The organism is Shewanella vaxholmensis, assembly GCF_031932135.1.
GTDB lineage: Bacteria > Pseudomonadota > Gammaproteobacteria > Enterobacterales > Shewanellaceae > Shewanella > Shewanella hafniensis.
The window spans coordinates 1-180,319 of record NZ_JAUOEV010000007.1; the positions used below are offsets into that span (position 1 = coordinate 1).

Annotated in this window: 138 protein-coding genes, 9 tRNA genes and 2 pseudogenes; 86 read left to right on the forward strand and 63 right to left on the reverse strand. The window is 46.0% G+C overall.

Annotation, left to right across the window (positions count from 1 at the left end; all coding sequences use genetic code 11):
- Positions 1 to 56 precede the first annotated feature (56 nt).
- Positions 57 to 133: transfer RNA gene (locus Q4Q46_RS08085), tRNA-Met, on the reverse strand.
- A 257-nt stretch (positions 134 to 390) separates the two neighbouring features.
- Here Q4Q46_RS08085 and rlmKL point away from each other — a divergent pair.
- The 5 genes from rlmKL (at position 391) to rmf (ending at position 6,922) form a co-directional block, all read left to right on the forward strand.
- Complete coding sequence (gene rlmKL / locus Q4Q46_RS08090) at positions 391 to 2,520, forward strand: bifunctional 23S rRNA (guanine(2069)-N(7))-methyltransferase RlmK/23S rRNA (guanine(2445)-N(2))-methyltransferase RlmL (RefSeq protein WP_311905672.1); 2,130 nt, start codon at positions 391 to 393, stop codon at positions 2,518 to 2,520.
- Complete coding sequence (locus tag Q4Q46_RS08095; RefSeq protein WP_106650811.1) at positions 2,513 to 2,767, forward strand: glutaredoxin family protein; 255 nt, start codon at positions 2,513 to 2,515, stop codon at positions 2,765 to 2,767. Before rlmKL ends, Q4Q46_RS08095 begins: the two co-directional genes overlap by 8 nt.
- A gap of 1 nt (position 2,768) precedes the next feature.
- Entirely contained in the window at positions 2,769 to 4,694 is a 1,926-nt protein-coding gene (locus Q4Q46_RS08100; RefSeq protein WP_220590501.1) for an ABC transporter ATP-binding protein, read from the forward strand.
- Positions 4,695 to 4,722: 28 nt separating this feature from the next.
- A complete protein-coding gene (locus tag Q4Q46_RS08105) occupies positions 4,723 to 6,558 on the forward strand; it encodes a DUF3466 family protein (protein ID WP_311905673.1) in 1,836 nt (611 codons plus the stop codon).
- Positions 6,559 to 6,745: 187 nt separating this feature from the next.
- Positions 6,746 to 6,922: a ribosome modulation factor gene (gene rmf, locus Q4Q46_RS08110; RefSeq protein ID WP_006082074.1), complete on the forward strand. Its 177-nt coding sequence runs from the start codon at positions 6,746 to 6,748 to the stop codon at positions 6,920 to 6,922.
- Positions 6,923 to 7,045: 123 nt separating this feature from the next.
- Here the strand turns inward: rmf and fabA are convergent, their stop codons facing one another.
- Positions 7,046 to 7,561: a bifunctional 3-hydroxydecanoyl-ACP dehydratase/trans-2-decenoyl-ACP isomerase gene (gene fabA / locus Q4Q46_RS08115; protein WP_220590499.1), complete on the reverse strand. Its 516-nt coding sequence runs from the start codon at positions 7,559 to 7,561 to the stop codon at positions 7,046 to 7,048.
- A 74-nt stretch (positions 7,562 to 7,635) separates the two neighbouring features.
- Entirely contained in the window at positions 7,636 to 9,369 is a 1,734-nt protein-coding gene (locus Q4Q46_RS08120; protein ID WP_311905674.1) for an AAA family ATPase, read from the reverse strand.
- Positions 9,370 to 9,590: 221 nt separating this feature from the next.
- Between Q4Q46_RS08120 and Q4Q46_RS08125 the strand changes: the two genes are divergently transcribed.
- From Q4Q46_RS08125 to Q4Q46_RS08180, 12 genes are all read left to right on the forward strand, one after another.
- Positions 9,591 to 9,681: transfer RNA gene (locus Q4Q46_RS08125), tRNA-Ser, on the forward strand.
- A 460-nt stretch (positions 9,682 to 10,141) separates the two neighbouring features.
- Positions 10,142 to 12,139: a methyl-accepting chemotaxis protein gene (locus Q4Q46_RS08130; RefSeq protein ID WP_311905675.1), complete on the forward strand. Its 1,998-nt coding sequence runs from the start codon at positions 10,142 to 10,144 to the stop codon at positions 12,137 to 12,139.
- A gap of 190 nt (positions 12,140 to 12,329) precedes the next feature.
- Positions 12,330 to 12,420, forward strand: a tRNA-Ser gene (locus Q4Q46_RS08135).
- A gap of 299 nt (positions 12,421 to 12,719) precedes the next feature.
- A tRNA-Ser gene (locus Q4Q46_RS08140) sits at positions 12,720 to 12,810 on the forward strand.
- 388 nt (positions 12,811 to 13,198) lie between these two features.
- Entirely contained in the window at positions 13,199 to 13,843 is a 645-nt protein-coding gene (gene uvrY / locus Q4Q46_RS08145) for a UvrY/SirA/GacA family response regulator transcription factor (protein WP_006082070.1), read from the forward strand.
- A 103-nt stretch (positions 13,844 to 13,946) separates the two neighbouring features.
- Positions 13,947 to 15,776: an excinuclease ABC subunit UvrC gene (gene uvrC / locus Q4Q46_RS08150; RefSeq protein WP_311905744.1), complete on the forward strand. Its 1,830-nt coding sequence runs from the start codon at positions 13,947 to 13,949 to the stop codon at positions 15,774 to 15,776.
- Between the two features lie 47 nt (positions 15,777 to 15,823).
- A complete protein-coding gene (gene pgsA / locus Q4Q46_RS08155) occupies positions 15,824 to 16,372 on the forward strand; it encodes a CDP-diacylglycerol--glycerol-3-phosphate 3-phosphatidyltransferase (RefSeq protein WP_006082068.1) in 549 nt (182 codons plus the stop codon).
- Between the two features lie 220 nt (positions 16,373 to 16,592).
- A tRNA-Gly gene (locus Q4Q46_RS08160) sits at positions 16,593 to 16,668 on the forward strand.
- A 44-nt stretch (positions 16,669 to 16,712) separates the two neighbouring features.
- Positions 16,713 to 16,786 (forward strand) — tRNA-Cys (locus tag Q4Q46_RS08165).
- A gap of 49 nt (positions 16,787 to 16,835) precedes the next feature.
- Positions 16,836 to 16,922 (forward strand) — tRNA-Leu (locus Q4Q46_RS08170).
- A gap of 140 nt (positions 16,923 to 17,062) precedes the next feature.
- Positions 17,063 to 17,149, forward strand: a tRNA-Leu gene (locus Q4Q46_RS08175).
- A gap of 548 nt (positions 17,150 to 17,697) precedes the next feature.
- Positions 17,698 to 17,841 carry a hypothetical protein gene (locus Q4Q46_RS08180; RefSeq protein WP_311905676.1) on the forward strand — a complete coding sequence of 48 codons (144 nt, stop codon included), beginning with the start codon at positions 17,698 to 17,700 and terminating at the stop codon, positions 17,839 to 17,841.
- A gap of 203 nt (positions 17,842 to 18,044) precedes the next feature.
- Here the strand turns inward: Q4Q46_RS08180 and Q4Q46_RS08185 are convergent, their stop codons facing one another.
- Positions 18,045 to 19,628 carry a glucan biosynthesis protein G gene (locus tag Q4Q46_RS08185; RefSeq protein ID WP_311905677.1) on the reverse strand — a complete coding sequence of 528 codons (1,584 nt, stop codon included), beginning with the start codon at positions 19,626 to 19,628 and terminating at the stop codon, positions 18,045 to 18,047.
- A gap of 425 nt (positions 19,629 to 20,053) precedes the next feature.
- Positions 20,054 to 20,773 carry a dipeptidase PepE gene (pepE, locus tag Q4Q46_RS08190; RefSeq protein ID WP_311905678.1) on the reverse strand — a complete coding sequence of 240 codons (720 nt, stop codon included), beginning with the start codon at positions 20,771 to 20,773 and terminating at the stop codon, positions 20,054 to 20,056.
- A 286-nt stretch (positions 20,774 to 21,059) separates the two neighbouring features.
- Here pepE and htpX point away from each other — a divergent pair, with 286 nt between their 5' ends.
- On the forward strand, positions 21,060 to 21,923 hold the full coding sequence (gene htpX, locus Q4Q46_RS08195; RefSeq protein WP_006082065.1) for a protease HtpX: 864 nt from the start codon (positions 21,060 to 21,062) through the stop codon (positions 21,921 to 21,923).
- Positions 21,924 to 22,018: 95 nt separating this feature from the next.
- Here the strand turns inward: htpX and Q4Q46_RS08200 are convergent, their stop codons facing one another.
- Positions 22,019 to 22,954, reverse strand: coding sequence for a LysR family transcriptional regulator ArgP (locus tag Q4Q46_RS08200; RefSeq protein ID WP_311905679.1), 936 nt, complete (start codon positions 22,952 to 22,954; stop codon positions 22,019 to 22,021).
- Positions 22,955 to 23,079: 125 nt separating this feature from the next.
- On the opposite strand from Q4Q46_RS08200, the gene Q4Q46_RS08205 reads away from it, so the two are divergent.
- Positions 23,080 to 23,697 (forward strand): LysE/ArgO family amino acid transporter, encoded by a 618-nt coding sequence (locus Q4Q46_RS08205; RefSeq protein WP_311900179.1) that lies wholly within the window; start codon positions 23,080 to 23,082, stop codon positions 23,695 to 23,697.
- 276 nt (positions 23,698 to 23,973) lie between these two features.
- Here Q4Q46_RS08205 and bcp read toward each other — a convergent pair whose 3' ends face one another.
- Both bcp and Q4Q46_RS08215 read right to left on the reverse strand, forming a co-directional pair.
- A complete protein-coding gene (bcp, locus tag Q4Q46_RS08210) occupies positions 23,974 to 24,441 on the reverse strand; it encodes a thioredoxin-dependent thiol peroxidase (RefSeq protein WP_311905680.1) in 468 nt (155 codons plus the stop codon).
- 3 nt (positions 24,442 to 24,444) lie between these two features.
- Positions 24,445 to 24,996: a glycine cleavage system transcriptional repressor gene (locus Q4Q46_RS08215; RefSeq protein WP_012089477.1), complete on the reverse strand. Its 552-nt coding sequence runs from the start codon at positions 24,994 to 24,996 to the stop codon at positions 24,445 to 24,447.
- Positions 24,997 to 25,168: 172 nt separating this feature from the next.
- Between Q4Q46_RS08215 and dapA the strand changes: the two genes are divergently transcribed.
- From dapA to nadE, 10 genes are all read left to right on the forward strand, one after another.
- Positions 25,169 to 26,053, forward strand: coding sequence for a 4-hydroxy-tetrahydrodipicolinate synthase (gene dapA / locus Q4Q46_RS08220; protein ID WP_311905681.1), 885 nt, complete (start codon positions 25,169 to 25,171; stop codon positions 26,051 to 26,053).
- A gap of 3 nt (positions 26,054 to 26,056) precedes the next feature.
- Positions 26,057 to 27,154: an NlpB/DapX family lipoprotein gene (gene bamC / locus Q4Q46_RS08225; RefSeq protein WP_311905682.1), complete on the forward strand. Its 1,098-nt coding sequence runs from the start codon at positions 26,057 to 26,059 to the stop codon at positions 27,152 to 27,154.
- Positions 27,155 to 27,540: 386 nt separating this feature from the next.
- Positions 27,541 to 28,623, forward strand: a complete 1,083-nt coding sequence (locus Q4Q46_RS08230; RefSeq protein WP_300482665.1) for an efflux RND transporter periplasmic adaptor subunit — start codon at positions 27,541 to 27,543, stop codon at positions 28,621 to 28,623.
- Positions 28,620 to 31,715, forward strand: coding sequence for an efflux RND transporter permease subunit (locus tag Q4Q46_RS08235; RefSeq protein ID WP_300482668.1), 3,096 nt, complete (start codon positions 28,620 to 28,622; stop codon positions 31,713 to 31,715). Before Q4Q46_RS08230 ends, Q4Q46_RS08235 begins: the two co-directional genes overlap by 4 nt.
- A 181-nt stretch (positions 31,716 to 31,896) precedes the next feature.
- Positions 31,897 to 33,810: a molecular chaperone HtpG gene (gene htpG, locus Q4Q46_RS08240; protein ID WP_311905683.1), complete on the forward strand. Its 1,914-nt coding sequence runs from the start codon at positions 31,897 to 31,899 to the stop codon at positions 33,808 to 33,810.
- 307 nt (positions 33,811 to 34,117) lie between these two features.
- A complete protein-coding gene (locus Q4Q46_RS08245) occupies positions 34,118 to 34,981 on the forward strand; it encodes a co-chaperone YbbN (RefSeq protein WP_012587439.1) in 864 nt (287 codons plus the stop codon).
- 140 nt (positions 34,982 to 35,121) lie between these two features.
- Positions 35,122 to 35,766 carry an adenylate kinase gene (gene adk / locus Q4Q46_RS08250; RefSeq protein ID WP_311905684.1) on the forward strand — a complete coding sequence of 215 codons (645 nt, stop codon included), beginning with the start codon at positions 35,122 to 35,124 and terminating at the stop codon, positions 35,764 to 35,766.
- A gap of 111 nt (positions 35,767 to 35,877) precedes the next feature.
- Complete coding sequence (hemH, locus tag Q4Q46_RS08255; RefSeq protein ID WP_311905685.1) at positions 35,878 to 36,897, forward strand: ferrochelatase; 1,020 nt, start codon at positions 35,878 to 35,880, stop codon at positions 36,895 to 36,897.
- Positions 36,898 to 37,308: 411 nt separating this feature from the next.
- Complete coding sequence (locus Q4Q46_RS08260; protein WP_006086215.1) at positions 37,309 to 38,613, forward strand: inosine/guanosine kinase; 1,305 nt, start codon at positions 37,309 to 37,311, stop codon at positions 38,611 to 38,613.
- Between the two features lie 201 nt (positions 38,614 to 38,814).
- The gene (gene nadE, locus Q4Q46_RS08265) at positions 38,815 to 39,645 is read left to right on the forward strand and encodes an NAD(+) synthase (protein ID WP_006086216.1); all 831 of its coding nucleotides are present in this window, start codon (positions 38,815 to 38,817) and stop codon (positions 39,643 to 39,645) included.
- A 260-nt stretch (positions 39,646 to 39,905) separates the two neighbouring features.
- Here nadE and Q4Q46_RS08270 read toward each other — a convergent pair whose 3' ends face one another.
- Positions 39,906 to 40,388, reverse strand: coding sequence for a DUF6942 family protein (locus tag Q4Q46_RS08270; protein WP_311905686.1), 483 nt, complete (start codon positions 40,386 to 40,388; stop codon positions 39,906 to 39,908).
- A gap of 185 nt (positions 40,389 to 40,573) precedes the next feature.
- Between Q4Q46_RS08270 and Q4Q46_RS08275 the strand changes: the two genes are divergently transcribed.
- Positions 40,574 to 42,052, forward strand: a complete 1,479-nt coding sequence (locus tag Q4Q46_RS08275; RefSeq protein WP_311890697.1) for an alpha/beta hydrolase — start codon at positions 40,574 to 40,576, stop codon at positions 42,050 to 42,052.
- A 98-nt stretch (positions 42,053 to 42,150) separates the two neighbouring features.
- Here Q4Q46_RS08275 and Q4Q46_RS08280 read toward each other — a convergent pair whose 3' ends face one another.
- Complete coding sequence (locus tag Q4Q46_RS08280) at positions 42,151 to 44,331, reverse strand: diguanylate cyclase (RefSeq protein WP_311890698.1); 2,181 nt, start codon at positions 44,329 to 44,331, stop codon at positions 42,151 to 42,153.
- Between the two features lie 496 nt (positions 44,332 to 44,827).
- Between Q4Q46_RS08280 and Q4Q46_RS08285 the strand changes: the two genes are divergently transcribed.
- Positions 44,828 to 44,904 (forward strand) — tRNA-Pro (locus tag Q4Q46_RS08285).
- 342 nt (positions 44,905 to 45,246) lie between these two features.
- Here the strand turns inward: Q4Q46_RS08285 and Q4Q46_RS08290 are convergent.
- The 3 genes from Q4Q46_RS08290 to Q4Q46_RS08300 form a co-directional block, all read right to left on the reverse strand.
- Positions 45,247 to 46,473: a DUF819 family protein gene (locus Q4Q46_RS08290; protein WP_311905687.1), complete on the reverse strand. Its 1,227-nt coding sequence runs from the start codon at positions 46,471 to 46,473 to the stop codon at positions 45,247 to 45,249.
- Positions 46,474 to 46,511: 38 nt separating this feature from the next.
- A complete protein-coding gene (locus Q4Q46_RS08295) occupies positions 46,512 to 47,369 on the reverse strand; it encodes a LysR family transcriptional regulator (protein ID WP_311905688.1) in 858 nt (285 codons plus the stop codon).
- A gap of 147 nt (positions 47,370 to 47,516) precedes the next feature.
- On the reverse strand, positions 47,517 to 48,545 hold the full coding sequence (locus Q4Q46_RS08300; RefSeq protein WP_311905689.1) for a porin: 1,029 nt from the start codon (positions 48,543 to 48,545) through the stop codon (positions 47,517 to 47,519).
- Between the two features lie 226 nt (positions 48,546 to 48,771).
- Here Q4Q46_RS08300 and Q4Q46_RS08305 point away from each other — a divergent pair, with 226 nt between their 5' ends.
- The gene (locus Q4Q46_RS08305) at positions 48,772 to 50,541 is read left to right on the forward strand and encodes a flavocytochrome c (protein ID WP_311905690.1); all 1,770 of its coding nucleotides are present in this window, start codon (positions 48,772 to 48,774) and stop codon (positions 50,539 to 50,541) included.
- 466 nt (positions 50,542 to 51,007) lie between these two features.
- On the opposite strand, the pseudogene Q4Q46_RS08310 reads toward Q4Q46_RS08305, so the two are convergent.
- Positions 51,008 to 54,202: pseudogene (locus tag Q4Q46_RS08310) on the reverse strand (multidrug efflux RND transporter permease subunit).
- Positions 54,144 to 55,301 (reverse strand): efflux RND transporter periplasmic adaptor subunit, encoded by a 1,158-nt coding sequence (locus Q4Q46_RS08315; RefSeq protein WP_311905691.1) that lies wholly within the window; start codon positions 55,299 to 55,301, stop codon positions 54,144 to 54,146. Before Q4Q46_RS08315 ends, Q4Q46_RS08310 begins: the two are co-directional and overlap by 59 nt.
- A 165-nt stretch (positions 55,302 to 55,466) precedes the next feature.
- On the opposite strand from Q4Q46_RS08315, the gene Q4Q46_RS08320 reads away from it, so the two are divergent.
- Both Q4Q46_RS08320 and Q4Q46_RS08325 read left to right on the forward strand, forming a co-directional pair.
- Positions 55,467 to 56,195 (forward strand): response regulator, encoded by a 729-nt coding sequence (locus tag Q4Q46_RS08320; protein WP_311905692.1) that lies wholly within the window; start codon positions 55,467 to 55,469, stop codon positions 56,193 to 56,195.
- Entirely contained in the window at positions 56,192 to 57,262 is a 1,071-nt protein-coding gene (locus Q4Q46_RS08325) for an ATP-binding protein (RefSeq protein ID WP_311905693.1), read from the forward strand. Before Q4Q46_RS08320 ends, Q4Q46_RS08325 begins: the two co-directional genes overlap by 4 nt.
- Positions 57,263 to 58,874: 1,612 nt before the next feature.
- Here Q4Q46_RS08325 and Q4Q46_RS08330 read toward each other — a convergent pair.
- From Q4Q46_RS08330 to Q4Q46_RS08350, 5 genes are all read right to left on the reverse strand, one after another.
- Positions 58,875 to 59,618, reverse strand: coding sequence for a cupin domain-containing protein (locus tag Q4Q46_RS08330; protein ID WP_261273109.1), 744 nt, complete (start codon positions 59,616 to 59,618; stop codon positions 58,875 to 58,877).
- Between the two features lie 174 nt (positions 59,619 to 59,792).
- The gene (locus tag Q4Q46_RS08335; protein WP_311905694.1) at positions 59,793 to 60,908 is read right to left on the reverse strand and encodes a DcaP family trimeric outer membrane transporter; all 1,116 of its coding nucleotides are present in this window, start codon (positions 60,906 to 60,908) and stop codon (positions 59,793 to 59,795) included.
- Between the two features lie 127 nt (positions 60,909 to 61,035).
- Complete coding sequence (locus Q4Q46_RS08340; protein ID WP_311905695.1) at positions 61,036 to 62,172, reverse strand: hypothetical protein; 1,137 nt, start codon at positions 62,170 to 62,172, stop codon at positions 61,036 to 61,038.
- A 40-nt stretch (positions 62,173 to 62,212) separates the two neighbouring features.
- On the reverse strand, positions 62,213 to 62,581 hold the full coding sequence (locus Q4Q46_RS08345; protein WP_012089430.1) for a cytochrome c3 family protein: 369 nt from the start codon (positions 62,579 to 62,581) through the stop codon (positions 62,213 to 62,215).
- 5 nt (positions 62,582 to 62,586) lie between these two features.
- Entirely contained in the window at positions 62,587 to 64,107 is a 1,521-nt protein-coding gene (locus tag Q4Q46_RS08350) for a flavocytochrome c (RefSeq protein WP_219251615.1), read from the reverse strand.
- 346 nt (positions 64,108 to 64,453) lie between these two features.
- Between Q4Q46_RS08350 and Q4Q46_RS08355 the strand changes: the two genes are divergently transcribed.
- Both Q4Q46_RS08355 and trmY read left to right on the forward strand, forming a co-directional pair.
- The gene (locus Q4Q46_RS08355; RefSeq protein WP_311905696.1) at positions 64,454 to 65,212 is read left to right on the forward strand and encodes a TetR/AcrR family transcriptional regulator; all 759 of its coding nucleotides are present in this window, start codon (positions 64,454 to 64,456) and stop codon (positions 65,210 to 65,212) included.
- 773 nt (positions 65,213 to 65,985) lie between these two features.
- Positions 65,986 to 66,582 carry a tRNA (pseudouridine(54)-N(1))-methyltransferase TrmY gene (trmY, locus tag Q4Q46_RS08360; RefSeq protein WP_006086220.1) on the forward strand — a complete coding sequence of 199 codons (597 nt, stop codon included), beginning with the start codon at positions 65,986 to 65,988 and terminating at the stop codon, positions 66,580 to 66,582.
- Between the two features lie 230 nt (positions 66,583 to 66,812).
- Here the strand turns inward: trmY and Q4Q46_RS08365 are convergent, their stop codons facing one another.
- A complete protein-coding gene (locus Q4Q46_RS08365) occupies positions 66,813 to 67,679 on the reverse strand; it encodes a LysR family transcriptional regulator (protein ID WP_311905697.1) in 867 nt (288 codons plus the stop codon).
- Positions 67,680 to 67,797: 118 nt separating this feature from the next.
- Here Q4Q46_RS08365 and Q4Q46_RS08370 point away from each other — a divergent pair, with 118 nt between their 5' ends.
- Positions 67,798 to 68,904, forward strand: a complete 1,107-nt coding sequence (locus tag Q4Q46_RS08370; RefSeq protein WP_311905698.1) for an NADH:flavin oxidoreductase/NADH oxidase — start codon at positions 67,798 to 67,800, stop codon at positions 68,902 to 68,904.
- Between the two features lie 304 nt (positions 68,905 to 69,208).
- Here Q4Q46_RS08370 and Q4Q46_RS08375 read toward each other — a convergent pair whose 3' ends face one another.
- Both Q4Q46_RS08375 and Q4Q46_RS08380 read right to left on the reverse strand, forming a co-directional pair.
- The gene (locus tag Q4Q46_RS08375; protein WP_311905699.1) at positions 69,209 to 70,996 is read right to left on the reverse strand and encodes a DUF3413 domain-containing protein; all 1,788 of its coding nucleotides are present in this window, start codon (positions 70,994 to 70,996) and stop codon (positions 69,209 to 69,211) included.
- Positions 70,997 to 71,062: 66 nt separating this feature from the next.
- Positions 71,063 to 71,281, reverse strand: a complete 219-nt coding sequence (locus tag Q4Q46_RS08380; RefSeq protein WP_011847036.1) for a YejL family protein — start codon at positions 71,279 to 71,281, stop codon at positions 71,063 to 71,065.
- A 77-nt stretch (positions 71,282 to 71,358) separates the two neighbouring features.
- On the opposite strand from Q4Q46_RS08380, the gene yejK reads away from it, so the two are divergent.
- Positions 71,359 to 72,387 carry a nucleoid-associated protein YejK gene (gene yejK, locus Q4Q46_RS08385; protein ID WP_006081997.1) on the forward strand — a complete coding sequence of 343 codons (1,029 nt, stop codon included), beginning with the start codon at positions 71,359 to 71,361 and terminating at the stop codon, positions 72,385 to 72,387.
- Positions 72,388 to 72,509: 122 nt separating this feature from the next.
- Here yejK and Q4Q46_RS08390 read toward each other — a convergent pair whose 3' ends face one another.
- Complete coding sequence (locus Q4Q46_RS08390) at positions 72,510 to 73,544, reverse strand: cytochrome-c peroxidase (protein WP_012587451.1); 1,035 nt, start codon at positions 73,542 to 73,544, stop codon at positions 72,510 to 72,512.
- Positions 73,545 to 74,172: 628 nt separating this feature from the next.
- On the opposite strand from Q4Q46_RS08390, the gene Q4Q46_RS08395 reads away from it, so the two are divergent.
- Together Q4Q46_RS08395 and Q4Q46_RS08400 are read left to right on the forward strand one after the other, a co-directional pair.
- Entirely contained in the window at positions 74,173 to 75,045 is an 873-nt protein-coding gene (locus Q4Q46_RS08395) for a 6-carboxytetrahydropterin synthase (protein ID WP_006081995.1), read from the forward strand.
- 393 nt (positions 75,046 to 75,438) lie between these two features.
- Positions 75,439 to 76,302 (forward strand): M23 family metallopeptidase, encoded by an 864-nt coding sequence (locus Q4Q46_RS08400; protein ID WP_311905700.1) that lies wholly within the window; start codon positions 75,439 to 75,441, stop codon positions 76,300 to 76,302.
- A gap of 188 nt (positions 76,303 to 76,490) precedes the next feature.
- Here Q4Q46_RS08400 and Q4Q46_RS08405 read toward each other — a convergent pair whose 3' ends face one another.
- The 3 genes from Q4Q46_RS08405 to Q4Q46_RS08415 form a co-directional block, all read right to left on the reverse strand.
- The gene (locus Q4Q46_RS08405; protein WP_006081993.1) at positions 76,491 to 76,751 is read right to left on the reverse strand and encodes a DUF5062 family protein; all 261 of its coding nucleotides are present in this window, start codon (positions 76,749 to 76,751) and stop codon (positions 76,491 to 76,493) included.
- A 365-nt stretch (positions 76,752 to 77,116) separates the two neighbouring features.
- Positions 77,117 to 77,782, reverse strand: a complete 666-nt coding sequence (locus tag Q4Q46_RS08410) for a VOC family protein (protein WP_311905701.1) — start codon at positions 77,780 to 77,782, stop codon at positions 77,117 to 77,119.
- A gap of 176 nt (positions 77,783 to 77,958) precedes the next feature.
- Positions 77,959 to 78,471, reverse strand: coding sequence for a L,D-transpeptidase family protein (locus Q4Q46_RS08415; protein ID WP_311905702.1), 513 nt, complete (start codon positions 78,469 to 78,471; stop codon positions 77,959 to 77,961).
- A gap of 452 nt (positions 78,472 to 78,923) precedes the next feature.
- On the opposite strand from Q4Q46_RS08415, the gene Q4Q46_RS08420 reads away from it, so the two are divergent.
- Complete coding sequence (locus Q4Q46_RS08420; RefSeq protein WP_311905703.1) at positions 78,924 to 79,778, forward strand: ion transporter; 855 nt, start codon at positions 78,924 to 78,926, stop codon at positions 79,776 to 79,778.
- A gap of 47 nt (positions 79,779 to 79,825) precedes the next feature.
- On the forward strand, positions 79,826 to 81,373 hold the full coding sequence (locus Q4Q46_RS08425) for an MATE family efflux transporter (RefSeq protein WP_311905704.1): 1,548 nt from the start codon (positions 79,826 to 79,828) through the stop codon (positions 81,371 to 81,373).
- Positions 81,374 to 81,605: 232 nt separating this feature from the next.
- Here the strand turns inward: Q4Q46_RS08425 and Q4Q46_RS08430 are convergent, their stop codons facing one another.
- On the reverse strand, positions 81,606 to 81,803 hold the full coding sequence (locus Q4Q46_RS08430) for a DUF2986 domain-containing protein (protein WP_311905705.1): 198 nt from the start codon (positions 81,801 to 81,803) through the stop codon (positions 81,606 to 81,608).
- Positions 81,804 to 82,153: 350 nt separating this feature from the next.
- Between Q4Q46_RS08430 and yqfB the strand changes: the two genes are divergently transcribed.
- Positions 82,154 to 82,471: a N(4)-acetylcytidine aminohydrolase gene (gene yqfB / locus Q4Q46_RS08435; protein ID WP_006081987.1), complete on the forward strand. Its 318-nt coding sequence runs from the start codon at positions 82,154 to 82,156 to the stop codon at positions 82,469 to 82,471.
- A 142-nt stretch (positions 82,472 to 82,613) separates the two neighbouring features.
- Here yqfB and Q4Q46_RS08440 read toward each other — a convergent pair whose 3' ends face one another.
- The 4 genes from Q4Q46_RS08440 to Q4Q46_RS08455 all read right to left on the reverse strand — a co-directional run bounded on the left by Q4Q46_RS08440 (position 82,614) and on the right by Q4Q46_RS08455 (position 91,572).
- Positions 82,614 to 85,661 carry an efflux RND transporter permease subunit gene (locus Q4Q46_RS08440; protein WP_311905706.1) on the reverse strand — a complete coding sequence of 1,016 codons (3,048 nt, stop codon included), beginning with the start codon at positions 85,659 to 85,661 and terminating at the stop codon, positions 82,614 to 82,616.
- Positions 85,658 to 88,909 carry an efflux RND transporter permease subunit gene (locus tag Q4Q46_RS08445; protein ID WP_311905707.1) on the reverse strand — a complete coding sequence of 1,084 codons (3,252 nt, stop codon included), beginning with the start codon at positions 88,907 to 88,909 and terminating at the stop codon, positions 85,658 to 85,660. The genes Q4Q46_RS08440 and Q4Q46_RS08445 overlap by 4 nt, the downstream gene beginning before the upstream one ends.
- A 12-nt stretch (positions 88,910 to 88,921) precedes the next feature.
- Positions 88,922 to 89,986, reverse strand: coding sequence for an efflux RND transporter periplasmic adaptor subunit (locus Q4Q46_RS08450; protein WP_311905708.1), 1,065 nt, complete (start codon positions 89,984 to 89,986; stop codon positions 88,922 to 88,924).
- A 299-nt stretch (positions 89,987 to 90,285) separates the two neighbouring features.
- Positions 90,286 to 91,572, reverse strand: coding sequence for a citrate synthase (locus Q4Q46_RS08455; protein WP_006081983.1), 1,287 nt, complete (start codon positions 91,570 to 91,572; stop codon positions 90,286 to 90,288).
- A 415-nt stretch (positions 91,573 to 91,987) separates the two neighbouring features.
- On the opposite strand from Q4Q46_RS08455, the gene sdhC reads away from it, so the two are divergent.
- The 10 genes from sdhC (at position 91,988) to Q4Q46_RS08505 (ending at position 103,005) form a co-directional block, all read left to right on the forward strand.
- On the forward strand, positions 91,988 to 92,383 hold the full coding sequence (sdhC, locus tag Q4Q46_RS08460) for a succinate dehydrogenase cytochrome b556 subunit (RefSeq protein ID WP_006081982.1): 396 nt from the start codon (positions 91,988 to 91,990) through the stop codon (positions 92,381 to 92,383).
- Positions 92,377 to 92,724 carry a succinate dehydrogenase, hydrophobic membrane anchor protein gene (gene sdhD / locus Q4Q46_RS08465; protein ID WP_006081981.1) on the forward strand — a complete coding sequence of 116 codons (348 nt, stop codon included), beginning with the start codon at positions 92,377 to 92,379 and terminating at the stop codon, positions 92,722 to 92,724. Before sdhC ends, sdhD begins: the two co-directional genes overlap by 7 nt.
- Positions 92,725 to 94,491 carry a succinate dehydrogenase flavoprotein subunit gene (sdhA, locus tag Q4Q46_RS08470; RefSeq protein WP_106650760.1) on the forward strand — a complete coding sequence of 589 codons (1,767 nt, stop codon included), beginning with the start codon at positions 92,725 to 92,727 and terminating at the stop codon, positions 94,489 to 94,491.
- 11 nt (positions 94,492 to 94,502) lie between these two features.
- Positions 94,503 to 95,210 carry a succinate dehydrogenase iron-sulfur subunit gene (locus Q4Q46_RS08475; protein ID WP_106650759.1) on the forward strand — a complete coding sequence of 236 codons (708 nt, stop codon included), beginning with the start codon at positions 94,503 to 94,505 and terminating at the stop codon, positions 95,208 to 95,210.
- Between the two features lie 214 nt (positions 95,211 to 95,424).
- Positions 95,425 to 98,256, forward strand: coding sequence for a 2-oxoglutarate dehydrogenase E1 component (gene sucA, locus Q4Q46_RS08480; protein ID WP_311905709.1), 2,832 nt, complete (start codon positions 95,425 to 95,427; stop codon positions 98,254 to 98,256).
- 31 nt (positions 98,257 to 98,287) lie between these two features.
- Positions 98,288 to 99,478, forward strand: coding sequence for a 2-oxoglutarate dehydrogenase complex dihydrolipoyllysine-residue succinyltransferase (gene odhB / locus Q4Q46_RS08485; RefSeq protein WP_220590442.1), 1,191 nt, complete (start codon positions 98,288 to 98,290; stop codon positions 99,476 to 99,478).
- Between the two features lie 105 nt (positions 99,479 to 99,583).
- Positions 99,584 to 100,750: an ADP-forming succinate--CoA ligase subunit beta gene (sucC, locus tag Q4Q46_RS08490; protein WP_006081976.1), complete on the forward strand. Its 1,167-nt coding sequence runs from the start codon at positions 99,584 to 99,586 to the stop codon at positions 100,748 to 100,750.
- Complete coding sequence (gene sucD, locus Q4Q46_RS08495; protein WP_107947892.1) at positions 100,750 to 101,622, forward strand: succinate--CoA ligase subunit alpha; 873 nt, start codon at positions 100,750 to 100,752, stop codon at positions 101,620 to 101,622. The genes sucC and sucD overlap by 1 nt, the downstream gene beginning before the upstream one ends.
- Positions 101,623 to 102,002: 380 nt before the next feature.
- On the forward strand, positions 102,003 to 102,410 hold the full coding sequence (gene rnk / locus Q4Q46_RS08500) for a nucleoside diphosphate kinase regulator (RefSeq protein WP_220590440.1): 408 nt from the start codon (positions 102,003 to 102,005) through the stop codon (positions 102,408 to 102,410).
- Between the two features lie 97 nt (positions 102,411 to 102,507).
- Positions 102,508 to 103,005, forward strand: a complete 498-nt coding sequence (locus tag Q4Q46_RS08505) for a GNAT family N-acetyltransferase (RefSeq protein WP_283628666.1) — start codon at positions 102,508 to 102,510, stop codon at positions 103,003 to 103,005.
- Between the two features lie 82 nt (positions 103,006 to 103,087).
- On the opposite strand, the gene fur is transcribed toward Q4Q46_RS08505, so the two are convergent.
- The gene (gene fur / locus Q4Q46_RS08510; protein WP_106650752.1) at positions 103,088 to 103,519 is read right to left on the reverse strand and encodes a ferric iron uptake transcriptional regulator; all 432 of its coding nucleotides are present in this window, start codon (positions 103,517 to 103,519) and stop codon (positions 103,088 to 103,090) included.
- 257 nt (positions 103,520 to 103,776) lie between these two features.
- Here fur and cobB point away from each other — a divergent pair, with 257 nt between their 5' ends.
- From cobB to corA, 4 genes are all read left to right on the forward strand, one after another.
- Positions 103,777 to 104,508, forward strand: a complete 732-nt coding sequence (gene cobB, locus Q4Q46_RS08515) for a Sir2 family NAD+-dependent deacetylase (protein ID WP_311905710.1) — start codon at positions 103,777 to 103,779, stop codon at positions 104,506 to 104,508.
- A complete protein-coding gene (locus tag Q4Q46_RS08520) occupies positions 104,505 to 104,954 on the forward strand; it encodes an ATP-binding protein (protein ID WP_311905711.1) in 450 nt (149 codons plus the stop codon). Before cobB ends, Q4Q46_RS08520 begins: the two co-directional genes overlap by 4 nt.
- Before the next feature lie 320 nt (positions 104,955 to 105,274).
- On the forward strand, positions 105,275 to 105,646 hold the full coding sequence (locus Q4Q46_RS08525) for a hypothetical protein (RefSeq protein ID WP_311905712.1): 372 nt from the start codon (positions 105,275 to 105,277) through the stop codon (positions 105,644 to 105,646).
- A gap of 127 nt (positions 105,647 to 105,773) precedes the next feature.
- Positions 105,774 to 106,721 carry a magnesium/cobalt transporter CorA gene (corA, locus tag Q4Q46_RS08530; protein WP_006081968.1) on the forward strand — a complete coding sequence of 316 codons (948 nt, stop codon included), beginning with the start codon at positions 105,774 to 105,776 and terminating at the stop codon, positions 106,719 to 106,721.
- Positions 106,722 to 106,917: 196 nt separating this feature from the next.
- Here corA and Q4Q46_RS08535 read toward each other — a convergent pair whose 3' ends face one another.
- Positions 106,918 to 108,180, reverse strand: a complete 1,263-nt coding sequence (locus Q4Q46_RS08535; protein WP_311905713.1) for an HD-GYP domain-containing protein — start codon at positions 108,178 to 108,180, stop codon at positions 106,918 to 106,920.
- Positions 108,181 to 108,298: 118 nt separating this feature from the next.
- On the opposite strand from Q4Q46_RS08535, the gene Q4Q46_RS08540 reads away from it, so the two are divergent.
- Complete coding sequence (locus tag Q4Q46_RS08540) at positions 108,299 to 108,994, forward strand: 2OG-Fe(II) oxygenase (protein ID WP_311905714.1); 696 nt, start codon at positions 108,299 to 108,301, stop codon at positions 108,992 to 108,994.
- 101 nt (positions 108,995 to 109,095) lie between these two features.
- Here the strand turns inward: Q4Q46_RS08540 and Q4Q46_RS08545 are convergent, their stop codons facing one another.
- The 4 genes from Q4Q46_RS08545 to Q4Q46_RS08560 all read right to left on the reverse strand — a co-directional run bounded on the left by Q4Q46_RS08545 (position 109,096) and on the right by Q4Q46_RS08560 (position 113,187).
- Positions 109,096 to 110,445: an ATP-binding protein gene (locus Q4Q46_RS08545; RefSeq protein ID WP_311905715.1), complete on the reverse strand. Its 1,350-nt coding sequence runs from the start codon at positions 110,443 to 110,445 to the stop codon at positions 109,096 to 109,098.
- Positions 110,436 to 111,110 carry a response regulator gene (locus Q4Q46_RS08550; RefSeq protein ID WP_106650745.1) on the reverse strand — a complete coding sequence of 225 codons (675 nt, stop codon included), beginning with the start codon at positions 111,108 to 111,110 and terminating at the stop codon, positions 110,436 to 110,438. The genes Q4Q46_RS08545 and Q4Q46_RS08550 overlap by 10 nt, the downstream gene beginning before the upstream one ends.
- A 184-nt stretch (positions 111,111 to 111,294) precedes the next feature.
- Positions 111,295 to 111,654 carry a hypothetical protein gene (locus Q4Q46_RS08555; protein WP_259510518.1) on the reverse strand — a complete coding sequence of 120 codons (360 nt, stop codon included), beginning with the start codon at positions 111,652 to 111,654 and terminating at the stop codon, positions 111,295 to 111,297.
- A gap of 210 nt (positions 111,655 to 111,864) precedes the next feature.
- Positions 111,865 to 113,187: a dicarboxylate/amino acid:cation symporter gene (locus Q4Q46_RS08560; protein WP_259510517.1), complete on the reverse strand. Its 1,323-nt coding sequence runs from the start codon at positions 113,185 to 113,187 to the stop codon at positions 111,865 to 111,867.
- A gap of 222 nt (positions 113,188 to 113,409) precedes the next feature.
- On the opposite strand from Q4Q46_RS08560, the gene Q4Q46_RS08565 reads away from it, so the two are divergent.
- Positions 113,410 to 115,866: a hypothetical protein gene (locus tag Q4Q46_RS08565; protein ID WP_311905716.1), complete on the forward strand. Its 2,457-nt coding sequence runs from the start codon at positions 113,410 to 113,412 to the stop codon at positions 115,864 to 115,866.
- A 126-nt stretch (positions 115,867 to 115,992) separates the two neighbouring features.
- On the opposite strand, the gene astB is transcribed toward Q4Q46_RS08565, so the two are convergent.
- Complete coding sequence (astB, locus tag Q4Q46_RS08570; protein ID WP_261273135.1) at positions 115,993 to 117,327, reverse strand: N-succinylarginine dihydrolase; 1,335 nt, start codon at positions 117,325 to 117,327, stop codon at positions 115,993 to 115,995.
- Between the two features lie 330 nt (positions 117,328 to 117,657).
- Here astB and topA point away from each other — a divergent pair, with 330 nt between their 5' ends.
- Positions 117,658 to 120,300, forward strand: coding sequence for a type I DNA topoisomerase (gene topA / locus Q4Q46_RS08575; protein WP_311905717.1), 2,643 nt, complete (start codon positions 117,658 to 117,660; stop codon positions 120,298 to 120,300).
- Between the two features lie 226 nt (positions 120,301 to 120,526).
- Here topA and zomB read toward each other — a convergent pair whose 3' ends face one another.
- On the reverse strand, positions 120,527 to 121,306 hold the full coding sequence (gene zomB, locus Q4Q46_RS08580; RefSeq protein WP_261272789.1) for a flagellar motor control protein ZomB: 780 nt from the start codon (positions 121,304 to 121,306) through the stop codon (positions 120,527 to 120,529).
- 228 nt (positions 121,307 to 121,534) lie between these two features.
- Here zomB and cysB point away from each other — a divergent pair, with 228 nt between their 5' ends.
- The gene (gene cysB, locus Q4Q46_RS08585) at positions 121,535 to 122,518 is read left to right on the forward strand and encodes an HTH-type transcriptional regulator CysB (RefSeq protein WP_106650738.1); all 984 of its coding nucleotides are present in this window, start codon (positions 121,535 to 121,537) and stop codon (positions 122,516 to 122,518) included.
- A gap of 64 nt (positions 122,519 to 122,582) precedes the next feature.
- Here cysB and Q4Q46_RS08590 read toward each other — a convergent pair whose 3' ends face one another.
- From Q4Q46_RS08590 to ppsR, 4 genes are all read right to left on the reverse strand, one after another.
- Positions 122,583 to 123,245, reverse strand: coding sequence for a response regulator transcription factor (locus tag Q4Q46_RS08590; protein ID WP_311905718.1), 663 nt, complete (start codon positions 123,243 to 123,245; stop codon positions 122,583 to 122,585).
- A gap of 218 nt (positions 123,246 to 123,463) precedes the next feature.
- Positions 123,464 to 123,928: an acyl-CoA thioesterase gene (locus Q4Q46_RS08595; RefSeq protein WP_311905719.1), complete on the reverse strand. Its 465-nt coding sequence runs from the start codon at positions 123,926 to 123,928 to the stop codon at positions 123,464 to 123,466.
- Between the two features lie 201 nt (positions 123,929 to 124,129).
- Positions 124,130 to 125,194 (reverse strand): 3-deoxy-7-phosphoheptulonate synthase, encoded by a 1,065-nt coding sequence (locus Q4Q46_RS08600; RefSeq protein ID WP_311905720.1) that lies wholly within the window; start codon positions 125,192 to 125,194, stop codon positions 124,130 to 124,132.
- Positions 125,195 to 125,376: 182 nt separating this feature from the next.
- Complete coding sequence (gene ppsR, locus Q4Q46_RS08605; RefSeq protein WP_106650736.1) at positions 125,377 to 126,189, reverse strand: posphoenolpyruvate synthetase regulatory kinase/phosphorylase PpsR; 813 nt, start codon at positions 126,187 to 126,189, stop codon at positions 125,377 to 125,379.
- 124 nt (positions 126,190 to 126,313) lie between these two features.
- Between ppsR and ppsA the strand changes: the two genes are divergently transcribed.
- The 4 genes from ppsA (at position 126,314) to Q4Q46_RS08625 (ending at position 132,976) form a co-directional block, all read left to right on the forward strand.
- Positions 126,314 to 128,683 (forward strand): phosphoenolpyruvate synthase, encoded by a 2,370-nt coding sequence (ppsA, locus tag Q4Q46_RS08610; protein ID WP_311905721.1) that lies wholly within the window; start codon positions 126,314 to 126,316, stop codon positions 128,681 to 128,683.
- Between the two features lie 98 nt (positions 128,684 to 128,781).
- Complete coding sequence (ydiJ, locus tag Q4Q46_RS08615) at positions 128,782 to 131,823, forward strand: D-2-hydroxyglutarate dehydrogenase YdiJ (RefSeq protein ID WP_311905722.1); 3,042 nt, start codon at positions 128,782 to 128,784, stop codon at positions 131,821 to 131,823.
- A 117-nt stretch (positions 131,824 to 131,940) separates the two neighbouring features.
- Complete coding sequence (locus Q4Q46_RS08620; protein ID WP_311905723.1) at positions 131,941 to 132,414, forward strand: DUF1285 domain-containing protein; 474 nt, start codon at positions 131,941 to 131,943, stop codon at positions 132,412 to 132,414.
- A 145-nt stretch (positions 132,415 to 132,559) separates the two neighbouring features.
- Positions 132,560 to 132,976 carry a MarR family winged helix-turn-helix transcriptional regulator gene (locus Q4Q46_RS08625; protein WP_006081948.1) on the forward strand — a complete coding sequence of 139 codons (417 nt, stop codon included), beginning with the start codon at positions 132,560 to 132,562 and terminating at the stop codon, positions 132,974 to 132,976.
- A gap of 138 nt (positions 132,977 to 133,114) precedes the next feature.
- On the opposite strand, the gene Q4Q46_RS08630 is transcribed toward Q4Q46_RS08625, so the two are convergent.
- Both Q4Q46_RS08630 and Q4Q46_RS08635 read right to left on the reverse strand, forming a co-directional pair.
- Complete coding sequence (locus Q4Q46_RS08630; RefSeq protein ID WP_006081947.1) at positions 133,115 to 133,459, reverse strand: hypothetical protein; 345 nt, start codon at positions 133,457 to 133,459, stop codon at positions 133,115 to 133,117.
- Positions 133,460 to 133,651: 192 nt separating this feature from the next.
- Complete coding sequence (locus Q4Q46_RS08635) at positions 133,652 to 134,686, reverse strand: Glu/Leu/Phe/Val dehydrogenase dimerization domain-containing protein (RefSeq protein WP_259585936.1); 1,035 nt, start codon at positions 134,684 to 134,686, stop codon at positions 133,652 to 133,654.
- A gap of 280 nt (positions 134,687 to 134,966) precedes the next feature.
- Between Q4Q46_RS08635 and Q4Q46_RS08640 the strand changes: the two genes are divergently transcribed.
- Positions 134,967 to 135,416 (forward strand): DUF4826 family protein, encoded by a 450-nt coding sequence (locus Q4Q46_RS08640; RefSeq protein ID WP_006081945.1) that lies wholly within the window; start codon positions 134,967 to 134,969, stop codon positions 135,414 to 135,416.
- Positions 135,417 to 135,594: 178 nt separating this feature from the next.
- Here Q4Q46_RS08640 and Q4Q46_RS08645 read toward each other — a convergent pair whose 3' ends face one another.
- The 6 genes from Q4Q46_RS08645 to rluE all read right to left on the reverse strand — a co-directional run bounded on the left by Q4Q46_RS08645 (position 135,595) and on the right by rluE (position 141,638).
- A complete protein-coding gene (locus Q4Q46_RS08645; protein WP_311905724.1) occupies positions 135,595 to 136,734 on the reverse strand; it encodes a ribosomal protein uL16 3-hydroxylase in 1,140 nt (379 codons plus the stop codon).
- 134 nt (positions 136,735 to 136,868) lie between these two features.
- Positions 136,869 to 138,239 carry an adenylosuccinate lyase gene (gene purB / locus Q4Q46_RS08650; RefSeq protein ID WP_226058442.1) on the reverse strand — a complete coding sequence of 457 codons (1,371 nt, stop codon included), beginning with the start codon at positions 138,237 to 138,239 and terminating at the stop codon, positions 136,869 to 136,871.
- 29 nt (positions 138,240 to 138,268) lie between these two features.
- Positions 138,269 to 138,886, reverse strand: a complete 618-nt coding sequence (hflD, locus tag Q4Q46_RS08655) for a high frequency lysogenization protein HflD (RefSeq protein WP_226058443.1) — start codon at positions 138,884 to 138,886, stop codon at positions 138,269 to 138,271.
- A 3-nt stretch (positions 138,887 to 138,889) separates the two neighbouring features.
- Positions 138,890 to 140,008 (reverse strand): tRNA 2-thiouridine(34) synthase MnmA, encoded by a 1,119-nt coding sequence (gene mnmA / locus Q4Q46_RS08660; protein ID WP_311905725.1) that lies wholly within the window; start codon positions 140,006 to 140,008, stop codon positions 138,890 to 138,892.
- Between the two features lie 282 nt (positions 140,009 to 140,290).
- Positions 140,291 to 140,785 (reverse strand): NUDIX hydrolase, encoded by a 495-nt coding sequence (locus Q4Q46_RS08665; RefSeq protein WP_311905726.1) that lies wholly within the window; start codon positions 140,783 to 140,785, stop codon positions 140,291 to 140,293.
- A gap of 67 nt (positions 140,786 to 140,852) precedes the next feature.
- A complete protein-coding gene (gene rluE, locus Q4Q46_RS08670; protein WP_311905727.1) occupies positions 140,853 to 141,638 on the reverse strand; it encodes a 23S rRNA pseudouridine(2457) synthase RluE in 786 nt (261 codons plus the stop codon).
- Positions 141,639 to 141,981: 343 nt separating this feature from the next.
- On the opposite strand from rluE, the gene Q4Q46_RS08675 reads away from it, so the two are divergent.
- The gene (locus Q4Q46_RS08675; RefSeq protein ID WP_311905728.1) at positions 141,982 to 144,207 is read left to right on the forward strand and encodes an NADP-dependent isocitrate dehydrogenase; all 2,226 of its coding nucleotides are present in this window, start codon (positions 141,982 to 141,984) and stop codon (positions 144,205 to 144,207) included.
- Between the two features lie 322 nt (positions 144,208 to 144,529).
- Here Q4Q46_RS08675 and cspD read toward each other — a convergent pair whose 3' ends face one another.
- Positions 144,530 to 144,736, reverse strand: coding sequence for a cold shock domain-containing protein CspD (gene cspD / locus Q4Q46_RS08680; protein WP_006081937.1), 207 nt, complete (start codon positions 144,734 to 144,736; stop codon positions 144,530 to 144,532).
- Between the two features lie 194 nt (positions 144,737 to 144,930).
- Here cspD and clpS point away from each other — a divergent pair, with 194 nt between their 5' ends.
- Both clpS and clpA read left to right on the forward strand, forming a co-directional pair.
- On the forward strand, positions 144,931 to 145,239 hold the full coding sequence (gene clpS / locus Q4Q46_RS08685; RefSeq protein ID WP_006081936.1) for an ATP-dependent Clp protease adapter ClpS: 309 nt from the start codon (positions 144,931 to 144,933) through the stop codon (positions 145,237 to 145,239).
- Between the two features lie 43 nt (positions 145,240 to 145,282).
- A complete protein-coding gene (gene clpA / locus Q4Q46_RS08690) occupies positions 145,283 to 147,550 on the forward strand; it encodes an ATP-dependent Clp protease ATP-binding subunit ClpA (protein ID WP_012587477.1) in 2,268 nt (755 codons plus the stop codon).
- Positions 147,551 to 147,667: 117 nt separating this feature from the next.
- Here the strand turns inward: clpA and infA are convergent, their stop codons facing one another.
- The 3 genes from infA to aat all read right to left on the reverse strand — a co-directional run bounded on the left by infA (position 147,668) and on the right by aat (position 149,379).
- A complete protein-coding gene (infA, locus tag Q4Q46_RS08695) occupies positions 147,668 to 147,886 on the reverse strand; it encodes a translation initiation factor IF-1 (RefSeq protein WP_006081934.1) in 219 nt (72 codons plus the stop codon).
- A gap of 82 nt (positions 147,887 to 147,968) precedes the next feature.
- A complete protein-coding gene (locus Q4Q46_RS08700) occupies positions 147,969 to 148,679 on the reverse strand; it encodes an arginyltransferase (protein ID WP_006081933.1) in 711 nt (236 codons plus the stop codon).
- Positions 148,666 to 149,379: a leucyl/phenylalanyl-tRNA--protein transferase gene (gene aat, locus Q4Q46_RS08705; protein WP_311905729.1), complete on the reverse strand. Its 714-nt coding sequence runs from the start codon at positions 149,377 to 149,379 to the stop codon at positions 148,666 to 148,668. The genes Q4Q46_RS08700 and aat overlap by 14 nt, the downstream gene beginning before the upstream one ends.
- Before the next feature lie 54 nt (positions 149,380 to 149,433).
- On the opposite strand from aat, the gene Q4Q46_RS08710 reads away from it, so the two are divergent.
- Both Q4Q46_RS08710 and Q4Q46_RS08715 read left to right on the forward strand, forming a co-directional pair.
- Positions 149,434 to 149,904 (forward strand): outer membrane lipoprotein, encoded by a 471-nt coding sequence (locus Q4Q46_RS08710; RefSeq protein ID WP_006081931.1) that lies wholly within the window; start codon positions 149,434 to 149,436, stop codon positions 149,902 to 149,904.
- A 70-nt stretch (positions 149,905 to 149,974) separates the two neighbouring features.
- A complete protein-coding gene (locus Q4Q46_RS08715; protein WP_311905730.1) occupies positions 149,975 to 150,727 on the forward strand; it encodes a Nif3-like dinuclear metal center hexameric protein in 753 nt (250 codons plus the stop codon).
- A gap of 83 nt (positions 150,728 to 150,810) precedes the next feature.
- Here Q4Q46_RS08715 and Q4Q46_RS08720 read toward each other — a convergent pair.
- The 3 genes and pseudogenes from Q4Q46_RS08720 to Q4Q46_RS08730 form a co-directional block, all read right to left on the reverse strand.
- Positions 150,811 to 151,076: pseudogene (locus tag Q4Q46_RS08720) on the reverse strand (IS4 family transposase); the annotation flags it as partial.
- Between the two features lie 65 nt (positions 151,077 to 151,141).
- A complete protein-coding gene (gene tamB / locus Q4Q46_RS08725) occupies positions 151,142 to 155,167 on the reverse strand; it encodes an autotransporter assembly complex protein TamB (protein WP_311905731.1) in 4,026 nt (1,341 codons plus the stop codon).
- A complete protein-coding gene (locus tag Q4Q46_RS08730; RefSeq protein WP_311905745.1) occupies positions 155,164 to 157,017 on the reverse strand; it encodes an autotransporter assembly complex protein TamA in 1,854 nt (617 codons plus the stop codon). Before Q4Q46_RS08730 ends, tamB begins: the two co-directional genes overlap by 4 nt.
- Positions 157,018 to 157,137: 120 nt before the next feature.
- On the opposite strand from Q4Q46_RS08730, the gene Q4Q46_RS08735 reads away from it, so the two are divergent.
- The 10 genes from Q4Q46_RS08735 to Q4Q46_RS08780 all read left to right on the forward strand — a co-directional run bounded on the left by Q4Q46_RS08735 (position 157,138) and on the right by Q4Q46_RS08780 (position 169,724).
- On the forward strand, positions 157,138 to 158,169 hold the full coding sequence (locus Q4Q46_RS08735; protein ID WP_311905732.1) for an isoaspartyl peptidase/L-asparaginase family protein: 1,032 nt from the start codon (positions 157,138 to 157,140) through the stop codon (positions 158,167 to 158,169).
- 367 nt (positions 158,170 to 158,536) lie between these two features.
- Positions 158,537 to 159,826 (forward strand): DUF2254 domain-containing protein, encoded by a 1,290-nt coding sequence (locus Q4Q46_RS08740; protein ID WP_311905733.1) that lies wholly within the window; start codon positions 158,537 to 158,539, stop codon positions 159,824 to 159,826.
- Positions 159,827 to 159,999: 173 nt separating this feature from the next.
- Positions 160,000 to 160,416 carry a CBS domain-containing protein gene (locus tag Q4Q46_RS08745; protein ID WP_311905734.1) on the forward strand — a complete coding sequence of 139 codons (417 nt, stop codon included), beginning with the start codon at positions 160,000 to 160,002 and terminating at the stop codon, positions 160,414 to 160,416.
- A 122-nt stretch (positions 160,417 to 160,538) separates the two neighbouring features.
- Positions 160,539 to 164,414 carry an ATP-dependent RNA helicase HrpA gene (gene hrpA / locus Q4Q46_RS08750; protein ID WP_371824912.1) on the forward strand — a complete coding sequence of 1,292 codons (3,876 nt, stop codon included), beginning with the start codon at positions 160,539 to 160,541 and terminating at the stop codon, positions 164,412 to 164,414.
- Between the two features lie 531 nt (positions 164,415 to 164,945).
- Positions 164,946 to 165,104: a nitrate reductase gene (locus Q4Q46_RS08755; RefSeq protein WP_006081405.1), complete on the forward strand. Its 159-nt coding sequence runs from the start codon at positions 164,946 to 164,948 to the stop codon at positions 165,102 to 165,104.
- Positions 165,105 to 165,146: 42 nt separating this feature from the next.
- A complete protein-coding gene (locus Q4Q46_RS08760; protein WP_006086429.1) occupies positions 165,147 to 165,404 on the forward strand; it encodes a chaperone NapD in 258 nt (85 codons plus the stop codon).
- 2 nt (positions 165,405 to 165,406) lie between these two features.
- Positions 165,407 to 167,896 (forward strand): nitrate reductase catalytic subunit NapA, encoded by a 2,490-nt coding sequence (napA, locus tag Q4Q46_RS08765; RefSeq protein ID WP_311905736.1) that lies wholly within the window; start codon positions 165,407 to 165,409, stop codon positions 167,894 to 167,896.
- A gap of 10 nt (positions 167,897 to 167,906) precedes the next feature.
- Entirely contained in the window at positions 167,907 to 168,392 is a 486-nt protein-coding gene (locus tag Q4Q46_RS08770; RefSeq protein WP_300480823.1) for a nitrate reductase cytochrome c-type subunit, read from the forward strand.
- Positions 168,393 to 168,400: 8 nt separating this feature from the next.
- On the forward strand, positions 168,401 to 168,988 hold the full coding sequence (locus tag Q4Q46_RS08775; RefSeq protein ID WP_063882789.1) for a cytochrome c3 family protein: 588 nt from the start codon (positions 168,401 to 168,403) through the stop codon (positions 168,986 to 168,988).
- A 370-nt stretch (positions 168,989 to 169,358) separates the two neighbouring features.
- The gene (locus Q4Q46_RS08780; RefSeq protein WP_311905746.1) at positions 169,359 to 169,724 is read left to right on the forward strand and encodes a DUF1801 domain-containing protein; all 366 of its coding nucleotides are present in this window, start codon (positions 169,359 to 169,361) and stop codon (positions 169,722 to 169,724) included.
- 195 nt (positions 169,725 to 169,919) lie between these two features.
- Here the strand turns inward: Q4Q46_RS08780 and asnS are convergent, their stop codons facing one another.
- Positions 169,920 to 171,320 (reverse strand): asparagine--tRNA ligase, encoded by a 1,401-nt coding sequence (gene asnS, locus Q4Q46_RS08785; RefSeq protein WP_006086433.1) that lies wholly within the window; start codon positions 171,318 to 171,320, stop codon positions 169,920 to 169,922.
- Between the two features lie 150 nt (positions 171,321 to 171,470).
- Here asnS and Q4Q46_RS08790 point away from each other — a divergent pair, with 150 nt between their 5' ends.
- Positions 171,471 to 171,806 carry a hypothetical protein gene (locus Q4Q46_RS08790; RefSeq protein ID WP_106650359.1) on the forward strand — a complete coding sequence of 112 codons (336 nt, stop codon included), beginning with the start codon at positions 171,471 to 171,473 and terminating at the stop codon, positions 171,804 to 171,806.
- Positions 171,807 to 171,870: 64 nt separating this feature from the next.
- Here the strand turns inward: Q4Q46_RS08790 and Q4Q46_RS08795 are convergent, their stop codons facing one another.
- Both Q4Q46_RS08795 and pabB read right to left on the reverse strand, forming a co-directional pair.
- On the reverse strand, positions 171,871 to 172,458 hold the full coding sequence (locus Q4Q46_RS08795; RefSeq protein WP_311905737.1) for a CoA pyrophosphatase: 588 nt from the start codon (positions 172,456 to 172,458) through the stop codon (positions 171,871 to 171,873).
- Between the two features lie 31 nt (positions 172,459 to 172,489).
- Positions 172,490 to 173,902: an aminodeoxychorismate synthase component I gene (gene pabB, locus Q4Q46_RS08800; RefSeq protein WP_311905738.1), complete on the reverse strand. Its 1,413-nt coding sequence runs from the start codon at positions 173,900 to 173,902 to the stop codon at positions 172,490 to 172,492.
- Between the two features lie 120 nt (positions 173,903 to 174,022).
- On the opposite strand from pabB, the gene Q4Q46_RS08805 reads away from it, so the two are divergent.
- From Q4Q46_RS08805 to Q4Q46_RS08820, 4 genes are all read left to right on the forward strand, one after another.
- Positions 174,023 to 175,567 carry a fumarate hydratase gene (locus Q4Q46_RS08805; protein ID WP_311905739.1) on the forward strand — a complete coding sequence of 515 codons (1,545 nt, stop codon included), beginning with the start codon at positions 174,023 to 174,025 and terminating at the stop codon, positions 175,565 to 175,567.
- 322 nt (positions 175,568 to 175,889) lie between these two features.
- On the forward strand, positions 175,890 to 177,941 hold the full coding sequence (locus tag Q4Q46_RS08810; protein ID WP_311905740.1) for a S9 family peptidase: 2,052 nt from the start codon (positions 175,890 to 175,892) through the stop codon (positions 177,939 to 177,941).
- A 242-nt stretch (positions 177,942 to 178,183) separates the two neighbouring features.
- On the forward strand, positions 178,184 to 178,642 hold the full coding sequence (locus tag Q4Q46_RS08815; protein WP_311905741.1) for a GNAT family N-acetyltransferase: 459 nt from the start codon (positions 178,184 to 178,186) through the stop codon (positions 178,640 to 178,642).
- 162 nt (positions 178,643 to 178,804) lie between these two features.
- Positions 178,805 to 179,740, forward strand: a complete 936-nt coding sequence (locus Q4Q46_RS08820; RefSeq protein WP_311905742.1) for a M14 family metallopeptidase — start codon at positions 178,805 to 178,807, stop codon at positions 179,738 to 179,740.
- A gap of 84 nt (positions 179,741 to 179,824) precedes the next feature.
- On the opposite strand, the gene Q4Q46_RS08825 is transcribed toward Q4Q46_RS08820, so the two are convergent.
- The coding region (locus tag Q4Q46_RS08825; protein ID WP_311905743.1) for an IS5-like element ISSod6 family transposase at positions 179,825 to 180,319 on the reverse strand (495 nt) is incomplete at its 5' end.

The following is a 180,319-nucleotide window of genomic DNA, read 5'->3' on the forward strand; positions in this document are numbered from 1 at the left end:
CTGCTCCATCCCGCGTCCGATATCTATCTGTTTTGCTTTACTATTGTGCTTTAAATTGGTTGCGGGAGCAGGATTTGAACCTACGACCTTCGGGTTATGAGCCCGACGAGCTACCATGCTGCTCCATCCCGCGTCCGTCTTCAAAGCGGGGCAGACTATAACGGCAGCGCCTTGGCATTGCAAGGACGAAGATCGAAAAAGGTGGTGAACGCTTAAATATAAAGCGGAGTGGGGGGCTTTCATACGATTTACGTATAAGTTGGGGATTTTTCGTCGATTATCTTAGGTCAAGACTGTGACTAAATGGGACTTGGGCTAATAACTGTTTATCTTTTATGTATCCGAGCAGGTATAATGTCGCTTTGATTTTGACTGCGTACTGATTATCCCATGCTTAATTTTTTTGCCGCCGCCCCTAAGGGCTTTGAATATAGCTTAGCCCAAGAGCTGACAGAATTTGGTGCGACTGAAGTAAAAGAGAGTGTTGCTGGTGTATATTTCACGGCCTCCTTAGCTTTAGCGTATCGTATTACTTTATGGACACGCTTAGCCAGCCGCATTGTGTTGGTTATCTATAAAGGCAGCTGCGAGTCGGCAGAGCAACTCTACAATGCCGCTTATTGTGTCGATTGGCCGGCACACTTTTCCAATAAGAGCACTTTTAGTATCGATTTTCATGGTACGGGTGGTTTTATCAATAATACCCAGTTTGGCGCCTTGAAGATTAAGGATGCGATTGTCGATCGTTTCCGTGACGATGATATTGAGCGTCCGAATGTGTCTCGTGTTGATGCTGATTTTAAAGTTGATGCACATTTCCGTAATGGCGTGATCACGATAGCAATGAACTTCTCGGGTCCGTCGTTGCATCAACGTGGCTATCGTTCGACCACAGGTGAAGCGCCATTGAAGGAAAACTTAGCCGCCAACATGCTTGTACGCAGTGGCTGGCAAGCGGCGCCTTCGACTTTGCTCGATCCTTTCTGTGGTAGCGGTACTGTATTAATTGAAGCGGCTTTAATGGCGGCCGATATTGCCCCAGGTCTGCAACGTAGCCGTTTTGGTTTTGAACATTGGCGTCGCCATGATAAAGCCGTGTGGCAAGAAATCGTTGAAGAAGCGAAAGCGCGTGCATCATTAGGCGTGAAACGTTGCGAGATTAAATTCTACGGTTCAGATATCGATTCGCGTTTAGTCGCGTTAGCCAAACGTAACGCCGAAAATGCCGGTGTACTGGAGTTAATCGAATTTAAAGTTGCGGATGCTTTAACGATAACGCCGCCTGCGGAAAGCGGCTATTTGATCACTAACCCACCTTATGGTGAGCGTTTAGGCAATGTGTCTGAGTTATTGCAGCTTTACTATCAGCTGGGCGACAAGTTTAAGAAAGAGTTTGGCGGCTGGAAAGTGGCCATGCTGTGTAGTGATATCGAACTGGTGTCATCGCTAAAGCTTAAAGCCGATAAACAAATGAAGATGTTTAACGGCGCGCTTGAATGTGCTTTTAACATCTATACCTTACATGCCAACAGTACTCGCCGTGATACGCCAGTGCTACCAGATGGCGTCGACATTGCTGATATTGCCCCCGCTTTTGCTAACCGCATTAAGAAGAATGCCAAGTTATTAGAGAAATGGGCGAAGAAAGAAGGCATCGACAGCTATCGTATTTACGATGCCGACATTCCTGAATATAACGTCGCAGTTGATAAGTATTTAGATTACGTGATTATTCAAGAGTATATGGCGCCAGCGACTATACCTGAAGCCGTGACTAAACGTCGTTTAAGCGATGTGTTATTAGCACTGCCATCGGCCATTGGCATCAATCCGAACAAGATGATCATGAAAACCCGTGAGCGTCAAAAGGGCACGAGTCAATATCAAAAGCTGGATGAGCGTAAGTTAGAGCTTATTACCACCGAATATGGCGCTAAGTTCAAGTTGAACTTAACCGGTTATTTGGATACTGGTTTGTTCCTCGATCACAGATTGACACGTCGTTTAGTCGGTCAAAAGTCTAAAGGTCGCCGCGTACTAAACTTGTTCTCTTACACAGGTTCTGCTTCTGTGCACGCAGCGCTAGGTGGTGCTAAGTCGGTAACGACAGTTGATATGTCTAATACTTATATCGCTTGGGCGAAGGACAACTTTGCCCTCAATGGACTGCAAGGTAAGCAGTATGAGTTTGTTCAATCTGACTGCATGCAGTGGATCCGTGATTGTAATGAACAGTACGATTTAATCTTTATTGATCCGCCAACCTTCTCAAATTCTAAGCGCATGGAAGATTCGTTTGATGTGCAACGGGATCATGTGAACTTACTGTCATCCTTAGTGAAACTGCTCAGTCCAACGGGCGAGCTCGTGTTCTCTAACAATAAACGTAAGTTTAAGATGGACATAGAGACGCTGACAAAGATGAACATTAATGTGAAGAACATTGATGATGTGACTTTACCTATGGACTACAAACGCAATCCACATATCCATAATACCTGGCTTATCACCCATGCCTGAGTTGACTCAAGCAGAATTAGATAACAGGCCTTATCTGCTATATCACACCGATGGCTGCCATCTGTGTGAACTGGCCGCGGCGTTATTGGACGCGGCTGATATTGGTTATCGGGCCATAGATATATGTGACGATGAATACCTCGCGCAGCGTTACGGCGTATCGATCCCTGTGCTTAAAGCTTGGGATGATAGAGAGTTACATTGGCCATTTAACGCAACGCAATTACAAGAGTTTACAGGAGCTTAGTTTGAGTCTGGTTCGTATCAATAGTGGCTCTTTAGCCTATGGTTACACTCCGTTGTTACAAAAAGCGGATTTTACTATTCAACGCGGCGAGCGCGTGTGTATTGTTGGCCGTAACGGAGCTGGCAAGTCGAGTTTATTAAAAATCTTATCCGGCGATGTGTTGTTGGACGAAGGTGAGTTCAACATCGCTGGTAATGTGACCGTGAGTCGTCTACAGCAAGATCCACCTAAAGCTGAGCAAGGTACGGTATACGCGTATATTGCGGCAGGGTTAAAGGAAGTGGGTGAGGCGCTTGAGCGTTATCATCAACTGTCCCACGATGTTGCCCATGCCTCCCCTGAGCAAATGGATCGTATGCTGAATGAGATGCAAGGTCTGCAAGAAACCTTAGATCACTATAATGGTTGGCAGCTCGATTCGCGCATTCAACAAAACTGCGAATTATTAGGACTCGATCCTGATAAATCCTTGAGCGAGTTATCCGGTGGTTGGCAGCGTAAAGTGGCGTTAGCCAGAGCACTGGTCAGCGAGCCTGATCTCTTGTTACTCGATGAACCAACCAACCATTTAGATATAGACACCATTGAGTGGCTTGAAAAGTTCTTACTCGATTATCAAGGCGCTATCGTCTTTATCAGTCACGATAGGGGCTTTATTGCCCGTATGGCGACGCGGATTGTCGATTTAGACCGTGGTGTTGTGACCTCATGGCCGGGCAACTATCAAATGTATCTTGATGGTAAGCAAGAATGGCTGCGGGTTGAAGCTGAGAAAAATGCCTTGTTTGACAAGCGTCTCGCCGATGAAGAAGTGTGGATCCGTCAAGGCGTTAAAGCTAGACGAACCCGTAATGAAGGCCGAGTGCGTGCGCTAAAGGCCCTACGTGAAGAGCGCAGTGAGCGGTTAAACCGTCAAGGCAATGCTAAGATGGCGGTATCGGATACCGAACGCTCTGGTAAGTTAGTGTTTGATGTAACCGATCTTAACTTCAATCTGCCCGATAAAAATTTGGTTAAAAACTTTAATACGACGGTTATCCGCGGCGATCGTATTGCGCTGATCGGTCCGAATGGTTGTGGAAAATCAACCTTGATCAAGCTGTTAATCGAAAAGTTGCAACCGCAATCGGGCGAAATTAAAGTCGGTACTAAGCTTGAAATCGCTTATTTCGACCAATATCGTGAAGCCTTAGATCCTGAGCAAACGGTTGAAGATAACGTTGGCGAAGGTAAAAAAACCATCACGATTAATGGCCAAGACCGCCATATATTAAGTTATTTGCAGGACTTCTTGTTCTCACCTATGCGTGCCAGAACCCCTGTGAAAGCGCTGTCGGGTGGTGAAAAAAACCGTCTGTTGTTGGCTAAGCTATTAATTCGTCCAGCGAACTTAATCATACTCGACGAACCGACCAACGATCTTGATATTGAGACCCTAGAATTGCTAGAGTCGCTACTCACTGAATATCAAGGCACACTTTTGTTAGTGAGCCATGATAGGGCATTTATCGATAATACCGTCACCAGTAGTTGGTGGTATGCGGGTAATGGCCATTGGAGCGAGTATGTGGGTGGTTATCAAGATGCTGTGAATCAGGGGGCAAAGTTTTATTCTGAGGAACCTAGCTCGCAAAAGGCGGTCGAAGCTCCTGCGGTTGCAACGAAAGCGGTTGAAGTTAAGGCTGCAGAACCTGCGAAATCGGTAAAAAAACTGTCTTATAAGTTACAGCGTGAGTTAGAGTCGTTACCCACTGTGATGGAGCAATTAGAGGCTGAAATTCTCGCATTGCAGACAAGCATTGGACATGCAGACTTTTATAGTCAGGCGCAGGATAAAGTTAATCTGGTATTGAGCCAGTTGGCGGATAAAGAAAAGCAATTGGAAGTTTGCTTCGAGCGTTGGGAAGAGCTTGAGTCACTGAAGTAAACCAATAATAAAAATGGGAATAGAATTAATGAAGTCAAAGTTGGATAAAGCCCTTTCCTTGGTTGCCCTAGGTGTCCTTGGTGTATTAAACAGTGCCCATGCTGCACCTGTCTATGAAATCGTTAACCTTGATGATTATGATCTGCCGCTCTCTGACAGCTTCCAAGGTGCCCGTAATGGTTATGCCTTAGGCGTTAATGCTAACGACGAGTTGGTCGGTATCATCAAAGGTAAGAAAAAACTTAGTACATCTGATGTGGAAGGCGGAGTTATTGATGTCGAAGATGGTATAGCCAAAGAGGAAACTATTACCTATTCAATTACTTCGGCGATTATTGCCAATAACTTTGCTTTTATCGCAGCACAAAATGGTGCTTATGGCGCATGGAAGCCAACTTTTGACAGTATCAATGGTACTACACCACCGAGTGATACTTCGATTGTCAACTCAGTCGATACTTTTTACTACGGTATCAATGATGCGGGCGTTAAAGTAGGTAGTATGACTGCGCCTGAAAAGAAAACAGAGAATACAGCCACTGCAGATGTAGCCGATGATTATTGGTATTACCGCGACTACGAGTTTCGCGGTGTTGCGAAATCCGGCAATATTGAAATTCCACTGGAACCGCCTTTTACGAAATATGTAAAAGATGATAAAACGGTTGAGTTAGGCGGATGGTCTGCGGCAACAGCCATTAATAACAATAATTTAGTAGCGGGTTATGCCAGTATTGATATCAGTAAATATGGTAGTGATCGTGTCAATTATTGTTTAGGAACGGATAATACCTTGCCGTTGGATATTTGTGTGCAACGTGAGCAATATCCGAACTCTACGGGGACACGTAATATTCAATATCAGACTCGTGGCTATGTATGGCAAATCGAGAATGATGTAGCCACAGGCACTGAGTTGCCTCTAGGTTTAACGCCTAAAGCTGATAATACCTTGACCTTTACTGCTCAAGCGCTCGGTTTGAATGATAACGGTGTCGTTGTTGGTCGTTCACACGTTTATCGTAATAATGATACAGATAAGCTGCGTCAAGATGCAGCCTATTGGTCTAAGGACACCGAAGGGAACTATCAATACCATTGGATCCCTATGGGAGATTCAATTTCAAGTTCTATCGCCTATGATATTAATGACAGTGGGATTCTTGTTGGTAGTTACCGTAGTTATATCCAAGGCTATTTACGTGATAAGTTTTTCGTATTTGATACCAATACGCCGGAAGTTGCCTATGTGACTCCGAATGATTTTGGCTCAACGGCAACGGATCTTTCAAGTAAGCCAAAAGATATTAACAATAAAGGCCAAGTTGTTGGTTATATTGAAACGACTTACGACAAAGAAAAGCCCCGTCCTAAGGCAGGTTTCTTGTATGAGAAATCAACAGGTGAATTCAGCAATCTTAACAACCTGTTAACTTGCGAGTCTAAGGGTTATGAAAAGGGCGCGGATGGTAATTGGAGCCGTCATAAGGTTGAATTTACTGATGGCACAGGTAAGTTGTTGACTTATAACAGTGATATTCTCGTTGTTGAAGCGACCAGCATTAATGAAGATGGCACCATAGTGGGTACTGCCTTTATTCGTAAACCTTCGTTTCAGTTAGATTCTAAGGGTAATATTATTGTTGGTGAAAATGGAATGCCGTTATTTGAACTCAGTGGTAATGGTAATCCAGTTACAGCCTATGTTCCGCGTATGGTCGTGTTAAAACTGGCCTCTAGCGGTGAAGCTTGTACTGTAGTTGATGACAACACTGATAATAGTAATTATGAACGTCAAGGTGCAGCAACCCTAGCTTGGTTATTTGTCTTGCCATTAGTGTGGTTCCGTCGTCGAATTCGTTAAGTTTTAAGCTTCAATTCAGACTTAAAAAATCGAGGCGAAATGCCTCGATTTTTTTTAATCATGATCTCAATAGTTTAATAAATAGTCGATAAAATGGACGATTTTTTGATTGATCTTGGCGTCAAAAAGCACTATTCCTATGTGTGAAGCTTTTGCTTCTATTTTATGTAGAACAGAGGACGCTTGCATGAAAAGACAAAAACGAGATCGTTTAGACAGAGCTTTTTCAAAAGGATTCCAAGCTGGGGTTGGTGGACGCTCTAAGGAGCTCTGTCCATATGCAAATCTTGATTCGCGATCGCAGTGGTTAGGTGGTTGGCGTGAAGGTGTGGATGGCCGAGTTAATGGGCTATTTAATAAATAATTGAGTTTTACCTCACTAATTAAATAGCCCAGAATAAGTAAAGTAATGCAGCATATTGCCCTCAGATGAGGGCATTTTTATATCTGCAGTACTTATATCTTCAGTGTTTTGGAGTAAGGCGGATTAGAATGTAGAGGTATCGCTAAAGACACCGACTTTAAGATCGATTGCACTGTAGATCTGACGGCCATCCACTTCAAGAATTGCATCGGCAATGCCCATTACCAGTTTACGGTGAATAGTACGCTTGATATTGAGCTTGTAAGTGACTTTCTTCGCGCCAGGTAATACTTGGCCAGTAAACTTCACTTCACCGACACCTAGTGCACGCCCTTTACCTTCAGCGCCTTCCCAGCCTAAATAGAAGCCAACGAGCTGCCACATGGCATCTAGGCCTAAACAGCCTGGCATCACAGGATCGGTAATGAAGTGGCAGTCGAAAAACCATAAGTCTGGATTAATATCGAGTTCAGCGACAATTTCACCTTTGCCAAACTCGCCGCCATTATCATTGATAGTGACGATTCTATCTATCATCAGCATGTTATCGACAGGTAGACGAGGTGAGTTTGGACCAAATAATTTCCCATGGCCACAGGCGATGAGTTCTTCTTTATTGAAACTGTTTGCTTTATTCATTGTTTTACTACTCCAGCAATAAGAGCCGCCAAGATTAGCGAACACGTGTAAGCTAAACAACTCCGATCAGCTAATTAGCGGCGAAAAAATCCCAATTTTGCGAGCAATCTTGTGATTAGACCGATTTCCTCCTCTCCATTTCCTGCGAGCTTATCTAATCGTTCCTGTACGAGGCCGTATAATGAATCATGAGGGAAATCATTATCTTCATCGGCAACACCCGCGGGCATTTGCATTAATAGCTCTACAGCCTGATCCATATGCTCAATGGCATAGATATGAAACAGTCCTTTGCCTACAGCTGTAATCACTTTGGGATTAAGATTTAGCTGTAGCACGTTCGACTTGGGCATAATAACGCCTTGTTCTCCGGTAAGTCCGCGGCGCTCACACAGATTAAAAAAGCCTTCAATCTTCTCGTTGATACCGCCAATCGCTTGCACATTACCAAATTGATCCAATGCGCCGGTAATCGCCAGTGATTGAATAATGGGCTGCTCGGCAATCGCCGACATCAAACAACAGTACTCTGCGAGTGATGCACTATCGCCATCAATTTCTTGATAGGATTGCTCGAAAACGATATTGGCGTTCAGATGTAAAGGTGCGTCTCGTCCAAAGATACGGTATAAACAGGCTGAAAGGATCATCATGCCTTTGGCATGTATATTCCCGCCAAGTTCAGATTTTCTTTCAATATCGGCTACTTCACCATCACCGTAGTGAACCGATGCCGTGATCCGCGCAGGTTCACCATAGCTATAATCGATAGCATCAATCACAGTTAAGCCATTGATTTGGCCAACCATAGCACCCGAAGTTGGCAGATTTATGAAATTGTCATCGAAGCTTTGGCCTGAATATTCTTCCGAACTGTTATGCCGATAGTTGGCTTGGGTTAACGCGTGCTCAATACTGCTTGCATTGATACTTGGTTTACCACGGTAGGCTTTTGCTTGCACCATGAGTTGGGCAAACTCGAGCATAGACAAACTGAGACGACGTTGATGTTCGGTTAACCGTGCACTATAACGAAAGAGTGGCGCTAAGCTGGATTGTTCAAGCGTGACATCCACGCTTTGGGCAACCGCTTGCAGCCATGTGACGTATTGTGACTCTTTATAACGCACCAAGTCGATTTCGCTGGCGAGTTCAGCTAGTAGTGTAAAGTGACGTTGAAATTGCCAATCCTCTGTTCTGACTTGGCTATAAATCATCCCAGCACCAACGAGGACAATCTTACAGTTCAGTGGAATAGGACTTAGGCTGCTGCTAATTTGATATTCTTTATGGGTAAGGATTTGCATCACTAATTCCCATAAACCTTCACGTTTCCACAGTGACTCGGCGCAAATAAATACATAATGGCATTGGGCAAGGGCGCCAGCTTTATACTGACTCGTTGTCCCAGTTTGCACCATACGGCCAACTAAATCAGCGCGGCGAATATTACCACTAAGGTAGCAATAGTGAGTGGTTTTCTCTGCAATACTTCCTTGATTTTCCAGTGGCTTATCGGACTGCCACTGAAATGTTACCGCCTTATCAATCGGACGTGTCGCCACTAAATACGCAGGGGATAGAGGTGCTAGGCTATCGATACAAGCTTTGATGATTAACTGGCGGTCAATACTCGGGAAATCGGCTAAATATAAGTGTTGATCGACAATAGCTTGGTGGAGTTTAAACGCATCCACAGTGCGCTCTTGCCCTAAGAGTAATGCGCTTAGATTAGCATCCGTTTCAGAAAGGGTTGGCAGGCTAAATTCAGGTGCGAGTGAAGACGTGGGTATCAAGAGTGAATTCATATAAGCATTTACCGTGAAAAGTTACAGTGATTTTACCATACCAAGACGACAAGTCTCTCACTGTATAGGTGTTTTTACGTCTGTTTGCCCGATTATTCGTTAAAACGGGTGATGTATTTGCCGTAAAAAACACCTGAGTGGATATAAGTTGAGCATTTGATTCAAGAATTAAAAATTGAGGTTTACAAGCTAGCGGTATGCTTATATTATTTTCGGCGTTCGGAGGGGTGGCAGAGTGGTTTAATGCACCGGTCTTGAAAACCGGCGTGGGTTTATAGCCCACCCAGGGTTCAAATCCCTGCTCCTCCGCCATATTTTACGAGAAAGGCCATCAGTAATGATGGCCTTTTTTGTTTGCATGATTTGAACCAAGGTTCCTCATTCTAAGCGCAGCTCCTGCGCCATATTCAGGAGATAGGCTATCAGCAATGGTGGCCTTTTTTTGTTTGTGTGATTTGAACCAAGGTTCCTCATTCTAAGCGCAGCTCCTGCGCCATATTCAGGAGCTAGGCTATCAGCAATGGTGGCCTTTTTTGTTTGTGCAATTTGAATCCCATGTTTTCATTCAAAGCTGCGTTACTGTGGCTGATTAGCGGCATTTTAGTCCGCTCTTTCTATTTATGGTTTACACTCAAATCCGTGGCCAACTTAATGGTTTTTATGGCCTTTAAAATTTGCACTAGGATGGTGCGACGTATGATTCTCGACAATCTTGGATCATACGGCCGAGCAATTCTCCCATCTGGGTGACTTATTTTAAGTAGAGAAAGCTATGTGGTTACCAACACGTATTTCGCAGCGTCTCACTATGGGCAGCATAGTACTGCTTTTACTGACCGGACTCGCCGTTTTTGGTGTGATGTCACTGAGGGGGCAACCTAGAGTAGTGGCGGCGAGTCAGGAGTTAATTGAGCAAACCGGTAGCAGTATCGTGAGGCAACTCGCACTTAAGCTTGCCAGCATTGAGGGTATTACTTTAAGCCTTGCACGCCTTGCAGAAGTGCTACCCCACGAGCAAGCTCTTTATCTTAATTCCTTACCTAATCTAATTGATAACAATGGCGATCTCACTATTGCAGGCGGTGGGATCTGGCCAGAGCCAGATAAATTTGTCGCTGGCAGCACCCGTCACAGTTTTTTCTGGGCCCGTGGTAGCGATAATTTACTGGCTTATTCCGATGACTATAATGCGCAATCTGGCCCTGGCTATCACAATGATCCTTGGTATACAGGGGCACGCACGAGTTCAGTATCCCAGTGCCTATGGTCTGAAGCCTATCAGGATACCGTGACGAAAGTGGCGATGGTGACATGCAGTGTGCCATATCGTCTGACGGGGACATTTGCTGGGGTCGCAACAATAGATTTAAAACTTGATGATTTAGCAAAATTTCTAACAGAACATGGCAATGTAACTGACGGCTATGCTTTTGCTTTAGATCAAGCGGGTAATATCTTGCATTTTTCTGAAGCGAATAAGTCCGACATTATGCTGCGCTTTACCGATCTCGTCGGGCAGTTACCTTGGCTTGCCCCCGTTGAAGCTGCGCTTAAACAAACCTCAATTAATAACGTAATTTCCGTGAGTTTAGATAAGGATGGAAGACTCAATCAGGCGAGCGAGGTAAGCCTTTTTGTGATGCCTGATACCGGATGGGTGATTGGTCTTGTGACGCCAAAGACCCGAGTCACAGGGCTTGCCCGTGAGCTGACCTTTGATATTTTGTTGTTTTTATTACCCTTGCTCGCCATTTTACTTTATTTGGCGTGGTTGTCGGGTAAAAAACTGTTGGCGCAGCTTGAGGAAACCACAGATCAAATTGCTTCCCTTGGGAGCGGTAATTTGGGCGCCAATGTCGAGCTGCAAATTCAGCGGGATGATGAAATTGGTGCTTTGCGTCGAGCTGTAAATACCTATGCGGGTACACTGAGGGCAATGCTAGATTTGATCACCCAAGAGGCGAAGAAAGTTCAGTTTGAGGCAACGCAATTAAGTGGTCTGAGCCATAGGTTAGCCCAACGTGCAGAACAGCAGCGGCTTGAGAGTGCGCAACTCGCCGCGGCGATAACACAAATGTCGTCAAGCGCGATGGAAGTGGCGAATAACACTAACGATTGTGCTGCAACGGCGCAATCCTCTTTAATTGTGGTGCGGGAAGGGCAAACCCGAGTGGCATCCAGCAATGCTTCGATTGAGGCATTAGCGGGGGAGATCGCCAATGCGACCAAGGTGATATCCCAGTTGGCTCAAGATAGCCAGAAAGTGGGCGCCGTATTGGATGTGATCAAGGCGATTTCAGAGCAAACTAATCTGTTAGCGTTAAATGCGGCAATAGAAGCGGCAAGGGCGGGGGAACAGGGTCGCGGCTTTGCGGTTGTTGCCGATGAAGTGCGAACTCTTGCTGGTCGTACTCAAGATTCTGCCAATGAAATCAGTACCATGATTAATGCTTTACAATCAGCATCTCGGCTTGCGGTACAAGCGATGCAAACGGGCGAGTCCCGCACTGTCCACGCAGTTGCTGAGGCTGAGGGAGCGGCCAGTTCTCTATCGAGTACTGTACAAAGTTTCGATGATATTTCGCAGCGAGCCCAGCAAATTGCTTTAGCTGCTCAGCAACAAAGCCAAGTGACTCAGGAGATCAATGAGCTGGCGGTGAGGATTAATAGCATTAGTGAAGATAACTCACTTGATGCGACCGCACTCGATGCGTTAAGTCTTGAAATGCAGAAACTATCCGACCGTTTAATCAATATTAATCGAGCTTAAGCCTAATATCCTGATAAAAAGTTATGTAGTGGATCGCCTTGTTAGTGGTGCTTTAACTGACCGGAAATTCAAAGCATAAGTCGAATTACGCGATTTTTTAAGCAAATTGGATGTAGATTGACCATGTGGATTGCTATTTTAAATTAAGAGTTTACAGCGGAGTAGGAGATAGCTATTATCTCGCTCGTTCGGAGGGGTGGCAGAGTGGTTTAATGCACCGGTCTTGAAAACCGGCGTGGGTTTATAGCCCACCCAGGGTTCAAATCCCTGCTCCTCCGCCATATTTTACGAGAAAGGCCATCAGTAACGATGGCCTTTTTTGTTTGTGCAATTTGAACCAAGGTTCCTCATTCTAAGTTCAGCTCCTCCGCTATATTCACGAAACAGGCCATCAGTAATGATGGCCTTTTTTGTTCGTGCAATTTGAACCAAGGTTTCTCACTCTCAGCCACAAGTTTTCTGTTTTTACTTTGAAACACGTTTTTTAATCAAAAATTGAATTTGAAATAACCAATTAACACGATTAAGTATAAATTTAAGTTTACAGTGGCAGTAGAGATCGCTATTATCTCGCTCGTTCGGAGGGGTGGCAGAGTGGTTTAATGCACCGGTCTTGAAAACCGGCGTGGGTTTATAGCCCACCCAGGGTTCAAATCCCTGCTCCTCCGCCATATTTAGTTAAAATGCCGCTAAGCAATTAGCGGCATTTTGCATTCATATCGTTTGAACCCTTGGGTTGCTGATTTGAAGCGCAGCTCCTACGCTATATTCACGAAACAGGCCATCAGTAATGATGGCCTTTTTTGTTTGTGCTGTACTACCGATCCAACAAGCATTTAGGCTGATAGCGCTTTGTGTATTGCTTCGTTTTTAAACGCTTTTTATTGGTATGCTATTCTGGAATCCTTTCTTTAAATATCATCTAGTTAACAATGTTGAATTTATGCTTTGCTAAATGGGGTTGTTGGGCTAAATTAGCCTTATGAACTCGTTATCCGTCTGCTGTGTTGCTTTGTTTAACGCGCGGATCGAGCTGTAAATTGTAAAAGGTGGGTTAAGTTGATTTCGATATATTTGGTTGACGATCATGAGCTTGTGAGAACTGGGATCCGCCGCATCTTGGAAGATGAACGTGGGATCAAAGTGGTGGGCGAAGCCCCTGATGGTGAGACTGCGGTGCAGTGGGCTCGCCAAAACGAAGCCGATGTGATCTTAATGGACATGAATATGCCTGGGATGGGCGGACTGGAAGCCACTCGAAAAATTCTGCGTTATCAACCCCATGCTAAAATTATTGTGTTGACTGTGCACACGGAAGATCCATTCCCGAGCAAGGTCATGCAGGCTGGCGCTTCGGGTTATTTGACGAAAGGGGCGACGCCGCCGGAAGTATTGCAGGCAATACGTCAGGTGTCTCGCGGCCAGCGTTATTTATCTCCTGAAATTGCCCAACAGATGGCGCTGAGTCAGTTTAATCCCGCCGATGAAAACCCGTTTAAGTCTTTGTCTGAACGTGAGTTACAGATCATGTTGATGATCACCAACGGCGAGAAGGTAAACGATATTTCTGAGCAGTTGAACTTAAGCCCTAAAACCGTTAACAGCTACCGTTACCGCCTATTTGCCAAACTGGGGATCAGTGGTGATGTCGAGCTAACGCGGTTAGCTATTCGCTATAAGATGTTGGATGCTGGCCATTTTTAATGGAAAGTGGATTGCGTTGGTCGATGACTTTAATCTAGCGAGTTCTTGGGTTATATGTTCCTATGTTGTCTGTGTTAAGTCTGCAAAACTGTGGGTGTAAATGATGTCGAATGAATTTAACGCCCAAAGTTTTTTACGTACGGTTTCATCCTCCGCTGGGGTTTATCGCATGTATGACGTTAAGAATGACGTCATTTATGTGGGTAAAGCCAAAGATCTCAAAAAACGGCTTACCTCGTATTTTCGTAAAAACCTCGCTAATGTTAAGACCCAAGCCTTAGTCTCGCATATTCACCATATTGATGTGACGCTGACCCACAGCGAAACCGATGCTCTGTTGCTTGAGAATGATTACATCAAGCAATACATGCCCAAATACAATGTGTTATTGCGTGATGACAAATCTTATCCTTATATACTGCTAAGCCAGCACGAACACCCAAGACTTGCCTATCATCGTGGTCCGCAGCGGGAAAAAGGCCACTATTTTGGCCCTTATCCTAACGGCGGCGCCGTGCGTGAAAGCCTGCATTTAATGCAGAAGCTGTTTCCAATTCGTCAATGTGACGACCTTTACTACAAGTCTCGCTCACGGCCCTGTTTGCAATATCAACTTTCCCGTTGTAGCGCGCCCTGTGTGGGTAAAGTCAGCAACGCCGATTACGACGAGCAAGTGAAACTCGCCAGCCTGTTTTTAAAGGGCAAAGATCAGCAAGTGATCAGCGCCTTGGTTGACAAAATGGAGCTTGCGGCCGAGCGACAAGCCTATGAGCAAGCTGCACGATTTCGCGATCAGATCATGGCGCTGCGTAAAGTCGCCGAACAACAGGAAGTATCGAATAATAAAGGCGATATGGATGTCATCGGTGTGCATTATTCGTCGGGCATCGCTTGTTTCCATTTGCTGTTTATCCGCGAGGGTAAAATCTTTGGTAGTCGCAGCTATTATCCTTCCGTGCCCGCCCAAACCGATATGGACGAAGTGCTGCGCTCTTTCATCCTGCAGTTTTATTTAAATGCGGATATTCAACGCACCATCCCAAAGGAAGTGGTGATTAGCCACAACTTTGAAGAATTACATGAACTCGAAGCGGCAATTTCAGAGGCGTTAGATAAAAAGTTTTCGATTAAGACCAATGTACGCGCCGACAGGGCAAGTTTCTTACGGTTAGCCGTGACCAATGCGACCAATGCCGTGGTTACGCGCTTGTCCCATAAAAATACGGTCGAGCAGCGTTTTGTATTACTCGAAGAAATCCTTGAATTGAGTACGCCTATTCAACGGATGGAATGTTTCGATATCAGTCATACCATGGGGGAGAGCACGGTTGCCTCCTGTGTGGTGTTCAATCGGGAAGGGCCGCATAAAGGTGAATATCGTCGCTATAATATCGAGGGGATTACACCGGGCGATGATTACGCGGCAATGAAGCAAGCGGTGAGCCGACGCTTCGATAAGATTGAGGCGGGCGGTAAAATCCCTGACATTCTGTTTATCGATGGTGGACTCGGGCAGCTGCGTATCGCCCAGAAGATAGTGGATGAAAAGTTTGTCCATTTAGATAAAGCGCCGCAGCTCATTGGGGTGGCGAAAGGTGAGGGCCGTAAACCTGGACTCGAAACCTTGATCTTAGGAGATACCGAAACCAGCTTTTCCCTCGAAGGTGATTCGCCTGCGTTGCACCTTATTCAACATATTCGTGATGAATCCCATCGATTTGCAATCACTGGCCACCGTAATCGTCGCCAGAAAACCCGCAATACTTCAACACTGGAATCGATTCCTGGAATTGGTCCTAAACGTCGTAAAGCTTTGTTGCAGCATTTAGGTGGCTTGCAAGAAGTGAAAGGAGCAAGTGTGGCGGAATTAGTCAAAGTACCAGGGATCAGCATAGAAATGGCACAAACCATTCATGATGCATTGCGAGGGTGATAAAATTAAGGCAAGATTGGCGCTGCTTTTGACTAACTGGTTTGATCATGCCGTTTAACTTACCTATAGCATTAACTCTTTTCAGGCTTTTTTTACTGCCCATTTTCGTGGTGCTGTTTTATTTACCCTATGACTGGACCCCTTTTGTTGCCGCCTTTACCTTTTGGCTCGCGGCGTTAACGGATGCATTAGATGGTTATGCTGCCCGTAAATTGAAGCAATTAACCCGTTTTGGCGCTTTCCTCGATCCAGTCGCTGACAAGTTGATGGTGATAACAGCCTTAGTGCTGTTAGTCGATCAATACGCCAATATCTGGTTGACTATGCCTGCACTATTTATGATTGGCCGCGAGATTGTCATTTCAGCGTTGAGAGAATGGATGGCTGAGATAGGTAAACGTGGCACTGTCGCCGTGTCTTGGATTGGTAAATATAAGACTGCCGCGCAAATGGTGGCGATTATTGGCCTGATTTGGCAGTACAATCCTTTAATGACCAATGCCGCGTTTGTGCTGTTATATATCGCTGCAGTATTAACTTTTTGGTCAATGATGAGTTACATTTTAGCCGCTTGGAAAGATCTGACTGCTGAATAGTGCAATAAAAAATCAAAGAGATTATTTAGTGTGCAAGCAGTAAGTTATCGATAAAACAGCGGTTGACACTGGGTAGTAAATCGGTAGAATGCCACCCCGTAGACAAGAGACGATGTGAAAACAAAATCTTAACGCTACTGAATATTGAAATGTGATATTCGCTCAGTTGATAAGGTTAAATACGATACCTTGTTGATTTGAGTCAATAGCAAAACACAATGCGACATTAGCTCAGTTGGTAGAGCGATACCTTGCCAAGGTATAGGTCATCGGTTCGAACCCGATATGTCGCTCCAATATTCTTGAAGTCTGATTCTGGTTAATCCGAGTTAGCAACTATGGCGCGATGGCAGAATGGCTATGCTGCGGATTGCAAATCCGTCGATCTCGGTTCGACTCCGGGTCGCGCCTCCATAGATTAATGTATTAATGACACGATTCCCGTTGTTAATATTCAGAGTTTGCCCGAGTGGTGGAATCGGTAGACACAAGGGATTTAAAATCCCTCGCTGGTAACAGCGTGCCAGTTCAAGTCTGGCCTCGGGTACCATTATTTTTGATGATAATGGTAAAAATAAAGTCCTAAGCATTAATAGGGGTTTATTAAAGATTTAGTTGTTGTATTAAGTGTTAGTTATATAGCGTTAATAATATTTTTGACATGATTCCCGTCATTAATATTCAGAGTTTGCCCGAGTGGTGGAATCGGTAGACACAAGGGATTTAAAATCCCTCGCTGGTAACAGCGTGCCAGTTCAAGTCTGGCCTCGGGTACCATTATTCTGTATGAATAGCATAAAGCCTCAACGAAAGTTGGGGCTTTTTTGCATCTGGATTTCCACATTTAGTCAGTGTTGTCCGCGAGAGATTTAAGGCCAAACTTGACTAACACGCTTGGCGTGCCGCTGCAGATAAAAGCTTAAGTCTGGCCTCGGGTACCATTATTCTGTTTGAATAGCATAAAGCCTCAACGAAAGTTGGGGCTTTTTTGCATCTGGATTTCCACATTCAGTCAGTATTGTCCGCGAGAGATTTAAGGCCAAACTTGACTGACACGCTTGGCGTGCCGCTGCCGATAAAAGCTTAAGTCTGGCCTCGGGTACCATTATTCTGTATGAATAGCATAAAGCCTCAACGAAAGTTGAGGCTTTTTTGCATCTGGATTTCCACATTTAGTCAGTGTTGTTCGCGAGAGGTTTAAGGCCAAGCTTGACTGACACGCTGGGTGCGCCGTTTCCGATATAAGAGATTATCTCAATGTGTTGAACTAATCTCGCTTGCCTTAGTTAGCAGGACTCCTTGCTGCGGGTTAGTCATGGGGCGGAGTGCTGAAAACCATTGCATCACGTAACGGCGGTACGTTTGAAGCCGATAGCATCATTTTGAAGCAAGCCAGTAGCTATGTTGATTTAACTCTTCTTGTGCCGAGAACTCAGAGCAAAAGCTGTGATATTATTTCGGCGAAATAACAGGTCGTGAGTTTTTTGCTTTGGTTTAACTTATTTATGCTTAGATAAATCTAGGAATGAAAAACTTATCAATAAAATCTCTCGATAAACGCTAGGTATAAAAAAGCGCCAGTAAATACTGACGCTTTAATTAACTCTAGCTTTTTATTAACGCAATAGGCTTAGTTGATGTTCGTTCGGTAATGGTTCTAATAAACAAAAACCTATTGCCAATCGTCGCTATTCCAGCGGTATAACCAAGTCGCTGCGAGGGGTTTATCGTCTTTCTTAAGCTGTAATCTCAGTTCCGCTACATTGGTGCTTTCTGGTTCGAAGCTGACAAATACCCGTGCGCCATTGATGTCAGGGTGAGCAACAATCCGAGTAGACAGGATTTTGCCTTTGCTGATACTGGCGTCGATACTAATTTTATCAATATCTTGTGGCTTGATATTACTAAAGTCGACGAGTAACTCTTTACCCTTGCTGAGCACTTGTCCCTTCGAACTGCGGACCACCCGCGCTTTTGACGCGATCGAAGGGCTGTCGTTTGACGCCGTCATACGATAGGAATATTTATAGGGTTGATCTTTTTTCAGGCCGCCTTGCGGCTCCCAATAGGCAACTATGTTGTCGTTGGTTTCTGCACTCGATGGGATTTCAATCAACACCAGCTGACCCTTGCCCCAATCATTGAGTGGCTCAATCCACGCTGAAGGGCGAAGTTGGTAGTTTGCACTCAGATCTTGATAGTCTTCGAACTTACGGTGGCGCTGGATCAGACCAAAACCTTTAATATCTTCATCGGCAAAGGCGCTGACTTGCAGTTTGTTGGGGTTATTTAGGGGGCGCCATAGACGCTCGCCATTACCGCGATCGATTTGCAGACCGTCGGAGTTGTGTACTTCTGGGCGGTAATCGGGTTTATCCGAGTTATCTAATCCACCAAATAGGAACATAGAGGTCAGTGGTGCAAGGCCAACATGTTGAATATCTTTGCGTGGGAACAGGGTTACATCCACTTCGACACGTGATGGTGCGCCAGGGTAAATACCAAAACGATAGGCCCCCGTGACACTTTGGCTGTCTAGCAGGGCATGCACCACAATCGCCGTTTGGTATTTGGATGGTCGTTCAACCCAAAAGCGCTTAAACAATGGATATTCTTCGCCTTTAGGTTGGGCGACATCTATTGCTAAACCGCGATTAGACAGGCCATAGGTTTGCCCTTTAGACAGAACGCGAAAATAGCTCGCGCCTTGGAACATGATGAATTCATCTTTTACTTCATCGTCATTGATGGGGTAATGCAAACGCACGCCAGCATATTGACCTAATTGGGTGATGAGTTTTTCAATGGCGTCACTGGGCACATCGAACGAGGCCTCAGTGAGCTCTATCGGTATCGCTTTGCTGTTTTCGACCACGTCGATATCGACAAGGTTTTTATAGAGAAAACCCGGAGCAAAAAGCTGTACCGAAAATTTAGTGGGTGTACCGCCCCAAATCGCGGCATTTTCTTGATAATTGATTTTGCCATAGGTGGCAAAATCAAGATCGATCAGCTCTTTAGGCGCTTTCTTGGCTTCTTTAAATGGCTTTTGCGACAGTTGTTGCGCGAGTTCGACTACAGTATCGTGGGTAAAATTTTTAGATTTTTTTTCTGGGACAGGCGCAGGTGCTGCGCTTGTCTCTGCGGCATTGACGTTATTGATGCCGACGACGTAGACGATGGCGGTCAAGATGAAAAAAGGTAGTTTTTTGAGTAATGCCGGATAACCGGTAGGGTAATTCATCATATGATTCATTCGCAAAATGGAAACTCCTTACTAAAATGACGCTGATCCATAGGCAGATATGCAATATGTTTCAGTCTAGCTAAAGATGTTTGAACTATTTAATCCCTAATTATTAATAATTTGTCTGCGACAAAGCCCTAAGTTGTTGGATTCGAATAGCTGTGGCGAGCAGTAATTTTACCTGCGAAGTTTGATATTTGTAACATAAATTATGACGGATGCTATTTAGCCGTTGTATGCCACATTACTCTGTTGATACCTCAATCAAATGAATGTGCCCTCTATTAAACTCTTGGTTGCTTAGTGAATTCAGTAATGAAGGTTAATTTGATAACAACCGATATAGTTCAAACGATGACTTAAAGAAAACAATATTAGTGGCTGAGGCTCACATTATTTTGTGAGCCTCAAAAAAGTGACTCTGAACATGCCTTTCAGAGCGATGGCTTGAGTAAGTTTGAGAGATCGCTGCCCACAGGGATAGGTATTTCTTGCTGTTCTCCGCAGAACAAATACGCAGGTTGGTTACCTAAGAGTGAGAGTTTGTCTCCCTGACGCCACAGGGCTGAGCCTTCAACTATGCCGACCACAGGGGTTAATGGGTCGACTTTAGTGAATTCTAATAACCGCTGTGCACGGGTTTCACCGTTGTGGCCCGGTGCTTGGTAATTGGAATAATGCGGATTGAGCTGGAACGGCACTAAGTTTAATGCCTTGAACGACGGCGGCTCAATGATGGGCATATCATTCGTGGTGCGAATGCTCAGTCCCGATACGTTAGAACCCGCACTCCAGCCGATATAAGGTTTACCAAGGGCGACTTGCTCACCAATCAGCGTAACCAGATCATAGCGATATAGTTGGTGCAACAAATGAAAAGTGTTACCGCCGCCGATTAAAATCCCGTCGGCATCTTTTATCGCTTGTTGAGGATCGGGATGCTGATGAATGCCACTGATATCGAGTTCAAGCTCACTTAATCCTGTCACTACAGACGCTAAATAAGTGTCATAACTCATGCTGACGCCAGCATAGGGGATAAAAATCCATTTTTGCGCGTTGGTGGTAAGCGGTTTAATAAAAGGGATCGCGTGGGCAAGATAAGGTGTATCACCGACACGAGAGCTGCTCAGTAGTAGGGCATTGATTGTCATTTTGTATCCTGAAATCTCGGAGTGTGCAGGCATGTTAACAAAGATTAATCCCGATAAACATAGAGAAATAAAGCAGAATTGCGCTGTAGCGCCGATAGCCGCTAGATTTAAGTTTCGATTAATATAGTGACCCTAGACTCTCGAACCATGAAAGACAGTGCCTTTATACGAGAAAGATAACCTAATTTAAAAACTCTTTTCTTTTACCACTTGAATTTCGATGATTTGGACATATTATGTCTTTGAACAAAGTTAAATGGCACATTCTTGCCCTAAAGGAGCTGAAATGAAGCGTATATTTTTATTGATTGCGACTAACCTAGCTGTGTTGCTAGTAGCCTCAATTGTAATGTCTATTCTAGGCGTGAACACGTCTACTATGGGTGGACTGCTGGTGTTCGCTGCCATTTTTGGATTCGGTGGGGCCTTTATCAGCTTAGCCATTTCAAAATGGATGGCGAAAAAGACCATGGGTTGTGAAGTGATCACCACCCCACGTGACAGTACCGAACGTTGGTTAGTGGAGACGGTTGCCCGTCAAGCTAAACAAGCGGGAATTAAAATGCCAGAAGTGGCGATTTATCAATCACCCGACATGAACGCGTTCGCTACAGGCCCAAGCAAAGACAATTCATTAGTGGCTGTGAGTACGGGTCTGTTATATGGCATGAGCCAAGATGAAATCGAAGGCGTATTGGCCCACGAAGTGAGCCACGTTGCTAACGGTGACATGGTGACCTTGACACTGATCCAAGGTGTGGTGAACACCTTCGTGATCTTCGCGGCCCGTGTGGTTGCTGGCATTATTAACAACTTTGTGTCGAGCAATGATGAAGAAGGCGAAGGTTTAGGCATGTTTGCTTACATGGCCGTGGTTTTCGTGCTGGATATGCTATTCGGTATCTTGGCTTCAATCATCGTCGCTTACTTCTCACGTATTCGTGAGTACAAAGCCGATGAAGGCGCGGCCCGTTTAGCGGGTAAAGGCAAGATGATTGCTGCGCTTGAGCGTTTACGCCAAGGTCCAGAAAGCACGGCAATGCCTGCACAAATGTCTGCCTTTGGTATTAACGGCAAACGTTCAATGGCGGAAATGATGATGAGTCATCCTCCATTAGAAAAACGTATTGCAGCGTTAAGAGCAAGCTAATAAAGAGTGAGTTAGGTTTAAGTTTTAAGACTCACTTGAGATTAGATCTATGACTCTCAATATCGGGCTCAAACTTTGGTTTGAGCCCGATTTTTTTATGCCTGCAGCAAATTGTGTTGCGCGGTTGCCGCAAGGGCGCGATAGACCAGTGTCGTTTGCTTCGCCTTAATATTCCAATGCTGCCAAAAGAGTGGCACGCGCATGCGCCGCTCTGGCGTGAGCTCAATCAGTATCCCTTGATCGATTAATGGCTTAGCTTGCAGATGACCGACGAGTCCATAACCTAAGCTTAAGTTAATCGCTTCTAAAAAACTTTCTGAAGAGGGAATAGTATGCTGCCACCATTGCCCTGGCGTCATATTGAAATATTGGGCGAGAAACTTCTCGTGCAGCTTATCTTTGGTGGAGAACACCACTGCTGGCGCCTTCGCTAACTGGGCTTGGCTAATGCAGTTAAACTGCTGAGTGTTGCTAAGTGACTGAGTGTCGCTCGGCTCACCAAAATAGCGCGCGGCAAATTCGGGCGTAGCCACACACAAATATTCCATGGTGCCTAAAAACTCACTGCTGCAACCCGCCATCGGCACTTCGGTTGTGGTGACACAGCCGACTGCTTCACCATTTTTCAATAGATGATGGGTGTAAGACTCATCATCGACAATTAATTCCAATAACCAAGCGTGGCGACTGAACATGCCAGCCAGCGCGGGTAAAAACCACGTGGCTAAGCTATCGGCATTCACAGCAATACGCACTGTGGTCGGATGGTTGGGATCGTCGGCGTCCATCTCGGCTCTTAATTCACTCTCAAGTAATTGCACCTGCGAATAGTGGCGCAGTAGGCGTTTGCCTGTGGGTGTCGCGACCACAGGATTGGAGCGAATAAGTAATGACTGACCGACTTTTTCCTCAAGCTGCCGAATGCGTTGCGACACCGCCGACTGGGTGATGTGCAGCACTTTAGCGGCGCGGTCGAAACCGCCTTCCGAGACGACAACGGCGAGGGCTTTGAGATTGGCGTATTCCAGCATAATCATCCTTAATCGATGTGCATTTGATGGTTATTAATTTTACTTATGATACATAAAAAACATTAGTTATATTAATTTTGTTGTTTTGACTATGCTAGCGCCTTCTTCGAACATGAGAGGTGGTTATGCAAGCGGCATTTATACAAGGTATGGGAATTGGTGGCAGTTTGATTATTGCTGTGGGCGCGCAAAATGCCTTTGTGCTTAAGCAAGGTATCAAGCGCTCGTACCCGTTACCGATTGCCTTGCTCTGCTCTATCATTGATGCGCTGATGATCACTGCGGGTGTGGCGGGGCTAGGGCACATCATTGAATCTTTCCCGACCATTAAGCATGTGGCGAGTTTCGGTGGCGCCGCGTTTCTACTCTGGTATGGCGCGAATGCGCTCAAGGCATCGTTTGTGGCCAAGGGCATTGAGATGGAGCAGGCTGATAATGCCGATACCTTCAAAAAGGCCGTGTTGACCACGCTTGGGATCAGTCTGCTTAATCCGCATTTGTACCTCGACACTGTGGTACTACTCGGTAGTATTAGCACTCAATTTGATGATTTACATCGACCTTGGTTTGGCGCAGGCGCGGTGTTGGCATCGTTTATTTGGTTTTTTGGCTTAAGTTTTGGTGCGCGTTTGCTGGCGCCCATTTTTACTCGCCCAGCGGCATGGCGTTATCTTGACCGTTTTATTTGGTTAACTATGTGGAGTATTGCCGCCGCGATTATTTGGCCCTATGTGGCAGGATAAACCGACGTTGTGATGCCATAGAATGCGGGCTAGCTGAATGCTTTTGCGGTTTTTTTGCTCGGTTAGATCGTATCTTGTGATATGAAAGTGAAAATTTTTCATGAAAAAGGTCCTGATTTCAGAACCTTTTTCATGAAAAAGGTCCTGATTTCAGAACCTTTTCGTTATCGATTGCCGATTATTTATTCAGTCTTTTGACATCAACCCACGACATTTACACTTTTGTGCCGATTAAATCAGCAGCTTGAAGCCTTGTATTCGTCGCCATATCTGTCATTAACCTGCGATTTGCGCGAGCACGACTTCATGGTGATCTTTGGTTTTAAACTTATCGAATACGTGGGCGATAGTGCCGTCGGTATTGATAAGGAAGCTTAATCTGTGGATGCCATCATAGGTTTTTCCCATGAATTTCTTTTCACCCCAGACCCCAAACGCGTCGGCGACACTGTGGTCTTCATCGCTCAGTAAAGTGAAGTTGAGTGCTTGTTTCTCAGCAAATTTGGCCAGTTTAGCCACAGGATCTGGGCTAATGCCAAATACTGTCACATTATGGCTATCGAGCGCGGCTTTGCTGTCACGTAGACCGCAGGCTTGCACTGTACAACCCGGCGTCGCTGCTTTAGGGTAAAAGTACACTAAAACAGGACCTTGCTTGAGGCTGTCCGCCAGTGAAACTGAGTTGCCATGTTGATCTTGTAGGGTAAATTGAGGCGCTTTTGCCCCAGCCGTTATGGTGTTCATCTATTATCCTCTGTCCTCTAAAATGGCTGTGCCTTCCATACGACGAATAGTGCAATCTAAGGTCATATCTTGGGCGAGTTGATAGATACTCTGTTCGAGCTTTTCTAGTTCAACTTTTTCAGGAATATTAATGGTCAGCGACACGTTTTGGGTTTGTTCACTGTCAGGCAATTCTTCTGAGAAAGAGCGCACCGCAGCCAGATCTAATGACCTGTCGGCAAGGAACTGGGTAATGCGTTTAATCGTGCCACGCTGGTCTTTACCTGTGAAGCGAACTTCAAGGCGAGAAAGGTAATTTTGTGGTGTGTGTTTAGAGGTGCGTTTCATCACCGTCAGCAGTTCTAACTCAACGCTGAGACTGGGGAGCATGCTTTCAATTTTCGTTATTGATGCCCACGAGCCTGACAACATCATGATAAGGGTAAATTCGTTACCAAATAATGCCATACGGCTGTCGACGATATCGCAGTCACAGTCACTGGCAAGACGAGCTAGTTTACTTACGAGTCCAGGACGGTCGAGACCCATCGCTGTTACGACCAGGAAATTGGTCATGAATTTTCCTCACTTTTTCGATATCATAGAGCGAAAACTCAGGGTTGAAGCTGAGTTTTTGTGCGGGATGTAATGCTACCATAACTAATTCAATTTGAGAGCCCCGTTAATGCTTGTCATTAGTGGTTGGCATCAGTACCATAGCGAATCCTGAAATCTTGGGGAAAGTCAGATGATAAACGGAAGCATCGTAGCCTTAATCACGCCAATGAACAGTGATGGCTCAGTAGATTTTGCAAGTCTTGAAAGGTTAGTCGAATTCCATATTGACCAAGGCACAGATGCCATTGTGGCCGTTGGTACTACTGGCGAGTCAGCGACTCTGCCTATGTCTGAGCATGTAACGGTCGTTTCACAAACCGTTAAATTTGCTGCGGGCCGCGTTCCTGTCATTGGTGGCAATGGTGCCAATGCCACATCTGAAGCCGTTGAGCTCACCAAGTCCTTATCTAAGGTGGGTGTTGCCGCTATGCTTGGCGTAACGCCATATTATAATAAGCCAACTCCTAAGGGATTGATTGCACATTATAAAGCCGTGGCTGCCAGCACTGATATTCCACAAATTCTTTATAATGTCCCTGGCCGTACTGCCGTTGATATGTTGCCAGAAACCGTTGCCGAGTTAGTCATTGTGAGCAACATTATTGGCGTGAAAGAAGCGACCGGTGATTTATCCCGTGTAAAACGTCTGCGCGAACTGTGCGGCGACGATTTCCTCTTGTATAGCGGCGATGATGCCACTGCCAGAGAGTTCTTACTCTTAGGCGGCAATGGTGTAATTTCAGTGGCGAACAACATAGTGCCACAAGCCTTTAAAGCTATGTGTGATGCGGCGCTTGCCGGCAATGCTGAGCTTGCGCTGAGCATAGACACACCGCTGCGCGGTTTATACAGCACACTCTTTTGTGAAGCCAATCCTATCCCAGTTAAATGGGCTGCCCATCGTATGGGTTTGATTGAATGTGGCCATATTCGTTTACCTTTGACTGAACTTTCTGAGCAATGTCATGGTCTGTTGATAGAAGCAATGACTCGTGCCCAGATAGAGGTTAAATAATTAATGTTAAAGAAAGTCACCCCACTGATCTTAGTTGCTGCCGTTGCAGCCTGTAGTTCGCCACTCGATCGCCGTCAAGCGAATGGTACTGAAGACTATGTTCAGGCTGAGCAAGCGCCTTTGCTTAAAATCCCTGCTGGATTAAAAACACCGCCCTACAATAAAGAATTTGATGTGCCAGCATTGGGCCCTAAAGCCAATGCTACTGTCTACGGTAAAAATTTGGATATCCGTCCGCCACTGCAAGTACTGCCTATGGCTGAAGGTACTCACGTGGAAGAGGGCAGCGACAACATTAAAATCGTGGTCGAATCTATCGACAATACAGTGGACTTGAAACAAGAGATCTTTAGCAACTTAGATGGTTTCTTGGCCCAAAAAGGTATCGCTGTTCGTAGCCGTGATTTTGATAAAGGCAACATAGAAACCGATTGGATCGAAAGTCGCGAAGTGATCGAATCAAACATGTGGGGTTCAGATAAAGTTTATCTGTTGCGCCAACGCTACCGTTTTGATGTGGAAACACGTCCACATGGTCGCACTGCCAATATCGTTATTCACTTAGTTGAACACGAAGAGTTTTACGACGATAAAGCACAAAACGTGTTATTAAGTGGCGAAGATAAACAAAGATACACGATTGATATGCTGAACAGTGCGATTGCGTACATCAGCGTTAAGCGCGACCATGCGATCCAAGCGAATCGTTTGAAGCAAACCTTAGGTATCAATGTTGATTTAGTCACGCCAGAAGAAGGCAAAGCCTACTGGTCTGCTAAAGCCCCTTACAAACAAGTGTGGGATCGTCTGCGTATCGTGCTGCCAGAAATGGGCTTCGAAATTGCCGATATGGATAGCGCGAAAGGATTGTACTTTATCAAGTTTGACGATAACTCAGGTTTCTGGAGTTCATTGTGGGGCGAAGATAAGTTAGCGCTAAAAGAAGGCAGCTACCGTTTACTGCTTGAAGATGGCGATACGCCTGAAGAGACTAAGATCTTCCTCCGCGATGCTGAAGATCAGCCATTGAGCGATGAAGTCGTTACCAATGTGTATCAGTCACTGTCAAACCTGATGAAAGAAGAACGCAAACTGCGTTAATTTCAACGGTTGATGAGAGAAGGGCGAATTATCGCCCTTTTTTATTGGCTGCGATTTATGGATCGGGGTTTAGCTCTGAGATGGATCAGGTTTTGATGGTTATCTAAGCAAACGGTGTTTTAGGATTTAATTGTCTCTATATCAATATTTATCGAGTGGTTTTAGTGTTAAGTTCTGTTTAATCTGTTATCTATGGTAAGAATCACTAATTAATCTTGTTATCGTACTGCATTCTGGTTGTTGTGCCACTGATATCGCCAAAGACACTTAATTACAGCTATTTTGCGCTATCAGCGTAATTTGTAAGAAAAAGTAAAACGTATTGATGCGATGATGTGAGTGAGTAAACTAGCCGTCATTAATGCGAGTCATCCCTTGGAAGCCCGATGAAAAAAATTATTCTAATAATCGCCCTATTGGCTGCGGCATGGTTTGGATATCAAGCCATGCAACCGCAAGAGATTGCCAAAGCGCAAGTTAATCTTATGCCCAACGTGGTGATTGCCACCGCCGCGATGGCACCTATTCGCGATGAAGTGGAAGCCATCGGCACCAACAAAGCCGCGGAATCAGTGACTATAACCCCTAAAGTCACCGACATAGTGACAGCGATTAAGTTTGATGATGGTGACATAGTTAAGAAGGGGGACTTGTTAGTCCAACTGCAAAATGCGGAACAGATTGCTAAGGTAAAAGCCGCGCAAGTTAAAGTCAGTGATAATCAACGTGAATTCAACCGTATCAGTTCGTTAGTCACGAGCCGCACTGTGGCAGAGTTAGAACGCGACAGATTACAAACCCTTATCGATACCACCCGCGCAGAGCTTGAACAGGCGCAAGCATCACTCAATGATCGCAGTATTCTTGCGCCTTTTAATGGCCGTTTAGGTTTACGTCAAATCAGTGTCGGCAGTTTAGTGTCGCCCGGCACTGAAATTACCACGCTCGATGATATCTCTAAGATTAAACTCGATTTTTCAGTACCTGAGCGTTTTATTCAAGATTTAGCGCCGGGCAAGAAAGTTGAAGCCAAAGCCGTGGCCTTCCCTGATTTTACCTTCAAAGGCGTAGTGACTTCGATTGATAGCCGCGTAAACCCAACGACGCGCACGGTGATCGTCCGCGCCGAAATTCCCAATCCTGAGCTGCGCTTATTACCGGGGATGTTGATGAAGGTCAAACTCATTAAACGTAGCCGCGAAGCCTTGATGTTGCCTGAATCTGCCATTATCCCGATCCAGAATGATCACTTTGTTTACAGTGTTAATGCCGACAATGTGATTGAGCGTAAACAAGTCACTATCGGGATTCGTACCCGTGGTTGGGTTGAGATCTTAGACGGTTTAGTCTTGGGCGAAAACGTGGTGATCCGTGGCTTATTGAAAGTCCATCCTGGGGATAAAGTGCAAACTGAGTTCGCGGAAAAGTTTAGTTATCTTGCGGATACGAGCGCGGAGCCAAGTGTATGATCCTCACTGATCTCTCGGTAAAACGTCCCGTATTTGCCTCAGTGATCAGCTTGCTGCTGGTCGCCTTCGGGCTTGTCTCCTTTGATAAATTACCCCTGCGTGAATACCCAAACATCGATCCGCCCGTGGTGTCTATCGACACTAACTACCGCGGCGCCAGTGCCGCCGTGGTAGAAAGCCGCATTACCCAATTGATTGAGGACAGGATCAGCGGCGTCGAAGGCATTCGGCACGTGAGTTCATCGAGCAGTGATGGCCGTTCATCCGTCACCTTAGAGTTTGATATTAGCCGCAATATTGAAGATGCGGCTAACGATGTACGCGACCGTATTTCTGGCTTACTCGACAATTTACCCGAGGAGGCCGATCCCCCAGAAGTGCAAAAAGCTAATGGCGGCGATGAAGTGATCATGTGGCTCAATTTGGTGTCGGATCAAATGACGACCCTCGAATTGACCGATTACACCAACCGCTATTTAGCTGATCGCTTTTCTGTGGTCGATGGTGTGGCGCGGATGCGTATCGGTGGCGGTAAAGTGTATGCGATGCGGATATGGCTAGACAGACAAGCCTTGGCATCGCGCAGTTTAACAGTTGCCGATGTGGAGTCAGCGCTTAGAGCCGAGAACGTCGAGTTACCCGCAGGTTCGATTGAATCCAAGGAGCGGCATTTTACGGTGAGGCTCGAGCGGGGTTATCGCACCGCCGAAGATTTCGCAAATCTAGTGATCACCCAAGGGGAAGACGGTTACTTAGTTAAACTGGGGGATGTCGCGCGGGTGGAAATCGGCTCTGAAGAAGAGCGGATTATGTTCCGTGGCAACAAAGAGGCGATGATAGGTTTAGGCGTGTCTAAGCAGTCAACCGCCAATACCTTGGAAGTGGCGCGTGCGGTGAATGCGCTGGTCGACAAAATCAATCCAACTTTGCCAGCGGGTATGTCCATTAAGCGCAGCTACGATAGCTCAGTGTTTATCGAAGCCTCGATTAAAGAAGTGTACCAAACCCTGTTCACTGCGATGGTCCTAGTGATTATCGTGATTTATCTGTTCCTTGGCAGTGTGCGCGCCATGTTGATCCCCGCGATCACTGTGCCTGTGTCCTTGCTTGGCACCTTTATTGTGCTGTATGCGCTTGGTTATACCATCAACCTTTTGACCTTGTTGGCGATGATCCTCGCCATCGGCATGGTGGTGGACGATGCGATTGTGATGCTGGAAAACATTCACCGCCGTATTGAAGAAGGAGATTCGCCCTTAAAAGCGGCCTTCCTCGGTGCACGTGAAGTGGCCTTTGCGGTCATCGCGACCACCTTAGTCTTGGTCGCCGTGTTTATGCCAATCACTTTCCTTGAAGGCGACTTAGGTAAACTATTCAAAGAGTTTGCTGTGACCATGAGTGCAGCGGTGCTGTTCTCTAGCCTAGTCGCTTTGACGCTCACACCTATGATGTGTTCTAAGTTGCTCAAGCCTAGCTCGCAGGATTCTTGGTTGGTGCGTAAGGTTGACGGCATCATGACCAAAGTGTCAAACCGTTATCAATTATCGTTAAAGTCTGCCATGGCCCACCCGTTATTGATGTCGATTTTGGTGTTGATAGCCTTGGGCTCAAGTGCCTATTTAGCTCAAAAAGTGCCGCAGGAATTTGCACCGCAGGAAGACCGAGGCTCGTTATTCTTGATGGTCAACGGACCGCAAGGCGCGAGTTACGAATACATAGAATCCTACATGAATGAAGTGGAAAACCGCTTGATGCCGCTGGTTGACACGGGTGATATTAAACGTCTGCTCATTCGTGCCCCCCGTGGTTTTGGCCGCGCTGCGGATTTCTCTAATGGTATGGCCATCGTCGTGCTGGAAGATTGGGGCAAACGTCGCCCCGTTAAAGAAGTGATTGCAGACATTAACAAACGGCTTGCCGATCTTGCTGGGGTGCAAGCGTTTCCTGTGATGCGCCAAGCTTTTGGCCGTGGCGTCGGTAAACCCGTGCAGTTTGTGATTGGCGGCCCAAGCTACGAAGAGCTGGCCCGCTGGCGCGATATTATGATGCAAAAGGCGGCACAGAATCCTAAATTACTCGGTTTAGATCACGACTATAAAGAGACTAAGCCGCAGCTTCGCGTCGTCATCGACAGAGACAGAGCGGCGAGCCTTGGGGTATCGATTTCAAATATTGGTCGTACGTTGGAATCCATGTTGGGCTCACGCTTAGTCACGACCTTTATGCGTGACGGTGAAGAATACGATGTGATCATTGAAGGCGAGCGCGGTAATCAAAATACCGCAGCGGATCTGCAAAACATCTATGTACGTTCCGAGCGCACTCAAGAACTTATCCCGCTGTCGAACTTAGTGACGGTGGAAGAGTTTGCCGACGCCAGTTCGCTTAACCGTTACAACCGTATGCGCGCTATCACCATAGAAGCCAGTTTAGAAGATGGTTATAGCCTAGGTGAAGCCCTTGATTATATGAATCAATTGGCGCGTGCTTATTTGCCAGCAGAGGCGGTAATTAGCTATAAGGGCCAATCCCTCGATTATCAAGAGTCGGGTAGCTCTATGTACTTCGTGTTCTTGCTCGCGCTGGGGATTGTATTCCTCGTGCTGGCGGCGCAGTTCGAGAGTTACATTCACCCTATGGTCATCATGCTGACTGTGCCGCTGGCGACCGTGGGCGCCTTAATTGGTTTGTGGCTCACGGGGCAGAGTCTTAATATTTACAGTCAGATAGGCATTATTATGCTGGTCGGGTTGGCGGCCAAAAACGGCATCTTGATTGTCGAGTTTGCGAACCAATTGCGGGATAAAGGCGTTGATTTTGATAAGGCGATTATCCAAGCCTCGGCGCAGCGTCTACGACCTATTCTCATGACAGGCATCACCACCGCCGCTGGCGCTGTACCTTTGGTCATGGCCGCAGGCGCGGGCGCTGAAACCCGTTTTGTGATTGGTGTGGTTGTGTTGTCGGGGATTTTACTGGCAACCCTATTCACTATCTTCGTGATCCCCGCCGCTTATGGACTCTTTGCCCGTAACAGTGGATCGCCCGAAGCCATAGCCCAACAGTTAGAAAAAGAACTAGCCCAAGACTAACGCCTACATCGGCTGATGTTCAAAGCACACATATAAGGCGCTTGGTATTCATCAAGCGCCTTATTTTTAGCCATTCGAACCTCGTTTTAGCCCTTGCCCTTGAAAAGCAAATTTGGAGCCCCATTTAGTAAACACTAAGCGTTACTTTTACCAAATTGCGTAACAAATAAAGGAAAATTTCATGTCACAACAAGAAACTCATGGTTTTCAAACAGAAGTCAAACAGCTGTTGCATTTGATGATCCATTCTTTGTATTCCAACAAAGAAATTTTCTTGCGTGAACTGGTCTCCAACGCTGCGGATGCAGCGGACAAGCTGCGTTATCTGGCGTTGACCAATGACGCTCTGTACGAAGGCGACGGTGAACTGCGAGTCCGTATCAGTGCTGATAAAGAAAAAGGCACTGTGACCATCGAAGACAACGGCGTGGGTATGACCCGTGACGGCGTAATTGAGCATTTAGGCACAATCGCTAAGTCGGGCACCGCTGATTTCTTTAAAAATCTATCGGGCGAATCCTCAAAGGATTCACAGTTAATCGGCCAGTTCGGTGTCGGTTTCTATTCAGCCTTTATCGTGGCCAAGAAAGTCACGGTTCGCACTCGCGCTGCCGGTCATAAGGCCGATGAAGCTGTATTGTGGGAATCAGAAGGCGAGGGTAACTTCACCGTTGATACCATCACTAAGGCGAGCCGTGGTACTGAAATCACCCTGCACCTGCGTGATGAAGAAAAAGAATTTGCCGATGATTGGCGCCTGCGTTCAATCATTACTAAATACTCAGATCACATCTCTGTACCGGTCGAAATGTGGCAAGAGGGTACGCCAGAGCGTGATGGTCCAGATGGCGAAAAAATTCCTGCGACCGAAGGTCAATGGAAAGTAATGAACAAAGCGACGGCTTTGTGGATGCGCAGCAAAGCTGACATCAGTGACGAAGAGTATCAAGAATTTTACAAACACATTTCCCACGATTATACCGACGCGCTACTGTGGAGCCATAATCGGGTAGAAGGTAAGCAAGAATACACTAACCTATTGTATATTCCTGCAAAAGCACCTTGGGATATGTGGAACCGCGACCGTAAGCACGGCCTGAAACTGTTTGTGCAACGTGTGTTCATCATGGATGACGCTGAGCAATTTATGCCATCTTATCTGCGCTTCGTGCAGGGCTTAATTGACTCAAACGATTTGCCGCTGAACGTATCCCGCGAAATTCTGCAGGATAACCATGTGACCAAAGCGATGCGAACAGGTATCACCAAACGTGTGCTTGGCATGCTGGAAAAACTGGCGAAAGACGATGCGGAAAAATATCAACAGTTCTGGGCTGAATTTGGTCAAGTGCTGAAAGAAGGGCCAGCGGAAGATTTCGCCAACCGCGAACGTATCGCAGGCTTATTACGTTTTGCCTCGACCCATACGGGCAGTGCTGCGCCGACTGTGTCACTCGAGGACTACATCAGCCGCATGAAAGAAGGCCAAACTAAGATTTATTACATCGTTGCCGACAGCCATGAAGCCGCCGCTAACAGCCCACATTTAGAGTTGTTACGTAAGAAAGGCATCGAAGTCTTACTGATGTCAGAGCGTATCGACGAGTGGCTAATCAACCACTTAACTGAGTACAAAGAGAAACAACTGCACTCAGTGACCCGCGGTGATTTAGAACTTGGCGAGCTGGAAGATGCCTCTGAAAAAGAAGCGCAAGAAAAGCTTGAGCAAGAATCGGTAGCTTTAGTTGAACGCATTAAAGCGGCATTAGGCTCGACTGTTGCGGATGTGAAAGTCACGTCACGCTTAACCGACACCCCAGCCTGTGTCGTGGCGGGTGAAGGCGAAATGTCGACTCAGATGATCAAGCTGATGCAAGCTGCCGGTCAACCAGTGCCAGAAGTGAAGCCGACATTTGAGATCAACCCAGCGCACCCATTAGTGTCGCGCTTAAATGATCTTCAAGATGAAGCCGCCTTTGCGGATTGGTCGAATCTGCTGCTGCAACAGGCACAATTGTCTGAAAAAGGTAGCCTTGCGGATCCATCGGCCTTTATCAAGCTGATGAACCAAATGTTACTGGCTAACATGAAGTAAATGATGATCGGGGCCCTTCTTTGAACGGCCCCGATATTGTTTCTAGTGCAGGAAGAGTGGTTTAAGCCTAGAGCAGAGCACTCCACTTCCGTGTTGCATCAATTCAAAAGGTGGTCGACATTCTGACATTGATGCGCCTTGAATTGAAGCACCCTAGGCGCTCTGAAACTCGACTCTTCAGGTTGCTTGGGTATACAAGCTGTTAAGACAACGATTTTAAAATAGCGCGTTGAAACTGAGTGCTAACACTCAGTTTTAAAAGCATAAGGCCTCCTATGTTTGAGGCCTTAAACGTTAAGGGAATACTATGGACAATATCCTCAGCCTGACTAAAGACAATATTCAGCAAGTGGTTGATGCCTCGATGCAACAGATCGTGGTATTAGCATTTTGGGCACAGCCGCAGGAACAAAGTGTGGCTATGCTGCACACCTTAGAGCAAATTGCCGCGCAAAATGCGGGTCGATTCGTGCTCGCTAAAGTTGACTGTGAAGCAGAATTAGAAATTGCCAATTACTTTCGCATTCAAAGTCTACCGACCACGTTAGTATTGGATAAAGGCCAGCCTGTCGATGGTTTTGCTGGCCTGCAAGATGCGGCGCAAGTCACAGCCATGCTGGACAAACATTTACCGCCTATGTGGCAGTTACAGTTAGCACAGGCCAAAGCATTACTCGCCCTGAGCCAAGTAAGCGCAGAGGATCTTGCCACTGCTGCCGTGTTGCTTAAAGACGCGCATGCAGGCTCAAATCAAGCGGGTGAGGTGAGTTTAGTGCTTGCCGATGTGTATCTGATGCAGGGCGAATTAGTGTTAGCGCAAGCCATGCTTGAGAAAGTCGGGCTTGCCGACCAAGACGGTTACTACCAGAGTTTAAAAGCTAAGCTCGCACTTGCCTTGGATGCAGCGGATACCCCTGAAATTCGCGATTTACAGCAAAAGTTTGAGCAAAATCCAACAGATTTAGTGTTATTACTCGAGCTGAGTAAGGCATTGCATGCCGCCCACCGCGATGATGAAGCATTAGATCTGTTATTCGGTGTGCTCAGTAAAGATTTAGGTGCTGAAAATGGCACAGTAAAACAAGTGTTTATGGAAGTATTAACGGCACTTGGCCAAGGTAATCCCATAGCCAATCAATACCGCCGTAAGCTCTATACCTTGCTCTATTAATGATAAAAATGCCTAAGGAACGGCAGTTTATTTGCGGTTTCTGAGGCTAAAGTCGAAGCTAAAACCCTTCTCAATGGCGGCCAGATGTGCGAAGATCGCCGCCCTAAGAAGAATATCAATGCGAAAAGAGGACTCTTGAGATGCGCATTATCCTATTGGGCGCCCCAGGTGCCGGTAAAGGTACCCAGGCCCAGTTCATTATGGAACAGTATGGTATCCCACAAATTTCCACTGGTGATATGTTACGTGCCGCGGTAAAAGCCGGTACTCCACTGGGTTTGGAAGCGAAGAAAGTGATGGATGCTGGTCAACTGGTTTCTGATGATCTGATCATCGGTCTGGTTAAAGAGCGTATCGCACAGGAAGACTGTGTTAAAGGTTTCTTGTTAGACGGTTTCCCACGTACTATTCCACAAGCGGATGCGATGGCGGCAAACGGTATTAGCATTGATCACGTGATTGAAATCGATGTGCCAGACGAAGAAATCGTTAAGCGCATGAGCGGTCGCCGTGTTCACCCAGGTTCTGGCCGTGTTTACCATGTGGTTTTCAATCCACCTAAAGTGGAAGGTAAAGACGACGTAACGGGCGAAGATTTAGCTATTCGTCCAGATGACGAAGAAAGCACAGTGCGTAAACGTCTTGCGATTTACCACGAGCAAACTAAGCCTCTGGTTGAATACTACGGTAAAGTGGCTGCAGCTGGTCAAACTCAATACAACAAGTTTGACGGTTCTCAATCGGTTGCGGCAGTGAGTGAGCAGCTTGCCAGCGTGTTGAAATAACCGAAAAAGCATAATTTACGAGAACGAGTTCTCATATTAGAAAAAAGCCTGCCGATGCAGGCTTTTTTTATGGGTATCGCAATGTTAGCCTCCAAGTGAACTTCATTAACCATGAGCCTAACGTTGAATCCTTCCCCTGCTTTTGGTGTGTTATTGGTTAACCTCGGCACGCCTGATGAACCTAGCCCTAAGGCCGTAAAACGATTTTTAAGGCAGTTTTTAAGTGATCCGCGTGTCGTTGATTTATCGCCGTGGATTTGGCAACCGCTGCTGAACGGCATTATCCTCAACACCCGTCCGGCGAAAGTCGCCAAACTCTACCAAAGCGTGTGGACGCCGGAAGGCTCGCCCTTGATGGTGATAAGTGCACGCCAAGCACAAAAGCTGGCGGTGGACTTAAGTGCCACGTTTAACCAGACCATTCCTGTTGAACTGGGTATGAGTTACGGCAATCCCTCCATCGATGCGGGATTTGAGCGCCTGAAAGACCAAGGGGCAGAGCGCATTGTTGTGCTGCCTTTGTATCCCCAATATTCCTGCTCGACGGTGGCAAGTGTATTCGATGCCGTTGCCCGTTATCTTAAAACCGTGCGTGACATGCCGCAGGTTCGCTTTAATAAAGACTATTTTGATCATGATGCTTATATAGCGGCGCTGGCGCATTCAGTGACACGTCACTGGAAAACCCATGGGCAGGCCGATAAGTTACTCTTGTCATTTCATGGTATTCCTCTGCGTTATGTGAAAGAGGGCGATCCATACCGCGAGCAGTGTTTTGTCACGGCTAAACTGTTGGCACAAAAACTTGAGCTGAGCGAGTCGCAATGGCAAGTGTGCTTCCAATCGCGCTTTGGTCGCGAAGAATGGTTAACGCCCTACGCCGATAAACTATTGGCCGAGTTACCTGCACAAGGGATCAAAAGTGTCGATGTGATTTGCCCAGCTTTTGCGACCGATTGCCTCGAAACCTTAGAAGAAATCTCCATCGGCGCTAAGGAAACCTTTTTAGATGCAGGTGGCAGCGACTATCGGTTTATCCCTTGTTTGAACGACGATGAGTTACACATTGAATTATTACGGCAATTAATCCAAGAACAAGCGGTATCTTGGGCCCATACCCAAGCTACCTGAAGATACGAGTTTCAGAGCGCCCAGGGTGCTTCAATTCAAGGCGCATTAATGACAGAATGTCGGCCACCTTTTGAATTAATGCAACACGGAAGTGGAGTGCCCTGGGCGCTCCGTCCCGGCGGGTTTTAACGCACTTTATGCTGCGTTGGTTATTTTTAACTTAGCCCGCTAGGCCTGCAAATAACCGCCTTGCCTAAAGTGCGTTAAATTCCCGCTGAATCCTGCATCTTCAGGTTGTTTGGGTATTGGAGCACTGGCTTCGAACTGATTTTGTGATAGAATCTGCGCCCTTCCGGCTAAGGGGTGGTTTTTTTGTCTCGCTAGCCTAGACTCAATATTTTTAGGATGCTGCTTGGCTTGACCGCCTCGGCAGACGCCAATTAGCATGGATGCCAGGAAAAGAGAGCCACTATGAAGTTTCCCGGTCAGCGTAAATCAAAACATTATTTTCCGGTTAAAACCCGAGATCCGCTGCTTGAACAGCTGACTCAACAGCCTCAGCCGTTTGCGACCTATATCAGCGGTATTGATCAAACTTTAGTGGATATCGAAGCGAAAGTGGAGGACGAATTGCTGAGCCGTTATGGCTTACCAAAAGGCAACTCGACCCTGATCAATGATGAACAGGCCCACAGACTCTACACTGAGTTAAAAATTCATGGCTTGATTAGCGATGAATTTGCTGGTGGCACGATTGGCAACACAGTGCACAATTATTCTATTCTGGCCGATGACCGTTCAGTGTTATTCGGGGTGATGAGTCAGAATATCGAAGTGGGCAGTTACGCTTATCGCTATTTATGTAATACCTCTTCTAAAGTCGACCTTAACTTTCTACAGCCTGTAGATGGCCCTATCGGTCGCTGTTTTACCTTGATTTCTGAGTGTGGCGAGCGGACATTTGCGATTAGCAAAGGCTCGATGGATAAACTCACGCCTGAATATATTGATAAAGATGTAATACAGGGCAGCTCTGCCTTAGTGCTGACCGCATATTTAATGCGCGCCAGCGATGGCGACCGTATTACCGATGCGGCCATGTGCGCCATCGAATACGCAAAAGCCGCCGAGGTGCCGGTAGTATTGACCTTAGGCACGCGTTTTTTGATTGAAGAAGATCCGCAATGGTGGCAAAACTTCATCAAAGAACATGTCACCATTTTGGCGATGAATGAAGATGAAGGTGAAGCCTTAACCGGTTCACGGGATCCTCTGCTCGCCAGTGAAAAAGCCTTGGAATGGTGTGACATGGTATTAACTACAGCGGGGCCTATCGGGCTTTATACTGCGGGTTATACTGAAGATTCTGAAAAGCGTGAAACCGTTCATACCTTGTTGCCGGGCGCGATCCCAGAATTTAACCGTTATGAGTTCTCCCGTCCAAAGCTTAAGAATGACTGTGAAACACCGATTAAAGTGTTTGCCCACATTTCACCTTATATGGGCGGTCCAGAGAAAATCGGTAACACCAATGGCGCTGGCGATGGCGCATTATCGGCGTTATTACACGATCTGGCGGCCAATACTTTCCATAAGACTAACGTGCCGGGTTCGAGTAAACATAAGCGCGATGGCCTGTGTTATTCCTCGTTTTCTCAAGTATGTAAGTACGCTAACCGCGTCGCCTATGAAGTATTAGCCCAGCATAGTCCGCGTTTATCCCGTGGTTTACCTGAGCGCGAAGACAGCTTAGAAGAATCCTACTGGGAAAGATAAGCCAGTACCTGTATTGGTATTAAGCTGACTGATTTACGCTAGGGCAATAACGGCAAACCGTTGTTGCCCTTATTTTTATGGCGTTTATCAACAATCAATCGGCCAAGCGCTAATTTTAACTACAGGCAGTTGCGAATAAATGTTAACGTTAGTCGGGTTCAGATAGTCCAAATACAGCGATTATTTAAGGTGGAATTTTCGGTGAAAGCGCAAATCTTAAGAGAAATGAAGGTACTCACGGCCATAGAGCCAGAGTTCGAAGTGCAACGTCGGGTCGCGTTTATTAAAACCAAACTAAAAGAAGCGCGCAGCAAGGCATTGGTATTAGGGATCAGCGGTGGGGTGGATTCTTCTACCGCTGGGCGTTTGTGTCAGTTGGCGGTGGACAGTTTAAACCACGAAAATAGCCAAGGCGGTTACCAGTTTATCGCCGTGCGTTTACCCTATCAGATCCAAAAAGATGAACATGAGGCGCAATTAGCCTGTCAGTTTATTCAACCTTCTAAATTGGTCACAGTGAATGTGCATCAAGGGGTTGATGGTGTGCACAGCGCTACCGTTGCTGCGTTAGCCGAAGCCGGATTGCCTTTACCCGATGTGGCGAAAGTGGATTTTGTGAAGGGTAACGTTAAAGCTCGTATGCGCATGATTGCGCAATACGAACTCGCCGGGCTCGTGGGCGGGCTTGTGGTGGGGACAGATCACAGCGCCGAAAATATCACAGGTTTTTATACCAAGTGGGGCGATGGTGCCTGCGATTTAGCGCCGTTATTTGGTCTTAATAAGCGCCAAGTTCGTCAACTTGCCGCTTATCTTGGTGCGCCAGAGTCTTTAGTGCATAAAGCGCCGACCGCGGATCTAGAAGATAATAAACCGTTACTCGAAGATGAAGTCGCACTGGGGCTAACCTATGCCCAAATCGATGATTTCCTTGAGGGTAAAGATGTCGGCAAGGCGGTTGAGGACAAGTTGATTGGTATTTATAAGGCGACGCAGCATAAGCGTCAGCCTATCCCAACGATCTACGACTAACGCTAAATCGTACACGAATAAGCACTCGCTTGAACTCAGTTCACGAGTGCTTTTTTATGTCTTTTTACCTAGTTGCTGAGCTAGTGGCAGCCTTTACAGCTGTTGGCGTCGCTGTAACGAGGAGACTGGCTGCGATTATTCATTAAAGCTGGCTATCCTGCAGGGGCATCTCACTGGGGGATGTTGCAGAGGAATGTTGCTGAGACCTGTGACAGTGGCATCTGGTCGCAACATTTAGCCACGGCATCTTGTTGTAGGGATTATGGCACGACTAAGTGTTGCCGTGTCAGAGCGATCAGCTGGTTTGGGTATTGGCGATAATCCAAATAGGGCGTGAGTAAACAATGCTGCCCCTGCGAAGATGGAAGCGTCATCGCGGTTATGGATTTGTTTTGGGCGGTTAAATGCTGCGCATGGATATCGCTTGCAGACATGGTGAGTCCTAAACACTTTGCAGCCACTTGCCCCGCGATGAGATGGATCTTCGTGTTTGCCATCAACTCAGTGCCGCTTATGCAGATCAGTTCATTTTGCTTGAGTAACACTTGGTCACGATAGCTGCGCCAATCCTCTCCGACCGCGCTGATTTTTGCCATAATAGTGAAGATCTTACGCCAATGATTGCCATTTAACGCTATCAGAGTCGCGACAGCGTCTGGTTGAGTGTAATGCCAGTTGTCAGGTATCAGCGGCGCAGTAGGAAGATAGTAGGCGAAGCTAGCGTAGGGATTACCGATAATCATCGAGAGCGTATAAGTTTCGTTGGAATAAGGCGCTTTCGATCCTAACCCAATTAGGGCTTATGCAGTTAATAAAATAGCGCGGTTTATGGCTGTGGATGTTATTACGGTAAAAAATTTGAAGGATGTTTTTTTCTAACCGTATAATTGGCTTGCTCATTTTATCTTATTGTTATGTAGGAACAGCCATGAAGGCCATCATCATAGGTTCGACAAAACACCTATTCTTAGCCGCATTGTATGCGAGCATTGGCATAGCGCTGGCGTTACTCGCGACCGGGATTTACTTTCTCAATGCGCGCCCTGAATTGTCGTTATGGCATACGGTCGAGCTAGATAATGAGTTCCATTACAATACTAAACTCGCTAGTTTTAATGAGTACTTAGCGCTAGAAGAGCGCTTATTCGCCGAAGTTGAGCGCAAAGTCGTCCAAAAAATTCCTGCCAATGAATTCTCTCCCGTGAACCGCTATGTCAAAAATAGCTTATCCGATCCTGCCCATTGGCCCCAAAATTGGAATCGCAGTTATGAATGGCCCGTAGCCGATGCCGAGTTTGGGATATTGCTGCTCCACGGCATGTCAGACTCGCCCTATGCCTTATCCAATGTGGCAGCGCATTTTAAAGGTAAAGCCCATGTTCTGGGTTTAAGATTGCCAGGGCATGGCACCATTCCGAGTGGCTTAACTGAGGTTTATTGGCAAGATCTTGTCGCCGCGGTGAACTTAGCCACAGCGCATATGCGGCAATCTCTGAAGTGTAAACCGCTATTTGTTGTAGGCTTTTCGACCGGTGCCGCCGTAGCGCTTAACCATGAATTAGAACGTATCAGTCAAGATAAGAACCCAGATTATGCTGGGATGATTTTTATCTCTCCCGCCATAGGGTTAGCGCCATTAGCGGCGGCCGCGCGCTGGCAGAGTTGGATAGGCCGGTTGCTGGAACTGGATAAACTGCAGTGGAACAGCATTCAAGTGGAGTACGATCCCTTTAAATACACTTCTTTTGCGGTCAATGCGGGCGATGTGGTGTATCAATTAGCGCTACGTAACCAAGGTTTATTGGCTGGATTAACTTTGCCGCAAAGGGCACAAATTCCATCGATACTCACTTTTCAGTCGGTAGTGGATGCAACCGTTTCAACCTCGGCTGTGGTGAATAATCTGTATCAAACGTTACCAGAAAAAGGCCATGAGCTCGTGCTGTTCGACATGAACCGACTCGATGTGAATGCCAAAATGGTATCTAATGATCCGCTGGCGGGCTTGTTGGCGAGTATCAATAGTCCTGCGCTGCATTATCGCGGCACTGTGGTGGAAAATATCAGTCACGAAACCACGCAAGTTCAAGCGCGTAGCTTTGGTTTAGCTGCGCAGGGTAAAGTGGTCACAGAAGGCAATGAACAAGTGCGTGCATTAGATCTGTATTGGCCCGCCGGCGTGTATTCCTTGTCCCATGTTGCGTTACCCTTTGGTGTGGATGATGGCCTCTATGGCGCGATCATTCAACCTGATTCACATCGGATCCAAATCGGTGCCACGGCTTCACGGGGAGAGCGCGGTTTATATAGCGTGTCGGCATCGGAAATGTTGCGCCAGAAATGGAATCCCTTTTTCCCGTATCTACTTGAGCGCATGGATGAGTATCGACTCGCCCATATGCACTAGGATTTTGTGATTGATTAACCGCTCAGCTAATCTGGCCTTAACCTTCTTTACCTTTGAACGACTGCCTCTTCAACAGCTTTCTCCTAAACAAGCGCCAGTTAAACAATCAGGCTGCAAACAACCCGATCACGTCCCTGTTCCTTTGCCAGGTACAAGTTATTGTCGGCCTGTTTAAGCCAGTACTCTAAGGAGTCGCTATAGGTGGCATTGGCAATCACAGCGCCAATACTCGCCGTGACATTGAAGCTTCGATTATCCTGCGGATTGATTATCACAGTATCAGCGAGTTGCTGTTTAAATTCATTAAGATGTGCTTCGACTTTCAGGGCATTACACATAGGCAAAATCAGTAGAAACTCTTCGCCGCCGTAGCGCGAGATTAAATCAATATCCCGTTTGAAGAGCGAGGTTAAGAGTTTAGCAACCACTTTTAAACACTCGTCGCCGCCCAAATGACCATAAGTATCATTGATTTGTTTGAAGTGGTCCAAGTCCATTATGGCAAGTGTCATGGCATCTTGACCCCGCTCGCACATCTGTTGGATGAGCGGGAATTGGTGTTCGGTATAGCGGCGATTATAGAGATTCGTCAGCGGATCGCGCTCGGCTAAATCCTTTAATTTCACATTAGCGGCCTCTAAATCTTGGGTGCGCTGCTGTACTTTTTGTTCAAGTTCTTGTTGGTGTTCGAGTAAGGTTTGCTGGTTTGAGGCCAAACTTTCATACAAGCTATAGATCTCTTTAGGGGTACTTTTATCGAGTAGATCATGCTCAAACTTCTCGTCGCTGGCTTTTTCTTGCTTAGCGGGACCGAAATGCTGCGCTAAAAGCGACAGAGGTTCGGTCAGTAACTTACTGATGGCTTTAGTAATAAAAAAGGCGCCGACTAAGGAGCAAAACAGCAAAATTACCGTGTTGACATATTGGCGTTCAGCCAGTTTTAAAAGCGGCACAAAAGGTTCTAAAACATAGAGTTGCCACCCATTGTTTAACTTATGCTGGGCATAGATGTACTCAGGGGTATTTGAATCTAGATTATGCAGGTTCATCAGTTGAAGCCGGGCGCGATATATCTCGCTGCCTTTGCTGAATGACAAGGGGGTGAACGGTGCGAGTCCTAACCCTTGGGAGGCATAAATCAGATTATTGTTCTCATCGGTCAGTAAAATAGATTGCTGCTCATGGTGCAGGTTTTGTTTATCTATGCTGGAAAAATAGCGTAAATCTAAGCTGCCTTCGACTATCCCTCTGGCTTGATTGGGAGCATTTGGACTAAAAATGGGGGCACTGATGGCAACGATTACGTCATTACCAAAACCTCTACCGATAAATGCGGGTGATACAAAGGTTTTATGGTTATAAAACGCTTGGATAAAGTATTCCCTATCCATCACAGAAGGGATTTCTGCTAGGCGGTCTAACTCAACTATATTGGCCATTGGACTGGCTGCGAGTAAGTTGCCTTGTTCATTCGCAATCAGCATGGTTTTAAAACCTTGATTACTATCGTGTATGCTTGAAAGTAATGCCTGCCACTCATTGATGTCTGCATTCGACAGGCTCAAAAACTTGGCGGTACTAGCGATGACTTGGGTGTTGTAAGCGAGATAGTTGTCGGTTGCATGGCTCAAATGGGTTGCCGTATCGTCCAGATTGCGATTAATCATCACTTGTTGTTTATCAATAAAAAAGTGATTAAAGGCTAAGGATGAAACTAATAAACTTACAGTAATGATTAAGGTAAACAAGTAACTGAGCTGCGAGCTAAAAGTGCGCCGGTTAAGATTGGTCAGCTTGCCTTTAAAATGCCATAGGCTTGGAATAGCAACCACACAGAGTTCGCCAATTGCAGCGTAAATCATGCCATTAACGGCTTGTTTTATCGCGGTAAAAGGAATGTGGCTGGCGGGCATTTTAGCAATGACAGCCACATAAATGGCTAACAGCGGGATCCCCAATAATACCCAATAACTCACACTGGCATAGAGTATTTGAATATCTCGGCGCCTTGCAAAACCAAGCCATAATGCTTCGAGTAAAAACAGTAAATACACGTGGGGGCTCGACCACACGATCATGAGCCCCGTTGCGGTAAATAGGGCGGTGATCAACGCATACCAAGGCCCTAAGAGTATTGCCACTATCACCACGGCCACGTTGCCGAGAATCAATTGCACATTAGCGAATAGAGGGATGGGAAAAAGATTCAGAGCTAAGCCGAATACCCCAAAAATAATGGCCAGTCTGAGATGGGTGGTTTGGAAGGCGGGTAGATGCAAAGAAAAGTCCCTTTAGAAAATGGCTTGTGTTAACTGTCTGTGATTATGGCACAAATAAACCCAACGCCTCTATCCCAGTCATTCAATTACCTCCCCAAACAAAGCTATAACGTAAATAGATTGTTGAAGCTGATGATAGAAATGGATTGTCGAAACGGATTGTCGAAACAAATAGTGCCATTAGATGATTTCGCTGAAGATAGGTCAATTCTCGTCAGTCGCAGGCTGACGAATGCTATAACCAATGGATAAGGCCATTTCCGAACGGTTATCGATGAAAATTGTGTCATTCAGAACATAAACTAAGCAGTTGTTCAAAGAGATCTCATGAAGCCCTTGCGCAGTTGCAAGGCAATTGCTACAGTTCTGGCTCACTTAAGATAAACCCCATAAACAGTATCTTAGGTGATAAGTGATTTAAAAAATTAGCTTGAAATAGCCAGTACGTTATAACGGACTAAGTCAGCGCTAATAATACAATTCACTTAAACAATTTCGGTATGTAGCGCAGCCCGGTAGCGCACTGTCATGGGGTGTCAGGGGTCGGAGGTTCGAATCCTCTCATACCGACCAAATTCTAAATAAAAAAGCCTGTAAACTTAATAGTTTGCAGGCTTTTTATTTTTATGCGATTTTAAAGTTCTTTTTAAGCATGCCAAAAGACTTAGGTATATGCATGGTAAAGTGTACTAGCTTGAATCATGAAAAAACATAACAAATAGGGGCAGGCTGCGCATAGCTACGGCTTTATTCCAGTGTTGAATCATCCCGAGGTTTGATTGATAGGGGTGGGGTAATGGATAAGTTGTATAGTTAAATAGAAATTTGCTGAAAGCTTTGGGTAGTGCTTAGAAGATTCAGGAGTGGCATTTATTGGGAGTAAAAAATTAGTTGGACACATTTTTTGTTCCCATCTTATGGTTGAATAAACTGCATTAAAAAACCAAAATACCACGCCAACAATGAAGCCCAAGTATAACCCCAAACTGCCATCAATAGAGCTGCGGAAGCCAATCTTGGATGAAAAGCACTGGCGATAACCGGTGCTGATGCAGCACCACCAATATTACATTGGCTCGCGATTGCTAAGTACATAATAGGTAAGCGGAGAAGTACAGTAAAAGTAAATAGGATGACTATGTGTATAGCGAACCATATAAGACCAATACAGACATAATAGGGTGCGACACTTAGAGCGCTAATATCAAAGTTTAATCCCATTAGCATTATCATTATATAGATAATAAAAAGAGCTATATGCCGAGTTTCTTTGACTAAGACATGCCTTGCATTTGTCAGTGAAAATGATAACCCTAAAAAAGTAACAATTAGTACAGACCAAAAAAAATCAGAGGTGAGATTATATTTAAACAAGTATGGGAAGCTGTTAGCGATGCTGTTAGCAAGGAAAGACGATAAATTTTCACTAAAAAAAATCACAGTTAAAAAAGTACAGCTCAATATCATTATCCAATAATAGGTTGTTTGCTTATCTAATGGCTTACTCTTGATGTCATTAGGAAATATTGGTTTATAGGCTTTATTTGCTTTTAGGTATTCATCGATTTTATCTTGGCGTTCAGCAATGAAAAGTAATATGACCATCCATAAGCTGGAAAAAAGAATATTAATTGCCATCATTACTGCAAATACGGCATCACCAACATCGTGTATTTCTTTTATTGCCAATTGATTCGCGGTTCCTCCAAGCCAGTTTGCCATCAGTGTTGACATGCCTTTCCATGCCGCGTTGTCTCCCTGCCAAACGAGTTCGTATGGGAAGAATATAGAACCTAACCATAGGCTTAATGGGCCGCCAATACAGATGCTGACAGCACCTAGTACATACATGCCGAGAAGTTTTTTTCCTACTAAACTTAGAGTAAAAAAATCAGTTCCTAAAATTAACAAAAATAAACAACCGGGCATTAAATGTGTTTTTGCCATTTCGCTAAGCTGACTATTACTCGCATCTATAAAATGTAGCGAACTAAAAATGGCAGGTAGGGCATAACACATTAGCATTAAAGGAAAAATTAGATAAAAATGCTTAAAAAAATTTATTGAGGATGTATGCGTGTAAAATAAACCGCATAGTAAAAATCCTAAAAAAAGTCCTATTTCAAGATCTGACGAAATCACTTTAATTCACCGTGGGAGAGTTGTTTGCATGTGCTATTTTACAGTAGCTTGCTAAAGGCTAAGAAGTTCATGCTTAATGCAGATAATTCTTCCCCTTCACGCTGAATTGACCAATAATTTCTTTTGTAATCCCATCCATCAATCGGTAACAAGATAAGGTCTTTTCGTGCTAATTCGGCATCAATTGCTAGCAGAGGTAGCACGCTCAAGCCTATACCCGTTCCAATTGCTCTTTTAATTGCACCAATTGTTGACATGCAGATTTCATCGCGAACGTGAATATTTAAGCTTTTTAATAACTGAATTGCACGAATTCGAGAGAACGATGATTCATGGTCGAATATCCACAATTGTTCACTAAGCCAAGGTTTTGTATTTAAATCATTCGCAGCAGGATGAGTTACACCACTCACAATGCAAAGATTATCTTGTAACCAATGCTCACAAATGAGATTTTTACTCGCGGGTTTAGCATCAATAAAGCCTAAGTCTAGTTCTCTTTCTGAAACCATTTTTTCAATCACTAAACTATTATCAATGACTAGTTTTATTTTTACATCGGGATATTGCTTCTTAAATAATGGAATTTTTTTAGATAATACATAGTTACCAGCAGTCTTACTGCTCCCGATAGTTAATGTCCCTTTAATACCATGCTCAGGGAATGAAAATATATTTTCTAATTCTTTTCCTTTAGATAGCATTTCATTAGCATAAGGTAATATTATTTCCCCGTGCGCATTAACCACTAAACCACCTGAGATGCGCTCAAATAATCTACAGCCTAAAGAACTCTCTAATTCTTTAAGCGCCATACTTACTGCCGGTGTTGACATATGAAGCACTTTTGCCGCTTTTGAGATCTGTTTCTCAGAATGTATGGCTTTAAAGATCATCAATTGTCTTAATGTTATCCGCATCATATGCTCCGCGAGGGGGAAGTCAGTTTACAAGCAGTATAATAGTTTGAATTGATGAATAATTAACATGATGAATGTCTAATTTTCATAAGGCGGCCAAAATGGCCGCTTTCTTTGGATAGGTTAAAATAGATATTTTGTGGATACAGACATTAGAGTGTCATCAAACTTAGTATGCCCTTTTGCATCCGTGTAATAACCATCAAAATAGGATATGCCTACTCCAAAAGTTAAATCCTTCTGAGCCTTGAAATCTACACCTAGAGAATATTGATTAGCATCACTCTCTTTTAGTGTTTTTAGATCTGCTCCAGTATTTTTTGTGATTTTACCAAGCCCTGCATCATCTTTTAAATATTGAAGCTTTATATCATATTTATCAATAGGAACGTTCAAACTTAATAGATAGGAATTCCCTTTAATATTATCATAAAGACTAGACTCTGAATGCTGGTACATGGCTCCCAATTTTACTGATGAAATAGCAACACCACCAACCAGTCTTGTTGCCTCTAGCTGATTTAAACCATCTGCATAGGCTATTGAGATGTAATGATTATTACTTTTAAGTGATGCGTCGCCGAGGGATAAGCTAACTGCATAATTGTTCTGTTTGTCAGATAGTTCAGGATTCTTTTTATTGAAATCCTTATCAAAAACATAACTAACACCCATAGTCATACCTGCAACTTTGGCACTTTTTAATGTTACCGAATCACCAAGTCTATCGTTGCCTGCAATGAGCATATTCATATCGCTTGAGGTAATGTTAAATAAATCCACTTTCCCTTCAGCACTTTTAAAAACGGTATCATTTCTTCCGAAAACAGCCGAACCATAGCTAGTTTTAAAACCTAAGTAAGAGTTTCTAGGTTTAAAAATGTTGGAGTCATCATTGTCAAAACTTTCTATCCCTGCTTCAAATTTATATAACAGGCTAAAATTCTCATACACACCATACTCACCTTTAACACCTAAATATGATGCATAGTTTTCAAGGGAAACCCCATCAACTTTTTCATTACCAGAAAGACCGTTGTTCGAGTTCGCAACACCAAGCCATAGTCTTCCATAGAAATCTAGTGGCTCAGATAAAACCTGATTTGAACAAATTAAAATAAGACCAAAACCAATATATTTAGCTGTTTTCATTAACATCACCTTTTTAGAATGTAAAAGCAATGTCATGTTAAAGATTTAATTGGACACGTCTCCGCTTTGGATCACATCCAGTCAACAAATAAATCGAGTTAAGAATAATTTAATGTCTGTTAAGTTATTTTTAATGAATTCGATTTATTGCGTAGTGTCACTATTTTAAATGAATAAACAACTATCATCATGGGAAATCTTACCAAAATAAAAACTGGAGAATTGTATGAAGGTAAAATACTTGAGTGTTATCATTTTTTCTATGTTAACATTTTCATCATTAGCTGCGGATAATAAAAATGATTTGGCTTCATTTCATAAGAGCATGAATGGTTGCAAAACATGCCATGCATTACCCAATAAAGTAAGCGATAGTGAGACATTTGAAAATAAACAATGTAAATCTTGCCATGGTGATTATGAGAAGTTGGCGAACCCCAAACTGGAAATTGACCCACATTCTTCCCACTTAGGTGATATTAATTGTACGTCTTGTCATAAAGGGCATGAGCAACCAAAGTTATATTGTAATGAATGTCATTCATTTAAAGGGCTCGATATGCCTTTTAATAAAGCAAAATCCAAAGAACCGTGGGACAAAGGTTGGGATAATGAAGCAATAAATAAAGCGATAGCTGCAGGTCCTAAAGAAACAACGGATGTGATTGTTGTTGGAGCCGGTAGTGCTGGGTTTAATGCTGCGATTGCAGCTAAAAAGGCCGGGGCGAACGTTATATTGCTTGATAAAGCACCATTTAGTGGTGGCAACTCTATGCTCGCTGCAGGTGGATATAATGCAGTAGGGACTGTCCAGCAAAAAGACCATAAGGTCGATGATAAAATCGAATGGTTTGTTGAAGACACTATGAAAGGTGGACGTTACGCGAATGATCCAAAGTTGGTGCAAATACTCGCTGAGCAATCTGCTGATGGTATTAAATGGCTAGAATCTTTAGGCGCCAATATGGATGATTTAAAACGCTCTGGCGGCGCTAGAGTCGATAGAACACATCGTCCATCTGGTGGGTTAAGTGTTGGTCCACATATTATTGATGTACTTAGAAAAGCATCGGATAAAGAAGGGGTTGATACAAGACTCAACTCTAAAGTTGTAAAACTTGTCGTTGATGAAGACCAAAAAATTGTTGGTGTTGTCATCCACGGTAAACACTCTGGTCACTATATGGTTGCAGCTAAGTCGGTTGTTTTAGCCACAGGTGGTTATGGATTTAATAAAGAAATGGTTGCATTTTATCGCCCAACATTTAAAGGAATGACCAGTTCGAATAACATCACTTCTACAGGTGATGGCATTGAACTTGCCAAAGCGATTGGAGCGAGTATGACTGACATTGACTGGATACAAGCTCATCCTACTGTTGGAAAGGACAGCCGTATTTTAATCTCGGAAACGGTTAGGGGAGTAGGGGCCATTATGGTGAATAAAGATGGCAATCGTTTTATCAGCGAATTAACGACTCGCGACAAAGCATCTGATGCCATTCTAAAGCAACCTGAACAATATGCTTGGTTAGTCTTTGATAATGAGCTTTATAAAAAGGCAAAAATGGTTCAGGGGTATGACCATTTAGGCATGCTGGAAAAAGCAAATACAATTTCAGAGCTTGCAAAAATCACAGGTATGAAAGAAAGCGCGTTAGAAAATACGGCTTCAAACTACAACCGTTACTTTAAGCAAGGGAAGGATGAGGAGTTTGCCCGCGAACAAATGTCATTACCACTGGCGAAAGCTCCTTTTTATGCAGTAAAAGTGGCTCCTGGTATTCACCATACTATGGGTGGTGTTGCAATTGATACAAAGGCAGAGGTGCTGGATATTCAGAGTAAACCATTGATCGGTTTATTTGCTGCTGGCGAAGTAACGGGTGGTGTGCATGGTTATAATCGTTTAGGGGGAAATGCCGTCGCAGACACCGTTATTTTTGGTAAAATTGCAGGTGCAAATGCTGCCAAGCATGCTCTAAATACAAAGTAACGCTAAATCAGTGAGAGACTCGTTATTGTCTCTCACAACATCTCAAGTTTTATTCATCGTAAATATTAGCAATAAAATTATTGCTTAAGTTAAAGTGCTCCCCTGCTATTTTTTGAGAGGCTAATTTAGCCTCTCTTTTTTATTTGTCGGCAGAATTAGATTCGATGGATTTTGCTCACTTTTCGATGGCTTCATCTTTTTAGATAACGCGGGAATATTGGCGAAATGTACTTACTCTTTCCATGAATCGAATAATACACTGTCGGCGAGTCCAGCATCGTACCATTTCTTAGAGAACCGATTACAGATATGAGCGTCGGAACCATAAGCCGGATACGCAGTAACGATTACTATCACTGAACCTATATTTCCAGTGTTTAAAATTAATACACATATATTGATCAGCTTTAATGCTCAATAGGATGGTGTTGTTAGACTTTCCTACAGAGCATCAAAGCGGGTGAGGCTATTTGGCTGTATTACGCCGCGCAAGCCAGGCACTCAAGCGCTCTTGTGTGCCGATGACAAAGACAAAAAACGCCGGTACGAAGAATATTGCCAGCAAGGTACCACTGAGCATGCCACCGAATACGCCAGTACCGATTGCATGTTGAGTTTCGGCGCTGGCACCGCTCGCAAGCATTAAGGGTATTACTCCGAGAGTAAATGCCAATGACGTCATCAGAATGGGACGTAGACGCAAGCGTGCAGCAGTCACTGCAGCATCTATCAGCGTATGGCCCTCGGCGTGCAATTGGCGGGCGAACTCGACGATGAGAATGGCATTTTTTGCCGATAGGCCGATGATGGTGATCATTCCCACCTTGAAGAACACATCGTTAGGCATATCACGCAACATTACAGCCGCTACCGCGCCCAGCAGCCCCTGCGGTACGACCAACATCACCGACAGTGGGATCGACCAGCTTTCGTACAATGCAGCGAGTACCAGAAATACTACCAGAGCGGACAACAACATCAGCAATGGTGCCTGTGCCGCCGATTGGCGCTCTTGCAATGATGCCCCCGTCCACGCTACCGCGAACCCTTGCGGCAATTGCGCCACTAAGCGTTCCATCTCGGTCATCGCTGCGCCGCTGGAAACGCCAGCTGCAGCACCCCCGGAAATACGCATAGCAGGGAAGCCCTGAAAGCGCATCATTTGCTGTGGCGACTCTTTCCATTCAGCCGTCACTACTTCCCGTAGAGGCACCATGCCACCACTTGAATTACGCACGCGGAGGCTGAGCACGTCGTCCAATTGCATTCGTGCCGTAGCGTCGGCCTGCAGGATGACCTGCTGCATACGTCCATTATTTGGGAAATCATTGACATACAGTGATCCCATGGCCGCCGAAAGTGTGCTGCTTACCGCGGCGAAGGACAGACCCATAGCCTCGGCTTTTGACCGATTGATATTCAGGCTAATGCTCTCACCGGGCGGCAGGCCATCTGGGTAGACATCGCTGACCACCTTGCTCTGGGCAGCTAGTGCCAGCAATTGTGCCTGTGCAGCTATCAATGCAGCCTCGCCCCGATTGGCTCTATCCTGCAGGAACAGAGTGAAACCGGAGGATGTGCCCAGCTCGTCAATGGCTGGCGGCATCATGGTCATCACTGTGCCTTCAACGTTATCAGCCATAGCTTGCTGCGCCAGTGCCGCTTCTTCGGCAGCCGTAGCACCATTACGCTGATCCCAATCTTTGAGCATAGTGAAGGCCATGGCTGCATTGGGGCCGGAGCCTGCAAAGCTAAAGCCCAGCACTACCATATTTGCACCCAGCGTTGGGCGCGATGCGACGTGCGCCTCGTAGGCTTTGACCACATCCAGCGTGCGCTCGCTGGTAGCGCCTGTGGGTAATTGGATGGAGGTCATGAAATAGCCTTGATCCTCTTCTGGTAGAAAGGACGACGGCAATTGCCCAGCAGCGAGGATCAGCACTGCGCAGAGTACGGCAAATGCCGCCATCATACGTCCACTGCGTCCAACCAATCGTGCTACGCGTGCACTATAGCCTGCGGTGAGTTGTTCAAATCCACGGTTGAAGGCGCCGAAGAAACCGCCTTTTTGATGGTGAACAGCACTAACTGGGCGCAGTAGCGTGGCGCATAGTGCTGGCGTTAGGGTCAGTGCGAGGAAGGCCGAAAACAGAATAGACACCGCCATCGACAAAGTGAATTGTTGATAGATCACTCCCACTGAGCCGCTACCGAAGGCCATGGGGATGAATACGGCGGTCAGCACTAGCGTGATACCGATCACCGCGCCGGTAATTTCCTTCATCGCCTGTGAGGTTGCCTCCCGCGGCGACAGTCCTTGGGTAGCCATCAGTCGCTCAACGTTTTCCACCACCACAATAGCATCGTCAACAATAATGCCAATGGCCAGCACCATGCCGAACATGGTCAGCGAGTTGATTGAGAAGCCTGCCAGTAACATCACCGCGAAGGTACCGAGTAGCGCTATGGGCGCGACGATAGCTGGTATAAGTGTGTAGCGCAGGTTCTGCAGGAACAGGAACATCACCATAAATACCAGCGCCATAGCTTCAAACAGGGTATAGATTACTTTTTCGATAGACACTTTGACGAAGGGGGCGGTATCGAATGGCACTGAGTAGTTCATGCCAGCAGGCATACTCAGCGCCAGTTCGGCTAGACGTTCACGTACCGCAGAAGCTGTGCGTACAGCGTTGGCTCCTGGCGAGAGCTGGATAGCAGCACTGGTCGCCACCACACCATTTTCACGGTTAGAAAAACCATAGGACTGAGCGCCAAGCTCGACCCGTGCCACATCAGATAGCACCAATTTTGCGCCATCGGCACCGGCACGTAGGACGATAGCAGCGAACTCCTCGGGTGTGCTGAGTTGTCCTTGCACTGTTAAGGGGACCGTCAGTCGTTGTCCTTGTAAGACAGGTTCATCACCGAGTCGCCCTGGGGCTATTTGTGTGTTTTGCTGCTCGATAGCTGTAGCAAGGTCGTTCATTGTCAGGCCATAGGCGGTGAGTTTATTCGGGTCTACCTAGACGCGCATGGCTTGCTCGGCACCGAATAATTGCACGCGACCAACACCGTCGATTCGGCGCAGCTCCTCGACAATATTGCGTGCTAAATAGTCGTTTAGCGCGATTTCGTCGAATTGGCCGTTTGGAGATGTCATACCAATCATCATCAAAAAGCTTGAAGCGGCCGATTCAACCTGCAGACCGCTCTGCCGTACAACTTGAGGTAGGCGTGGTTCGACAGCCTTAATACGATTTTGCACATCAACTTGCGCCATTTCCGCATCAGTGCCTGGTTTGAAGGTGGCGGTTATTTGTGCACTGCCCGAGCTGTCCACCGATGATTCGAAGTACAGTAGGTTTTTTACCCCCGATAGTTCACGCTCGACAAGGCTTACTACAGAGTCATTAAGTGTCTGTGGCGTGGCTCCAGGATAAGCGGCATAAATGCTCACCGACACGGGTGCCACTGATGGGTAGCGGGAGATGGGTAATTGTGGAATGGCGATGACGCCAATCAGTACGATAAATAAGGCTATCACCCAAGCAAATACTGGGCGGTTGATGAAAAACTGGGGCATGGCGACTTCTCCAAATTCAGCGCACGACGGCGCTAAGTTGCTGAGGAACGACAGAGGGTTGCCAAGGTCGCGCATTCACTTGTGCTGCAGGGCTTAGGCGTTCGATACCTTCAACAACTATTTGCTGCCCAGCGGTTAGGCCGAATACTACGTGATAGCGACCTGCCACCAATTCATCGACCTTAACGGCCACAGGTTGCACTTTAGCTTGCTCATCAAGCACCCACACTTGGGATTGACCAGCCTTGCGAGTCACTGCCTGCTGAGGCACGTTCAGAGTCGTAGGATAGTAAGCTTGTGGAATGCGAGCTTTTACAAAGAGACCGGGCAACAGACGATGCTGCGGGTTATCTACCAGTACGCGCAGCAGTACATCGCCAGTACCTGCATCTACCTGAATACCTGAAAATAAGATATGCCCTTGCATGCCAAGAGGCTCGCCACCACTGCCTAGGATCTCAACAGCCAACTCTGGGAGCCCTGAGCTTGCCAGCTGACGCATCGCCTCCAGCATTGATGCTGGAAGACGTACATCAACGTACACTTGGTTGATTTGTTGGATCCTCGCCATGGGTGTGGCATCGGTGGGTGAGACCAATGCACCTTCACTCACTAATGCTTCATCTATACGTCCGGAGATGGGTGCCTCTACGCTGGCAAACTGTAGATCTAACTGACGCCGTGCCAGCGTCGCTTTGGTTTGGGCTACATCTGCGGCAGCCTGATCGCGCAGGGAAATAGCATCGTCATGCATTTGTTGGCTGACGGCCTTGGTTTGTATCAAAGAGGCTAAGCGATCGGCTTCTTGACGAGCCCGAATCCATACCGCTTCGGCACGCTGTAACGCTGCAGCAGCAATATCGACATCAGCTTTAAATGGCGCTGGATTTATTTGAAATAGCACAGTGCCAGATGTTATCTCGGCACCCTGTTCGAATAGACGACCTTGCACTATGCCGCTAATTTGCGCGCGGATCTCAGCGCTGCGAACCGCAGCGACACGACCGGGCAGATCTTTAGTCACCAATAGTGCTTCATTTTCTAATGTCATCACTGACACTTGAACCGGAGCAGTTGTCTCTTCATCCTGTACTGCTGAATCACAACCTACCAATCCCAACACGGCAATTCCTACAAATAACACAAAGCTTAAGTGCCGCTGTTTGATGTACATAACCTACTCTCCTCAATGTACAGCGATCTCACTAATGGCGTTTTATCAAACGCTAGAGAACTAATGCTGAATTATGACGAGTCAGTATTGCGAATTATTCGAGACATTGTGGAGAATGTATGGAGGGGATGATAAAGTTCAGCAATTTTAATGTTGAGGCAATCCATGGCTAATCTCAATGAGCCCGTAAGTTCTATGACTTCGGCACTGGTGTTAATTGCAGAGGATGAAGCAGAGATTGCCGATATCCTTATCGCTTATTTGCAGCGCAGTGGGCTACGAACTCAACATGCTATCGATGGTATCCAAGCGCTAGCTATGCACCAAGCATTTAAACCCGATCTATTGCTGCTCGATGTACAGATGCCGAATCTCGATGGCTGGAATGTACTGAATGAAATTCGCTCCCGTGGTGACACGCCGGTGATCATGCTTACCGCGCTGGATCAGGATATTGATAAATTAATGGGGTTACGCCTCGGTGCTGACGACTACGTGGTTAAACCATTCAATCCCGCCGAGGTGGTGGCTAGGGTGCAGGCGGTACTGCGACGCGCTCGCACTAACACGCCTATAAATACCCAAATGTTGCGCGTCGGCCAGTTCCAAATCGACTTAGACAGCCACGAGGCTAGCGTAATCTGTAACGGTCAGCAGCAGGCACTGGATCTGACCTTGACCGAGTTCAAACTGCTCGCTTGCTTGATGCGTACACCGAAACGTGCTTTTAGCCGTGAGGAGCTGTTAATTAATTGCTTGCCTGAGGGCGATACTCAGGAACGAACGGTAGACAGCCATATCAGTAAGCTGCGTAAAAAACTTGAAGCCCTCGAAATTCAAGGAGTGCCGCTCAGTGTCTGGGGGGTTGGCTATCGCTTTGGTGGTGAAGTATGAGGCAAGCAGCGGGTTTGCGCAGGCAAATTATCCAGTCCTTAGCGGTAATGACGTTAGGCATCATTTTCCTGTCAGTGTTTGGATCCTATGTATTCTATGCCATTGCGGTGGCCTACCTGCCAGGCAGTATATCTGAAACCTGGATGCCTTCTCAGATGGAAATGCTATGGATAGTTTGCACTATCATAGCCGCGTTGGGGATGGCGCTATTTGTTGCCATTCGCCTGTCACGGCGCATTCTTACTCCTCTGAACTCTGTGGCATATAGCCTACGCGAAGTCGCCCAAGGCAAGCTTAACGCGCGTGCGCGAATGGACCAACATGCGATGGGGGAGACGGCGCAATTGGTGAGTGACTTTAATGCTATGGCCGAGCGCCTAGAGTATATGACTCGCGAGCGGGAGTTTTGGAACGCGGCAATCGCTCACGAACTTCGTACCCCAGTCACTATTCTGCGTGGTCGGTTGCAGGGGTTAGCGGAAGGTGTTTTTAGCCCCAGCAGTGAGCTCTTCGAGGGGCTATTACGGCAGGTTGAAGGCCTTAATCACCTGATCGAAGATTTACGAGTGCTGAGCCTCAATGACAGTGGACATCTAGAGTTACAGCGGGATGAGGTCTGTTTAGCCGATGAACTTAGTGCGGTGATTGAGACTTTCGCTGCGGTGTTAGACGCTAAGGGACTCATACTGAAGCAGGAACTTGATACAAGACTTAAAGTTTACTGTGATGCTATACGAATACGGCAGGCGCTGATGGCGCTGTTGGAAAATGCACGCCAGCATGCTGATCCTGGCACTTTGACTGTACGATTTTACCGCTCGGGGGCAAGCTGTTATCTCAGCGTCGAAGATGAAGGCCCTGGTATCCCTGATGAGGCAGCAAGCTACGTATTCGAAGCATTTCGCCGAGTAGATCCGTCTCGCTCTCGAAAAAGTGGTGGCAGTGGACTCGGTCTCGCAGTGGTTAAAACAATTGCTGAAGCTCACGGCGGCCACGTGGACTGCCAGCCATCGGGTCGTGGAGGAACAATATTCGTTCTTTCTTGGCCTGTTAGAGCTATGTCTTGATACTGGAATTGTACTCATCAAAAGTGATGTGCTTAGTCATTTCTGTACGTATGGTACACCTCGATAAAGCTAAATTTCTGTAACTATTTTATGGTCAATACTTAAATTATTATCTGCAGATGAGTTGATGAATCTCATGTTGCCTTGTTTTCTTTGGATATTAGAAGGATTGATAGAACTGTTGCCAAGCACCACGATATCTATGCACTCGCTCACAAGTTGCTTATTCTTGCAACTTCATTTGTCCAGTGTTAGTAGTCGGTGATTGCTAGTGCGAGTGAGAATACCGTACGTTTTATTAGCATTGGTTGTTGCTGGTATGTTACTTATCGATAAGTGTATTACACCATTAGAGTTCAACAGTACTTCAATGCGGCCTAGATCCACTCAAAAAGTTGGGATCACTCAAACCCATGCAACAGTAGGGCTACAGGCGAGTTGTTGCATCAACCCTAGAGGAGGATGCAATGACTCACTTTTGTTGCTTTTGTGTTAATGCTTGAAGGGCGTAAAGGGTAGGGCAAAATGTGAGTTTTTTGGCAGTTCTGGGTGAATTGATGGCGCCCAAATGGATCCTTCTATTCGGCTCACTGTTTCGGTCGCGGCCTCATCCTGCGAAGGCGTTATCCGCTCCCTGTTTTTGGTCATCAAAAGCAGGTGAGCAGGGATGATCGACACACTGTTTCTGGGTGATTGAACGCGTTTCTAGGCTCATGCTGCCTTAATTTGAATTGTTATTGATATGTTTCTATTCAATGGGCGTTGTTCAGCGTGTTGCACCAATATGGTTCAACCATTTTTCGATGCGGCCTAGATAATCCCTAGATAGCCTCAAAAAGTTGGGAGCACTCTAGCCCATGCAGCAGTAAGGCTACAGACGAGTCATTGCATCAACCCTAGTGGAGGATGCAATAGCGCGTATTTGTTGCTTTAGTGTTAATTGTTGGCGATGGGGTGAAGAGGGTAAAAGCCAAGGTTTTAAACGGTTTTAGACGGTTTTAGGTGAATTGCTTCTGTCTAGGACTAGGCTCATTTTAACCGAGTGCCAGAGTCGTTCTCTTTACCTATATTAGTCATCCTGCATGGATAGGAATAGAGCGATGATCATGTGCAATTATGAGGAATTTTGATTTTCAGATGGGCGGATTTTGTGTCTCGCCGATGCTCACGGTTTGATTGAAACCGAACGCGACACTTTATGATGATGAGAATCGCTCTCAACTCGCTGCAGATGCGAACCATTATCATCGCGGGTCCTTCCGGCGCGGTTGATTGCGGGGGCGGCGACACGCAGTGCTTCACTACATATGAGGATTTTAGAGGGCTTGGTTGTTGTTTTATTAGCGGGCTTTTAAGGGGCGTTCATAATTTTGAACGCTATTTATAATATTGATTTTACTTGATTATTATTCCTATTTCCTCAGAATTTCAAAAAATAGGTGTGCTCGGATATACCAACTTGAACAGATCGATTTTATGATCCTTTGATCTTTGCTTTATGCGCCAATGTTATATCCCCATTTTTTACTTCGCTGGATGAGGTAGTGGCGATATAAGCGGAGCAAAGAGGGCTAAACCACCTTCTTCGGAAGGTGGTTTATTTCAATTTGGCTTATTTTTTAAAGAATGCTTCGTTTGTACCATATGGGCCTAGGTTAAGATCACGTTTACGAATGGCATCAACACGATCAAAGGCTTCTTCAGCCACTCTCAAGTTTTTCACATCTTTGCGCCAATAGTATTTAAAACCATCAAAATGAGCATTATTCGGATACCAGTAGAACACGCCTAAACCCTCTTTGTTTAAAATTGGCGTGTTGTGGATATGAGCCCCAGGTATGTAGAAGTATTGACCTTTAGCTAGGGTTTCAAATTTATTGTTTGCTAATGTTTTACTTGTGCCATTTACGACGTAATAACACTCAGGTTGGCCATGAAAGTGCGGCTCATGATCTGACTTGCCACCATTAGTAATACCGATAACAACTGGGCTGTCAGACAATTCTTTCCAAATATAGCCAACGGGAGAGTTTTTAGGGTCGCAGTTTTTTGCTTCTAGGACATTGCCATTATCATCCAAGGTTTTACAGAAACGTTGATCCGCGGCGATGCTGTCGTTGGGTTTAATGGTATTAAAATCGATTTTGCCTGCTTCCCAATCAGTAATATAAGCTTCAATTTCTGGGTTACGACATTGCTCAGGCATAGTATCTTGTGGGACATAAGGAGTACTGTCCGCTGGCACCGGTGTCATTTGTTGGTATGGAAGTTGTGCATGGTTACATTGTGGGCCTTGCGCCATAGCTGCCGTTGATGCAAATGCGGCGATTCCAAAAAGCATTTTTAATTTCATCATTATCTATCCTATTGTCTTAATTTTTAAAATGGCGGTATTGTGTTGGTATTATTGTTCTGTCACTAACAATAAAGAGATTGGTCTACCGCAAAGGTGAAATGGATCACGTCATGTTTTCAGTGGCAAACTTATTCGTGACTCTGCTCGCGAATAATCTTATCTGCGACCCTAGCATTAGAAATGGAATTGCAGACTGACTTGTGCATAGTTGGAGGCTCCCTGAGTTGTCCTTGGCTGGGATACTGTGGGCACAAGAGAAGTGATATTGTCTTGCATTTGATAACGACCTATTTCAGCGCCTAAAGTGAGTGATTGGGTTAAATTGGTGAATAAGTTAACCCCAAAATGACTGCGATCTGTTTGTTCTACTTTTGTGGATGTGTGCCCATAAAAGATACTTGAACGTGTGTGTTGGGTCCAAAAGTGCCTATAGGCGAACATGACGGATAAAGAATTTTCTAATTGCCCATCTGTGATATCTCTAGCTGCATCGGTTCCTACATAGCGCCCTAAATGACCATAGTGCAATTGAATACGAAGATCATCTTTCCCTATGGAATGTATTTTTGCCGCTATTGATGTACCACCACCCCATTGGGCTGTATCGGCGGAGTCTAAATATCTTAGTAAACCTGATATTGACACATTACCCCAGTCACCCGATTGGTTGTAACGAACGATCATGTCTGGCAGATAATCATGGTTGGTATCAATCCATAGCGGTTCTGTTGACGTGAGTGCTGTGGCGAATTTAGTTTGTGCACTTGCTTGTTCTGGTGCTTGAGTTCCGTAGGTGTAGGGGTTTTCTAGGGCAAACTGCCAATGGGTTGTGTCATAACGTACCAGCGCTTGTCTTATCATGGCTTGACCAACTAATGGCCCGCCTAAATCGGCCGTTTCAGCAAAGGTGCTGGTATTGACTAAGGTGGACCAAGTTTGCCCAGCCGTTACGCCTTGGTAGGATATAAATGCGTGCCTTAGGCGGGGGCTGTAGGAATTGGAGATGATCGGATTCCCCTGCGCCGAGCCAACAAAGTCGATTTCAGCAAAGGCTTGAACTTCATTTGAGGTGATGGTCATATTTACGCGACTTTCTTGCGCACTGAATTGAGTACGTTTAGTGTTATCAGCGAAAGAACCTCCACCTGTCCAACTGTCTTGAAACTTCAGATTACCTTCAACATAACGTGCGTTTGCCTTAATAAATCCCCCCATTTGTAAGTCTGTTCCATAGAGTGGTGAAAACGGAATAAAAAATAGGGATAAGGCGAGTAAAGTGTGTTGCTTCATGGTTGGCTAAATCACATTGAAAAATAAAAAATGCCCTAATGAATAGGGCATAAAAAGAAGGGTCGATCAAAACCGCAGGAACGTCCCGATCGACTTGATTATTACAAACAAAAGTTAGAATGGAGAGTTAGAAATAATAGCCAAAGTTGATGTTAATGCGTTTATCCCAATCATTACCGACTTCCGGTAATCCAACATGGTCGTTATTGGCAGTAGAAAAGGTCATATTTTTACCCATAACAAAGTCGATCATTGTGTAGGTAGGACCTGCAGAAATCGCCATACCAGTGACGTTTTGCATACTGTTATCGTAGCTATCATCATCAACATCTGGCGTCATTAAACCAAAGTCGTTGTAGAACTTAATGCTACCCCAATCTGTGTTCACGGTTTTGGCAATGTTGATGTTATAGGCTTGGCCCTTAGAAGCAATTTCATACTGCCAGCTCACTACTGACACGCCAATTTTATTGGAGTCGATAGCATCTGCAGCATCGTATTCATATTGCATGGCTTGCATTTGTAAATTCCAGCCTTTGTAGCTGCTGTCTAGATGCAATGCTACGGCATAGCGATCGCCATTGTTGCCCGTCTCGCTGTTGTAGATTTGGCCATACTGCACAGAGCCACCAAAGGTAGTCGAGCCGCCTTCGTATTCTGTTGTATAAGTTTGGCGCACGTTTAACTGGTTAGTTTCTTCATTGTGATACTCAGTGCCATTGATGGTACCGGTATACAAATCGGTCGAATAACGCTTATTCTCGGTCGCACCATATTCAGCATTTTTGTAAAAGGCTAAATCAGTATGCCAACCATTTTTTTCGTAGGTGGCTTTAAGACCGATATCATGATCATCCTCAAAACCTAAGTAGTAAGGTAGACCAAACCACCAACTGTTAGAAATAAACTCGCGATTACCAAAGGGTACCTTGTTGATACCAAATTGCAGTTGCCAGTCTGGATCAATGTTATAGTAACCATAACCGTACTTGATATAGTTAGTGCCTGAAGTAAAACGGTATTCTGCGGCTAAACCGAAGTCGCCTTTTTTACCATCAAATTTAATTGCGGCCATATCAAAATTAAAATCGCCGCCTTTGTCTTTTGAGGCTTTGTCATAATCTTTATAACCATAGTTAACACGCACAGCACCGCCAACGTTAATACCATCTTCTTGTTGTTCTGCAGCAAAAGCGGCTGAACTCGACATGGCGATTGCAGTTGCAACCATGGACAGCATAAACCGAGTGGATTGTTTCATCATCGTTACCTTTTATTTTAGTATTTGAATTTTAATAATTAATTTACATTTCTTTGAACCAAGTACGGTGGCATTCAGCACAAACTGGGGCCTTTTTTTCGTGTTCAGCGTGGCAGGCTAAGCAGCTTGCACCTTCGTTGTAGTGCAACGATTTGTGCGGATGAGCCTCTGGGATCGGTAGCTTTTTCTCGTCAACGGGGATACTGGTTATGTCACCGTGACACTCAACGCACGCAGCGTCGGTAGCATTTTGCTTACCTGAACCTTGGTGACAGCTTTTACAGCCTTCTTGATAGAGAGACTCATGATTTACTCGGCCTTGAGTGCTGCCTTTCATTTTGACCAGCTCTCCGGCGTTTACATTGCCAGCAAATACGAATCCAATAAGGAGTGTGAGTAGTAATTTATTCATAATATTTAAGCCTGCATGTCAGATTTGATGGTTTCAGATACGATAATTCCCATCGTCAAGCACTCTAGGCATGCCGTTGAACTTAAACGTGTTCCACCATGTGTACCACCGGTCGCTTCACCAACTGCATACAGTTTCTTAATTGTCGTTAACGATTGACTGTGCATAACACGGGCACCTAAATCGGTTTTTAATCCTCCCATGCAGTAATGCACTTTTGGCCAGATCCGCGAGACGATAAAGGGAGGTTTCAGCTGTACAGCCGTATCCATCATGCGGCCAAAGAGTGGATCAACACCTTTAGGCACTTGTTGGTTGTACTCAGTAACGGTTTGTTTTAACTCATTTAGTGGGATATTAAACTGCTTAGCTAATTGCTCTAGGCTATCGACTTTCCAGGCAATTTGGTCACGCACGGCACGGGTGACGCGTTCATCGCCAACATGGTCATCATGATTAAAAAACACGACAGGATAAGCGGGGGAACCATCTGCATTACGGTTTTTCATTATGGCGTCAGAGCAGGTTTTTCTGTCGGCACGTTCATTCATAAACCGTTTACCATCAAGAACATTGACGGAAATGCCCTTATGGAAACCAATCGACAGTAACGCATTTGACCAACCGAAGCCGCCTTCATCAGGCGAACCCCAGTGGCCAGTTTGAATAAAGCTCATATGTATAGGCAGTGCACCGTGTGCCATGGCTGTAAGGGTAACTTCTCCAGTCGCTCCTAGCGCATTGGTGCAATCAAGTGTCTTATCAAGCGATGGATCAACCAGCTCACGCAGTTTTAAATTTCGAGAAAAACCACCGTGGGCAAGGATAACGGCCTTGTTAGCTTTGATATAGATTGTTTTGCCGGTTTTGAGATCGGGGAAACGATAATTTTGGCGAACTTTGAGGCCGATAATTTCCTGACCATCCATGATGAAATCTTCAACATAGTGTTGCAGACGATATTCAACTCCTTCTTTTTTACCCACTTCATAAAGTTTAGTGGTGATATCGCCGCCCACACCGTGTTGGGTACGAATCGCTCGTGCTTTATTATGTCCACCCACTTGCTGGTTAAATCCTTCACGAAACTTTACTCCTGCATTAATACACAGGTCATAGGCATCCAGTGCACGATTAGCCATTTGGCGCAACATGTCAGTATTTTGCATACCGCGGCCAGAAATGATCTGATCTTTAACCAGTTCCTCTGGCGAATCATCTTGAATGCCCTGGGCTAATTGGATTGGATTTTTGGGAATGGCTAGCCAACCGCCATTAATCGCAGAGTTACCGCCAATGACTTGCATTTTTTCCAGTACAAGTACGGAACCAAGACCTTGGCGTTTAGAATTGAGTGAAGCAGATAAACCCGCGAAACCTGAACCCACGACGATAACATCGCGTGTTTCATCCCATTTTATGTTTGATGCGCACTCATTAGCTGATGCTGCACTTGGCAGTGCGGCTGCAATACCGCCAATAGCTGCACCTGCACCCAGTTTTAAAAAGTTTCTTCTATTATGCATGTTGTTCACCCTCTACTTCAGTATGCAAGCAAGATAGAGGCTATGGGTCAGGCTAAAGGTGAACTAAGTCACGGCTTTTTTGGAGTGGCAAACTTATTCGTGAGTTATGTCTAGAATAATCTTTTTTGAAAATGAAAGTTTTTTGCAACAAAAATGTAAGTGAAGGGATTTTAATCTTTGAAAAAAACTTGTTGTTGCAATGTATGCTTGAGGTAACTCACAAAGAACATAAATAAAATGCTCACTTGCGTGAGCTTTATCCCGATTAGTCATTCTTACCCTATAACAGGTATAAGTTAACAACGCATAATCCACGCTTACTTAGCGTTTTATTCGGGTTTAGTGCATGAAATGTCCTTCTGACACACTATCTATTTTAAGGTGCAATCAAATACTGGATGCAGCTGAGCTGTTGATTGAGTCGCAAGGCATCGTCTCTTTTAAGTTTTCTCAACTGGCTAAAGAAGTCGGTTGTTCTACTGGCACCTTGTACAAATTTTTTGAACGAAAAGAAGACGTTTTAGTTTGTCTGTTCCTAAGAAGTGCAACCTCTAATCACTTGCCAATTTTTATTAATAAAAATCCTGAATTAACGGCTAAAGAACGAGTATTGTTGCCAATTCTATTTACCTTTGAAACGATAAAACGCAGCAAAAGCTTTGCAACGTTACGTTCTGTTTCTGTTAATACTATGGTATGGCAACTTGCCAGTGATGAAAAAGTCGAACGCTTTAAAAAGCGCATTAATGCGTTCTGGGGCTGGTTTACTGACTCGCTCAATCTAGCAGTAGAAAAAGGGGAATTAGAGGCGACACCATTACAGGTAAAGGAGTTAGTACAGGGCATCACCTTTTATTTAACCGGGGCGTTAACTCAATTTGAGAGCCAGCTTATCGCGCCAGAATACCTTTCTAATCGTCGCGAAACCTGTTACCGACATTTGGCTAAATTGATGGGGCAATATAAGTGGAAAATGCCCTTAACCCCAGAATTATATGATTCTTTAGAGGCCAGAACGATTAAGTTCTTCGACCAACATTATCGTGATCATATGAGTTGTGCTGCATGTAGTGCGCTGTCTTTTACAAATGGTGTTGAGGGTTAACGGTGATTGAAATCAACAAAGCTCTGTTTCAGTAGATTTTATACTTGTGCCCAAATTCAATTCAGAAGTAATGGCTGCTTTTACGAATAATTTATCAAACTAGTGTGTTGCGGCTCTTCATAGCAATCTAGTTTTTGATCAAACTTTATTATGCTTCTAGATAAAGTCGGAGCGACGTTGGCCTGAATAAAGTCATCAGGCTAGGTATGCCTGCAAATAATTCGTTCGCTGTTCATATTTTCAGCATGAAATATTCGTTTAAAAAAATAGATTAGATTTGCTTGTGCTGAAAATAGTGCAAATTGTACGGTCAAATACAGTGTAAGCTATTGAATACACAGGCTGCACATTTCGCATTTGCATGTAAATGCACATAAATTATTAGGGTAATTAAAACGTGCAAAATTACATAATTTATGTTTAAATTTAGCAGGTTATGATTAAACGGTTCACTGTCATGGGGTGTCAGGGGTCGGAGGTTCGAATCCTCTCATACCGACCAAATTAAATGCTTAATTGTTAGGCTGTTTTAATTATTAAGATAAGTGACAGTTAAGTAAAAACAAAACCCCGTGGTAGCATTGCTATACGGGGTTTTGTTTTTTTATATCTTTTTTGTGGTAATGAGGACTAACGCTAATCGTTTAAGCTCGAGTGATCGACCTCATTGGTACAGTTAAGACAAAAATTCTTAACGTGAAATGACACGTTTCACATCGATATTTGCATTCGCCATTTAGCATTTAAGACATTATTGAGTAGGACATTTACCTATGCGCGCGTTTGTTTTACGAGCAAGATCAGCACCTACTGACAGTCAGTTGTTTTTGGCTTCTGTCGGCCAAGAGGCGCACACCGAGATTTTGGCTCATACCCTAATGAACACTATCTTTGTGGCTCAGTCCCATCGAAACGATGTTGTCGTTTATCTAGTGTTAGAAAGTACCCATGATTTTTCCCGCACTATTTGCTTTGATACCCGAAATATTTGCCATATTGGCGGTTTTCACGAACAAGCTTTGCTGACGAAAATTGCCAAGGCCTTAGATATTTCTCGGGGCATGACGAAAGAGCAAACTCGCGTTGTGGATGAGGGCATTACTGTGAGCACCATCAGTTTTGAAAAGCTGGTGCAGGACCTCGCGGTGGATTATCAATTGTTTATGATGGATAAGAAGGGCACTTCTATCCGTGAGCAGGAGTTTGTGGGTAATCCGTGCTTTTTGCTGACCGATCATATTCCTATGCCGAAGAAAAGTTTTAATACCTTGAAACGACTCGGCGCGCAAAAGATCAGCCTTGGGCCTAAGATGCTGTTTGCTTCCCAGTGCGTGGTGTTGATCCATAATGAATTGGATATCAATCAGTAGCCGCTGAGCCTTATGTCTCGCCGCTAACGCTGACGATTCTCGTGTTGCAGCTCGTATAAAGCCCCACTTTTGAATGGGGCTTTTTTGTTTTTTAGCTACAGGTAACACCTTGGCATCGCGTTTTTAATGAGTTGCTTTAAATTGCGACACTGACACTGACACTGACACTGACACTGGCTTGGGTTTTATGAGGACTTTATCCATACAAGGATGAGAGTAATATAAGGCTTTTATATCTTCCCCTTTAAAAATGTAATCGCTTTTTGGGCTCTGCGTGACAAGGGCCATTCCGCGCGGTGGATAAGCCAAATGGTGTCTACAACTTGGCTGCCACATTCCACAACATAGATATCTTGTTGTCGTTCAAAGGCTTTGCGGGCGTATTGCGGTATAACTGTAAATCCTAGTCCTTTCGCGACAGGTTCGAGGATCAGGCTGATTTGGTTGGTAAATCCTTTACAGGGAATGTCTTGAATACCGGGATTACTTGGATATTTTCGGCTAAGTAACCGAGTTGCCATGGCCTCGCCATCGGGATGGGAGATAAACCCTAGCCGTTTCAAATCAACCCATTCATTTTGTTTGTGGCACGCAGGTACGACGAGCTCAAGCGGCTCTTCGGTGAAATGCGTACTGTGAATGCGAGGATCAGACGGTTTTAAGGTCACCATGCCGATTTCATGTTCATTGGCTAATACCGAGGCGACTATTTCACAGTCAGGGGCAAAACGGTGGCGAATGTTTAATGCCGGAAAGGCTTGTTGAAGTTCGATTAATAGCGGAAAGAGTGTTAAGCCAATGCTCCCCGGAGTGATAAGGCTAATGTCACCGACCTCTGCATCATCATGGATAAGTTTCTGCTGTAAGCGTTTTTGCGCGCATTCGACGTCTTTAACGTAGGTCAGCAGGTTTTCGCCAATCGGAGTGATTTCAAGTTGACGGGGGCGGCGTAAAAACAGTGTGCCGTATTCCTCTTCTAAGCGACTGATATGTTGGCTTACTGCCGCTTGGGTGATACCTATGGCTTCGGCGGTTCGGGTGAAGTTACCTTTCTCGACAAGAACTGCAAAGGTGTGTAACCACTGCGGATTTATCATAATAAAATTTTATTAACTCTATAATCTGTGCGTGCTTTTAATTATGACATGATAAGGCTAGTCTGTCGTCATTCAGTATTCCATTCCTTTTTGATTCTATTTGACACAGGAAACACCTATGGCCGATCTATTTTCATCCTTCAAACTTAAAGACATTACCCTCAAAAATCGTATTGCCGTTGCGCCCATGTGCCAATATCAAGCCACGGACGGACTCATAAACGACTGGCATCAGGTGCATTATACTAGCCTTGCCCGTGGCGGAGCGGGTCTCGTTGTAGTTGAAGCCACTGCAGTTTCTCCTGAAGGACGCATTACCCCCAAATGCCTTGGACTATGGAATGACGAACAAGCCCAAGGCCTAGCTAAGGTCGCCAGCGCGATTAAAAATGCCGGCGCAGTGGCGGGGATTCAGATTGGTCATGCAGGCCGTAAAGCGAGTGCCAATATCCCGTGGGAAGGCGATGATCATATTCCCAATGGTGAAGGACAAGGCTGGCAACCGATTGCGCCGTCTGCTGTTGCTTTTGGTGCAAACTTACCTAAAGTGCCAACTGCTATGACGATTGAGGACATTGAGCGCGTTAAAGCAGACTTTGTGGCTGCGGCAAAACGGGCCTTAGCCGCAGGATTTGAATGGTTAGAGCTGCATTTCGCCCACGGTTATTTAGCCCAAAGTTTCTTTTCAACCTATGCCAATGAACGCACCGACCAATATGGTGGTAGTGCAGAAGGGCGGGGACGCTTTTTGCTCGAAACGGTTACAGCGGTAAGAGACGTTTGGCCACAGCATTTACCTTTAACGGCGCGATTTGGCGTGATTGAATTCGACCATAAAGATGAAGAAACGCTAACTGAATCAATCGCCTTGGTGAAGCAATTTAAGCAAGCTGGGCTCGATATGTTAAACGTCAGTATTTGTTTTTCAACGCCGACGGCAAATATTCCTTGGAGCCCTGCATTCTTAGCGCCTATTGCTGCGCGGGTTCGACAAGAAGTGGGTTTCCCAGTTGCGACGTCTTGGGGCATGGATAATCCACTGCACGCCAATGCCGCCATTGAAGATGAACAAATGGATTTAGTGATGATAGGTAAAGCCTTTTTAGCGAATCCACATTGGCCATATCAAGCGGCGCAAACCTTAAATATTGCGCGCCCATCTTGGGTATTACCCGCTTCCTACGCCCATTGGTTGGAGCGCTACTCCACGGTTAAAGCCGATTGATTACGAATAGACTTGATCGTGAGAGAGTTCATTGCGAGCTAATTTTATGGTTGATTGGTTTGATTGTGACTTAGTTTTATTGTGGATTGGCGTAAGTTAAGTTCTTAATATTTAGCCCTAGTCTAAAAAGCCGTTATCTCTGGATAGCGGCTTTTTGTTTTGGGGATACGCAAACTCAGGTGGAAGGGGAATCGGTTAATCATCTTGTGATGAACTCTGATTTCTAAGCATTTCTTCTGTCGCTAGGGGAATAAAAAAGCCCCAATCCGCAGGGAGTGGGGCTTCTTCAAGCAGAGGATTGAGATTAGTGATTATAGAAACGTCGACCTTCGCGCATCACTTCAATCAACTCAGGCGCACTCATTTTCTTATTGAGCCTATGTTCATAGTTTTCATCGTAAATACGGTATTTGCCGTGGCGGTCAATCACTGTCACTTCCGCTTCTTGATAGATAGCAAAAATACGGCTATCACCTATGTAGATCCACGTTTCTTTACTCGGTTGCAATAAGCTGCGGCCAGCGCTGTAATCTGTGGTGTTATTGGTGCAGCCGAGCACGTGGGTCATCAAAGTCGGCGCGATGCCGTAATGGCTAGTGCGGTATTTGACCTTAGACGCGCCCGTATTGGGCCAGTGGATCACTAAGGGTACTTTGACACTCTGTGGTGACAGATTGCGATTCGCTTCGTCACTATTACTGGTGAACATCTTGCCATTCACCCCTGTGATAATCACTAAGGTATCCTTGGGCACATTGGCCAGCATTGCCTTAAGTTGTTGATCGACAAAATACAGTGATTGGCGATATTGATTAAACAGCACCTTTTGCGCTGGCATCAGGGCGGGATCGGCTTTTACTGTTTCAATGCCAAGGAAACCCACGGGAGTATCGAAATTCTCTGGTGCTTTTAAGTTAACAAGTGCAAACCAAGGTTTATTTTGGATGCTGTGCCACTCGTTAAAACTGGCCACAGTGTGCAAGTCGGCATCGGCGCTGCCATTGGTTTCTTTGGCAATCACAGGATTAAAGTCATTAAACATTGCCTGTGAAGAACGCAAATTAAGATTGGTTTCAGGCAGGAAAAGCCCCAGTTCATAACCCGCTTGCTGGAAGCTTCTGGTCATTAGCGGACTGGTGCTATTAAAAATTCGCGCATCGCCATAACTGCCTTGCAGGCCGTAGAGTAGCGAAAACATGCCGGTTCTAAATTGGTTGCCGCCGCTGAAATGCTGGGTAAAAGACTGATTACTTTCAGTGTATTGCTGCAAGAATGGCATGCTTTTACCATCGACCATATCGGCACGCAAACTATCGATGGTGATCATCAATACATTGATTTTAGCGTCAGCTTGGCAGGTCAGTGGCTGCTCGGGATAATTGAGTACACTGGTATTGTGATTGACATCGTCACCTTGTGACGAGCCATCAATACCGTGACTTTCCATAAAGGAGCGCGCAGTCGCAGGGTATGATAAAGGATAAGTATCATCGAAACGGGTAATTTCAGTGATGTCGGCGGCATCGGCCCAAATGTGGATCAAGTGGCTACTGACAAAACAGATACCCACTAAGGTGATGACTTTATTGCCTAAATTTAGCTTCTGGATTTTCTCTATTCGCTTCCACAAAAAGTTCGCTGCCGTAAGCTCAATAGCAATAATGGCGAGTGGCGTGACGATATAGGAAGTGCCGTGGAGCAGGGCATTGAGATCCGCCCAGGCCAAATCGAAGGCGAAGGGGCTCAAGTGCATGCCGTAATCGGCGTAAACAATAGTATCGTACAATAAGATACAGAGACTTAGGGTCGCGATCACCGCCGCGACACCTCTTAATATCTTCGAATAAGGCAATATCAAGGTCAGTGGGAACAGACAGATCAAATAGGCAATAAAGGCGAGAAAGCTAAACTGACCAATAGTGCTGACGCTTAGATAAACCCAGCCATACCAAGTTTCTGGATAACCCACGCTGCCAAGATATCGGCTGCCGACTATCATGGCTAATATGCCATTGAAGAAGGCGAACCAATGTCCCCAGTTGATGAGCCGGGAAACCCGATCGCGGCTCATTTGCTTTTTTCGCTCGACCATAGTGATCCGCTTATTCCTAAAAGACCTTGTATCTTATATTCTTTTGACGATGATTACCCAGTTAACTTACTGGGATTTAACCGATTGTGCGAGTGCTTTTGCAAATTGTTCGGCCACGGCTTGGCGCGATTCACTGGGCACTTTACGTTCTAGCAGGTTTGTCACGCAGTTACCCAATGCCATCAGGCTCAGGTCAGTCGGTGCTTTATGCTTTTCTAACACAGCCAATATTTCGGCGATTAATGATTCAACTTGGGTGTTTGAGTATTTCGATTGGATTGCCATAATCAAAAAATGTTTCACTTTGGAATGGATTAGCGGCATATAATAGCGGATTTATCCCAGTATCACTATCAGGGCTTATGAGTATTAACATCGAACACGCAATTATTCACGAGATTTCTCAGGACAGTCAGGGGCAATTACGCTGCCGTTTGCGTCCTCAACCTCTGCTGAACGGTCAGGCGGTCGAGGTGATGCTCGACGAGTTGCATCAAACTTATACGGGAAAGGCCGGTAAAGGTTTTGGCTATTTTGGTATCCATGGCGACGACGGTGAGGCCAATCCTGCTTTTGCCAATGCGTTAACTCAATACCGTGGCGGCGATTTAGGGTTTGTGGAATTTTCGGGCCAAGCCAGTAAATTGCTGCAAGAAGAATTGTCGAAGTACGATTTCAGTCAAGGCGGTTTTTTGCTGATGTCTTGCTACACCAGCATCACCAGCGATTATCTGTTTGTCGCCTTATTAAGTGCTAAGTCATCGATGACTGTGCTAGACGATATGGAACTGTCGCAAAATAACCATTTGGATTTAAACAATATCCAACTGGCGGCACGTATCGATTTGACCGAGTGGCAAGCCGATAAAGACTCGCGTAAATACATTTCCTTTATCCGTGGCCGCGCGGGACGTAAAGTGGCCGACTTTTTCCTCGACTTTATGGGCTGCGTCGAAGGTGTCAACACTAAGGCGCAAAACAAAACCTTAATGAATGCGGTTGAAGATTTTGTTGCCAGCAGTGAGTTGACGAAAGACGAGCGTCAGCAGTGCCGTAATAAAGTGTTTGAATATTGCAGTGAGCGCTTCGATGAAGGCGCTGACATTGAGATCAAAGACTTGGCCGATGAGTTAGCCGATCAAGGTATGGATTCTTTCTACGATTTTGCCCGTGGCGGCAGCTATGATCTCGATGAAGAGTTTCCGGCCGACAAATCAACCCTGCGCCAATTGAAGAAGTTTTCAGGTACTGGCGGCGGCGTGACGTTAAGTTTTGATGGCGGCCACTTAGGTCAACGGGTGATTTACGATCCCATCTCGGACACGATTTTAATCAAAGGTGTACCTGCAAACTTAAAAGATCAGCTTGACCGTCGTCTTAAAGGCGAATAAACCGCGATAAACCTGTTGGTTTAATCAAGGTAACGAACGTGAAAAGGCCGAGAGTGTCTACTCTTGGCCTTTTTGTTGGGTCTGTTCCGTCCTAAATAGCGTTGTCGATTTAGTGACTGTTACTACTTTAATAGCTCACTGCTAACTGGCTTGCTACTCATTGGATCATGACTAAAAGGCACTGGGCGCGGTGTGTTCTTGTTGGATGGCGGTAAAATCGGCAAGGTGATCTGAGGTTGATCCCCCGTCAACGAGACGAGAAAGGCCACCATCTCTAGATTTTCTTTGTCCGACAGTTTTTGGCCTAATTGAATATCGGCCATAGTGTTCACCGCTTCTTCTAAGGTCCAGACACTGCCGTCGTGGAAGTAGGGATAGGTGAGTTCAATATTGCGCAGTGTCGGCACTTTAAAGACAAACTTATCGGCTTCTTTACCTGTGACGGCGATACGACCTTCGGCGGGATTATTAGTGTGGAAAGGTTTAATCAATCCCATCTTCATATACATAGTGCCACCGACGGCTGGACCGTTATGGCAGCTTACGCACCCTTTGCTCTTAAACAGTTGGTAACCCGCTTTGGCATCCACACTGATCGCATCTTGCTTACCCAATAAATATTGATCGAACGGACTATTTGGCGTGACTAAGGTTTTTTCAAAGGTGGAAATTGCATCGGTTAAGCGATCAATCGTGACGTTTTCATCGCCATAGACTTTGGCAAAATGCGCCCGATAGGCAGGCATAGAGGCAATAGTTTGTGTCGCGAGTGCATGGCTATAGCCCATTTCCTTCGGATTCTCGATAGGGCCAGCGGCTTGCGCCTGTAAATCACTGGCGCGGCCATCCCAAAATTGCGCCAGCATATAATTGGCATTGAGCACTGTGGGCGAGTTAATCGGGCCTTGTTGCCAATTATGGCCAACAGAGGTTGGTAGTGCATCGACTCCGCCAGTGGCTAAATTATGGCAAGAGTTACAGGAGATGTAGCCCGATTTGGATAGCCTTGGTTCGAAGAACAGCATTTTACCGAGTTCAACTTTCTCCGGTTCGGTGACTTTCACCGCTTTTATCACTTCGATGGGTTCAGCACTGATGGCATGGGCACTGGCGAAAATACCCGCAATGAAAATAGCAATAGATGTGAGTTTGGTCATCTTGTTTTCCCTGTATAACCTTAGTTAAATTGTGGTTTACAGAGGGATGGTAGAGGTTAATGTTAATAATTGATAACACCTTGTTTCGATTGGGTCTATCGCTGTTGCGGATTAAGCTTTTGCGATCTCATTCGCTGTTTTGACTGTGTTATTTTGCTAGGTTGAATCCTGTTTCGGTTAGGGTTTTATCTGTTAATCGGCAAGGTCGATGCATAGTGACTTTTTTGTCTATCAATATCTGATGATTACCCTGTTTTCTCGATTAATATCTCGCACGATTAAGGTCGTGATAAACCCAAACAAGCAAAATCTTGGACGCGGGCGTGTTAAGGCGTGGGATATTGGCACCGTTAGCGTTGAAAATGGCGGACTCATTTTCGGGCAAATGCACTTTTTGTTAGAGTTAATGCAATACTTGGCTTGAGTACCTGATACAAAAATAGAGACTCAACCCAATACAAATTTGCGGCAGAGCTGATTCATTTGTCGCGACAAGCGGCGGAATTGATTAGAATCTCCATTCATGTTGAGTTTACTCGTTTTGGGTACTCAAGTTAGCACGCTCGGCCATCGCTAAGTGGTGCTTTCAAATTAAGTAGGTGGACTGTTTTTCTGCCGAGGAGCGTTAATGCAACTGTTTGTCAAAGATTTAACTGTGATCGATTTTTCCTATTTGTGCCCAAAGCGCGGCATGGTGGGAGAGAGTTGGATTGTCGATGTTCTGCTTGAGGGCGGATTAGACGAGCAAAACATGGTGCTCGATTTTGCTAAGGTGAAACGCACCATCAAGCAGACCATAGATGCGGTGGCCGATCATCGTTTACTCGTGCCTACGGCGTGCAGCAGTGTGCGTTGGCAGCAACAGGGCGATAGAGTGTGGATGGATTTTGATAGCCAGTTAGGTGAAATCCATTTGGCCTGTCCTTCCCAAGCCTTTGCCTTAGTGCCGACCGAACAAATTGATATTCCAAGCGTGAATGCTTTTTTACAGAAAGCGTTACGCGAAGCCTTACCTAAGAATGTCGAAGGGATCACGCTCACCTTGAGACATGAAATCCTCGATACGCCTTATTATCATTACAGCCATGGTTTACGTAAACATGATGGTAATTGCCAGCGTATCGCCCATGGGCATCGTAGCCCAATTCATGTGTTTGAAAATGGCAGCCCAGCACCAAAGTGGGATGAGTATTGGGCCAAGCGCTGGCACGATATTTATTTAGGCAGTGAAGAGGATTTGGTTTCTGTTGACACCCTGAATTTATCGTCGCAAACGCGGATCACCGACGACAGCCATTATGGTTTCCATTACCAAGCGCCCCAAGGGGATTTCCAATTGGCGATGCCAAAGGAAGGCTGTGATTTAATTCCCCACGACACGACGGTTGAGTTGTTAGCCGACTATATTGCCACGACACTCGTCGCTAAAGTGCCTGGTAGTCAGTTTAAAGTGGTGGCATTTGAAGGTGTGGGTAAAGGCGCGATTGTGTCTAAGGGATAAGCTTGAGTAATGGCGTCGAGTAAATATAAATTACTTGCTCAATGAGCCTCGGCAGATTGTCGGGGCTTTTTTGTGTCTTCATAACCTTAGATAAAGCGCGATTGCTATTGTATGCAATACATCATTAGCTATTTACGCCGCTGTAGATCGATTTTTATGGCGGGTTAGGTTAACGTGACGCATGGGTTTAATCGGTCAGTGTTTAGTGATTCAGTGTTAGTGATGAGTCAGTGATGTGCTGGTGATACGTTAGTGTCGTGCAGAACGCATTCAGTGGGCATTGCCCTGAGTTGACCATCGATAAGGATTTTTGTGAAGATGTCCAAGAGTAGAATATTAGGAACTCAGATTTTGGAACCTATTGGTTTGGGAAACGTTTCGGGAAGAAATAAGATGTTGGGAAATCGTTTATCGGCATTATTCACTTTGGGCCTAGTGCTCATAGCGCCTCAGGTGCAAGCAGCGGTGAGTTTGCAAGGCAAACTAGAGCAAGGCGCATTAATGCGTGGTCAAGCGCCAGCGGGCACTCAGATTAGCTTAAATGGTGCAGCCATTAAGGTCACGCCTGACGGTCATTTCGCCTTTGGTTTTGATCGCGATGGCGAACTGAGTCAGCAGCTAACCTTAGTTTATCCCGATGGTTTGACTGAGGTTAAGCCTTTAACCTTAACCAAGCGTGAGTACAAGATTCAAAGTGTCAAGGGCATTAGTTCTAAGATCATGAAGCCCGATCCCGTCGCGCAGGAAAGAGCGGCGAAAGACACGGCGCAGGTCAAAGCGGCGCGGGCCACATTTAGCGAGCAAACGGCCTTTTTACAGGAGTTTATTTGGCCGCTGACAGGGCGTATTTCCGGGGTTTATGGAAGCCAACGTATTTATAACGACGTACCCGGTAATCCACACTTTGGTGTGGATGTGGCAGCGAAAACGGGCACTGTAGTGGTGGCGCCCGCCGATGGTGTGATAAGTCTGTCTGTGCCCGACATGTTTTATTCGGGTGGGACTATGGTGATCGATCATGGTTACGGCGTGAGTTCGAGCTTTTTGCACTTGAGTAAGCTGTACGTCAATGCGGGTGAAGTGGTTAAGCAAGGTCAAGCCGTGGCAGAGGTGGGCGCAACAGGTCGTGCTAATGGCCCGCATTTAGATTGGCGAGTGAACTGGTATCAAATGCGCCTCGATCCCACGACCATAGTGCCACCCATGGCAACTGTGCTGGCGAATGAGAAAGCTAACAAAGCGGCTAAAAAGGGCTAGATACAATATACAGTTCTTGCACACTAAAATGGCGCAATGATGCGCCATTTTTTATGATTCTTATCCTTATCCTTATCCTTATCCTTATCCTTATCCTTATCCTTAGCACTCAGTGAGTTGGATTGTTATAGACTCGTTTCAACTGTCCGCTTGCAGATTATGAGTTTCAATCGATTAGCTTAAAAAGATTACTTCAACAATGGATGATCGGCGGGTAGCTGGCGGGTGATCCACAAAATCAGTTTGTGTTTCATGTTTGGCCCATCTTCTTTATCTTTGGCCAGTGGCTGGATTAAATTGTCTGTGACCAGTAAACGGTAAATACATTCCACTTTGTCTTTGGGCGAGATGCCCTTGTCGAAGTCCGCATATCCGCGTTTTTTGGCATATCCAACACCGATTTCCATGGCGAACTTCAATATTTGCGCTTCGTTCTTGTGTGGCTTCATTGGCGATCCTCTGTTTGCACATCGAATCCATCAAGTGGATTCGATAATGTGTGCCTGATGGCTTCTGCGAGTTATACGTCCTAAGTTACGCTAAATATGCTGTTTTCTAGATTTAATTTTGGCAATTTTTGACAAAACGACCAAAAAATGGGCCTAAAAATAATCTGAACACTGAGTCTGATTAAATAGTCATCAGCTCAGGTCATCACTTAGGCATTATCTTCGATTTTGACTTAGTTTTTGACTAAGTTTTTAATTCAGATTTTAACTCAGGTATTCGCTATGGCGAGTGCGGCAAGTGCCAATGGAAATCTAAGCTCAGTGTTCTCTTCTTTCAGATTTTAAGTCCGCCTAAAACACCTTCGCTACATTTGCTCGCTGGCGATCACCGCTTTTATGCCATGGGGATGCACTTTAATGCACACATCATCGCGTTTAAAGGCGATAGTCGGATTGGCTAAACGCTCTTTATCTCCTTTGGGCGAGCTCATCTTAATTTTTATCCCAGCAAGGGATGCTAAGCCTTGTGAACTTAAGTCTAGTGAGCTTGACAGAACTGGCTCAGCAGCCTGTTCAGATGGTAGCAAAGCGCTGAGTTTGGGACACAGGGTGAGCAAATCTTGGCTCAGGGTATCGCACTCCTTCGCTTTTGAATCAATGACTAGTTCTATGTGTTCCCAGCCTTCCTGCGGATAGACTTTGTCGCTGGGGTAGGGAAGTTCAACACAGGCAATGCTAAATTGACCGAGCGTGAGTGGGGTATCCAGTTCGATGATCAGAATCGTACGGCCATTGATGATATTGTCTGAAATGATCTTACCGACGCAGCTAAAGGCATCGCGCAGGGCATCGGCACTGGCGATGGAATTGACACGCAGCGCGACATGATCGCAAACCAGTGCTTTATCCGCTAAGTCTAAGGTTTCAAGTAAGGCTAAAATCTGTGCTTCGAAGGCGGGCCAGCTTTGGGTTAATTGCTCATAGTTGATGCTTGTATTCTGCGGCGCGGCAGCTTCATTGGATGATGACATAAAGACTCCAAGTTATTTATTATTGCCGTAAGTTTTTATCCCTTACACAAACTAACGGGGATAAAACAGCTAACGATATGATGTAAATGGTTAAATAAAAACGCCCATTAAGCTGGGCGTGTTTGATATCGTGCAATTATCTATTTGGCGTGTTGCCATCGGGAAGTTGGCTAAAGTTACGGCCAAATCTCAATCGGCGTTCCTTCATCGACAACTTTCCACACTTCATCCATTTCGGCGTTGGTTATCGCGATACAGCCGTCGGTCCAGTTGTATTGCTGGGCTTGTTCTGGCGTCAGCGGCGACTTAGGGTTCTGGCCGTGGATCATGATCATGCCACCGGGTCTAATGCCTAAAGCTTTGGCTCTGAGTTTATCTTCTTCATTGGGATAGGAAATATGGATCGATTTATAATAGGCACTGTCTGGCTTTTTATAATCTAAGGTATAACGCCCCTGTGGTGTGCGTTGATCGCCTTCCTTTAATTTGTGTCCTGCGGGCAAGTCACCCATGGCAATGCGATATTGTTTGAGTATTTTGCCATCGCGCAATAAAGCCATACTGGATTCGGATTTTGTGATCACCACAAGATCCACTTTACCCATGCCAGAGGCATGTAATACGGGTGAAACAAGTGCCGCGATAGTCACAGTGAGGGTGGTCAATGTGGAAAGTAGGGTGGCGCGCATGAATTCCTCGGAAATTAACACTAGTTGTTGGCTTTTTTCGGCATCATACCGCAATTTTATCCTGCTGTGAGTAGATAATTTTGAGCTGAGTGCAATTGCATGGCAGACTCGTGGGATATTTATGGTGTAATACCAATCGTATTAAATATCTGTTCATTCAGCGGGAGTTCAACGCGCTTTAGACAAGGCGAAGGCTTGAAGGCATAGTGGTGCTCTGTCGAAAGCCTTAAACGCAGTATAAAGCGCGTTGCCATGTAGTGAACATCAGCCGCCCTTCGGGAGCCACACAGGCATCCCACTCCCGTGTTGCATTGACTTAAAAGGGAATAACCATTTCTGCGTCAATGCGCCTTGGATTGAGATGCCTGTGAGGCTCTGAACTGATTAGATATTTAATGTGATTGGTATCATCCCAGTGTTACTTAGTTTGTTGCAAGGAAGTCAAAGTTTGTATGTCTGAAAATATCGAATCCGAAAGCCCATTAAAACGTCAATTACGTACCATTATTTTTGGCACTGATACCCCCGCTGGCCGCTATTTTGATATCGCCTTAATGGTGTGCATTGTGCTGAGTGTCGGTTTGGTGTTCCTCGATACGGTAGAAATGTTCCATCGTGAATATGGGCAGATTATTCGCGTCTTGGAATGGGTCTTTACTGTCATCTTTACCATTGAATATGGTCTACGTTTGTACTGTGCGACTCATCCCGTGTTATATGCCCGCAGCTTTTATGGCATAGTCGATTTGTTATCTGTATTGCCAAGTTATCTGGCGTTACTGATCCCTGGCGCTAACTTTACCTTAGTCATCCGAATTCTCAGGTTATTCAGGATTTTCCGCGTACTCAAATTACTGCGTTATTTGAGTGAAGGGAATGTGTTGCTTAGAGCCATGATGCAGTCGAGTCGTAAGGTCTTTATATTTTTCTTCTCGGTCAGTTTGATCGTTATGGTGCTCAGTGCGGTAATGTATGTGGTTGAAGGGCCTGATAATGGATTTAGTTCAATTCCTAAATCTGTCTACTGGACAATTGTGACTATTACCACTGTCGGTTACGGCGACATTACCCCTAAAACGGGATTAGGTCAGGCGATTGCCGCTTTTACTATGTTGATTGGTTACTCGATTATCGCGATCCCTACGGGGATTTTAACCGCGGAGATATCCCAAGAAGTGGGGCGCCATCGAGATTTACGCTCGTGCAATCAATGTCATAAAACCGGCCACGATCTTGATGCCATGTACTGTAGCCGCTGCGGATGCGAGTTAGATAGCTTAGATGTCCCCGTTGAAAATGACGCTTAGTCATTGTTTTAGCAAACACTTATTATTTTTGCAGGTAACACACACGTATGACGCAAGCCAAGTTTGTTGAAGGCCCCATATTACGTCACATCTTAGTGATGAGTTCGACTGCTGCTGTGGGGATTTCTGCCTTATTTGTGGTGGATTTACTGGATATCTTTTTCCTGAGTTTATTGGGGGAGCATGAGCTTGCAGCGGCTGTGGGTTATGCTGGCAGCATCTCCTTTTTCACGACATCCATTGGGATAGGCTTATCAATTGCTTTAGGCGCTTTAGTGTCTCGCTCGATTGGCGCAAAAGATGTGGTGTTAGCAAAGCGGCTATTGCTCAATAGCGCTGTTGTGACAACGCTGATTAGCGTGCTGGTGGCCGGCGTGGTCACTACCTTCATCCCTGAGTTGGTTGCCTTAGTGGGCGCAAGTGGCCATACGGCTGAGCTCGCTGCCAGCTACTTGTATATCTTAGTGCCTTCCTTGCCCTTTATTTGTCTTGCGATGGCGCTCGGCGGGGCTTTGCGCGCCGTGGGTGATGCTAAGTTATCCATGATGTCGACCTTAGCGGGCGGCGGCGTTAATGCTGTACTCGACCCGATTTTTATCTTCTTGTTCGCCATGGGGATAGAAGGTGCGGCATTGGCATCCGTTTTAGCGCGGGTGGCGGTATTTTTAATTGCTGGCCGCGGCGTTGTGGTTAAGCATAAGTTGTTAGGTCATTTCGATAAGGCGCACTTTATCGCCGATCTAAAACCTATCTTTGCCATTGCGGGACCCGCGATGTTAACTAATGTGGCAACGCCTATCGGTAATGCCTTTGTGACCCGAGCCATTGCCGATTTCGGTGACGCTTATGTGGCGGGCTGGGCGGTATTAGGGCGCTTAATCCCGGTGACCTTTGGGATGATCTTTGCGCTCTCGGGCGCGATTGGCCCTATTGTTGGGCAAAACTTCGGTGCGGGGCAGTTTGACCGAGTGCGCGAGAGTTTAACCCGCGCCATCCAGTTTTGTACTGTGTATGTGTTGGTGATGTCTCTGTTGCTGTTTGTGCTTAAGTCGCATTTGGTCAATGTGTTTGATATGAAGGGTGACAGCGCCGACCTTATCCACTTCTTCTGCAGTTATATCGCGGTTTTCTTTATCTTTTCGGGGATTTTATTCGTGGCGAATGCATCCTTTAACAACCTCGGCAAGGCTAAATATTCCACCCTATTTAACGTCGGTAAAGCCACCTTAGGCACAGTGCCTTTTGTGTATTTTGGTGCACTCTGGGGCGGAGTTTACGGCGTATTGATTGGGCAAATATTAGGGTCTATTTTGTTTGGCACCTTAGGTGTGTGGGTTGCTTATCGTTTAGTGGATAAAGTGGCGGCGCAGGCCCAGTTCTCCGCGATGGCGAATGTCGGCGGCGTTAATGCCGTTCCCTGCAATGTTGCGCTGACTGAGGAAGAAGAAATCGCTAATTGTGTAGCGGAGAACTTGCCGAGCGCGACCAATCCGCTTTCATCCTCTTGCGTGCAGATGGCGCAATTAACCGAGGAGCAAGAGAGTGAGTCGGTATTGCCGATAACGTATTTAGAAGAAGGCAAAAAGCCGAACTGACTTTATCAGTTAATAGTTCACTTGTTTTAGTGACGCTCCAAACTGTCAAATAACGTTATTGAATCAAACATAAATACTCCAGCTGCTTCACCGCGCACCGTTAGGAATACTGAAAAACAAAATGCCACAAGTTTGCTTGTGGCATTTTTGTTTTAAGCGGCGTTTGCAGTTAATCGAGTCGGGTTAACAATGCAAAAATAGGCCGCTAGAAAGCGTTATTCTGCGGTACTGTTTATTCTTCAATGCTTGGCGTGTCTTTTTGGCCTTCGACTTGTTCAGTCGTGGCTTCTACTGCCGCCATTTTTGCGCGATCGGCCTTAGAGATGTAACCTGATTTCGCTGGTGAGCCGATAGTCACGGGATCGACTTTATTCAGTCTGGCCTTAGCGCGTTTAGCTATTTTCTTGATGATCTTTTGTTTCTTGTTCATGACGTCTCTAATTTCGTTTCGCACCCGCTATGCGCAGGAATATGAGGCCAAGGGCTCAATTGAGGGCGGATTCTAACTCAATCTGAGCTAACTGACTATGTTTTGCTGAATTGTTTTACTGAAAACTGTCGAAAAGAACCGCAACTTTTTGGCGGTCAATTTTGCAATAGCGCATTTTCACGGGAGTTTGACTCAGAGGGCGGTACAACGTTTAGTGCAATCGATGTCGAGTATTTTGCGCTACCTGCTGTCAGTAGGCGTTAAAAGCCATTATATTGCCCCGCATTATTAGTTCGATAAACTGACGCTAATGTCATTTTTATTTCTCCTGTACTACCCGAGGATAAGCTGTGTTACTCACTAAAATCACTTTTTTCGAGCGTTTTGAACACGATATCTTAAGTGGCACGAAAACCATTACCCTGCGCGATGAAGCCGAATCCCATGTGATAGCGGGACAAATTCTGCCTGTGTCCACCTTCGAAACGGACCGCTGGTTTTGTGATATCCAGATAATCGATGTCACGCCAGTAAAGTTAACTGAGCTCACCGAGGTACATGCTAAACAAGAGAATATGAGTCTGCCACAGCTACGCGATGTGATTGCAGAGATTTATCCTGGCCTTGAGCAATTGTTTATGATCCGCTTCAGGATTTTGTTGCAGTAATCTGTCGCAGTAATCTGTCACAGTAAAATGTGCAGTGAGAAATTCTCGCTAAATGCGTAAATAAAAAAGGCTGCGCTGCAGCCTTTTGGTTCATTGTTTTAATGTCATTTGCTTCAAAAGCAAATTCAGTTGTGCCGGCTGACTACACTGTCCAAGGTAGCATTTTTTGAGCTACGCGGTCGGCTTGGCCTAAACGAATAGCGGCACGATGGCGCATTCGATACAAGGCTTGGTAGCACAAAGGCACTAAGTACAAGCTAGTCAATGTCGAGAACGACAAGCCACCAATAATGGCGATTGCCATGGGGTAATATGGCGGGCCGCCGCCACCAATTTGGGTATCACCCATCGCCAGTGGAACTAAGCCCAACACTGTGGTGCCCACTGTCATCAATACTGGGCGCAAACGCGTGATACACACATCTCGAATGGTGGCGGACAATTTGTCGAGATCCGGCGTCATCTGGTTAATTTGATCCACCAGAACTATGCCGTTATTCACCACAATTCCCATTAAAATCAAAATGCCTATCATGGCCATCACAGAAATAGGCGTGCCCGTGATAAACAGCGCCCAGAATACACCTGTGATCGAAAATAGGATTGAAGTGATAATCGCCGTCGGTAATAACAGCGATTCAAACAGCGCCGCCATGACGATATAAATCATCGCGACAGCCAATAGCATATTGGTTGCCATCACATTCTGATCTTCATCTTGACGCTCAAATCCACCGCGTAATGAATAGTCGTAACCATTAGGGAAATGGATATTTTCCATCACTTGCTTGATCTTAGTTTGCGCCTCTTCCGTGGTGAGGTTTTCTAAGTTAGCGCCAATCGACAAAGAGGTTTGGCGATTAAAGTGCTTGATCGTATCGAAGCGAGGTTGGATTTCAATCTTCGCTAAGTTATCCAAGGTGTACACCCTTTGGTCGATGCGCACTATTGGTAACTGCTTGAGTTTTTCGAGCGACTTTTGCCACTCTTTCTCATAGGCCATTTCGATGCGCAGTTCGCCATTAGGATCGTGACGGAACGATCGCAGCGGTGAACCACGTAGTGCCATAGAGATACTCAAAGCGATTTCATTGAGTTTTAGATCTAACCGCGCCGCCATTTGCCTGTCGATACGGATAACCACTTCCTGTTGCGCACCGTTAAGCTCGGAGCGAACGTCTTGCATTCCTTTGATATTTTGCAGTAAAGGGATTACTTGTTCGCTTAAGTTAATCAGCTCAGAGGTTGAGCGACCTGTGAGCGTCACGCGCACACCAGAGTTGTCATTGCCCCAACCAAATTGCGGTTTGGCGATCGAATACTTAGGGAAGCCGCTGCGGATTTTCTTTTTCAATTCATCCAGTGGCATAGGTAAGTCTTTCTTCAGCAATATCACCGATGAACCGTCGTCGGATGAGTAGTAGCTGTAGACAGAATCAATATGAAATTCCTCTTTATTTTTATAAAGATACTCTTCCATTTGATTGACCATTGCCTCAGTGACATTGAGATTATGCCGACCTTCCACTTGATAGTTGATGTAAATCCGCTCCTTGCTCTGGCTGTCTTCTTGATCCTGTTTGACCATCGACAGCGGCAGGGCGGTAGACGCGAGAATGGCCACCGCAATCAAGCCTGAACGCCAAGGCCTCAGCAATACCCAGTTAAGCGTATTGTTGTAGAAGCGCTGTAACTTACCGGCATCCTTCTCGGGCGCGATGTCGAAGTGGAACTTAGTCAACATCAAAGGGATCAGGGTTTTAGCAACCAGTAGCGATGCCGCAAGCGAGATACAAATCGCGATGGCAACATGTTCGAGGAAAATCGTCAGCTCCACTTTCACGCCAAAAATATTGGGTAAAAATACGATGGCAGTGGTCATAGTGCCCGCCAATACGGCGAGGGACACTTTATCGACCCCAGTCATCACTGACTCTTCATTATCCTTGGGTGATTTGCCTTGTTTCTCCTGCAGCACGCTCTCGGTCACCACCACAGCGTTATCAATTAACATACCAATGGCGAGCAAGAGTCCCATCATAGACAGGATATTCAAGCTGTAACCGAGTAAATACATGGCGGCGAGCGTCATACCGATGGAAATCGGCACAGACGACACGACCACTAAGGTCATTTTCAGATTACGCAGGAACAAGTACAGCACTACAAAGGATAGCAGGGCACCGATTAAGCCCGAAAGTAAAAGGTCCATCAGTGACGATTTAACCCCAGAGGCTTGATCTTCCATGATAAACAGCCGAATACCTTGGAATTGTTGATCTTGCTTCGCTAGTTCGATGACTTTTAGTACGCGTTCTGACACTTCGACTAAGTTAGCGCCTGATTCCTTAAACACATCTAAACCGACAGCATAGTGCTGATCTAAATGGCGACCTTCGATACGCTCTGGCAAGGCAAACTGCACATCTGCAATATCGCCTAAGGTCAATCCTGGGATCAGCACCAGTGCTTTGATATCTTCAAGGTTTCTAAACTCACCCTTCGGCGACACTTGGTAAACGATGTTACTGGCCCTGAGTGTGCCAGCGCTAATCACAAAGTTTTCTCTGCCGAGGCGGGCTTGCAAGTCGGTGGCTGAAAATCCACTGGCGGCAAGACGGTCGGCATTGATGCGCACTTCAATCTGCTTTTGTTCAACGCCGTACAGGCTGACCTTAGAGACACCTTCAACACGTTCAAGCGGACGTTTAAGCTGTTTATCGAGTAAATCGAATGCGCCTGACAGCTCGCGGTCGCTCGATATACGTATCGTGAGCACTGGCATGTCGGCGGTGGAGAATTGGCGGATAAAGACCCGCTCAACATCCTTTGGCAGTAAATGCCGCACCGCATCGATTTTTTCCCGCGCTTCTAAGCTTTTAGTGGCAACGTTTTCACCCCACTTCATGTTGATTTCGATTTCAGAGCCTTCTTGGGAAGATTCTGATTCGAGCTCATCAATCCCACCCATAGTGGCGAGGGATTCCTCCAGCACTTTGGTGATATCGCGCTCGACTTCAGCGGGGGTCGAGCCCTTGTAGGGCACTTGCACCACAATCTGCGGAATATCGATACCAGGGAACATTTCCAGCGGTAACAAACGACTCGAGGCGAGACCAAATAGCAAGATAGCAAAGAAGAACATGCTGGTGGTCACGGGACGCTTAATGGCTAAACGGGTGAGGTTCATGGGCGAGCCTCCTCAACCTTATGGGCCATATCCACAACTTCATACACTTTACGGTCGAACAGGGCATAGAGCACTGGGAGCACAATTAAGGTCAGTAAAGTGGATAAACTCAGACCAAAAATCACCGTAATCGCCATAGGTGCACGCACCTCAGAACCATCGCCCAACCCTAGTGCCATCGGCAATAAACCTAAGGTGGTGGTGAGCGTAGTCATCATAATGGGACGTAGGCGCGATTTAGCCGCGGCGCGAATGGCATCGAGTTTTTCAACACCTTCACTGCGCAGTTGGTTGATGCGATCCACAAGCACAATCGCGTTGTTCACTACGATACCCGCCAACATGATAAGACCGATAAACACCACCACACTCAAATGGGTTTGGGTGATATACAGGCCCAGCACGCTACCCGCCAATGCCATAGGCACGGCAAAGAGGATAAGCAAGGGATGCAACAGTGACTCAAACTGACTCGCCATCACTAAATACACTAAGAAAATCGCTAAGATAAGGGCAATTTTGAGTGACTGGAATGAGTGCTCCATTTCCTCATTTTGACCACCAAAGCGGGCTTGCACCGATGCGGGCAGCACTTGTTGCGACAGTATTTGCTGCGCCTGTGCCACTGCATCGCTTAAGTCACCGTAGGCGAGGTTCGCCGACACCAATGCCACACGTTGCTGGCTGATACGGTTAATCGCCGAGGGGCCTAATTGTAATGACACTTCGGCAACCGCGCTTAAGGCAATGGGTTGGTTGCTGTTCGGGTTGATGATTAAGGCATCGATATCGCTGATATGATCGCGCTCGGAGAGTTCACTGCGCACCAGAATATCAATCTTACGATCACGTACTGTGTATTGGCTGGCAATAGTGCCGCCAACCCGCTGGGCAATGCGATTCGCCACCGTTGGCGCGTCCATTCCGAGCGCTGCTAACCTTGCATGATCGAAACGGATACTCAGCTCAGGTTGACCATCACGCAGACTGGTATTCACATCAGCAAAACGATCTGATGCGGATAATGCTTTGACTAGGCTATCGGCACTGCGCTTGAGCAAGTTCAAATCGTAACCCGTGAGCTCAATCTCCAGTGGCGTTTTGAAGCTGAATAACTCAGGTTGCTCAATTTTTGCTTCAAGTTCAGGAATGCGGCGCGCGGTATCACGCAGCACTTGAGTGATCGCGTTATAGGCACTGTGGTCTGTCAGTACCACTTGTAAACGGCCCCAGTTTTCACCACCGCGAGCGGTATCCGAGGTCATCAAACCACCGCTACCTGCTTGGCTATAGGCATGTTTGACTTCGGGTCTGTCTTTGATGGACAACGCGAGTTGTTGCAATACCTTGTCGGTTTCACTCACCGCCGTACCCGGAGGCAATAAGATTTCCACATAAAACTCGCCCTGATTCATCGGCGGAATAAGCTCCATACCTAGGCGAGGTAACAGGCTAATACACGCGCCCGTTATCGCAATGGTGAGCAGCAGCGTGGTCATTTGTTGACGCAGCGCCGAGGCCAGCAGCTTGTGATAAACCTTCTCGATACTGTGATAGACAAAGTTAAACCCTGAACTCAAAGGACGCATGATAAGACCGATTAGCCAGGAGAAGAATCGGCCTAAAATCAGCATTAAGGTCAACAATGCACTTGGTAAGTAACTAAACATTAATAGAATAGGGAAGGAAAACACAGTCGCGCTATAGTGTTTAAACTTACCCATTTTCGTGGTGGGTTTATCCTTAGGCGTGGTTTTTATCAGTGCGGGTAAGGTTTTAAAGCCTTCGCGTGATGCCAGCATAGGGATAGAGGTTAAGGCGACTAATAGCGAGGCCAACAGGGCAAACGTGACTGTAAGCGCTTGGTCGGAGAACAGAGCGCCGGCAATCCCATCGACAAAGACTAAGGGCACAAATACCGCAAGGGTCGTCAGTGTGGAGGCGAAAATCGCGCCAGCTACTTCTTTCGTGCCTGTGACTGCGGCGTCTAACTTACTCATGCCTTCGCTGCGACAGCGGTCAATGTTCTCTAATACCACAATAGCGTTATCGACTAATAGACCAATGGCCAGCGCGATACCGCCTAATGACATGATGTTTAAGCTGATATCGGCAAAATACATCATGTTAAAGGTGGCGATGACCGAGAAGGGAATCGAGATAGAAATAATCAGCGTTGGGATGATGTTACGCAGGAACAGGTAAATCACTAGCATAGATAATAAACTGCCCATCAGCGCCGAAGAGGTGACTTCACTGACCGCACTTTCGATAAACTCGGATTGATCGTAAATCACTTCGAGTTTGTTTTGCTTAGGATCTTGATTGATTTTGACAAGTTCATCGCGCAGTTTTTTGGCGACGGCGACAGTGTTAGCATCACCTTCTTTATAAATCGCCAGTTCAATCGATTCTTGGCTACCGATGCGGGTGATATCACTGCGCTCTTTATAGGCATCCGTAATCGTAGCGACTTCGAATAAACGTACTAAGGTTTGCTCGTCGCGATAGACGATCACTTGGCCCAGTTCTTCCAATGAATTGAATTGGTTAAGTGTGCGCACTAAGTATTCGCGATCACCTTGGATCACTTTACCGGCAGAGAGGTTAATATTCTCTTCATTAATGCGACGTTTAATGTCGTCGGCATTGAGGTTAAGTTGCGATAGTTTTTCTTGATTGAGCTGAATGTGTACTTCTTGCTCTAAACCACCGGATAAACGCACGGCGGCGACCCCAGAAAGCGCTTCTAAGCGACGCTTAAGCTCTTCTTCTGCGTAGGTGCGCATTTGCTTAAGATCGGCTTCTGAGGCATTGGGCACAGACAACGCGAGACGCATGATTGGGTCAAGGTTGGGGTTAAAACGCAGTAATAATGGCTTTTTAACGTCCAAAGGCAGGGCGATAGTGTCGAGTTTTTCGCGCACATCTAAACTCGCCATGTCCATTGTGGTGCCCCATTCAAACTCGAGCACTACATCTGACATGCCTGAGCGCGAAATAGAACTGATTTTACGTAAGCCTTTGACCACGCCAACGGCTTCTTCAATCGGTTTAGAGACTAGCTGTTCAACTTCTACTGGCGCCGCACCGTCATACATAGTGCGGATGGTTAATGTGGGATAGCTTAAGTCTGGCAGTAACTTCACCGCTAAGCGGGAAAATCCCACCATACCGAATAAAATCACCGCCAGCATGAACATCCACACCGTGACTGGCCGTTTAACGGAAGTGCTGATAATTGACATGAAAGGCTCCTATCAGTTCTTAGCGGAAGCAAGATCGAGTGGGGTGATCACTTCGACTAAGGATTGGTCTTTCAAGTTTTGCTGGCCACGGGTCACGACTTGTTCACCTGGGTTAATGCCTGCAATCACTTCTACAGAGTCACCTTCACGGTAGCCAATTTCGACTTCACGGCGATTAGCATTAGTGCCATCGATAACATACAGAGCTTGCCTGTTATCTTGATTAATCAGGGCGCTATAGGGAACGGTAATCACGTTTTCATGGGTGTCATACTTAAGCTCAACACGGGTAAACATCCCTGCTTTTAGGCGCGCCTCTTGATTCGGTACGGCTAATGTCACTTTAAACGTGCCGCTTTGTGGGTCAACAATCGGGCTTATCCGTAGCACTTTGGCATGGATAGCATTTTTACTTTGTTGATTACTGAACACTTGTGCTTCTTGGCCGAGTCTTAAGCTGGCAAGTTGTTGCTCTGGCAGATGGACTATACCGTGGAGTTCATCTTGATTAACGATATAGAACAAGTCGCCAAATTCCTTCGCCATGTTGCCTGCTTTCACATAACGTTTAGCGACGACGCCGCTAATAGGGGACAGTACGCGGCTTTCTTTGACTTGTAGCTCGGCAAGATCTTTCTTGGCGATGGCGGCTTGCAAGTTATATTCAAGTTTGGCCATCGAATCTGCGCTGATAAATTCTTTGTTGCCCATTTTTTTCAGACGATTCAATTCCTGCTCGATAATTTTTACTTCGGCTTCTGAGCGGTCTAAATCGTATTGCTGTCTTTTGGCATCGATAACGGCGAGCACTTGACCCTTCTGCACGCGGTCACCTTCTTCAACGGCCAATGATTCAATGAGTCCAGAAATGCGGCTGACGACATTGGCTTCTTGAGGTGCTTCTAAGGTGGCTGTTGTGCTGTAGAAAGATGAAACGTTTCCTTGCATCACTGTGGTGGTTTCGACGGGAATGGCATATTTTTCTTCTTTTTTAGCCACTTCTTCCTTACCACAGGCTGTTAGCATTGAAATCATTAGCAGGGGTAGGGTGAATTTAGCAATGTTTGACTTTTCCATAAGTGTGTTACCTGTTGTCTTTATTGTGATGCCATTTGATAGCAGAAACCGTGCCAATATTAAATGTAGCTTAATTTCATATAGTTAAGCTATATTTAAGTTAAGGCTAATGTGCGAATTTCACTAAATGTAGCTAAAAAGTTTAAAAAGTGATGAGAATAACTAAAGGCGGTTAACAGCGGTTACGCAAGTAGGCAATTGCAACAATGTATTTTGTCTAACAAGGGGAGTGTCAAAGGGGGATTGTTTGATATGAAAAAAGCGCCCTCAGGCGCTTTTTAATGCGTAAGTCGTGGGACTTAGCGTTTGTCTTGTGCGACGAAATCACGCGCAGTTTCGCCAGTGTATAACTGACGTGGACGGCTGATTTTGTGGCCTGGTTGATCTAACATTTCTTTCCAGTGTGCAATCCAGCCTACAGTACGTGCCAGTGCGAACAGCACAGTGAACATACTGGTTGGAATACCAATGGCTTTCATGATGATGCCAGAGTAGAAGTCGACGTTTGGATACAGCTTCTTAGAAATGAAGTATTCGTCTTCAAGCGCAATGCGCTCAAGCTCCATTGCCACATCCAATAGTGGATCCTTAACTTTCAGTTCTTTCAGTACTTCGTGACAGGTTTCACGCATAACTTTGGCACGTGGGTCAAAGTTTTTGTAAACACGGTGTCCAAAGCCCATCAGACGGAATGGATCGTTCTTGTCTTTAGCACGTTCAATGAATTCAGGAATGCGGTCAACTGAACCGATTTCTTCTAACATTTGCAAACAGGCTTCGTTAGCGCCGCCGTGTGCTGGGCCCCAAAGAGACGCGATACCCGCTGCGATACACGCAAATGGGTTAGCACCTGAAGAACCCGCTAAACGTACGGTTGAAGTCGATGCGTTTTGTTCATGATCAGCATGTAAAATGAAGATCCTGTCCATTGCACGTTCAACAATAGGGTTAACTATGTATTCTTCACATGGTACAGCAAACATCATGCTTAAGAAGTTGCCCGCATAGCTTAAGTCATTACGTGGATACACGAATGGCTGGCCTGAAGAATACTTGTAGCACATGGCTGCTATCGTAGGCATTTTTGAGACTAAGCGATAAGCGGCGATTTCGCGGTGACGTGGATCGTTAACATCCAGAGAGTCTTGGTAAAATGCAGATAATGCACCCGTCACACCACATAACATGGCCATAGGATGAGCATCACGACGGAAACCTCTAAAGAAGAAGGCTAGCTGCTCGTGAACCATAGTGTGGGTTTTAACTGTATGTACAAACTCAGTATATTGCGCTTTCGTCGGCAGTTCACCGTAAAGCAGCAGATAACACAGGTCTAGGTAATCGGAGTCAACGGCTAGTTGATCGATTGGATAGCCACGGTGTAACAATATACCCAGATCACCATCAATATAGGTAATTGCAGATTCACAGGAGGCAGTCGCAAGAAAACCTGGATCAAAAGTAAAGTAACCTTTGCTGCCAAGTTTACTGATGTCGATTACGTCAAAACCAGCGGTTCCCTGCTTTACTGGCAATTCTATCGAGTCGTTCCCTGGTAATTCTAATTTGGCTTTTAAATCAGCCATACCCCGTTCTCCTTACTTAGTTCTTATCTGTGAGTGCGGCATGTCAAACCGCCATTACTTTACAGCCATTCTAGATCACATTTCAATTTAAATAAGCGTTTAAATTTGTTAGACCATGGTATAAATGCCTTTACTTTCCCATGCGGAACTGGCACTTACAGTAAAAATTCGTCAAAAAAACATAATTTGCATTCTGTGATGTTTGTATTTGACATTTGCCGCGAGTATACTTGCCTCGCCCAATAAGGGCCGCAAACAACGATTATAAAGCACCCTCTGTTTACATGTTAAATGAGTGCGTGCTCAGATAGTTAACTGTTTGTTTAAACTTTGCTTTTGTGTTTACTTTTGCCGTGATTCACATCCCAGTTTAAAGTTTGTACAAAAGCGGTTCACATAACAAAAAAAATGCTCAATGGAGCTGAGTGAGCAGAACGTGAAAAAGCAAAGACCTGTCCATTTAGATCTGCAGACCATTCGCTTTCCTGCAACAGCGATTGTGTCAATTCTTCACCGTGTTTCCGGTGTCATCATGCTGTTCGCAGTTGGCATTCTCATTTGGTTGCTAAATTCATCTTTAGCATCAGCTGAAAGTTTCGCTGGCGTACAATCTCTATTCGATAACTTCGTTATGAAGTTCATCATGTGGGGCATTATGACTGCACTGGCGTATCACTTGTTTGGTGGCCTGCGCCACTTAGTAATGGATACCGGTCGTTGGGAAGAATTGTCATCGGGTGCCGCATCAGCGAAAGCTGTATTTGCCTTAACGGTAGCCTTTTCAATCATAGCGGGGATTTGGGTATGGTAACCAATGCAGCAAGTTTTGGACGCAGTGGTGTTCATGACTATATTCTACTACGCGCTAGTGCAGTGATCCTCGCCTGTTACACCATTTTCTTGGTTGGCTTTATTGCATGTAGTTCCCCTCTCACCTACGACGTGTGGCATAGCCTTTTTAGCGCTCTGCCGATGAAAGTGTTTACACTTTTGGCGCTGGTAGCATTATTAGTACACGCTTGGATTGGTGTATGGCAAGTGCTGACAGATTACGTCAAGTGCACGTCGTTACGTGGTGTTTTACAGTTCACCTTTGTCGTTACCGTTTTTTGTTATTTAGCGGCCGGCATTGTTATTGTGTGGGGTGTCTAAGTGAGTATTCCAGTACGCGAATTTGATGCTGTAGTGATCGGTGCCGGTGGCGCTGGTATGCGTGCAGCGCTGCAGATTTCCAAAGAAGGTAAAAGCTGTGCGCTTTTATCAAAAGTATTCCCAACTCGTTCTCATACCGTATCTGCGCAGGGTGGTATCACTGTTGCGTTAGGTAACGCCCATGAAGATCATTGGGAACAGCACATGTACGATACCGTGAAAGGTTCCGATTTTATCGGTGACCAAGAAGCGATTGAATTCATGTGTAAAACCGGTCCTGAAGCCGTGATTGAACTTGAGCAAATGGGTTTGCCTTTCTCTCGTTTCGAAAATGGCACGATTTACCAACGTCCGTTTGGTGGTCAATCTAAGAACTTTGGTGGCGAGCAGGCTGCACGTACTGCGGCAGCTGCCGACCGTACTGGTCATGCTTTGCTGCACTGTTTATACCAACAAAACGTGAAGCATAAGACGCAAGTCTTCTCAGAATGGTATGCATTAGATCTCGTTAAAAACGATGATGGCGCTGTTGTGGGTTGTACTGCGATTGAAATTGAAACGGGTGATATCGTTTATTTCAAAGCCAAAGCAACGATTCTTGCGACCGGTGGTGCAGGGCGTATTTACGCTTCTACTACTAACGCGCACATCAACACCGGTGACGGTGTCGGTATGGCAATGCGTGCTGGCGTGCAAATGCAAGACATGGAAATGTGGCAATTCCACCCAACTGGTATCGCCGGCGCGGGTGTACTTGTGACTGAAGGTTGTCGTGGTGAAGGCGGTTATCTGCTGAACAAAGACGGCGAGCGCTTCATGGAGCGTTATGCCCCTAACGCGAAAGATTTGGCATCACGCGACGTGGTAGCACGTTCTATGATGACTGAAATCCGCGAAGGTCGTGGTTTAGACGGTCCATTAGGTCCACACTGTTTACTCAAGCTTGATCACTTAGGTAAAGAAACTTTAGAAGCACGTTTACCAGGCGTGTGTGAATTGTCTCGTACCTTTGCCCATATCGATCCGGCCGATGGCCCAATTCCAGTGTTGCCAACCTGTCACTATATGATGGGCGGTCTGCCAACTAAAGTCAGTGGTCAAGTTATTCGTAAGAATGAAGACGGTACTGAACAAGATGTTATCGGTCTGTTTGCTGTGGGTGAGATTGCCTGTGTATCTGTTCACGGTGCAAACCGCTTAGGTGGTAACTCATTGCTCGATTTAGTGGTCTTTGGCCGCGCAGCGGGTCAGCATTTAGGTAAAGCTTTGGATGAGACTGACGATCCAAAAGACGCAAGCGATGCGGATATTCAAGCATCACTGGCTCGTCTGAATCGTTGGGAAAGCAACAAAGATGGCGAAGATCCAGCGCAAATCCGTAAGGATCTGCAACTGTGTATGCAATTAAACTTCTCTGTATTCCGTCGTGGCGATGCTATGGCTGAAGGTTTAGAGCAGTTGAAAGTCATCCGCGAACGTCTTGCAAAGGCGAAGTTGTCTGATAACTCTCGTGAATTCAACACTCAACGTATTGAATGTTTAGAGTTAGATAACCTGATGGCAACAGCAATCGCTACGGCCTATGCTGCTAACTTCCGTACTGAAAGTCGCGGTGCTCACTCACGTGAAGATTATTTAGAGCGTGATGATGAGAACTGGTTATGCCACAGCTTATTTGACCCTGTGACTGAAACGATGGATCGTCGTGCAGTGAACATGGCACCTAAGTTACGTGAAGCATTCCCACCGAAGAAACGTACCTACTAGGAGTTGCAAAGATGAAATTGACATTTGCAGTTTATCGCTACAATCCTGACGTAGATACTAAACCGTATATGCAGGATTACAGCTTAGAAGTAGCTGACGGCTCTGACATGATGGTGCTCGATGCACTGATTAAGTTGAAAGAGCAAGATCCAACTCTGTCATTCCGTCGCTCATGCCGTGAAGGTGTGTGTGGTTCTGACGGTGTGAACATGAATGGTAAAAATGGTCTGGCGTGTATTACCCCAATTTCAACCTTCAAAGGCAAGAAATTAGAAATACGCCCATTACCAGGTATGCCAGTTGTTCGTGACTTAGTCGTTGATTTAACTCAGTTCTATAAGCAGTATGAGAAGATCAAGCCTTACCTCATCAATGATGAGAAAGCACCAGCCCGTGAACACTTACAATCACCTGAAGAGCGTGCTCATTTAGATGGTCTGTACGAATGTATCATGTGTGCCTGTTGTTCTACGGCTTGCCCATCATTCTGGTGGAATCCTGATAAGTTTATCGGTCCAAGCGGTCTGCTTCACGCATATCGTTTCTTGATCGACAGTCGTGATACAGCAACAGAAGAACGTCTTTCTGAGCTGGACGACGCCTATAGCGTGTTCCGTTGCCACGGCATCATGAACTGCGTTGACGTGTGTCCAAAAGGTCTTAATCCGACTAAAGCAATTGGTCATATTAAGTCCATGCTGTTGAAGCGAGCAGTGTAATGCGAGAACCCGAGCTGAAACCAATAATAATATAGCTCTTGAAGAGTCACTTTCTGGTAGCAGAAGGTGACTCTTTTGCGTATGTAATGGAAGACAACGCGCCGTATATCTGGACATCTAGGGGCGGCAGAAATTATGCGTCGAAGGTAATCTCTACAGACTGCATATTTAATACTATGGCTAAGCACGTGTATAAAGTTTGAAAGGAATAGAAATGCACCAAGGCATCATGAAAGCCTGGCTCGAATCATCTCACTTAAGTGGTGCAAATTCGACCTACGTAGAAGAGATGTATGAAGCCTATCAAGAAGACCCACAGTCAGTCGCTGATGATTGGCGTGCGGTATTTGATAATCTCCCTCCTGTGAACGGTGCCTCTGTTGATGCGCCTGAAGCTGCTCACTCAAAAGTACGTGATTATTTTCGCAGTTTAGCGTTAGAAGGACGCCATAAGAGCTCTGCTCGTGTGACGGATCCTGAACTGGATGCTAAGCAAGTTAAAGTCCTGCAGTTAATTAACGCCCATCGTTTCCGTGGTCATCAAGGTGCTAACCTTGACCCCCTAGAACTGTGGAAACGCGAACCTGTGGCCGATTTAGATCCTGCCTTTCACGGCCTGACTAAAGAAGACATGGATCGTGAGTTTAATACTGGTTCTTTTGCTCATGGTGGCGAAACCATGAAGCTTGCGGATTTGGTAAAAGCACTGAAAGCCACTTATTGTGGTTCTATCGGTGCTGAATATATGCACATTACCGATACCGATGAGAAACGCTGGATCCAACAACGTCTCGAACCTTCCTTAGGTAAAGCTAACTACGATAAAAGTGTTAAGACACGCATTCTTGAAGGCTTAAACGCCGCAGAAGGCATTGAAAAATACTTAGGTGCTAAATTCCCTGGTGCGAAACGTTTCTCGTTAGAAGGCGGCGATGCGTTAGTGCCTATGATGCGCGAAATTATTTATCGTGCAGGTGAAGCGGGTACTAAAGAAATCGTCGTTGGTATGGCTCACCGTGGTCGTCTAAACGTACTGGTTAACGTATTAGGTAAGCGTCCTGCTGAACTGTTTGATGAGTTCGCGGGTAAGCATGCTGATACCCACGGTTCGGGTGACGTTAAGTACCACCAAGGTTTCTCCTCTGATTTCGAAACGCCGGGCGGCAATGTGCATTTAGCACTGGCCTTTAACCCATCGCACCTTGAAATCGTTAACCCTGTGGTCATTGGTTCGGTACGTGCCCGCCAAGACCGTCGCGGTTGTAAGGATGGCTTACAAGTCATGCCTATTACTATTCACGGTGACTCAGCCATTGCGGGTCAAGGGATAGTACAAGAGACATTCAACATGTCTCAAACCCGCGGTTTTAAAGTGGGCGGCAGCATTCGCATCGTAGTGAACAACCAAGTGGGTTTCACTACGTCTAACCATGCGGACGTGCGTTCAACTGAATATTGTACTGACATCGCTAAGATGGTTCAGGCGCCGATTTTCCACGTTAACTCTGACGATCCAGAAGCGGTTGCATTTGTATCGCAGTTAGCCGTTGATTATCGTAACGAGTTCAAACGTGATGTGGTGGTTGAATTAGTCTGTTATCGCCGTCATGGCCATAACGAAGCCGATGAGCCAAGTGCAACTCAACCGCTGATGTATGCCAAGATCAAGAAACACCCAACGCCACGTAAGATTTATGCAGACAAGTTAATCGCTGAAAACGTGATTGCTGCCGATGAGGTGACTGGTCTTATCAATAATTACCGTGACGCATTAGATCAGGGTGATTGTGTGGTGAAAGAATGGCGTCCAATGACGCTGCATTCTGTTGACTGGACACCTTATATTGGTCGTGAGTGGGACGAAGCGTTCGAATCTGCGATGTCGGCAGAACGTTTACAAAACCTTGCGGACAAATTGAGCTACGTTCCTGAAAGCCATCCATTACAATCCCGTGTTGCTAAGATTTATGGCGACCGTGTTGCTATGGCAAAAGGTGAGAAACCACTCGATTGGGGCTTTGCAGAAACTTTGGCTTATGCCTCGATTCTGGAAGACAACAAGCGCGTTCGTATCACAGGTCAAGATTCTGGCCGTGGCACTTTCTTCCATCGTCATGCTGTGTTGCACAATCAAAACGATGGCACGACTTACATGCCACTACGCAACATTGCCGATGAGCAAGGTCCGATTGATATTACTGACTCAGTGTTATCTGAAGCCTCAGTATTGGCATTTGAATACGGCTATGCGACGGCAGAACCTGGCGGCCTGACCATTTGGGAAGCCCAGTTTGGTGACTTTGCCAACTGTGCGCAAGTGGTTATTGATCAGTTCTTGTCATCGGGTGAACAAAAGTGGGGCCGTTTATGTGGTCTGACTATGTTGTTGCCCCATGGTTATGAAGGTCAAGGCCCAGAGCACTCAAGCGCCCGTTTAGAGCGTTTCTTGCAAATGTGTGCTAACCACAACATGCAAGTGTGTGTGCCTTCAACACCTGCACAGGTTTACCATATGTTGCGCCGTCAAGTGGTGCGCCCAATGCGTCGACCACTTATCGTGATGTCGCCTAAATCATTGCTGCGTCATCCATTAGCCGTGTCGAGTTTGGAAGAATTGGCCAATGGTAGTTTCCAAAATGTGATCGGTGAAATCGATACCTTGGAAGCAAGCAAAGTGGATCGCGTTGTTTTCTGTAGTGGTAAAGTTTACTTCGAACTACTGGAAAAACGTCGTAAAGAAAACATCACTAACGTAGCGTTAATTCGTGTTGAACAGTTATATCCGTTCCCACATGATGAAATGATCGTTGCTTTGGCTGATTACCAACATGTTAAAGATTTTGTTTGGTGTCAGGAAGAGCCACAGAACCAAGGTGCTTGGTACTCGAGTCAACACCATTTCTGGGCCGCGATTCCTGCAGGTGCACAGTTAACTTATGCCGGCCGTGAAGCGTCAGCTGCGCCAGCATGTGGTTACCCTGAGTTGCATACACATCAGCAAGAATCTTTAGTGAACAGTGCCCTGAAACTTACAATCACACTGTAGTAATAGACATTTTATAAAAGGATAGTTTTTCATGAGTATCGAAATCAAGGTACCTGTACTACCAGAATCTGTTGCCGATGCCACGATTGCCACTTGGCATGTGAAAGTGGGCGAGCAAGTTTCTCGTGATCAAAACCTGGTTGATATTGAAACCGATAAAGTGGTTCTTGAAGTGGTTGCGCCAGAAGATGGCCACATTGGCGAGTTTTTGTTTGAAGAAGGCGCCACTGTTTTAGGTGAACAAGTGATCGCTAAATTTATCGCCGGTGCTGTATCGGGCCAAGAAGTGACTAAAGCTGAAGCAGAAGCTGCAACGCCAGCAGCTGCGACAAGTGACGAATCTAACGATGCGTTAAGCCCATCAGTACGCCGTTTACTGGCCGAGCACAATGTTGATGCTAGCAAAGTAAAAGGCACGGGTGTGGGTGGTCGTATTACGAAAGAAGACGTTGAAGCTTTTGTTAAGTCTGCCCCTAAAGCAGCGGCGCCAGCAGCACCTGCTGTGGCTCCGTTAGCGGCTGGCCGTAGCGAGAAGCGCGTGCCAATGACACGTCTGCGTAAGACAATCGCTAACCGTTTGTTAGAAGCGAAAAACTCTACCGCTATGCTCACGACATTTAACGAAGTGAACATGAAGCCCATCATGGATATCCGTAAGCAATACCAAGATATCTTTGAAAAGCGCCACGGTATCCGTTTAGGCTTTATGTCTTTCTACATCAAAGCTGTGACAGAAGCACTGAAACGTTTCCCAGAAGTCAACGCGTCTATTGATGGCGATGATATCGTTTATCACAACTACTTCGACATCAGCATCGCAGTATCAACACCACGTGGTCTGGTAACACCAGTGTTACGTGACACAGATACCATGAACTTAGCTGAAATCGAAAAAGCGGTTCGTGATTTAGCCATCAAAGGCCGTGACGGTAAGCTGACTGTGGCAGATATGACTGGCGGTAACTTCACTGTGACTAACGGTGGTGTTTTCGGTTCACTGATGTCTACCCCAATCCTTAACCTGCCACAAAGCGCGATTTTAGGCATGCATGCCATTAAAGACCGCCCAATGGCAGTTAATGGTCAGGTTGAAATCCTGCCCATGATGTACCTAGCACTCTCATATGACCATCGTATTGTTGATGGCCGTGAGTCTGTTGGTTTCTTGGTTGCGATTAAAGACTTCCTAGAAGACCCAACTCGTCTGCTGCTTGATCTGTAAGACAACTCGCTAAGAGTTCGCGCTTAAAGAAATAGCCAGACATACCCTCGTGACTGGCCCAAACGGGCCAGTTGGATTTGATTAGAAGTATACGGATAGATCATCATGAATTTGCATGAGTATCAGGCAAAATCCTTATTTGCCGAATATGGTTTACCAGTGTCAGAAGGTTTTGCATGTGATACAGCCCAAGAAGCTGTAGAAGCGGCAGGCCATATTGGCGGAAATTTATGGGTTGTTAAGTGTCAAGTACACGCAGGCGGCCGCGGTAAAGCGGGTGGCGTTAAAGTCACTGGCGATAAAGAAGAAATCAGAGCCTTTGCCGAACACTGGTTAGGCAAAAATCTGGTGACTTATCAAACTGATGAGAAAGGTCAGCCAGTTGCTAAAATTTTAGTAGAAAGCTGCACCGACATCGCTAACGAACTGTACCTAGGTGCCGTTGTTGACCGCGCGACTCGTCGCGTTGTGTTCATGGCGTCGACTGAAGGTGGTGTTGAAATTGAGAAAGTGGCAGAAGAAACGCCAGAACTCATCCACACTGCAATCATCGATCCTTTGACTGGCCCACAAGGTTATCAAGCACGTGATCTTGGCTTCAAGTTAGGTTTAAACCCAACTCAAATGAAGCAGTTCACTAAGATTTTCATGGGTCTGGCGACTATGTTCGTTGATCATGATTTCGCATTGCTTGAAATCAACCCGCTGGTTATTACCACTGAAGGCAACCTACACTGCCTAGACGGTAAAATCGGTATCGACGGTAACGCACTTTACCGTCAACCAAAAATCAAAGGCATGCACGATCCATCACAGGATGATGCCCGCGAAGCTCACGCTGCTAAGTTCGAACTGAACTATGTAGCATTAGACGGTAACGTTGGCTGTATGGTGAACGGTGCTGGTCTGGCTATGGGTACTATGGATATCGTTAACTTGCACGGTGGCAAGCCAGCGAACTTCCTAGACGTAGGCGGCGGCGCGACTAAAGAACGTGTAGCAGAAGCTTTCAAAATCATTCTGTCTGACAGCAATGTGAAAGCGGTTCTGGTTAACATTTTCGGCGGTATCGTACGTTGTGACATGATCGCAGAAGGTATTATCGGCGCGGTTAAAGAAGTGGGCGTTAAAGTACCTGTTGTGGTTCGTTTAGAAGGTACTAACGCTGAACTTGGCCGTGAAGTATTAGCTAAATCAGGTCTTGATATCATTGCAGCTACCAGTCTGACTGACGCGGCTGAGCAAGTTGTTAAAGCTGCGGAGGGCAAATAATGTCTGTCTTAATCAATAAAGATACCAAGGTAATTTGCCAAGGTTTCACTGGCGGTCAAGGTACATTCCACTCACAACAAGCTATCGATTACGGTACGCAAATGGTGGGCGGTGTGTCTCCTGGTAAAGGCGGTCAAACTCACTTAGGTCTGCCAGTGTTTAACACTGTGAAAGACGCTGTAGCTGCTACTGGCGCGACTGCTTCTGTGATCTATGTTCCGGCTCCTTTCTGTAAAGATGCCATTCTTGAAGCTATCGACGGTGGCATTGAGCTTATCGTTTGTATCACTGAAGGCATTCCTACACTTGACATGCTGCAAGTTAAAGTGAAGCTTGAAGAAACTGGCGTTCGCATGATCGGCCCTAACTGCCCAGGTGTTATCACCCCAGGTGAATGTAAGATCGGCATCATGCCAGGTCACATCCACTTAAAAGGCAAAGTGGGTATCGTTTCACGTTCAGGTACACTGACCTATGAAGCGGTTAAGCAAACGACTGATGAAGGTTTCGGCCAATCTACTTGCGTAGGTATCGGTGGTGACCCAATTCCAGGTACTAACTTCATCGACGTATTGGAAATGTTCCAAAACGATCCACAGACTGAAGCGATCGTGATGATCGGTGAAATCGGTGGTAACGCTGAAGAAGATGCGGCTGCTTACATCAAAGCACACGTAACTAAGCCTGTTGTGTCTTACATTGCGGGTGTAACTGCACCTGCTGGTAAGCGTATGGGCCACGCTGGCGCGATTATCGCTGGCGGTAAAGGTACTGCAGAAGACAAATTTGCTGCATTAGAAGCAGCTGGCGTGACAACTGTCCGCTCGCTAGCTGATATCGGCAAAGCGCTGCGTACTCGTACTGGTTGGTAAGCTAAACCGTTCGATACTAAAAGGCGCCTAAGGCGCCTTTTTTATTGGCTGTATAAGACAGGAATGGGATTGAGCTAACACCATGAAGACTAGATATTTTTTCTTCTACGGGTTAGATTGATGCTTCTCTACTCAGCAGTCGCCTGCGCCATGGGCGAGCATAGCGTGATGAGAGCCATTAACCATGAGCTAAGTGCTTATGGCTTCAGTGCTGTTTCTGCAAAATATCTTGAATTCAAATTTTTATCACACGGTTGCAGCCTATCGCTGCGAGCGTATTTGTATTATGGGGCTTACCGCATTGGGGGAGGGTAAGCCACTGAGTCGATGTTAGCCTGAGTCACGGCTTGAACATCACGTTTCTTTACGAGGGAAAGACTGTGAAAACACCTAAAATCATTATTTCGGAAATCGATTTAGAAAGACTAGAGCGATTATTGGAGTCACTGCCGGCAAATGCGTTTCCGGGCAAAGCGGCATTGGAGGCTGAATTAGACAGGGCCGATATCGTGCCTGCATCTCAGATGCCAGCAAATGTGGTGACCATGAATTCGGAAGTGAAGTTTAGCGTTTCATCCAGTAATGAGACCTTCTGTTTACGTTTAGTGTATCCAAAAGACATCAATGGCGCGGGCACGATTTCTATTTTGGCGCCGGTGGGGAGTGCATTATTAGGGTTGTCTCAAGGCGATGAGATTGAATGGCCAGGCCCTGGTGGTTCTATGGTAAAAGTGCGTATTGAAGAAATCCTGTATCAGCCTGAGCGCAGTGGTGATTACCACCGTTAAGCTTAAGGTTCTGGCGTAGTGTCGTTGACGTTACGCCAATAGTAACCATTTATCGATAGGCTGATGTATTAAGCGATCCATTTTTGAAGGAGTAAAGATGATAACCCAAACTGAACGGTTAATTATTCGGCCATTTACTGAGCAAGATTGTGAAGCCCTGTATTTGATGAACAGTAATCCGGCGATGCTGAAATACATTCCCTCTGCCGCTTTTACGTCTCGAGAGCAGGCGGTTGAGTTATTTCACCAGGTGATCCAAGGCGATTATCAGCAACATGGTTTTGGCCGTTGGGCGGTTGAACATAAAGCCGACAAGCGTGTGATCGGATTTTGTGGCCCGAAATTTATTCCAGAATTTAATGAAGTCGAGTTAGGTTATCGTTATTTCCCTGAGTATTGGGGTTCTGGGATTGGTACAGAGGCTGCATCCGCTGCATTAGCCGAATTTAAGCGCTTTGGGATTGAGCAGACAATTGCACTTATCTTAGAAGGGAATCTCGGTTCAGAAGGCGTGGCTAAGCGAGTGGGGATGCACTGGCGCGAGCAAAATGAGTTTATGGGCCATAAAGTGAATATCTACGCCAAGCTATTATAACGATTTGCCGATTAACATCATCCAATAAAAAAACCAGCCTAAAGCTGGTTTTTTGTGTCTCGGCGATGAAAGCTGAAGTCGACTAAGCGTCGTTATGCTCACAGGTATCATTGGTGCAAGTGCCGTACAAATATAAGCTGTGATTCGTCAGCTTAATGTTGTGTTTCATGGCAATTTCATCTTGACGACGTTCGATAACTTCATCTGAAAACTCAATCACTTTACCACACGACAGGCATACTAAGTGATCATGGTGATGCTGAGTTGAGAGTTCGAAAACAGCTTTACCGCTTTCAAAATGGTGACGACTGACAATGCCAGCATCATCAAATTGGTTTAACACACGGTAGACGGTGGCTAGACCAATTTCTTCACCCAAATCCAGCAGCTTCTTGTACAAATCTTCTGCACTGATATGTTGGTTTTCAGGTCCTTGCATCAGTTCTAGGATCTTGACTCGTGGCAGGGTAATTTTCAAACCCGCTTTTTTTAGCGCTTGATTTCCATCTGTCATTGCTAATCTCTTGATTGCAGAACCAATAGGTTCATCCGTGGATAGTGTTTGCCATTATAGGGGCTCAGGTTGAAAACTTAAACCTTTGTTCTGGCTTTATAGCGCGATATGCAGATAAATTGTGTCAATAGGCGTTAAATCACAATATTTTGCGGCAATTCAAGCATAGTTTTTGTATGGTTATACCAAGGAATAATATTCACGGCTGCCAAAGTCAGTAAGAATAATTCAAATAAATAAAATAATAAGGAATCGGCATGTACCAGCAAATTGTGGTGTTAACCGGCGCGGGGATCTCTGCGGAATCGGGATTACGCACCTTTCGCGATCAAGATGGTTTGTGGGAAGAACATCATATTGAAGACGTTGCCACACCTGAAGGGTATGAACGTGATGCTGAACTTGTGGAACGCTTTTACAATAGTCGTTGGCAGCAATTGCACAGTGGCACGGTTGAACCCAATGCAGCGCATGTGGCCTTGGCAAAGTTGGAAGCGGACTTTAAAGGTCAATTACTTATCATCACACAAAATATTGATGATCTGCATGAGCGTGCGGGCTCGCGCCGCTTATTGCATATGCACGGTGAATTATCCAAAGGCCGTTGTCCGCGTTCGCGTCAGACTTTTATTTTACGTGAGCTCTTTGGTGCCGATAATTGCTGTACTTGTTGTATTCCGGCTCAGCGATTACGCCCCCATGTGGTGTGGTTTGGTGAAATGCCCTTAGGAATGGACCGTATCCACGATGCGCTCGATAACTGCGACTTGTTTATTGCCATTGGCACCTCTGGTACTGTTTATCCTGCCGCAGGCTTTGTTGATACAGCTAATCATCACGGCGCGCAAACGGTTGAAGTGAATATGATGGCACCCGATAGACACAGTCAGTTCCAGTACCATCTCACGGGCAAAGCGGGGGAGCTAGTGCCTCAGTTGGTCGAGACTATTTTAGCGGGCCGAGTGATTGGCAGTGAGTCGAATGCATGAGTAATAAAATCGCGATTATTATGCGTGGTTTACCGGGCAGTGGTAAGTCACATTGGGTTGAAACTTATATTCTTTCCCTTCCTTTAGAAAAAGCCATCAGCGTGCGCCAACGCTGCGTATTTTCGACCGATAGCTTTTTCTATCACCAAGATGAATACCGCTTCGATGCCAAGAAGTTACCTGAGTACCATCAATGTAATTTGGCGGGGTTTATTCAGGCGCTGTCTTCAGGCGAGCCCGTGGTGATTTGCGATAACACTAATCTGTGCCGCTGGGAATACATGGCCTATGAAGCGGCGGCAAAAGCCTTAGGTTATCAAGTTAGAATTGTGCTTGTGGGCGAACCGAGTAATCCTGCCCATCAGTTGGAATGCGCAAAACGGAATCGCCATGGCGTACCTTTGGCGCAAATTCAACGAATGGCAAAGGTATTTGAAGATTTTTAATCTAAATGGCTTATCATCATGAGTGTTGTGACGCTTTTGTCACAGTAATCGGATTAGGCCTTTATCTTTATCTCGCGGTGTTTTTTATCCAGTCATTTTTCGTCCTGCCACATTGTAGTACTCTGTTTCAAATCATTGCTTTTGTGTAATGTCACTTGCCATTTGTCTTATCTCTTCGACCGTGAGCGTTAAGCTTGATCCCAAAGACAGTTTATCCACTTGAGTCAGCGTATAATGGCCTCTGTGACGGGTTAATGCTCGATTGCAGCATGTGTTATATCGTTGACTGCGTGTAGGCGAAGTACATCAAAGGAAGGGTCATGCTCACTAAAGTTTTACTGACATTCTTAATCATTGCTGGTGCTTGGTTTTTACTGATGAAACGTCAGTGTCATATTGTGCCTCAGGCCGCGAATATCAGCACTAAACGTTTAAGTGAACCCCTGTGGCGTCGTTATCTGCTCACTGGCGTGTTTGTGGTGCTCGGACTGAGTGTACTCAGTTATAGCGTTTGGTATTGGCGAGACCAGCACACAATAGTCACGGTAAGAATCGTGTCACCCAATGCTGACAACAATGGTGAGTATCGCGTGCGTAAGGGGGATATTTCAGATTCGAAAATGGTGACGCTCGATGGCATCCATATTCGCTTTTCGACCCAAGAACGGCTGACGATCATCGAGACCGATTAAGGCATATTTATTTTACTAAATTATCCTTCGCGCCTTTTCATTGCCAACTTATGCGGTAAACTAGCGACAATTTTTTAGCCTGCACTTAAGTGGGGATCGTTAACTTAAGTTTTTTTCAGGAGGACAAATGATTACTGCTTATGTGTATGAAAATCGTCACCTTACCGTGACAGAGCTCGGCATACTGGACAGTATTCCCGCATCGACCATTTGGTTAGATCTGTATAAACCCGATGATTCGGAGCGAGAATGGTTAAGTCATTTTTCTGTTGAAGAAGTGCCTGACGAAGAAGATATCAATGAAATTGAGGCCTCGGCACGTTTTTATCAAAACAGCGATGGCCTGCATATCAATTCGTTATTCCCCCAACGTGTCGGCCAAGATGTGCGTGGCGTTAACGTATCCTTCAACCTTCGCACCAATTTTTTACTGACAATCCGTGAAGAAGACGTGGGTCTTATCCGCTTACTGCGTAACTATTTACGTTTGGGCCGGTTAGATGTATCGACGCCGCAGGAGCTGTTTCTCGAATTATTTAATCTGAAAGTGGATTATCTGTCTGACTTAATCGAAGACGTTTACACAGTTCTCGAAAATGTCGGTGAGCAAGTATTTGATAACGATGAGCTTGATGATGTATTTAAGCTTATCACTCTGCAAGAGGACTCCAATGGTAAAATCCGTTTGAGTTTGCTCGATACCCAGCGTTCACTGCGTTATATGCAGCGTTACTATCGTGGCCAGCTATCCGATGAGCACTTAAAGGACTTGCGGGAAATGTTGTCGGATATCGAGTCGCTGATGCCCCACAGTCAATTTATTTTCGATAAATTAAACTTCTTGCTTGATGCGGCCATGGGTTTCAGTGGCCTGCAACAGAACAAAATCATTAAAATCTTCTCGGTTGCCGCTGTGGTGTTTCTGCCACCAACCTTGATTGCCAGTAGTTATGGGATGAACTTTACCAGTATGCCTGAGCTTGAGTGGCAATACGGTTACCCTATGGCGATTGTGATGATGTTAGCCAGTGCCGCCGGTACTTACTTCTTCTTTAAACGTAAACATTGGTTATAAGTCAGCCGCTAGACGTGTTGGTTTTGTCGAATAAAAGAATAAGGGTCGAATATTATATTCGACCCTTATTCTTATCACTGTGATTTAATCACTTCACTTGATTTAATGAGCTTTATGTCACGAGTCTAACTCTATGACTTTGATTAAATCAGTGCCGCCAGTTATGCACCAATTGTACGGCTACTTAACTCAGTCATCATTTACGACTGTCACCACCAAAGTAGTAACTCACTCGTTCGCGGGGATTCAAGTACTCGTGAACTTTTTCAGGAAGCGCCGCAGGGGGTAAGCAGCGCACTATGCTTATCCCTTCAATCTCTAAATCAACGATAGGCGCTTGATCTTTAGGGACTAATGCATCGTAAACCAATATCTTAGGACATAGCAGTTTAGTTAAGTTAACCGACATCACCATGGCATATTGACCGCTGGATAATTCCACCACACTGCCGGGAGGATAAATGCCGAGCATCTTGATCATCTTGCCAATGTATTCTTGATTAAGCTTAGTTTTGTATTGCTTGTATAAATGTCCCAGAGCGGCATAGGGCATTCTGGCTTTGCCCTGTTGGCTTGGATAACACAGGGAGTCATATTCGTTCACTACCGCAATCAATTGCGAAACTTTATCGAGAGCCTCTTCCTTTAGGCCTTTGGGATAACCACTGCCATCGAGAAACTCATGGTGATTGATGATTGCAGGTAAGGCTGCTTGGGGAAAATTATCGGCTAATTTGAGCAGTTCAATCCCAAGTAACGGATGCTGCTTGATGAAATTAAGTTCTGGCGCCGACCAAGGGGTCGATTTTTTAAGAATTTGTGGCGGGACTTTTAATTTACCCACGTCGTGGAATAGGGCACTGAGACCCACTGTTTCAATCTCACTTCTATCCCATTCGAGTTCTTTGGCGATCAACATGGAAAGAATCGCGACGTTCAAAGAATGGTAGTAAATGCTTTCATCCTGCTTAGCATCGCTCATCAAATGCAGCACTAAGTTATCTGAATTAAGCAGCTGTTCGACGATGGAGTGTACTAAATCTTTGGCGTCATCGACCGCATTTAAGGGGCGATTACGCAGCTTAGAGATGAGACTGCGCATCATGGCGACCGAACGGGTAAAGTTTTGCTCGGTTTTATGAATGTCGCGGCGTAATTTCTTTTGCACTTCGATTTGTTCGGCCTTGTACTGATCCATGTCGTTTTTAAGCACATTGATCTCAGCACTTGGCGGTAATTTGATTGGGTTGACCGCATCAGCATGTAACGGGGCGACGTCGCTACGTTCTAAATCGACAATGACATGCTCGATGCCTAGATTTTTAATCAACTCGATTTGTGCAGCTTGTTTAATATGAAAGCTACTGAATAAAAAGGGATGATCTTTCCAAGCCACAGGCAAACGCACAAAGTTGCCGACTTGAAGTTGATGGACTGAGACTTTACAGCTTTTTTTCATATTCTTGTTATCGTGAAGCCTAATGTGAGTTATTTTATCTCAATGATGCTGCTTTACAATTACTTAACTAACATGTCAGCATAGTAAGCCTAGAAAGTAGCCAATCCATTGAGGAAGTATGGACTTTATTGAAGTATACCCTAATGCGTTGCCGAATGACTTGTGTGACCGTCTCATTCTAGCATTTGAGCAACATGCTGGCGTTGTCGATGGACAAACGGGCAATGGCGTTGATCTGGAGAAGAAGATCAGCCGCGATTTGACCTTAGATAGTTTCGCCGACTTGCAGCCCCTCAAAAACGAACTCTTAGGTTATACCTTAAAGGGGGCGGTAGATTATTTCACAAAGTATTCAATGGCGTTAATGGGCGCGGTCGCTGTGTCTGTGAGTGATGAACAAGGACAACCTGTAACGCTAACCCCTGCTAATTTTGCGGCGCTAGGTGCACCTAGAGCTGATGGCTTAGTCAAGTATTTGTATCGCAGTGGTAGTATTAATGTTCAAAAGTATCAGCAGAATAAAGGCGGTTATCCCCACTGGCATTCGGAGCAATTCCCGCAGAATGGTCACAATGAAGCCTTGCATCGCGTCGTGCTTTACATGTTTTATTTAAATGATGTGGAAGAGGGCGGTGAAACCGAATTTTATTATCAGCAGCGTAAAATTTCCCCGAAAAAAGGCACTATGGTGATAGCACCTGCGGGATTCACTCATACGCATAGGGGCAATAAACCCTTGAGTGGTGACAAATACATTGCCACCTCTTGGATCATGTTCAATCGAGCTGAGCAGTTATACGCTGTGATTGCCTGATAAAGTTCAGTATTTACATATTGTTAAACATCCTTGTATTTAACTTTTCGTATTTGTTTATCTTTGTATTTAGCTATCTTTGTTGTGAGCTATCCCTGTCCTTAAACAGGGATACGGATCCTGAAGAGTGCACCTTCTAAGTGGCTTTCTTCAATCTTTAAACTGCCACCGTAGCTGTGAACAATTTCATCACACACAGCTAATCCGATACCTTGTCCTGGTGACTGAGTATCGGCCCGAACGCCGCGTTGGATAATCTTTTGTCTTAGGTTTTCTTCAACACCCGGGCCATCATCCTCAACGATAAGTTCAAATTCGCCATGCGAATTAATTTGAGCTGAGACATGCACTTGGCTGATACATAAGCGGAAAGCGTTTTCCATCAGGTTGCCACACAGCTCCATCAAGTCGCCCTTGTTGCCGGGAAACATCAAGGAGGGAGGAATGCTCGCCGAGAACTGTACTTGCTTATCGCGGTAAATTTTAAATAACATTTGCGCTAATTGATCGACTAAGGGCGCAATCACAGTCTGTTCTTGCTTCAGGCCTTGGCGGCCTAACATGGCGCGTTTTAATTGATATTTGACCAGCTGATCCATCTGGCTGACCTGTTCCATGATCTTTTCGCTCGCCGATTGTTTACTCAAACTGGCGTCATCTGTGATGGCATGCACAGCGGCTAAGCGGGTCTTTAGGCTGTGTGCTAAGTCATTCATGGCATTTTGATAGCGTTGTTGTTGGGCACTCGATTGTTGTAGCATTTGGTTGAGTGCTTGAGTTACGCCTTCGAGTTCAACAGGATAGCCTTCAGAAAGCGACTTACTCTTACCTTGGTTAATCGATTGCAGTTCATTTTGCATCCGCACTAAGGGGCGCATACCCCAATAGGCGGCGCTAACTAATAGAATTAACGCTAAGGCCAATACCATGGCTAAACGAATATAAGTGCGTTTACTGAATTTACTGTATTCCTGCTCGAGTTTGGCGGCATCTTTGAGGACGAGCAGGTTGTAATGTACGCTGGCAATTTCCACTGCGAGCAAATAGACGAAGTAACCTCTGTCATCGGCCATAGTAAGATAATAGGGCGGTGAGTCGTTGCGAATTTCGTTAAAACGCTCGCAAGTATCAAATAAGCCACGGTCTACCGCGAGGGATGAAGTCCAAACCTGTTTGAATTTTTCATCACAACTCGCAATCACATAGCGTTCTTGCTTATTATTTTCCTCTAGCCACGCACTGGTATCTGGGATGAGATCGTGCTCCCGTAATTCGGCGGCGACTTGGGGGATTTCGGCAATGAGTTGTGCGGTTTCTTCGTTATAACTATTCTGCGCATGCAGGATATTGACCATCCATGCGAGCCCAAAACCCACTAAGGCAATAATCGATAGTGAGGTGAGAAACATCCGCGTCAGCAGACGTTTCTTAAATTTTAATCTTAATTGCATGGCAGGTTAAATTTATATCCTTGGCCGCGAATGGTGACGATAGGATTGTCTATCCCATCGCGGGTCAGTTTTTTGCGCAGGCGGCTGACCATGACTTCAATGGTGTTTGGATCGCCTTCTTTATCGCCATATATCACATCGAGCAAACGTTGTTTGGCAACAACTTCGTGGCAATGACGCATTAAATATTCGAGGATTAAATATTCAAAGGCCGTGACTTCCATGATTTCATCACTCAAGGTGACTTGTTTGGCGGCGAGATCGAGCTTCAATTCCCCACTGCAAATTACCGGCTTAACAAAGCCTGCACTGCGGCGCACTAAGGCATCTAACCTAGCGACGAGTTCTTCTTTTTGAAAGGGCTTAACTAAATAGTCATCGGCTCCGGCATTTAGGCCTTCGACCTTATCCTGCCAATTGACACGTGCGGTGAGGATTAATATCGGCGCTTTAAGATCGGCTTCTCTGAGTTGTTCAATTAAGCTAATGCCATCTTGATCGGGTAAACCTAAATCGACAATAGCCACATCGATGGGATAATTCGTGGCTTGATAGAAACCTTCTTTGGCAGTGAGCGCCACTTGAACTTGATTGCCGAGATCGCTTAATTGCACTTTTAAGTGGTGGGATAAAATAGGATCGTCTTCAACAACCAAAATTCTCATAATATACATGCCTTAATGTGGATGATCTAAGCCTTAGCAAAGCAGTCTACGCAAAATCACACTGATAACCAAATAGAGTCTTAGCATATCTTAGTCGAACTTAACCTTTGCTGACCGAGCGGAACTTGTGGTCAAAATAAGAACTTATTTATTGTTGAATAAGAAAGTATTACCGCAAAAAGTATTAGCGTATCGGTGAATTCCCCCAAGGAGACTTTTGTCTTCTGATCCGCAAAATGCCGTTACCACAGATAATTGCACCTAAGGTAAATAGCATCACCGCCATCATAATAAAAGATAATCTCAACCAAGGCGCTTCTTGCGCTAAACGCATTTGTATCGCTTCAATCGTGGTGACACCCCAGACGGTAAAGACACTCACAAATAATAGAACTTGTAATAAACGCAGTAAGTAAACTGAATTAAAGCATAAAGCTAAGGGGGCTATTGCAAAGGGGATAGCAAAGTTGATTTGTTCATAACGTACGAAGTGGGCACACAATAGCCAGCACGCTATCAGGATCCAAAGACTTCTCCACCACATTTGTTCAACTCCAATTAACGTATCAAAATAGTAAACATAATGTATCTAAAAACAAACTTCCGTACTATTGGCATGTTCACATTTTGCTAATTTTAGAAAAATGAATTGGCATCATTAATGTAAACAAACAGCGCAGGTTTAAGTGTGAACAAAAAATATAAATAAAAACGCCCAACACAGAGGCTGGGCGTGATGGGTATTTAACTAAGTCTAGTTAGATTTATCTGAATGATGAACTTGCTCATCAAAACTTCTAGCAGCCTTACCCGCTTGTGTGTTGTTAAACACTTGCTCGTTAAATTCACCTTCAGATTTCGCAATAATCACTGTTGCGACACAGTCGCCCGTCACGTTAACTGCGGTACGTACCATGTCGAGTAGGCGATCAACACCGATAATCAATGCAATACCTTCAACCGGTAAGCCAACTTGATTCAATACCATGGCCAGCATGATAAGTCCAACACCCGGAACGCCAGCTGTACCAATGGATGCCAATGTTGCTGTCACCACAACGGCGGCATAATCGGTGAGCGAGAGTTCAATGCCAAAAACCTGGGCGATAAATACAGTGGCCACACCTTGCATAATTGCAGTGCCATCCATATTAATGGTCGCACCTAAGGGGAGCGTGAAGGCAGCAATCTTATTATCGACACCTAATCTATGCTCAGAGGCTTCTATGGTAATAGGTAAAGTGGCATTTGAACTTGCTGTTGAGAAGGCAAACAATTGCACATCGCGCATTTTACGAATAAATATGAATGGATTGAGGCCTGAGAATAGTTTTAGAAGTGTCGGATAAACAATAAACGCATGGACCAGTAATACACCGAGAACTACGAAGAAATATTTAACTACGCTACCAAAGGTCTCTAAACCGAGCGTTAATGCTAGTTTTGCCATCAGCGCAAACACACCATAAGGTGCCAATTGCATAATCAGTGTCACGACGCGCATGATGACTTCATTTAAATCTTCAAACAAAGCCGCAACTCGTTTACCTCGCTCACCAATATGGGCAATAGCAAAGCCAAAAATAACCGCAAAAATAATGATTTGCAGCATATTTCCTTCACTCAATGCCTGCATCGGATTGGTGGGGACTATATTGATAATCACGCTTGAAAGACTGGGCGCTTCTTTGGCAATGTATTCCATTTTTTCTGAAGCGAGTGAAGCGTTCCCAGGATGTATAAGGACGGCACTGACAATCGCAACTACGAGAGCAATTGCGGTGGTGAATAAATAGAAAGCAAGGGTTTTGCCCCCTAAACGGCCTAATTTTGAAGGCTCACTCAGTGAGCAAGTGCCACAAACTAATGAAATAAAGACTAAAGGAACAACTAACATTTTTAAGCTGGAGATGAAAATGGTGCCGATAACATGTAAAAAACCTTCGGTAATATAGTCTTTTACGATATCGCTTTCTGGAAAGGCATTGCGGAGTATGAGACCTAAGACAATACCTGTTCCCATACCGATCAGAATTTTGCTTGTAAGGCCGAGTTTATTTTTTATCGAAATTGCCATGGAGAGTCCTGTGTGTTTTTTATACATTCTATTTTTTGGCGCTCACAAGACTAGCAAGAAAACCGCGAAGATGAAATGACAAATAGCGTTAAAGTATTTGTGTTATTTGTGAAATAAAATAAGGTTCTAGTGGGTAAAATTGGTGAAAATTGTGTAATGTTAGCCTATAAGTAATAAGCGTCTAGCTTAAGTATCATCATCAGAGTAACAGGGAGCCTGACAATGAAGTCAGCGTATAAGGTTTTTCTCGCAGGAATATGTTCACTTTTCTTGGTCGCATGTGGCGGCGGAGGCAATATCTCCGACGATGGCACTGGCACTACACCATCAGATAAATATGTCATTAAACTGGGGCTGACAAATTCAAGTGGGCAACCAATTGATGAAGTTTCGAATGCTGCACCAGGAAAGTTAACAGCAACCTTGACGAAAAATTCTTCAGCTTTTAGTGGTGCAAGAATTGTTTTTAGTCTAGAAGGGCAAGGAGTGTTAACTCCTGATAGTGGGGTGACTAATGCTGAGGGTAAGGTTTCTATTGATGTCTTGCCTGGTAATATACTTGGTTCTGGTGAAATTACAGCAACTTATACTCCAACAGGAGGTAGTGCTGTTACATCTGATATTTCCTTTAATACTAAAGGTGATGGTGGAGCATCAACAGGCGGTGCGCAGGTATCCTTGATTATGGTGAGTGACCCTGAGTCAAAAACTCCCATATCAACAATAACATCACTTTCACCAGGTTATCTTATTGCTAATGTTACAGGTATTTCCAAGCAAACAATTGTTCAATTCTCCAGTACGCGCGGTGAATTACCCATTGATACTGCTATTACTGAGCAAGGTGTTGCTTATGTTCAAATTTTAGCAGGTACTCAGCCAGGTGCTGGTAGTGCGACAGCGACGTTGCTAACGGGAGAAAAATCTGAACAACTAGTGTTTAGTATCGGTGCGACTAATGTGTTTATGGGAAGTGGTTCTCCATTTCAAAATGGTGTTGCATCTGTTGAGCCTTCAGTTGTTTCAGCGGGTGGGACTTCAAGTGTCTCAGTATCTATTCAGGATGACGCAGGAAATCTATTTGCCGATCCAGTTGAAGTTCAATTTACCTCTGTTTGTGCCTTGAAGGCGAATGCTGAAGCAGAATTAAGCACTCCTGTAGTCGCAGTTAACGGTATTGCAACCAGTACTTACTTAGCAAAAGGCTGTGTGGGGGACGACACTATTAATATAAGCGCTAATGTTGGTGGAAAATCTCTTACTGCCAAGGCGACGGTAAATGTCTTACCTGCAAGTGTTGGTAGTATCTTTTTCCTAGAGGCATTACCCGAAGTCATTAGGCTTAAAGGAACCGGTGGGGCAGAAGCCTCAACCGTGAAATTTAAAGTAATGGATAAAAATGGCATTCCGGTTAGTAATCAACGTGTGAATTTCTCGCTTAATACTGAAGTTGGCAATATCACTCTTGATCCTGAGTTTGCTACTACAAATGGTCAGGGAGTTGTTCAAACGGTAGTTAATTCGGGCTCAATATCAACAAGTGTCAGGGTTACTGCAGTGGTTGCTGGCAGTACGCCAGCAATATCAAGTCAATCGAATCAATTAGTTATTTCGACAGGTTTACCTGACCAAGATAGCTTTTCTTTATCGGCATCAAACCTAAGCCCTGAAGGTTGGGAATACGATGGCATTGAGGTTGATGTGACGGCACGATTGGCTGATGCATTCAACAACCCTGTACCCGATGGCACAGCTGTTTCCTTTACCACAGAGGGCGGTGTGATAGCGTCTTCGTGTTTGACAGTTAATGGTGCTTGTTCAGTTAAATGGACAAGCCAAAATCCTCGCCCTACTGGTGATACGTTAGCAATGCAAGGTAAAGAACCTTCGTTAGATGCGGAATTGGGTCAACCTTATGGCGGACGCGTGACGATATTAGCTACGGCTATCGGTGAAGAGTCTTTCCCAGATACTAATAGCAATGGACGTTTTGACGCATCTGAAGTGGCGAATTTTTTAAGCAAAAAGGATGTATCGGGTAATCTATATGACTTAAGTGAAGCGTTTGTCGACCATAATGAAGACCGTACTTTTAACCCAAGTGTAGCTGGTGGTGAAGAGGGAGGGGATGCTGAAGTGTTTACTGATTTTAATAGTAATGGCGTTTATGACCAAGCAGATGGTTTATACAATGGTAGTTTGTGCCAATTGGATGCTAATGGCAGTAAACATGCCGGATGTGCAGCGGGTAATACTTCGCTGAATGTGCGTGCTTCGTTAGTCTTGGTAATGTCGGGTAGTGATGCTATGGCTTCTGTTCCAGTAATTACTGATAGTTGTATTGATGATAAAGCTATAGTTGATGTGTGTGATGGTCTAAACGATAACAATACGATTGACATTATTGGTAAGTCGACTGGTGGCGTAACTATTATTATTGGGGATTTACATAATCAGCCTTTGCCTTCAGGAACAGTCATTACGTTTACCCCCTCAGCTGGTAGCTTAGCAAGTAAAGGCTCTTTCACTATCGCATCTTCAAATGATAACGGGGCAGGAAAGTATAGCGTTCTTATAAAAGGTGCTGACCAACCTGATGCAGGGTCATTAGTGATTGAAGCACTGACTAAAAAAGGTGTTTTAACGCAGATTGCAACGATCCCTGTCGTTATCCACTAGTCTATTGTCTATGAAATAAAATTATCGACAAGTGTTAACGCTATTTAGGACGGGTCAATAATATAAGTTAAAAGCGCACTTAATTGTGCGCTTTTATTGTCTAGTTTTTGGAATTATATTTATTCATTATCGCTGGAACTGATACACGCTACCTAGTTTCATGATTTGCGTGAGCTCATCTAATGCAGTGCGTGATTCGATGATTAGCTGAGGGTCAGCAAGATCTTGAGTGGTTAATCTGTCACGGTAATGTTTGTCTACCCAAAGGTTTAAACGCGAAAATAAGGCATCATTCATTAGAGTGTGTTGATTCACTGCCGCGACTTCCATCTCATTCATTGCAACACGCAAACGCAGGCAGGCGGGGCCGCCGCCGTTTTGCATGCTTTGTTTTACGTCGAAGTAAAGCACTTGCTTAATGGGAGTATTCAGCGTCAGTAGTTCATTCAAATAGGCAAATACTGCCGGATTTTCTTGGCAATCGGTTGGGGCAATAATGGCCATTTCACCAGAAGGAAGCGTAATAATCTGGGTATTGAATAAATAGCTTTTGACTGCGTCGTTAATCGCCACTTTAGCGGTGGGCACTTCAATGAAATACAGTTCGGTATCGAGCTTACGTTTAATTTCATCAATTTTATGTTGGGTATTTAAGAAGGCTTGTTCATGGTAGAACAGCACATTTTGATTACCTACTGCGATAACATCATTATGGAATACACCTTGATCAATGACATCAGGATTCTGCTGGATGAAGACGCAATTATCTTCTTCAAGCTGATGTAAGCGTGCCACCGCCATCGATGCTTCTAAGGTTTGTCTAGCTGGATACTTTTGCGGTTTAGGGGTATTGGGATTGGTGGCTTCTTGCCCATAAACGAACAGCTCTACACCGGCATGGCCGTACTCGTTGCATAGCCTAGTGTGGTTCGCCGCACCTTCATCACCGAAGCTATTATGCTCAGGTAAGTGACTATGGTGATGAAAATAGTGGGGATCACTGAAAGTTGCTGTTAATATGCGCCCCGTTGTGAGGGGCTCGATGCTGCGATGCAGTTTATCGACTAAATTTGCTGGAGTGAAATGCAGTTTGCCGTCACGTGTATCTGCACTGGGTGAGACAGTTGCGGCATTGGCAGTCCACATACTGGATGCACTGCAGCAGGCATTAAGTAGCATAGGCGCTTCTTTAGCAGCCTGTTTTAATACATTGGCGTCAGAGCCGGAAAATCCAATTCGGCGCAATGTGTAGAGGTCTGGACGCTCCTGAGGGGCTAACATGCCTTGAACCATGCCCATATCGGCAAGTGCTTTGGCTTTTTGGAGTCCTTGTTTCGCAGCAGCTTTGGGGTTGGAAACTAAGGCGGCATTGCTGAGAGAGGCGACATTGCCAAAAGACAACCCTGCGTAATTGTGTGTTGGTCCAACGAGTCCATCAAAATTCGCTTCAAAGTGCTTCATTGCTTATCCTTGTGATAGGGAAAGTTATTATTTGTTCATATGGTCCCTGAGGGAACCCAGTATACTGAAGCTTTTCGAGTGCACAAGCGGACGGTTTTGTGCTCAAAGCGACTTTTTCACGATAAATGCATAACTATTTCTTGCTTGCTGGCAAATAATGAAATATTAGTTTTTAATTACGCATATTATATTTTTACATTTTTTCAACTTTGATTAAAAAGTGACTCGCTGGTACATATAAAAGAGGGATTAACTTGAAACTATCAGTACAACCCTCTATATATGGTGCCAATTTCCACCTTCTTGAGATTTTTTGGCGCAAATTAAACTATGGGTAAATCGCTAGTTATTGTCGAATCACCGGCCAAAGCTAAGACTATTAATAAATATCTTGGCAAAGAATTCATCGTTAAATCGAGCGTAGGTCACATCCGTGATCTGCCGACATCATCGACTTCAGAAGGCAATGAAAAGGTTAAATCCGCTGCCGAAGTTAAGAAAATGTCGCCAGAAGAAAAAGCTCAATATAAAAAGGTGAAAGATCAGCAAGCGCTGGTGTCTCGCATGGGCGTAAACCCTGAAAAGGGCTGGGCGGCTAAGTATCAAATTTTGCCTGGCAAAGAAAAGGTTGTTAAAGAGTTACAGGCACTTGCCGATTCTGCCGACCAAATCTATCTCGCAACCGACTTAGACCGTGAGGGAGAAGCTATCGCCTGGCATTTGCAAGAGGTGATTGGCGGGGATCCTTCACGGTATCAACGTGTGGTTTTCAACGAAATTACTAAGTCTGCGATTCAAGACGCTTTTAGCAAGCCGTCGACACTCGACACTAACATGGTTAATGCCCAGCAAGCCCGTCGCTTCTTAGACAGAGTTGTCGGTTTTATGGTGTCGCCACTGCTGTGGAAAAAAGTCGCTCGCGGTTTATCCGCTGGACGAGTGCAGTCGGTTGCCGTTCGCTTAGTGGTTGAACGTGAAAGCGAAATTAAAGCCTTTGTACCGGAAGAGTTCTGGGATGTACATGCAGAGCTGAGTACGCCCGCTCAAGAAGCCTTGCGGATGGAAGTGGTTAAGCATCTAGATGCTGCCTTTAATCCTATCAATGAACAGCAAGCGATGGCTGCGGTTCAAGCGTTATCTGCGGCAAGTTTTACTGTACTGGCCCGCGAAGATAAAGCGACTCAAAGTAAACCATCGGCTCCCTTTATTACGTCGACACTGCAACAGGCCGCGAGTACACGCTTAGGTTTTGGTGTGAAGAAGACCATGATGATGGCGCAGCGACTTTACGAAGCTGGTCATATCACTTATATGCGTACCGACTCGACCAATTTGAGTCAAGAAGCCGTTGAAAACTTGCGCGATATGATTGCCAAAGAATTTGGTGATAAGTATCTACCCGCCGAACCGATTCGATACGGATCGAAAGAAGGTGCACAAGAGGCTCACGAAGCGATTCGTCCATCGAACGTTCAAGTGCAAGCAGCGACCTTATCTGATATGGAACGTGACGCTCAGCGCTTATATGAGCTTATTTGGCGCCAGTTTGTCTCGTGTCAGATGACGCCAGCCCAATATGATGCCACTAAGTTGACCGTAAAAGCGGGTGACTATGAGCTCAAAGCAACGGGACGTACTTTACGTTTTGATGGTTGGACTCGAGTTCAAACAGCACTCAAGAAGAAAAACGAAGAAGACAATACGTTGCCATTTGTGGCACAAGGCGATGTATTAGCGTTAAAAGAGTTGCAACCTAAACAACACTTTACTAAACCGCCTGCACGATACAGCGAAGCCTCTTTAGTTAAAGAATTAGAAAAACGCGGCATTGGCCGACCATCGACCTATGCAACTATTATTTCAACGATTCAAGATCGGGGTTATGTAAAAGTTGAGAATCGTCGTTTTTATGCCGAAAAAATGGGCGAAATTGTCAGCGAGCGATTAGTCGGCAGTTTTGCTGATTTAATGAGCTATGACTTTACCGCCAGCATGGAGCAAACATTAGATGATGTGGCTCGCGGTGAATTAGATTGGAAAAAAGTGCTCGATGGCTTCTATGCTGACTTTACTAAGCAATTAGAAAAAGCGGAGCTGGATCCCGAAGAAGGTGGCATGCGTCTTAACCAAATGGTAATGACGGATATCAAGTGCCCAACCTGTGGTCGCCCTATGGGTATTCGTACAGGTACGACTGGTGTTTTCCTGGGTTGCTCTGGTTACGAATTACCTCCTAAAGAGCGCTGTAAGACAACGATGAACCTTACGCCTGGCGTTGAGGCGATTAGCGAAAACAGTGAAGATGCCGAGACTGATGCACTGCGTGCGAAGCACCGCTGTAGTATTTGCGGCACAGCGATGGACAGTTACCTAATTGATGAGAAGCGTAAGCTACACGTCTGTGGTAACAACCCGATTTGTGAAGGCTATGAAGTCGAAGAAGGCCAATTCAAGATCAAAGGCTATGAAGGTCCGCTGATTGAGTGTGATCGCTGTGGCCACGACATGGAACTGAAAAACGGCCGTTTTGGTAAGTATTTTGGTTGTACCAATAGCGAATGTAAAAATACGCGTAAATTACTGAAGAACGGCGAGGCTGCGCCACCAAAAGAAGATCCTATCTATTTGCCTGATCTGAAATGCAGCAAATCGGATGCCCATTTCGTATTACGTGATGGTGCAGCAGGGATCTTCTTAGCGGCCAGTACTTTCCCGAAATCACGGGAAACCCGTGCACCTCTGGTTGAAGAGCTGGTTCAATACCGCGAGCTGCTGTGGCCTAAGTATCAATATTTAGCCGATGCGCCCGTCACTGATGACGAAGGCAATAAAGCTGCGGTGAAGTTTAGCCGTAAGACGAAAGAGCAATACGTTGCTACTGAAGTCGACGGCAAAGCCACTGGTTGGTCAGCGCATTACGTTAATGGCAAGTGGGTGAGTGAGACTACCAAGAAAGCCAAGAAAAGCGCATAGCGGCGGATTGAGTTAGTTTAACGCCAAGAGAATAACAAAAAAGCCAAGTCAATTATGACTTGGCTTTTTTGTTTCGATTTTCTTTAGAGACTGATTTGTTGCGGCAGATAATGAGCCAAAAATGTTGCTCGCTTTACTCGCACTCACTCACCACGCCCAATAACGCTGAAGAACGAGTGGAAGACGTGCCGCTAATTCAACTTAAAGGTAAGCAAACAGTAACTGATCACCATTTCTTTTTCGGTTGAAACAGCATGTCGATATCATCTTCTTCATTTTTAGGTCTAGGTGCACTGGGTTCAGATTGTTTTTGCGCGCCCATAATCTCATCAAGCAATTGTTTAGCCTCATCCACTTTACGACCAATGAAAGGGTCATTAGGCGTTTGTGCCTTAATCGCGTGCAATGTCGATAGTGCTTTAGTCACCATTTGTTTTGATGAACCATATTGCTTCATAAAACTGGCCGCTCTGGCACGGGAAAGCATGGAATCAACATTGATCCTGAGCTGTAAACTGTCGATACGATTTTCTTCCTGAGCAAAAATGCTCGGGTCGACTTTACCTTTATTATGCTCGGCTCTGAGTATTGCCTTGAGCTTTTTCAAGGTTTGAACTAGCGCTAAAATTTGTTTGTCGTTATCGGGTAGTCTGAAATTCTCAATCGGTGGTGATTGAGATTGACCAGACTGTAGGGTTGTTATTTGATTATTAATATCGGCTAGGCGGCGCTGATAATCAGACTGTTGCTGGGTATTACTAATTGCTGTCGCAGCTTGCAAGGCATCTTGCACACGGCGGTACAAAACCAACACAATATTCGTGCTACAAGGCATCATCCCTGTGTTAGATAACACAGCTTCGGTTTCATCGATAATTGCTCTTTGACGGGCAAATTCAATGCGACGCTCTGCTTCTGCGCGTTCTTTTTGTTGTTGTAATACGTTAATTCCGATAACAAGCAGTAAAAGCGCACCGATGAGGATCAGAACCAAGGTGAATGACATAGATGTTCCATTATTTATCCAATTGAGCTAATGCTACAATAAATCAATAAACTAGCATAGTTATCTTAGCCTAGGTTATCATTTCTGTCGTATGAATCTGCAGACTTGTGCTCTATATTCCTATTTGCTTTAAATTTTACTATATACTATAACGATTGATTATAGCTGAGAGTGCTTTGAGGGCTCAGTTGTTAATGGCATTTTGCGTGTTTGAGACAAGGAAATAAGATGAAACTGCAACAACTCAGGTATATTGCTGAGGTCGTAAAACATAACCTCAATGTGTCGGCAACTGCTGAAAACTTGTATACCTCTCAACCAGGGATCAGCAAACAAGTTCGCATGCTTGAAGATGAGTTGGGGATCCAAATATTTGGTCGTAGCGGTAAGCACTTAACCCATGTTACACCTGCAGGTTTGCAAGTGATCAGCATTGCCAATGATATTTTAGGTAAAGTAGAAAGCATTAAAAAAGTATCAGAAGAATATACTAAGCCCGATCAAGGCGAGTTAAATATTTCCACAACAGACACTCAGGCGCGCTATGCGTTACCAACAATCATCCGCCAGTTTATTGATCGTTACCCTAAAGTGAATTTACACATGCACCAAGGGACGCCAGCACAGATCAGCGAACAGGCAGCGCGTGGTGATGCGGATTTCGCCATTGCGACCGAAGCAATGCATTTGTATTCCGACTTGATTATGCTGCCATGTTATCACTGGAATCGCTCCATCGTGGTGCCTAAAGATCATCCCCTTGCGACTCGTAGCTTAAATAATCCGATTAGCATCGAAGAGTTAGCGCGCTTCCCCTTAGTGACCTATGTGTTTGGTTTTGACCGAGCCTCTGAAATTGAGAAAGCCTTTAATCGTGCCAATTTAGAGCCGCGTGTCGTTTTTAGTGCGACCAGCGCCGATGTGCTGAAGACCTATGTCCGTTTGGGATTAGGTGTGGGCGTTATCGCCTCAATGGCGATTGACCCTAATATTGATAAAGATCTAGTGGCGATTGATGCTGGCCATTTGTTTGCTCACAGTACGACTAAAATTGGCTTCAGGAAGGGCAGCTTCTTGCGTAGTTATATGTATGATTTTATTCAGCACTTTGCGCCGCATTTAACCCGTGACGTAGTGGAGAAAGCCGTCGCCTTACGGGACCAGCAGCTTATCGATGAAATGTTTGCTGATAAAAATTTGCCAATGCGTTAATTGGCGACGAGTTGCCGACATAAAAATGCCGCTAATATAAGCGGCATTTTTATGGGATGAGCGATTAAGATAAATCGACTTTATCCATTTCAAGTTGAGCAAGTGCTATAACAGCTTGGGTACGGTTGCGAACGCCCAGTTTTCTAAAAATGGCAGTCGCGTGCGCCTTGATGGTCGCTTCTGAAACGCCAAGATCGTAGGCAATTTGCTTATTTAACAAACCCTCGGCAAACATCTGCAGCACTTTATATTGCTGCGGCGTGAGATCGGATAATTTACTGGCCATTTTATCAACGGCATCGTCATCGATATCAATAATCTCAGCGCCTTTAGGTAACCAAATATCCCCGAATAACACTGCACTTAGCGCTTCTTTGAGGGTTTCCATCGAGGCCGATTTAGGGATAAAACCACTGCTGCCATAATGAATTGCACGGCTAATGGTATTGATATCCTCGTGGGCTGATATCACTACAACGGGTAGTTCGGGATAATGTGAGCGAAGATGGATAAGGGTGGAGTATCCGTGTGAACCTGGCATCTGCAGATCCAACAGTACAAGATCGTAGTCGACGCTACGGACATCCAATACAGATTGCAGTGCATCAGCACTGTCGGCTTCAAACCATTGTGCATGTTCAAACGCTGTGGTCAGCGCTTGACGTAGTGCATTTCTGAACAATGGGTGATCGTCTGCGATAATAATATTTAAGTTTTCTAGCTTCATGGCTTTTATGATTATGTTCGGGGCGCGTGAAGATTGAACTCAATGTAACAGAAAAGTAATCAAGGATCCTATTGCTTTATTCACGAATCAGGACAAAATTTTGATATGTTTCTGATTGTTAGACTTTGGTCGGTGTTATAAAAAACATATTTAAATTGCAACGTCGCGATGAAAAGCCCGAGATGACGGGCGGTTCAGTGTCTTTCAATCGTCACAAACTACTCGTATGTCCACACTTGGGTGGGATTTCGTTGTTCGTCAACTGCAACAAAGGTGAACACACCACGTATGGCATGCTCTCGATGGTCTTGATACATGTCTTCGACATAGATATTCACTTCAACTTTCAATGAGGTGTTACCGACATGGATCACCCGCGCGATCAGTTCGGCTAATGTGCCTGCGGGGATCGGTTTTTTAAAATCGATTCTATCGGAACTCACAGTTACTAAGGTTTTACGGCAAAAACGAGTCGCAGCGATAAAGGCTGTTTCATCCATCCACGCTAAAGCTTCACCACCAAATAAGGTATTGTGATGATTGGTGATAGATGGAAATACCGCCTTGATAACCCGCGCTTCTGAGGAATCGATTCGCGTTTGAATCGCTTCTGGGAATTGTGCTTCAGGAGGTTCGGTTCGGGAGGTACTTTCGGTGTTTGGAGAAATGGGCGTAAGCGACATACAGCAACCTAAGGTAATGCAGCAAAATAAGGCAGAATTATAGAGATTTTTAATTCTTAAAGATAGAAATGTACTGGCTTTAACACTCATTAAGAATGTGGCTGAAGATTCTTAAACCGCTCTTAATAAAAAAACCGATCTAAGATCGGTTTTTTTATTGGAAAACGTATATCGCTTCGGACATTTTTTCGAGCGTCAGGCTTATTTCGCTAACAGTGCTTTTCGCTCGCGGGAAGCGGCTGCCAGTTTACGCAGCAGGACTTCTGAGTCATCCCAATGTAAGCAGGCATCGGTGATGCTTTGGCCATAACAGAGTGGTTGGTCTGCAACGACTTTCTGGTTGCCTTCCTGTAAGAAGCTTTCAGCCATAATACCGGCGATGGCAGTGCTGCCTGCCCGCATTTGCGCCATGATTTCATCGGCGACGTTAAGCTGCTTAAGGTGATTCTTCTCACTGTTACCGTGGCTGAAATCAACCACCATACGTTGAGTGACCCCAACAGAGGCAAGTTGTTGGCGTGCTTTTTCGATATCTTCGGTGTGGTAATTAGGCGTTTTGCCGCCGCGCAGAATGATATGACCAAACGGATTACCGTGGGTGCGATAAACAGCCATCGCGCCATCTTTATCCGGTGAATAGAAAATATGCGGAACTTGTGCGGCGCGCACTGCATCGACGGCGATGTTGATATTGCCATCGGTACCGTTTTTAAAACCAACAGGGCAAGACAGTGCCGAAGCCATTTCACGGTGAACTTGGCTTTCAGTGGTGCGCGCGCCAATTGCGCCCCAAGTGATGAGATCGGCGATGTACTGGCCGTTCACCATATCTAAAAATTCCGTGGCAATAGGTAATTTTAATTCAGTGATTTGTTGCAGTAGCTCGCGAGCAATGCGTAAGCCTTTGTTTGGCTCGAAACTGCCATCAAGATCGGGATCAGAAATTAATCCTTTCCAGCCAACAATCGTGCGAGGTTTCTCAAAATAGACCCGCATTAAGATGCACAAATCATCTTTCAATTCTTGATGTAATGCGGCTAAGCGCTGCGCATAATCTAATGCCGCTTTGGTATCGTGGATTGAGCAGGGGCCTATGATCACCAAAAGACGTTGGTCTTCACCCATAATAATGGTTTCGACTTCACGACGTTGCTGAACCAGATAATCGGCCGCATCTTGAGTTAATGGGAACTCAGATGCCAGTTGCGCAGGTGAGATGACTTTTGCTAATAAGGAAGTGCGTAGTTCGTCTGTTTTTATGGTCATTCAAAATACCGAGCTTGCGTGCGGCGCTTTTCGCCAGATTGCCTCGGATTATAACGAATCGAACCGAGTTGCACAGCGCCAATTGTGTTAATTGTCGGCAACTGTGCAATGAATTTGATTTAAGTTAGATTCATTTAAGCTAAATTCACTCGGTTTTTCTGGCTGCGTTTCACTCTGCAAGCTTAGAACATATGCCGTTCTAGGCCTGTGACATCTAAGATTTTGGTGGCAATTTCTTCCACGGAATGATTCGTCGTATCTATATAAGGAATGCGTTCACGTTTAAACAGCATTTCCACTTCTTTGACTTCTAAGCGGCACTGTTTGAGTGACGAGTAGCGGCTATTCTCCATTCGACTTTGACGGATTTCATGTAAACGCACGGGGTCAATCGTTAAACCAAACAGCTTTTTCTTATTGCGTTTCAACGCTTCAGGTAACTTGAGGTTATCCATATCATCTTCGGTGAAAGGGTAGTTTGCTGCTTTGATGCCGAACTGCATTGATAAATACAGGCTAGAGGGCGTTTTGCCACAGCGTGAGACCCCAAGTAGAACTAGATCGGCTTGATCCATGTGTTTCATGGTCTGGCCGTCATCATTATCCATGGCGAAATTAATGGCATCAATTCGCGCTTCATAGCCGTGATTGGCTTTTCCATGGGTGCGATGTAGCACCGGAGAAGCTGAAACCCCTAAATGTTGTTCGAGTGGTGCCACGAAAGTATTCAAAAAATCATAATCTAAGCCTTCACTCGAATAAATAATGTCGCGAATTTCTGGTTTGACGATGGAATGGAACACTAAGGGCCGTTCACCTGTTGTAATAAAACAATCATTAATTTGTCGCTTAACTTGCTCCGCTTTCGTGAGAGTTTCAACGAATGGAATTGTAAGTGACTCAAATTCTAATGGAAATTGCGAGAGAACTGCATGACCAAAAACTTCAGCTGTGATCGCTGTCCCGTCGGAGATATAGAATACTTTTGGTGCCATACTGACCTCTTGTAGTAATAAAATTACAAATAAAATTATAGATTTACGCGTGTTCGGCAGGAGTGTAAAATGCCGCTGCCCTCGTGTGAAGGGGCCACTGAAATAAACTTGCGGAGATAGAACTGTGCAGCAATACGTACTCTGGTATCAAGAATTAAGCATGGGTGACGTCAACTTAGTTGGCGGTAAAAATGCTTCTCTAGGCGAGATGATCAGCAATCTGGCCAATGCCGGTGTTCAAGTACCTGGCGGATTTGCGACAACTTCCCATGCGTTCAACGAGTTCCTTGAACAAAGCGGAGTTAACCAGAAGATTTATGACATTCTAGCCACACTGGATGTAGATGATGTCAATGCGCTGGCTAAAGTAGGTGCACAGATCAGGCAGTGGGTTATCGACACCCCATTTCAACCAGCATTAGAGCAAGCCATTCGTGAAGCTTACGATAAACTTGCCGCTGAAACTAGCGAAGCGTCATTCGCGGTACGTTCTTCTGCAACAGCAGAGGATATGCCAGATGCGTCTTTTGCGGGTCAGCAAGAAACTTTCCTAAACGTTAAAGGTTTTGAATCTGTACTGACGGCTATCAAGCACGTTTACGCTTCACTCTTTAACGACCGCGCGATTTCTTACCGTGTTCACCAAGGTTACGAACACCACGGTGTTGCCTTGTCTGCTGGCGTGCAACGCATGGTTCGTTCAGACAAAGCGGCTTCAGGTGTGATGTTCACTATGGACACTGAATCTGGCAATAACGATGTCGTGTTTATCACTTCATCTTTTGGTCTGGGTGAAATGGTTGTTCAAGGCGCGGTAAACCCTGATGAATTTTATGTTCACAAACCGATTTTAGCCTTAGGTCATAAGGCTGTTGTGCGCCGTAATATCGGTAGCAAGCTCATCCAAATGGTGTATTCAGATGATGCTGCTCACGGCAAACAAGTGAAAATTGAAGACGTGAGTGCTGACAAGCGTCGCCAATTCTCAATCAATGACGCTGAAGTCGAAGAATTAGCTAAGCAAGCTATGGTTATCGAAAAACATTACGGTCGTCCAATGGACATCGAATGGGCGAAAGACGGTAACGACGGCAAGCTGTATATCGTTCAAGCACGTCCAGAAACGGTTCGTAGCCGTGAAGATGTGCAATTAATTGAGCGTTATCACTTAAAGAGCCGTGGCGCTGTGATCTGTGAAGGTCGCGCTATCGGTCATAAAGTGGGTACTGGTGTAGCCAAAGTATTAACCTCAATCGCCGATATGGATCAAATCCAACCTGGCGACGTGTTAGTGACTGACATGACAGATCCAGATTGGGAACCTATCATGAAGCGCGCAAGTGCTATCGTCACAAACCGTGGCGGCCGTACCTGTCACGCGGCGATTATCGCCCGCGAATTGGGTGTGCCAGCAGTCGTAGGTTGTGGTGACGTAACTGACCGTATCAAGAATGGTCAAATCGTGACTGTGTCTTGCGCCGAAGGTGACACTGGCTTTATCTACGAAGGTAAACAAGAGTTTGAAGTGATTTCAAACCGTGTTGATTCTCTGCCTACATTGCCAATGAAAATCATGATGAACGTGGGTAACCCTGATCGTGCATTTGATTTTGCCCGTTTGCCAAACGAAGGCGTGGGTCTAGCGCGTTTAGAATTCATCATCAACCGTATGATCGGTATTCATCCAAAGGCACTGCTTGAGTTCAATCAACAAGACGCTGCGCTGCAAACTGAAATCAACGAGATGATCGCAGGTTATGAATCTCCAGTTGAGTTCTATATTGCCCGTCTGGTTGAAGGTATTGCGACTATTGGTTCAGCTTTCTATCCGAAGAAAGTGATCGTACGTATGTCAGACTTTAAGTCTAACGAATACGCAAACTTGGTTGGTGGTGACAGATACGAGCCAGAAGAAGAGAACCCAATGCTGGGCTTCCGCGGTGCGAGCCGTTATATCTCTGAATCCTTCCGTGACTGTTTTGCCCTTGAGTGTGAAGCGATCAAACGCGTTCGTAATGACATGGGGCTGAAAAACGTTGAAGTTATGATCCCATTCGTTCGCACAGTGAAAGAAGCTGAGCAAGTGGTTGGTCTGCTCAAAGAGCAAGGTTTAGAGCGTGGTAAAGACGGTTTACGTGTCATCATGATGTGTGAAGTGCCTTCAAACGCCCTGTTAGCAGACCAATTCCTTGAGCATTTCGATGGCTTCTCTATCGGCTCAAACGATTTAACTCAGCTGACACTCGGCCTTGACCGTGACTCAGGTATCATTAGCCATTTATTCGATGAGCGTGATGAAGCCGTTAAAATGCTACTCTCATTAGCCATTAAAGCGGCTAAAGCGAAGGGCGCTTACATAGGTATTTGTGGTCAAGGTCCTTCAGATCACGCTGATTTTGCCGCTTGGTTGGTAGAACAAGGCATAGATACAGTGTCATTAAACCCTGATACTGTGATTGATACTTGGTTGTATTTAGCCGAAGCGCACGGTTGATCTAGATAGTAATTTTATAAACTTGTTAAAAAAGCCGCTTTTTAGCGGCTTTTTTTTGTTTATAATGGCGCCATAACGATAATTGACAGAAGCCATCTATGCTACCCCTGCTATCACATCAACAAACATTAGAGCCAGTGTATTTGGCATACCTTGATGCACTGGAGCAAAGTGAGTATTCCGGTGATATAGACAAACGTTACAGCGCCCGTTTAGTGCAAGCCACCGACAACTCTGTATATCAATTTTTGCCTCAAGCCGTGCTTTATCCTAAAAATCAGCAGGATATTCAAATTGCATTGACGCTGGCCGCCAGCGACGCATTTCGCAGCGTGACCTTTAGTGCGCGGGGCGGTGGTACGGGCACCAACGGACAATCTCTCACCCATGGTTTGATTTTAGATGTGTCGCGTTACATGAACCGCGTGCTCGAAGTGAATGCTGAGCAAGGTTGGGTGCGAGTTGAAGCTGGTGTCGTTAAAGATGCGCTCAACGATGTATTGCGTCCCCATGGATTCTTTTTTAGTCCCGATTTATCCACCTCAAACCGCGCCACAATTGGCGGCATGATTAATACCGATGCCTCGGGTGCGGGCTCACTGGTTTATGGTAAGACCTCAGATCACGTGCTGGCGCTACGCAGTGTGTTGATTGATGGCAGTGTGCTGGATACGCATCCCCTAGATGCGGGACTACTGTGTAACCCAGATAACGTCAGTGATAATCCGCTGGGGCAGAAACTGATTTCTGCTGTGGCGGCGGTATGCCGCGAAAAGCGTACTCAGATTGAAAACCAATTTCCTAAACTTAACCGTTTCCTCACTGGCTATGACTTAAAACACGTGTGGAACGACAGCCTGACACAATTCGATTTATCTCGGATTTTAACGGGCTCAGAGGGCACGCTTGCGGTAATAACCGAAGCTAAACTCAATCTCACCCCGCTGCCGACCGAGCGCGCTATGGTGAACATTAAGTACGATTCGTTCCAATCGGCATTGCGTCATGCGCCATCCTTAGTCGCCGCGCGGGCGACTGTGGTCGAAACCGTCGATTCAAAAGTGCTGAATTTAGCCCGTGAAGATATTGTCTGGCACTCGGTATCTGATCTGATCCAAGAAGTGCCGGGTAAAGTCATCGACGGCCTCAATATGGTCGAATTTGCTGGTGACACAGTAGAGGTTGAGCAAAAGCTTGCGAGTCTTGAAGCTGTCTTGACTGAGCAGATCAGCAAAGGCGAGTGCGGCGTATTGGGTTACCAAGTGACGCAAGACAAGCCAAGCATCGAAAAAATATACGGCATGCGCAAAAAAGCCGTTGGCTTACTCGGCGCCACTAAAGGACGTCGTAAACCTATCGCTTTTGCGGAAGATACTGCGGTGCCGCCCGAAAAACTCGCCGATTATATTATGGAGTTTCGCGCAGTACTCGATGGCCATAATCTGCAATACGGTATGTTCGGTCATGTGGATGCGGGCGTGTTGCATGTACGGCCCGCACTCGATATGTGCGATGTTGAAGATGAAAAACTACTGCGGGTCATTTCCGATCAAGTGGCTGCACTGACGCTTAAATATGGCGGCCTGATGTGGGGCGAGCACGGTAAAGGCGTGCGTGGTGAATACGGTCCTGCTGTCTTTGGTGATGAATTATACGGCGTTCTACAAGATATCAAAGGCTTGTTCGACCCCGACAACCGATTAAACCCCGGCAAGCTGGTGGCGCCTAAACAGACTGGCTCCCTCTATTACGATGTTGACAGTGTTAAGCGCGGTAAATTTGACCGACAAATTCCCATCGAAGTACGTGATGCGTTCCCCGATGTGATGAATTGTAACGGCAACGGCCTGTGTTTTAATTACAGTAGCTATTCGCCCATGTGCCCATCGTTTAAGGTGACAGGCGATAGAGTACAGTCGCCTAAGGGACGTGCAGGACTCATGAGAGAGTGGCTCAGGCTGCTGGAGGCTGAAGGGGTTGATGTCAACGCACTGGCAAAAGCAAAGCCCTTAGGTTTGCTGCAGCGCGTTCAAAATACCCTGAACGCCCAGCGCGATTATGATTATTCCCACGAAGTGATGGAATCGCTCAAGGGCTGTTTGGCCTGTAAAGCCTGCTCTGGGCAATGTCCGGTCAAAGTGGATGTGCCTAAGTTTAGGGCGCAGTTCTTTAATATTTACTATCAACGCTATTTAAGACCGGCGAAGGACTATCTTGTTGCAGGTATCGAAGATAGCTTGCCATTAATGGCCGCTGCACCGCGTCTTACTAACTTTGCCGCGCAAAATCCATTGAGCCAATGGGTGATTAAAAAGGCGATTGGTTACGTGGACGCGCCTGCGTTATCTGTGCCGACCTTGAAGCAAAGACTCGATGGTCATGCAAGCCGTGGTTACGACTTAGCTGCACTGCAGGCTATCCCAGAAGAGGCGCGCTCACAGTTTGTGCTGGTGGTGCAAGATCCCTTTAACAGTTTCTATGACTCAGGTCTTGTGCTGCGCTTTATCCAGTTGATTGAAAAGCTTGGTTTAAAACCTGTGTTGTTGCCCTATAAACCCAATGGAAAGCCAACGCATATCAAGGGATTTTTAGATAAGTTCGCGAAAACTGCGCAGTCGAGTGCGGACTTTTTGAACCAAGTCCATAAACTGGGCATGCCTATGGTCGGTATCGATCCTGCCTTAGTCTTGTGTTATCGCGACGAATACCGTGAAGTCTTAGGCGCTAATCGCGGTCATTTTGAGGTTAAGTTAGCCAACGAATGGCTACTTAATGTCATCAAGGATCTACCCGCGAAAGCGCCACAAGATAAGCAATATACCTGGTTTAGTCATTGCACTGAATCGACGGCCAAGCCAAATACCGCCAATGAGTGGACTAAAATATTTGCCCATTTTGGTGCTAAGTTAAGCGCAGTCAATTTAGGTTGTTGTGGTATGGCCGGAACCTACGGTCATGAGGCGGAAAACCTCGAGCGCTCTAAAGCTTTGTTTGAGATGTCTTGGCAGCAAACTCTCGCTAAGATTGAACAGCCGCAAGTGTTAGTGTCGGGCTATTCTTGCCGTACTCAAGTGAAACGTTTTGCCGGTTACAAGCCAAAACATCCACTTGAGGCCTTGCTTGAGTTAGCAAATATATAGTGGTGTTTATCACTTAGCTAGCGAGCTTGTCATTATCCTCACTGGCATATCTAAGTGTTGAATGTCACACTAAAGCCAGCCGCAAGGCTGGTTTTTTTATGGACGACGGAGGCCTAGATGGAAAAGATGACTGACAGTATTCAACACACACTCCAACAATTCGCCGCCGATAGCGCATTAACGACAGTAGCGCCGCTCTGCAGTGACGTCCCACTATTTGACATTAACGCCTTGGGTGATTGGACATATCTAGGTACATCGCTGCCAGCAAAGTTTGCTAAGTTGTTCGCCAGTATTTTGCATTGCATCGATGATGAGTATTTCTTAATTACCCCAGTGGAAAAGGTGCGAGTGCAGGTTGAAGATGCGCCTCTGCTGATTGTCGATTTCGAGCGAGCGCAACCTCATTCTCTGCTCAATGTGAGCACCAGTATTGACACTCTGCACCACAATGTGGATATAAAGCAGATGAAGCTCACCGATGACAGTGTTTATTTGCCGCTTGAGCGTGGGTTATGGGGAAAATTAGGCCGTGCTTGTTACTATAATTTTGTGAATGAATTCAATTTATCTGATCTAAATGAGCTGTGAGTTCGTAGGTTAATCGCATAATTAGCTGTGGTGTTAGCTAGTTTATTGCGGGTTAAGTGGTAGTATTAAAACTGACTCTGGCTTCTTATAATGGCGCACAGGGTAAGTGAAAACGCGTTAAAACCTTTGTTGTAGGAGGTGCTGTTTGAATCGTCATGAAAGCTTAGGCTATCTTGTTTCCCACTTAAATATCGAGCTGCAAAATGAGCTTGATCTGCATCTTAAGCGATATCAACTCGATATAAAACTGTGGCCTGTGCTGTTTGCTTTGTGGCAAGAGGAGGGTATCAGTCAAACTGAATTGTCTAAGCGTTGCGATGTGGCAAATTACACGATGACGCGTTTACTCGATCAGTTACAGGTACAAGGTCTTATTACCCGCCATCAAGAAGCCGATAATCGGCGCGCCTTTCAAATCTTTTTGACCGATGAAGCCAAAGCGTTAGAGCAAGATCTGATTTGCGAAGCTGAGCGGGTCAACGAAAAGTTCCTGTCTAACCTCAGTGATGAGGAGCAGCAGCAGTTTGTCTTACTATTAAATAAAATCAATCGCTTGGCTTAATGATACGGATTCATTCGGTATGGAGGGATACTGCGGTTTAGCCGTTTTCACTGCTATCTGTATGTGATTGTCTAAATTCATTTTCTCCAGTTTAATCCCATCATTCATCTGTCACTTCGCGGGATTAAACTGGCTCAATCAATTCAAGTAAAGTGCAAAGACGCAGAGTAGGCTGACGGCTATTACTGAGTGTTGCAAATAACGGCGGCTGGCTAACAAATTTTCTTTGCCTTGTTTTAGGCTGGCGACGAGTGTGTGCTGCTTATAAATTCGGCACATTAACTCATCTGTTTGGGGATCGATAAGCAGTTCGAACTTGCAAGGTGCGCCGTCTTTAAGTTGAATAGTATGTTCGCTCTGAGGCTTAAAATTCAGCTTGTGCGACACCATCTGGCCGTTGACAAAGACCCGCTCTAAACCGCTCCAATTACTGGCTTGCAGTTCAACTACATCTTGGTTGAGATCATACTTGAAACGGATCATAGCGCTATCCTGTGCTGGGACCTGAGAGGCTAATTCAAGCAGACAAATATGACGTTTTCCAGCGTGATTTAATGAATATTCTGTGTCGAAATTAAAAGCGCGGCTAAACCATGAGCTTAGCGCTAGATTAAATTTTAGATAACAAAAAAGCGACTAGAGGTCGCTTTTGGGGATGTTACACGAGTAGGTAAATTACTTTTTAGCGGCTTCGATAATGGCTTTGGCCATTTCATCAGCCACAGCGCCGGTTGTACGGTTCTGTGCATCAGCTTGGCTGAAGATTTTCAGCAGTGTGTTGTAAATTTCTTCTACTTTGGCGGTAGACTTTGCGGCGTCGTAATCTTTTTCGAATGACACATTGATAATGCCGCCAGCGTTGATCACATAGTCTGGCGCGTACAGTATGCCCATTTCTTTCAGCTGTTCGCCGTGGCGTACTTCAGCTAATTGGTTGTTGGCACAGCCAGCAACAATTTTGGCTTTCAGTTGCGGTAAGGTCGCATCGTTTAAAGTTGCGCCAAGGGCACAAGGAGCATACACATCTACATCTTGCGCGTAGATTTCTTGAGGCGCGACAACAATAGCACCAAAGTCGGTAGCGACTTTGTCCAACGAGGCTTGATGAATGTCGGTAACAATCAGTTCAGCACCTTCGTTATGCAAGTGTTTGCACAGGTAATAGCCAACGTGACCTACGCCTTGAACGGCGATTTTAAGGCCTCTAAGGCTGTCTAAACCGAGTCTATGTTTAACCGCAGCCTTGATGCCTAAATAAGTGCCAAGGGCGGTGAACGGTGACGGATCGCCACTCTTGCCTTCAAGACCTGCCATATAAGGGGTTTCTTCATGGGCAATCATGATATCTGCTGTGGTTGTACCGACGTCTTCAGCGGAATAATAGCGGCCGCCAAGGCTATTAATGAAACGGCCAAAAGCGCGGAATAGGGCTTCGCGGTCTTGTCTTTTTGGATCGGCGATGATCACTGATTTGCCGCCGCCCATGGTTAAACCGGCAAGGGCGTTTTTGTAAGTCATGCCACGAGATAGGCGTAATACGTCAGTCAGGGCTTCATCATCCGATTGGTAATTCCACATCCGGCAACCACCCACAGCAGGGCCAAGGTTGGTGTTATGGATGGCGACAATGGCCTTTAAGCCACTTTCTTTATCATGACAGAATACGACCTGTTCATGTTCGTCAAAGGATACATGATTAAATACAGCCACGTGAATTTCTCCGCTATACACAATGAAAAAGCCGACGAGGTGAGTCCCCATCGACTGCTTGTTATATTTATTGCAGAACCATAGCATTTAGCGATACTCTCAACCATGCATAATGACCGAATAAATACATTATTTGTGGCAATTTAGCTTTCCACTTTACGTAAACGTAAGCTTTGCGGTTGAAAATGGATTGTACTGAATTTAATGTCACAAATAGAATGAATCGCGCACTGATCCAAAGAATTAGGTTCGCGTTATAACAATAAGATAGGACGGAAGTATGACTGAACAAGCTGTCGACCAAACTCAACAGAATTTATCAGCTGAAGAAGTGGAAAAGCTGCGTCAAGAGTGGGTCAGAACTCAATTTCAAAAAGCCAATCGTTTCCTCGCTGAAAAAGGCGTGATCCCAAGTAAAGTCTTGGCCGATGAAAGTCGTTATCTTGCGCCTTACATGGCGATTTGGAAAATGGAATCAAAGCGTCCCAGCAACAAAACCTATTGGGTGATGTCGGGCGATTTACCATCGGATTTCGTCGATGTGAAAGTGGCGGCAACGGCCCGTGATGCGGTGCGTCATTTCTCTATGATGTGGCAAATGCAGGCGGAAAACTTGGTACGTTCAGGTGCAACCCGTGATGCCACGCAGGCCAAATTTGCGCAATTACTGGTATCGCGCGCCGAGAGTTTATATCGTATGCACAATGACGATAAGCTGTGGAATGCCTAAGCTCAAATGAGTTGAGGATTGTATTGTGAGATAGTATTAAGTTAATACAGTCACTTGTGTTGATTGATACTGATAATTGAAATAACAATAAGGCACTCAATTGAGTGCCTTTTTTATACCGACTTTTATGTTAATTTCCTATATTAAGAACAAGGTCATCAAGCAAAGTCGATAGGGGTTATTCTTCGCTGTCGCTTAAGTAGTAGAAACCTTGATTGATGAGTTTCAATAGTAAGGCTTGAACTTCTTCATGCTGACAGATTTCAGTTGCTTCATCGGCGCTTAAGCTCACGTTATCGCTCAACTGTGCGATAACGTCTACCGGTGTATTTAGCAATTCGTGCACATCACCATTGATGAATAATCGCGGCGTGGCGTCATTTTCAAGGCGCAATACTTTCAAACCGCCGATACGGCTGATGCCAGCACCTTGGGCGAAGGCATCTTGCAAATCTTCAATGTTGTAAGCTTCTTCGCCTTCACACAAGTCAAGCTCGAAACGGTTTTGACTAAGCAACTTGCCCAACACGATTTGATAACAATTGGGATCTTGGCTCAGCTGACTCAAGAGTGACATGATGCCCACTTGATGATCTTGGCTGACAATACCCGCTGAACTCGGTTCAGTTTGCGACGTGAAACGCTGCTGACCTAAGTTATTGTCGAGCAGGTAATCGGCGACTTCACTGATCAGTTCTTGCTGGCTAGGAGCGCGGAAACCAATCGAGTAACTCATTGCCACAGTTAGGGTTTCGCCGCAGTGTGGGAAACCGGGTGGAATATAAAGCATGTCGCCTTTTTCTAACACCACATCGATAATTGGCGTGAAGTCTTCAACCAGCGGCGAGTTTGGATTGCCACCGCGGCGTTGTTGCGGGGTATTGTCACCCACAGTCCAGCGACGCTCACCTTCGCCTTGAATGATAAACACATCGTAGTTATCGACGTGCGGACCCACACCGCCACTTGGGGTTGCAAATGAGGCCATCAAGTCATCGAAACGCCAGTCAGGTAAAAAGCGTAGCGCTTCAACTAATGGCTGCGAATCGGGATACCAATGATTGACTGCTTGCACTAGTAACTGCCAATGGGTTTCGCCATAGCTGTCGTAATCTTCAAACGGGCCTTGAACCACTTCCCAGTTATCATCTTTGGTGACGACGATACGCGAAGAGATTTCTTCTTCACAGGCAAGGCCTGCTAATTCATCGGCACTGATCGGATCTTCAAACTGCGGAAACGCTTTTTTGATCAGCAGGGGTTTCTTTTGCCAGTATTCACTAAGAAACTGGGCGATATCGAGATTGAGTGTATACATAGTGTTAAAAAAGGCGACCACATCGCGCAGATGTGAGTCGCCTTAATCCTTATTTTTGTTTATGAAAGAGTATTGTCCATCGCCAATTTCAGCTAATAACTAATTTCAGTTAAAAACTAAGTTCAGTTAAAAACTTACTTAAGTTCGTCGACAAACGTTTCTGCGCGACCAATGTAATTGGCTGGCGTCATTTTCTTCAGTTCAGCTTTCACTGAGTCTGGTAATTCAAGTCCGTCAATAAACACTGACAGTTGCTGCGCGTCGATACGTTTACCGCGCGTCAATTCTTTTAATTTTTCGTATGGCTTTTCAATACCATAACGACGCATTACCGTTTGTACGGGTTCTGCTAACACTTCCCAGTTGTGATCTAACTCATCACGCAGATGCGCTTCGTTAACTTCTAACTTGCTGATGCCTTTTAAGGTCGCTTGATACGCGATCAACGCATGGGCAATACCTACACCTAAGTTACGCAGCACAGTTGAGTCAGTTAAGTCACGTTGCCATCTTGATAACGGCAGCTTAGACGCTAAATGTTGCATCAGGGCGTTAGCGATACCTAAGTTACCTTCAGAGTTTTCAAAATCGATGGGGTTAACTTTGTGCGGCATAGTCGATGAACCGATTTCACCGGCGATAGTGCGTTGTTTGAAGTGACCTAGGGCGATGTAACCCCAAATATCACGGTCAAAGTCAATCAGCACAGTGTTGAAACGGGCAACCGCATCAAACAATTCGGCAATGTAATCGTGTGGCTCGATTTGCGTCGTGTAGGCATTCCAGTGCAAGCCAAGGCTAGTCACAAAACGCTCAGATAGCTCATGCCAGTTAACTTCAGGGTAGGCTGACAGGTGAGCATTGTAGTTACCTACGGCACCGTTCAGTTTGCCCATGATTTCAACATTGGCGATTTGTTTGATTTGACGTTCAAGGCGCACTGCGACGTTCGCCATCTCTTTACCAAGTGTTGAAGGTGAAGCAGGTTGGCCATGGGTGCGTGACATTAATGGCACAGAGCGATATTCAATCGCCAGCTTTTTAATCGCAGTCAGCAACTCGTTGCAGTATGGCAGTAATACTTGCTCACGGGCTTCAGTCAACATTAAACCGTGGCTTAAGTTGTTGATATCTTCGGAAGTACAGGCAAAGTGAACAAACTCACCAACCGCTGCTAACTCGGCATTACCCGCGATTTTTTCTTTGATAAAGTATTCAACTGCTTTCACATCGTGGTTAGTGGTGCTTTCGATAGCCTTAACACGCAGCGCATCTTGTTCGTTGAAATTGTCTTTAATACCATCGAGCACGGCGATAGCTGACGCGCTCAATGTTGGCACTTCGCTAATGTCTGGGCAGTCTGCTAACAGTTTTAGCCAATTGATTTCAACCTGAACACGGTACTTGGTAAGACCGAACTCGCTGAAAATCCCTCTCAATGACGCGGTTTTACTACCATAACGACCGTCTACCGGAGAGATAGCAGTTAGTGCGGAAAGATCCATGTGAAGCTCCTTGATGAACGCTAATTTTATTATAGGGTAAGACTTTTCTTGGCTGTATCGACTATGGCTTTGCGGGCGAAGACTAAGTGTCGACGCTTACCGCCTAGTTGGCGCCACAGTACAGCGCTGCGCATGGCCGCAAGCAGCAGAGCGCGAATTTTTTGTTGTACGATAGGGCGTTGCAAGCACACTGGATTACCAGAGATTTGGATTTTTGGCCCTAAATTACTGATGATGTCACTGTAAATGCTGGCAAGATTGGCAATCACTTGTTCATCTGTGATCGCAAAATGATGTAGCTGGCGATTCACTTGATTAATGCGCTCGGCCAACATGCCTAAACCGCTGTTAGAGCGAACTAATTTTCGCTCTAACGCCAACACGCCAACTAAATAGCGGGTGATTTCAACATCTTTTTGACTGCTGTCACCGAGCTGATTCAAGATCAGCTTGTAGCCTTTTTGCAATACGATTTTGTCTTGGTAGACATCGGGCGTATTGTCAGGATTAGTGACGAGAATGGTGTTTAAGCTCGCCGCGAGCTCGGCATTATCTAATTCGCCATGGCGGGCTAAATGTTGAACTTGGGCAATGGCTTGCAGTATGCCCGCAAACGCCATGGTCCGATTAACTAATTGCTCGTTCACGCTTTACCCTCGGATCAATTGATCTATGATGCCGCCACCTAAGCAGACTTCACCATCATAAAATACCGCAGACTGTCCTGGCGTCACCGCCGCAACAGGTTCATCGAAGACCACGCGTAAGGTGTGTTCATCTGTGTAGGTAAGAGTACAAGGCACATCTTGTTGGCGATAACGGGTTTTCACTGCGATATGACAGCCATCGATAGGTCCGGTTCTATCCACCCAATGCAGTTGGTTAACTGTCATGCCGGTCGACATCAAACGAGGATGGTGTCCGCCTTGACCTACGATCAATACGTTACGCTCAAGATCTTTATCGACAACATACCAAGGATCGTCATTGCTGTTTTTCATACCGCCAATGCCTAGGCCTTTACGCTGGCCTAAGGTGTGGTACATCAGCCCTTGGTGCGTGCCTATGATTTCACCTTCTGGGGTTTCGATATTACCAGGCTGCGCCGGTAAATAAGTGCCCAGGAATTCAGTGAACTTGCGCTCACCGATAAAACAGATGCCGGTGCTGTCTTTTTTATCATGGGTGATTAGGCCCATTTCTTTTGCGATTTCACGTACTTCATGTTTTTCCAATTCACCGACAGGGAACAGACTTCGAGCCACTTGCTCGTGGCTAAGGGTGTAGAGGAAATAACTTTGATCTTTATTGCCATCGACGCCACGGAGCATTTGTGTGCTGCCATCGCTAATATCGCGGCGGCGCACATAGTGGCCCATGGCGATGTAATCGGCGTCGAGGATTTCGTCGGCAAATTCTAAAAATGCCTTAAATTTGATTTCTTTGTTACACATGATATCGGGATTTGGCGTGCGGCCCGCTTTGTATTCAGCGAGGAAATACTCAAAGACATTGTCCCAATATTCGGCAGCAAAGTTGACTGTGTGTAGCTTGATCCCAAGCTTGTCACATACGGCTTGGGCATCTTTTAAATCTTCTGCGGCAGCGCAGTACTCGTTGTTATCATCTTCTTCCCAGTTCTTCATGAAAAGGCCTTCAACCTGATAGCCTTGCTGCATAAGCAAATAGGCTGAAACAGATGAATCTACACCGCCGGACATGCCGACAATGACTTTTTTTCCTGTATGAGTGGGTTCGATTAATGTCATAGATCCTAAAACCATTGAGTATGTGTGTTGGCTAGGTTGTTGACGTTAAGCCGCGACATTGAGCGCGTAACAAAAAGTGCCTAACCTAGCTTAAAAAATATGGGCTAGCGTTAAATCCAAGCTAACTTAAAGAGCTAACTTAAAAATTTGGGTGTAGTGCGAGCTAACAGTAAAACTCGTATTTACGGCCTACTGTACAGTCTATTATTTTGCCACGTAGAGGCCGCTAGGCACTAGCACATGCATAAGTTTAACAAGCCGTTTATGCGGGGCGGTATTCTATCACGCCTTACTCGCTTGGGCTATCGTGAGGCGGTCACTATTGAGTAAGGAGAGGGGATAAGTTTGGCCCTGTTGTGCGTTATTAAGATAGTCTTTTAGGCAATCGAGCACTAAGGGGCTGCGCAGTAAAGATGACTTGGCTTCTATCTGTGCAAAACTCAGCCAGTGCGCACTGTGGATAGCGTTGTCCTGCGGCGCAGGTGAGGGCATATCATTTAACTGCACGAAGAAAGTAAAGCGCACAAAGGCTAAGTCTTCACTGGCGCTAAATTGATAGATGCCGACGAGTCCTTGGGGGTTAAGTGATAACCCCGTTTCCTCAAATACTTCGCGCTCACAGGCTTGGATTAAGCTTTCATTTGCTTCTAAGTGGCCAGCAGGCTGATTAAAGCGCTGCTCGCCATCAATCCACTCTTCCACCATCAGATACTTATCCTGTGAAGTCGCATGAATAATACAAGCGACGGTCACATTGGGTTTATATCGTTGACTCATAGTGCCTCCTTTGAGTGGACATGGTGCCACTTTTTAGTGGCGTTGAGCGCAGAAACTTGGCTGAAAGTTAGACTTCATCACCTAGGCGGATGCATTTGTGCTCACCCGATGGCAAATTATCTAGACTCCATTGGCCTATTTTATAACGGATTAATCTTAAGGTCGGAAAACCGATATGCGCTGTCATGCGTCTGACTTGGCGGTTGCGGCCTTCATGAATTTGGATTTCTAGCCAAGTTGTTGGGATATTTTTGCGCTCTCTCACCGGTGGATTACGTGGCCAAACGTCGGGTGAATCCATGATTTTGACTTTAGCTGGCAGCGTCATACCATCATTTAATTCAACACCTTGGCGCAGTTTCGTCAGTGCATCTTCCGTCGGCACGCCTTCTACTTGCACCCAATAGGTTTTAAAGGTTTTCTTTTTCGGTTCTGTCAGTCTTGCCTGTAATTGACCGTCATTGGTCAGCAGCAACAAGCCCTCACTGTCTCTGTCTAAGCGGCCTGCGGCATACACGTCAGCAATGGGAATATAGTCTTTTAGAGTTTTGCGACCTTGTTCATCGGTAAACTGGCAAAGTACATCAAAAGGCTTATTAAACAGCACGATAATCGGTGCGAGCGTTTGGCTCTGCACCGGTTTTGCCGCTGCAATTGCGCGTCGATTAGGATTTTTAAAGGGTTCTTTCTTTAAACTGCCATTGGCATTACGTGCTGGCGCCACTTTGCTATCTACGGCGGTAGCGCGGTTGGCAGGGCCTCTGCTCGCGGACTTAGCGGGTTTAATCGTGCTCTTGGCTGGGGAACTGGCGCTTGAATTGGCACGTTTAGGTGGAAACTTGTTTTTGTTCATACTTTTGCTAACAGGAGGTTGAGACACGCTTACCTGACTTGATTGAGTCGTTAATGTGGTCATAGTGTACTTGGCATTCGCCGTTAGTGGAATTTGAATATTATTGCGAATGCTCTATGATGTCGGCCAGAAAATGTGATCTGTGCCTAAATGTTTATTAGGTTTTAATGAGTCGTTGTAACAAATTTTAGCTTGCGCGCAAAGGCAGAAGGGCATTGATAATTTGAAAGGTTAAGGCGGATTCGATTGCCTTGATTGATATTTTCACTGTGCTCAGATTTGTTCGCCATGCTATAAAATTATTATAAAAAATATTAAATTTTACAATAATGTAGGATGTAACATGAAAGATAACTCATCAACAATTATTTACACTGAAACAGACGAAGCGCCAGCACTGGCCACCCTCTCACTCTTACCTATTATCAGAACGTTTACCGACGCAGCGGGCGTTGCGGTTGAAACCCGTGATATCTCGTTATCGGGCCGTATTATTGCCAGTTTCCCTGAGCAACTGACCGAAGCACAAAAGATTGGCGATCATCTGACTGAGCTTGGCGAGTTAGCGAATCAGCCAGAAGCGAACATTATCAAGTTACCGAATATCAGTGCTTCAATTCCACAATTAAAAGCCTGTATCCTTGAACTGCAGCAAAAAGGTTATGACATCCCTCACTATCCGGATGAGCCAAAAACCGACGCTGAAAAGTCAATTAAAACACGTTACGACAAGATCAAAGGTAGTGCGGTAAACCCAGTACTGCGTGAAGGTAACTCAGATCGCCGTGCCCCATTATCGGTGAAAAACTTCGCCAAGAAAAATCCGCATTCAATGGGTAAATGGGCTACAGATTCTAAGTCACACGTTGCTCACATGACTGACGGCGATTTCTACGGCAGCGAGCAGTCAGTGACTTTATCTGATGTGGGCAGCGTGAATATCGTGCTGACGCAAAAAGATGGTCAAGAAGTGGTGCTCAAATCTGGTCTTAAGCTGCTGGCTGGCGAAATTATCGATGCTGCGGTATTGAGTAAAAAAGCCTTAGTAAGTTTCTATGAGCGTGAAATCGAAAACGCCAAAGCTGAAGATGTGCTGTTATCGCTGCATCTGAAAGCCACTATGATGAAAGTGTCTGATCCTATTATGTTTGGTCACGCTGTGAAGGTATTCTTCAAGCCAGTATTTGACAAACATGCGGCGCTTTTCGCTGAATTAGGTGTAGATGTTAACAACGGTTTTGGTGATGTTTATGCCAAGATCGCGACATTACCTGCCGATAGCCGCGCCGAAGTCGAAGCCGATATCGCCGCCGTTTACGCTGCACGTCCTGCATTGGCTATGGTTGATTCTGACAAAGGTATCACCAATTTACACGTGCCAAGCGACATTATTATTGATGCATCTATGCCTGCTGCGATTCGTTCATCTGGCCAAATGTGGGGACCAGATGGTCAACTGCATGACACTAAAGCTATGATCCCAGATCGTTGCTATGCCGGTATTTACCAAGAAACGATTGCTTTCTGTAAAGAGCACGGCGCTTTTGATCCTAAAACCATGGGCAGCGTGCCAAACGTGGGCTTGATGGCGCAAAAAGCCGAAGAATACGGCAGCCACGATAAGACCTTTGAAATGCCTGCTGATGGTGTGGTGAACGTTGTCGATGCCAGCGGTAAGGTATTGATGAGCCACAATGTGGAAGCGGGCGATATCTGGAGAATGTGCCAAGTTAAAGACGCACCTATCCGTGATTGGGTAAAACTGGCCGTGCGCCGTGCCCGTTTAAGCAATACTCCTGCGGTATTCTGGTTAGATAGCAAACGTGCCCACGATGCGCAAATTATTGCAAAAGTGCTGCAGTATCTGCCAGAACATGACACTGATGGCTTAGATATCAGCATCATGTCTCCAGAAGACGCGACGCGTTTGTCTTTGGCTCGCATCAAAGAAGGCAATGATACCATTTCAGTTACGGGTAACGTTCTACGTGACTACCTGACTGACTTGTTCCCTATCCTAGAGCTGGGCACCAGTGCCAAAATGCTATCAATCGTTCCGTTAATGAACGGTGGTGGTCTATTTGAAACTGGCGCGGGCGGTAGTGCGCCTAAGCACGTGCAACAGGTTGAGAAAGAAGGTCACTTACGTTGGGATTCACTCGGTGAATTCTTGGCTCTGGCGGCGTCTCTTGAGCATTTAAGCCAAACTGTCGGTAATCCAAAAGCACAAGTGTTAGCTGATACCTTAGATCAAGCCATTGGCCAATTCTTAGATAGCAATAAATCGCCATCAAGAAGAGTCGGTGAGTTAGACAACCGTGGCAGCCATTTCTACTTAGCCATGTACTGGGCACAAGCCTTAGCCGCGCAAACGGGCGATGAGCAGTTACAAGCCCACTTCATTCCGTTAGCGCATGCGTTGGCGGCAAATGAGCAAGTGATTGTGGCTGAATTAGCGACGGCACAAGGTGCACCAGTCGATTTAGGCGGTTACTACCGTTTAGATGCGGCTAAGGCTGAAAAAGCCATGCGCCCAAGCGAGACGTTAAACAAGTTGTTGATTGCTTAATCTCGTGAGTTTTAGCTTTTGGATGGCGCGTGCGTCAGTGTGGGCCATCAAAGTTGATGTAAAGTTGTAAGTCATTAGACTGATTTTAAAAAGGGATCTGCATGGCAGATCCCTTTTTTATGCCCTAAATTTACTGTCGAGACTGGTGATGAAATCTTTTTGTGGGGATGCAATGGGCGAGGTGCGGCGATTGATCTTGAATTAAATTCATGCGTAATGCTGACAAGCGATGGAGCATTAAGTGGTGGGGATTGATAAAACACGCAGCAATAAAAAGGCAGGGACAAGTCCCTGCCTTTTAGATCATTGGCCTCACCAAACATTATTTTGTTGGTGAAATGGCTGAAGCGTGCATCCCTTTTGGACCGGCTTCTACTTCAAATTGAACGGGTTGGCCTGCTTTTAGAGTTCGATAGCCTTCCATTTCAATGGTAGAATAGTGTGCAAAAACGTCCTCACCACCTTGATCAGGGCAAATAAACCCGAATCCTTTGGCGTTGTTGAACCATTTAACAGTTCCGCTTGCCATACTTCCACTTCCTTCTGTTGTCTACTTACCAGTAAGATAGTAAAACCTGTATAGACGGGTATTCGTTCACCGTCTGCACAACAGAATGTAAGGAGTAAAAGCGGAAGTCAAGCTAAAATTAACAAAGGGGTAACAACTGATTAATTTGAACGGATCAATTGGAAGAGGCCAACACGAGAGGCTAGTATTAAAAAATGGCAAAGATAGGAAATATTGAACACGTTGAAGAACGTGTCGAATCAGAGTTAATGCCGCCTTCGATGTATAAGGTGGTACTCAATAATGATGATTACACCCCAATGGATTTTGTGATTGAAGTTCTGCAGGTTTTCTTTCGCAAGAACGAGCAGGAAGCGACCGATATCATGTTGACGATCCATCACCAAGGAAAAGGTATTTGCGGTATTTTCCCGTTTGGGATTGCAGAAACTAAGGTGATACAAGTAAATCAATTTGCAAGACAAAACCAACATCCGTTACTGTGTTCGTTAGAGAAAGCATAAAACCGCTTTACTCTGTAGTCTGTTGTTAATTTTGGGGGTGCTTATGCTGAACAAAGACCTGGAAGTCACCTTAAATCTGGCGTTTCAGCAAGCCAGAGACGCGCGTCACGAGTATATGACAGTGGAACATCTGTTATTAGCTCTGATCGACAATCCTGCGGCTCAAGAAGCGTTAATCGCCTGTGGAGCGAATCTAGATAAACTCAGAGATGAAGTGGCAAGCTTTATCCAACAAACAACCCCAATCATTGCCGATATTGATGATGACAAAGAAACTCAGCCGACGCTGGGGTTCCAACGAGTGCTGCAACGTGCAGTATTCCATGTGCAGTCATCGGGTCGCAATGAAGTGAACGGCGCTAACGTGTTAGTCGCCATTTTCAGTGAGCAAGAATCCCAAGCCGTGTATTTACTGCGCCGCTGCGATATTAGTCGCCTAGACGTTGTGAATTTTATTTCCCATGGTTTCGCCAAAAATGATGATGCTGAGTCACATCAAGATCAAGAACGGGTTGAAGATCAGGGCGAAAGCAGCGAAGAGCGCAGCATGTTGTCGCAATTTGCGTCCAACTTAAACCAACTTGCTAAGCAAGGGATCATCGACCCACTGATTGGTCGTGATCAAGAAATTGAGCGCGCGATTCAAACCCTGTGCCGTCGCCGTAAAAATAATCCACTGTTAGTGGGTGAGGCGGGCGTAGGTAAAACGGCGATTGCCGAAGGACTGGCGTATCGCATCGTCAATAAACAAGTGCCAGATGTGATGCTTGAAGCCACAGTGTATTCCTTGGATTTAGGTTCACTGCTGGCGGGAACTAAGTATCGCGGCGACTTTGAAAAGCGCTTTAAGAACCTGTTAAAAGAACTGGCGGCTGATAAGCATGCCATCCTATTCATCGATGAGATCCACACCATTATCGGTGCGGGCGCGGCCTCTGGCGGCGTAATGGATGCCTCTAATCTGCTGAAACCTTTGCTATCTAGCGGTAACTTGCGCTGCATGGGCTCGACAACTTTTCAAGAATATCAAAGTATTTTTGAGAAAGACCGCGCACTTGCACGTCGTTTCCAAAAGGTGGATATCAATGAGCCTTCAGTGGAAGAAACCACTAAGATTTTGATGGGGCTTAAGTCTAAATACGAAGAATATCATGGGGTTCGTTATACACAGGCTGCGATCAGCAGCGCTGCGGTATTATCGGCCAAGCACATCAATGACAGACATTTACCCGATAAAGCCATCGATGTGATCGATGAAGCGGGTGCACGTATGGTGATGTTGCCTATGAGCAAACGTAAAAAGACCATAGGCCAAGCCGAGATTGAGTCGATAGTGGCGAAAATGGCGCGTATCCCTGAGAAGTCGGTATCCGCCACTGATAAGGACTTACTGCGTAATCTTGAGCGTAACCTTAAGATGGTGGTCTTTGGCCAAGACAAGGCCATTGAGAGTCTGAGTTCGGCCATTCGCTTATCGCGCAGTGGCTTAGGCACAGACAGGAAACCTGTGGGTAGCTTCTTATTCGCGGGTCCCACCGGTGTGGGTAAAACCGAAGTCACTAACCAACTAGCCAACTGTTTAGGAATGAAACTGGTGCGCTTTGACATGTCTGAGTACATGGAAAGCCACACAGTGTCACGCTTGATTGGTGCGCCTCCTGGATATGTGGGTTATGACCAAGGTGGCTTGCTCACCGATGCTGTGATTAAAAATCCGCACTGTGTGGTGCTACTGGATGAAATCGAGAAGGCCCACCGCGATGTCTATAACTTGCTGTTGCAGGTGATGGATCACGGTACTTTGACCGACAATAATGGTCGTAAGGCTGACTTCAGACACGTGACTTTGGTGATGACAACGAACGCGGGTGTTCAGGAGACTATTCGTAAGTCGATTGGCTTTACCCAACAAGATCACACCCAAGATGCGTTATCTGAAATTAATCGGGTATTTTCGCCAGAATTTCGAAATCGTCTCGATTCCATCATTTGGTTCAACCATTTGGATATGACGATTATCGCCAAAGTGGTCGATAAATTCTTGGTGGAATTGCAGGCTCAATTGGATGCAAAACACGTTATTTTGGAAGTCAGCGACGAAGCCAGAACCTTGTTGGCCGAGAAAGGCTACGACAAGAACATGGGCGCGCGTCCAATGGCTCGGGTCGTGACCGAATTGATCAAACGTCCATTGGCAGACGAGATCTTATTTGGTGTCTTAGAGTCAGGCGGTGTGGCGCATGTGGATGTGAAGGAGGGCGAGCTTGTCATTCGTACCGAACGTCACGAAAAAGCGACAACAAAAGCTTAACGCTTGATTATCCATTAGTTTTAGACATAAAAATGGCTGCAATTGCAGCCATTTTTTTTCATCTTTCGCAAACAAAAAAACCCGGCCTTGCCGGGTTTTTAAATCTAAGAGGCTATATCAGCGTGCGCGGAAGACAATGCGACCTTTGGTCAGATCATAAGGAGTCAGCTGGACGGTAACTTTATCGCCAGTAAGGATCCGGATGTAGTTTTTGCGCATTTTGCCTGAAATGTGGGCTATCACCACATGACCATTTTCAAGCTCTACACGAAACATTGTGTTTGGCAAGGTTTCAAGGATAGTGCCTTGCATTTCAATGTTGTCTTCTTTCGCCATTAATTAATTATCCCATTAGCCTTCGAATATAAAAAACGGGCGTATCATGCCCCAAATTCACCCTGCTGTAAAGGGGAAGTACTTAGCAAACTTGGGAATACTCCCAGCCCGTCGGTGTGAGAATTTGATATGGGCGATATAAACGCTTGTAGGACATCTTACGGTTTTCATCTATTTGATATCCGAGATAAACAAATTCTTTGTCCATCAGTTTTGCCAATCGGCACTGAATTAAAATTAACAGGGCGCCGAGGGAACGCTGTTCTTCGTCGGGGTCAAAATAGCTGTAAATCGCCGACAGACTATTGGGTAAGGTATCTGTGACCGCGACGGCTAATAATTTATCGCCGTTATAGACTTCGATAAACGTCGGCGGCAACCAATGGCAAAAAAGAAAGTGATTATATTGATCTTCACTCGGGGGGAACATAGGGCCATCAAAATGTCGCTCACGAATGTAATGTTCATACAGGGCATATTGTTCGGCGGTTTGTTCCGATGTAATTCGCCAGGTCAGATCTTGGTTTTTGGCTAAGGTCCGTTTTTGGCGTTTCGATGGCACAAACTCATGCGCTGGCACACGAATAGGCTGGCACGCGCTGCACCTTGGGCAACGGGGTTTATAGATGGAGCCGCCACTGCGGCGAAAACCCACCGCGAGTAAACGCTCAAATAAAATGGGATCGAGCGTATCTTCTTGGATGACAAGTAGCTGCTCCTGCTGGCCATCGAGGTAGCTGCAGGGAAATATTTGACTGATACCGATAGCGATCGATGCTTTACTCGAGTTCAAGGATGACCTCTTTAGTGGTCCAAGTCGTTGGGTCCACGGGATTGTTTCTCAGTTCGCTCAGTAACGTTATAAAATCAATGCGTTTAATGGCTTTGGCTCCCAAACTTTCTAGGTGAGGACTCATCACTTGTGCATCGATGAGTTTGAATCCCATTTTGAGTAAATGCTGTTGCAGCGCTGCAACGGCGGCCTTTGACGCATTGGTTTTACGGTGAAACATGGATTCGCCGCAAAACACTTGGCCGATTGCTAAGCCGTAAAGCCCACCGATTAAACGTTCGCCTTCCCAGACTTCAATGGAATGGGCGTGACCTGTGTGATGCAGTTCGCGATAGGCCATTTGAATTTCTTGGGTGATCCAAGTGCCGCTCTGTTTTTCTCTTGGCTGCGCACATCCCGCCATCACATCGGTGAAAGCGTGATCGATTGTGATCCGCCAAGGTTGTTTTTTTAAGTATTTCCGCAAACTTGTGCTGATGTGTACGTCACCGGGAATAAACACGGCGCGGGGATCGGGCGACCACCACAAAATAGGATCATCTGAGTTAAACCAAGGAAAAATACCGTTGTAGTAAGCCGAGAGTAAGCGCTCAGGACGTAAGTCGCCGCCGATAGCCAATAACCCATTAGGATCAGTTAAGGCGAGTTCGGGTGAAGGAAAAGCTTCAAATTCGTGATTCAGAAAAGACAGTGACTTCACAATTGAGTATGATTTAGTTATAGACCTTATTATTAAGTTAGCGGAAATTCAGATATGTGGAAACCTACTCTAGCAAGCTTTATGTTTATTTTTGCGTTTATCCTCAGCCCCGCGAGTGCGGGTTATGACCGTAATCAAGCCGTGCCTGTCGAGAAAGTGCTCTATGGCGATATAACTTCGGTACGTAATATCACTGAAACCCAGCTCATTGAAGACCGTAATCGAGGTTGGAAAACCTTTGGTGGCGCCTTAGCGGGTGGGGTGATTGGTAATCAGTTTGGTGGCGGTTCTGGCCGTGATGTGGCGACCATTTTAGGCGCCTTGATTGGTGGCGGTATCGGCAATCGTTATGGCAGTGGTACGAGTGTGCAGTCATTGAAGCTGGTGGAATTGATGATCAATCAAGAAGATGGCACCCAAGTTATGGTGATCCAAGACTATGATGCTGGCATGGTATTCAATGCGGGTGACAGAGTACGTGTCGTCTACCTGCAAGGTGGTGTGCGTGTTGATGTCGCGATGTAAGCGACTGTCTTATCTTGAATAAGTCGTCATCTTCAGTAAATGATCATCTCGAGTAAAGGACGGTAAAGCAATGACACGGACAGAATTAACCCAATATTTAGCCGATTTTTTGCATGTATCGGCGTTTAAAGATTACGCACCCAATGGGCTGCAAATAGAAGGCAAGGATGAGATCCGCACCATAGTGACGGGCGTGACTGCATGTCAGGCTTTGATCGATGAAGCGATTCGATTAAACGCCGATGCGATTTTGGTCCATCACGGCTTTTTTTGGAAGAATGAGCCTGAAGTGATCACTGGCATGAAACAACGCCGGATTAAGGCACTGCTCAAGCATGATATAAATTTATTTGGCTATCATTTACCCTTAGATGCCCACCCAATGCTGGGTAATAACGCGACGTTGGGCAGGCAGCTTGGGATCGTCGACGCAGAAGCCATCGAAGAGGTGGCTCAGGGGCTGCTGTGGCGTGGAAAACTTGATCTTGCGGTTAGTGCTAGCGAATTTTCTCACACCCTTGAGGATGCATTAGGCAGAGCCCCACTGCACATTGGTGATGGCGATGCCAAGATCCAACATTTAGCTTGGTGTACTGGCGGCGCGCAGGATTATATCGATGTTGCGGCGAGTTTAGGTGTGGATGCGTTTATCAGTGGTGAAGTGTCCGAACGCACTTTCCACAGTGCGGTGGAGCAGGGCATACATTATTTTGCGGCGGGGCACCATGCGACCGAACGTTTCGGTATTCAAGCCTTAGGCCGTCATCTCGCCCGCGAGTTTGATTTAATGCATCATTTTGTAGATATCACCAATCCGGTCTAATCCATTAATTAAGCGGCTTATGGTGACTATCTAACCGTTTTATCCCTAATCGAAAGGCGAGCATGGCTCGTAATGCCGTTCACTTAAGAGTGGACGGTATTGTCTTTGGTCTAAGCGGAAACTTGTGTTTGCTCATTTTAAGGACTCGTGGATAAGCCCTTTCCCGTTTACCATCCAACTTAAATTGCCGTGCATTGCGTTCTATATCCAATACGTCTCTCGGGACATTCCCCGGTGTTTGTGATGGCAGTTGTGTCAACTTGAAGATGATATAACTCGCCGCATCCCGAAAACTCAGTTGATTGGGGTGGACCGATGGCAAGCTTTTAGCCATCAGCAACATCTTATAATCTAATGCTTGCCTTACGTTCGAACAACCTTATAGTCCAATCGTTTACGAGCCCGCTAGCCTTGCTACTTGATATTAAAGTTGTAATAGATATCAAGAGATTGCCCTAAAGTACCCGATACGGTTTCGAGATAAAGCTGTGAGAGCAGGTAATATCTGACCGTCATCTCATAGCCAGGGTTAAACACGCCTACCCCGTATTTCACCATCAAGTTCTCGCCGATAAAGCCACTGATCGCAACACGGCCTTCATCGTTGGTGTCGAGTTGCACGTTAGAGAAACCAAACTCTTCTATTAATCCGGTCGCGGTATTACCTATATTATTTATTGCGCCGCCGCCCACCTGCGAGCCTAAACCTAAGGCCGCGCCCATCATCAACGAGTTATTTTGCTCATTGTTGGCACTGTTAAAACCACTGCCTTTAATAATGTAAGACAAGATTTCAGCCTGCTCTTTAGCGGGGTTAGAGAACAGGGTCACCACAGGGCGGGCGGGAGTGCCAGTAACGCGCACACCCGCGACTAAGTCTTCACTCTTAATCTCGCGTATTGCCTCAATATTTAAGTTTGGCACTGACGTTGGCCCCACAAACTGCACTTCGCCGGTACGGATTTTTAGGGTTTGGCCCATAAATTTGTAACTGCCCTGATTGACCTTGATATTACCGAAGAGCAAAGGCGGACGGAACGCTTGCTGTTGCAGTTTTAAGGTTCCTTGGAGCCTACCTGTGAGGCCCATGCCATCAATCCTGAGTTCGTTGCCCACACTGATATTCAGATCGGCCACGATTGCATAGGGGCTGGTTTTAGGTTGCGTGGCGGCAATGGAGTCGTCAAATACCACGTCATCAGATGTGGCGATACCGCCTTCTGCTAATGGCACAATTTTAATGTTGCCAGAAGGAACGGCTATTTTGCCCTTCACCGTTAATTGTTTACTATTGAAGGTTAAATTGATGTCGGGTGAAACATCAAGGATAGCCAGTGGCGGTTGGATCACGGCGAGTTTGTCACCTTCAAGGGCTAATTCACCGCTAAATTGACCTTGGGGCCATTGCAGCTGGCCAGTCACTCGACCCAAGCCATTGCCCATCATCCAGCGACCCTTTAGCTCGGCTTGTTGACCCGCGAACGACATTGACAGATCAATTTTGTCGATGAGTGTCGGGTTTGCCGTCAGGGCTAAGGAGCCCTCCGTTAAGGCCATGCTTCCCGATACTTCTGGCGCCTCTAGACTGCCCGCAAAGTTAAGCTGACTCGTCAGTAAGCCTTGTACCGTATTTAGCTGCGGGAAAAATTCTCCCAGTGGTTGTAAGTTGATTTGCTTGATATTGGCAAAACCTGAGAGCGTGCGGTCTGGGGTGACATTAACGTTGATCTCACTCTGCCAACTGGCCACGCCTTCAGATTCAAAATTTAATACTGTTGCAAGCCGTTTAGCATCTAAGGTCGCCAGCAATGACAAATGTTGGTAATTAATGGTGACTTCACGATTCTTATCCCGTTTGAGCATGATACTGCCGGGGGCAAAATCAAAGTTCACATCGGCAGTGGGTTTACGACCCGCAGCCCAAGCAAAATTGGCTAACAGAGAGGCTGGGCCATCCCAGCGCATATTCGTTGGTAATATCGGCACGAGTAATTGCCCTGGATTACCCGAATAGCTCACCTGCGCGCTGCCTTTTTTGCCGATTGTCGTCTCGCTGTTTAGGCAGATGCGGCTGTTCGGGTTCATGAGGCAAAACGGCGTGATGCTGCCCTGATTTTTGTTTTGATCCCAAGCGAGATTAATGGCGTTATCGAGCTGCCATAGGCCAACGGGGGTATTGAGATTTAGACGTTCGACATCGAGCCGTAGCCGCGACTTTTTCACATCGTATTGGCTACTCACTGTGGTATCGAGGCCAAGATCGCCCGTGGCATTCAGGGTCAGCTTTTGAGCGTCAATCGTGCCTTTCGCCCCAAGTGTCACTGTATCTACATTCTGATCCGCAATCTGTAAGGCTTTCGATTTCAGCGAGATAGCAAATTCATGTTGATCTAGCGGCTTGTAATAGGCCTTTAAGTTGGATTCCCGCAGTTTAATGTTTTGATAAAACAGTTCAGCGAGTTGGGCGGTGAGTTCAACTTGAGGGTGTTTTTCATCCCCTGTGACATTAATTTGCGCCTGCAATTGGCCGCTGGCCTTAGGCAACCACAGACCGAAGTCGGGCACTTGCAGCTCACCTTGTAGATCCCAGTTGGCGTTGGCTTCGCCTTTGAGTGCCAGAGTCGAGCCCAGTACTTTGGCGTTCAGCCCCTTAGCACTGACATACAGGGAATCATTCACACTGATATCCCCTGTGATATCGAAGGGATAACCTTGCAGGGTGCCCGTGAGCTCAGTGTCGTTCAGGGAGACTTGCCAGCGAGGATCAGCAAATGAGCCTTGAGTGCGTAATTTTCCTGAAATCAAACTGTCCGGTAGACCGGTTGCAGCTTGTGCCGTATCCGTTTGTGGCAGTTGTACTTCCTGCAGTTTGACGTCATTGAGCCAGAGATTGGCGTTCCAGCGAATGGCTTTTTGATAATCGAGTTCGCCCGTGAGCATGACCTGACCAATCGAGCCCGTTGCATCAAGATTATTAATGGTTAACTTCGCATCTTGATGCTGAAGGCTAGTGTCTATAGCGAGCACTTTGTGGAACGGCGTCGTCAGCTGACCTTTAAGGCTCGCCTCTTGACGATTGAGATCGCCTTGACTTTCCAGTGCCACATCGCTGACTGAGTATTCAGGGCTTTTTAGCGGCCACTGCAGCCGTGTCTGTTCAAGTTTTACCTTGTAGGGCAGGTTAGGATCGCGAAGCGTTATCTGCCCATCTAGCTTGAAGTCGGCATCGCCCTTGGCGACAGCGTTCACCTGCAATTGTCCTAAGCTTTGGCTCAGCTTTACATCTAGTGCTTGGTGAGTCAGCTCAGGTAATTCAGCTAATTGGTTAAGGGTGAGGTTGGCTTCTAAATCGAGTGGATAATCGTTATCGAGCGTTAAACTGCCTGTGATATCCGCGCTGCCATCTGTATGGCTGATGGCGAGATGATCTAAGGTCAATTGATATTCGCGGAAACGACCTTGCAGCTCGGCATGGCTAAAGACATCTTTACGATCGCCGATTTGCAGCGTGGTGTTATCAAGCGTGAGGGCATTGACCGTCACAGGAAAAGGCATAAACACTTGTGGCAAATGCGCTAGAGCCCACTCTGCACTACTGTTTTTTGCTGGCTTGTCTTTTGCCGGCGAGTTGGCCGATGGATCTGGCGTCGCATTGGCTGTTGTGCTGGCCGCTGCGTTGGGTGTCGTACTCGCGGCTATGTCGGCGTTAGAAGCCGTCGTTGTCGCTGCTTGGCTCGTTTGTGCGGCATCGGTTGCTGTGGGGAGCAGCACGAACAATCCTTCACTGGAAAGCTGCTTAACCGACAAGCCTTCGGCAAACCACTTTGCCTCTGCGTTAAGGCGATTGGCTGTAAATTGCATCTCATCCACTTGGATATTCACAGCCTTGAGCTCCGCGGAGTCTAACTCAATATCAAAGGGTAATTGCAGCTCGTTGGGCTCTTCATCGAGCGGCACTATCGGGGTTTCGTTTGTGTCGGCAGACAGGGCTAAGGTATCAATAGTCACATCGACTTTGGCCGCAGATAAGCCATTCACACATAAACGTTTTTGTAGTAAACAGGCGGGTTGCCAGAGTAAATGCAGATCCTCAAGTTGCACCTTGATGCCAGCCATAGACCAAGACGCATGGGACAGGGCTAAGTCTTTATTAATGGAGCCTGAGGTGTAAGTGAGATCAAGATCGGGCACAAACTGATCGGCTAAGCCTACTGTGATGCGCGAACCAAACTCAGTGCCGAGTAATAGGGCGATTAACACTAAAAGCCCTAATGGCACATAGATGATAATCCGAGTCCAGAGTTTGAACTGTCGCCACAGTTTTTGAATGAATGACACCGATTGGGTGACAGAATTCGCAATGGCTTCAGTGACTTCGGTGATAGGGCTGTCTATTACGTCTTGCTCTGTTGGCTTATTATGCTCTGGGGGCTGGCTCATAGATCAGTCCCCATGGTCAGGTGAATACGCCATGATCTTTCAATGGTATCGGTTTCTTTCAATCCAACCCCTAAATCCAGTTTGATTGGGCCGATGGGGGAGATCCAATGGATACCGCCACCGACAGAGACAACAGGTTCAAATTGATTATTATCGAAGGCGTTACCCGCATCGATAAAGGTACCGACCCGCCAAGTGGGGGTTACATAATATTGATATTCTAAACTGCCGACCATTAAATAGCGGCCACCTATGACCTCGCGATTGGTTTTGCCATCATCTGCGACATAATCTAAATAGGGACCCAATTCTTGATAACCATAACCCCGTACACTTTGATCACCACCGGCAAAATAGCGCAGCGAAGGCGGGATAGAAGCCAGATCATTCTCGTTGGCTAAGTTGGCGGCTAAATCGATACGCGCAACAATCCTGTGATTGTCGAAGAAGGTATCAATCCATTTAAATTTGGCTTGAAGGCGTGCTAAGCGGGTTTCTGAGCCTAAATTGGGATCGGCATAATCTAGGCTGTAAATCTGCCTGAAACCAGACTTAGGATCGAGTGAATTATCACCCCGCGTTGTTCGCGAAAAGTTTATGCCAGCCAGATAAAACGACGGCATATAATCGACATCAGACTGGGTGTATTCTTCGCGAATAGCCTCAAGTGAATAATTCATTAGCCACTGATTTTCGAGTCTTTGTTGGCGCAATAGTCCAATAAGGTATTTAGTCGATTCAAGCTGACCTGTGTTAGTAAAATCGCGATTCTCGGCGTCATACACTTGGGTCACACCGTATTTATCCCGCAGTAAACCAACGCGGATTTTTAATTGATCATCTAAGGGATGTGTCAAGGGGATAGTATAAGTGGTTAATAACTTAGGTCTATCCGGTGACCATTCGAGGCTGGTTTCCTGTGAATGGCCGTATTTATTGATTTGTGGCGTGCGCCAAGTGACGCGCACCCTTGGGTCGAAAGCTTGGTCTGTCTTACCAATATCACCACCAAAACCGAGCTCAATGGCGTGGCTTGCCTTAGGGGTTAATTCGACCAGCACCGGAATATGACTATCTTCGACACCGTCGATTTGCGGGATCACTTTAATATTGGCGAAATAGCCCGTGTCTAATAACTGGCGATTCAGCGCGCCCACACGGCGAGTCGAGTAGGAAGCGCCTTCTTTAAAGGGAATAAGTTTTTCTAAAATTTCAGGTTCTAAAGTATGGCCTTCGAAGCTGACTTGGCCAAATTTATAACGTTTACCAGAGTCAAAATGTAAACTTACCTGCGCGGTATTAATGTCGCGGTTAACTTTAATCTGTGATTCCGTAAATTCACCATCGAAGTAACCTCGGGCTAAAGCTAAGGTGACCAGCTGCGATTTGACGTCGCTATATACACCGTGGTTTAGCACATCGCCAGGCTTTAAGTTGACCTTAGCCAGCCATTGATCGAAGGCGCGATCATCGAGCATTTCACCACTGAAGTTAATATCGACCCATTGCACTATGGTCGGTTCGCCAGCAGTGATCTCCAGTTTCAGTTCCCAAGGGCCCTTATCATGTTCCGTCAGTTTTTCTTCCACTTCACCATGGTAGTAACCCATGGATTCTAAGGCTGTGCTGACATTGTCTTCGACATTAAACAGAAAGGCACGGCGCTGCACCTCGGACTCGGGTAAGGTGCCTAAGTGCGCAACTATGTTACGTTGCAGAGCTTCATTCACGCCTGAGACAGACAATTTAATAAATTCATCTGCCGCCGCAGCGACGGATGTGACTGAAATCAGACTCAGAAATAAGCAAAAACGAAAATAATGTGAGGTGATTTGCAAAAATGGCTGCACTTTATAGTCCCTGTGATGTGGCATCATTGTCGCCAGAATAAAACCAACAGGCAAGGAGATGATTGAAATTACACGATGAAATGGGTACAAAGGACGCTACTTTTTAAGGGGATGTAAAGAATGAAAACAAAATTAGCCACCTTTAGTTTAATTATCTCGGGTCTACTTTTTATGTCACACAACACCTTGGCCAATGACAAACCGTTCGCTATTGCGATCCACGGCGGCGCTGGCACGATTTCTAAGGCTAATCTCACCCCTGAACAACGCCAAGCCTACAAAGATAAGTTAAAGGAAGCGGTCGATAAAGGCTCAAAAGTCTTAGAGGAGGGCGGTGACAGCTTAGTGGCAGTTCAAACCGCCATTAATATTCTCGAAAATAGTGCCCTGTTTAATGCAGGTATCGGCGCGGTGTACACCTATGACGGCGGACATGAATTAGATGCCTCCATTATGGATGGCAAAACCATGAATGCAGGCGCTGTCGCTGGAGTACGCCATATCGCCAACCCAATAGATCTTGCTTTAGCCGTGATGAATAAATCTGAGCACGTGATGCTCTCGGGCGCAGGCGCAGAAGAATTTGCACTGACACAAGGCTTTAGCTTAGTGCCGAACGGTCATTTTGATACTGACGAGCGTTATCAGCAATTACTCGATGCTCGGCAAAAACTGCAAGCTGCGGCTAAATCAGAGCAAGTCGCAAGTGTTGAGATGCAAGATCTCGATTACAAATTTGGTACCGTAGGCGCCGTCGCCTTAGACAAAAATGGCAACTTAGCAGCTGGTACCTCAACTGGCGGCATGACGGCAAAACGCTTCGGTCGCATTGGTGATTCTCCTGTGATTGGTGCCGGCACCTATGCTGAAAATGGGGTGTGCGCCGTATCGGCAACCGGACACGGTGAGTTCTTTATTCGCTATCAAGTGGTGGGGGATATTTGTGCCAAAGTGAAATACCAGCAGAAATCCATTATTCAAGCCGCCGATGAAGTGATCAATCAACGTCTTATTACTGCTGGTGGTTCGGGCGGCGTGATTGCCGTCGATCAGCGCGGTAATATCGCTACGCCATTTAACACTGAAGGCATGTACCGCGCTACCCGTAGCAATGGCGAACCCGCCCAAGTGCTGATTTGGCAAGACCAATAACTTGAATTGTAGAAGCCGTTGGTTCGTGACTGCTATTGCTTACAAGATTGTTTACAAGTTGATGTAAAAAATAGCTTAGAAATATCTCACAGAAACATGACTCAGAAACCTTAAAAAGCGAGTGCTGCGAAAGTGGCACTCGCTTTTTGCTAACGGTTTTTTGCTTTAAGAGTGAATAAGAAGCTGATAGGTTTGAGCTATTACAATTAATCAATGCCATGTGCGTATCATAGCTTTGTTTGATTTCATTAGACGTACAATCATCAAACGCAAAGCCGTACTTAACTCACAGTCAAAAAGCTGCAGTTTGTGTCCAGCGAACTCATCGCGTCTGCATGAGGTTGCACTCAGCGTAAAGGATATTTACATGATTTCTACCGTGTTAACCGACCGCGTCAGGGTTTTCCTCAATCGGTTTCGTCATCGACTTTGGGTTAAACCACTGCTTGTTTGCCTATTATCGATTGCAGTCGCCTTTGTCGCAAAATTGGCTGATGGCACTGAGCTTGTTGAGATTGCACCTAAGGTGTCATCGGCCTCCATCGAGGCGCTGTTATCCGTCATGGCTTCCAGCATGCTGGTTATCGCCACTTTTTCCGTGGGTTCTATGGTCTCGGCCTATGCTTCGGCGGCTAACACGGCAACACCACGTTCATTTATTTTAGTTGTCGCCGATGATGCCTCTCAAAATGCGCTATCGACCTTTGTTGGGGCATTTATCTTCAGTATTGTGGCACTCACTGCGGTTAAAAATGATTACTTTCAAACTGCGGGTCTGTTTATCCTCTTCCTGCTGACCACGTTTATTTTTGGCATGGTGATCTTTACCTTTGTACGTTGGGTGGATCGCATAGCTCGTCTTGGCCGCATGGCAACCACAATTGAGAAAGTTGAAAAGGCGGCGGCAGATGCCCTGACACGCCGACGCAATACCCCACATCTTGGCGGCGTTTCTGTGCGCCCCCAAGCGCGTGGACGAGCCGTGTATGCGGCAAACGTCGGTTATGTGCAGTACATTAATATTGCCGCGATGCAGCGCTGGGCAGAGAAAAACGAGGTGCGAGTCGTGATTGCAGCCTTGCCGGGCACGTTCGCCACGCCCAATCGACCATTGGCATACATTAGCGCCGATGGTGCGGAGCAGACTGAGATTGATTGCACCTGTGTTGTCGAGTCATTCCAGATTGGTGATACCCGTCTTTTTGACGACGATCCGCGATTTGGTCTAGTGGTACTGTCGGAAATCGCTGGCCGCGCTTTATCACCCGCGGTCAATGACCCAGGTACGGCCATTTGCATCATAGGCACACTGGTACGGCTGTTTACACTATGGGGTGAACCCGCGGCAGGTGATGATAAACCCGCGCCAGAGTGTGATCGCGTAGAGGTTCCTCACGTTTGTGTGCAGGACATGTTTGATGATGCGTTTACCGCGATAGCTAGAGACGGTGCGGGAGTGGTGGAAGTCGCAGTACGGCTACAAAAAGCGCTTGAATCGTTAGCATCCAGCGATGACGGGGAAATACGCGCAGCCGCTGAGTACCACGGTCGATTGGCGCTGAAGCGTTCACAAAAAGTGCTTGATATCGAAGAGGACTTGCAAGCCGTACAAGACGCCGCCAAGTTCGCCGGATCAGCAGCTTCGTCTAGCACTTAACGAGACATTAATTATTTCGTCGTGCTGTGTATCCGTTTGTTGTTTCTTTCTATTCTGTCAGCACTTTTTGACATTCGGTTTACACACTCGATAAGCGCAATCGATATAAATCGCACATCCTTGCCGATATTTTGACTAGACTTCAAACGTAGGGTTAATTCGAGGGGAAGACTATGGACTTAATTAAGATTCGTGACCATATGGATCGTCAGCCCGTGTTACTGCGCGCGAATATGTCGCTGGCGACCGCGGTCGAAAAGCTGTTAGATAATAATAAAATGGGCGCCGCTGTGGTTGATGAGGTGGGCGATTTGGTGGGCTTTTTATCCCAGCAGGATTGTCTGGCTGTGATGATCAAAAGTAGCTATCACTGCGATATGACCTCAGTGGTGAAGGATTGTATGCGTACTGAAGTACTGTTTGTCGGGCCTGATGACAGTATTTTGCAACTCGCTGAACAAATGCTCGGGCCTAAACCTAAGGTTTATCCTGTAGTTGAACACGGTAAAGTGATTGGCACGATAAATCGCACTAATGTGCTCAAAGCGATGAATATCTATATGCAACAATGCTATCTGTCACCGGTTTAATCTGAGCCGCTGTGGACATAATCTGACACCCTTTATCCTGAGTGCAGAGTAAATTAGCAATACCATTGCGCCACTTTCCTTGCTAGGATCGCCGTTTTTGATGCTAGCAATGGAATTTGGATTTGAACTCAGACAAACATCCGCTATCGAACGCCTTTCTTAATCTTTGTTATCAGGCAGATGCGTCTAGGATCCGTCGTCGTTTATTTAAGCTCAATAAAGAAGCCGACTCAGATAAAAAGACCCAAGTCTTAGCCCAGTTGAGTGAGCAAGCGCAGGCGGCGTTTGAGAAGGTTGAGCAGCGTCGTAATGCTCGCCCTAAAATCCAATATCCTGAAAACCTTCCCGTTTCTTTGATGCGCGATGATATTGCGCGTGCGATTGCGGGCAATCAAGTGGTGATCATTGCCGGTGAAACGGGCTCAGGTAAAACCACGCAGCTTCCCAAAATTTGTTTAGAACTTGGCTTAGGCTGCCGCGGCATGATTGGCCACACCCAGCCAAGACGATTGGCTGCCCGCAGCGTGGCGAGCCGAGTCGCTGAAGAATTACACAGTCCGCTCGGTGAAGTGGTTGGCTTTAAAGTGCGGTTTGCCGATGCGCTTAAGAGTGACTCGTATATTAAGTTGATGACCGACGGTATTTTACTGGCGGAATTGACCTCAGATCGCAATCTCGATCAATACGATACTATCATCATAGATGAGGCCCACGAGCGCAGCCTCAACATCGATTTTATTCTGGGCTACCTTAAACAGATCCTAAAAAGACGCCCCGATCTTAAAGTTATTATTACGTCGGCGACCATAGACGTTGAGCGTTTTTCTAAGCATTTCAACAATGCGCCTATTATCGAAGTGTCGGGCCGTACCTTTCCGGTCGAAACCCGCTATCGCCCCTTAGTGCAAGATTGTGATGCCGATTTAGATCAAATCGAAGGCATTTTTGCCGCCGTCGATGAACTGGTAGCCGAAGGGCTGGGCGACATTCTGATCTTTATGAATGGCGAGCGGGAAATTCGCGATACGGCCGAGCAATTGAGCCGACGTAATTACCGCGATACCGAAATTTTGCCGTTGTACGCGCGTTTATCCTATGGCGAGCAATCCAAAGTCTTCAGTAGCCACAGAGGCAGGCGGATTGTACTAGCGACCAACGTAGCGGAAACCTCGCTGACTGTGCCGGGCATTCGCTACGTTATCGACCCAGGTACGGCGCGTATCAGCCGCTACAGCTATCGCACTAAGGTGCAACGCTTACCGATTGAACCTATCTCGCAGGCGAGCGCTAATCAGCGCCAAGGCCGTTGTGGTCGTGTTGGACCGGGTATTTGTATTCGTTTGTACGATGAGGCGGATTTTAATAATCGTCCGGCGTTTACCGATCCTGAAATTTTGCGCACTAACTTGGCCTCGGTCATTTTGCAGATGCTCGCCATCGGTTTGGGTGATATCGGCGGCTTCCCGTTTATCGAGCCACCCGATCCCCGCCATATCCGCGACGGTTTCTTGCTGCTCGAAGAATTACAAGCGGTTGAGAGCAAACACGGCAAGCTAGTATTGACGCCACTTGGGCGTAATTTGGCGCAAATTCCTGTGGACCCGCGTTTGGCGCGTATGGTGGTCGAGAGTCAGCAGTTAGGTTGTTTGAACGAAGTGCTGGTGATTGCTGCGGGCTTATCGATTCAAGATCCCCGCGAGCGTCCGATGGAGAAGAAGCAAGCCAGTGATGAAGCCCATCGCCGTTTTGCCGATCACAGTTCCGATTTCGTCAGTTGGATAAATCTGTGGCAGCACTTAAAAGATCAGCAAAAAGAGTTATCTGCTAGTCAGTTCCGTAAAAAGTGCCGCGATGAGTATTTGGCCTATTTGCGCGTTCGCGAGTGGCAGGATTTATACGTCCAGCTTAAACAAGCCGTACACGATTTAAAATGGCGCTTAAACGATACGCCGCCAAGTTACGATACCTTGCATCGTGCGCTGTTGTCGGGTTTGTTGAGCCATGTTGGTTTTAAAGATAACAATAACGAGTATTTAGGTGCGCGTAATCGTAAATTCTTTGTGTTTCCCGGTTCGCCATTGGCCAAAAAAGGCCCTAAGTGGATCATGGCCGCTGAGCTTACCGAAACTTCGCGCTTATTCGCTCGCTGCTGCGCCAAAATAGAACCCGAATGGCTAGAGCCCTTAGCGGCGCATTTGATTAAGAAAAGCTATGTAGAGCCCCATTTTGAGGCAAAACCTGGCAGCGTTATCGCCCTTGAGAATCAAGTGCTCTATGGCTTGACGGTTGTACACCGTCGCAAAGTGCAATACGGCCCCATCGATCCCGTTGAAGCGCGTGAGATTTTTATCCGCAGCGCTTTGGCAGAAGGGCAGTTGCAGACCCAAGAAGCGTTTTTTGTCGCTAACCAAAAGCTGCTCGAAGACATTGAATCCCTCGAGCATAAATCCCGTCGCCGCGATATTTTGGTGGACGAGCAAGTGTTGGTGGACTTTTACGAGCCGCGGATCCCCGAGGGGATTTACAACGCCCAGCTGTTTTTTGGCTGGTGGAAGAAAGCCAAGCGTGAGCAACCGGATTTACTCGATTTCAGCAAAGCGCTGTTAATGCAGCGCAATGCCGACCATATCTCGACCTTGGATTTCCCCGATACATGGCACAAGGGCAATTTGCGCCTGCAGCTGAGTTATCACTTTGAACCCGCTGCGGTGGATGACGGCGTGTCGGTGCACATTCCGGTGGCGCTACTCAATCAAATCGACGATAGCGATTTTGATTGGCTAGTGGCAGGGTTGAGGGAAGAAAAGTGCATCGCGCTGATCAAATCTTTGCCTAAGAGTTTACGACGTAACTTTGTGCCCGCGCCTGACTATGCCCGCGCTTGTGTGCAGGCCATGGTGCCTTTTAGTGCCAGTTTGCTTGAAGCCATGTGCAAGCAATTGCTGCGCATGAGTGGCACGCGCATAACGCCGGAAGATTTTGATTTAACGCAGATCCCTGCGCATTTGCAGATGAACTTTAAAATCGAAGACGATAAAAACAACTTAGTCGCCGAAGGTCGGGTGCTCGATACCTTAAAAGCCGAGTTGCAGGGCGTGGTCGCGAAGGCCATTCGTCAGGTGGCGGATAAAGGCATAGAGCAAGAAGCGTTAACTGAGTGGTCCTTTGGCGATTTGCCGCAGCAATATCAGCAGCAAAAAGGCAATTACCAAGTACGGGCGTTTCCGGCGCTGATCGATAAAAAAGACAGTGTTGCGATCAAATTATTTGATGATGAATTTGAAGCCTTAGATGCTCATCGCCAAGGTCTGCGACGCTTGTTGCTGTTAAACATTCCATCACCGGTAAAACATTTGCAGCAAGCTTTGCCAAATAAGGCGAAATTGGCGATGTATTTCAATCCCTTTGGTCAAGTGCAAATCTTGATTGATGACATTATTGCCGCCGCTGTGCAGCAGTTGTTGGATGAAAAAGCCCTCGATGTGCGTAATCAAGCCCAATTTGAGCAGGCAAAGGATTGGGTTCGCCAAGAGCTCAACCCGACAGCCGAGCAAATTGCCCTGAAGGTTGAGCAGATTTTGACCTTATACCAGAGCATTAAAAAGCGTCTCAAGGGCAAAATTAGCTTAGATATCGCTTTTGCTATGAGTGATATTCAAAGCCAATTAGACAAATTAGTGTTTAAAGGGTTTGTCGAATCCTGTGGTTGGGATCGGTTAGCCGATGTGGCGCGTTACTTAAAGGCAATTGAAATCCGTGTCGAGAAGTTGCCTGTCGATCCGACTCGTGACCGTTTGCATATGCAGAGCATTAACAAGGTACAGGAAGCATTGACTGCGCAACTGGCGAAAGTGCCGCGATCGCAGCCGACACCGCCCGCGTTAATCGAGGCACGCTGGATGATTGAAGAGTATCGTGTTTCCTGTTTTGCGCAGGTGTTAGGCACGGCTTATCCGATATCGGAAAAACGCATTTTGAATCATATCCAACAAGTATAAAAATATGAGGTCAGTGAATTTATTATTTACGACTTAATAGCTGTTATTGTTGGTTATCTCATTACGCCGCTAAGCTTACTTAGCGGCGTTTTTATTTTGTGGTTTTAGTCGTTCTCGTTTTGCGATCACTAACTTACCTGAGCAAACAACATTTAATCTCGAAACGTCAACACGCCCTAATCAGTTTGCTTTACTCCTTTGGAGATATTTAGCGCTAATTTTAAGCATTCACCTTGCTAAAAAACTGATCTTTGACCATGTTTTAGCCACACCTTAATAACTTCTTTGTCCGAATTCACCTCATTACAATCTAATAAATCGTTTACAAACCATGAGCTAGTTAAATCTATCGCCAAATTGATGATCTGGATCAAGCATCATCAGCTTTACCAATTTGGAGGTATACAGTTTGTTAACAACTAAAAGGTATGATGTTTGAGTGAGTTAAAGATGCAACGGATATACATAAAACCTGCCGCTGACGCTTGTTCCAGCGCGAAAAATGGCAGGAACACACCTCTTGGAGGATGCATGAGTGCTAGCACCGCAGAAGAAAAATCCTTAGAACTGAAAATTTTTATCTTTTTAACCGTATTTCTCGCACCGTTATTGTCCGTGCTGCTGGTCAGTGGCTTGGGTTTTGCGATCTGGTTTAGTCAGATTTTGACTGGACCACCGGGAGTGGGTTAATCGCTTTATTATCAGAATATTAAATAAAGAGTGGAATGTCGGATGAGCAAAGAACTCCATATCACCAGTTTAGTGGTGCAGGTCTTACCGCAGAAAATGGCAGATGTTAGACAAGAGATCATGACCATTGAAAATGCCGAACTTTCCGTCAACAACGAAGTGAAATTGGTCGTGGTTATCGAAGGTGAGACTCAGCGCGCCTTGATGGACTGCATAGAAGCGATCAATGCCATTCCGGGTGTGTTATCCGCCACTATGGTTTACCACCAGAGTGAAACGCTCGAAGAGGGTGAAGAATGAATATGAACAGACGTGATTTTATTAAGGCCAATGCCGTGATTGCCGCTGCAGGGGCCGCAGGTTTAGCTTTGCCCGCTGGCGCAAGTAACCTGATAACCAGCTCAGAACAAACCAAATTAGAGTGGAACAAGGCGCCTTGCCGTTTCTGCGGCACGGGCTGCTCTGTGATTGTCGCCACCCGCGATGGCAAAGTCGTGGCCACCCACGGCGATGCCAACAGTGAAGTGAACCGTGGACTTAACTGTATCAAAGGTTATTTCCTATCGAAAATCATGTATGGCAGCGATCGCTTAACCACGCCCATGCTGCGAATGACGGATGGTAAATACGACAAGCACGGCGAGTTTTCGCCGATAAGCTGGGACAGCGCCTTCGACATCATGGCGCAAAAATGGAAAGAGACCATTAAAGCCAAGGGCCCAACCGCTGTGGGCATGTTTGGTTCGGGCCAATGGACTGTGTGGGAAGGTTACGCCGCCGTTAAGTTGATGAAGGCGGGCTTTGGCTCTAACAATATCGACCCTAATGCGCGTCATTGTATGGCTTCTGCCGTGGTCGGTTTTATGCGCACTTTCGGTATCGATGAGCCAATGGGCTGCTATGACGATATGGAAGCCGCCGATGCATTCGTGCTTTGGGGCTCGAACATGGCCGAGATGCACCCGATCCTGTGGAGCCGCGTGACTGACAGACGCTTGAGTGAACCTCATGTTAAAGTGGCCGTGTTATCGACTTTCCAGCATCGCTCCTTCGATCTGGCAGATTTACCGATAGTGTTCACCCCGCAAACCGATTTGGCTATGTTGAACTTTATTGCTAACTATATTATTCAAAACGATAAAGTGAACTGGGATTTCGTGAAGAAACACGTAAATTTCCGCCAAGGCACGACTGATATCGGCTACGGTTTACGTCCGACTCATCCCCTAGAGCAAAAAGCTAAAAATGTGAAAACGGCGGGAGATTCAACGCCAATCGATTTTGAAGCCTTCAAAGCCTTTGTTGCCGAATACACAGTCGAGAAAGTCAGTAAACTGTCTGGCGTGCCAGAAGATAAACTGATCGAATTGGCTAAGCTGTATGCTGATCCTAATACGAAAGTGACGTCATTCTGGACCATGGGCTTTAACCAACATACCCGTGGTGTGTGGTGTAACAACCTGATTTACAACATCCATTTATTAACAGGTAAGATTTCTACCCCTGGCAACAGTCCGTTCTCGCTGACAGGTCAGCCATCGGCCTGTGGCACGGCCCGTGAAGTCGGGACTTTCTCTCACCGTTTACCTGCGGACATGGTGGTGACCAATCCCGAGCACAGAAAACACGCTGAAGAAACGTGGAAAATTCCAAGCGGCATTATTCCACCTAAACCCGGTTATCATGCTGTCGAGCAAAATCGCCGCCTGAAAGACGGTGACTTGAACTGTTATTGGGTGCAAGTGAACAACAATATGCAGGCGGGGCCGAACATTAACGAAGAAGGGCTACCGGGTTACCGTAACCCTGCCAACTTTATCGTGGTATCAGATGCTTATCCCACTGTTACCACTCAAGCCGCCGATTTGATCTTGCCCACTGCTATGTGGGTTGAGAAAGAGGGGGCTTACGGTAATGCCGAGCGCCGTACTCAGTTCTGGCATCAAATGGTGCAAGCGCCGGGCGAGTCGCATTCGGATCTGTGGCAGCTGATGGAGTTTGCGAAACGTTTCACTACAGATGAAGTGTGGCCCAAGGATGTATTAGCGGCGAACCCTGAGTTCAAAGGCAAAACGCTTTTCGAAGTCCTGTATCAAAATGGCCAGGTCGATAAGTTTCCGTTGGCCGATGCCGATCCTAAGTATCTGAACGATGAAGCGAAACATTTTGGCTTCTATGTGCAAAAAGGTCTGTTTGAAGAGTACGCCTCCTTTGGCCGTGGTCATGGTCATGACTTAGCGCCGTTTGATGCCTATCACGAGGCCCATGGTCTGCGTTGGCCTGTGGTGGATGGCAAGGAAACCAAGTGGCGTTTCCGTGAGGGTAGCGATCCTTATGTTAAAGCAGGTAAGGGTTTTGAGTTTTACGGTAAACCAGATGGCCGTGCGGTGATATTTGCGCTGCCCTATGAACCCGCCGCTGAGTCGCCAGACGAAGAATATGATATTTGGTTATCGACGGGCCGAGTACTGGAACATTGGCATTCGGGTTCTATGACCCAACGTGTGCCTGAGCTTTATCGTGCTTTCCCTGATGCTGTGTGTTTTATGCATCCAGAAGATGCCAAGAAACGCGGTTTGCGCCGTGGTGACGAAATTCGTGTGGTGTCACGACGGGGTGAAATTAAGACCCGAGTTGAAACCCGTGGCCGTAATAAACCGCCTGTGGGCTTAGTGTTTGTGCCTTGGTTCGATGCTAGCCAGCTCATTAATAAAGTCACTTTAGATGCGACAGATCCCTTGTCAAAACAAACTGACTTTAAAAAATGTGCGGTGAAGATCGTCAAGGTTTAAGGAGAACACGATGAAAACTCTACAATTAGTTTCAGCGATCGGTTTACTGGCATTCGGTTCATTGATGATGACGGCAGTCTCTGCCGCCAGTATTCCCGAAGATAAAATTGATACCCTGCGCCAAGCGCCTATCAATGTCGAGCCGACGCCGCCAGCGATGCAAAACGTGCGTAATACCGATGTGAAGGAAGTGCGTAACTATCCCATGCAGCCGCCAGTGATCCCGCACAAAATTGACGGCTATCAGCTCGATCTTAAAGTGAATAAATGTATGGCCTGCCATGCTCGCAGTCGTATCGGGGATTCCCAAGCGCCTATGGTCAGTGTCACGCACTATATGGACAGGGATAATAACTTCTTAGCCGAATTATCGCCGCGTCGATATTTCTGTACTCAGTGTCATGTGCCGCAGTTAGATGCCAAATTACTGGTCGAAAACGACTTTGTAGACATGGAACATCTGATCAAAACCAACACTGAGCAGAAAAAACACTAGGAGTTAGCATGTTAGATAAACTGAAAAAAATCTGGCAGGTACTCAATCGTCCGAGTGTGCATTACAGTTTAGGTTTTTTGACCTTAGGTGGCTTTGTGGCTGGGGTGATTTTCTGGGGCGGCTTTAACACTGCTCTTGAAGCTACCAACAAGGAAGCCTTCTGTATCGGTTGCCATGAGATGGAAAATAACGTCTATCAAGAGTTACAGACAACGATTCATTTCACTAACCGCAGTGGTGTGCGGGCAACCTGCCCAGATTGCCATGTACCACATAACTGGACAGATAAGATCGCCCGTAAGATGCAGGCATCTAAGGAAGTGTGGGGTAAGGTTTTCGGCACGATTAACACCCGAGAAAAGTTTGAAAGTAAACGGCGTGAGTTAGCTGAACATGAATGGGAAAGATTAAAAGCCAATGACTCGCTCGAGTGCCGTAATTGCCATAACTTCACTTATATGGATTTTACCCGCCAGTCACCTAGAGCGTCACAGATGCACTCAACGTCACTGGCGAGCGGAGAAAAGACCTGTATCGACTGCCACAAGGGGATTGCTCACCATCTCCCTGATATGGAAGGTGTGAAGGGATTTTAAGCTGAATCGTTCCCCATGTTGCTTAGTGTGACTTTGTTTTGTGTAGTTTAGTCTCGTTTAACTTAGCGTTGGTTAGTGTTAGTAAGTGTGACTTAGTGCGGCTAAATGTTTATTAGCCATCTCCAGCCAAAGGCCAAGCATAGTGATGCTTGGCCTTTTTATTGATTGTAATGGCACCGTGGCATAGTGACCTAAAGCCGTACTTGGTATGCTGAATTAAGGTTTAATCAATTAATTGTGTTACCGAGCAGCTAATGGCGTTTTATTCACTTCACGGCTCAGGATACAATCAGCAAAGAATCGTTATTGGATGATAAAGAGGTCGTGATAGAAGGCCGCTATGGAAAATGCTATTACGCAGGAGGCGATGATGAATGGACAACTTGAAAAACTCTTAGAAGACATTGGTTTTATGAGCCCGAGCTTGCTTGAAATTGTGCAGGGCGTGCGCCAAACCGTTAACGCCACTGCAGACGCATCCTCGCTCGATATCACTGAAACGGTGAAGTACGGCGGAATACTCTTTAGCGCAAAGAGCGCTTTTGGTGGGGTGTTTGCCTATAAGCAGCATGTGTCATTGGAGTTTAGTTTGGGCGCAAACTTTAGCGATCCACACAAGGTGCTCGAAGGCAGTGGCAAATTTCGCCGCCATATCAAGTTAACCTCAATGGATGAAATCGCAGCCAAACACGTGGCGGAATATATCACGCAGGCGCTGTATCAAGCGGATAAGTAACAAGTGGATTAGTATCTGCGAATGAGTGGCTGTTTCGCCGCATGATGTTAGTAAGGTCATGATAACTGCTCATAGCATGAGTCCAGCATGTTAGCAAAAACGCAGAAACAAAAAAGGAGCTGAATAGTCAGCTCCTTTCGTTTTGCTAAGGTTTAATAGAGATGTCTTAGCAATGCAGTCCCTAGTTAAGGGATATTAGAAGTTCGCAGTACGCGGCGCACGTGGGAATGGGATAACATCACGAATGTTGTTAACGCCCGTCACGTAAGACACTAAACGCTCAAACCCTAGACCAAAACCTGCATGTGGCACTGTGCCATAACGGCGCATATCACGGTACCACCAGTAATCTTCTTGGTTCAGATCCATTTCGGCTAGACGCATATCTAGCACGTCTAAACGCTCTTCACGTTGAGAGCCACCGATGATCTCACCAATACCTGGGGCTAACACGTCCATCGCGGCAACGGTTTTACCGTCATCGTTTAAGCGCATGTAGAAGGCCTTGATATCTTTCGGGTAGTTCTTCACTACCACAGGGGCTTTGAAGTGTTCTTCGGCTAAGTAACGCTCATGCTCAGAAGATAAATCGATGCCCCAAGACACAGGGAACTCGAAGGTTCTGCCACAGTTTTGCAGAATTTCAACCGCATCCGTGTAATCCACTTGAGCAAAATCGCTTGAAACGAAAGATTGCAGACGGTCGATCACTGTCTTATCAACGTGTTGGGCGAAGAAAGTTAAATCGTCCATACGCTCAGTCAATACGGCATTGAACGCGTATTTCAACATAGCTTCGGCAAGGCCTGCGATGTCGTTTAAGTTAGCGAAGGCGACTTCAGGCTCAACCATCCAAAATTCCGCTAAGTGGCGGCTGGTGTTTGAGTTTTCAGCACGGAAAGTCGGGCCAAAGGTATACACTTTTGACAGTGCACAGGCGTAGGTTTCAGCGTTCAACTGGCCAGATACGGTTAGGAAAGCTTCTTTACCGAAGAAATCTTTATCGTAATCGACTTTCCCTGCATCAGTACGTGGCAGGTTTTCCATATCTAAGGTCGATACGCGGAACATTTCACCTGCGCCTTCACAGTCAGAGGCGGTGATAAGTGGGGTAGATACCCAAATAAAGCCTTCTTCGTGGTAGAAGCGGTGAATCGCTTGGGATAAACAGTTACGCACGCGGGCAACGGCACCAATAATGTTAGTGCGTGGGCGTAAATGTGCTAATTCGCGTAAATGTTCAATTGAGTGACGCTTAGCGGCCATTGGGTAAGTGTCTGGATCATCAACCCAGCCCGCGACTTCAAGTTCAGTCACTTGCAGTTCAAATGCTTGACCTGCGCCTGGAGATTCCACCACGTCGCCTGTCATCACAACAGAACAACCCGCAGTTAGCTTTAACACTTCGTTGTCGTAATTATCTAAGCTATTGGGCACGACGCCTTGGATAGGATTAAAGCAAGAGCCGTCATAAACAGCTAAAAAAGAGATGCCGGCTTTAGAGTCACGACGGGTTCTGACCCAGCCACGCACTGTGACTTTAGAACCGACGGCGTGCTCACCTTTAAATACAGATGCGACAGATGCGATGCTCATTGTTGCTTAATTCTCCAACGAAACGTTTTATATGAAAATTTTGGAGGTTTATATTACCTTGCTGGTGGCTTTTCTCAAGCTGAAAAAGGTATCCTGAGGTTAATAATATCGATATTGGGCGATATAGTGAGTTAAACGGCGGGAGGCGGTATGAGCAAGACTAGAATATTTCAAATTATCCTTGCGGCCTTATCCATTTTAGGCTGGGCAATTGCCGTCTATGCGCTATTAGTGTTTGGTGACGCGAGACCCGATCGCGAAGTTGGCGATTATTTAAGCCGCGGTGCGACATTTAGAGTTCATTGGGATCCACATGAAACCCAGTTATTGCAGTATTTGATTTGGGCCTGTGGCGGCATTAGTTTGGTCAGTTTAGCGTTTAATTTTTATGTCGCCCAACACAGCCGCATGGGCTATTGGTTTAACATTCCCATGTTGCTGTTAACCTCGATTGTCGCCGGTTTGTATATCCACTTGGTGGTTTAAGCTATCCATTCTTTGGCTAATTCAACAGTTTGGCTTTTTAACGGTTTAGTGATGGCAAATGAAGTCAGAGGATATCCGCAGGAATGCTTAACTGGCGGCATAAATGGTCGATAATGGCGGCGGTCGCGCCCCAGATAAAGCGTTGTTGATAGGGTATGAAATGCACGCTGTAGTAGCGCCCTTGGCGTAAAAAGCGTTTTTGGTGACGATTGCTCGGCTCAATAAAAAAGCTTAATGGCACAGTAAAGCAATCGGCTACCTCACCGGGATCGAGTTTCCAATCAAAGGCCTGCTTGATAATGCCGACCACGGGCGTGATTTCAAATCCGGTAAAGGTATTGTGGGCCGGAAATGTGCCCACCACATCGACGTTATACCGCGATAATCCAATTTCTTCTTCAGCTTCCCTTAACGCAGCCGCAATTGCATCGACATCGTAGGGCTCAATTTTACCGCCGGGGAAACTGATCTGTCCTGGATGGGTGCGAAGGTGCATCGGTCTTTGGGTTAAAATTAGATTTAGTTCACCGTTGATATCCTGCAGCGGGATCAACACCGCAGCTTTGCGCAGTCCAAGGTGTGGGAAGGCCGCCGGATCTTGCAGCGCTAAAGGGTGCAGATTAAATCTGAGTCTAAATTCCGCTTGATCCATCGAGATTTCCGTGACTGTTTAGTAGTAAAGCTTACGGCTTTTGCGGCTCTGCGCCAAGCAAAGGCAAAATCCGGCTGATCTTATCGAAGGTTTCTTGGTATTCAGCATTCACTTCTGAATCCGCCACTATGCCGCCGCCCGCCCAGCAATAGAGTTTCCCCTGCTCAGCCACTATAGTTCGAATGGTGATACTGGTATCCATTTGGCCATCTTGGCTGATGTAGCCCATAGAGCCACAGTACAGACTGCGCCGTGAAGGTTCGAGCTCTTCAATAATTTCCATGGCGCGAATTTTCGGTGCGCCGGTGATTGAGCCGCCTGGGAACGCCGCGCGCAGCAAATCGCTGGCGCTGTACTTAGCATCAAGCTTAGCCGTCACTGTACTGACAAGGTGATGCACGGCAGGAAAGCTTTCAATCTCAAACAGATGCGGTACACGTACCGAGCCTGCCGCCGCGACTTTGCCGATATCATTACGCAGCAAATCGACAATCATGACGTTTTCGGCGCGATCCTTTGGCGAGCTGGCAAGGGTGCTCGCAGCTTTGGCATCGAGCGCGGGATCAGTATGGCGCGGCAGCGTGCCTTTGATGGGTTTAGTCTGAATATCATTACCGCGAAGCTGAATAAAGCGCTCAGGTGAAATCGATAAAATCGCGTTTTGCGGCAGACGCATAAAGGCCGAGAAGGGCGCTTTATTGGCATTACGCAGTTGGCAATAGGCCGACCATTCGTCGCCTTGATAGCCAGCTTCAAATCTTTGGGTTAAATTTATTTGATAGCAATCGCCGCTGTGCAAATAGGCTTGTACCGCCTCAAATTTGGCCGTGTATTGGGCTTTATCGATTTGTGCTGCCCATGGGCTTGTGAGCATGAATTCGGCGCTATTTGGCTTATGCGCCATTTTCGCTTGAATTTTATTCAATTCAATGTCGAGTGCTGCTTCACCTAAATAGTGCAATAAATGCCAACACTGGGCTTGGTAATCATAAACTAACGCCCAGTCGTAAAAGCCGATGTTCATCTCCGGCAGTTGAATATCTTGCTGAGCGCTTGTCGGCAGGGATTCGATGCGACGGCCTAAGTCGTAACTAAAGCTGCCCATTGCGCCGCCACTGAAGGGCAGATTGCAATCAAAAGATTTTGAATACCAATGATTTAATAAAGTGTTGAGCAGGTCGAAGGGATCACGGTTTGGGTCCATCGCCTCGGGTAAGCTCAAGCTCGTATCGATGAGCTTTATATCGCTACGCTCGCCCTGAGTCACTAATGTTGCGATGGGATTGGCGCAAATGATGTCGAATCTGGCGTCTTGATGCGGCGCGTTCGCTGAATCTAACAGGATTGCCCAAGTGTCATTTGCAAAATGTTCGAACAGTGCTGCGGTGCTTAATGTCCAGTCAAGTTGGCGTGATGCAAGCTGTTTTGACGCCCTAATTGCCATCGATTAACCCTATTCAAAATGTGATGTAGCCCAAAAAGATGGGAAAGAGTATCATATTGGCCCAGAAAGAATTACACAAAAAACAAGTTAGGCCGCAAAGGCTGCTGGAGCGCTCCTACTATGTCATCTCACCATAAAATGTCTGTCAATTCTGTGATTAAGCAAGCCGACTTTATTGAAAGTGTGGCGGATGCTTTGCAATACATCTCCTATTACCACCCGAAGGATTTTGTTGATGCCATGAGCCAAGCTTATGAGCGTGAACAAAGTGCTGCGGCGAAGGATGCTATTGCCCAGATCTTAATTAATTCGCGCATGTCGGCCGAAGGTAAACGTCCTTTGTGCCAAGACACAGGGATTGTCACCACCTTCGTAAAAGTGGGTATGGGTGTCCAATGGGACAAAACCGATATGACAATTCAGGAAATGGTCGACGAAGGTGTTCGTCGTGCCTATACCAATCCTGATAACCCACTGCGTGCATCAATCGTGTCAGATCCTGCGGGCAGCCGTAAAAATACCAAAGATAACACCCCATCTGTGGTGCATATCGACATGGTGCCAGGCAACCACATCGAAGTGGCGATTGCAGCCAAAGGCGGCGGCAGTGAAAACAAAGCTAAGATGGTGATGTTAAACCCATCAGATGATATCGCCGCTTGGGTAGAAAAAACGTTACCGACCATGGGCGCGGGCTGGTGTCCGCCGGGTATGCTAGGTATAGGCATTGGCGGTACGGCAGAAAAAGCCGCCGTATTAGCCAAAGAAGCACTGATGGAAAGCGTGGATATCCATGAGTTGATGGCCCGTGGCGCGCAAACGACCGAAGAAAAGCTGCGTTTAGACATTTTTGAGCGCGCGAACAACTTAGGCATAGGTGCCCAAGGTCTTGGCGGTTTAACCACAGTGTTAGACGTTAAAATCAAATCGGCGCCAACCCACGCGGCTTCAAAGCCTGTGGTGATGATCCCTAATTGTGCAGCGACTCGCCACGTACATTTCCATTTAGATGGCTCAGGTCCTGCTGAATTGACGCCACCATCATTGTCAGATTGGCCAGAAATCACCCGTGAAGTGGGTGATGATGTGCGCCGTGTTAACTTAGATACTGTGACCCAAGCGGATATCGAGCAGTGGCAGAGCGGTGAAACCATTCTGCTGAGCGGTAAAATGCTCACAGGTCGTGATGCTGCCCATAAGCGCATTCAAAGCCTGATTGAAAGTGGTGAAGGTCTGCCAGAAGGCGTGGACTTTACTGGCAAGTTTATTTACTACGTTGGCCCCGTTGATCCAGTTGGCACTGAAGTTGTCGGTCCTGCGGGCCCAACCACAGCAACTCGTATGGATAAATTCACTGACCTAATGTTAGAAAAAACAGGCTTGATGGGCATGATAGGTAAAGCTGAGCGCGGCCCTGCGACAGTTGAATCAATCAAAAAGCACAAAGCGGTATATCTGATGGCCGTTGGCGGCGCAGCGTATCTAGTGTCTAAAGCGATTAAACATTCTCGCGTCGTGGCCTTTGCTGATTTAGGCATGGAAGCGATTTACGAGTTTGACGTGCAAGATATGCCAGTGACTGTGGCTGTGGATTCAAATGGCGTGAACGCCCATGAAACTGGCCCAGCAATTTGGAAAGTGAATATCGCCAACGCGAAAGCCTAAGTTGGAGTGAAGCTAAGGTCTTAGCGGATTGAACTTGATGGCTTTTTAAGCAAAGCCGTTTAAATTTACGCTCTGATATCGATTGCTTCGGTAATCTGATATCAGTTCCTTAGACAAATCATTGCGCCACTGACATTTTGTCACAAAAAAATACGCTCAGGTTCGCCATTTGGCTTGCCTGAGCGTTTTTGTTTCGATAGTGTGGCAAGCTTATCTTCAAAAGATACGATCTCAGATCGTTTTTAACATTCGTGTTTGCAGCAATGATGATTATCGAATATTTGCAAGCCTCGAACCTGTTCAACAAAAGACGGACATAACAATGAAAATAGCTCCTCTCCTATTGGCGCTCGGCGCCGCAGGCTTGGCGTTATCAGCCCAAGCGGCCGATCCAACGCCTTTTACTGTGCAACAACTCATTAAACTCAATAAGATGCATTCTGCGACTGTGTCCCACGATGGCACTAAATTAGTTTATGGTCTTAAAACGGTAAACGATAAGGGAGAGGGCAGTTCTGATCTGTATCTATTGGATCTGACTGACACGAAAGCGAAACCGTTACAACTGACCTCTGCTGCGGGCACTGAGCACGATGTGAGTTTCGCCACTGACGACAAATCGATTTATTTCCTTGCCGGTCGTAGCGGTTCAAGCCAGCTATTCCAACTGCCATTAACGGGCGGTGAAGCGGTTCAAGTTTCTGATTTGCCTTTGGATATAGATGGTTACAAACTATCAAACGACGGTAAACAAGTTGTACTCAGCATGCGTGTATTCCCAGAGTGTAAGGATTTAGCCTGTTCAAAGGATAAATTTACCGCTGAATCTGAGCGTAAATCGACGGGTCGCGAATACAAGCAGTTAATGGTTCGCCATTGGGATACGTGGGAAGATCATGCCCGTAGCCACTTATTTGTTGGCGCAGTCAACGGTGAGAAACTGACTAAAGTGGTTGATGTCACCCAAGGTTTAGACACTGAAACGCCGCCAAAACCATTCTCGGGTATGGAAGAAGTGACCTTCACCCCAGACGGTAAGTTCGTCGTTTATAGCGCTAAAGCGCCGAGCAAAGATCAAGCTTGGACCACTAACTATGATTTGTGGCAAGTGCCAGTCACGGGCGGCACTGCAACCAACTTAACCAAAGACAATCTCGCATGGGATGCACAGCCAACGTTTTCGAGCGATGGTCGTTACATGGCCTATTTAGCGATGAAGAAGCCGGGTTTTGAAGCGGATCGTTACGGCATCATGCTGCGCGATACTACCACAGGCCAAACTAAAGAAGTGGCGCCATTGTGGGATCGTAGCCCAAGTTCACTGATGTTTGCCCCTGACAATCGTACCTTGTACGTCACGGCGCAAGACATAGGCCAAGTGTCTATTTTCCAAGTGAATACCCAATTTGGCGATGTGCGTTCTATCTACAGCGATGGCACGAACAGCTTAATTGCGGTCACTAATGATGAACTGATTTTCGATAGCAAAACCTTAGTTGAGCCGGGCGATCTCTACAGTATCACCACAGATGGTCAAGGCCTTAAGCGCCTGACTGAAGTGAACAAAGACAAGCTGGCCGAGATCAAGTTCGGTAAGTTTGAACAGTTCAGCTTCAAGGGTTGGAATAACGAAGACGTCTACGGTTACTGGATCAAACCGGCTAACTTCCAAGAAGGTAAAAAATACCCGATTGCCTACTTAGTGCATGGCGGACCGCAGGGTTCATTTGGTAATGCCTTCAGCGGTCGTTGGAACGCGCAGTTATGGGCGGGTGCAGGCTATGGTGTTGTTATGGTGGATTTCCACGGCTCTACCGGTTACGGCCAAGCCTTTACGGATTCTATCAGCCAAGATTGGGGCGGTAAGCCATTAGAAGATCTGCAAAAAGGCCTAGCGGCAGTAAGCCAACAACAAAAATGGCTCGATCCGCAAAACGCCTGTGCGCTCGGTGGTTCTTACGGCGGCTACATGATGAACTGGATCCAAGGTAACTGGAACTATGGTTTCAAGTGTCTTGTTGATCACGCAGGTCTGTTCGATATGCGTTCTATGTACCATGTGACCGAAGAGTTATGGTTCCCTGAGTATGAATTTGGCGGTACTTACTCAGATAACAAAGCCTTATATGAGAAGTTTAACCCAGTGAATTATGTTGAAAACTGGAAAACGCCCATGTTGGTGATCCACGGCGAGAAAGACTTCCGTGTTCCTTATGATCAAGGTTTAGCGGCATTTAGCTTTATGCAGCGTAAAGGTATTCCATCTGAGTTGTTGATTTTCCCAGATGAAAACCACTGGATCTTAAAACCTGAAAACCTAGAGCAATGGTACGCCAATGTATTCCGTTGGATGGACCGCTGGACTAAGCAGTAACTGCCAGCACAATAACAGACTGTTGAATGACAGACTGTTTAATAACAAACAGTGAATGACAGTGTAATAAAAGACGTAAGGCTCGCCCTGATAGGGTTATCATCGGCGAGTCGTTTGATGTGATTAACTATTAAAGTGTTTTACGCGAAGCGTCTTTTGTTCAAGCGTCTTAAAAAGCCAGGACTCTGTTCTGGCTTTTTATTGTGTCATGGAATGGTTTTATTTTTAATCAAGGAGTTAAGATGAATATTCGAGCCGCAACCTTAGCTGATATCCCTGAAATAAGCGAATTGCTCACTCAGTTAACCCAAGACTTTATCGCTCCAACATGCACTGAAGAGGGCGCTGCAATCTTAGTCAATGCCATGTCGATAGAAGCGATTGGTAGCTACTTTGCTATGGGTTATCAGTACCATGTCGCCATAACGGACTCGGGCCAACTCGCAGGCGTAGTGGGAATGAAGGCGAATAGTCACTTGTACCATCTTTTTGTCGCCTCCCATGCACAGGGTCAAGGCATGGCGCGAATGTTGTGGGAACATGCCAAAGCTCAGTGTGTAGCTCAAGGTAATCCGGGCGTATTTACCGTGAACTCGGCGCTGAATGCGCAGGCTGTGTACTTAGGCTTTGGCTTTGTGCCCCTTGGACCCGAGCGAGAACGAGGTGGCATCCGTGATATTCCCATGCAGCTGACGCTTTGAGTCGGCTGCACTCATTTATCATCCAAACACGAGCACTATCATTCGACTGAATAGCAATTCAACGAAAAAGCTTGAGCGAGAAGAGCTTGAACGAACAGAACTTGAATAAAAAGAGCTGGAATAAAAAGAACTTTACCGAATAGAACTAAAAATAGAGGAATTATGGCAAATTTAACATTTTATCCCATCGGCACCGCTGGCGAGAAATGGGGCGAGACTGAAAAAGCCGCATGGCTGGCGAGCACCCAAATCAAGCGTTCATATCAGGATGATGTTGTGACGCCACTCAAGGCGATGGAAGAAGAGCTGTCTGCGCTTGGGCTTGGCATTGTGCAATATGGCGCTTTGTCGATTAACGCCGAGCGTTACCCATTATTTGCGGTAAAAAGCCAACAGTTTGATCCACAAAAGCCAACCGTGCTGGTGACTGGCGGCGTGCATGGTTACGAGACCAGCGGTGTGCATGGTGCATTGGCCTTTTTAACGAATGAAGCGGCGAATTACGTGCAACAGGTGAGCTTAGTAGTTGCCGTGTGCGTGAGTCCTTGGGGTTACGAGACCATTAATCGCTGGAATCCAAAGGCTATCGATCCGAACCGTTCATTCTATGCCAACAGCCCTGCAGAAGAATCGGCGGCCTTGATGGCTTTAGTTGCTTCAGTAGCGCAAGGTTTTGATGTGCATGTGGATTTACATGAAACCACAGATTCAGATGAGTTAGAATTTCGTCCAGCGCTGTGCGCCCGCGATGGCATTGAATATGACAAAGGCACTATTCCAGATGGCTTTTATGCTGTGGGCGATACCGAACATTCAATGGATGCTTTCCAAAAAGCCATTATCGATGGCGTGAGCAAAGTGACGCACATTGCCCCTGCCGACGAGAAAGGCGAGATCATAGGCTCGACTGTGGTGCAGCACGGAGTGATTAACTACCCGCTTAAGTCATTAGGGCTTTGCAGCAGTGTCACGGGTTGTATCTATAACACCACGACAGAAGTGTACCCAGATAGCCCAACAGCCACGCCTGCCGAATGTAATCTGGCGCAGGTTGCGGCCATCACCAGCGCCATCGATTATGTACTGGCGCAGCGTTAGTCGCTGTTTGTTGTGATGACCAGTTTATTGATATTAAGTTTATGGATGATTAGGGTCTGTTGATCTTTGCTGTGCAAATGTTGCTCAGCAATACATCGGCAGCCACATTAACATAAACGCCAGTGACACCATACTGGCGTAATTTCTTGCTAGCTTGTCATATCTTGTTGATATTGCTCGATAGTGTTTAATTCTTCCAAAAGCATTCTCCACTAAATGTCGATACCGATATAAGCACCAATCGACTTTTTCTTGAGGTGTATTCTTATAGCGGCGCTTTGGAATAACGGATTTCCCGCCTTTATTTACGATAAGTTCACGAAAAGCATCGCTGTCATAACCTTTATCTGCAATGACGGTATCAACCTGCTTCAGGTGCTCAATTAAGCTGGGGGCGTGTGTAATATCGTGTTTTTGGCCTTCTGATAATTCGAAATAAATCGGTAATCCTCCGCTGTCGACGGCTAAGTGAATTTTGGTTGAATTACCGCCTCGACTTTTACCAATACTCTCATTACTTAGCGTCGCTGCACCTGCACTGTGCTGGTGAGCCCGCACTATCGAGCCATCAATAAAGAC

Excerpts from the sequence above, each read along its gene's own strand:
- Q4Q46_RS08715 (WP_311905730.1), top strand. The coding sequence starts at position 149,975 with ATGACACGGACAGAATTAACCCAATATTTAGCCGATTTTTTGCATGTA.
- bcp (WP_311905680.1), bottom strand. The coding sequence starts at position 24,441 with ATGAACACCATAACGGCTGGGGCAAAAGCGCCTCAATTTACCCTACAA.
- Q4Q46_RS08565 (WP_311905716.1), top strand. The coding sequence starts at position 113,410 with ATGAAGTCAGCGTATAAGGTTTTTCTCGCAGGAATATGTTCACTTTTC.
- fabA (WP_220590499.1), bottom strand. The coding sequence starts at position 7,561 with ATGAATAAAGCAAACAGTTTCAATAAAGAAGAACTCATCGCCTGTGGC.
- Q4Q46_RS08805 (WP_311905739.1), top strand. The coding sequence starts at position 174,023 with ATGTCATCTCACCATAAAATGTCTGTCAATTCTGTGATTAAGCAAGCC.
- cobB (WP_311905710.1), top strand. The coding sequence starts at position 103,777 with ATGTACCAGCAAATTGTGGTGTTAACCGGCGCGGGGATCTCTGCGGAA.
- Q4Q46_RS08620 (WP_311905723.1), top strand. The coding sequence starts at position 131,941 with ATGGAAAAGATGACTGACAGTATTCAACACACACTCCAACAATTCGCC.
- Q4Q46_RS08745 (WP_311905734.1), top strand. The coding sequence starts at position 160,000 with ATGGACTTAATTAAGATTCGTGACCATATGGATCGTCAGCCCGTGTTA.
- sdhC (WP_006081982.1), top strand. The coding sequence starts at position 91,988 with ATGGAGCTGAGTGAGCAGAACGTGAAAAAGCAAAGACCTGTCCATTTA.
- Q4Q46_RS08370 (WP_311905698.1), top strand. The coding sequence starts at position 67,798 with ATGGCCGATCTATTTTCATCCTTCAAACTTAAAGACATTACCCTCAAA.
- Q4Q46_RS08735 (WP_311905732.1), top strand. The coding sequence starts at position 157,138 with ATGAAAACAAAATTAGCCACCTTTAGTTTAATTATCTCGGGTCTACTT.
- htpG (WP_311905683.1), top strand. The coding sequence starts at position 31,897 with ATGTCACAACAAGAAACTCATGGTTTTCAAACAGAAGTCAAACAGCTG.
- sdhD (WP_006081981.1), top strand. The coding sequence starts at position 92,377 with ATGGTAACCAATGCAGCAAGTTTTGGACGCAGTGGTGTTCATGACTAT.
- odhB (WP_220590442.1), top strand. The coding sequence starts at position 98,288 with ATGAGTATCGAAATCAAGGTACCTGTACTACCAGAATCTGTTGCCGAT.
- Q4Q46_RS08755 (WP_006081405.1), top strand. The coding sequence starts at position 164,946 with ATGAGTGCTAGCACCGCAGAAGAAAAATCCTTAGAACTGAAAATTTTT.
- Q4Q46_RS08475 (WP_106650759.1), top strand. The coding sequence starts at position 94,503 with ATGAAATTGACATTTGCAGTTTATCGCTACAATCCTGACGTAGATACT.
- Q4Q46_RS08245 (WP_012587439.1), top strand. The coding sequence starts at position 34,118 with ATGGACAATATCCTCAGCCTGACTAAAGACAATATTCAGCAAGTGGTT.
- pepE (WP_311905678.1), bottom strand. The coding sequence starts at position 20,773 with ATGACAATCAATGCCCTACTACTGAGCAGCTCTCGTGTCGGTGATACA.
- Q4Q46_RS08810 (WP_311905740.1), top strand. The coding sequence starts at position 175,890 with ATGAAAATAGCTCCTCTCCTATTGGCGCTCGGCGCCGCAGGCTTGGCG.
- Q4Q46_RS08535 (WP_311905713.1), bottom strand. The coding sequence starts at position 108,180 with ATGAAAAAAAGCTGTAAAGTCTCAGTCCATCAACTTCAAGTCGGCAAC.
- Q4Q46_RS08595 (WP_311905719.1), bottom strand. The coding sequence starts at position 123,928 with ATGTCGCTTACGCCCATTTCTCCAAACACCGAAAGTACCTCCCGAACC.
- Q4Q46_RS08205 (WP_311900179.1), top strand. The coding sequence starts at position 23,080 with ATGCAAGCGGCATTTATACAAGGTATGGGAATTGGTGGCAGTTTGATT.
- Q4Q46_RS08590 (WP_311905718.1), bottom strand. The coding sequence starts at position 123,245 with ATGAAGCTAGAAAACTTAAATATTATTATCGCAGACGATCACCCATTG.
- Q4Q46_RS08270 (WP_311905686.1), bottom strand. The coding sequence starts at position 40,388 with ATGATTATCGGTAATCCCTACGCTAGCTTCGCCTACTATCTTCCTACT.
- Q4Q46_RS08405 (WP_006081993.1), bottom strand. The coding sequence starts at position 76,751 with ATGAAGCCACACAAGAACGAAGCGCAAATATTGAAGTTCGCCATGGAA.
- Q4Q46_RS08235 (WP_300482668.1), top strand. The coding sequence starts at position 28,620 with ATGATCCTCACTGATCTCTCGGTAAAACGTCCCGTATTTGCCTCAGTG.
- Q4Q46_RS08345 (WP_012089430.1), bottom strand. The coding sequence starts at position 62,581 with ATGAATAAATTACTACTCACACTCCTTATTGGATTCGTATTTGCTGGC.
- purB (WP_226058442.1), bottom strand. The coding sequence starts at position 138,239 with ATGGATCTTTCCGCACTAACTGCTATCTCTCCGGTAGACGGTCGTTAT.
- Q4Q46_RS08305 (WP_311905690.1), top strand. The coding sequence starts at position 48,772 with ATGAAGGTAAAATACTTGAGTGTTATCATTTTTTCTATGTTAACATTT.
- Q4Q46_RS08540 (WP_311905714.1), top strand. The coding sequence starts at position 108,299 with ATGGACTTTATTGAAGTATACCCTAATGCGTTGCCGAATGACTTGTGT.
- Q4Q46_RS08815 (WP_311905741.1), top strand. The coding sequence starts at position 178,184 with ATGAATATTCGAGCCGCAACCTTAGCTGATATCCCTGAAATAAGCGAA.
- Q4Q46_RS08820 (WP_311905742.1), top strand. The coding sequence starts at position 178,805 with ATGGCAAATTTAACATTTTATCCCATCGGCACCGCTGGCGAGAAATGG.
- napA (WP_311905736.1), top strand. The coding sequence starts at position 165,407 with ATGAACAGACGTGATTTTATTAAGGCCAATGCCGTGATTGCCGCTGCA.
- Q4Q46_RS08450 (WP_311905708.1), bottom strand. The coding sequence starts at position 89,986 with ATGGAAAAGTCAAACATTGCTAAATTCACCCTACCCCTGCTAATGATT.
- Q4Q46_RS08380 (WP_011847036.1), bottom strand. The coding sequence starts at position 71,281 with ATGGCAATCCAATCGAAATACTCAAACACCCAAGTTGAATCATTAATC.
- Q4Q46_RS08775 (WP_063882789.1), top strand. The coding sequence starts at position 168,401 with ATGTTAGATAAACTGAAAAAAATCTGGCAGGTACTCAATCGTCCGAGT.
- asnS (WP_006086433.1), bottom strand. The coding sequence starts at position 171,320 with ATGAGCATCGCATCTGTCGCATCTGTATTTAAAGGTGAGCACGCCGTC.
- ydiJ (WP_311905722.1), top strand. The coding sequence starts at position 128,782 with ATGCTACCCCTGCTATCACATCAACAAACATTAGAGCCAGTGTATTTG.
- Q4Q46_RS08445 (WP_311905707.1), bottom strand. The coding sequence starts at position 88,909 with ATGTCAATTATCAGCACTTCCGTTAAACGGCCAGTCACGGTGTGGATG.
- clpA (WP_012587477.1), top strand. The coding sequence starts at position 145,283 with ATGCTGAACAAAGACCTGGAAGTCACCTTAAATCTGGCGTTTCAGCAA.
- Q4Q46_RS08795 (WP_311905737.1), bottom strand. The coding sequence starts at position 172,458 with ATGGATCAAGCGGAATTTAGACTCAGATTTAATCTGCACCCTTTAGCG.
- adk (WP_311905684.1), top strand. The coding sequence starts at position 35,122 with ATGCGCATTATCCTATTGGGCGCCCCAGGTGCCGGTAAAGGTACCCAG.
- sucA (WP_311905709.1), top strand. The coding sequence starts at position 95,425 with ATGCACCAAGGCATCATGAAAGCCTGGCTCGAATCATCTCACTTAAGT.
- ppsR (WP_106650736.1), bottom strand. The coding sequence starts at position 126,189 with ATGGCACCAAAAGTATTCTATATCTCCGACGGGACAGCGATCACAGCT.
- Q4Q46_RS08525 (WP_311905712.1), top strand. The coding sequence starts at position 105,275 with ATGCTCACTAAAGTTTTACTGACATTCTTAATCATTGCTGGTGCTTGG.
- dapA (WP_311905681.1), top strand. The coding sequence starts at position 25,169 with ATGATAAACGGAAGCATCGTAGCCTTAATCACGCCAATGAACAGTGAT.
- Q4Q46_RS08505 (WP_283628666.1), top strand. The coding sequence starts at position 102,508 with ATGATAACCCAAACTGAACGGTTAATTATTCGGCCATTTACTGAGCAA.
- rmf (WP_006082074.1), top strand. The coding sequence starts at position 6,746 with ATGAAAAGACAAAAACGAGATCGTTTAGACAGAGCTTTTTCAAAAGGA.
- corA (WP_006081968.1), top strand. The coding sequence starts at position 105,774 with ATGATTACTGCTTATGTGTATGAAAATCGTCACCTTACCGTGACAGAG.
- Q4Q46_RS08630 (WP_006081947.1), bottom strand. The coding sequence starts at position 133,459 with ATGATCCGTTTCAAGTATGATCTCAACCAAGATGTAGTTGAACTGCAA.
- Q4Q46_RS08430 (WP_311905705.1), bottom strand. The coding sequence starts at position 81,803 with ATGAACAAGAAACAAAAGATCATCAAGAAAATAGCTAAACGCGCTAAG.
- sucC (WP_006081976.1), top strand. The coding sequence starts at position 99,584 with ATGAATTTGCATGAGTATCAGGCAAAATCCTTATTTGCCGAATATGGT.
- Q4Q46_RS08425 (WP_311905704.1), top strand. The coding sequence starts at position 79,826 with ATGACGCAAGCCAAGTTTGTTGAAGGCCCCATATTACGTCACATCTTA.
- Q4Q46_RS08675 (WP_311905728.1), top strand. The coding sequence starts at position 141,982 with ATGAAAGATAACTCATCAACAATTATTTACACTGAAACAGACGAAGCG.
- Q4Q46_RS08335 (WP_311905694.1), bottom strand. The coding sequence starts at position 60,908 with ATGAAGCAACACACTTTACTCGCCTTATCCCTATTTTTTATTCCGTTT.
- Q4Q46_RS08760 (WP_006086429.1), top strand. The coding sequence starts at position 165,147 with ATGAGCAAAGAACTCCATATCACCAGTTTAGTGGTGCAGGTCTTACCG.
- Q4Q46_RS08330 (WP_261273109.1), bottom strand. The coding sequence starts at position 59,618 with ATGATGAAATTAAAAATGCTTTTTGGAATCGCCGCATTTGCATCAACG.
- tamB (WP_311905731.1), bottom strand. The coding sequence starts at position 155,167 with ATGAGCCAGCCCCCAGAGCATAATAAGCCAACAGAGCAAGACGTAATA.
- Q4Q46_RS08120 (WP_311905674.1), bottom strand. The coding sequence starts at position 9,369 with ATGAATTCACTCTTGATACCCACGTCTTCACTCGCACCTGAATTTAGC.
- Q4Q46_RS08325 (WP_311905693.1), top strand. The coding sequence starts at position 56,192 with ATGAGGCAAGCAGCGGGTTTGCGCAGGCAAATTATCCAGTCCTTAGCG.
- Q4Q46_RS08550 (WP_106650745.1), bottom strand. The coding sequence starts at position 111,110 with ATGAGAATTTTGGTTGTTGAAGACGATCCTATTTTATCCCACCACTTA.
- clpS (WP_006081936.1), top strand. The coding sequence starts at position 144,931 with ATGGCAAAGATAGGAAATATTGAACACGTTGAAGAACGTGTCGAATCA.
- cysB (WP_106650738.1), top strand. The coding sequence starts at position 121,535 with ATGAAACTGCAACAACTCAGGTATATTGCTGAGGTCGTAAAACATAAC.
- Q4Q46_RS08375 (WP_311905699.1), bottom strand. The coding sequence starts at position 70,996 with ATGGTCGAGCGAAAAAAGCAAATGAGCCGCGATCGGGTTTCCCGGCTC.
- fur (WP_106650752.1), bottom strand. The coding sequence starts at position 103,519 with ATGACAGATGGAAATCAAGCGCTAAAAAAAGCGGGTTTGAAAATTACC.
- Q4Q46_RS08545 (WP_311905715.1), bottom strand. The coding sequence starts at position 110,445 with ATGCAATTAAGATTAAAATTTAAGAAACGTCTGCTGACGCGGATGTTT.
- bamC (WP_311905682.1), top strand. The coding sequence starts at position 26,057 with ATGTTAAAGAAAGTCACCCCACTGATCTTAGTTGCTGCCGTTGCAGCC.
- Q4Q46_RS08770 (WP_300480823.1), top strand. The coding sequence starts at position 167,907 with ATGAAAACTCTACAATTAGTTTCAGCGATCGGTTTACTGGCATTCGGT.
- Q4Q46_RS08420 (WP_311905703.1), top strand. The coding sequence starts at position 78,924 with ATGTCTGAAAATATCGAATCCGAAAGCCCATTAAAACGTCAATTACGT.
- Q4Q46_RS08415 (WP_311905702.1), bottom strand. The coding sequence starts at position 78,471 with ATGCGCGCCACCCTACTTTCCACATTGACCACCCTCACTGTGACTATC.
- Q4Q46_RS08130 (WP_311905675.1), top strand. The coding sequence starts at position 10,142 with ATGTGGTTACCAACACGTATTTCGCAGCGTCTCACTATGGGCAGCATA.
- Q4Q46_RS08780 (WP_311905746.1), top strand. The coding sequence starts at position 169,359 with ATGAATGGACAACTTGAAAAACTCTTAGAAGACATTGGTTTTATGAGC.
- topA (WP_311905717.1), top strand. The coding sequence starts at position 117,658 with ATGGGTAAATCGCTAGTTATTGTCGAATCACCGGCCAAAGCTAAGACT.
- mnmA (WP_311905725.1), bottom strand. The coding sequence starts at position 140,008 with ATGACATTAATCGAACCCACTCATACAGGAAAAAAAGTCATTGTCGGC.
- Q4Q46_RS08295 (WP_311905688.1), bottom strand. The coding sequence starts at position 47,369 with ATGATCTTTAAAGCCATACATTCTGAGAAACAGATCTCAAAAGCGGCA.
- pabB (WP_311905738.1), bottom strand. The coding sequence starts at position 173,902 with ATGGCAATTAGGGCGTCAAAACAGCTTGCATCACGCCAACTTGACTGG.
- Q4Q46_RS08665 (WP_311905726.1), bottom strand. The coding sequence starts at position 140,785 with ATGAGTCAACGATATAAACCCAATGTGACCGTCGCTTGTATTATTCAT.
- Q4Q46_RS08185 (WP_311905677.1), bottom strand. The coding sequence starts at position 19,628 with ATGAATCATATGATGAATTACCCTACCGGTTATCCGGCATTACTCAAA.
- Q4Q46_RS08355 (WP_311905696.1), top strand. The coding sequence starts at position 64,454 with ATGAAATGTCCTTCTGACACACTATCTATTTTAAGGTGCAATCAAATA.
- Q4Q46_RS08710 (WP_006081931.1), top strand. The coding sequence starts at position 149,434 with ATGTGGAAACCTACTCTAGCAAGCTTTATGTTTATTTTTGCGTTTATC.
- Q4Q46_RS08740 (WP_311905733.1), top strand. The coding sequence starts at position 158,537 with ATGATTTCTACCGTGTTAACCGACCGCGTCAGGGTTTTCCTCAATCGG.
- uvrC (WP_311905744.1), top strand. The coding sequence starts at position 13,947 with ATGTCGAATGAATTTAACGCCCAAAGTTTTTTACGTACGGTTTCATCC.
- Q4Q46_RS08600 (WP_311905720.1), bottom strand. The coding sequence starts at position 125,194 with ATGACCATAAAAACAGACGAACTACGCACTTCCTTATTAGCAAAAGTC.
- Q4Q46_RS08410 (WP_311905701.1), bottom strand. The coding sequence starts at position 77,782 with ATGTCATCATCCAATGAAGCTGCCGCGCCGCAGAATACAAGCATCAAC.
- rlmKL (WP_311905672.1), top strand. The coding sequence starts at position 391 with ATGCTTAATTTTTTTGCCGCCGCCCCTAAGGGCTTTGAATATAGCTTA.
- Q4Q46_RS08365 (WP_311905697.1), bottom strand. The coding sequence starts at position 67,679 with ATGATAAATCCGCAGTGGTTACACACCTTTGCAGTTCTTGTCGAGAAA.
- Q4Q46_RS08260 (WP_006086215.1), top strand. The coding sequence starts at position 37,309 with ATGAAGTTTCCCGGTCAGCGTAAATCAAAACATTATTTTCCGGTTAAA.
- Q4Q46_RS08105 (WP_311905673.1), top strand. The coding sequence starts at position 4,723 with ATGAAGTCAAAGTTGGATAAAGCCCTTTCCTTGGTTGCCCTAGGTGTC.
- Q4Q46_RS08300 (WP_311905689.1), bottom strand. The coding sequence starts at position 48,545 with ATGAAAACAGCTAAATATATTGGTTTTGGTCTTATTTTAATTTGTTCA.
- Q4Q46_RS08645 (WP_311905724.1), bottom strand. The coding sequence starts at position 136,734 with ATGTATACACTCAATCTCGATATCGCCCAGTTTCTTAGTGAATACTGG.
- sucD (WP_107947892.1), top strand. The coding sequence starts at position 100,750 with ATGTCTGTCTTAATCAATAAAGATACCAAGGTAATTTGCCAAGGTTTC.
- trmY (WP_006086220.1), top strand. The coding sequence starts at position 65,986 with ATGCGCGCGTTTGTTTTACGAGCAAGATCAGCACCTACTGACAGTCAG.
- Q4Q46_RS08555 (WP_259510518.1), bottom strand. The coding sequence starts at position 111,654 with ATGTGGTGGAGAAGTCTTTGGATCCTGATAGCGTGCTGGCTATTGTGT.
- Q4Q46_RS08640 (WP_006081945.1), top strand. The coding sequence starts at position 134,967 with ATGACTGAACAAGCTGTCGACCAAACTCAACAGAATTTATCAGCTGAA.
- Q4Q46_RS08275 (WP_311890697.1), top strand. The coding sequence starts at position 40,574 with ATGAAGGCCATCATCATAGGTTCGACAAAACACCTATTCTTAGCCGCA.
- hemH (WP_311905685.1), top strand. The coding sequence starts at position 35,878 with ATGAGCCTAACGTTGAATCCTTCCCCTGCTTTTGGTGTGTTATTGGTT.
- astB (WP_261273135.1), bottom strand. The coding sequence starts at position 117,327 with ATGAAGCACTTTGAAGCGAATTTTGATGGACTCGTTGGACCAACACAC.
- Q4Q46_RS08350 (WP_219251615.1), bottom strand. The coding sequence starts at position 64,107 with ATGCATAATAGAAGAAACTTTTTAAAACTGGGTGCAGGTGCAGCTATT.
- htpX (WP_006082065.1), top strand. The coding sequence starts at position 21,060 with ATGAAGCGTATATTTTTATTGATTGCGACTAACCTAGCTGTGTTGCTA.
- pgsA (WP_006082068.1), top strand. The coding sequence starts at position 15,824 with ATGCCGTTTAACTTACCTATAGCATTAACTCTTTTCAGGCTTTTTTTA.
- Q4Q46_RS08440 (WP_311905706.1), bottom strand. The coding sequence starts at position 85,661 with ATGAACCTCACCCGTTTAGCCATTAAGCGTCCCGTGACCACCAGCATG.
- Q4Q46_RS08315 (WP_311905691.1), bottom strand. The coding sequence starts at position 55,301 with ATGTACATCAAACAGCGGCACTTAAGCTTTGTGTTATTTGTAGGAATT.
- Q4Q46_RS08215 (WP_012089477.1), bottom strand. The coding sequence starts at position 24,996 with ATGACCAATTTCCTGGTCGTAACAGCGATGGGTCTCGACCGTCCTGGA.
- Q4Q46_RS08200 (WP_311905679.1), bottom strand. The coding sequence starts at position 22,954 with ATGCTGGAATACGCCAATCTCAAAGCCCTCGCCGTTGTCGTCTCGGAA.
- Q4Q46_RS08390 (WP_012587451.1), bottom strand. The coding sequence starts at position 73,544 with ATGACCAAACTCACATCTATTGCTATTTTCATTGCGGGTATTTTCGCC.
- yejK (WP_006081997.1), top strand. The coding sequence starts at position 71,359 with ATGAGTATTAACATCGAACACGCAATTATTCACGAGATTTCTCAGGAC.
- rluE (WP_311905727.1), bottom strand. The coding sequence starts at position 141,638 with ATGAACAAAAACAAGTTTCCACCTAAACGTGCCAATTCAAGCGCCAGT.
- Q4Q46_RS08400 (WP_311905700.1), top strand. The coding sequence starts at position 75,439 with ATGTTGGGAAATCGTTTATCGGCATTATTCACTTTGGGCCTAGTGCTC.
- Q4Q46_RS08790 (WP_106650359.1), top strand. The coding sequence starts at position 171,471 with ATGAGCAAGACTAGAATATTTCAAATTATCCTTGCGGCCTTATCCATT.
- Q4Q46_RS08095 (WP_106650811.1), top strand. The coding sequence starts at position 2,513 with ATGCCTGAGTTGACTCAAGCAGAATTAGATAACAGGCCTTATCTGCTA.
- zomB (WP_261272789.1), bottom strand. The coding sequence starts at position 121,306 with ATGTCATTCACCTTGGTTCTGATCCTCATCGGTGCGCTTTTACTGCTT.
- Q4Q46_RS08520 (WP_311905711.1), top strand. The coding sequence starts at position 104,505 with ATGAGTAATAAAATCGCGATTATTATGCGTGGTTTACCGGGCAGTGGT.
- Q4Q46_RS08230 (WP_300482665.1), top strand. The coding sequence starts at position 27,541 with ATGAAAAAAATTATTCTAATAATCGCCCTATTGGCTGCGGCATGGTTT.
- Q4Q46_RS08395 (WP_006081995.1), top strand. The coding sequence starts at position 74,173 with ATGCAACTGTTTGTCAAAGATTTAACTGTGATCGATTTTTCCTATTTG.
- infA (WP_006081934.1), bottom strand. The coding sequence starts at position 147,886 with ATGGCGAAAGAAGACAACATTGAAATGCAAGGCACTATCCTTGAAACC.
- Q4Q46_RS08560 (WP_259510517.1), bottom strand. The coding sequence starts at position 113,187 with ATGGCAATTTCGATAAAAAATAAACTCGGCCTTACAAGCAAAATTCTG.
- Q4Q46_RS08455 (WP_006081983.1), bottom strand. The coding sequence starts at position 91,572 with ATGGCTGATTTAAAAGCCAAATTAGAATTACCAGGGAACGACTCGATA.
- cspD (WP_006081937.1), bottom strand. The coding sequence starts at position 144,736 with ATGGCAAGCGGAACTGTTAAATGGTTCAACAACGCCAAAGGATTCGGG.
- Q4Q46_RS08320 (WP_311905692.1), top strand. The coding sequence starts at position 55,467 with ATGGCTAATCTCAATGAGCCCGTAAGTTCTATGACTTCGGCACTGGTG.
- Q4Q46_RS08340 (WP_311905695.1), bottom strand. The coding sequence starts at position 62,172 with ATGATGAAACAATCCACTCGGTTTATGCTGTCCATGGTTGCAACTGCA.